We start from the raw sequence: 226,819 nt of genomic DNA on the forward strand, positions 1-226,819 counted from the left end.
TGCTGGTGGCGCCGTCGTTGGTCCAGCGGCCGATACTGCCACTGCGGCGGCGCAGGTCAGCCGTGGCAAGCAGGTCGCCGAAGCGGCGCGATACGCCAAGGCGCAGCGTGCGCTGGTGGTCTTCGTAGCCGCCCGAACGGGAATCGCTCTTGTTGAAGTCGTAGCCGGCGGTCAGGTTCGAGCGCGAACTGAGCCGGTACGTGTAATTTGCGTCGATGCCATGCTGGCGCACGTTATCGTTCAGGTTGTTCTGCCCGATGCCCAGCAGCGCGCTGTCGCTCTGCTGACTGGACAGCCCATTGCGGTCATTGGCATACACCGAGACCACTGCGTTGCTGATCCCCCTGCCATACGCCATCGATGCGCGCAGCGATTTTTGGCGTACGAAGCGGTTGCTCAGATAGTTGACGCTGTCGTTCAGTGCCGGCGGCAGGCCGTTGGCCTGGATATAGGCTGCAACGACGCGCTGGCGCTCGATTGGATCCGGGTAGGCCGTGGCAAACATGCTGTTGAGCAGGTTTGCCGTGTCGAGTGTCGACGGTAGCAGGAATTGCTCGCGGGACGTCGTCACGATATCGTCGTAGCTGATATTCCAGGTCGTATGACGGGAACGATGCAGCGCCGACAGGGTGCCCGTGGTGCCATAGAAGTGCCGTCCGAGTGTTGCCTGTACATTCGTGCGCAGCGAGGGCGACCAGGCAAAGCCCAGTGACCAGTTGGCGCCTTGATCGCCACCACCCATGCCTTCGTAGCGATAGCGGTCGTAGCCGGCATTGGCCAGCAGCGACCAGCGCGGACTCAGCACATAGCGCAGGTTGGCGGCCAGGTTTTCGTTGGTCGAGTCGCCATACTCGGCGCCGCCCAGTTTTTGCTTGACGTAGGTGAGGCCCCAGCCGACGGTCCGGAACGAAGCCCCGCTGGTAAGGTTCGCCTGGATGGTGTCGCCGCCCGTATTGTTGTAGCCGAACGCATCGCCGCCGCCGACCGAGTCGCGCGTGTAGCGCAGCATGCCCGAGGCGAAGCTGCCGAAGCGGTGCGTCAGGTAGGGGCTGATGCTCCAGGTGTCGATATCAGTACGGTTACGGTTCGAATACAGGTCGTTGCCCGCACGTGGACCGAAGGCCGACAGGCTCTGCTGGCCGCGGGAAGCAGTGGCCTCGACGAAGAACAGGTCGGACAGCACCTCGCCTTTCAGGTTGCCGCTGTAGGTACGCTGGGTATTCGACGTATTGTCTGCTGCACCAATCATCCCAGGCTCGCTCAGGTTGCGCTTGTCGCTGTCGTGCAGGTAGGCAAACCCGTGCATCTGGGCGGTGGCGTTGACCGTCAGGCGCCGGCTGCGGTTGGTCACCGTGATGCCGGGCGACACCTGGGTGATCAGGTCGCTGTACGCGAACTGGTCTTCGGTAAGGTTGACGTTGTCGGTCCAGATTTCGCTGACGAGCAGAATCGGTGTGACGCGCCATTCGGCCTGCGCCGGGCATGCGGCCAGCAGCATCGCTGCGGCCGCCAGTGGCGCCAGGCGCGGCGCGCAACGGCTCGTGCGCCCTTTAGCCATAGTGGTAATCATACGTTTCTTCAATGCCCGGAATATCCCTGGTCTTGTTGTAGAGGAGATTGACGTTGGCCATGCCTTCGAGCTGCTGCAGCGCTTCCTTGACCGCGTGCTGGGTCGTGGTCTGGGCTTCCACCACGACGATGATCTGGCCCATGTGGCTGGCCAGCACCCGCGATTCGCTGGTGAGCATCAGTGGTGGCGAATCGAAGATGATCACCCGATCCGGATAACGGTGCGCGAGTTCGTGCACCATCGCCGTCATGGTCGAGCTGGCCAGCAGCTCGGTTGCACGGGGCGTGCTGGTACCCGCCGGCAGGATCGACAGTGTATCAACATTGGTACGCAGCATGACGTCCGCCAGGTCGAGCTTGTCGTCGAGCAGGATGTCCATCAGGCCACGCTGGGCCGGCAGACCGAGCGTGCGCAGCACCGAAGGACGCGCCACGTCGGCGTCGACCAGTAGCACCGTGTGATCGAGTTCCATCGCGATGCTCATCGCCAGGTTGATCGCGCTGTAGGTCTTGCCTTCGCCTGGCAGCGAGCTCGTGACCATGATCAGGTTGCCCGGATTGTCTTTCGGGCCGCGTTCGGTAAAGGCGCGCTTGAGCAGCGGACGCTTGATGATCCGGAATTCTTCCAGCAGGTTCGTGCGGCCGCCGGCCGCGGTGACCATGCCCAGCTCGCGCATGCGCGCCAGGTCCAGTTCGATGCGGCGGGTGCTGTGGCGGCCACTGGCCGGGCTCGTCGTCTCAGTTGTGGTCCCGGTCGTGGTCGCGGCAACTGCCGGCGTGACCACCGGCGCCGCCGGAGCGGCTGCATGCTCCGGTGGGCGCATCGGGACGTAGCCGGCATCAGGTGTGATGGGCTCTTGCGAATCCGCCACGATCACGGCGGCAGGGGTGGCAGCAGCGTTCTGACGCTGCTGGTCGATGCGGCTGGCCGCTTTTTCGATAATGCTCACATTTGCTCCTTGGTGGCCAACCGGCCTTACATCGTCGGGCGGATCATGATGGCTGCGACGCCGGCGGCGTACAGGCCGAACAGCAGCAGCACCGAAGCGGCCAGGGCCATCAGGCGGCGCTTGCGCAGTACCGTCTGTTCGGCGGTCCAGTTCATGCTGACCGAGCCCAGGATCGGCAGCCCCGTGACTTCACGCAGGGTCGCCTGGCTGAGGAAGGTCGGACGAAGTTGGCTCAGCAGGAAAGCACCGGCCAGGCCGGCGGCGAGGGCGGCGACGAAGACCAGCGAGAACAGCTGCATGCGGTTCGGGCCGCTCGGCGTGGCGGGCGCGGTCGGTGGATCGATGACGCGGAACGTCAGCATGTCGGTGGCCGACGACAGGTCGCCCGACAGCTTGGCCGACTCGCGGCTCGCCACCAGCTTCTGGTAATTTTCGCGATTGACTTCGTAGTCGCGGTTCAGGCGCGCCAGCTGGGCCTCGATCTCGGGCACTTGCTCGCCCTGGCCACGCAGGCGGCCGACGCGGCCGCTGTATTCGGCCACCCTGGCCTGCAGCGACGCGACACGCGCTTCGGCATCCGACAGTTGCACGGTCAGCTGCTGCAGCATCGGGCTGTAGCTGGCGCCCGGGTCCATGCTTGGCTTGGTGTTCTTGGCGGCTTCGGCGCGGCGCTCGCGCAGCTGCTCGAGCAGGCGGCGGTTGGCGACGATGTCGGGGTGCTGCTCGGTGTACTGGGTGCGCAGCGTATCGAGCGTCTTGTTGACGTTGGCGATGCGCTCATCCAGCTCGGGATCGACGAAGATCGGCGTCGGGCGCGAACCGCTGCCGGCGCTGCTGCCGCCTGAAATCTGGCGGCGGATTGCATTGCGCGCCTGCTCGGCTTCGGCCAGCTCCAGACGGGCCTGGCTCAGGCCTTCGTTGGTGGCGACCATGCGCGTGCCGTAGTCGGCGCCTTCGCTTGGCAGCATGCCGATGTGGCGGATCTTGAATTCCTTCAGGCTGTTCTCGGCTGCGGCCAGACGCTCTTCGTAGCTGCGGATCTGGTCGTCGATGAACTGCACCGCTTTTTCGGAATCCTGCTTCTTGTTGCCGAAACTGCCTTCGACGAAGATGGTCAGGAACGCCTGGACCACGTCCTTGCCTTCACGGGCACTGGTGCCGGTGTAGCTGATGGTATAGATGTCATCGCGCTCGGTACCGCCGATCTTGATGTTGGCCATCATGTCGTCGACCAGCTTGTTCATCTGCTTGGCGTCGGTCGCCTTGACGTCGAGGTCGACCTCGCGCACGACGCGCTCGACGTTCGGACGGCTGATCAGGGTACGGCGCATGAACAGGACCTGCTGCTCCAGGTTCGGCAGCATGGTCATGCCCGACAGCAGTGGCTTGAGGATGCTCTGGGTATCGACGTACACGCGCGCCGACGCTTCATATTGGTTCGGCAACTTGTAGACGACCAGCCAGCCGGCCAGCGCCACCACCCAGGCGATGATGACCGCATGCCAGCGGTACTTGCCGATGGCTTTGAGGAGGTTAAGAATCTGGGAAGTAATTTCAGCCATCGTATCAGTCTCGCCGGTCAGGTCCCGGTCTGCAAAAACCAGGCTCACAAATAAACAAAGTGCATGATCGCTTGTACCCTGAGCAATTGCAATTGCAGGTTAGAAAATCCAGCGATTCTGGGTAAACGATACCGTCTGTTTGCAACACCTGAGCAAACAGCCAGAGAAAAATCTTAAGTGAATTTCATTACAGGATGCTTAATTGTTGCATTATCGCAAACATTTAGCGAAACCGCGTGTTGTATTTTTTGGCATGATTGCGCGGCGGGAGGGAGCGTGGCAGGCGACGCAAAAAATGTTGCTGAAATTCAAAGGTCCTTATTGTAATGGCTAAAAACCGAAAGGGGCCGTACGATTGCTTCCATTGTGCAACTGCAACCTGATGAGATCGTTTGATGATGCGTAGACTGTTTGGAAGAAAACTTGCGGCCGTTACCGTGGCCGTACTGATGTGGCCGGGATTACCAATGGCGCCGGCAAGGGCGGCAACGTTGCCGCAGACGGTGGCGGCGGTCAAGCCGTCGATCGTGGGCATCGGTACCCAGATGCAGACGCGCAGCCCGGCGATCGTGTTCAGCGGCACCGGCTTCGTCGTCGGCGATGGCCTGAGCGTGATCACGAATGCCCACGTGGTGCCCAATGAGCTCGACGGCGCCAAGCTGGAGAAGTTGGGAATCGTGGTGCCGGATGGCGCCGGCGTGCGTTTTCGGGCGGCGCAACTGGTCGGGCTCGATCGCCAGCATGATCTGGCCCACTTGCGCATTGAGGGCACGCCACTGCCAGCGTTGCGTCTTGGCAACGCCAGCATGGCGGCTGAGGGACAGGCACTGGTGTTCACCGGTTTCCCGCTGGGCATGGTGCTGGGTCTGTATCCGGCCACGCACCGCGCGCTGCTGGCGGCCATCACGCCGGTCATGCAGCCGTCGCCCAATGCGCGCAAGCTCGATGCGCGCGCCGTGGTGCAGCTGCAGCGCTCGCCGTTCAGCATCTATCAGCTCGACGGCACTGCCTATCCGGGCAACAGCGGCAGCCCGCTGTACGATCCCGACACCGGGCAGGTGCTGGGCGTGATCAATATGGTGTTCGTGAAAGGGCTGAAAGAGACTGCGATCACGGCGCCAAGCGGTATTACGTATGCAATTCCGGTGCGTCATGTGCAGGAATTATTGGAGCGCTAGACTGGCCGCCATGCACTTGTTGATGCTGACGTGTTGATCATACAACAAGAAAGTATTTCAATTGTGCATGGCTTGTTCCCGCCACGGCCTGCGTTACAATAGCGCAGGCCATGATGGCGAAATAACAATTATTGATTCGCGCGGTAAACCATGCAGGCAGGTGGGGTATGGCGCGTGCAAGGGATGAACGCGATGATGATGAAACTGACGAAACACCTGGTCGCCGCCGGCGCTGCTGCCTGCATGCTGATTCTGGCTGGCTGCGCCACGCCGCCGCCGCCGAGCACCGCCGCAATGGCACCGATCAATCCGGATTACCTGATTGGCCCTGGCGACAGCGTCAACATCATCGTCTGGCGCAATCCTGAAGTCTCGATGACGGTGCCAGTGCGTCCTGACGGCAAGATCACGACCCCGCTGGTCGAAGATCTGCCGGCCGCCGGTAAGACCTCGACCCAGCTGGCGCGCGATATCGAGGGTGCGCTGGCCAAGTTCATCCAGCAACCGGTCGTGACCGTGATCGTGACCAATTTCATTGGTAACTTCACCGACCAGATCCGTGTCATCGGCCAGGCCGCACGTCCGCAGGCACTGCCATATCGCCGCGAGATGTCGGTAATGGATGTGATCATTGCCGTTGGCGGCGTGACCGAATTTGCATCGGGTAACAAGGCCAGCATCATTCGCACGGTCGATGGCAAGCAGGAGAAACTGCCAGTGCGCCTCGACGACCTGATCAAGGACGGCGATATCTCTGCCAACATCATGATGCGCCCTGGTGACATCCTGGTCATTCCAGAGAGCTTCTTCTAAAAAGCCTGTCGATTATTCTTACACTGCCGCGTTTCAGCCTTCGCAATGCAGTGTAAAATCGTGCTTGACAAGCGTCTAAGTAGTTGTTTTAAGTAAGAATATTCCTACAGGAATTTTAAGGGCACGAAACTTGCTCTAGTACCTGTGTCGCAATTGAATTCGAGGACTAGCCGTGGCTAACGATCAGCAACAAAGCGGTAACGAGCCGCAACAACCTTCCATCCCGCCGGTGATGCCCCAGCATGGCGTCACGCGCCGCCGCCTGGCCAAAGCTGGCCTGGGCGCGGCGGGTGTGCTGATGACGCTGGAAAGCCACGCGACGCTGCAAAAAACCGGTTTTGTCTGCGAGTCGGCATCGGCCTTCCACTCGGCTGGCCTGAACAGCAACGTGGCCACCGAGCAGCGCTGCAATCCGCTGTCGCCATCGAACTGGTGCCATGTCCAGCGCAGCTGGCCATGCAACAAGACCAAGCGGTTCGCCGACATCTTCAATTGCCGTGAAAAGCGTTTCGAGAAAACCTATTACGCCTGCTCGATGGCTGAGGTCATGACGTCGACGTTCGATGCCCAGTACTCGTATATCGGCAAGCACCTGTGCACGGCGTACCTGAACGTCATTTCGCGCCGCATCGACTTTCTCGACGTGCTGACGCTGCAACGCATGTGGAACGAACTCAAGAACACCGGCATGTACAAGGTCAATGCCAGTGTTTCCTGGAATATCCATCAGGTCAGGCAATATCTTGTCGCTGTCCACGGCGAGTGAGCAAGCAGGGGCCTGGCGTCGTCCGGGCCCTGCAGTTCTGCATTACCGCCAGTGGCAGGACGATGTCGTCCTGTTCAACGAAGTGTCCGGTGCAACCCACCTGCTGACTCCCGAGGCGCTGGTCGTGCTGCAACACATGGGTGCCCGGCCCACGCCTGAATCGGCGCTTGCGGCAATCCTGCGCGAACATTTCGAAGTCGACGATGCCACGCTGGCCCATGATGTGGCCGAGCTGCTCGAACAACTGTCCTCCCTGAATCTGATCGAACCATGTCTCTTGTAGCCGATCTGGGCCGTGCCGAACTGGTGCGGCGCCTGGGCGGCCCTGGTCTGTTGCTGCGCACCGGACCGTTTGTCAGCCGAATCCAATCGAATATTCCCCTGGTCGCCGATGGCATCGGGTTGATGTACCGCGACAACCTGATCGAGGAGCCGGGCGGCTTTGCCGATTTTCAGGTGCGCCTGCGCCAGAGCACCGGCCTGCGCCGCTGGTGGCATCCGCAGGTCCGCTTCGATCATGACGGCCGCGAGCCGTTCGCCCCGCTGCCGGTGGCGCAGGCCTGGCCGATGTTCGAATGGGTCATGAACTGGTGCGTCTCGAACCGCGCGCATCGCTACCTCATCGTGCACGCCGCCGTCATCGAGCGCAATGGCTGCGCGGTCATTCTGCCGGCCCCGCCCGGCTCGGGCAAGAGCACGCTGTGCGCTGCCCTGGTCTGCCGCGGCTGGCGCCTGCTGTCGGATGAATTGACGCTGATCCGGCGTAGCGATGGCATGCTCGTGCCGCTCGCGCGGCCAGTCAGCCTCAAGAATGCCTCGATCGACGTGATCCGCGCGTTTGCGCCCGATGCCTTGCTTGGCCCGTCCGTACCGGGTACCAACAAGGGCACGATCGCGCACATGAAGGCACCAGCGACGAGCGTGGCGCAGGTTGGCGACGTTGCGCGCGCACGCCACATCGTGTTTCCCCGCTACGAGGCCGGCGCCGCGACCACGCTTACCTCGATGTCCAAGGGGCAATTGTTCATTCGGGTGGCAGAGAACGCCTTTAACTATTTCGTGCTCGGCCCTGCCGGCTTCGATTGCCTGGCCGATCTGGTCGAGGGCGCCGACGGTCACGAATTCTGCTACAGCCAGCTGGACGAAGCGATCGCGCTGTTCGACCGCCTGGCGGGATTGACGCCATGACGGCGCGCGCGCCATCGCTGCTGGTCGAGGTGCTGTCGGCGCCCGGCCGGGTCCGGCTGCTTGACCTGCCGGGCTGGGACCGCTTGCTGCGCCAGGCCAACAGCGCCAATGTCGGCGCAATCCTGGTCTTCCTGCTCGAGGAGCACGGCCTGCTCGACGACGTGCCGCCACAGCCGCGCGAGCACCTGGAAGCGGCGCGCATCGTCGCGCTGCGTCATCGGCGCCTGACCGGCTACGAAGTCGAGCGCATCCGCAGCGATCTGGCCCAGCTGGGCTTGCCCTTGATTCTGCTCAAAGGCGCCGCGTACGCGATGGCCGGCTTGCCATCCGGTCGTGGCCGCCTGTTCTCGGACATCGACATTCTCGTGCCGAAGGACCAGCTGGACGACGTGGAAAACGCGCTGATGGTACATGGCTGGGCCAGCACCCACCACGATGCCTACGACCAGCGCTATTACCGCACCTGGATGCATGAGCTGCCGCCGATGGTGCACCTGCGGCGCGGCAATGCCATCGACGTCCATCACGCGATCCTGCCGGAGACGGCGCCAGTGTGGCCCGACCCGGCGCTGCTGCGCGCGGCCGCACGGCCGATTCCCGGTGACCTTGGCGCGCTGGGCGTGTGCACGTTGTCTCCGCACGACATGTTCCTGCACAGCGCCGTGCACCTGTTCTTCGGTGGGGAATTCGACCAGGGATTGCGCGACCTGTTCGACATGCATCGCCTGGCAACGCACTTTGGCGCCGAGCCCGGCTTCTGGGACGGCCTGGTGGCGCGCGCCGTTGCGCTGGAACTCACGCGTCCGATGTTTTATGCGCTGCGCTATGCCAACCGCACGTTCGACACGCCGGTACCAGCGTCGGTCATGGCTGCTGCCGAAGCGTTTGCACCGCTGCGGCCCGTGCTGGCGCTGATGGATGCGCTGTTTACGCGTGCGCTTGTGCCGCCGCATCCGGAGTGCACCGCGCGCTTCGACGGCGCTGCCCATTTCGCCCTGTATGTGCGCGGAAACTGGCTACGGATGCCTCTGGTGTTGCTCACGCGCCACTTGTTTCACAAGGCTTTCGTATCGCCACGTGCCGCAGAGGCCGCCTGACCTGCTACTCTTTGCTGTGAGGGAAGTTGCGTAGTAATTCCATCAATTCACATTCAATTTGTCAATAAAATTGGTATTAGTACAATATTCGATGCTATGATGACCACATTGTCGTCGCAGCACGACGCGTCGATACCGTCAGGAGAACGTACATGATCGAGACATTAACGCCAGCCATCCCGTGCGCGGGGTTTGGTGGCGATGACTCAGCCCCGGATGACAATCCGAGCATCATTGACGTCACCATCAACGAACGGGTCTTCGGCATTCGCGCTGCCGACATCGACACCCAGCGTAACTCTGCAAGCATGCTCATAAGCAAGATGTATGCATGGCGCGGCTACAGTGGCAACCACCAGATCGGTAACGACCCCAACCGCATCACGCTGACCGCGTCGGACCGTGGCCAGGTTTTCGGCACACTGAGCCTGGGCCTCGATTCCGATATCGGCCTGCTGGCTGACCAGGTATTCGCCGACTATATCGATACCCAGCGAGGGACCGGCAAGGTCTGCGAAATCATCAAGCTGGCGGTCGATCCGGCCATCAAGTCGAAGGCCGTACTGGCGTCGCTGTTCCATGTGGCCCTGATCTATGCACGCGACCTGAATCATTGCAGCCACATCTTTATTGAAGTCAATCCGCGTCACCGCCGTTTTTACGAAGCCATGCTGGGTTTCCAGACCGTCTGCGAATCGCGCCCCAATCCACGCGTGCAGGCGCCGGCAGTGCTGCTCAGCGCTGCCACGGCATACGGTACTGAGCAGGTTGCCAAATGGGGCGGCATGCAGGACAAGGCGGTCGGCGAACGCTCGCTGTTCCCATGGTTCTTTTCGCAGCGTGAAGAGGCCGGTATCATCAACCGCCTGCGCGCGCTCGGCTAAGCATTGCTTCCGGGGCGAAGACGCCCCATACTTTCCTCTCTGCATTTGTGCTTGCCTGCCTGGCAGGAACGTCCTATATTCAGCGCTTCGTGTTTATCACAATGAGGAAGCGCCATGACGACAGGTAAGACCCGGGATGAAATTGCCGAAGCCTATTCCTCTGAACCGTGGTGGTACGACCTGCGCGGCTTCTTCATTCTGACCTTCGCCTACAACAGCACGATCGGTACGCAGATGCGCTTTTTCGGGCCCAACTTCGGTCCCGACCACCTGGAGGTGGCATGCGGTACCGGAACCCTGCTTGAAATGGTGCTGAACTGGCGCCGTCGCCGCAAGCTGCCACAAGTGAAGGTGACCGGCATCGACTACGCGCCGTCGATGCTCGCCGGCGCCAAGCGCCGCTTTGCCAACAATCCGCAAGTCCAGGTGCAGCATGCCGATGCGGCCCAGCTGCCGTTTGCCGACAACCGCTTCGACACAGCCAATATCGCCAACTCGATCCATTGCTTCCCGACGATTGACGGCGCGCTGCGTGACATCCTGCGTGTGCTGAAGCCGGGCGGGACGATGGCGGCAAATGTGCTGCTGTATCCAACCGGATTTGCGCCGCTGCGCTGGGCAGCACAGAAGATCAACGACTGGGGCATCCGCAAGGGCATCCTGTACAGCCCGTTCCATGTCGAAGAGCTGCGTGCCAAAATGTTGGCGGCAGGTTACGAGGTGCAGTCGGAATTTATTTCCGGAAACACGTGGAATGTAGTCATCCACAAGCCTGTGTAGGACCACTCCGACAGCATGCTCATTGAGCGCGAAATATGCTGTCGGTATTTTTTACAGTGATGTTTGATCTTGATCAACGAAAATCGCTAACTGTTTGATTTAAAACAAATCTCTTGAGCTGGCACGGTGATTGCTTATATAGCCTCGTGAGTAGTACCCCAGACAACCCAGGAGATTTACGAAATGACCGCTTTCAAGAAAACCATCGTCGCCGCATCGATCGCAGCTGCAGCCCTGTTCAGCGCAACCGCCAGCGCTGGCGTGTTCGAAGTCAACCCAACCGGTAACTCGGCCAACTTCACCGCTGATCGCATCGGCGGCACCTACACCGAAGTGGCAACGTTCAACGCCAACGGTACCTTCGATGTGTCGCTGTACTTCCGCGCTACGTCGTTCGTGAACGCTGGTACGGCAATCGAGTCGGGTGACACCGGTCTGGGCAACAACTACGGCATGTACGCTGTCTACAAGGCATCGGGTACCGTTGCTCAAGAAGGTTCGAACACCAAGTTCACCTTCCTGCCAGGTACCGGCGGTCTGTCGCTCTTCCTGGACACCAACCGCAACACCACCGTGGCAAGCAACGCAACGACCGGCACGGGCGACTTCTCGTTCGCTAGCAACGGCGACGACCTGCTGCTGGCTACCGGCAACCCACTGGCCGGTGAAGGCAACCTGGACCCAACGCTGTCGACCTGCGGCACCGGTAGCGGCGCTGGCATCAACTGCGGTAGCTTCGGTTCGACCACCAGCTTCAACCTGACCGCTGACGGCAAGAACTTCTTCGTCGCACCAAACCCGTTCTACAACCTGTCGTTCCAGTCGGGTCAGCTGACCCGCTTCACCGCGACCAACACCCAGACCATCACGGGTTCGCTGGACGTCGTGTTCGAGAACGCAGCTGAAGTGCCAGAGCCAGCATCGGTTGGCCTGCTGGGCCTGGGCATGCTGGGTCTGTACGCAGCACGTCGCCGCAACAAGAAAGCTGCCTAAGAACCACGGGCCTGCCGCGCAGGCCCTGTTCTCAAGCAAGAAAAAAACCACTGCCGGTAACGGACAGTGGTTTTTTTTCGTTGCCGGGTTCGTCGGCATAAAGCGCCGATGAACCGACGCACCAGTCGTTCAGCGGCCAGCGGCCGCCATGCGGGCAAACTGGCGCCGGCCGATGGCAATTGCCAGGCGCTGGATCGGATGCCGGTTACCGCCCGGCCGCCACGTGCGCTTGAGCTTGTTGCGGTAGGCGTCGAACTGCATGCCCCAGGGCGCCGCCAGCACGTCACCGCGCCCCAACAGGATCTTGAGCGACTCAGTGGCAATGATGCCGGCGCATAGCTGGCAGGCCATGAAGGTCGACGGGCCGCGCCGCTCGGCGAAGTTCACCGACCCGGGTACCATCAGGTAGTTACGGTGCAGGCCGGCCGGCGCCAGGCCGACCACGAAGCGGATCGCTTTTTCCTGTTCCGGCAAATCACCCCAGCCAAAATACTCCTCAAACGTCATCTTGCCCGGCATGAAGTTGAGCAGGGCGGCGCCCATGCCCAGCGGTGCGGCAGTGGTGGCCGGAATGCCCAGCCGTGCGCAGGCGGCAAAGGTCTGCTGGCGCGCGTCGAACGCGAAGAAGTCGAGCGCATCGACGTACAGATCGACGCCAGCCAGGAATTCGTCGAGATTGTCGCCGTGGACGCCCTCGGGAAAAATCTTGATCTCGATGTCGGGATTGATGTCGCGCGCCATGCGCGCCAGAACGTCGGCCTTGGGCTGACCGACGGTCGACATCATCGCGCCCACCTGGCGGTTAAAGTTGGGAATGTCGAACGTGTCGAAGTCGGCGATATGAAAATGCGTGACGCCCAGGCGTGCCAGCGTCAGCAGGTGCACGCCGCCAACGCCGCCACCGCCCGCGATGGCAATGCGCTTGCCACGCAACTGCTGCTGTTCGGCGGGCGTGACCCAGCCAATATTGCGTGAAAACGCCTGCTCGTACTGGAACGGATTGCTCATCGGGGACATTGCGAAAAAGTAGGGACAAGCTGGTCGGCGCCGCAGGCAGGGCAGGGCGCGTACCGGCGGCGCGTTTGCTTACGCCGGATGCGACTCATCCATGCGCAGCAGGCGGTTGATGATACCGCGTTCCTCGCGGGGCGAGAAGAAGTATGGGTAGAACGAGCGCTCTTCGGTTTCCCCATCGGCGGCAAAGGTGCCGCCAAAGATGCTGATCTGCTCGGTAACGTATTTGAGGTTCACGCGCAGCAGGTAGGCCGGCGCATCCACGCGCGTGTTGATCTTGAGCTCGCTCTCTTTGCGAAACCCCAGCATGCGCTCGTAGAAGCGGCGGTGGCGCGGGTTGACCTCGATGATGATGTCGGTGCAGCCATGCATGTCGCGGGCGTAGATGACGGCCAGATGGAACACATTGGCCAGCGCCGTTTTCGAGCGTACCGACGGGTCGAAGGCAAATTTGGTGAACTCGCACAGGCGCGCGCCGTTGGCGCGGTGGGCATCGAGCTCGGCGCCGAAGACTTCGTCAGCCATCAGCCCAACCTCGGAATCGATGCCGATGCTGAGGGTGCCGACCACGTCGCCCTTGTCGGTAGCAGTCAGCGTGATGCGGTTGGGATCATTGCTCGGCTGGTGATCGCCGGAATAGCCGCGCCAGGCATACATCCTGTTGATCAGCATGCTGGCCGAGTTACGACCGTCCGACGTATCGGTAAGCCGGATTCCATATGAATCGTCGTTCACGATAAACATCCTTATCTGTGTAGTGACATCTTATCTGGACATCAATAAATTGAGCGTTCGATAGGATGAATAAATATCACCGCCAGGATGCCGTGTGCAAAGGGCAATCAGGCCGCCGCAAGCGCAATGTTCGCGTGCGGCGGCGTGCAACATTACAGCGTCTTGAGCAGCGCGCGTGCCTCATCGGCTTGTGCAAATGGCGCGTTCGCTGCCAGCAGCTTGTCCAGCTCGCGCTTGGCGCCGGCCTTGTCGCCGCTCTTGTTCAGCGCCTGCGCCAGGTGGTAACGGATCTCCATTGCATTTGGCGCCTGGGTGCTGGCTTTTTGCAGCAGCGGCAGGCCGCGTGCGACATTGCCCTGTTCCACCAGCATCCAGCCCAGCGTGTCCATCACGCCCGGGTTGTCGCTGGCGACCTTGAATGCCTGCTCGGCGGTTGGCAGCGCGCGCGGATCCTTCACCTGCTGGTAAGCCCAGGCCAGATTGTTCAGCACCAGCGGGTTGTCCGGCGCCGTCTTCTGTACGGATTCCAGACGGGTGATGGCCGCCTTGTAATCCTTGTTCGCCATATTGATCTCGGAGACCATCAGCGCCATGCGTGCGTCGGTCGGGTTCTGGGCCAGCCATTTCTCGGCGCGCGCCTGGGCTTCCTTGCCTTTGCCGCCCGCTTGCATTGCCTGCACGACCTTGGCATTCAGCTCCGACGATGGCGCCAGCGCTGCCGCTTTTTCATACGCCTGCAGGGCAGGTGCACTCTTTTGCTGGCTCATCAGGATGTCACCCTCGAGCACGAAGCCGAGCGGCGCTTTCGGCGCGGCCTGCTGCGCCTGGCGCGCTGCTGCCAGTGCATCGTCCGGGCGCTTGGCGCGCATCGCCGCGTCTACCTGCATCAGACGCGCGGGCATGAAATCAGGCTGCAGGTCGACCGCACGCTTGATGTGGCCGGCGGCTTCAGTGTCGTTCTTGAGCAGGCGCTGCACCTCGGCCAGGCGAATCTGCGCCGGCGCCGATTTCGGCAACACATTGGCCAGCTTGCTGTAGGTGTCGAGCGCGCCGTTCAGATCCTTGGTGGCGACCTGCGACTGGCCCAGCAGTTCGAGCACGCCGGCATCGGTCGGATTCGTGGTCTGGAACTTGCGCGCCAGTGCCAGTGCTTTCGGCGCCTGGTCGGTGCGCAGGTAGTGCGCGCCCAGCTTCAGTGCCGGGGCGGTTGCCTGCGGATTGGCCGTGCTGGCTTTTTCGAACCAGGTGGTGGCTTCGGCCGTGTTCTTCTGCAGCAGCGCCAGCTCACCCAATGCCGCCATCGCGTCGGCATTGTTCTTGTCTTTCTCGAGGAAGGCCGTGAAGCGCGCCTTGGCAGCGTCCGGCTTTTTCTCCTGCATGTCCAGGCGTGCGAGGTTGGTCACGGCCGGCAGGAACGTCGGCTGCAGCTGCACGGCTTTTTCAAACGCCGTGCGTGCCGGTGCATTCTTGCCCTGGATCATGTACACAGCGCCCTTGAGCTGCTGCACCTGCGCGCTGTCCGGCTGCTGTTTTTCGAGCGACGCCACGGCGGCCTCGGCCCGGTCGTAGCGCTTCATGCCCATCTCGGTTTGTACCAGTGCCATCGTGGCCTGGAGCGATTTCGGATCGAGCGTAGCGGCCGCTTCGAGTTCGCTCAGGCCACGGGCCTGGTCGCCCTGCGCCAGGCGCGACAGGCCCAGCGAGGTGCGCACGGCGGCAGCTTGCGGCGCCAGCGTGGCAGCCTGCTGCAGGTAACTGCTGGCCTTGTCGAAGTCCCGTACCTGCATGTACGACTCGCCTGCCAGCGCCAGCAGTTGTGCATCCTGCGGCGCGTCCTTCAGGGCCGGCGCCAGGGTTGCAGCGGCATCGGCTGGCTGCGAATTGCGCAGTTGTGCCTGGGCCAGCAGCTTGCGTGCATAGACATTGTTCGGGTTACTTTGCAGGTACTTGCGCAGATGCTGCTCGGCCTGCTGGGTGCCGCCCAGGTTCAGCTCGGATGCGCCGGCCAGCAGGATGCTCGGCTGGTGATCGGGCGCGACCTTGAGAATCTTGGCCAGCGCATCTTTCGCCGCCGAGTATTTACCTTGCGAGAATTCGTACAGGCCGCGGGTGTACACCACCAGCAGGCTGCCCGGCGAATTCTTTTCGGCGGCCTCGACTTCGATCTTGGCTGCATCGAACTTGCCGCGGGCGATCTCGACGTAGGCTTTTTCAATGTGGGCACCGCGGTGATCCGGCTTGAGCTTGAGCGCCTGGTCATACGCTGCCAGGGCTTCTTCCGGCTTGTTCATCATGCGCAGCATCGAGCCGCGCATCATGTAGACCTCGGGATTCTTCGCATCCTTGGCCACGGCATCCTCGACGTAGCGGGTTGCTGCTTCGCGGTCGCCTTTGGCAGCGGCCATGCGCGCCATGCCCATCAGGGCCTCGCCCGAATTTGCATCGGCCGCCAGCGCGGCGGCGTAGGCCTGCTGCGCTTCTTCCGGCTTGCCGCTGCCCAGCAGCGCATCGGCGCGCAGGCTCAGCAGTGGTGCCGAACCGGCCGCCGCTTCGGGCGTGATCTCGGTCAGCACTTCCTTGAACTTGCCCTGCTGCGTCAGTGCCTGGCCGAGCAGCGGCAGAACGCGCGCTGCCGGGATGTTCAGCGAACGGGCGCGGCCGAATTCTTTTTCAGCCGACACGGCGTCGCCGGTCGACAATTGCAGGGTACCCAGCGCCATGCGCGCTTCGCCATTTTCTGGGCTGTTTGCCACGGCATTTTTCAGCTGGATCAGCGCCGCCTTGATATCGCCCTTTTTTTGATAGTCAGTGGCTTCGGCCAGCAGGGTCTCGGTGGACTGGGTGCGGTTGCAACCGGACAGGCCAGCGGCCAGGATGGCGCCGGACAGCAGGGCGGTAAGAGTAAGCTTGGTAGCGTGGCGCGACATGTGGGATTCCTCAGGCAATGGAGTTCGTTGTTTCGCCAGATAGCGAAATTCCTCAACAACAAATAATACCTGAAGGAATAGCGGCGCCAACGTACAAACGGATGCGATTGTTGCAAATTCCGGCCGCCGGTGACAGCAAAAAAGTGAGAGCAATTGTTACAAAGATGGCAGGCCACCCGCACGGCGCAATTCAGCCCGCATCGCTGCCCGGATCGCTGCGCAGGCGTTGCAGTAGGGCATCGACATGCTCACCCACCGGCAAGCCATGCCGCCGCAATAACTGCACGTGCAGCACAAGGTTTTCCAGCACCAGCTTGGCCGAGACGGCAAGCAGTGTCATCAGGCGGTCTTCGTGGCTGAAGTTCTCCATCGCCGCCGCCATCTCGCACAGGTGATTGGCCACGAGGTCGCGCAGCTCGTCTTCGGGGAAGGGGAGGTCGGCGAAGTCGATCGGGTCTTCCCGCTCGACTTCGCGCATCAGGGCAGCCAGCTGTGCGGGGCGGATCGGCATGCATGACTCCGTGGTGTTGACCGGGTCATTCTAGGCCGTTTGCCGACGGCGTGATTACATATTGCGCCGGTACTGCCCACCCACTTCGAACAGCGCCGTCGTGATCTGCCCCAGCGAGCACACGCGCACGGCATCCATCAGGTGCGTAAAGACGTTCTGGTTATCGATTGCGGCCTGGCGCAGGGCGGCCAGCGCGGCGGGCGCGGCATCCGCATGGCGTGTGTGGAACGCGTCCAGGCGTTGCAGCTGCGACTGCTTTTCGTCGTCGGTCGAGCGCGCCAGTTCGATGGTCGCCGCTGCGCCCGAGCCCTTCGGATTGCGGAAGGTATTGACGCCGATGATCGGCAGCGTGCCGTCGTGCTTCTGGTGCTCGTACAGCATCGACTCTTCCTGGATCTTGCCGCGCTGGTAGCCGGTTTCCATCGCGCCCAGCACGCCGCCGCGTTCGGCGATGCGCTCGAATTCCTGCAGCACCTGCTCTTCGACCAGGTCGGTCAGTTCGTCCATGATGAACGCGCCCTGGTTCGGGTTCTCGTTCTTGGCCAGGCCCCACTCGCGGTTGATGATCAGCTGGATGGCCAGCGCACGGCGCACCGATTCGTCGGTCGGCGTCGTGATCGCCTCGTCGTAGGCATTGGTGTGCAGCGAGTTGCAGTTGTCGTAGATCGCGATCAGTGCCTGCAGCGTGGTGCGGATGTCGTTGAAGTCGATCTCTTGCGCGTGCAGCGAACGGCCCGACGTCTGGATGTGGTACTTGAGTTTTTGCGAGCGGTCGTTGGCGCCGTAGCGCTCGCGCATGGCCACTGCCCACAGGCGGCGTGCGACGCGTCCGAGCACCGTGTATTCCGGGTCCATGCCGTTCGAGAAGAAGAACGACAGGTTCGGTGCGAAGTCGTCGATGTGCATGCCGCGCGCCAGGTAGGCTTCGACGAACGTGAAGCCGTTCGACAGCGTGAACGCCAGTTGCGAGATCGGATTGGCGCCTGCCTCGGCAATGTGATAACCGGAGATCGACACCGAGTAGAAATTGCGCACGCCGTGGCGCACGAAGTATTCCTGGATGTCGCCCATGACCTTGAGCGAAAACTCGGTCGAGAAGATGCAGGTGTTCTGGCCTTGGTCTTCCTTCAGGATGTCGGCCTGCACGGTGCCGCGCACGCTGGTCAGTACCCAGGCGCGGATTTTTTCGCGTTCGTCCGGCGTGGGTTGGCGGCCGTTGTCGTGTGCGAACTTGTCGATCTGCTGGTCGATTGCCGTATTCATGAACATCGCCAGGATGGTCGGGGCCGGGCCGTTGATCGTCATCGATACCGACGTCGACGGGCTGCACAGGTCGAAGCCGTCGTACAGCACCTTCATGTCGTCCAGCGTGGCAATCGACACGCCCGAGTTGCCGACCTTGCCGTAGATATCGGGCCGCAGCGCCGGATCGGCGCCGTACAGCGTGACCGAATCGAACGCGGTCGACAGGCGTTTGGCGTCCATCCCGGTCGAGACGAGCTTGAAGCGTTTGTTGGTGCGGAACGCATCGCCTTCGCCGGCGAACATGCGGGTCGGGTCTTCGCCTTCGCGCTTGAACGGGAACACGCCAGCCGTGTAGGGGAACGCGCCTGGCACATTCTCGAGCATCAGAAAGCGCAGGATTTCGCCGTGGTCTTCAAAGCGCGGCAGCGCGACCTTGCGGATCGGGTTGCCCGACAGGGTTTTTGTGACCAGGCGCGTGCGGATTTCCTTGTCGCGCACGTGCGTGACGTAGTCGTCACCGGCATACGCGGCCTGCAGCGCAGGCCAGGCCGCGACGAGGTTCTTCGCTTCGCCATCCATCGCGTTGTCGCGCTCGGCCATCAGGCCGTCGAGCGCATCGCTTGTGGTGGCGTTGTGGCCAGCCGCCAGCAGCATGCGCTTCGATTCGCCCAGTTGCTGGCGTTCGCGCGCGAGTTTCACCTGGCGTGCCACGTGGCGGTGGTAGCCGCGCACGGTGTCGGCGATCTCTGCCAGGTAGCGGCTGCGCGCCGGCGGCACGATCACATTCTTGCCGCTCGAGTAGCGCAGTGCGGGCGCGGGCAGGCTGCTCGCATCGATCGGCAGGCCAAGGGCCGCGAGCCGGGGCAGCAGGCCGTGGTACAGCGCCGTCACGCCATCGTCGTTGAAGCGCGACGCCTGGGTGCCGAACACCGGCATCTGGTCCGGACTCTGGCTCCACAATTCGCGGTTGCGCTGATACTGCTTGGCCACGTCGCGCAGCGCGTCGAGCGCGCCCTTGCGGTCGAACTTGTTGATGGCGATGAAGTCGGCGAAATCGAGCATGTCGATTTTTTCAAGCTGCGAGGCGGCGCCGAACTCCGGCGTCATCACGTACATCGACGTGTCGACGTGCGGCACGATGGCGGCGTCGCCCTGGCCGATGCCCGACGTCTCGACGATCACGAGGTCGAACCCGGTCACCTTGCAGGCGGCGATCACGTCGGGCAGTGCCTGCGAGATTTCCGAGCCGGCGTCGCGCGTGGCCAGTGAGCGCATGAAGACGCGCGTCTGCCCGTTCCACGGACTGATCGCGTTCATGCGGATGCGGTCACCCAGCAGCGCGCCACCGGACTTGCGGCGCGACGGGTCGATCGAGATCACGGCGATGTTCAGGTGGTCGCCCTGATCGAGGCGGATGCGGCGGATCAGTTCATCGGTGAGCGAGGACTTGCCCGCGCCGCCGGTGCCGGTGATGCCCAGCGTCGGCACGCGCAGCGTCGCGGCGTGTTCCAGGATCTGCGCGCGCAGCGCGGCGTCGACCTTGTCGTTTTCCAGCGCCGTGATCAGCTGCGCCAGCGGCCGGTGGCGCGCGGCCAGCTCGCCCTGCTGCAGCGCCGCCAGCGTGGTCGGGGCATACGGCGACAGGTCGACGTCGCACGCTTGCAGCATCGCGTGGATCATGCCGACCAGGCCCATGCGCTGGCCGTCTTCCGGACTGAAGATGCGAGTGACGCCGTACGCGTGCAACTCATCGATTTCGTGCGCGACGATCACGCCGCCACCACCGCCGAATACCTTGATGTGCGCACCGCCGCGCTCGCGCAGCAGGTCGATCATGTACTTGAAGTATTCGACGTGGCCACCCTGGTAGCTCGAGATGGCGATGCCTTGCGCGTCCTCGGCCAGTGCTGCCGTGACGACGTCGTCGACCGAGCGGTTGTGGCCCAGGTGGATCACCTCGGCCCCGTTCGATTGCAGGATGCGCCGCATGATGTTGATCGACGCATCGTGGCCGTCGAACAGCGAGGCGGCGGTGACGAAGCGCACCTTGTTGGCCAGTTGCAGGGTGGCGGGGGCGGGGGCAGCCAGCGTGGCGGCGGCAGTTGTATCGTTCATGGCTAGCAGTCCTTGTAGGCGGGAGGACGAGGAGTGCTGGTACGGTAGCTGACGTTAACGTTAACGTCAAGCAGTGAACAAATGAACCGGTTTCATGAAGTTTACTAAAGATAACATTAAGTGATTTATTGCAATCATTTGGTATACTTTCGGCATAGCGCGTGGACATACCCGCGCCGGTTACCAGAGGGGTACGTCAGATGTTGAAAAAAGTGGATGCGTCACAACTCCGGGTCGGCATGTTCATCCACGATCTCGATTGTGGCTGGATGGAGCATCCCTTCGTACGCAGTCAGTTCCTGCTGTCCTGCGAGAGCGAAATCCAGAAAATCCGCGACGCGCGCATCCACGGCGTCGTGATCGACTGCGGCCGCGGCATGGACGTGGACGCGCCGACGCTGGCCCAGGCGCAGGCAGCCACCGAAGCCGAAATGACGGCGCTGGCCACCACCGCGACCAGCCGGGTACGGATCTCCGTTGGCGAGGAACTGCAACGCGCGGCCACGGTGCGGCGCGAAGCGGTGGGCGTGGTGCGCACGGTGATGCAGGACGCCCGCATGGGCAAGGCCGTCCACCTGGAGGCGGTCGGGCCGGTCGTGCAGAACATCACCGAATCGATCCTGCGCAACGCGGGCGCCTTGCTCGGCCTGTTGCAGATCAAGAACAAGGACGATTACACGTTCCTGCATTCGGTCAGCGTGTGCACGCTGCTGGTGGCGTTCTGCCGCTCGCGCAATCTGAGCGATGAGCGCGTCTACCAGGCCGGCATCGGCGGCCTGCTGCACGACACCGGCAAGGCGCTGGTGCCGGATGCGATTCTTAACAAAGTGGGGCGCCTGACTGACGCCGAGTTCGCCATCATCAAGCGCCATCCGCGCGACGGCCACGACATCCTGCTGCGCACGCCCGGCATCGGCGCCATTCCCCTGGACATCACGCTGCACCACCATGAGCGGCGCGACGGCAGCGGCTATCCGGACGCCCAGGCCGGAAGCGCGATCAGCGAACTGGCGCAGATGGCGGCCATCGTCGACGTGTACGACGCGATCACGTCCGAGCGCTGCTATCACAGGGGGATGCCGCCGGCCGAAGCGCTGCGCAAGCTGTACGAGTGGAGCAAGTTCCACTTCGACCCGGCGCTGGTCCAGGCGTTCATGCGCTGCGTCGGGATCTACCCGGTCGGCACGCTGGTGCTGCTGGAATCGGGCCGTCTGGGCGTGGTGGTCGAGTCGCACGAAACGAGCCTGCTGACGCCAAAGGTCAACGTGTTCTTCCACACCAGGCAGCAGCGTTACATCAAGCCCGAGACAGTCGATCTGTCAAGGCCGCTGGGCTTTGGTGGCGGCGATCGAATCCTGCGTCACGAGTCGGCCGAGAAGTGGCAGGTCGAACCGCTGCGCTTCATGCAGGTGGCCTGAACGCGCACGACGCGCGCTCAGAAGAATTCGGCGGTGTCGTTGGTCGTGACGGTCTGCAGCAGGCCGCCTTCGACCAGCGCTTCGTAGTGGCAGACGCGGTTGCGGCCATGGGCCTTGGCGAAATACAGCGCCTGGTCGGCGTGACCGAGCGTGACGACCGGCGAATCGGCCGCACTGACGCTGGTAAAACCGATGCTGACGGTGACTTGCCCCACTTGCGGGAAGTGGTGGCTTTCGACATCCAGACGAAAACGCTCGATGATGCGGCGCGCGTTCTCCAGCGTCGTCGAGCGCAGCAGCACGACGAACTCTTCGCCGCCAAAGCGGAACACCCGGTCCTGCGTACGGAAGGACGACTGCAGCAGGTTGGCGATCAGGATCAGGACCTCGTCGCCGTACAGATGGCCGAAGCGGTCGTTGACGGTCTTGAAGTGGTCGACGTCGACCACGGCCAGCCACTGTTGTTCTGCCCCGTGCTGCGCGCGCCGCTCGGCCAGGCCCGGTATCACCGGTTCGACGTCCGTGGCATGCAGCATGCGCGCCAGCTGGTCGTCGAAGGTCTTGCGGTTGAGAAGGCCGGTGAGCGAGTCGCGTTCGCTGTAGTCGAGCAGATTCTGGAAATTGCGGTACACGCTGACGATGCCGCTGACCATGTACAGCGCTTCCGGCGTGAAGGGGCTGTCGTGGGCGATCTCGAGGCAGGTATCGGCCCGCTCGCCGAACCAGATCGGCAGCCACAGACGGCGCAAGCCGTCGGCCCCCATGCCCTCGGCGCGCGTGGCGTGCTGGCGCAGGCAGTCGTCGAGTTCGGGATAGGTCGCAATCGGTTCGCCCGGGCCGCTGTCTTGTGGCTCTTCCGGGCAAGCAACACCGCCGGCCTGGATGCAGGCGCGCGAGCGCACGAAGTGCTGGCCGCCGACGCTGGAAATGCCCAGCACCCGGGTCTGGCTCGCGCCTGACAATTCCTGGACCGCCGACACCACGGAGATGTCCAGCATGGTGTGATCGCGGTGGCCAGTCATGTCCACCATGTGTTGCAGCAGGGAATCCATGTCGTCGTTATCAGGCCAGCCAAGCACGAAAAGAGAAGACCCTGCAGGTGGCGTGGCATGACGCGCAACCGGGCCATAGGTGCCGCCTTTTGCAGCGGCCAAGCGAAGCAGGATAATGCTTTTTTGTACTAGCGGCAACTATTGTCGCTGATTTTTACCCCGCTTTAACGGGTCATTGCGCCTTGCTGCGTAAGCCTTGCTATTCCTCAAGCGAAAAAATTTCCGTGTGGAAAAACTGTGCGCTGTCAAATTGCCGTGTGGCACTAATACTTATAGTCAATTTACTGGCACGAAGTTAGTGAGCAGGGGCGACCGGGCCCGGTCGCAGCCAGTACTTTATCCACCACTACAAGGAGTTTTGTCATGAGCACGATTACCTCCGCCATCAAAGCCTTCATCGCAGATGAAAACGGTGTGACTGCCATCGAGTATGGCCTGATCGCTGCACTCATCGGCGTCGCAATGGCCACCGTGGCTGGCGAGGTCGGCACTGGTATCAAGGAAACGTTCGAGTACATCCGGGACAAGCTGGAGGACGCTGCCCCGACCGCACCGTAATCCCCGTGCCCCCCGGTGTGCAATTCGGCCCCGGGGGGCATTTTTTTCAGGAGCCGGTCATGGATATCGCACCCTACCTCGACACGCTGCTGCTGCTGCTCGTTACGGCAGCCGCGATCAAGGACCTGGAAAGTCGGCGCATTCCCAATTTACTGTTACTCGCTGGCGTGTTGGGCGGGCTGTTGCTGCATCTGCTGTCGCCGCAACCGGGCACAGCACTGCTGGGCGCGCTGGGCGGCTGCGCGACAGGGCTGGCCGTCCTGCTGCCGTTCTATCTGCTACGCGGCATGGCCGCCGGCGACGTCAAGATGATGGCCGCCGTCGGCATTTTCACGGGGCCGGGCGACGCGCTGCGCATCGCCGTTCTGGCCTGGTGCGCAGGCGGACTGATGGCACTTGCCATTTTGGTCGTCAAAGGGCGGCTGCGCCTGGCCCTGGCCAATCTGTGGGGCATGTTGCTGCCCATGCTGCTGCGCCTGCAGCGTTTGCCGTCTGCGGACCAGGGCGGCCGGCCGAGCGCCGGATCGATTCCGTATGGCCTGGCCATTGCGGCCGGAACGATCGTGCATCTGGTGGGCCGTTACGGTCCGCCACACCTGGCGTGAGCGCCGGGTGTCTCTTGTCAGGCATCAAGTACCACAAATAGATGCTCGTTAGAATCAATTGAGGTTTTCCCAGAACCAACATCAGCAGCAGGAGGCGTCATGATCGGAGTGTTAGCGGCCGCCGGGCCGGCAGGGACGGATGCGTCATTGTCCCTGTCTGCGCCAGTGCTGGATGCGGATGGCAATCCTGCTACGGTGCTGCCGCGCCAGCCGCGCACGGTGCGCGATACGGGGCTCGACGCGCGCCTGGTGACGGCGCTCGTGATCAAGACCCTGCATGCCGATGGCAAGACGCCCTTGTCCAGGCTGACCGGGCGCCTGCGCCTGTCGGTCAGCGTGCTGCGCGAGGTGCTGCAGGCCCTGGTGGGCGCGCAGCAGGCCGAGGTTGCGTATTCGGGCGACAGCGACCTCGATGTGCATTATCAGTTGACCGCCCTGGGCCAGCGCGCGGCGGGCGAACACCTGGCCGAATCGCGCTATGTCGGCCCGGCGCCGGTGACACTGGCGGCGTGGCGCGCTGTGGTCGCGCGCCAGTCGCAGCGCCAGCCGGATGCAGCGCGCGTCACGCGCGCCGAGCTCGAGACCGTGCTCGACGGCGACCCCCTGGCACCGGCGATCCGCGAGCAGATCGGCGCGGCCCTGTATTCGGGCCGCCCGCTGCTGCTGTATGGCCCATCCGGCAGCGGCAAGACGACGCTGGCGCGCAAGCTGGCCCGTTTGCGCCAGGATCCGATCGCGGTACCGTATGCGGTGCTGGTGAACCACGAAATCATCGCACTGCACGATCTGGCGCTGCATCCCGTCCCGCTGCACGCACGCGCGCTGGAAGAGCGCCGCAGCAGCGATGCACGCTGGGCCCTGAGCCAGCGTCCGCTGGTGCACGTGGGCCCAGAGCTGGCGCGCGACATGCTGGAACTGCGCAGCGACCCCGGTAGCGGCGTGCTGCGAGCACCGCCCCACATCCTGGCCAACAACGGCTTGCTGGTGGTGGACGATCTGGGTTGCCAGCGCGTGCCGCCGGACGAACTGCTGCACCGCTGGCTCGGCGCGCTCGAAGCGGGCCAGGACCACGTCACGGTGCCGGGTGGCCCCACCCACGCCTTGCCGTTCGATGTCAGCCTGGTGCTGGCCACCAGCCTCGCGCCCGAGTCGGTGCTCGACGATGCCTGCCTGCGCCGCATCGGTTACCGGATTCCGGTCGGACCGCTGTCGGAGCACAGCTACCGCTCACTGCTGCGGCGCCAGGCACGGCTGCGCCGGATCGATCTGGACGACAGCGCGATCGCCTTCCTGATCGAGCACCTGCACCGCCGCACCGGGCGCGCGCTGCTGGCCGCCTATCCGCACGAGCTGCTGGGCCGGATCGCCGACTTCGCCGGCTACACCGGTCAGGCGCCGCGCTGCGACGTCGATGGCCTGACCCGCGCCTGGTGCAGCCTGTTCGGCGAAGGGGACGCAGCATGAAAAATCAACGAGCCATGATCATGATGGCGCTGGCCGTGCTGCTTGGCCTGCTGGCCGTGGCGCTGGCCGCGCGCTGGCTGCTCAATGCGCCGGTGAGCACGGCCGGCAGGATCGTCGTCGCGAGCAGCGACATCGACATCGGCCAGCGTCTCAACCCGGCGCTGTTCATCGTGGTGGACTGGCCCACCGCCAGCGTGCCCAAGGGCGCGTTCACCGATCCCAAGGCGCTGAACGGGCGCGTGTTGCGCAGCAGCCTGCTCGCCGGCGAGCCGGTGAGCGAAGCCAAGCTGGCTCCGGCCGGCACGCTGGGGGGCCTGTCGGCCCTGATCGCCGAAGGCAAGCGCGCCATCACGGTGCGCGTCAACGACGTGATCGGCGTGGCCGGCTTCGCCCTGCCGGGCAACTACGTCGACATCATCGTCAGTACCGAGACGGCGCCCGATCCGAATGCCCCGCAGGAACGTGCGCACAGCATCTCGAAGATCGTCCTGGAGCGCATCCTGGTGCTGGCGGTGGCCCAGGAAGTAGGGCGCGACGAGACCAAGCCCAAGGTTGTCAATGCCGTCACGCTCGAAGTAACGCCCGAACAGGCCAAAAAGCTCGATCTGGCGCGCAGCGTCGGTGCGTTGTCGCTGGCGCTGCGCAACCAGATCGATCCGGCCGCCATCACCACCACCGGCGCCACCAAAGAGAGCCTGCTGCCGGCGCCGCCACCGGCGCCGGTCGTGCTGCGCGCAGCGCTTCCACCAAGGCCACGCCTGCAGCAGGTGCGTGCGCCGCTGCCGGCACCGCACCGGGACTGCATCAGCGTCATCAACGGCCTGCACGCATCGCAGGAGTGCTTCTGATGTCTTCGATTGGACCGATCATGCACCGACATCCCACGATCGCACTGCGCGTTTGTCTCGCGGCCATGCTGGCAGGTGTGAGCGCCCTGGCCCTGGCGGCCCCGGTCGTCCAGAAAACCGCAGCGCCCGGCACGGCACTGCGGCCTGACCGGCCTGACCTGCGCCTGGACACCGGCTGCCAGGGCGATGCAGCCCGGCCCGCCGTCATGGCGCTCCAGATGGGCAAGTCGACCATGCTGCGTCTGCCCGAAGCGGTGCGCCGGCGCAGCGTCGGCAACCCGGCCGTGGTGCAGGCGATGCTGGTCGCACCGGACACGCTCTACATCGCCGGCGTCGATGTCGGCACCACCAACATGATCGTGCAGGGCCGCAGCGGCTTGTGCAGCGTGATCGACATCACGGTCGCGATCGACCCGGGCGGCCTGCAAGCCATGCTGGGCGCGGCCATGCCGGACGAGAAGCAGATCCGGGTGCTGGCCGCCAATGACACGCTGGTGCTGACCGGCACCGTCAGCGACGCCAGCGCGGTCAACCGCGCTGTGGAACTGGCGGTTGCCTACGTGCGCCGTCCGCTGCGCCCATTGCCGGCGCCCGACAAGGACAACGCGACCGACGGCGTGATCCTGGTTGACAAGGGCAGCGGCAGCGGCGCGGCGGCCGGCGCCGGTGGCGCCAGCGCCCGCGTGGTCAACCTGCTGGCGGTCAGCGCGCCGCAGCAGGTGCAGCTCGAGGTCAAGGTGGCCGAAGTCGCGCGCACGCTGCTCGAGCGGCTCGAAACCGGGATCCGCTTCAGCTTTGGGTCCGGCAGCTGGACCACCACGCTGGCCAGCGATTTTCTCAGCGGCCTGGCACGCGGTGGCCTGGCTGGCCTGAAAACCAACGGCAACCGCTTCGGTATCGATGCCGACAAGCTCGATGGCCTGGTGCGCATCCTGGCCGAACCGAACCTGCTGGCCCTCAGTGGCCAGGAAGGCGCGTTCCTCGCCGGTGGCAAGTTCTTCATCCCGGTGGCACAGGACAACAACAAGGTGACGCTGGAAGAGAAGGAATTCGGGGTCGGCCTGCGGTTTACGCCGACCGTGCTGGCCGGGGGACTGATCAACCTGAAAGTCGCGCCCGAAGTCTCGGAGCTGTCGCGCGAAGGGATCGGCATCAGCGCCGCCGGCGTTGCCGGCACCGCGATCATGCCGCTGCTGACCACGCGCCGCGCCAGCACCACGGTGCAGCTGCACGATGGCCAGAGTTTCGCCATCGGTGGCCTGGTGCGCAACAACCTGGTGGCCAACATGAAAGGCTTGCCGGGACTGGGCGACGTGCCGGTGCTGGGCGCGCTGTTTCGCAGCACTGACTTCCAGCAGGAGCGCACCGAACTCGTGTTCGTGATCACGGCGCGCCTGGTCAAGCCGCTGCCGGCCGGCAGCCTGAGCCTGCCGACCGACCGTTTCGATGTGCCATCGCGCGCCGGCGTGCTGCTCGGCGGGCGTCTGGAAGGCGCGCCTGCCGTTGGCGCTACGCCCGTGCCATCTGCACCGGCGCAGGCGCCGGCGACCCCGAACTGAACCAGGAGAGCAGGATGGCATCCACATTCACACGCTGGGCCGCGCTGGCGCTGTTTGCCGGCAGCGCGCAAGGCTGCGTTTCGAGCACGCCGCACTGGGACAGCCAGTTCGGTACGGCGACCCGCGCCAACCTGGCTGCGCAGACGATCGACCCGGCGGCAGGCAACATCCGCCACCCTGCTGCAGGGCTCAGCGGACCGGCAGCGCGCGCCGCCATCGACAACTACGAGCGCTCGTTTGCAGAACCGGACACCGGCCAGCCGGCGCCCATGATTCGTTCGCACTGAGCGCGCGGCTACACCCATATCGAGGATTTCATGAGAGCGCTCCTGATCAGCTGCGACAGCCACCTGTATGCGGAACTGGCTTCCCAGGGCGCCGCGCGCGTGCCGCCCATGCAGGTGGCCGCGACCCGCGCCGGTCTGCGCGAAGCGCTCGACCGGCCCGACCCGGATGCGCCGCAACTCGTGATCGTCGATGCCAGCAACCTCGAGCCGTCCGAAGCGAACCTGCTCGAACGCCTGGGCCGCCAGTATCCGACGGCGCAACTGATGCTGCTGACCACCCAGCACCAGCCCGACCTGTTGATCACCGCGATGCGGGCCGGCGTGCGCGAGCTGCTGCAACTGCCGCTGGTGCACCGCGCCTTCCATGAGGCGATGGACCGCATTGCGAGCGCCGCCGGCGTATCGACCATGCGCGACGGGAAGGTACTGGCCTTCATCGCCTGCAAGGGCGGCAGCGGCGCCACCTTCATCTCGACCAACTTCGGCTACGCGCTGGCCACGCTGGCGGGAAAGAAGGTATTGCTGATCGACCTGCACGGCCAGTTCGGCGACGCCGCCCTGTACGTGTCGGACCAGAAGCCGGCCATGACGATGTCGGACGTGTGCGCCCAGATCGCGCGTATCGACGGGCCGTTTCTCGAATCGTGCCTGGTGCATGTCACGCCCGGCTTCGGCGTGCTGGCGGCGGCCGACGATCCGGCCCACGAGCGGCAGGCCAAGCCCGAACATATCGACACCATCCTGCGCGTGGCGCGCCAGCACTACGATTACGTGCTGCTCGACGTCGGGCGCCAGATCGATGCGGTGTCGCTGCGCGCGCTGGACGTGACCGACACCATCTATCCCTTGCTGCAACTGGCGCTGCCCGACATCCGCGATGCGCGCCGCCTGCTCGACATCTTCCGCTCGCTCGGCTATGTGCTGGACAACATCCGCCTGATCGTCAACCGCTACGAAAAGGGCGGCAAGCTGCGCCTGCAGGACCTGCATGCGGCGCTGGGCTGCGAGGTGGTGCACACCTTCCCCAACGACTACATCGCGGTCACCGACTCGGTGAACCAGGGCGTGCCGGTGCTGCAGCTGTCGCGCTCGAGCGCCGCGGCGCGCAGCCTGGCCGACCTGGTCGAACTGGTGACCGCGCAGCGGGTCCACGAAAGCCGCGGCCTGCTGGGGCGCCTGTTCGGGCGCCAGGATCACGACGACTGACCCGTTCCCCCGCCTCAATCACGCTCTGGAGACATCGATGTCCCTTCGCGAACGCCTTGCGCTGCCCGACCCCGAGCGTCCGACCGGCGCCGAATCGCACGAAGCGCCCAACCAGGCCTACCAGGAGCTCAAGAAGCTGATGCACCAGATGATCCTCGACCGGATCGATCTGGAGCGCCTGAAGCGCCTGACCGCCGAACAGTTCAAGCACGAACTGGCGCTGCTGGTCCAGCGCATCATCGAAGATGAACGCATTGTGCTGAACCAGCACGAGCGCCACCACCTGGTGCTCGACATCCAGCACGAGATGCTCGGCTTCGGCCCGCTCGAACCGCTACTGGCCGATCCGACGATCTCGGACATCCTGGTCAACACCGCCAGCAAGGTCTGGGTCGAACGCTACGGCAAGCTCGAACTGACCGATGTCACCTTCCACGACAACGCCCACCTGATGAAGATCATCGAAAAGATCGTCTCGCGCGTGGGGCGCCGGGTCGACGAATCGAGCCCGATGGTCGACGCGCGCCTGCCGGACGGCTCGCGCGTGAATGCCATCATCCCGCCGCTGGCCGTCGACGGGCCCATCCTGTCGATCCGACGCTTCGGCGGCAGTCCGCTGACGGTGCAGAACCTGCTCGACTACAAAAGCGTGTCCCCGCCGATGATCCAGGTGATCGAGGGCCTGGGCACGGCCAAGGTCAACATCCTGATCTCGGGCGGCACCGGCAGCGGCAAGACCACGTTGCTCAATCTGATCTCGGGGTTCATCCCGGCCAGCGAACGGGTCGTGACGATCGAGGATGCGGCCGAGCTGCAACTGCGCCAGCCACACGTCGTGCGGCTGGAAACGCGCCCGCCGAACATCGAGGACAAGGGCGAAGTCACGCAGCGCGCACTGGTGCGCAACGCGCTGCGCATGCGACCCGACCGCATCATCCTGGGCGAAGTGCGCGGCGCCGAGGCGCTCGACATGCTGCAGGCGATGAACACGGGGCATGAAGGCTCGCTCGCCACGATCCACTCGAACACGCCGCGCGATGCGCTCTCGCGCCTGGAAAACATGGTCAGCATGGCCGCAGTGAACCTGACACCGCGCGCGATCCGCCAGCAGATCGTCTCGGCGGTGACGGTGGTGCTGCAGGTCTCGCGCCTGACCGACGGCACGCGCAAGCTGGTGAGCATGCAGGAGATCACCGGCATGGAAGGCGAAATCATTTCGATGCAGGAGATTTTCCGCTTCGAACAGCGCGGCGTCGATCCGCAGGGCAGGGTGCTTGGCCACTTCAGCGCAACCGGTGTGCGGCCGCGTTTTGCCGACCGCCTCCGGCTGTTCGGGGTGCCGGTGCCGGACGACGCGTTCGATCCCGAGCGCGTGTTTGATTGAAGGATCGGTCATGGATACCCTGTTCTATGCATTCGTCGTGGTGCTGTTCGCCGCCGTCATCCTGGCGGTCGAAGGCTTCTACCTGTGGTGGATGAGTACCCGCGGCGCGGCGGCGCGCCGTATTGCACGCCGCCTGCAGGTGATGTCCGGCGGCGTGCAGACCCGCTCGGGCGAACGCATCTCGATCCTCAAGCAGCGCCCCTACAGCCGCCAGCCCGCCCTCGACCGCTTGCTGCACCGGGCAGTCCTGGCCCAGCGCATCGATGCACTGCTGGTGCAGGCCGGGGCCACCTGGACCGTCAGCCACTTCATTGCCGCCACCGTCGGCTGCGTCATCACGGTCCTGGTGGCGTGCGCCGTCTGGTCGCTGCCGCTGCCGGCGCGACTGGTGCTGTGCGTGACCAGCCTGGGCCTGCCCTGGTGGTTGCTGCACCGGATGCGCAGCCGGCGCCTGATTCGCATCGAGCACCAGTTGCCTGAGGCCGCGGACTTCATCGCACGCGCGCTGCGCGCCGGGCACTCGTTCATCAATGTGCTGCAGATCGTCGGCAATGAACTGCCCGAGCCGCTGGCCGGCGAATTTCGCATCGCGCGCGAAGAGATCAATTACGGCGTCCCGATGAACGAAGCCTTGCACGGCCTGGCCGCGCGCATTCCGCTGACCGACCTGCGCTACCTGGTGATCGCGGTGCTGATCCAGCGCGATTCGGGCGGCAACCTGGCCGAAATCCTCGGCAATATCAGCGGCATCATCCGCGCCCGCCTGAAACTCGTGGCCCAGGTGCGGGTGCTCTCGGCCGAAGGCCGCATGTCGGCCTGGATTCTGGGCCTGCTGCCATTTGGCGTGATGGGCGTGATGACGGTGAGCAGCCCGCATTACGTCAGCATGCTGTGGACCGACCCGAGCGGCGAGCGGCTGCTGTGGTACGGGCTGGGCATGATCATCGTCGGCGTGCTGTGGCTGCGCCTGACCATCCGTATCCGCGTGTGAGGCCACGATGAAGATCACCCAACTGATGTTCCTGCTGGTCGTGTTCGTCGTGGTCTGCGCGCTGTGCTGGGTCGCGCTGGCCCTGTTCGCCCCGGTCGCCTTGCGCGAACGCCTGCGCCAGTTTCTCGGCCAGCGCGCCCCGTCGGGAATCGGCGACGTGCCGCGCCTGCGCTGGATCGAGCGGATCGCCAGCGTCGTCCGGCCGCTTACCCGCCTGTCGATTCCTGAAGAGGGCTGGGAAAAGTCGACGCTGCGCACCCGGTTCATGAACGCCGGCTGGCGCAACCCGGCGGCGCCAACGCTCTATTTTGCGGCCAAGACCGTGCTGGTGCTGCTGGCGCCCGCTATCCTGACGCCCGTGATGCTGTGGCGCGGCGGGACGTCGGGCCGCATGATGCTGATGATTCTGCTGGGCGGCGCCGCGCTCGGTTACTACCTGCCCAACGCCGTGCTGGCGCGCCGCGTCAAGCGGCGCCGGCGCGAGATCTTCGAAACCATTCCCGATGCGCTGGATCTGTTGACGGTGTGCGTCGAGGCGGGCCTGAGCCTGGAGCGCGCCCTGGTCAAGGTGGCCGCCGAAATCCACATCAAGAGCGTGGTGCTGGCGCAGGAGATGCAGATCGTGCTGATGGAAATGCGCGCCGGCTTCACCAAGGAAAAGGCGCTGCGCAACTTCGCGCTGCGTTCCGGCGTCGACGATGTCGATACTCTGGTCGCCATGCTGATCCAGTCCGAACGCTTCGGCACCAGTGTGGGCGACGCACTGCGCGTGTATGCGGACAACCTGCGCCACAAGCGGCGCATGATCGCCGAAGAAACCGCCGCGCGGATCGGCCTCAAGCTGCTGTTCCCGCTGATTTTCTGCATCTTCCCGACGCTGATGATGGTCCTGCTGGGACCGGCGGCAATCCAGATTTCCCGTGCCATGAGCGCGCTGGCCAGCGCGCGCTGAACCCAAGGAGTCCCCCATGCGCCCGACCATTCACCGTAGCACCCGGTTCATCCGGCTGGCATGGCTGTGCGCCGGCCTCGTGGCGTGCGCGCCGCTGCAGGCGCCAGTGTCGCACGCTACCTGGCACGACCTGAACGCAGCGCTGCAAGCCGACGCCGGCCCGGAAGCTGCACCGGATACCGCTCACCGGTTCGTCGATCTGGGCAGCGCGTACCTGCGCAGTGGCGATTACGATGCTGCCCGCGCGGCACTGGAACGGGCCTGCCTGCTCGACCCGCTGGTGGCCGATTCGTGGCAGTTGCTGGGCGAGGCGCTGGCCGCGCTGGGACAGGCAGCACGCGCGCAGCAGATGCTGCGCCAGGCGGCGTCGCTGCGCCAGCACGACTTGCGCGCCGACTTTGCTGCGACCGGCAGCCAGACCGGCATCGCCGCGCTCGATCAGGCACTGGACGCGCCACGGCCCGGCTGGGCGCAGGCGCAGATCCATGTCGGCGTGGACGGCATGATGGAATTGCGCCGCATACCGGCAAGCTTGCCTGTTGTGCAGCCGCTTTCACTGCAGCCGACCGTGGCACGCCTCGAGATCCGCAATGGCAATGGCGTGACCGGCATGGCGCGCGCGCTGGCGCGCCAGATCGACACACCTGGCCTGCGGGTCACGCGCCTGTCGAACCAGCCCGGGTTTGCGGTGCGCCACACGCGCATCGAATACGACGCAGCGCATGTTGATGCTGCCCGGCGCCTGGCGCAGCGCGTGGGCAGCGTGCACCTGCAGGAAGTCGGGCGCAGCGCATCGGCCAATCTGCGCCTGGTGCTGGGCCGCGACCTGGCGCATTACGGCACTGCGCTGCCGTTAAGCGCCGGTGGAACGGCGTTACTGTCGCTGCGCTGAACCGGTCAGGTCCCTGCGATACACCCGCACGTAATCGACCAGCATCCGGCGCGGGAACACGGTCGTGCTGTCGGGGTACCCGGGCCAGTAACCGCCGACGGCCAGGTTCAGCAACACGAAGAACGGGTGCTCGAATACCCAGTCGCCTTTTACCAGAGCCGGCGTGGCGGTGTGGTAGTGCACGCCGTCGCGGTACCAGCGGATCGCCTGCGGTTCCCACTCGACGGCGAACACGTGGAAGTCGTCGCCATAGTCGGCGCCGTCCAGCGCGACCGGTTTGCTGAACGCGTGCTCGCCCGAGTAGCCCGGCCCGTGCAGCGTGCCGTAGGCATTGCGCGGTTCCTTGCCGATGATTTCCATGATGTCGATCTCGCCGCTCTGCGGCCAGCCGACCTTGCCGATGTCGGCGCCCAGCATCCAGAACGCCGGCCAGATGCCCTGGCCCTTGGGCACCTTGATGCGCGCCTCGAAGCGCCCGTACTGCGTCTCTTTCAGGCCGGCCGTCTTGAGACGCGCCGACGTGTAGTCCTTGCCCTCGTAGCGTTCCTTGCGCGCCTCGATGACCAGGTGGCCGTCCTCCACGCGCACGTTTTCGGGGCGCGCCGTGTAGAACTGCATCTCGTTGTTGCCCCAGCCATGGCCGCCGGTCTCCAGCGTCCAGAGCGTGCGATCGATTGCTGCGCCGTTGAATTCGTCGCTCCAGGCGAGCTTCCAGCCGGGCAGGCGCGCCTGCTCTTGCCTGACGTGCTGCATGATCTTGACGAACGTATCGGTCCAGACCATGTCACGGTGCTCGGCCAGGTAGCGCACCAGTTCTTCATGCGCCTGTGTCGACACGCTCAGATGGTCGCCGCCGATGCCGTGAAAGGTGAAGGCGACCATGGTGCCGCGCGCGACCGCTTGCTCCACCAGTGCGATCAGTTCCGCACCGCTGGCGCTCACCGGACCGACCGACGCAACCTGGTAGGGGTCGACTGCCGCCATCGATGCCGGCACGCCTGGGCCATTGCCCGCCTTGATCGCAACGAACGCCGGGTGCAGTGCCGGCAGGTAGTCCCCGCCCAGCGCCTGCACGTCGCCGCAGGGCGCCGTGTAGGTGCGTTCGCGCCGGCCGTCGATGGCTTCGAGCATCGTGTTGGCCAGCAGGACCTGGTCGACCATCTGCGCGCGGCTGGTCGTTGCGAGGTCGCGGTGCGCAGCGACCCAGCCGCGGTCCGGGCCCTTGCTGGAACACTGGTGGAACAGGCTATGGTTGCCCAGTTCATGACCGCGGGCGGCGGCCGCGCGCCAGGCCGGCAGGCGCGCTGCCACCGGCGGGCTCGATAGCTGCAGATAGAAGGTGCCCCTGATGCCGTGGCGGTCCAGCACCGGCAGCGCGTTGTCGAGTTGCGAGTCGAGCGCGTCGTCGTAGGCGAGGCTGACCGCGGCGCGCGCGCCACCGGGCCAGGCAAACGTTGGTGCTGGTGCTGGCGCTGCAGCTTGCACGCTGGCGGCGAAGGTGACACAGACAGCGGCGAGCAGGGTGCTGTGGGAGACGCGCCGTGCGCAGAAGGCCAGAAAATGGTGCATGCATGCTCCAGTTTGGAAACGTTACCAAAACGTCAAGCCGACTATAGCTTACCGAACACATCCCGTCAATGCGGGCCGCGCGCCCGTCAATCACCCCTGGCGAACACGGGCAGCCGTGCCATGCGCACCAAAGTGTTGCAAAACTACGTCACCCCTGTTGACGCGGTAACAGAATATTCCGTTGACAATTTATTTTCATAACTCTAAGATTCAGCTCACTGCATGGAAACGTTTCCATGCGACGGACAAATTCCCTTCGATCCCCGATTGGCGCAACCCGCCAAGGAGCCGAGGACACATGACACAGTGCAGCGCGCACCCGGCGATTCACGCAGCGAGGCCATCGGTAACAACCGATCGGTCTCGCTGCACCACATGGTGGCGTATGGCCGGGCAAGGAGGCGCCCGGGTTTGAAAGGCAGTACCCGGGGCAGCGGCGACGCATCCGGATGGCGGAGACACCGTGTCTGAGCACGGTCATATTTATAAAAACAGGAGAAGACATGTACTACCCAAAGGCTAAACAGACCTTGATCAGTCTGGCAGTTGCCAGCGCATGCGCGGCGTTCATGCCGGCGTTTGCCCAGGAAGCGGTCAGCATGCCGCCAGCCGAAACCGCCACCAGCGCCCCTAACCAGGCGGTCGATGCGGCCAGCAACCCTACCGCATCGATCACCGGCCCCGCGCAAAACGGCACGCAGACCGTCGTCGTGACCGGCCTGCGTGCCAGTCTCGAATCGTCGATGAACCTCAAGCGCAATGCGCAGGGCTTCGTGGACGGCATCGTCGCCGAAGACATCGGCAAATTCCCCGACACGAACCTGGCCGAATCACTGCAGCGCATCTCGGGCGTGTCGATCGACCGCGAAATCGGCGAAGGCTCGAAGATCACCGTGCGCGGTGTGGGCCCCGACTTCAACCTGGTGCTGCTCAATGGCCGCCAGATGCCGGTGTCGAACCTGGGCGACCGCAATGGCCGCGCGTTCGACTTCGCCAACATCGCTTCCGAAGCGATCTCGCAGCTGCAGGTCTACAAATCGAGCCGCGCCGAGACCCCGACCGGCGGCGTCGGCGCGACCATCAACGTGATCACCGCGCGCCCGCTGTCGCGCCCCGGCATGCAGGCCAGCATCGGTATCAAGGGCGTGCATGACACGTCGGCCACCAACCTGCCGGACGGTCTCCAGCACGGCAACAAGGTCACGCCGGAAGTCTCGGGCATCTACTCGAACACCTCGGCCGACGGCCGCTTCGGCATCGGCCTGTCGGCCAGCTACCAGGAACGTAACCTGGGCTACAACCGCGCGTCGGTGGCCAATGGCTGGAAGGGCCCGTTCCGCGGCGACCAGGCAACCTACGGCGCGATCCCGCTGCCAGGCCAGCCAGGCTCGGAGCTGATCACCAACCGTCCTGGTCCGACCGACCTGTACCAGACCCCGCAGAACCTGAACTACAACCTGAGCGGCGTGCAGCGCGAGCGCACCAACGGCCAGGTCGTGTTCCAGTTCGCACCGAACAAGTCGATCACCAGTACCCTCGACTACACCTATTCGGAAAACAAGATCCACACCCGCCGCAATGACATGTCGGCGTGGTTCAACTTCGGCCCGTCGTCGAGCAGCTGGACCGACGGCCCGATCGCCGGCCCACTGACCTACACCGAATTCATCCCGGCCGGGAACAGCGACATCGCGATGGGCGTGTCGGACTTTGCGACCCGCAGCGAAAACAAATCGCTGGGCTTCAACACCGTCTGGCGCGTCACGCCCGAGCTGCGCTTCGAGCTCGATGCCCACAGCTCGTCGGCCGAGTCGACCCCGGACAGCCCATGGGGTTCGAGCAACGTGATCGGCACCGCGAGCTTCAGCCGCGGCAACACCACTGCCGACTTCTCGCAAGACTTCCCGGTGCTGAGCATCCAGGGCGCCGACTACGCACGTGCGCCGCAGCAGGTGACCGGCTCGGTGTTCGAGAACGGCTACATGAAGACCGAAGTCGACCAGATCCAGACGCACGGCAGCTGGAAAGTGCTGGAAGCCTCCGAGGTCAAGTTCGGCCTGGGCGCGACCAAGGTCGATTACCGCTCGGCGTTCTCGGTGCAGCAGCGCGACACCTGGGGCGGCGCGACGCAGGCGTCCGACTACCCGGCCAGCCTGTTTACCGTCGATAGCCTGGGCAAGTACTTCGACCAGGTCAACGGCAGCAACAACCCGGCCCTGTTCGACCGCTTCCACACCTTCAACTTCAGCCAGATCCGCGATATCGTGGCCCAGGCCTCCGGCCTGCCGCAGCTGTACGTGCCGAAGACCACCTACGACACCGACCGCCGCACCGAAGAAAAATCGAAGAGCCTGTACCTGCAGTTCAACACCGAGTGGAACACGCGCTACCCGATCAATACCTCGCTCGGCGTGCGTTACGAGAAGACGGACGTCAGCTCCACCGCGCTGGTGCCGACCCCGATCGCAATCAGCTGGGTCTCGCAGAACGAGCTGCCAGTGGTGTTCGGCCAGTCCGGCTTCACGACGCTGAAAGGCGACTACAGCCACGTGCTGCCAAGCTTTGATGCCGACATCGCCCTGCGCGACGACATCAAGGGCCGCTTCAGCTACGGTCACACCATCGGCCGGCCACGCTACGACCAGATCGCCGGCGGCCAGGTGCTCGACACGCTGGCGCGCGTCGAAGGCGGTACCGGTTCGCAGGGCAATCCGGCGCTGGAGCCGGTCAAGTCGAAGAACTTCGACCTGGCACTCGAGTGGTACTACGGCCGCCAGAGCTTCATCTCGGTCAACCACTTCCGCAAGCAGCTCGAGAACTACGCCGGCCAGTCGCAGATCATCGCCCAGCCGTTCGGCGTGCGCACGCCAGTGGGCGGCGCCTACTGGAATGCGGCGCTGGGCAGCTGCACGACGGCGGACACCACCTGCATCCGCAACTACATCTTCCGTAACTTCAACGGCCAGCCAGGCGTGGTCGCAGGGCCGAACAATGCCTCGGGCGACGCCACCGGTACCATCACGGCCATCGGCACCGATCCGGTCGCGAACTTCCGCATCACGTCGTACTCGAACCAGAAGAAGGCGAACATCCGCGGCCTGGAATTCAACCTCCAGCACATGTTCGGCAACAGCGGCTTCGGCGTGCAGGCCAACTACACCTACGTCAATTCGGGCCTGAAGTACGACAACGGCAGCGTGGGCGAGCAGTTCGCACTGGTCGGCCTGGGCGACTCGGCCAACCTGGTGGGTATCTTCGAGAACGACAAGTGGAACGTGCGCGCGGCCTACAACTGGCGCGACGAGTTCCTGTCGTCGACCTTCGACGGCTCGGGCCCGAACCCGAACTACGTCGAAGCGTACGGCCAGCTCGATCTGAGCGTCGGCTACAACGTCAACAAGAACCTGTCCGTCTCGTTCGAGGGCATCAACCTGACCGACGAGATCCAGCGCACGCATGGCCGCACCAAGCAGCAGGTGCTGTTCGTGACGCAATCGGGTCCGCGTTACATGCTGGCTGCGCGCTACAAATTCTGATCGCGCAGCATCTGGCCGGCGCCGGTATTCGGGAGTAGACTTCCCGCACACCGGCCCTGCAACCGCAGCGGCGGGTCGGCATCAGCCGGCCCGCCGTTGTCGTTTCACCGAGTGATTCCAACAACGCCAACGAGACAGTCATGCCCAATATCGCCCTGCTGAACAACATCGAACACAAGGATCTGCACATCATCGGCGGCCACCGCCCCGGCCTGGGCAGCGAGGTCGCGTGGGTGCCGACCTTCGCCGACGAATTCCGCTCGCTGCAGGGGATCTATCCGATCATCTTCCGCCAGCTCGAAGACGGCACCAACTTCGAAGCGATCGCGCTGCTGGGCTTTACCGAAGACGAGAACCTGTTCCTGCAGGACGGCCGCTGGGATGCGCCGCTGGTGCCATGGATGCACGAGCGCCAGCCGTTCTACATCGGCCGCAATGGCGAGGAGCTGATGATCCAGGTCGACCTCGATCACCCGCGCGTGAGCACGACCGACGGCGAGCCGGTGTTCATGCCGCATGGCGGCAACACCGAATACCTGGAAAAGGTCAGCACCATGCTGTCGAACATCCACAACGGCGTGCAGGCCAATATCGGCTTCCTCGAAGCGCTCAAGCGCCATGACCTGCTCGATGCATTCGTGCTCGACATGGAATTCGACAATGGCGCGCAACACCGCCTGGGCGGCTTTTTCACGATCCATGAAGAACGCCTGGGCGCGCTCGATGGCGCCGTCATCGCCGAACTGCATGCGGCCGGCTACCTGGCGCCGATCTACTTCGCGCTGGCGTCGCTGTCGAACTTCCGCAACCTGATCGACCGCAAGAATCACCGCGATGCCGCTCGCCGCTAACGCCATCCGCGAGCTCGCCGGTGTGGCGCCGGCCGATCTCGATGCAACAATCCTGGCCTCGACCGAGCCGCTGCTGCTGCGCGGCCTGGTGGCGCACTGGCCGGTGGTGGCCGCAGGGCGCCAGTCGCCGCAGGCAGCGCTCGACTACCTGCGCCACTGGTGCGGCGACGCCACCGTCAATGCGATGCTCGGCCCGCCCGACATCAAGGGCCGCTTCTTCTACAACGCCGCGCTCGACGGCTTCAATTTCCAGTCACTGCGGGTGCGGCTCGATGCCGTGCTCGATGAACTGGCCAAGCACCTGGCCACGCCGGCGCCGCCCGCCATCTACGTCGGCTCGACCACGATCGACGGCGCGCTGCCGGGCTTCCGGCACGAGAACGATGTCGACCTTGGCCCGCGCGACCCGCTGGCATCCATCTGGATCGGCAACCGCACCCGCATCGCTGCCCACTACGACCTGCCGGACAACCTGGCCTGCATCGCGGCCGGACGACGCCGCTTCACGCTCTTCCCGCCCGGCCAGCAGCACAATCTGTACATCGGCCCGATCGACGTGACGCCGGCCGGCCAGCCCATCAGCCTGGTCGACTTCGCACAACCCGATCTCGAACGTTTTCCACGCTTTGCCGACGCACTCGAGCAGGCGCAGAGCGCCGAACTGGCGCCGGGCGACGCGCTGTTCATCCCCAGCATGTGGTGGCACCACGTCGAGGCGCTGGACGACGTCAATGTGCTGATCAATTACTGGTGGCGCCAGTCGCCGGCCTGGATGGATACGCCCAACAACGCGCTGATGCACGCCCTGATGACGGTGCGCGACCTGCCACCGGCACAGCGCGCGGCCTGGGCCGAGCTATTCCGGCACTACGTGTTCGAGGCCGATGCCGAGACGGCCGCCCACATCCCGCCAGGCGCGCGCGGCCTGCTCGACCCAATGGACGACAACGCGTCACGCATGGTGCGCGCACAGCTTCTCAAGCGCCTGAACCGGTAACCCCCACCGAAAAGCCGGGGTCAGGTCTGACATTCGGACACGATCTCTACAGTAAGCTCGTCGAAAGCCGGGGTCAGGTCTGACATTTGGACACGATCTGGACAATCGATCTTTTGGACGAGCTGCACTTGACCATGCTGATACTGGGCAACACGCCATTGGAAGTGGCTAAGGCTGAGGTCGTGTCCGAATGTCAGACCTGACCCCGGCTGTGCCCAAAAAAATGCCCGCATCATGTGCGGGCATTTTCGTTGATGATGGCGACGTTTATTCCGCCGCCACCTTCTGCTTGTGCAGGTCAGCGTACTTCACGCCGTAGTACAGGATGAACAGGTAGCACGCTGCCGGCACCAGGAACGAGATCTGCAGGCCGATGGTGTCGGCCAGGATGCCCTGGATGAACGGCACGATCGCGCCGCCGACGATGGCCATGCACAGGATGCCCGAACCCTGGCCCGTGAACTTGCCCAGGCCGTGCAGCGCCATGCTGAAGATGGTGGGGAACATGATCGAGTTGCACAGGCCGACGGCGATGATCGCCCACATCGCCAGGCTGCCATCGGTGAAGATTGCGGTGAGCACCAGCGCGATCGAACCGAGTGCGGTCACGGCCAGCGACTTGCCCGGGCTGACGTAGCGCATTACCGCAAAGCCGATGAAGCGGCCCACCAGCGCGCCGCCCCAGTACAGGCTGACGTAGCGGGCCGCGTCGGCATGCGACAGCCCGGCAATGTGCGGCTCGCCGATAAAGTTGATCAGGAAGCTGCCGATACTGACTTCAGCGCCCACGTACAGGAAGATGCCCAGCGCGCCGAGCACCAGGTGGCGGTAGGCCATCGCGCCGCCCTTGCCATCGACGGCAGCGGTGGTGGTGTCCTGAAACTCGATCTTCGGCAGACGCGCCAGTGCGAACAGCACGGCAAGCAGCGCGAGCGCCGCGGCCAGGCCGAGGTACGGGCCCTGCACGGCAGCCGCTTCGGCCGCACGGTGCGCCATCCGTTCGGCTTCCGGCAGCAGCGCCAGCTGGTCGGCCGACAGCGCCACTGTCGACAGGATCAAAAAGCCCCCCAGCGTCGGCGCCACCGTGGTGCCGAGCGAATTGAAGGCTTGCGTGAGCGTCAGGCGGCTGGCGGCGGTGCGCGCAGGGCCAAGGACGGTGACGTACGGGTTGGCCGCGACCTGCAGGATCGTGATCCCGCTGGCCAGCACGAACAGCGCGAACAGGAACAGGCCGTAGCCGCCGTTCGACGCCGGATAGAACAGCGCGCAGCCGGTGGCCGCGACCAGCAGGCCGGCGACGGCGCCGTTCTGGTAGCCGAGGCGGCGGATCAGCGCGCCGGCCGGCAGCGAGACGACGACGTAGGCACCGAAGAAGCACAGCTGCACCAGCATCGCCTGCATGTAGGTGAGGGTGTAGATCGATTTCAGGTGCGGGATCAGGACGTCGTTGAGTGACGTGATCAGGCCCCACATGAAGAACAGGATGGTGACGATGAACAGCGCGCCGGTATGCGCATTGCGTTCGCCGTCAATCGCTGCACTGGGCACGGATGGGGTCTGGATGGGATTCTGCATGGTCTCTCCGTTATTGGTGCAGACTAAAAATTTGATCCGACAGCATAGCCGAAACGCCGCGCAACGCGGGATATTGTTCAGTAATCAAGTAAGTCGGTATGCGCGCCAGGTAATCACCCAGGCGGCCCTTGTCTTCGAAGCGCGCGCGAAACGCCGATTGCTCGAACAGCAAGCCCAAACGCGGCACGATGCCACCGCCGATATACATGCCGCCAGTCGCCCCCAGTGTGAGCGCGACATTGCCAGCCACGCTGCCCAGGATCGCGCAGAACACCCGCACCGAGCCCTGGCACTCCAGGCACGAACCATCGAGTGCCGCCGTGGTGATGTCGGCCGCCTTCATGCGCCGGCTGGTGCGGGCCCAGTGGATCAGTTCCAGCCCCATGCCCGACAACAGGCGCTCGGCCGAGACGTGGCCGTACTCGCTCCACAACGCTTCCAGAATCGCGACCTCGTCGCGGTTGACGGGGGCGAAGCTCACGTGGCCCCCTTCGCCCGACAGCGCAATCCAGCGCCCGCCGGCCGGAACCACGCCCGAGACACCCAGGCCCGTGCCCGGGCCGATCAGACCAATGGTCCGGTTGGGCAGCTCGATGCCACCGCCGATGCGCTGGCGCCCGCCGGGCGGCAGGTGCGGCAGCGCCATCGCCAGCGCCGCGAAGTCGTTGACCATCAACAGCGTCGTCAAGCCCAGTTCCTGTCGCAGCGCGTCGATCGAAAAGGCCCAGTGGTGGTTGGTCATCCGGATCTCGTCGCCCTCGACCGGATTGGCAATCGCCAGCGCCGCATGGCGCACGCTGTCCACTGCCATCCCGCGTGCACGCGCGCCTTCAAGGTAGGCGCGGATCGCGTCGCCCAATGTCAGGTAGCTGGCGCCGGTCAGCACCTCGACGTCATCGAAGCCGCCAGCCGGATCGGACTGCAGCGCGAAGCGTGCATTGGTGCCGCCGATGTCGGCCAGCAGCCGCAGGCCGTGCGTCACCTCTGCCGTCATTTCAGGTCCTCGCAGCGCACGGCATCGGCCTCTTTCGCAGCGCCACCGGCGATCTCGATGTTCGCAAAGGCTGCGGTGAACGGGCCGTCGCTGGTCACGCTGAACGGCGTATCGACCTTGGCCAGGTCCAGCCCCTTGGCCTGGAAGCAGGCGAGTGGGATCGAGACCGTGTGCTTGCCGCCGTCGGCCAGGCGCTTGAACAGGCTTGTGGCATCGAGCGCGGTGTCGTTCGCGCCCTGGCGCATCGCGAGCATCACCTTGCCGGTAGGTGCCTTGGCGACCATGGTGTCAAAGCGCAGCGCGCCATCCTTGGCTGCCGCTGCCGGCACCACCATGGCGCGCGCACCGCGTGCTTCGAGCGTGGCTGGCCCGGTCCAGGCGCCCATCTTGGCATCCTGCTGGGTGTTGACCTGGGCGGTCGTCACGACGATGCCCGGCAGCGTGAAGCTCGCATTCAGGTCGGCGCCCAGCACCGTGGTTTGCTTGCCGCTGCGGATCGCCAGCGGGAAGCTGGTGCGATCGGCCTGGCTGAATACGGGGAAGGTATTGCCGGCGCTGCACCCGCCTTGCGGAATCGTTTCATCGAGCTTGCCGAGTTTGGAGCGCGTGCCCGCCTTCAGGCCGTAGCCGTAAGCGAACAGCGGCGCGTAATCCTTGTCGCCGACATTGAGCTTGACCTGGCAGGCCGACTTCGGCCACGAGAACGGCAGCGTGCCGCGGAAGTCATAGCGCTTGCCGCCCGCGATGAGCAGGTCCGACACGCCCTTGCCCTCGGAACCCGGCAGCCAGGCCGAGATGAAGGTGTCCGACAGATTCAGCAGGTCGTTGCCGTACACCGGCCGGCCCGTGACCATCACGGTGATGACGGGTTTGCCCTTGCCGGCCACTGCCTGCAGCACGGCCAGGTCTTCCGGATAGCGGCTGCTGTGGCGCAGCGTGCCGGATGGGTGGATGTCGCCATCGCCTTCAGCATACGGGCGCTCGCCAATCACGGCAATCACCGTGTCGAATTGCGTCACGTCGACGTCTTTCGCGTCGACGCTGAAGCGAACGTTGTCTCTGCCTGCCGCGTCGCGAATACCGGTCAGGATCGTGTCGGCATTCTTGAAATCGGCATTCGTGGTGGCGGTGCCCTGCCACGTGATCGACCAGCCGCCGCTCTGGTTCGACAGCTCGTCGGCGCTCTTGCCCACGACGAGGATTTTCTGGCCGCGCTTTAACGGCAGGGCCGGGCCTTCGTTCTTGAGCAGCACGAGCGACTCGCGCACGGCCTGGCGCGCCAGCGCGCGGGCCTGCATCGCATCGTCCTTGCCGGCATAGGCGTTCTGGGCCGGGCTCTTGTCGAACAGACCGGCGCGCAGCTTGACGCGGATGATGCGGGTCACGGCGTCGTCGATGCGCGCCATCGGGATCTCGCCCGACTCGACCTGCTTGATCGTGTTGGCGATGAAGGCCTTCCAGTCATCCGGCACCATGAACATGTCGTTGCCGGCGTTGACCGCCTGGGCGCAGCTGTCGTTGCGGCAGCCTTTCACTTCGCCGATGCCGTTCCAGTCGGTGACGACAAAGCCGTCGAAGCCCATCTTGTTCTTGAGGATGTCGGTGATCGCCACTTTGCTGCCATGCAGCTTGCCATGCTCGACGCCGGCCGCCGTGTCGGTCCAGCTGTTAAACGACGACATCACGGTCTGCGCGCCCGCGGTCAGTGCCGGGACGTAGCCGGCGCCATGGATGTTGATAAGGTCAACGGCGCTGGCCTCGGTCACGCCACGGTCCTTGCCGTTCTTCGTGCCACCGTCGCCGATGAAGTGCTTGGCCGTCGCAATGGTGTTGGCGTCGTCCTTGAAGGCGCCCTGCATGCCTTTGACGTACTCGCCAGCGTAGCTGCGCACGACTTCCGGATGCTCGGCATAGCTTTCATAGGTGCGGCCCCAGCGATCGTCGCGCACGACGGCCAGCGTCGGGCCGAACACCCAGGCGATGCCGGTCGCGCGCACGGCCTTCGCGGTGGCCGCGCCGATCTCGCGCATCAGCTTCGGATTGCGCGCCGCGCCCAGCCCGATATTGTGCGGGAACAGCGTGGCGCCCGGTACGTTGTTGTGGCCATGGACCGCGTCGGTGCCCCACACGACCGGCACCTTGATCGCCATGTCGGTCTTCATCGACGCGTCGTGGTACGCCTGCGCCAGCGCCAGCCATTCCTTCGCGCTGGCCGCCTTGTTCCCGTTCGGCCAGCTGCCGCCGCCATTGAGCACCGAGCCCAGATAGTATTTGGTCACGTCGGCCGGCGTGGCGGTCTTGATCTCGGGCTGCGTCATCTGGCCGATCTTCTGGGCAAGCGTCATCTTGCTGACGATCTCCTGGACGCGCTTCTCGAGCGCGGCATCCTTCTTGATCGCGCTGGTCACGCGCGGCCAGTCGGCCAGGTTGGTGTCGACCGGGGCGGCATGCGCGAAGGCAGGCAAGGCAAGGGCGATCGCAAGGGCGAGCAGGGAAGGGCGAAGCGTGGTTGTCATGGTTTGTCTCGTTCGTTGTCGTTAGAAATTCATGCCTGGCGCAGGAACGCGCCGTACCATTTGCCGCTGCTCTTGAGGCGACGTTGCTGCGTAGCGTAATCGATGTGCACGAGGCCAAAGCGCTTCAGATAGCCCTCGGCCCACTCGAAGTTGTCGAGCAGACTCCAGGCGAAGTAACCCTTGACTGGCGCGCCGCCGTCGATCGCGGCCTTGAGCGAGGCCAGGTGGCGCATCAGGTAATGGCGGCGCTGCACATCGTCTATCTCGCCGTCGGCGCCGACCACGTCGTCAAAGGCCGAACCGTTTTCGGTCACGTACATCGGGCCCGGGTGGTAGTCGTTCTCGATGCGCAGCAGGAGTTCGGCCAGGCCCTCGGGCACCACGGGCCAGCCCATCGCGGTGATCTCGCCTTCGGTGGGCGGCAGCACCTTGGTGTTCAGCGGCGCGTGGCCGGCGGCATGCGCGACGGTTTCGGGGAAGTAGTAATTCACGCCCATGAAATCGGTCTTGACCGCGATGGCGTCCATGTCGCCCGGCGCGACGTCGGGCGCGGCGGCGCCGACCTGCTGGAGCGTGGCTTCAGGATAGCCACGGCCGAACAGCGGATCGAGGAACCAGCGGTAGCGCAGGCCGTCGTGGCGTTCCTTTGCCGCGATGTCCTCGGCGCTGTCGCTCGCGGCGCGCAGCGGGTGCAGGCTGACGGCCATGCCGACCTGCGCATCCGGCACATTCGCGCGGATCAGCGGCACCGCCTTGCCGTGCGAGACGAGCACATTGTGCGCGACCTGCAGCGCTGCCTTCAGGTCGGTCTTGCCGGGCGCATGCCAGCCTTCGAAGTTGCCGATGATCGCCGTGCACCATGGCTCGTTGTGCGTGATCCAGTGTTTGACGCGGTCGCCCAGTGTGCGCGTCATGGCGTCGGTGTAGTCAAGGAAGGCGTCGATCGTGGCGCGGTCTTCCCAGCCGCCCGCATCCTGCAGCGTTTGTGGCAAGTCCCAGTGGTACAGCGTGGCCCATGGCTGCAGGCCCCGTTCGAGCATGCCGTCAACCAGGCGCGAATAGAAATCCAGGCCCTTCTGGTTCGGCGCGCCGCCGCCTTCGCTGAAAATGCGCGGCCAGGCGATCGAGAAGCGGTAGGCGTTCAGGCCCATGCCGCGCGCGATGTCGAAGTCTTCCGGCCAGCGGTGGTAATGGTCGCACGCAACCAGGCCGTTGGAGCCGTCGCGGATGGTGCCAGGCGTGGCGGCAAAGCGGTCCCAGATCGATTCCACGCGGCCGTCGTCGCGGCCGGCGCCTTCGATCTGATAGGACGATGTGGCGCAGCCCCACAAAAAATCGCGGGCAAAATCGCTGCGCTGCGGCGCTTGTGGCTCGGGGCGGTTGGCAGTGGTCATGGGTTTCGCTCTATCTGGTCAATAAGGTCTGAATGAAATTTTCGGGAAAACATCCAAGTCGTTTGGAAAGCTTTCCAGTTCGTGTCCAAAAAAATGGCCGCGCGCGGCCGGTGCTGGCTGGGCCAGCGATGTCATGTTTTCTTGCCCTCGTGTTTGGCTTTGGCTTTGGGCTTGGCCTTGCTGCCTGCGGCCCTGGCCAGCGATGCACGCATCGTCACGCTGACGGGGAACGTGCGCGCCACCGGGCGGCCCAGCTCATAGCAGCGATTGAGCAGGGCGTTGATGCCGGCCAGCGTCATCTCGCGCCATGGCATGTGCACCGACGTCAGGCGCGGCGCCGCGAATTCAGCGCTGGGGGTGTCGTCGTAGCCGATCACCGACAGGTCGCGCGGCACGCTGATGCCGGCTTCCTGGAAGTACGACAGCGCGCCCACGGCCATCTCGTCGTTGGCGCAGAACAGCGCCGTGCACGGCGTCTTCGATTCGACCAGCGCCTTGGCCGCCAGCCAGCCGCCCTGCGGTGAGAAGTCGCTTTCGGCGATCCAGACCTTGTCGGTATCGAGGCCTTCGGCCAGCAGTTCGTGCATGAAGCCATCGACACGCGCCACGTTGTCGATCAGCGCATTCGGCCCGGCGATGACGGCGATGTCGCGGTGGCCATGGTCCAGCAGCGCGCGCGCCGCGAGGCGCCCGCCCAGCGCATGGTCGACCGTGAAGCACTGGCCGGGCAGGTCGGCGAAATCGTGGTTGAGCGAGACGATCGTGCGGCGCTTGGCGCCCAGCGCGGCGATGTCGTCATCGGTCAGCGCGCTGCTCATCATGATCAGGCCATCGCAGCCGCGCTCGATGAGAAATTCGATGCCCTCGATGGCCTGGTTGCGCGCGTCGCCCAGGCCCACGCCAAAGGCCACCACCATGTGCAGGCCGGCCGCGCGCAGTTCGGTATCGATGATCTGCAGGATCGGCGTGTAGAAGGTACCCGACAACACCGGGATGTAGACGCCGACCATCCGGCTGGTGCCGGACAGCAGGGCGCGCGCCGCGTGCGACGGGCGAAACCCCAGCTCGTCGATCGCCTTGCGCACGCGCTCGAGCGTGGCGGGCGATACCGAGCCTTTGCCGCTGACCACGCGCGAGGCGGTGCCGAGACCGACGCCGGCCAGCCGCGCTACGTCCTTGATTGTCGCCACGTGCGATTCCTGTTCGATGAGTGGATCAAAATAACCGCCAAGCATACTGTATTCATCTGACTATGGCATCCCTGATTGCAGCCGATTGCCGGTGGACCCGTCGAACAACGACACCCGCTGCGCATCGATCGCAAAGCGCACCGATTGACCGGCTGCCAGCGGCCGCGCATCGTGCTCGATGGCGGACAATGCCTGGCCGGCGCAGTCGAGCCACACCACCTGGTGATTGCCCATCGGTTCGACCAGCGTGACGCTGGCCTGCAGCGGGCCATGCTCGTCGATCCGGATGTGTTCGGGACGTGCGGCCAGCGTCACGGCGCCTGCCGCGACGGAACGCGCCAGCTGCAGCGTGACCGCGCCAGCGCTGAAGCGTCCGGTCGCATCGATGCTGCCGTCAATAAAATTCATCGAGGGCGAACCGAGAAAGCCCGCCACGAAGCGGTTTGCCGGCGTCTCGTAGACCTCGGCCGGGGTGCCGATCTGCTGGATGCGACCACCCTGCATCACGACGATGCGCGTGGCCAGCGTCATCGCCTCGGCCTGGTCGTGCGTCACGTAGATCATCGTCGAACCCAGGCGCTGATGCAGCAGCTTGAGTTCGCGCCGCAGTTCGGCGCGCAGCTTGGCGTCCAGGTTCGACAGCGGCTCGTCGAACAGGTAGACGCCCGCTTCGCGCACGAGCGCGCGCCCGATCGCGACGCGCTGGCGCTGGCCACCCGAGAGCTGCGCCGGCTTGCGATCGAGCAGGGCGCCCAGCTGCAGCATCTCGGCCGTGTGGCGTACGCGGCGCGTCACTTCGGCCTTCGGCGTGCCGGCGATACGCAGGCCGAACGACATGTTCTTCTCAACCGTCATCGTCGGATACAGCGCGTACGACTGGAACACCATACCGATCCCGCGCTCGCTCGGATCGGCGTGGCTCATGTCACGCCCGCCGATTTCGATGGCGCCGCCCGAGACGTCGATCAGGCCCGCGATGCTGTGCAACAGCGTGGATTTGCCGCAGCCCGATGGGCCAAGCAGCACGAGGAATTCGCCCGGTGCGATCTCCAGATCGAGGTCGCGGATGATCTCGTTATTGCCGCGGGTGATGCACAGTTTGCGCAGATGGACATTCGACATGAGGGTCAGCCTTTCACGGCGCCGGCGGCGATACCGCGCACGAACCAGCGTCCGGAGATAAAGTAGATCACCAGCGGCACGGCGGCCGTCAGGATGGTGGCGGCCATGTTCACGTTGTACATGCGGGTGCCGGTGGTGGTGTTGATCACGTTATTGAGCTGCACCGTCATCGGCAGGTTCTCGCGGCCAGCGAACACCAGGCCCAGGATGTAATCGTTCCAGACACCCGTGACCTGCATGATCGCGGCCACCACGATGATCGGCAGCGACATCGGCAGCATCACCTGCAAAAAGATGCGCCAGAAACCGCCGCCATCGATGCGCGCGGCCTGGAACAACTCGTGCGGCACCGACGCATAGTAATTGCGGAACAGCAGCGTCATGAGCGGCATGCCGAAGATGACGTGCACGACGACGATCGCCGGCAGCGAGCCGAAGACGCCGGCATGCGCCATCATCCACACCAGCGGATAAATCATGACCTGTACCGGAATGAAGGCGCCGGCCAGCAGCACGCCAAACAGCAGGTTTGCACCACGCGGGCGCCAGAACGACAGCGCATAACCGTTGATCGCGCCAAGCAGGATCGGGATCACGGTGCTGGGTACGGCGATCGCCACCGAATTCCAGAAGCCCTGGCTGACCGCGCCCCAGGCCGCGCGCCACGGGTCCAGGGTGGCCACGCCGGGCAGGGCGAACACATTGCCCATCCTGATTTCCGCCATCGGCTTGAACGACGTGATGACCATGACGTACAGCGGCAGCAAAAAGAACAGGGCGGCGCTCAGCAGAAAGGCATAGATGCCGATGCGGGCCGGCGAAAGGCGCGCTGTCATGCGTGCCCGCCGTTCAGGCGCGCGCGGCGGCTGCGCGCATACGCATACGGCGCGAGCAGGGCCAGCACCGGCACCAGCAGCGTCACGGCGCCGGCCGATGCCAGGCCGATATTCGAGCGCAGGAACAGATGGTCCATGATGAACTTGGCCGGCACTTCGCTGGCGATGCCGGGTCCGCCCTGCGTCATCGCGACGACGGCGTCGAACAGCTTGACGACGGCGGTCGAGAGCAGCAGGAACACGGTCGCCACGGTGGGGCCGAGCATCGGCAGCACGATCTGCAGGTACACGCGCCAGGCCGGAATGCCATCCAGGCGCGCGGCCTTGTAGATCTCGGGATCGATGCCGCGCAGGCCGGCCAGCATCAGCGCCATGACCAGGCCCGAGGCCTGCCACACGGTGGCGATGACGACGGTGTAGATCACCAGGTCCTGGTGCACGATCCAGTCGAACGAAAACCCGGGAAAGCCCAGCTGGCGCACGGCCCCTTCGATGCCGCTGCCGGGCGCCAGCAGCCATTGCCACACCAGGCCCGTGGCGATGAACGACATCGCATACGGGTACAGGAAGACGGTGCGCAGCAGGCCTTCACCCTTGACGTTCTGGTCGATGAACACCGCCAGCAAAAAGCCGATGACCATGCAGGCGACGATGAATACCGCACCGTAGATTGCCAGGTTATGCAGCGAGAGCAGCCAGCGCTCGTTGTCGAACAGGCGCACGTACTGCGCCACGCCGATGAATTTATCGGACGGGAAGGTGCGCGAGGCGGTGAACGACGTGCGCAGGGTCCACAGCGCGCCGCCGACGTAGGCCAGCAGCACCGTCAGCGCCATCGGCAGCAGGGCGATATGGGGACTGAGGTGCCGGGAGAGTCGGGATGCATGCATGGCGTCAGTACTTCAAGGCGCGGGCAATGCTGCGCTGGACCTTCTCGACGCGCGTGTCCATATTCCAGTACGCGGTCAGGATGTCCTGCATTGCCCCGTTCTGGTCGGGCGTCAGATAGACCTCGGTCACGCCGACCTGGCGCGAGCGGTCCTTGATGATGGCCACGCCCTTTTGCGCGCACAGATCGAGCTCATTGGACTGGGCATCCAGGCGCACGGGGATCGAGCCTTTCAGCTTGCTGAAGGCGATCTGCAATGCGGGCTGCGAGACGACTTGCGCCAGCAGCTGCTGGGCCTTGATGGCGTCCGGCTTGTCGGTGCGCGGGAAAACAAAGACGTCACCCTGCATCAGGTACGGTGTGTCGGGCTTGAGGCCGGCGATGCAGCCATAGTGCTGGCCGGGCAGCTGGCCGGCGTTGGTGAATTCGCCCTTGGCCCAGTCGCCCATCACCTGAAAGCCTGCACGGCCACTGATGACCAGCGCGGTGGCGTCGTTCCAGTTGCGGCCCGGTGCGCCGGGATCGACGTATGACTTCATGCGCTTGAAGGCCAGCAGCACGTCGCGAAAGGCGGGCGAGAGGATCGTGGCCTGGTCGCGGTCCCGGATCACTTTCAGGTACAGATCGCGCCCGCCGATATTGGCGAGTAAAGCCGAGAACAAAACGGTCTCCTGCCACGACTGGCCGCCGTGGGCGAGCGGGATGAGACCCGCGGCCTTGAGCTTGTCGAGCGCGGCGAAGAGTTCCGGCATGCTCGCCGGCTCGCGCGTGATGCCGGCCTTCTTGAAGGCGGCTTTCGAGTACCAGATCCACGTCTGCATGTGGATATTGAGCGGCACCGCGTAGTAGTGGCCATCGTGCTTGATGACGTCGATCAGCGGCTCGGGCAGGATGCGGTCCCAGTCCTGGGCCTTCGCGACGGCGTCGACGTTGTTGAGCATATTCTGCTCGATGACGTCGGTGAACTGCCTGGAGGTGTTGAACTGCGCAGCGGTCGGCGGATTGCCGCCGATGATGCGGTTGATGGTAACGGCGCGCGACTGGTCGCCGCCCGCGATGGCGCTGTCAACCCACACGCCGCCGGCAGCGCGAAACGCCTGGGCGACCTGCTTGACGGCGTTCGATTCGCCGCCGGAGGTCCACCAGTGGATGACTTCTGCTTTCGGTGCGGCCGCACTGGCTGGCGCGCTACCGAGCACGATACTCAGCGCACCTGCAGCGGCGCACAACCATGCGCAGGCTGCTGCCAGGTTGCAGGATTTGACCATCTTGTCTCCGTTCAGTGCCATGTTTTTTTGGCACGTTGGAAACGTTACCATTGGCTTTGCCCGACTATAGCATCGGGTCAATTGACGGTCAAACTAAACTTGCGGATTGTAATGTGGAGCGACGTTCTGTCAGGGGCAAAGTACGCAAGTCCGGAATCAGGCAGCGGTCGAAGCGGAAAAAACGGACACGGTTTTCGTCATAGTGTAGAGTAATAGTTAATCTTTCAAGCAGGTGAAAATCTGGTTGCCATGCTTGCAAATGGCGCGACGCTTCGGAGGCATGTTGAGAAATTCAAAGATATTTCCACGTGAACCGCACTCCTTGATCGATGTTGATCGAGCAGGCCTGTCTGCCGCAAGTGCAACATCGGTCGCGCTGGCCAACGCGCATGGCAGCAACCCATGAGTCGCCCGACTATTTTACTTGTCGACGATGAGCCAGCCAATCTTGCCATGATGCGCAAGGTGCTCAGCGATGACTACACCCTGGTGTTTGCCCGCAACGGCGCCGAAACGATGGCAGCGCTGCACAAGCATCGGCCGGCCATGGTGTTACTGGATATCGGCCTGCCAGACATCAACGGGTACGATCTCTGCCTGAAAATCAAGCAGAGCGATACGACCGGGACCACCCAGGTCATCTTCGTGACGGCGTACGCCGACCCCGTGAATGAAGCCGCCGGTTTTTATGCTGGCGGCGTCGACTACATCACGAAACCCGTTTCGCCCCCGATCGTGCGCGCCCGTGTCGCCAGCCACCTGTCCCAGGTGCGGGCCGAATTGCTGGCCAGAAGTTACCGCGAGGCGATCTCGATGCTGGGCCAAGCGGGGCATTTCAACGATACCGATACCGGTGCGCACATCTGGCGCATGGCCGCCTATGCAAAGGCGCTTGCCAGAGGGGCAGGGTGGAGCGCCGAAGACAGCGAGCAGCTCGAACTGGCGGCGCCGATGCATGACACCGGCAAAATAGGTATTCCCCAGTCCATCCTGCGCAAACCCGGTCCACTGGACGAGGCCGAGTGGGCCATCATGAAAACCCATCCGCAGATCGGCTACGACATTCTGAGCAAAAGCGCCGCCCAGGTATTCCAGCTCGCCGCCGAGGTAGCGTTGTATCACCATGAGAAGTGGGACGGCAGCGGCTATCCGGCCGGCCTCTCCGGGGACGCCATCCCGCAATCAGCGCGCCTGGTGGCGCTCGCCGACGTGTTCGATGCCCTGAGCATCAGGCGCCCGTACAAGGAAGCATGGCCTGTCGACAAAATCGTGGCCTATGTCGATGGCCGCTCAGGGACGGATTTCGATCCGGCGCTGGTGGACGTGTTTCACAGAACGTTGCCCAAGTTGCTCGACATCCAGCAGACGTGGGATGCGCGGGATAGCGAGCTGCAACCTCGTCAGGGATGATCCAGAAAAAAGCCCAATCTGAAGGATGGCTTTTTAAAGATGATGACCAAAATGCATGGTTAAGCCTCGCAGAAGATGGCATTAAAGCTGAACCGTATTTGTCGGACTTTTGCTACACAGCGGCATGATAATATTGGGGAAGTGAAACTTTCTCATGAGAAATTGCGATAAACTTGGGACGTAGTCACCGCTCACATCATGTGCTGGGATATCTATGCCACGAGTGCCTTTTCATACCTGCTGCAATGGCAGTGTATATATACACCCGCCCCCGCCTTGAAATACATGCGGGGATGCCAACCCCTTGTTCATTTCTTCTATTCTTGGCAAATGCCTGATAAACGTTTTATTTTCGCAAGAGAATAGAATCGGCTTGTCGATGTACGTCATTCTGCTTGGAAAAAATATATCCGACAGTGTGGTGTTTCTTAATTCGGAGTCATCATGTACTTTTTCAAGCAGCGTCTTGGCCGACAACTGACAATCGCTTTCTCGACGCTCGTCTCAATTATTGTGGCCATATCTGCGCTGGCAGTATTCAGCTTGAGTGAAGCCCAGTCCAACTTCGACGGTTTTGTTGGTGATGAGTTCAACCGAGGCAGCGTTGCGCGTGATGTCAGGTCGTCAGTCAGTGCAAGGGCAATCGCAGCGCGCAACCTTATTTTATTGAATGCGCCTGCCGACATCGCTGCAGAAAAGGCTGCAGTAATGGCGGCCCACGAGCGTGTAAAAGACCGTATGGCGTTGCTGAAAAGATTGCTTGATCTGGATAATAAAGCGACGCCAAGAGAGCATCAACTCTACGATGAGTTGGTCAGTATTGAGCAGCGTTATGGCCCTATTGCGCTGTCTATCGTCGAAATGGCGCTGAACGGCAAGAAATCTGAAGCAACTGAAAAAATGAATGCTGAGTGCCAGCCACTATTAAAGAGGCTGATTGCTACGGTAGGCGAATATGCAAAATTGATCACTAGTTCGGCAGAAGGTGAAATCCAGAAATCAGCTGAAAAATTTCGCACCAAGCGTTTGTTGCTGATCTGCGTGTCGCTGATTGCCGTTGTCACGGCGATTGCACTTTCACGCTTGATAAAACGCAGCTTGCATCGCTCTCTGGGTGCCGATCCGCATGATTTGAGAAAAGCCGCGAATCAGGTCCGGTCCGGGGACTTGGGAACGTTACCGGAAGCAGCAACCGCGCCAGAAAACAGTGTGATGGCCTCACTCGGAGACATGCAGCAATCACTGGCAACGATCGTGAATAGTGTTCGTCGTTCCTCCGATACGATCGAGTCCGGTTCAACCGAGATTGCTGATCGAAATAAAGATTTATCGACACGTACTTTGGAGCAGGCAAGGCAGTTGCAGCAAAGTGCAAGCGCGATGGAAAAAATCACCAGTACTATTCGGGTCAATGCCGACACCGCGGCCCGTGCCAGTGATTTGGCGTTGAGTGCGCGCGCGGCTGCTGAAAACGGCGGTTCCATGGTCGACGAAGTTGTCATCACCATGCAAAAAATCACGGCGAGCTCCAAAAAGATTGAAGACATCATTTCTGTGATTGACGGAATCGCATTCCAGACCAACATCCTTGCGTTGAACGCCGCAGTCGAGGCGGCCCGTGCGGGTGAGCAGGGCAGGGGGTTTGCCGTCGTGGCGAGTGAGGTTCGCGCACTGGCGCAACGCAGCGCACAGGCGGCCAAGGAAATCAAGGTATTGATTATTGACAGCGTCGGCATGATCGGCTCGGGGGCGGGCATGGTATCAAACGCGGGTGAGGCAATGACCGCGATCGTCAGCGAAGTAAAGAGTGTTGCAGAGCTGATCAGCGAAATCAGCACGGCCACCCGTGAGCAGACCATGAGCATCAGCAGTGTTGGCGAGACCGTCATGGCACTGGATCAGGGCACCCAGCAAAACGCATCACTGGTCGAGCAGATGGCCGATGCCGCAGATGCCCTGAACCAGCAGGCACATAGTCTGGTGTCTGCAGTGTCATTATTTAAAGTTGCAGGGGGCAGCGATATGACCGGTGACGCAGGCAAGCGGAGTTCTAATGGTCATCCCCCCACAAAAAAAGCGCGATTAGAAGTAGAGTTTTCTTCTTGAGATACAGAACGCTTTACATGAATACATCCTGCTTTACCGACAGCCAGATCATCGCCATCCTCTAGCAGGCCAACGCCGGCAACCGATGCCGGCACTCTGCCATGAAAGCGGTACCAGCAACGCCACGTTCTATAAGTAGTGTTTCAAGCTTTGCGGCATGGATGCCTCGCTGATGGTCCTCATGAAGGAGCTGGAAGAGAGAAGCCGGCGCCTTAAAAAATTACGTCGAGGAGCGCCTGAAGGCCGAAATCGGTGCTGAGGAGCTTACAAAAAAGTGGTAGCTCCATCTCAACGGCGGGAGAGGGCACAGTGGCCGTGACGGAATGGTCAGCCATGGTCAAGCTGGCGTGCCAAGCATTTGGCATTAGCCAGACCTGCTGCCGATACGAAGCGAAACTGAATGCGGAATACAACGTCAATGCCGATTGGCTTCCGCAGCGGATGAACAACCAGCGCACCGGGATTTGGGTTGTGCTTCCTGTACCTGCGCAACGTGAACCGCTTCCAATGGAATCACAAGCGCGGCTGCAGAATTTGCCGCGAACTTGAGCTGTACCTGCGGATCAAACCGCTTCATCTTCTGTGCGTGAGAAACCGCTACCGCTGGCAGTGCCGACTGCGATCAGCCAAGTGGTTGTGGACCTAAATCACGACCAACCCAACATGTCATCCCGCGGCATTCCACCAAAACAGCAACTTGTCCTTGCCGCTTAATCTCTACTTTTAGCTCGCTTGAAAAAAGGGGGATTGCCGGGCGACCTTCTCCTTCTTCATTGCGTTTCAGCAGCTTTCGGGTTGATCACGACCTCCACTTCTGTCAGGGAAATCGCGATGAGTTGCACAGACGCAAATTGCACCCTGAACGATGCTTCGACAATGAGATATTGACGTCGACGTTACTGCTGTTCCAAGCTCGCGCCCAGGCGCCAACTTCAGCAAACAAATATGGGCATCACCATGGCGATTGTATTTTCCAGTCAACTGGTCGTTCCTGCATCCATCGTGGCGCTACTGAGCGCCGTCTACCTGGTTCGCCACACGGAGCGCATGGTCCGCGCCCGCTATCAGGCGACGCTTGGATCAACTGCCTTCGGCATGGTGGCGACTGCATGCCTGATTCTGCCAACGCTCTGGTATGCAGTGTTCTACGAACGCTGCAACGGGCCAGGACGCGAAGTAATCCATATGCTTTGTGGGGGAGGTCTCAGCGTCTCAGCGGTCATTTTTGCACTCGTCAACTTTTCAACAATGCGCCGTACCGACGCTGTTCTCTGCACAGTTGCACAGGTACTTCTGGCCGTGGCCGTGCTTGCGGTGGGATCGGTACCGCCTTTGCTGTGGGATGTGTACCAGGACGCTCGCCACTGGCGGTGGGACCCGTGCCCTTCAAGACGGCCATGACGTGCGCGCCAATCGACGGATCGTCCGTAAAGAATAAAGCCGTCTGTTAAATGGGATGCGCTGCAAGGCGTACGTGAGCAGAACTACCTCCGCCCGCCGCTTGATTCGCTGCGTGTCTGGCATATGAAGGTCGAGGCGTGGGTACTCGAGCAGGTTGGGATCGTCTTGGCACCGGCTCCGGCACCGGCACCGGGGCTGGCAGCTTTACCTGTCGTCGCTTCCTAAAAGCCCTGAGTGCATAAGCTGCAGCGCTAGCCGACGGTTGCTGGCAGACTGCCAATCAGCTTGCATCCACATTCGGTCGTACACCCCTCTACGGCGACCGGGACTCCGCTAACGGTGAACGACTTGTCGGCGGAAGTAATTTTGTTTATCCCGTGCGGTTTTCCCCCAGGGTAGAACAGCGGGCAATTGACCTGATCCCCAAGCCGGGCAATCGCACGCCCGTGGATGTCATGATTTGGTGAGCCGCTGATAACGGTGCCGCCATGGTCGGTTTTGTCGCCAACCGTGATTATTTTTAGCGGCATATTTTTCTTTCCGAGAGTTGGTTAGGTTAGTAGCTCGGTGGGCCTTCTGGATCCGGCTCGATCGCATCCTGAATACCCTTCCATGTAGGTAGTTCCGCAGGAGGCAGTGGTAACACTTGGTCGAGGCGAGTTAGTTTTAGGTCGGGGTTAAGATCCAACGCATCCGAGATCTGGTCGTAGCGGCTTTTGCGTTCCGTATCAGGCATTATTCCAATCTCTCTGAGCGCAACTTGGTCTTGCTTGTCGCGCAAACTCCATTCTTCGGTGTCGAAAATAAACATCAATGCTGCTGCAGATTCTTTGCTACCGAATCGTGTCCCCGCTTGGTAATACTCCAATGCCGCGGCGAAATTCTTGAATAGCTTGGCAGTCACTCCAAGATCGTAGGCTGCAGGGCCATGGCCCTGTTTATAGGCGCACATGACCATCGCTTCCTCGGCATCGCGGCGTTCGGCCTTCAGATAAGCTCCTGCCAAGGCCATCTGCGCTTCCGGACTGCCGAGCTGCGCTGCCTTCAGGTAATAAGCCCATGCGATCTGTTCATCTTGCGCAGCGCCGCCGTAGCCGTGCTCATGTGCAACACCGAGATCGTAGTAGCCCCATGCCTGACCGGTTGCAGCGGCCGAGCGCAGGATTTCTACCAATTTATTCGCGTCCGGGTCGAGCACGTTGTTCGTGTCGAGGGGGCCAAGGCCGGTCCGGTAGAAGTAGGCCATCAATGCGCGCGCGCCCCAGTCGCCCTGGTTCGCGGCGGCCTGTACGTCGTGCAGGATGCTAAGGGCTTCCTGCCGCGTCAATTGCCACTCGATCTTGCTGCGCCATAGCTTGCGGGCATTGATGTAGAGCCGGTAGGCGGCCGGGTCGCGGGTTCGCGGCATCGTGTCCTTCCACCGGCCGCAAGTCGGAATCGGACCGTTGACGTCGAACGCCTGCAAGCCAGCGGGGATCGCGTGCATTTTCACGTACTCGACGTGCTGGGCATACGCGTAGATCCCAATCATAGCGGCGAGCGATGTGCCCACAAGAGTGAGCCAGTGGCGAAGAGAGAGCATGGCTGGATAGGGGTTCCGAATGTGGTGAACGTGTGGCAGCGATGGCGTCAGTAACTCGGCGGGCCGTCCGGCTCGGGCTCGATTGCGTCCTGGATGCCATTCCACGCAGGTAGTTCCGCAGGAGGCAGTGGCAACACCAGGTCGAGGCGATTCAGCTTCAGGTCAGAGTTGATGTCCAGAGCTCGGAACATTTCCTTGTACCGACTTTTACGATCAGGATCGGGTAGGATATTGAGTTCTTTGAACGCAGTCTGCTCCTGTTTGTCGCGCGAATTCCATTCTTCGGGGTCAAAGATAAACATCAATGCTGCTGCTGAGCGCTTATCCCCGAACTTCGTCCCCGCCTGCTGATACTCCAGCACCGCCGCGAAATTCTTGCGAAGGTCAGCATTTATTCCAAGATCGTAGGCCGCAGGGCCATGTCCTTGCTTATAGGCACACATTACCATCGCTTCTTCGGCGTCCCACCGGTTGTTCTTTACATAAGCACTAGCTAAGGCCATCTGCGCCTCCGGACTGCCGAGTTCAGCCGCCTTCAGGTAGTAGGCCCATGTAATCTGTTCATCCTGAGCAGCACCTCCGTAGCCGTGCTCGTGGGCGACACCGAGATCGTAGTAGCCCCAGGCTTGGCCCGCTGCGACTGCCATGCGGATGATCTCGACTGATTTGTCGGCGTCCGGATCAAGTACATGATTGGTGTCGAGCGGGCCAAGGCCTGATCGATAGAAATAGGCCATCAATGCACGCGCGCCCCAGTCGCCCTGGTTTGCGGCGGCCTGCACGTCGTGCAGGATGCTAAGCGCTTCCTGACGCGTCAATTGCCACTCGATCTTGCTGCGCCATAGCTTGCGCGCTTCAATGTAGAGCCGGTAGGCGGCTGGATCGCGGGTTTTTGGCATTGTGTCCTTCCAGCGCCCACAGGTCGGGATTGGCCCGTTTACGTCGAATGCCTGTAAGCCGGGAGGGATGGTATGCATCTTTACGAACTCCAAATGTTGTTGTAAGAAATAGGCGCCGATGGCGATCACAACCGAGGCGCTAACTATCAAGATCCATCGGGGACGGGGGCGTCGCATGTCAGATCACAGGCGGACCGGGCTGCCTATCGACATGGAATTTGGCAATCTGGCCAGACAGGGGGTGGCTCTTTGCCATTGCGTTGCTGTTTTTTTCCATCAGTCCCAACCACCTAGTAAAAGTTTCTTCCATATCGCCAAACTGCGCCGGTCCCACGTTATTAGTACACTGATCGAACAGCCTCTTGCGCAAGTCAAACGCAACATCCTTGGCCTCGCTGAGCAGATTCAGCTCGCTGTCCAAAGCCATGCTGCGCACGTTCAGATTGGCCGATCCCACCGTGAAGGCCGCGTCGTCAACGATCGCCACCTTGGCGTGGATGTAGGTTTCTTCGTAATCCTTGGTCGATTTCGGGTGCTTGGCGCCGCTCCACATCGACGCCATGAGCGCCTTGATCCCGCATTGTTCTAGCGTCGCAGGCGTGATAGGCATCCTAGTTCTATTGCGCGTGGCCTTCGCCACTCGTTCCTCGTGCTCCAGCTTCATGGTTTCGCTCTGCCCGAATCGCACGGCAACGTCATAGGTCGCCAGGTCCATGCCATCGGTCTCCGGGGTGGAGGTCAGGATGAACACGTAGATGAGTTTGGTGTAACCGGCTCTGCGCAGCTTAAAAACACACGTCATCATGTAGTTCGCCCAGGCCTCGTACTGGACATACTGGTTCTGGATGAAGATGTAGTGATGGGTCAGCCGGGTCAGGTTGGCGTAGCATTCCTTGATTGATTTCTCCTGCTTTGCCGGGTACGTCCGCAACAGCTGCGCGCTGTGATGGCAGTTCTTCAGGGCAAAGTCGGGTGCCTTCAGGTGCGACCTGCTCTGCACGGAAGGATGGGCTGTCCCTGACGGTTTTGCTACTGCATTGGCTGCGGCAAGTGCCGCCTTGACCGCCAGGCCCGGCGACGTCATCCAGATCGCATTCATCAGGGTCGATGTGGCTTCTTCGGATTCGGCCCAGCCAGTGCAGAAATTGTGATTCATGTCGTACAGGATCGGTCCGCGCACGCGCAGCGAAACGTCCTGATACGGTTTGGCAGTAATTGCATATTTTTTGAAAAATTCGCCGAGGCGCTCCGCCTTTCGCGTTAACGGTTGTTCAGTCTGGCCAGACATCATTTGCATTTGTCTGTCGTACCGGTCCCATGCTTCATCGATTACAGCCGACAGCTTGGTATCCCGGCCGGCCGGATTCTTGCTATACAGTGTTTCACGGCGTATATCCTGAAAGCGATGATCGACCGTGTCCCAGAAGTCAGTCGTCGAGTTATGCCCCATCACGTAGCCGATGGCGCGCGCCGGCGTCTCGTAGTCGATCAGAATCATCTTTTGATGATGAGTGGGGTAGATGGATCCTGCTGTGCCATCAATGAGGCTGATCTTGTACTTCTCGCCAGCAAGCGAGGGGTCCCGAAACTTGAGCGCGACTTCACGGGTCTGCAGCACGATGGTCGGTATCTTTTGCGCGATGATCTCGTCGAACCATGCGCGGTTGTACTGGTCGTGCGTTTCGTTGAAATAGCCGGCGTAAGCACCGATCGTGGGAACACGGGTTCCATACAAGCCCGGATTGTTTTTTTGTATGGCATAGGACGCGGCATTGTCGTGCCAGAGCAGCAGGCGCACCGTGACGGGATTTTCCTTACGGGTCGCGATTTGCTTGAGCAGATCGCCATAGCGCGTGCCGTCTTCGGCTCTTTCACCACGGATGAGCACCATGCCCGGGTCAAATCCCCAGGTGATGATGTCCACGCTATGTTGTGCTTGAAGCAGGTCTTTGTGGATGCGCTGGAACACTTCTTCGCCGCAGATGAGCGGCTCAAGATGGCAGTGGTGGCGCGCCAGGTAAGTCTGGTGCTTGCTTGTCCTGATCCACCAGGGCAAGGACAAGCATTGGTAGGGGCCTAGTGTCCGGTTGTAGCAGAGCTTTTGTGTATAAAGCGCCTCATTTTCTTCCATGCCCATTTTCTTCCCTTTCCATCTAAAGGCCGCTGTCGGCGCCTGCAGCTCACGCCTGCTGGCTGGACCAGGGATTGGCGTCGATCCGGTCCTGGTCCAGGGAGTGCTCGTCGTCGGTCAGGGCGCCGCCCGGATTCTCATAGCCGTGGTATCCCACGCCCGCGTTTTGCTCGTGCTGCTCGGTGTAGGCGCTGGCAGCGATTTCAAAAGACTGGCCGGTCGGGAGCTCGACCTTGTACTCTGCGCTGGCATCGAGCTCGTGCGCGAACTGGATGTTTCCCTTGTCGTCGATCTGCCCCTGTTCGACCATTGCCCCATCCTTGAACAGTTTGAACGGCATGCCAGCACTGCTTCTCCCGGCAGTCTCCGCATGGCTGCCGACATGCAGCGCGCCGCGGCCCTTGCCCAGTACATCGGCCACGGGCGGCATGGAAACCGCCATCTCCATGTTCTTGGCGTTCACAAAGCTGTAGTGCGCGGCGTGTGCGACGAAATTGCCATTCGTGCCGTGTTCGATACCACCGGCGGCGAATTTCACGTAGCTGCCGCCGCCATTGATGACGACTTCTTCCTTGGCGCTGATCGTGATCCGGTTGGCCGTGTGCGTGATTTCCAGCTTGGCCAGCAGTTTGATGTTGTTCGACAGTGCCTGCAGATCGATGTCACCAGCGGCGGCCACCATCTTCATGCCAGCCTTCTGGACGAACAGCCGGAACGACTGGCGGATGCTGGCAAAGAAATGCGTGCCGACAGCCAGCGACAGGCTTTTCCCGGTCGTAAGGGCCGTGTGGCGGTCGCTGGCGATGTGGGTATCACCGGTCGTCGTGGTTGCGATACCGGCCGCACTCGCCAGCACCAGGTGCGGCTTGGCCAGCTCAGGGAAACTGTCCGCTTTTGCGTCCGGACCTTTCACCGCGTCCTTCTGCGTCTGCAGGAGTGAGGCAACGCCGTCCTGGTTATCCGAAGGCTCCTGCGCACCGTTTTTTTGCGCGATCTCACCCAGCAGTTGATGCTGCTCAACTGCGAGCGCGATGCGCCGCACCGTTTCGTCCATGTCTTTCATCGGGCCGCGTGCAGCTTGCCGCGCTTCTGTGGTGATCAAGAGTCCCTTGGCTGCGCGCGCCACGCCATGGCCATCGGTGCGTAGTTCCCAGCCTTCGCCGCGTGCGTCCTTGCGGCCGCTATTGTCCTCGATGCGCCCGATGTGCCCGAGCGACAGTTGGCTGCACTGGTGGTCGCTTTTTAGCTGCGCCTGGATCATCTCCTTGGTGTCGTCAAGAACGAGGTGGTTGCCGCGTGTGCCGCCGCCCAGTTCCCGGCTGCGCATGCCAGCCAGCGAATGTTGCTTCGGCAGCGACCACGGTGGCATATGCCTACCGTTGTAGACAGCCCCCAGGATGAGCGGATGATCGATATTCCCGTTCGCGTAAACGACCGCCACTTCCTCACCAACACGCGGCAAACGGATCTGCCCGAACTCGTCGCCGGCGGCCGGCGTCATTACCCGGATCCACGGCGAGCTGTTTTCGTCGTACTTGTCCAGCCGGTTCCAGTGGAACTGCAGCTTGACCCGCCCGTAGTCGTCCGTATGGATGTCAGCGCCGGCCGGGCCAACCACGATCGCCGTATGAAGCCCCATGTAGGTACCGGGCTCGCTGTTGTAGTTGCGGCCCGGGCGCCAGCGGATATCCTTGCGAATGCAGGTCAGCCGGTTTTCGTAATGCGACGGTGCGCCTGGCCCGGCCTGGTAGTTGTTCGCCACCTCATGGTCGACAGACAGGATGAGGTAGAAGCGGTCGTCGATGCTGCGGCGCGGTTCCGGATCGTATTCGGGCGACCGTGGTTCGGCACTGAAGTGTCCGCCGAGCTTGAAGGTACGCCCCGGCAGCACGCTCCGTTCATTGCCCTTTGCCTCGAAGTACTGCGTGTCCTTGTCCGCCTCCTCCATGCGCCGCGTTGCCAGCTGCTCGCCATCGTCGCGTATGCGAAAGCCGTAAGAACCTGTGTCTTCGTAGACTTCGTAGGGAAAGATATCGCCTTGCCGGTTGGCTGAAATGCCTTTGGCGCGCTGCGCGCTCGGGCTCTTGTAATCGAACGTTGCCAGCGTTGTCTGGCCCGAGCCGAGGCGTCGCACGGCCGTCCACTCGTGAATGCCGTCGTCTTCGAGCGAACCACTCTTCTTGTGGAACGGGATCACGTACGCTTCCTCATCGATCCGCTCGGACAGGAAGCTGTTGCCAGAGATCATGAGCCGGTGGCGGCCAAATTCGTGCTCGTACCAGTAATGCAAGCCAAGCGCTTCCCAGCGCCGGTGCAGGTGGTTGTAATCGGTCTCGTTGTGCTGGTTGGCGACGGTCAGCTTCGACTCGTCGATTGGGTACATATGCCAATCGGCCTGGCGATAGTGCTTCAGCGTTTCTTCGGTGATCTCTCGTACGCTTTTACCGTGAAACGACACGTTATCCTTGCGCAGCCGCGCGAATGCAAGCCACGGTTCGAGCACCATCTGGTAGAAGGCGAATCCGCCATCGGTGCGCAGGAAGCGGAACTCGGTGATATGGCCGTTGAAGTAACGCAGCAATCCGTCTTCGCGCACCAGTGAGATCACCGCCATCCGGCCCATCAGCATTTTCAGGGGGATGCGCGCTTCGTCCGACAATACTTCGACGATAAAGCGGAACCCCCGCGAGACTTCTTCCCGGGCGACGAGCTTGTTCGGCAGCAGGATGGCAGGCGGCCCATCCTTGAACGGAAAATCCAGCCGCATCAGGCGCTTGTGTTGCGAGTTTCCGCTGAACGCCGACAGTGCGGCACCGGCCGCAATGACCTGACTTAAGCCCATTGACTGCCTCCGGTAGCCGCTCGGCATCGCCGTAGCGCAAGTGGAAATTGTCCAGCGGCTACGTTACCTCGGTGTCGCCAAAGCGAAATTGATAGCAATCAATACGCTTCCCAGAGCCATTTTTTGATTTGGCCAGTCACCAGGCCTGAACAGGCTAATTCAGCTAGTTGGGGGCAGCTGTTACAGACGCCCAGAAAGCAAAAAGCCCAATCCTGAGGATTGGGCTTTTTGTTGAACTACTGGTGCCGGCTGCCGGTTTCGAACTGGCCACCTGATGATTACAAATCATAGCGGGCGACAATTCCCCAACGTTGATCTACATATCTTTTATTGCGTAAGTCATTGAAAAAGCGAAGATTTGACCTTCGTCGGGGGTTATGAGTATTCCTCAGCATTCACTAATGTTGATATAATTTGCCTACATGGTGCCTACACTCGGTAACCTATGGAGGCATCACGATGGAAAAAGTACGTTTTACGAGCGACAAGGTCGCAGGATTTCAATGTCAACCCGGCAAGCAACAAACGCTTCACTGGGACGCTAAGACACCAGGACTCGGGCTGCGCGTCACGTCGAGCGGAGCGAAGTCATACATTTTCGAAACGCGATTGAACGGCAAAACGCTGCGCATGACTATCGGCGACGTCCGGACATGGACGATTGGCAGCGCCCAGGTTGAGGCGACACGTCTCAAGTCGCTTACCGACCAAGGTATTGACCCTCGCGCGCTGCTCGCGGCAAAAGAAGCTCATCGTGTGGCAACCGAAGCCGCCGCTGCGGAGTCGGCCATCCGGGACTCGGTAACCCTCGGCGACGTCTGGCCTCTATATGTCAGCGACCGCGAATCGTCTTGGTCCGAGCACTCTATGCGAGATCACCGCAACGCCATGCAGGCCGGCGGCGAAAAGCGGAAGCGGAGCCCAAAGCTGACTGTCCCAGGGCCTCTTTCATCGCTAAGCAATGTCCGCCTGGTCGACCTGTCAATGGAGCGGCTAGAGGCCTGGGCAAAGATTGAGGCGAAGACCAGGCCGGCAAGCGCGCGCTCGTGCATCAGAATGTTGAAAGCTTGCCTCAACTGGTGCGCAACGCATGAGACATACGGGAAAATCGTTCAGGTGAACGCGGCGAAAAGCAAAAAATTGCGCGAGCTCGTCGGAAAGCCTGGGGTTAGGGATGACGTTCTCGGCAAAGAGCAGCTACACGCATGGTTCGAGGCAGTTCAACAGCTCAGCAATCCGGTTATCAGTGCATACCTTCAAAGTCTACTGCTGGTGGGTCCGCGTCGCGAGGAGATGGCAGAGCTTCGTTGGGCCGACGTTGATTTCCGGTGGAACAAGTTAAAGCTGAAAGACAAGATTGAAGACTTTCGTCTCGTGCCGCTAACGCCTTATGTTGCGCATTTGCTCATGCAGCTACCGCGCCGGAACGAATTTGTCTTCTCTAGCCCGACTGCAGCCGCTGGTTACCTTGCTGAACCCCGGCACGCGCATAATGAAGCGCTTCAAGCCGCGGGGCTTCCACACGTTACCTTGCATGGTCTGCGCCGGTCATTTGCAACGCTATCGGAATGGGTCGAGGTGCCGGCCGGAATCGCCGCCCAAATTCAAGGGCATGCTCCGCAAGGAGTGCGCGAGCAAAACTACATCCGTCGGCCTCTGGATCTGCTGCGAAAGTGGCACATCAAAATCGAAGAGTGGATGCTGGCCGAGGCTGGAATTGAGTTTATTCCAGTGACGCCGGGGTTGAAGGTGGTTCAAAAGTGAGCAATTTCGGGCAGATATAAATTCGATTGGCTACCTAAGTTACTGCGCTACCGCAGCGACCTCTAGCCCAGGAATCGATTTATGACGACGAAATTTGCAGTTCCAAGCGCCCTCGCGATCATCGCCGAAGGGCGCGATCATATACAGACCGTTGAGTTCGCCCGAGCAACTAATCGCTCAAGCCAGACGATACGGAAGAATTATTGTCTCACTGGCGAGTGCTACGGCATCCGGCCAGTGAAATTCGGCAACCGTTTGCATTGGCCGGTCGCGGCAGTCGCCGCGCTACTGTCAGGGTTTCAACCTGGTTGAAGCGGTAGCAAGTTTAAAGCGCCAGTCTAGTTTTAGCGGACGAAAAGCCGGACTCCTTCACCGGCCTGACTGGCGCCCCAACACATGAGGGCTGACACCTGAAGGGGTGCCGAATGAACAAACTGCCTTATTGGATAGCTGTTGAGGAGGGGACGCCAGTTAGGTTCTCCGATCTCTCTCACATGATTGCGCATGCTCTTCATCCGTCGGAAGAGGAGTTGATGAGATACGGCGCTGCACGCGTTAACCTTGATGCGGAGCTTCGGGAAGCAGTTCGTAACGGGGAACTTATCGTACGCAATCGCGCCGGTTTTGGCCGCCATAAGTTTCCTGAAGGTGCTGCGCTGCTCGATAGCGTTGTCTTTCCTCATGACCTGGTCATTTTTCTAAATGATCGCGGGATAGACGTGCGGCTGGTGCCACATGGTAGCGGTCCTGAACTTTGGACTCTCGAAAATGCTGCGCTCGCATTGGCCGAACAGCTCAGGTTGACCGACGAATCAAGAGGTACTTTACTGGATCAGATGGTAGTGGGTGCGAACGATGGCAGTCTGACCGTCAGGCATCCGCATACGGATCTGCCCACCAATACCGGAAGCGTCCGTACGTACTATGAGCTGGTAACCCCAAAAGACCTTAACAGATGGCTCAGCAGCATTGACGCGCCCTACCAATGGGAATGTAACGGAAGCGGCGAGTTAGACGAGCCTGCGGTAATAAAAACTCAAACTGTGCCGGCGTCCCGCGCGCCTGTGGTGGGAGGCTCAGCCAAGGCCCAGTGGACAGCTCAAGCTAGGGATCTAGCCGCAAAATACGTAGACGCCTGGCGTGCGGACGGGTTTGAACCAACTATCTCGGATGCGGCGGTTTATGTTGAGGGCGAGCTATTTATTAAATCGATCTTCAATACGCGAGGTGGGGTCATCGATTGGGCAACGATCAAACGGGAAGCGCTTACAGGGATCACGGAGCGACGGCCCGGTGAAAAGCGCTCCGGTCGCAAAATTCCCAAGGGACAACGTCAGGGAATGCCTATGAGTCGGGGACTCCCCATACGTTGAGCATTAGGGGAAACGAAAATATCTCTAATTTTCAAAGGCTTATGTGAGTTTTTGGGACTGAGCTATTGGGCTTTTGGGGAGTTTTCCCCTCATTTCTAATGAATCATCTTCAACACGCAGCAATGCGAAAGGATGATTCGAGATGCAAACCACGCTGTTTCAACCCATCGAAAACGAGACCCGCAGCCACGTAGATACCGCGTGCGCTGCATTCCATCTCAACCGCCGTCCCCAGACCATGCGAGTCTGGGCGACATACGAAACCGGATCGATCCGCCCCATTCGTATCAACGGCCGGCTGGCCTGGCCAGTTGCTGAAATCAAACGCCTTCTAAACGGAGGCGCAAATGTCTAAGCGCGCAAACGAAAGCGCCTCCACGGTGGGAGGCGCTCATGTCGATCAGGCTGGCGGGCCTGAGGCGACTGGACAAAGCAAAGTTCTCAACTGCAGTTCGAACAATATCACAGCCGTCTGTGAAGAGCTTGCACAAAATGGAATAGCGCTGCGAGATGCTTCGGGTGCTACGCAGTTGGACACTCTACGACGCGTGCTGGAGTTCCGCGGCGCGCGCGGGCTCAATACCTATGAAGGAACGGCGGCCGGCTACCTGCGCTTGGCCACCCGGGTGAAAGAGCTCAAGGACAAATGGGACATCCATGCTCTGCGTGAGGACGTCATCGGTCCCGACGGTCTGCTGCACAAGGGCGTGGCTCGGTATGTACTGCTCGGCCGCCGCCAGGATGTGCTGATCGCCCAAGGTCAGCTTCAACTGGGGGGCGCATGAACACCCCGACCCTGACCGTTAAGAACTGGGACACCTTCCAGCATTATGGCAAGCGTAACCCTCCCTGGATCAAGCTGCATCGAGCAATCCTGGACGACTACACCTTCTGTGCTCTGCCGGATATCTCAAAGGCGCACTTGATGTTGTTGTGGCTGTATGCAAGCCAGAACAACGGTACGGTCCCGCATGACGTCTCTTTCCTCGAGCGAAAGCTATCGATTGCCAATCTGGACATCGAAGTGTTGATCCAGCACGGCTTCTTGCTCCAAGGCGGCGCCGCTAGCGTCAAGCTTGCGAAGGGATAGCACATGGACAACACATCAGTCGCTAGCACAGTGCTAGCGCCGCGCTATCCATTGACCTGCAGCTCAGAAGAGTGCGCTAGCAGCTTAGTTGCAGCTCAGAAGAGAAGAGAAGAGTTAAGGACGAAAAACCCGCCCAGCCAAGGCGAGGGGAGTTCCGGATCTTTGACCCTGCGTCCGTATCAGACCGCGGCTGTACAAAACCTTCGCCGCGCCTTGGCCGGGGGGATTACCCGAGAGATGCTCTGCAGCCCGACCGGAAGCGGGAAGACCGAGATCGGCATGGCCCTGGTGCGCGGCGCCCGAGCGAAGCATAAGCGCGTGATCTTCCTGTGCAACCGCGTTCACCTGGTCGAACAAACGGCGCGCCGGTTCACGAAGGCCGGAATCGCGCACGGCATCATTCAGGGCGAGAACACGACCAGGGTCTACGAAAGCGTGCTCGTGGCCAGTATCCAGACTGTGGTCCGCCGCGGCATGCCGGACGTTGACCTGATCATCATCGACGAGGCGCACACGGTCGCAGGCTCGAAGGAATACCGCTCGGTGATTGCCGCCGCCAAGGGTGTGCCGGTGATCGGCCTGTCGGCCACGCCGTACGCCCGAGGCCTGGGCAAGCACTATGACGAGCTGGGCGGCCCGCTGTTCGAGCACATGACGGTGGCGGCGACCATCCCGGACCTGATCGAGGCCGGCTATCTGGTCGACTGCGACGTGTACGCACCGAGCGAGCCAGACATGACCGGCATCAAGCAGGCACGCAACGCGTTCGGCGACATGGACTACGCCGACGCCGACGTGGGCCGCGCGGCTGACAAGCCTGAGCTGGTGGGCGACATCGTGACGCACTGGCTGCGCCTGGCCGCCGGCACGCGGACTGTCTGCTTCGCGGCGAACATTGCCCACAGCAAGCACATCGTCGAGCGCTTCCAGGCTGCCGGCGTCAGCGCCGAGCACATCGACTGCTACACCGACGCCGAGGAGAGGCGCGCGATCCTGGCCCGCATGGAGGCAGGCGAGACGATGGTCCTGTCGAATGTGGGCATCCTCGCCGAAGGGTGGGACTTCCCGGCGTGCCGCACGCTCATCTTGGCGCGGCCGACACGCTCCCTGATCCGGTACATCCAGATGGCTGGCCGGGTGCTGCGCCCGCACGCTAGCAAGAAACGCGCGCTGATCCTCGACCACTCCGGAACAGCGACCCGGCTCGGCTTCCCTACCGAGGAGTTCCCGCTCGAGCTGGATGACGGCACGCCTCGCGATTCAAAAGGCGCACAGGAGGTGCGGGAGAAGCCGCTACCGAAGGCCTGCCCGTCCTGCAGCTACCTCAAGACGGTTCACAAGTGCCCGGTGTGCGGGTTCGCTCCAGAGCGCCGCGCCAACGTCGATGTGCGCGCCGGTGACCTGGTGCGGATCGCGAAGAAGGCCAAGGCGCCGAAGATGGACAAGCAGGCTTTCTTCTCCCAACTGCTGTGCATCGCCTCGAGCAAAAATTACAAGCCGGGCTGGGCAGCGAACAAGTACCGCGAGTATTTCGGGGTATGGCCGCGCGGCCTGCGGGAAGTCATGGCGCACGAGGCCGGCTCGGTGGTGACGGGGTTCCTCAAACACCTGCAAATCCGCGACGCCAGGGCGAAAGGGGGGGAGCATGCACGCGCTTAAACCCCGCACCGCCGACGAAGCGGTCGGCCGCTGGCCCGGCATCCTCCAGTCCCTGGGGCTCGACCCTGCATTCCTGAGCAACAAGCACGGGCCTTGCCCGATCTGCTCCGGGAAAGACCGGTACCGATTCGACGACAAGGGCGGGCGCGGCACCTGGATCTGCTCCCATTGCGGGTCAGGCGATGGCTTCAAGCTGCTGCAAGGCGTTCTCGGCTGGTCGTTCAGCGAGGCCGCCAAGCAGGTCGACCGGATCGTCGGCACGGTGCAGGCGGGCCCGATCGCGCCGGAGCGCACCGACGCCAGCAAGATTCGCGCGCTGACCCAGGTATGGGAGGGGAGCCGGCCAGTAACGCGCGGCGACCCGGTGTGGCAGTACCTGAACCGGCGCTTGGGCCTGGAGATCGTTCCCGCCGATCTGCGGCTGCACCCTGCGCTGCGCTACACCGATGAGGATGGCCGCGACTTGGGCCGCTTCCCGGCGATGGTGGCCAGGATCAGGTATCCAGATGGCACCGGCGCATCGATCCACCGCACCTACCTGACGGAAGACGGGCACAAGGCACCGGTACCACAGGTCAAGAAGATCATGGCCGGCAAACCGCTTAATACGGGCGCTGTGAGGCTCGGAGCGGTCGGGATGACACTTGGTATAGCCGAGGGCATAGAAACGGCTCTAGCGGCCTCTCAGCGCTTCCGCGTGCCTGTGTGGGCTGCGACCAATGCCGTTTTGCTCGAATCATGGGTCCCGCCCGAGGGAGTGAGGCGGGTTCTGATCGCCGGCGACAACGACGCCAGCTTCACCGGCCAGGCCGCCGCGTTCTCACTGGCCCGCCGCCTGGTCCGGGATGGGATGGCCGTCGAGATCCACCTACCCGACCAGATGGGGAGGGACTGGGCCGATGAAGGTCAGTAAGCAGTTCCTCCGCGACTTCGCGTACATCGCCAACCTGTACGGCTGGACCGCCGATGACGTCGAGGACGCCAAAGCTCAAACGAGATCGAACCCTGGGGAAATGGTCCCGTACTGGACACGCCTCGCGGCGGCGCACCGGGCGGGCTACCAGCAAACCCGCGAGAACAACCACATGCGGCTCGGACAGTGGCTGCAGCTCCGAGCGACCGGCACCGCAGGGGATATTCAATACAAGGAACACGATGAAGCGCAATAGCACCAAGGAACGAATCGCTAATTGGGCCAGGTGGGCACGCGGCGGCGCGCCGGTCGCCTCCTCCAAGAACCTGACTGGGACCGGGAACGTCTGCGATCGAATGCGCATCGCGGCCGAGGGCGCACTGTTTGTCCCGAGCAGCGGCGATCGGCTGGACGGTGACGACGCCGCGCTCGTCGAGCAGGCGTGGAAGCGGCTCACGCCCATGCATCGCGAGCTGCTGCGGTGGCATTACATCCGGAACGCCAACCCGCAGATGATCTGCCGGCGCCTGGGCATCAAGCCACGCCCGGCAAGCATCTTCGATATCGAGCTGGCCCGCGCCGAGGCAGAGCTGGCGCGCGTGATGGCCTCGCAGGCGAACGAGGCGGCAGGCCTCGCCCGGCCGCGCATGGCGTCATGAGGACGGCGCCATGGCTACCGCTTCCGACGCAATCCTGGTTCTTCTCGCAGAGTTGGACCGCAGCACGCAGCCGCCGGACGCGGTAGAGGCATTCCGGCAACTGCTGCTGCAGAAGATGACCGACCTGATGACCGAGGGGGAGCGCCGGGTGCATTTCGCGCGGCACCTTCTCGGGCTGGGCACGCCTCGTTCGATGATCCGTGCGCGCTTGGAGGTCCGCTACAAAGTGGGCCGTACGCAGGCATATCGCGACATTGAGCAGGCGCTGCAACTGTCCCTTCCGAATGGGACGAAAGAGCGTTTTACTGACACTTTCCAATGAACAGGAGTTACCCCATGATGGAGTTCGTCTTCTTCGGCGAGGAATTGCCAAACCTTGCCCCCGACATCATCGGCCACGTATTCGACGCCGAGGGCGAAACGTGGGCCAGCATGCTCGACGTCACCGTCGCCCTCATGGAGGGGAAAGACGTCACGGTGCGCCAGGCCTCCGCGACGGAGCTGGCCCGCGCCGAGGCGCTTATCCACCTGCATTTTGCCGGCCTGCAGATTGTCCAGTGCGCACATTGCCTGCTGGAGCAAGAGGGCCAGGACGCCGCCAATACTGCCGTGAACCGAATGCTCGAAATGTTCCATTCGGCCGATGACGTGACGTATCACCTTCTCGATCAGTAAGGGGATGTCATGGGACTTCTCGACGGATTTATCAACATGACACCGGAGCAAAACAGGAGCCTGATGGCGGCATCGGCAAAGATGCTCGAACTGTCCGGACCATCACGCACGCCGCGCAGCTTCGGGCAGATTGCCGGGGCCGCATACGGCACCTTCAATGACACCATGGACGAGCAGCAGCAGCGCGCCGCGTTGCAGCGTCAGCAGGCGCTGACGGAGCAGATTCTAGGATGGAAGGCCAAGGACGCCGAGTCCGATTACGGCGCGCAGCAAGGCGGGCGTGAGCGTGAGGCACGCATCGCAAAACGATTGGCGGGCATGTTCGGCGGTGGCGCTGATGCCGGCGGCGGCGATCCCGGCCAGGGCGTGCCGAACGGTTCTCCACAAATGAGCCAGATGGCGACACTGACGCGCCACGGCATGACCCCTGGGCAGGCTGCAGCGATCGCTTTCGGCGGCGGGGGTGCGCAGGGCCAGCAAGGTATGCCCGACGTGGGTAGTCAGGAATGGATGCAAGGCATCCAGCAGCAGGCAGGCATGACACCTAGTGGTATGGCTCGCCCAGGCCCCGGCCCCGGTGCCGGCCCGGTGGGTGGGCAGCCCGGGCCGGCACCGGGGCAGCCAGACTGGTTCGCTATGGGTATGCCGCCGCAGATGGCACTGGGCATGCAACAGGGGAAGAAGGTCAACCGCACCCAGGAAATGGTCAGCAACATGATGACCAAGGCGCAAATCCAATTTGAGGAGGGCGACTCTGCCGGGCTCGAGAAGACACTCGACCAGATCCAGAAGTTCCGGCCGAATGCGATCTGGAAGGAAGTCCGGCAGGGCGGCAAGGTGGTCAACATGCCATTCTTCGATGATGGTCTGCCCGGTGAGGCATCAGACGCGGAGGTGGCCGCAAAGCTGCACTGGGAAGACACGGGCCCGTCTACTTTCGGACTCGACGCTTACGACGGCTCGATCAAGGCGCGGCTCCAGAATGGCATGACGCCTGACGGCGCCGCGGACAATGCTGTGGCACGTGAAAACCTGCGGCTTTCTCGCGAACGGATTGGCCTCGAGCGTGAACGTGTGGATCAGGGGCGCGGCACCGTCGTTCAGTCCGACGCGGGGCCGCTGGTGGTCAACACTCGCACTGGCGTAGGCGCGCCCGTCATCGGCCCGAATGGCCAGGCCGTTGGGCCAAAGCTGCGCGACGTCCCCGGCACCGCGCGGAAAGCGATGTTCGAGAATGGCGCGGCGCTGCGAAAGATCGACGACGCACTTGCTGCGATCGAGTCCTATCCCGAGGCACTGGGCCTGAGCAACTACCTGGGCGACGGCATCCGCCAGCGTACGGACCCTGATGGCGTGAATGTGCGCGCTCTCGTCGCCGACATTGGCTCGCTCAAGGTTCATGATCGATCCGGCGCAGCCGTCACGGCGTCCGAGACACCTCGCTTGAAGCCATTCATTCCGGCTGCAACCGATGACGTGAAAACGGCAAAAAAGAAGCTTGGCTTGTTCAAAAACGAATACGCCGCGATTCAGAATGACATGAACGAAACGTACTCCCGTGAGCAGGGATACCGGACGCCCGAGACCCCGAAAGCTAGGGTCGATGTTTCAGCGATTCCATCCCGTGCGATCGGGCACTTGAAAATGGACCCAAAACTGCGAGACGCATTCGACGCCAAGTACGGCGCCGGCGCGGCCGCTGCGGTACTGAGGAAATAAGATGGCAAATCCATTCGACCAATACGACGCGCCTGGTACCAGCGCCGGCGCAAACCCGTTCGACCGCTACGACGAGCCGGTCAAGCGAACGATGGCGCCGCGCCAGCAGAAGGGGACGGCCCGCAGCGCGATCGAAGGCGGCGGGCTGGGCATCGCTGACCTGGGTAACTTCGCTCTCAACGCAGCCTCCTACCTGCCCGGCAAGGTCACTGATGCAGTCCGTGGCGCGCTACCGGCCGAACACCGCATGCGCGTACCGGACATTTCGCAGATGACGCGCACGCGCAACGCCGACTTTGACGCGCTGACCGAGGAGAACAAGGACTCGACCGCGTTCAATATGGGGCGCATCGGTGGCAACATCCTGGCGACACTCCCAGTCGGCGGCACGCTCGGCGCAGGCACGCGCGCTGCGGCGCCGATGCTGGCTCGGGCCGGAATGTCGGCCCGGACTGTCGAGGCGCTGTCCAGCGCGCTCGCATCGGGCGGTTTCCGCGTGGGCCAGAACGCACCACAAAGTGCGGCGCTGACCCTGGCCCTGCGCGCGGCAGGCGGCGGCGCCACCGGTGCAGCGTCGGCAGGCCTGGTCAATCCTGATGATGCGCTGACGGGCGGCTTGATCGGCGCGGCGCTCCCGCCTGGACTGGCTGCCATTGGCAAAGCCGGGCGTACAGCGGCACGAACGACGCAAGCTGTCGTGAAGCCCTTCACTCGCAATGGCCAGGCTTCGATCGCAACCGACCTGATCCGCCGGTTCGGCGAGGGCGCGCCGATCGACGTCAACATGTCGCAGTTGGTCCCAGGCTCGATGCCTACGCTGGCCGAGGCAACCGGCAACGCTGGTATCGCCGGCCTGCAGCGCACGGCGCGTGACCTGCGGCCGAACGCCTTTGTCGAGCGGGAGGCACTGAACGCGAACGCCCGGAACACGGCATTCGACCGCGTAGCCGGCGATCGTAGCTCAATCGAAGCGGCGCAGGCTGCGCGCGACAATACCGCCGATGCCCTGTACGGCCGCGCATTCACAGCGGATGGCATGCGGCAGGGCCTGGCCCGTGAGTCGCAGCAGATGCGCTCGCCGTTTTCCGGCGTCGGCCTGTCGGGCGCGCCGGAAGATTTGGCCACGCCAGGGCTGCGCGAACTGATCCAGCGCCCGATGTTCAAGCAGGCTGCCGGCGCGGCACAGCGCCTGGCCGCGAACAACGGCGTCGACCTGGCCGACCCACTTCAATCGCTCCAGGGCCTGCACTACATCAAGCTCGCACTCGATGACGCGCTCAACCCAGCCGCCGCAAGTGCCATGGGGCGCAACGAGACGCGCTCCATCATGGGCATGCGTGACAAGCTGTCCGAGGAGCTGGCGAAGGTGTCCCCAACCTACGGCGCCGCGCGGCAGACGTTCGCCGAGATGAGCCAGCCGATCAACGCCATGGAGGCGCTGCAGGATCTGCGCCTGACGGACGCGCGCGGGAACATGACGCTGGCCAAGGTGCAGAACGCCATCGACGGCGTCGAGCGCGTCCGCAACGCACCTGGTGTGCACAAGGCGAAGTCGATCGACGAGGATCAGCTGCGTACGCTCACGGCGATCCGTGACGACTTGCTGCGCCAGGACAAGCTCGGTGCCGGCAAGTCGGCCGGATCGCCCACCTTCCAGAACATCGCCACAGACAACATCCTGGCGCAGATGATGCCGGGCAAGCTGGGAGGGCTGGTCAATGGCCGCGTGGGCGACGTGCTGGGCCAGATCGGCAAGCTCGCATACAGCGGGCCGAACGAGAAGATCCGCAACACGATGGTCGACATGATGCTGGACCCGAGCCTGCTACCGCCAGTCGCGCCGCCGCGCCCGCTGACGCTGCAGGAGATCAGGGCTCAGTCTGTTCGCGATCTGCTGGGTTCGGCGGGTTATCGGGCGGCGCCCCAGGTGGGTTCTTCCCGGTAATCAGGACGTAGAAGAAATTCCAGAAGAATGCGAGTACGAGCAGGGCAATCGCCTTGTACAGCATGTAATCAGTCAAACCGGCCTCCAGAGTTGGCAATAGTCGACCGCTGGCTCTCGAGGCGATCCACCCGGGCGGGCCTCCCCGGGCCCTTACCCGAACACACTATCACATGACAACAGAGCAACTTAAAAAACCATCGCGCCGGTATAGCGCCGAGCTGCTGGAGCTGCACAAGGTCCGCATGAAGGATGCCGGGTTCCGTCGCATGTCGGCCTGGGTCAGCAACGCGCTGCGCGACAAGCTGGCCCAAGAGCGGCGCCAGGGGGAGTGCGCAGGCCGCACCCTTGAGCGCCTGCTGCTGGGAGAGGCGGCCAAGCGCCCTGCATTCGGCTACGGCTCGACGGAAGGGAAGCCGTAGCGAGGAGAGGGCCGGTGACGCCATTTATGGCCGACATCGCCCGCGTGCGCATGCGTGAGGGCGGAAGGAGTTTCCCTACGCATCGCCCGCGCGCCTGTGCACGCATGAGGGAGTTTCGAGACGGATCGCCCGCGTGTGCGCGTGTGAGGGTGGCAATAACCGCCGACATCGCCCGCGCGTGTGCATGCGCACGAGGGGGCAATATCCGCACCAGTACGCAGGCGGGCGTGCGCGCGTGAGTGCGCACCGAAGGCGACAGGTAGCACCCACCAGGCGCAGGTGCGTGTAGGGGGGGGTACGGGGCATCGGTGACAAGCAGACAGCCTTGCGCATCATTTGTGGAAATACAACGCTGTAAAAGTATTGTCTACGGAGCAATAATTAATAAATATATAATGTTTTCTCCAACAACAATCAAGGAGAAAACATGTTCGAAATAGGTGAAAAGGTCCGCCTCAAAAGCGGCGGCCCTGTAATGACGGTGGAAAATGTCGGCGACTACACGCTGTACAACCCAGGTGCGAAATGCGTCTGGTTTGACGACAAGAAGAAATTGCAAGATTCAGTCTTTGACGTAAAAGTGCTCGAAAAGGTATAAGCCTTTTCTGAGGACAGAGTCAGCCCGCCTTGAGCGGGCTTTATTTTGAGTCGCTCGTATGTAGCATCAGCGCGCTCGCGGGTAAATGCTCCAGCTGACAGTGTCGTGCTCAAGGCAAGATCCTGGCCGCTGCCGAATACGACGTGTAGGAGGGCTGGGCGATCGAGCTACTGGGCCAGTACGCTATGTTTGCGGCACGCCATGCTAAGACGATTCAGGCTTGGCCCAAATAGCGATACGCAACGGGCCGCCTTCGATCAGCACACGTTGAACTACCGGCTGCGGCACGTTTTCCAATCGCATTACGCGCATGCCAGCATCCAGTCCAAACGAGGTTGTGACATCAACAGCTAAGTCATCGTATGCGGCAGTGAGGTGGTCGGTTCGTTGTTCCATAGGTTGATTATGGCACCGCGCACAGCGTGATCCGATTGGGCGGGCAAAATCATGATGTCCGCATGATCTACGTCAATTTTCACCCTGTAGCTGCTCTGCCAGTACGCGGAGTGCGGTGCTCGTCATGCGAAGACAGTCCAGGTGTGGCCGAAGTAGCACCGCGACGAGGCCCGCGGTCGATGAGGGCGCGCTGCACGACGGCCAGCGGCACGTCCTGCTCATGAAGGGTCTGCACTCCGGCGCCGAGGCCGAACGCTGCAGATATATTTACCGCCAGGTCGACGTGCACCGCGGTAAGGCGATCAGTTCGTTTTTCCATGGGCAGATTATAGTGATTTAGCTCAAGGCTCGGTTTGATCAATGTCAAAGTATGCACTGATATACTGTATGGATGAACAGTAATTCGCGCATGCGATTCAAGCCGCCGCTCACCCGCGCTGACCTGGTCGCCATTCAAGAGCGAAACCCCGGGAGCGCCGACGTGCGTGCGCTGTTGTGGGAGGTGAAGCGCTTCCGCGCGCTTGCACTGTACGTCGACCAGCTGCAGCGCATCCTGGGAACCCTGCCCGGCCCACAGGGCGACGTGCTGGAAGCGATCCGCGCGCAGCTCGAGAGCGAACCCTGCGTGAAGGAGTTCCCCCGGCTCCCGCCTAGCGTCTGATCGTAGGGGTTTCCGCACGCATCGCCTGCGCGCACGCACGAGGGGGAATACTTAGTGTCCAAAAAAAGGCCGAGCGTCAGAGTGTGCAGCGAGTTTCGGGACCAGTACGCGCACGCACGCGAGGTGGGTACTTTTTAGAGCCCATAAAAAGGCTGCGCCGGACAGGGCTTCCACGCCGGCGGCCGGCCATCTCGGAGCAGTACGCGGCGCGCGCGCGAGTGCGCAATTCTTTCAGTCCAAAAAAAAGGGGCCGATCCTGAACGTTCCGCGCGCGTACGTGAGGGGGAACGCGAACCGGCACAATTTTGTGCCCGTTGAAGTCTTAGTGGGCGGTCTGGCGGATGCATGTTCCGTGCGCATGACGGAGACCGTGCGTGAAGGATTTCCGCAGCAGCTGGTTAGAAATCATGCCAATTGAGCTGACCGTCACGACTACGCTACATAGCATTTTGTCACAAATTAGTGGGAGTTCTGCGGCCCCCTAAGTGACAAAAAAATGCACTAGTCGTGACAAAAACAGTGAAGTTTGATATTCTGGACCCATCAAAGCATTGCGAAGGTTCCCCAGCCGATGAGAGGAACCACCCGCCACAAGCAATTGTGGTCCAGCTAGGTCTGGGTAAGAGGGATCGGACCGCATCAAGCAAAAGCCTCCCTTGTGGAGGTTTTTGTCTTTCTGGCGCTGTCACGACAGGTTGCTTACTTCCTCTTGATCTTCGACTTCGGCCCCTTTGGCTTGGGCTTGATGGCGCCGGCGAGCTGGCCGCAAATCTGTCCAAATGCCACAAACCGCTCGCGCTGCTTGGCGAACGGCTCATTTTTCAGATATGCGCTTTGGACGTACAGGATCAGCACAGGAGTTTCTCCGGGCGGCTGAATTGCTGGCTTGTAGAGGTCAAAATACACCTGATAATGTTCTTCATCGCCGGCGTCGCCCACCTCCCACACCATGTAATTGTTCTTCTTGGCAACGTAGCATTTGACCTTACCCATAGGGAGGCCGCTGAGAATGTCCGGAAGACGCAGGGAATACTGATAACGCTCCAGTTGAAAACGGCGATTGGCTCCGCCCAGGTCGCGCCAGTACCGAGGGTCAGTAGCGGCATATTCCTCGGCTGCTTCTGTCACTACATGGCAGTCGAATACCACGCGCACGGTCAGGCGCAGCTCGGGCCACTCACCTCGGGCTTCTTTCACCACCTCCATGTCGAACGACCGCAAATGTTCGAGCGAGTACATTGTCCCGTCGATCGTGCGATCTTCCCACTTTTCCCACTGTGATTCCTTGCCCTTGTGCATTGCTCCGGCGCCCAAATCTTTTCTTAGAGGCACATGATACAGAGGAGTGCCAGTGCCGCGCGGGATTGAATTTGCACCCTCACTGGAATAGACGCCTAGCCCTAGGTACAGGAATGATGCAAATGCGCTACTGATCGCAGTGGAATATTAAAAGGGTCATCACCGAGGCGGTGGCTCCCATGTCTTTTTAAGTACGATTGGAGCATCACTACGCGGCCCTTCGATAGCTGCCACGCTCACCACGGGCTTGCCAACCGCGTTGACCCAGAACGGCAGGCCCATCCCGCGCAGCACCTCGATTTGCTTGGATTTGATCTTGCGGCCGGTGAGAGTGACGAGCTCGTCTTGGGTGAGAAACATGTTCGACACGAAGGTTCTTTAGGTGAGATTAATCAGGGACGTAGGCGGCATCCTTGCGGACGTTCCATGACTTGCCGACCTTTATCGGTTGCGGGTAGATGCGCCCGTCATGGACCCAGCGCAAAACAGTGTTGGGGTGTGGTGCATGTTCGCCGAGGAGCAGCGCAACCCAAAACGTGAGTGGTATGAATCGAGGTAGCCCGATCATGTCTTCCGGCAGGAGATGCATGGAGCCGTACGGTGGCGCCGGTGTCGGGGCTGATTTTTGAGCCTGCATTTCCGCTCGATATTTCAGGACCCATTCGACAAGCGACTCCTTCTGCTTCGCTGGCTTTCTCAGCTTAGTTTTTCCTGTTGTCATCGCTGCATTATGCGACCAGTACCCGCGCCTGCGCGTGTGCGAGGGAGATAACGTGCAGGGAAGGGATTTGCCGCCGACATCGCGCGCACGTGCGCGCGTGAAGGCGATCAGCGCAATGGAGCATCCGTAGGTGCATCGGCAATCGGGGAGCGCTGGGAGGCCTGAGCGTAGCGGTTGCCTTCAAGCTTCTTCTGCATGCGTGACCGCTCAAGGTCATCAAGTCGGTCGGCTACTGTAGCAATCCGGTCATAAGCTTTTTCAAGAAAATTTTCGACAGGATTATCCGATAGCCACTTTTCAATCAGCGCATCGCACTGTTCCCTGTCATCGCGGATTTCTTCGCTGAGTTCTTTGTAGAAGGCCTGGCGATTTGCACCTTTTATCTCAAGGGCGAGCTTGCGCACTTCCGCTGCGAGCAACATTTTTTGGACATCTTCCATGTGGTTCTCATGTGATTTTTGGAAACAGAAGAGTAGCGTAAACCGGGGGCGCAGTTCAGCGGCTGAACAGTTGAGGGCTGGAATTAACGAAGGCAGGATAGGGGACTTGGCACCAAATGTGCTACAGCCAATCGGTTGCGAGACCATTTCGCGCGCTCGCGAGGGCGAAGGGCTCAAGGCGCCGGACTTGTCAAAACTTGACATCGCTGATCGGTGCCGGGTTTCCGCACCAGGTGCGTGCACATGTGATGGCGGATAGGGCGAGCAGGCCAGATGTTAAGATTTGTTAAGGTCCAGAACCTGACAAAACCTGACATTGACCGGCCGGCGCGTGATGGCGAATGTCAAGGTTGCATCAAGGGTAGCGCCGTCTGCCTCCTCCTCGCCAACGTAAAACAAAGGTAAAAAATGGCAGGCCCGGCCGCGCGACGTAAGGGTTTTACGACTTGGTCGTAATGCTCGGAGTCCATAAAAAGGGCCGCCTCCCGCCTGATGGCCGACAGCAACGTTTCAGCAAGGGTTGAGCCGGAACCTGAAAAAACCTGAAACCCAAGAGACCGCGCCTGTTAATAAATGTTAAGGTCGCGGCAGTTCAGCCGCTGAACAGTCAGCGACCAAAATTAACCATGGCAGGATAGGGGGACTGGCACAAATGGAGTACAACGCCTCGACTTCCGCGACCAGTACGCGCGTGCGCGAGGGCGGCCGGCGCGCCAGGCGCGGACAGGCTAGTGAAGAAGCCGGCGCCAGCTAATCCTTGTCCTGGTACTTGCTCACCCACGCCAGCACCTCGGCAGCACGGTATAACCACGGGCCACTAGCGACCGGCAGGCGGACCGCCTTCGGGAAGTCTGGCAGGCAGACAATACGGTTGCGCACTTGGCTCTCGTTTCGCTTCAACAGGCGCGCGATCGTGGCCACATCCCACAGGTCGATCTCGATCGGGATGGGTGGCGGTAGCTGCGCAGCCAAGGCGACCGCCAATTTCTCGATCAGCGCATCATCGATCACCGGCCCGCCTGCTTCGCTGGGCCAGCGGCCAATGCTTGGCGGGGCTGGCTGATTATCCATCCAGGCCCGCACGTCCTCGACCCGCCAAGCAGTGATGCCGGCAGAAAGCTTGATCGGCGCCGGGAAACTGTGATCGCGCACGCGTCGCCACAGAGTCGCGGCCGAGAACGGTAGGATGCCGGCCAGCAGCTGGGCCTGGCGAACATACCCGGTGGTCGGCAGTGTCATTGGTCGCGGCAAGAAGTAAGTGTTGGCATCGACGCGCCGAAATCGACGCTGGCGCGCCGACCCATAAATGCAACGGTGATAATTCGTATTATTATCGTTACCATCTGTGACCAACTGAACGAGGAAAGTATGAAAGTCAAAGACCTGATCGCAAAACTTAGCAAACTCGATCCGAATCTGAAAGTGGTTTGCATTGGAGATGGATCAGAGCCTCTTCACAACGACTATCCGGGTCCCTTTGAGATCGTGGATGTCAACTCCCAGAAAGTCGTGACCTCTCGCGATGAAAACTCAAATCGCGTTTCCATCAAGTTCGACCATACAGCTCCGGGCGCATGGGATGTGGCCTTAATTGAGATCACCTCCGATATTTAGTCTGCAGCAACATTGATGCCGACCGGCTTCACGACACGCATGACGCTAGCGCGGGAAATGCCGAAGGTACGCGCCAGGGCGCTGATCGATTCGCCGGCCTGATGTTGCCTGGCCATTGCCGCGCGCTGCTCGTCGGTCGTACTGGTCGGGCGGCCCAAGGTCTTGCCCTCTGCCTTCGCGCGCGCCAGCCCGGACTGGGTGCGTTCCACCAGCAGATCGCGTTCCATCTCGGCGACGGCCGCCAGCATGTTAAGCATGAGCTTGCCGGCGGCACTGGTCAGGTCCAGCTTGCCCAGCTGCAGGACGATGACCTCGATGCGGCGCGCGGCCAGCGCTTTGATCGTGGCGCCGATGTCCTGGGCATCGCGACCGAGGCGGTCGAGCTTCGTTACCACCAGCGTCTCCCCGTCGCGGATCTGGCTGAGCATTTTGGCGAACTGCGGGCGCTGGGCTGCCGAGACCTTGCCCGACACGCCTTCATCGGCGTACCAGAAATTGACTGCGTAGCCGGCCACCTCAATCTCGCGGCGCTGGTTCTCCGTCGTCTGTTCTTTTGTGCTGACCCGGCCGTATCCGAAAACTGCCATTTTGCTCTCCGTCATGCGTTGATCTGTGTTCGTTAACGTTGATCTTACATATGAACATGTTCAAAAGTCAAATGGATAATTTATGAACAGTTTTTGAAACTGCCTTGATGGATGTTCAAAAACGGTCGATTGTGAACAGGTCTGAAATGACGTTCGCCGACCGCTACCTAGAGAAATGGATGGGAGAACAGGGGAGCGGAAAAAATAGCACGCTAAGGGCATTCATGCGTTTGCAACGGCCGAAATTACCCGTTGTCGATCTTCCGGTTTTTATGCCAGACGTATCCGGACACCTTGATCCAAATTCACGTGTCAGAACGGGGACGCTCCAAACAGATTGGGCTGGGCGCTTGGGCCGGTGAGAAATACGCCATCTGCCGAGGAAGAGTTGCTCCGGTTCAGGACAACCACTAAAATTCTGGGATAATCGACTACATAAGGCCGACACATGAGGCTCGACCAGTTCATCCGCTCGCGCATGGAAGCCATCCTCACGGATTGGGAAGCATTCGCAAAGACCCTCACACCTGCCGCCAATGGCATGAGTGCGCTGGCCCTACGCGATCACGCGCGCCAGATTCTCCAGGCCGTCGCCAGCGACATGGCAGAGCACCAAAGTGAAGCCGAGCAGCGCGCCAAGTCGGAAGATCTGGAGCCCGGTCGCAATGAAGACAGTGCGGCTTCGATTCACGGCTCGCTTCGTCACGCCAGCAACTTTTCGTTGCTCCAGCTTAGTTCGGAATATCGCGCCCTGCGCGCCACCGTACTACGCCTGTGGTTGCCCGAAGTGCGCGAGATGGATGACGATACGGCGCAGCAGATGATCCGCTTCAACGAAGCCATCGACCAGGCGCTGGCTGAATCGGTGGTGACGTTTTCGGCGCGTTCCGACCATATGCGCGACATGTATATGGCGATCTTGGGCCATGACCTGCGCGCGCCGCTGTCGACCATGGCCAACGCCGGCGAACTGATGCGCCTGAGTCCGCATCTACCCGATCAGGCACGCGAACTCGGTGAACGCGTCGGGCGCAGTGTAAAGCTCATGAGCGCCATGGTGCAAGACCTGCTAGGCTACACCCGCACCCAGCTCGGTGGCACCATGCCGGCCACGTGCATGGACGCCGATATGGCCCAGGCCTGCAAGTGCGCCATGGAAGACGCCATGGCCACCCATCCCGATCGCCGCTTCGACCTGCGCGCGGATGCTTCAATGTCTGGGAAATTTGACCAGGTGCGCATACACCAACTCCTGACCAACCTGATGATCAATGCGGCCCAGTATGGCGTCAAGGGCACAGCCGTGTGTATTCGCGCCTCGGGTACGCCAGACGTGCTCAAGGTCGCGGTCACCAACCAGGCCCCACCCATCCCTGCTGGGCAACTAGCAAAGATCTTTGATCCGATGGTGCAACTGCCCCAAAAGGACGACGATGCACGCCCGGCCACCAGCCTCGGGCTCGGGCTATACGTCGCGCGCGAAATCGCGCTGGCGCATAAGGGCACACTGGAAGTGACGTCTGACGCCGAGAGCGGCACCACCTTCACTGCTACCATACCGCGCCAGCCAGCTTAGGATGCAGCAGGATAACGGAGCTGGTCGAGCCACTCAAACAGCGGTGCGAGACGCCCACCGTATCCTGCCACGCAAAGGCCTGGCCTTCCAAGCTTTGCGGCTCCCCCCCCACACGCGGCTTATGAAAAAATGCAGGCGCAGGTAGGCGTGCTCGTGTACGTGCTCTACGCCGCGCCACTGGCTTGAACATCAAGCAGGCTCATTCCAACAGGCTACCGGCAGCGCGCGTAGCATCTGGTGCGCCGGCGCAAAGCTGCATGGGTTTGGCCGATCCAGAGTTGGATCGGTTGAAATCTCAGCCCGTTAGCCGCCGCAAAATTGCGTTGGCTAAATCTCGCGGCACAATTTTGCGCTGTCAGCCGGTCCAATTTTGGATTGGCTACTCTGCCTGCAATCCCTCTGCCCACTGAATGACCTCGCGCGCCTTGTACAGCGGGTGCGCGCGCTCCTGGTTGGCGTTGAGCTTGATCGGGCGCGGAAAGTCCGGGCGCACGATGATCTTATCGCGTACTGTCGTGTACGACCGCTTCAGATAGGCCGCGACATGCTCGGTATCCCATAGATCGACTTCAATCGGGATCATTCTCTCTGTGAGCTTCTGCAGAATTGCGGCGAGGAGTTCTTTTTCAGTCATATAGTTCAGGCCCGGTTCAATGGTGTTCGGTATCTTCGCCTAAGCGGCACCTAGGCTTAGAGCATTACACAGTGCGGGCATTGAAGTCGATAAGCCGGCGGCTGCGAGCATCGAGACATCCGATTGGAGCGTGTGCGATTACCTAACGCGGCGATGGGGCGAGTTTAGGATGGGGCACCTGGTCAGAGCATCGGCGAGGTGGATATGACAGCAGCTCGAGCGCGACTTCAAGCGCAATGCCGTTCTCTTCCAAGAAGTATGCAGCGAACAGCGGGCCCTGTAGGCGGGAAAGCTCTAAAGCAGCGGCGAGCAATAGTGGCGTCATTAGTCATCCGTGCGGCACCGTTGAACATCCTCCTATAGTCTCTCTATCGACAGGCTGGATCTTGAGCTACCTCAACTTGAGGAGACATAAGAATGGCGTTACATACCGATCGTGCAGTGATGTATGTCCGGATGTCGACAGAAAGCCAAGATTACTCCACTGACCATCAACGAGCGAAAATACGCGAGTACGCCGCAGCCCAAGGCATCCCGATCGACCGAGAATACGTTGACGACGGCAAGAGCGGGCTAGACATCAAACGACGTGCTGGCCTGCTATCTCTGATGCGTGACGTCCAGTGTTTGAGGCCAGGGTTTACCCATATCATCGTCTACGACATCAGCCGCTGGGGGCGGTTTCAGGACATTGACGAGGCGGCCTACTATGAACACACATGCCGGCGAGCCGGTATTGCCGTTGTCTACTGTGGCGAGCATTTCGGCGATGTCGCGGGGCCATATGCTTCGCTGCTAAAGAGCATGAAGCGCGTTATGGCGGCCGAATACAGCCGTGATCTTTCAGAAAAGGTATTCGCAGCACAAGCCAGGTTCATCGAGATGGGCTTTAAGCAAGGTGGCCATGCCGGTTACGGCCTTCGACGCCTAGCTCTGAAGGCATGCGGCACGCCGCGCGCCATACTCGAATATGGTGAGGCGAAGATCTGCGCGACAGATCGCGTCGTGCTGGTATGGGGCCCCGAGCACGAGATAGCGACGGTGAAGAGGGTTTATGCACTCTACCTCGAACATGGTTCCAGTGAAGCGGGCCTGGCGCGCCTGCTCAACAGTGAAGCGACACCCAGCGAGTTTGGCCGCCCCTGGACTCAGGCAATGGTTAATTCGTTGCTGACCAACGTGAAGTATTGCGGCGCGCTCGCCTACAACCGGCGCTCGTGCAAGCTCTCTGTCCGTCGCACTCGCAACGATACTGATCAATGGATCGTGAAAAAGGACGCCGTTGCCCCGATCATTAGTGTCGAGGTTTTCGATCAGGTCCAAACGGAACGATCTCGTCGCATGAGGCGCTACGAGCGGCATGAGCTGGTTGACCTCCTCCAGTCCTGTCACGGGCGGCACGGAGAGGTGAACGCGAAGATCATTGCGGCCGACTCGCTTATGCCCGATCCACAGCTATTCGTGCGCATGTTCGGGTCGCTCATGGATGCTTACGACGCGGCCGGCCTTCCCACCTCGCCGAAATATGCATTCGTAGCGACAAAAATGCGGCTTGCTACGGCACGTGTGAATCTTATTCAGAAGATTGCAACCCTTGCTCATGCAGCAGGCGGGGCCACTAACACTACAGATGATCCGCAAACGATCCTAGTAAATCAGACGCTCCATGTGCGGATCGAGATTGCTGTCTCGCGCAACCCTCGGCGTGGCCAGCGAAGTTGGAGAATTTGCGGCAAGACAGATATGGATTTCACCATCGTTGGTCGAATGGAGCCATCGATGGGCAGCGTTGTGGACTATTACCTATTTAGCGAGTCCGACTTGGCGCCTGGGCCAATCTACTTGAAGGAATCGAACCTCGACCAGTTCTCACGTATGCGATACCTGACGGTAGACTCGATGTTCGGTCTTGATGCTCTTGGCGATCTGGGGTCCCCGTGATGAAAACGTACGCTAGCCAAGCTGCACTCTACCTCCGCGCCTCTACCGAGCACCAGAACTACTCAACCGAGCATCAAGAGGCAGCGTTGCAAGAATACGCTATGGCGCACGGACTCACGGTCGTGAAGACGTATCGCGACAGGGGGCGGAGCGGGCTTACCCTGGATGGGCGAGCGGGTCTGCTCGAGCTACTCACCGACATTCAGGCCAGCCGCGCCGACTTCAACGTCGTTCTGGTGTATGACGTGAGCCGATGGGGGCGCTTCCAAGATGTCGACGAAAGCGCCTATTACGAATATGCCTGTCGGCGTGCCGGCATCGCAGTCGCCTACTGCGCCGAGCCTTTTACCAATGACGGATCGCCGCTGGCCGCGGTGCTCAAGGGCCTCAAGCGGGCCATGGCCGCCGAGTATAGTCGTGAGCTGTCGGCGAAGGTATTTGGGGCGCAGTGTCGCCTCACCGAAGCCGGGTTCAAACAAGGCGGCCTGGCTGGCTATGGTCTGCGCCGCATCGTGATCTCAGCTGCTGGCCAGCCAAAAGGCTTGCTCGACGCCGGCGAACGCAAATCCATGCCGACCGACCGTGTGACCTACGCTCGAGGGCCTGACGATGAGGCGGCCGTGATCTACCGCATCTACGACATGTATCTAGCTGAGCGCATGTCCGACACGGGCATCGCCCGCCGTCTCAACTGTGAGGGCGTCACGAACGGGTTCGGCCGAGCCTGGTCGCCGCACCACGTCAAGCAGATCCTCACGAACGACAAGTACGCCGGCACGCTAGTGTTCAACCGGAGCACACAACGGTTAAAAAGCTCGCGCCGGGCGAACGCACCCGCCTCATGGGTAAGGGTAGACGACGCCTTTGACGCGATTGTGTCTCGCGAAAAGCTGGAGGAGGCACGGGCTGAACGAAACCGCCGGCGCCGGCAATGGTCGGATGATGAAATGCTCGACGTGCTCCGACAGATATTCGTCGAGCACGGAAAGGTGACGCCTGATCTCATCAACACCAGCGGCGGTCCGGCGGTGAAGTCATACGCCTTCCGGTTTAATGGCATCGCCTCTGCCATAGGCCTAGCCGGCGTCAGTTGGCCATCGCTCACTCGTAGCACGATCACTAGATACCGCATGCGGTGCATCACGCGAGACATGACGATCGAGCTCGAGCGATGCGCCGCGGCGGCATACGCCCAGGTGGAGAAGCTCAGCCCTCGCACTTATCGCTTGAATGGAGTGACAGTGCGACTGCTGTGCACCCGGTGTCGCTTCGAGCGTAGTCATGCCTGTTGGAAGGTCACCCTATTGCATAGTCCATCTGTTGACTTCGTAATCTGGGTACGAGCCGCCTCATCCAATGAGGGGTATGAGCAGGTCTACCTCATCCCGGTTGCCGATTTCCCTGACCACAAATACATCTGGCCGTCGACCCGCACTCTAGCGAGGTACGAGAAGTACGCGCACCCCACGCTGTCCTCACTGTTCGGACTTCAACGTTCAGACGCCGGCTCTAGCATCAATCTAAACGGCTAGGCTGGCGGCCTGGTCCATTTGAGCGTGTTACGGCGGCTTCGGAGCTTACTTGTCGAGTGCGTTTCTTAGATTGGCAGCTACCCGATCGGCGATCGTATTAGCGAGAGCATCGACGTCTATGCCGACCGGCTCAATGGGGCCACTCACGGCCACCTGAAGTATTCCCAAAATCTCGGCATTCAAGCTACGACCGTTAATGCGCGCGCGTTCAGTGAGCTGATCACGCAGTTCTTCGGGCATTCGGAGCGGGTAGGGGATAGGTTGGGTGGCCATCTTCCAGAGGATAAGAGTCTTTTAGATACATAGCAAAGAGTCTTCTTGACTCTAAGAGTCTATTAGATTCTAATATGAATACAGTATCCAACTTCCGAGACCCTCATGGCACCCAAGCAGCAACCTCCTACCCCAGTCAGACTCCCCCAGGAACTCAAAGACTGGATCAAGGCACGGGCGGAAGCGAATTTGCGTTCGGTGAATGCTGAAATCACGGCGTTGCTCATGCGGGCTCGCGAGGTAGAGGAGAAGCAGGCCCAATGAAGAACGCTAGCAAACCAGGGCAAGTCATGAACTGAACCTAAGCCGAAATGAAAAAGGGCCAGCTGGCAGGCCGACCCTTTGGAATTTCTTTACAACCGTGCCCGGCGGAACCGGGAGGCTGCGGCCGAAACGTGGACTAGACGTTTGGGCCGCATCGGACAAGTGCATCTTTTTGAGGAGCAGCACATGAACACAACGAAGGTTAACACAAACATTGGCGGTGTGGCATCGCCAGAATCAAAAAAAGTCCATCCGGCACAGCATGTCGGACAGGGTAATTCCAAGCCCATCTTTCAGCGCACCGAACGCGCACCCTACGAGTTCGCACGCCTACTACGCGGATTGCCTGAATACCTGCACGGTGCACCCTTGGATGCTGAATTGATTGAACAGATCGAAGCGGCTGACAAGCACGCATCGAACAGCACACTCACCTTGCTGGATGGTCTCCAGGCGCTTGGCCGCGTTCTGTGGTCCGCTGGCGTCAATGAAGACTCTCCACCTGACGTCAATGACTGCGCGCGCATCGGCACGCTGGTGACCGAGATCGCCCTGCAGCTCGATTTCATGAACGATTTTCGCCAGGAGGTCGCTGCGCACAACGTTCGCATCGCCGAGAGCGGCGCGCGTAATGGAGGTCAGGCATGAGCGGCCCGAGCATCACCAGCGGCGCCGGTGCGGCGCCAGAGCAGGTCGAGCCGACCCATAAGCCGTTCTCGTGGCTGCATACGGAGACCGGCGACCGTAGCGCCAGATTCATCGAGAGGGTGCTCGATGTGTCCGGCGGCCTGAACACGTGTCTCGAGCTGGTTCACTCCACAGACTTGGCCCTCCACGCACGCACATGGGGAGACGGCGATGTGCCGGTCCTGGGCCGGGTCGACAAGGAGCGGCTGCTGCGCTTGGCGATCGCCGCAACCGGCATGCTGTCAGATCTCGCTCATGAGGAGGTGCAGTGGATCAACGACCAGCCGAGAAAGCAGGCCCGGAAAGGAGGTGGCGCATGAATACTCGTCACCTACAGCCTGTCCAGACGTCCGGCCTGTCCGTCGACAGCATCAACGTGGGCCAGCTGCTGCGCGATCTCGGCGAGGCCAGCGCTATTAGCAGCGCGGTCGACCTATTCGGGCTGTGCCTGCGAGCGCAACGCGTGCTGGCCCAGCTAGACGCCTGCGGCACACCCCTGCCGATGGAGGCGCAAGTGCTAGGCTACTTCCGTGCAATGCGCGACGATTGCCAGCCAGATGGCCTGTGCATGATGCAATCGCTGGCAGACGCATATCCACGCCAGCGGCCGACGTTGACCCTGGTTCAGCCAGGCCTGGGCTCGCTCGGAGGTTCGCGATGAGCCAACACGATGGGATGACGCAAAGGCCCGATGCCGATGTCGAGAAGATCGCCTGGTTTGCGCGCGTCTGGCGCCAGGCCGACAAGCAGGGAGGACAGGCTCAATGAATACCCGACGCCTGCAGCCGGCAGCGCCCAACAATTCCGGCCCGCTCCAAGTTGAACGCTTGATGGCTCTGGCTTTTTTCCCAGGCCGCGAACCACGCAGCGTCGAGTACCGCGAAGGCTGCCAGGCCGCGCTGGAATATCGCATTCTCGCTCGACGCATGAGCGCACCTTACCCAACGGGCTGCTGCGAAGCTGATGCGTGGCTGTCCGGTGCTGAAGAGGGGCACGCGATCTGGCGGCGCAAGTGCGAAGCGACGTCTAGTTCGGAGGCGTCCCAATGATCCGCGCCCATCGCTACAACGCGCTAACGAGCAGGCCGCGCGCAGGGGCAATGACGCCGCTGTTCGACCTAGTCGCCGCCGGTCTGCAACCTATCCGGCGAGAGGTCTGGCTCGGACTTGGTTTCTGCCCGCCAAAGCGCTGCGCGATTGCCATCGATCCGGGTGCATTGCCCGGCGATCAGGATTGCAGGGCCGTGGCGGGCCTCGACGTGATGCTCTGCTATCACGGACACTCCACGCGCTACGGCTTGCTGCGCGACCTATGCGCGGCGCTACTGCAGGCCGAGCCGCGGCGGCTGTTGGTAATCGATCTCGACTACGGGCGCCTGGCGTTCTTGAAACTTTGGAGTGGCACATGAGCCTGAGCAATCCCATGACCCTATTCGCGTCGGAAAAGGCCGAGCCAGACCTGATCGCTGCCAGGACGGCAAGCCGCGCGCTGCTGGAAGACACCCGCATTGTCAAAATTCGCTGCGGCGCCGATATCAAGCCCCTGGCCATCGACTGGCTATGGCCAGGCTGGCTGCCGGCCGGGAAGCTGACCATCCTGGCCGGCGCCGCTGGTACCGGCAAGACGACGCTCGCGCTGGGGCTGGGGGCGGTCATCACCACCAGCGGCCACTGGCCAGATGGCGCCGCCAGCACCAAGGCGGGCAACGTGTTGGTCTGGTCATCGGAGGATGTAGCGGACGACACCCTGGTGCCGCGCCTGATCGCGTCGGGTGCCGACCTGACGCGCTGCCACTTCATCGAGGGCATTGTCCAGCACGGCGCAAGTGTTCCGTTCGACCCCTCGCAGGACATTCCGGAGCTGCACCGCGCCGTGGAGCGGATCGGCGGCGCTGCGCTGCTGATTATTGACCCCATCGTGTCGGCTGTCGCCGGCGACATGCACCGAGCAAACGATGTGCGGCGCAGCCTACAGGCCGTGGTGGACTTCGCAGAGGCTCACAGCTGTGCTGTCATCGGCATCACCCACTTCGCCAAGGGCGGCGCCGGCAAGGCGCCACAGGACCGCGTAATCGGTTCCCAAGCGTTCGGCGCGCTAGCCCGCATGGTACTGGTCACCGCAAAAGAAGAAGGCAGCACGCGCCGCGTCTTGGCACGGGCGAAATCGAACATTGCGCCCGATGATGGCGGTGTTGCCTACTCGCTGGACCTAGTGACGATTGGGGGCGACATCGCCGCGACACGCGCCGTGTGGGATGGCGTGATCGAAGGCACCGCGCGCGAGATCCTAGGCGATGTGGAAACGGACGAAGAAAACGATGGGGGCGCGCGAGACGATCTGCAGCAGATGCTGGTCGACATCATCACCGACGCCGGCGGCTCGATGACGACCAAGGCGCTCATGGCCGAGGTACGCGACTCGGGACACTCGTGGGATACGGCCAAGCGCTTGAAGAAATCAATGGGGATCGAGTCCCGAAAGCTGAGCATGGGCGGTCCTTGGACCTGGTTCCTACCGGCGTCTAAAGCGTGAAGGGAGCGAAGGGAGCACTACATTTTCTGTGCTCTCTTCGCTCCCTTCGTGCTCCCTTCCGATACTGGCACCGATTTTAGGTCAGCGTTGAGCTGCAAGAAGGATCTCGGGAAAGCATAATATTATGCTGATATCGTGGGTGGCTTCAAAGCAGTCGAATATTTGTCTAACTGCTACAGCGTGCCCGGTTCCAACAAAACGCAGGTGAGGGTGCATGCGTCGGCATTGCGTATGCATATTTATACGCGGGTAAGCGCACCAAGGGTTTAACTCAGACAGCGCGTGTTCGAGGACTTCTGGCTTAGCCTGCTCCTGGAACGAATGGCATGTGTCGCGGAAAAACGAATAGCTCAGGTGGTTCGCCGAGAAATCAAGTCTTCAATCCGTTTAATCAGGTAAGAATTGAAGTTGGCATGGGCTAAGATATCTTCGTACGGCTGGCCCCTGCCTACCAGGCTTTGGCGGACTGCTGCATAGAAAGCATTTGCTGAATAATCACGCCGATTGTTAGTTGCAACAATACCATTCAAACTCCCCTTGATATTTGCCTTGCGCTGTACAGCGCTGGTTTCTTTCAGAATTTCGTCAAGAACTTCCCGCCAAGGTCGAGTATCCACGTTTGGCTCAAAATCCTGCTCAGCCTCAAATGACATCCAATTATGCCGCACGCCTCGATGTTCGTACTCAAAACACTGCTCGCTCTCGCTCAGTTGCGCAGATTCATCGAGGTAGGCACCTTGCCTCAGCGCCGATGCAAATGTACCTTTTGAAGAGCTCGAGTTAAGGACATGGCCAGTGGAGTCAATCGAGGCATAAACGTACCCTGGAGGAAGTGAGTTGTTCAGCGCAATAATGATTGCTTGCATGGACGTGCCACACAATTTCACTGCGGTTTTAGCGGTATAAGCGGGGTTTTTTTTCTGCTCATGCAGGTCCTTGAGCCAATGCTGGGGCATTAGTAGCTCAGCGGCAAACCGATTTGCCTCAGCTTCCATATCCCAGTAGACTTGATCCACACCATCTACGTGCGTGTCCACGCTCGAATATGAGCAAATCGTGCCAATGTGCCATGGAATTAGAACGTGGCCAAACTCGTGAGCTAGAGTAAAGCGCTGACGGGTCTGAGCGATTTGGGAGTTTACTATGATCGACGGTCGGCGCCCCTTGACCTTCAGGTGCAACGAAACGCCATCTACGTTCGGTACCGGGATAGGACGATGTTCCACATCCGCATATTCTTCAACCAAGCTCAATAAATTAGAACCAGGAAGATATTTATGACGGGCCGCTACAAGTGATGCGATCGCGACTTCTGGACAGTCAGTCAAGCTTTCCGATCTTTCTTAACCAATCTGAAAGCTTCTTGGCGTCATCAGTGCTGCCGGCACGAGCCGCGAGAGGCATGTAAAAATAATCCTCTGTAAAGTCCTCAATCGGGCGCTTACTTCTTCGAGCGGCAATGATTCCATGAATCGCGTGAGAGTCACGCATCCAAACTGCATACTCGTGCTTCGTCATTCCGAGCAACTCTCGAAGTTCTAAATCTTCACCAATTTCGCCGTCATGCCACGCATCAACGTAATCGTCAATCTGATCTGGCAAAGCCGTACCTCTCAAGCATCGGTCGACAAACGTTACAGTGTTAAACATCTATCTTCCTCCCCTTAACGGCTTCCTTGGTCTGCTCACCACTTTGGGCATGAAATGCGCCAATGTGTCGACCACGTTTGTTAAACCCTTCGATCTCGCCGTGTAACGAGTCCCAAGTATAGAAATTGCTCCTGTCCTTGCTCGCCCAAACCTGCTGAGTACCCAAGACTTTTACTTTATCGCACGTATCCAGAAAGGAAGGTGTTGGCTTCGGGATTTGCACCATTAGGCCATTTTTTTAATTGTATAGAATTTATAAGCACGTGTCCTGAGCGCGAACAAACTTGGGACGCAATTATGCAACGTATGAAACCTACATGGTGCCTACATGAAGCAGGCAGTAAAAAGCCCAGCCTACAGAAGGCTGGGCTAAGCACTTGATTATATTGGTGCCGGCTGCCGGTTTCGAACTGGCCACCTGATGATTACAAATCAACTGCTCTACCAAATGAGCTAAGCCGGCGTGATCTTTAGAGCAAGAATTATACGCTATTTGATCCGCGTGAGGGTCGGTCGTCCACCCTTCTTCGGTGGTTCGTCATCGCCACCCGACGCAGGAGCAGATACTTCTGAATCCGGCACCACCGGCGAATCCACGCCCTTGGACGGCACCGCCGACAGCGATGGCCCCGCAGGCGCCGTACCCACTTCTGGTGCAGATCCATCCGACGACGCAGCAGGCAATGCACCCACTTCAAACGCCATCCCCTGGCCGTTCTCATTGGCATAAATCGCCAGCACATTGTGCACAGGGATATAGATCTCGCGCGACACGCCATTGAAGCGTGCACGGAAGTGAACTGCGTCGTTATCCATCTTCAGTGCCGAGGTGGCGCCGAAGCTGATGTTCAGGATGATTTCGCCCTTGCGGACGTATTCCATCGGCACCGTCGTCGATCCATCGACCTTGACTGCAAGGTAAGGCGTAAAGCCACTGTCGGTGCACCATTCGTAGATGGCGCGCAGCAGGTAGGGTTTGGTGGAGATCTCTGACATGGTGGTATGGGCTAGCAATACAGGCAAAACGGGCGTTCGCGCCAGTCTATCGGATTCGCCCGAAGAACGTCCGATTCCGGCGCGTACGGTGCGGCTGAGGACAGGGGCAGGGGCGGGAAGGAGCCCGCCCCCGATCCATCAACGACGCATCACTTTCTCGGACGGGGTCAGCGCCTCGATGTAGGCAGGGCGCGAGAAGATGCGCTCGGCGTACTTCATCAGCGGTGCGGCCGTCTTCGACAGTTCGATGCCGTAGTGGTCCAGGCGCCAGAGCAGCGGCGCGATGGCCACGTCGAGCATCGAGAACTCGTCACCCAGCATGTACTTGTTCTTCAGGAACAGCGGTGCCAGCGTGGTCAGGCGATCGCGGATTTCGGTGCGAGCCTTGTCGTGGATCTTGTCGTTCGACTTGTTGCGCTCGCTTTCCAGCGTGTGCACGTGGACGAACAGCTCTTTTTCGAAGTTGAACAGCATCAGGCGGGCACGGGCGCGCATCAGCGGGTCGGCCGGCATCAGTTGCGGATGCGGGAAGCGCTCGTCGATGTACTCGTTGATGATGTTCGATTCGTACAGGATCAGTTCGCGCTCGACCAGGATAGGCACCTGGCCGTACGGGTTCATCGTCGAAATATCTTCCGGCTTGTTGAACAGGTCGACGTCGCGCACTTCGAAGTCCATGCCCTTTTCGAACAGGACGAGGCGGCAGCGTTGGGAGAACGGGCACGTGGTGCCGGAGTAGAGAACCATCATGGTTTATAGTTCCTTAAGAAACAAAGGGGTGCAGCGCCGAGCACTCACCCCAGAGAAATGATTGCCCGTATTATAGCCAACCGGACAACGAAAGCGAATTACTTCACTTCTTTCCAGTACGATTCATTCAATCGCCAGGCCAAAAAGGCGAAAATCGTCAGGAACAGGAGCACGAATGCCCCCAATCGCTTGCGTGTTGCCTGGGCCGGCTCGGCCATCCAGACCATGTAGGCAACCAGGTCGGCCGTGGCGGTGTTGAACTCCTGTTGGGTCATGGTGCCAGGGCTCACTTGCTCAAAGCCAGCGAAGGTGTGGACCATCTTGCCGGCCTCATGCGGATCGGGCTGCTCCGTGAACTTTGCTGTGCGGATCCCCTGCTGCAGCCACATCGCGTGCGGCATCGCGACATTCGGCACCACCATATTGTTCCAGCCGGTCGGGCGCGTGTCGTCCTGGTAGAACGTGCGCAGATAGGTGTACAGGTAGTCGGCGCCCGAGCCGCCCGGCGACGCCTTGGCGCGCGCGATCACCGACAAATCCGGCGGCACCGCGCCGAACCAGGCCTTGGCATCGTTCGGGCGCATCGCCGTGGTCATCATGTCGCCGACCTTGTCGGCAGAAAACAACAAGTTTTGCCGGATCTGGTCGTCTGTCAGGCCCAGGTCGCGCAGACGGTTGTAGCGCATCGACGCGGCCGAGTGGCAATTCAGGCAGTGGTTGACGAACAGTTTGGCGCCGTTCTGCAGCGACGCCAGGTCGGCGCGGTCCGGGGCGCGGTCGAGCGGGAAGCTGCCTTCGGCGGCGAATGCCAGGCCTGGCGCCAGGGCCAGGATGGCGAGCAGTTTTTTCACAAGCAATGTCATGGGATGTCCTTGTGCGCGGGTCCGAAGGCGTCAGTGCGGGGTGAAGGTGACACGGGTCGGCACCGGCTTGAAGGTGCCCATCGTGCTCCACCACGGCATCAGGAGGAAGAACCCGAAGTACGCCAGCGTGCACACTTGCGAGATCAGCGTGAACGCGGCCGTCGGCAGTTGCGTGCCCAGGTAGCCCAGCGTCACGAACACCACGGCAAACACCGCATACACCCATTTGTGCCAGTCCGGACGGTAGCGCAGCGAGCGGGCCGGCGAGTGGTCCAGCCATGGCATGCCGGCAATGATCATCACCGACGAGCCGAACAGCACCACGCCCCAGAACTTGGCGTCGAGCACTTGCGGCAACATGCCGATGACCACCAGCAGCCCGATCACGGCAATAATGACCTTGGTCATGAAGGCCAGGCGCGACTTGAACCAGATGAAGACGACGTAGGCCGCAACCGCTGCCATCAGCACGTACATGAAGTCGGCCGTGGTGGCGCGCAGCACCGAGTAGAACGGCGTGAAGTACCAGGTCGGCGCGATGTGCGACGGGGTTTTCATCGAGTCGGCCGGCAGGAAGTTGTTGTACTCGAGGAAGTAGCCGCCCATCTCGGGTGCGAAGAACACGACCGCCGAGAACAGCAGCAGGAACACGCTCACGCCGAACAGATCCTTGGTGGTGTAGTACGGGTGCGACGGGATCGTGTCGAGCGGGTAGCCGTCCGGGCCGATGTGATCTTTCACTTCGATGCCGTCCGGATTGTTCGAACCCACCTCATGCAGCGCCGTCAGGTGAGCCACCACCAGGCCAATGATGACCAGGGGCAGGGCGATTACGTGGAAGGCGAAGAAGCGGTTCAGCGTGGCGTCCGACACCACGTAATCGCCGCGGATCCACAGCGACAGGTCGCTGCCGATGACGGGAATCGCGCCGAACAGGTTGACGATCACCTGCGCGCCCCAGTACGACATCTGGCCCCACGGCAGCAGGTAGCCGAAGAACGCCTCAGCCATCAGGCATAAAAAGATGCCGAAGCCGAACAGCCAGACCAGTTCGCGCGGTTTGCGGTACGAGCCGTACATGAGGCCGCGCGCCATGTGCAGGTAGACAACGATGAAGAAGGCCGAGGCGCCGGTCGAGTGCATGTAGCGCACCAGCCAGCCCCACGGCACTTCGCGCATGATGTACTCGACCGAGCCGAAGGCCAGCGCCGCGTCGGGCTTGTAGTGCATCGTGAGGAAAATGCCGGTGACGATCTGCAGCACCAGCACGAGTGCCGAGAGCGAACCGAACAGATACCAGACGTTGAAATTCTTGGGCGCGTGGTACTTGCCCCACTGATCGTTCCACAGCTTGGTGGCCGGAAAGCGGTCGTCGACCCAGGCCAGTGCCTTCTGGGCCGCCGGTGCATCGGCGGGCAGTTTTGTCTCCTTGAACGCGCCCATGGTTATGCCTCGCCTTTCTCGTCTTTGCCGATCACGATCCTGCTATCGGAGAGATACATGTACGGTGGGACATCCATATTCGTCGGCGCCGGCTTGTTCTTGAAGACGCGTGCGGACAGATCGAAGGTCGAGCCATGGCACGGGCACAGAAAGCCGCCGGGCCAGTTGTCGGGCAGGTTCGGCTGCGGGCCGGCCGCCAGGCGTGACGAGGGCGAGCAGCCCAGGTGCGAGCAGATGCCGACCGTGACCAGTACTTCCTTGTGTTCGACGCGCGAGCGGTGGGGGTTCTTGCAGTATTCCGGCATGTCGAGCTGGAATATCTTTTCGGAGGCGGGGTCGGCCAGTTCAGCCTGGTCTTTGTCGAGCGTGGCCATCATGGCGGGGGTACGGCGCAGGATCCAGACCGGCTTGCCACGCCATTCGACGACTTTCATCTCGCCGGGGGCGACGTCGCCGATATCGACTTCAACCGGCGCGCCTGCTGCCTTGGCGCGCTCGGATGGCTGGAAGGTGCTGACCAGGGCTCCCGCCGTGGCCACGCCGACAACGCCGCCCGCCGCGCATGTCGCGACCAGCAAGCCCCGTCGACCAGGATCGACCTGCTTTTGAGTACTCATACCAACCCCACTCCGTGAATATACGAATTATAAGAATTAAGTCCGAGCTTCCAGCTTGCAAAATTATATGTGAACGGCAACACCTATAGAAAAAATATTGTCTCGCCTACACGCCTTGCGAAAATGGTCTTTTACACCATTCCAGCGCCCGGCAGGACACCGCGCCCATAGGCATCGGGTATCATGCGATTACTTATTTCAACAACAATGAGAGGGGTGAATCATGGCGATGATGGACGAATTCAAGAAGTTTGCGATGCGCGGCAATGTGATGGACCTGGCCGTCGGCGTGATCATCGGTGGGGCCTTCGGCCGCATCGTCGATTCGCTGGTCAAGGATGTCATCATGCCGCCGATCGGCGCGATGTTCGGTGGTCTTGATTTCGCCAATTATTACATCCCACTCAATGGCCAGGGCTATAACCTACCACTTGCCGAGGCGCAAAAGGCTGGTGCCGTGCTGGCGTACGGTAATTTCTTGACGATCATGCTGAACTTTATCCTTCTTGCATTTGTCATCTTCCAGATGGTGCGTCTGATGAACCGCCTGCGCGGCCCTGTCGAAGCGCCGACACCGGCTGCCACGCCCGAAGACGTACTGCTGCTGCGCGAGATCCGGGACGCCCTCAAAAAGTGAAAGATGACATCGTCCGCGACATAAGGCCCCCGCATCCGTTGCGGCGCTTCTGGGTCCGTTCCTGGCTGCTGTTTGCGCAAACGGTCACGGTGGCGCTGGCCATCTGGTTTGTCGTGGCCGCATTGCGGCCGGCCTGGCTCGAATCGACGCCGGCGCCCAAACAAGTACAGGTGGGCACCCCGGGCAAACCGGTGCCGATGCTGCAGGCGCCGCCCCGCGCTGCCACCGGCAGCTACCGCGACGCTGCCGCCAAGGCGATGTCGTCGGTGGTTAATATCTACACGAGCAAGGCCTCGCGCGAAGCGCACCCGCTGCTGAAAGACCCGCTGTTTCGCCGTTTCTTTGGCGGCGACCGCGCGCCGCAGGACGAGCAACTGGCCAGCCTCGGCTCGGGCGTCATCGTCAGCAGCGACGGTTACATCGTCACCAATTTCCATGTGATCGATGGCGCCGATGCGATCGAGGTGGGCCTGGCCGATGGCCGCAAGGCAGCGGCAACGCTGGTCGGCACCGATCCGGAGACCGACCTGGCCGTAATCCGCATCAAGGAGCGCAACTTGCCGGTGATGGTATTGGGCGACCCGGAGCAGGCGCGCGTGGGGGATGTCGTCCTGGCCATCGGCAACCCGTTCGGTGTCGGCCAGACCGTTACGATGGGGATTATCTCGGCGCTGGGGCGCAACAATCTGCACATCAACCACGTCGAGAATTTCATCCAGACCGATGCCGCGATCAACTTTGGCAACTCGGGCGGGGCGCTGGTCGATACCAGCGGCCACCTGCTGGGCATCAATTCGGCGATCTATTCGCAGACCGGCGGCTCGGTGGGCATCGGGTTTGCCATTCCCGTGTCCACCGCCAAGAGCGTGCTGGACGCCATCGTCAAGAACGGTGAGGTGGTGCGCGGCTGGATCGGCATCGAGTCGCAGGACATCACGCCCGAGATGGCCGACAGCTTTGGCTTGTCCAAACGCAGCGGCGCCATGATCGCCGGCGTGGTGCGCGGCGGACCGGCCGAGCGCGCCGGGATTCAGCCGGGCGACATCCTGGTGGCAGTTGCTGGTAAAAAAGTAGCTGATACGAGCGAGATGCTCAAGCTGGTGGCCCAGCTTGAGCCGGGCGCGTCCGTCCCGATGACGATCGTGCGCCAGCGGCGTGAAACAGCGATCGCCGTCAAGGTCGGTCGCCGTCCGCGCCAGACGCCCTGAACTTCTTGAATTTTATTTTCGGACACACATGCACCTGCGCGACCTGACGCAATACCTGAACGAACTGACCGAGAGCAATAACCGCCCCTGGTTCATCATGAACAAGCCGCGCTACGATATCCTGCGCGAAGAATTCCAGGAGGTTGTCACTGAGCTGATTCGCGCCATCACGGCCTTCGACAAGCAGGTCGCGGCCTGCAATCCGAAGAAGGCGATGTTCCGCATCAACCGCGACATCCGCTTTTCAAAGAACAAGACGCCGTACAAGACGCGCTTTTCGGCCGGCATCACGCCGAATGACAAGCGGCGGCCCAGTGCCGGCGGTGGCTCGACCTATTATTTCCAGATCGATGCCAGCGGGAAGCTCGGTTTTGGCGTCGGCGAATACCTGCCGCCACCGCCGCGCCTGAAGGCCATTCGCGAGCACGTGGTCAACGATGCGACGGGTTTTGGCAAAATGTTGAAGAATAAGCATCTCCGCGCTACCTATGGTGACCTCCTCGACGAGGACAAGTTGCAGCGTCCACCAAAGGGTTTCGATGCGGATCATCCGCATGTCGAGTACCTGAAGCTGAAAAGCTTTTTCGTGTGGACCGAAGTGGATCTGGCGCTCAATGCGCCGGAAAAACTGGTGCCGCAGCTGGCGCAGGGATTCAAGGACGCATTTGCGCTGGTCACCTGGCTGCGCAGCGTTCCAGAACAACACGACGAATAGAGGAGGGCGACATGGCCTTGCATCATGCTACATCCGGCGAGAAAATCGCATTGCAACGCGGCGATAACGATATCGCCCATTTCACCTCGGTGGCCCTGGTCAAGACCGAGCATATGGAACTGATCCGGCTGGTACTGCCGGTGGAACGGCCGATTCCCGAACACCGGGTCGATGGCGAAGTGACGGTGCTGTGCCTGGAAGGCGAGATCGCCGTCGATGCGCACGGTACAACGACGTCGCTGCAGCCGAACGAGATGGTGTATCTGAGTGGCGGTGTGCCGCACACGATCCGCGCCGTGAAGGACGCGGTGGCGCTCATGACGATCCTGATCGGGCCGCATCCATCGGGCGGACCGAGCGACGATCCGAGCGGGGCGCCGCCGCAGTAAGCCTGCGGCTCTTTGAAGAACGGCTGCGGCAGGTTCACCCGCAGCAGCCGTTATCAGGTTATTTCAAAAAACTTCAGGCCACTTCGATCCTTGGATCGCGCGCCAGCAAACCCGCCGCCGTCCGCGCCGCATCGACCCCATCGAACAGCACGCCTGCCACCGCCTCGGTGATCGGCATGTCCACGCCCAGCTTGTGCGCCAGCTCGCGCACGGCTTTTGCACACGGCACGCCTTCGGCCACATGGCCCAGCTCGGCCACGATGGTCGCCAGCGCCTTGCCCTCGGCCAGCGCCAGGCCCACGCGCCGGTTGCGCGACAAATCGCCCGTACACGTCAGGATCAGGTCACCCATGCCACTCAGGCCCATGAACGTGCCCGGCTGCGCGCCCAGCGCCAGTCCCAGTCGCGTGATTTCGGCCAGGCCGCGCGTGATCAGCGCGGCGCGGGCATTCAGCCCCAGGCCCAGGCCGTCCGATGTGCCGGTGGCAATCGCCATCACGTTCTTGACCGCGCCACCGACTTCCACGCCGACCAGGTCGTCGCACGAATAGACGCGCAGGTTGTCGCCATGCGCCAGTGCGACGACGCGTTCACGCAAGGCGCGCGAGCTCGACGCCACGGTCAGCGCGCATGGCAGGCCGCGCGCCACTTCCTGGGCGAACGACGGGCCGGACAGCGCCGCGCCCGGCACGGCGTCGCCCAGCACTTGCGCGACCACCTGGTGCGGCAGCAGGGCGGTGCCGGCTTCGAAGCCTTTGCACAGCCAGACCACATTGGGAATCGAGCGGCCGTGCAATTGTTCGAGCAGGGGCCGCAGGCCGGCCACCGGGCAGGCCAGGATCAGCAGCGGCGTTTCGTCCGGCGCGCCCGTGGCGACATGGGCCAGCGCGGCGTCGAAGTCGGCGCTCACGCGCAGGGCGGCCGGCAGTGGGTGACCGGGCAGGTAGGTGCGGTTGTCGCGCGCGGCATCGATTTCTTGCATCTGCTGGGGATTGCGACCCCACAGCAGCACGTCGTGGCGCGCCGCCAGGGCGATGGCAACGGCAGTACCCCAGGCGCCGGCGCCCAGGACAGTGATTTTGGTGAGCTTATTCTGTTGCATGGAACTCCTGCAGTGGATTACAGGCCCCAGACGTCCGAGACCTTGATATAGCCATCGATGCCGTCGCGGTGGACCACGCGCGCCCAGACGACGGCAGCCGGATCGCGCAGTACCAGCACGACACCTTTGTCGGCCGTCATCAGGACGGCGGAATGTTCATCGGGACTTGCATGCACGCGTGCGCCAGGGATGTTCACCAGCACATTGCGCTGCGCATTGAGGCCCCTGGCCTGGGTCCAGGCGGTATCGCCGTTCATGTCGCGCACCTTGACCCAGTCACCATAGGTGAGCAGGATCTGCAGCGGCATGCCGGGTGGCGCGATATAGAGTTTGTTCCCTTTGGCCGATGGCGTCGCGTAAAGGATCGCGGGGGTAGGGCCAACGGTTTTGAAATCGAATGCGAATGCGCTCGGGGCGACCAGCAATGCGGCGCATGAGGCAATCAACGGGAAGCCGGCAAGACGGCGGGCGGAGAACATGGCGGGCCTGGATGGTGGGTGAAACCGGGACGCCGGACAGTTGGCACGAACGCGGCGTGATGCCGCGTTCGTCGGGTACGACTGCTGCTTAGTTCGACGGCGCTGCTGCGGCTTCGGCCATGGCCTGGGCGCGCTGCTGGTAGAAGGCTTCGAAGTTGATCTCGGCCAGATGCACTGGCGGGAAGCCGGCACGGCTGATCACGTCAGCGATGTTCGCGCGCAGGTATGGGTAGATGATGTTCGGGCAGCCGATGCCCAGCAGTGGGTCCATCTGGTCAGCCGGGATGTTGCGGGCTTCGAAGATGCCAGCCTGCTTGCCTTCGACCAGGAACGCAACCTTGTCCTTGACCTTGGCGGTGACGGTGATCGTCACGGTCGACTCGTAGATGCCTTCGGCGATGCTTTCAGCACCCACGTCGAGCGACACTTCGATCGCTGGCGCTTCTTGCTCCAGGAAGATCGATGGCGAGTTCGGTTGCTCCAGCGACATGTCTTTCAAGTAGACGCGTTGGATTTGGAATACTGGTTGCAGAGTTTCGTCGGACATGGAACGCTTTCTAATAATAGTGGGAAGTGGCGGGCCACTCCGGTTGCCTGGTCGAGCGCGACGTCGTGAACGGGCCGTCGGATCGAACACGACGGCAATTGTAGCAAAATCAACTTGCTTGCAATAGCAGTCTTGCCGCCGACGGCCGCGCTACGCAGTGCGCCTACAGCTTACTCGCCCTTGAGCAGTGGGTCCAGGCGGCCTGCCTGGTCCAGCGCATACAGTTCGTCGAAGCCGCCGACGTGGGTATCGCCAATATAGATCTGTGGAACCGTGCGGCGACCGGTGCGCTGCATCATGACCTGGCGCTGCTCGGGATCCAGGTCGACACGGATGCCTTCGATCTCGGTGACACCCTTGGCTTCGAGCAGGCGCTCGGCGCGGACGCAGTAAGGGCAAGATGCGGTGTGGTACAAAACGACGTGAGCTGCCATGATGAATCCTTTCGTGTGCCCGATCGATTCGATGGGCGGTTTATTTGGTGAGCGGCAAGCCTGCAGCCTTCCAGGCCGCCAGGCCGCCTTCCAGGCTGTGGACGTCCTCGAAACCGGCTGCCTGCAACTGACGCGCCGCCTTGTCGCTGCGTGCGCCGGTCTGGCAGACCATGATGACGGTCCGGTTTTTCGACTTGTCCAGTTCGCCGATGCGAGCCCCCAAGTCTGCCAGCGGGATGTGTTTCGCGTCGCGCAGGTGACCAGCGGCGAATTCTTCGCTGCTGCGCACGTCGACAATCGTCGTCTTGCCGCGGTTGATCATCTGCGTCAGCTGCAGCGGCGAAGCGCGTTTTCCGCGCGGCGCCAGGGCTGGCCACAACAGCGCGCCGCCAGCGAGAACGGCGATCGCCACGAGGAAAATGTTATCGATAATGAATTTCACAAGGGTTCCGATTGGTTGAACTGAATCGGGGCATTATAAAATAGATGCTGGACCGGACATCAACCAGAAATTTTGCGAAAAGAGCTTTCATGTACAAAATCGTATTCATGCGCCATGGCGAATCCACCTGGAACCTGGAAAACCGCTTCACCGGCTGGGTCGATGTCGACCTGACTGCCAAGGGTGTGGCCGAAGCAAAGGCCGCTGGCCGCGCGCTCAAGGAAGCCGGTTTCACCTTCGATCTCACGTATACCTCGGTGCTCAAGCGCGCGATCCGCACGCTGTGGCTGGCACTGGACGAGATGGATGCGATGTATCTGCCGGTTAAGAATGACTGGCGCCTGAACGAGCGCCACTACGGCGCGCTGCAGGGCCTCGACAAGGGAGAAACCGCCGCCAAGTTCGGCGACGAACAGGTGCTGGTCTGGCGCCGCAGCTATGACACGCCGCCGCCGGCGCTCGAGAAGGACGATGACCGCACGTCGTTTGGCGACCCGCGCTACGCCAGCCTGGACGAGAGCCAGATTCCGCTGACCGAATGCCTGAAAGACACCGTTGCACGCGTGATGCCGGCCTGGAACGACGAGATCGCCCCAGCAATCCGCGCCGGCAAGAACATCCTGATTTCGGCGCACGGTAACAGCCTGCGCGCCATCATCAAGATGCTCGACAACATCAGTGACGCCGACATCGTGGGCCTGAACATCCCGAACGGCCAGCCGCTCGTGTACGAACTCGACGCCGACCTCAAGCCGATCAAGCACTACTACCTGGGCGACCAGGCGGCAATTGCCGCTGCCATGGCCGCTGTCGCAAACCAAGGGAAGGCGAAGTAATCTTTTGCGTTTGCCAACCATGAAGGACGCCGGCAGCAAGCTGTTGTGCACACTGCTGGCGGTCGCGCTGTCCGGCGCGTTCGCGTCGGACGCGTGGGCGCAGCGCCAGACCGAGCGCAGTCGCCAGAAAGCGGTGGCCGAGAAGCAGCGCGCCGGCATCCAGCAACAGCTGGCGGCCATCAAGCGCGACATCAACCAGACCGAAAACGCCAAGGAAGACGCGGCCGACACGCTGGCCGAGTCCGAGGCCGCCATTTCCGACGCCAACCGCGCGCTGCGCGATCTGGCCGAAGAACAGGATACGACGGCAACCCGCCTGCAATCGCTGGCCACCCAGCAAGCCCAGCTGGCTCAGACCATTGGCGCCCAGCAACAGCAGCTGGCCAAGCTGCTGCGCGAGCACTATGTGGCCGGCAATGAAGACCGCATCAAGCTGCTGCTGTCGGGGGACAACCCCAACCGCATCAGCCGCGATCTGCAACTGATGGCGTACGTGTCGCAGGCCCAGGCGCGCCTGCTGGACTCGGTGCGCAGCAATCTGGCGCAGGTCGAAGTCAACCGCGACAAGGTTGAAAACGCCCAGCAGGAGCTGGAAGAAATCGCTCAGGAGCAGCTCGACCAGAAAGCCATGCTCGAGAAAGAGAAGGCGCGCCGCGCGGCGCTGCTGGGCACGCTGTCGAGCAAGCTGGCGGACCAGCGCAAGCAGGCCGATCGCCTGAAGGGCGACGAAGAGCGCATGTCGGGCCTCGTCGACCGGCTCGCGCGCCTGATCCGTGAACAGGCCGAAGCCGAGCGCAAGCGTCAGGTGGCGGCTGCAGCAGCGGCTGCTGCAAAGGCCAAAGCCAAGGCCGAGGCCGATGAAAAAGCCCGCGTGCTGGCGCAGGCGCGTGCCAAGGCAGCGGCCGAACGGCGCGCCGAGCGGGAGCGCGAGCGTGAACGCATCGCGCGCCAGAATGCGAACGCCAAACCGGGCGTCAAGCCCGAGCCGCTGCCGGCGCCACTCCCCGCGCCGGTGAAGGAAGCGCCGGTCGTGGCCGAACAGCCACGGCCAGCGCCAACCCGGCCCGAACCGGCGCCCGAGGTTGCGCTGGGCCCGGCGGCGCCGTCCGGCTCGTTCACGGCGCTCAAGGGCCGCATGAACAGTCCGATCAATGGCAGTGTCGTGGCACGCTTCGGCACCCGCCGCGGCGATGGTCCGAACTGGAAAGGCACCTTCTTCAAGGCGCCCGAAGGTACCGAAGTGCGCGCCGTGGCCCCGGGCCGCGTCGTGCACGCCGACTGGATGCGGGGTTTTGGCAACCTGATCATCATCGACCATGGCGGCGAGTACCTGTCGATCTACGGCTACAACCAGGCGCTGCTCAAACGCCCTGGCGATACCGTGCGCGCAGGTGAGGCGGTGGCCAGTGCCGGCAACACCGGTGGTAACGAAGAATCGGGGCTATACTTTGAGCTCAGGCGTAACGGCAAGGCGTTCGACCCGGCAGGCTGGGTCCGGTTCTAAGGTCACCACAGGGTACACATGGGCATGAAAGCAAAAGGGTTCGGGCTGGTCGGCGTGGGCATGGTATTGGGCGTGGCGGCATCGTTTCAGTTGTCCGCTTATGCACAAAAAACCGGCACGGCCACGTCGCTGCCACTGGACGAGCTGCGCCAGCTGGCCGATGTGTATGGCCTGATCAAGACTGACTACGTCGAGCCGGTCGAAGACAGGAAATTGCTCACCGAAGCCATCGGCGGCATGGTGGCGTCGCTCGACCCGCACTCTGTCTACCTCGACCAGAAAGCGTTTCGCGACATGCGCGAAGCGGTGCAGGGCAAGTTCGTCGGCGTGGGCGTTGAAATCTCGAATGAGGACGGCTATATCAAGGTCGTCTCGCCGATCGAGGACACGCCCGCGTTCAGGGCCGGCATCAAGTCGGGCGACCTGATCACCCGGATCGACAATGTCCCGGTGCGCAATATGTCGTCCGACGACGCCATCAAGCGCATGCGCGGCAAGGTCGGCAGCAAGGTCACGCTGACCATCGCCCGGCCTGGCGACGACAAGCCGTGGGTCGTGCCGCTGGACCGCCGCGAAATCAAGGTCGTCAGCGTCAAGGCCAAGGTGGTCGAGCCCGGCTACGCCTGGCTGCGCATCAGCCAGTTCCAGGAAAACACTCTCGACGAGCTGGCCAAAAAGACCAAAGAACTGTACGCCGAACAACCGGACATCAAAGGTTTGGTACTCGACCTGCGCAACGATCCGGGCGGCCTGCTGCCGGGCGCCATTGGCGTCACGGCGGCGTTCCTGCCCAAGGCCGATCAGGTCATCGTCAGCACCAAGGGGCAATTGCCCGATTCGAACCAGTCGTTCTACGGCCGGCGCGAATTCTATGCCCAGCGCGGCGACCCGCTGGCCGGGTTGCCGGCCGGGCTCAAGACCGTGCCGATGGTGGTGCTGGTCAATGGCGGCTCGGCATCGGCTTCGGAAATCGTCGCCGGCGCGCTGCAGGATTACCAGCGTGCGATCGTGATGGGCAGCCGCACGTTCGGCAAGGGCTCGGTGCAGACGCTGCGCCAGTTGTCGCCCGATACGGCGATCAAGCTGACCACGGCGCGCTATTACACACCGAAAGGGCGGCCGATCCAGGCCACCGGCGTGCAGCCCGATCTGCGGGTGGACGAAACGGCGGACGGCGACCTGCTCAACGCGCTGCGCGTGCGCGAATCGGATCTGCAGCGCCATCTGGTGGCTGAAGGCGAGCAGCCTGCAGCCGCTGGCAAGGACCAGGCAGCAAACCTGGCCCAGCAACAGCGCGCGCTGGCGCTGCTGAAAGACCGCAAGCCGCTCGAGTTCGGCAGCAAGGACGATTTCCAGCTGGCCCAGGCCATCAATCACTTCAAGGGCCTGAAGGTGATGCTGGCAAAGGGCGAGCCGGTCGAAGAAAAACCGGCGCCGGCGCCATTGCCGGGCGCGGAGAACAAACCGCCCGAGCTGCATGCGCCAGCCAAAAAGTAACGTCTGGTGGGGGATAACGTCCCCCACCACGCTTTCCCCATGAACGACAACCAACTCCTGCGCTACTCGCGCCACATCCTGCTCGATGACATCGGCATCGAAGGCCAGCAACGCCTGCTGGATGCGCACGTCGTCATCATCGGCGCTGGTGGCCTGGGTTCGCCTGCGGCGCTGTACCTGGCCTCGGGCGGCATCGGCCACATCACGCTGGTCGATGACGACACGGTCGACCTGACCAACCTGCAGCGTCAGGTCATGCACACGACCGGGCGCATCGGTGAGCCGAAAGTCGAGTCCGGCCGCGCTGCGCTATTGGCCATCAACCCCGAGATCGAGGTCACAGCCTTGCGCGAACGCGCCGGTCCCGAGCGGCTGCTGGAACTCGCGCGCGCTGCCACGGTCGTACTCGATTGCAGCGACAACTTCGCCACCCGCCACGCCGTCAACCGCGCCTGCGTGGCAGCCGGCACGCCGCTCGTGTCGGGCGCCGTGATCCGCTTCGACGGCCAGCTGGCCGTATTCGACGCGCGCCAGCCGACCGCGCCGTGCTACGCCTGCCTGTTCCCCGAAGACACTGGCTTCGAAGATGTGGCATGCAGCACGATGGGCGTGTTCGCGCCGCTGGTCGGCGTCGTCGGCGCAGTTCAGGCTGCCGAGGCGATGAAACTCATCATGGCCATCGGCGAACCGTTGGTCGGTCGTCTCTTGATGCTCGACGGTAAGTATATGGAATGGACCGCCATCGGCGTGGCGCGCAACCCGGCGTGTCCGGTGTGTGCGGCGCGCCATGGTGAGAGCGGCAACACTGTTGATTAGTGGTGTCTTAACGGGCGCCGCGAAACGTGGCGTGCAGGTGAACGTGACATACAATTGCGTACTTTTCACCGGTACGCTTGTCATATTTCGGGCTTATACTGTGCCGGTTCAATCGATTCCCTTGTCATCACACAGAGCTTATGAATTTTCAACGTACTCAGCGCAACACGCGCAGCACAGGTCGTGCACGCGGTTTTACCCTGGTCGAGATCATGGTTGTCGTGGTCATCATTGGCATCCTTGGCGCGCTGGTCGTGCCCAAGCTGCTGGGCCGTACGGGTGAATCGCGCGTCACGGCTGCCAAGGTCGACATCGCCACGATGATGCAGGCGCTCAAGCTCTACAAGCTCGACAACCAGCGCTATCCGACCACCGAGCAGGGCCTGGTCGCACTGACCACCAAGCCAACCTCGGGCCCGTCGGCCAATGGCTGGAAAGAAGGCGGCTATATCGAGAAGCTGCCAAAAGACCCATGGGGTAACGCCTACCAATACCTGTCGCCGGGCGTCAAGGGCGAGGTGGACGTGTTCTCGTACGGCGCTGACGGGCAGCCGGGCGGTACTGGCGAAGACACCGACGTCGGTTCCTGGGACTAAGTCATCGCCATGCCGGCCATGCGCGCAGCGCGCACACGCGGCTTCACCCTGGTGGAGCTGCTGGTCGTGATGGTCATCATCGGCCTCACGCTGGGCATGGCCACGCTCAACGCCATCCCGAGTCCGCGCCAGGATCTCGATAAAGAAGCGCAGCGCCTGGCGCTGCTGCTGCAACTGGCCCGCGATGAAGCGATCGTGCGCAACCGCCTGGTTGCGTTCGAGGCCAATGGCGACCGCTACCGTTTCATGGTACGCGGCGACGCCGGCTGGGAGCCGGTCACGCGCGACGACCTGCTGCGCGAGCGTGAATTCAAGAATTCACCCCTGCAATTGATTCTGGAACCGACCGGCACCGGCAACCCCGACATGCTGCGCATCACGTTCGGCCGCGAGCCGGTCGACCGGCCATTCGTGCTGACAATGGCCAAGGGTGCCAACACGGTCGCGATCCGCGCCGACGGCGTTGGCCACTTCACTGTCGAATGACATCCCCCGCCACCATGCGCCCAGTTTCCCGACCTGCTGCCGGTTTCACGCTGCTCGAAGTACTGGTGGCGCTCGTCATCGTCGGCACCGCGCTGGCCGCCGGCCTGCGCGCGGTCGGTAGCCTGACCTCCAACAGCCAGGGCTTGCGCGCGTCGATGATGGCAACCTGGTCGGCCGAGAACCGGCTCGTGCAGATCCGCCTGGGGCGCGAGTTCCCCGAAGTGGGCAAGCGCAGCTTCCCGTGCCCGCAAGGCGGCCTGAACCTGATGTGCGAAGAAGAAGTCCTGACCAGCCCGAACCCGCTATTGCGCAGGATCGAAGTCTCGGTATTTGACGTCGACAAACCCGGTCGCCGCATTGTCAAACTGATCCAACTGGTTCTGAGGCCTTCCCCGGTATGACGCGGATCCCGAGCAGCAGGCAGCGCCCTGCAGGCTTTACCCTGGTCGAGCTGCTGGTGGCGATTGCCATCCTCGCCATGGTGGCCGTGCTCGGCTGGCGCGGCCTGGACGGCATCGTCCGTGCGCGCGTGGCGCTGACTGCCGACATGGAAACCACACGCGGCATGCAGCTGGCCTTTGCCCAGATGGAAAACGATTGCGAGCACGCGGCCGGCAACGACATCATGGCCGGGCGTCCCGCGCTGCTGTGGGATACCGACCGTCTGGTCCTCGTGCGCAAGGTGTTTGTCGAGAATGAACCGTCGCGCCTGCAAGTGGTGAGTTACCGCGTCGTCGAAGGAAAATTGGTGCGGCGCGAGTCGCCCGGCACGCGCGATCTGATCCAGATCGAGCAATTGTGGCAGGCGATCACGTCCGATGCAGCGGCCGAGAATGCGCCGTCCGTCGTGCTGCAGGTCGGCGTGGTCGGCATGCAGGTGCAGGGCTGGCAGAACAATGCCTGGCGCAATGAGCCGACCGCTGTGGGCGGCGGGACGCCGGATCCCGCCGGTAACGAGCTCAACGTCAAAAACGCGCAGGATCCGACCGGCGTGCAGGTGGCGCTGACCGTGCAGGGCTTGGCCCAGCCGATGGTCAAGGCACTCCTGCTGGGAGGCACCTGATGCATCCACACCTCACACGCCAGCGGGGCGTCGCCGTCGTGACCGCCATGCTGCTGACCACGCTGGCCATTTCGATTGTTGCCAGTCTGTTCTGGCAGCAGCAGGTGCAGGTGCGCTCGATGGAAAACCAGCGCCTGCAGTCGCAGACCAAGTGGATCCAGCGCGGCGCGCTCGACTGGGCCAGCGTCATTTTGCGTGTCAATAACAATAGCAACTACACATCGCTTGATCAGGTCTGGGCCACGCCGCTGGCCGAAACCCGGCTCGACCAGTACATCGAGCGTGAGCGGATCCAGGGCGAAAACTTCGATGCGTCGCTGTCGGGGCAGGTTCTGGACGCCACGGCGCGCTACAATCTGAACAATCTGGCCAAGGGTGGCACGCCTGACAAGGCAGAGATCGACGTCATGCGCAGGCTGCTCACCAATCTGCGCCTCGAAGCGCGGCTGGCGCAGCCGATTGCCGAGTTCGTTGCTGCCGGTCAGCCTCTGGTCGCCGAGCCGCCCCCAGAAGGTACACCCCCGGTGGCCCAGAAGCCGCGCACGGGAGCGCCAATGCGGCTGGAGCGGGTCGACGATTTATTGATGGTGCCAGGTCTCAAGCCCGAAGCGGTCGAGCGGCTGCGTCCGTTTGTCATCGTGCTGCCGGCGTCGAATACGGAAGTCAATGTGAATACTGCCGCGCCTGAGGTACTGGCTGCCGTGTTGCCAGGAAGTTCGATGGCCGAAGCGAATTCGATCGTCGCGCAACGCCAGCGGGTGCCGTGGGCTGACGTGGGTATCTTCAAGGCGTCGTTGCCGAATATGCCGGCCGAGAGCCAGCCGAAGATCACCGTCAAAAGCACGTATTTCCTGGTCCAGAGCCGGATCCGGCTCGACCGCGCCGCATTGGATGCCGAATCGCTGGTGCGAGTCGGCGGCAATCTGGTCAATTCCGGTAGTGTGAACGTGATCTGGACCCGCCAGAACTGAGAAGAAAGCGAGACAGTTTGAGTACTCTTTATATCCGGCATCCGGCACGCAGCCAGGGCGAAGGCGCCCTGTGCCGCTTCGCGCTGGTCGGCGACAACGGCGCCATCGGCCAGCAGGGCGAGGGCGTGCTGCGCAATCTGGGCGACGTGGTTGCCGCCAGCCGGCGCGTGGTGCTGGTGCTGGCCGCCAGCGACGTCACGCTGCTGTCCGTGCAAGCGCCGCCACTGGCTGGCGCCCGCCTGCGCGCGGCACTGCCGGCGCTCGTCGAAGAACATATCCTGGGCGACCCGCTCGATTGCGTGCTGGTGGCCGGTCCCGTGCAGCCCGATGGCCGCCGGCCCGTGGCCGTGGTGCAGCAAGCCTGGCTCGAGCCGCTCGTGCGGGCACTGCTCGCGCTCGGTGCGCGCCAGATCGCCGCCATCCCTGAGCAATTGTGCCTGCCGCTGCATCCGGGCAGCGTCAGCGCCGCCGTCGGCAACGGCGAACTGATCCTGCGCCAAAGCCAATATGACGGCCTGGGCCTGGCGCTCGACGGCAGCCCGGTGATGGCGCTGCAAACGGCGCGCGCGCTGTCGGGCGATGCGCCGCTGGTGCTGTACGTCGACCGTGAACAGCTGGGTGAATACAATGCATTGGTGGCCGAAGCCGGTCCCGGCATCACGCTGGAAAGCGATGACTGGGCGCACTGGATTGCCGGTGCCAAGGGCAGCACCGGCCCCGTGCTCGACCTGGTGCCGGGCCTGGGCACGGCCGGCGTCGCGCAGCGCGACTGGCGCCGCTGGCGCTGGCCGATCCGCCTGGCGCTGGCAGCCGTGGCGATCAACCTGATCGGCCTGAATATCGAATGGCTGGGCCTGAAGCGCGAAGCCGATGCCGTGCGCCTGCAGATGAGCCAAACGTTCCGCTCGGTGTACCCGAACCAGCCGGCCATCGATCCGGTCGTGCAAATGCGCCAGAACATCGACCGCGCCAGGGCCGGCAGCGGCCAGGTGGCCGGTAACGAGTTCAACTGGATGGCCGCCGCCTTCGGCGAAGCGACACGCACGCTGGGCGTGCCGCCTGCGATTGCATCAATCGATTACCGCGAACGGACCCTCACCGTGCGCGTCAAACCAGAGTCCACCAACCCCGGCATGGCCGACCAGCTCCGCGCGTCCCTGTCGTCACGTAACCTCAGCCTGGAGTCGCCCGACGCGACCACCTGGCTGATCCGCAGCACAGGAGCCAAGCCATGAGCGCCATCGGCAAACTGAGCGGCCTGCGCGAACGCGTGGGCGGCTACTGGAGCGCGCGCACTGCGCAAGAACGCAAGTTCCTGCTCGTCGGCGGCGGCGTGGTGGCACTGACGCTGCTGTACCTGGTGCTGCTCGAACCAGCGCTGACCGGCCGCGAACAATTGCGCCGCGCACTGCCCGAGCTGCGCCAGCAAGCTGCGCAGCTCGATGCGCTGGCGGCCGAAGCGCGCGCTGTTGCGGCCCAGCCGGCGCCGGCCGTCGCACCCGTCACGCGCGAGGCGCTGGCCGCCAGCATGACCGCCAGCGGCCTGAATCCCGCGTCGCTGTCGGTCAGTGGCGAGTACACCAAGGTACAACTCAATGGCGTCTCGTTCGCCAACCTGATGGCCTGGCTCGACGCGCAACGCCGCGACAGCCGCCTGCTGGTGCAGGACGCGCAATTTACCGCCAAGGATGCTCTTGGCCAGGTCGATGCCACGCTCACGCTGCGTCAAAGCACCGAGCCGGCTGCATGAGGCGGGCGCTGACGTGGGGCTTGCTCGTGGCGCTGGCCGTGGTAATCACAGTGCTGGCATTCCTGCCGGCGGCCTGGCTTGGCCCCATGGTCGAACGCCAGACCGGCGGTCGATTGACGCTGGGGGATGCGCAGGGTACGCTTTGGCGCGGCTCGGCCTTTATTGGCGGCGCGCCGGGTGAGGGTGGTGCGGTTACGCCATTGCTGCCAGGCCGTTTTGCCTGGACCCTGTCGCCACTGGTGGTGCTGGGCAACGTGAACATGACGCTCGAGAATCCGCAGGCGCTGGCCAATCCGGTGCGCGTGCAGGGCAGCTGGTCGCAGTGGCAGGTCAATGCCGGTGAACTCCTGCTGCCAGCCGAGGGGCTGGTCGGCCTGGGCGCCCCGCTCAATACGCTCGCGCCCACTGGCCGCATCCGGCTTTCCTGGAATACGCTTGACCTGCTGCGCCAGCAAAACATCGTGACGCTGCAGGGTCGCACCACGCTGTCGATGAGCGACATGGGTTCGCGCATGTCGCCCATCAAGCCGCTGGGCAGCTACGAAATGATCATGGACTGGCGCGGACCGCAGGCCGATCTGACGCTGCGTACCGTGCGCGGCGCCCTGCTGCTGTCGGGTGCAGGTACATTGCAGAACGGCCGCCTGCGCTTTTCAGGCCAGGCAGCGGCCGCCGATGGCTATGAAGACACTCTGGGAACCATGTTGAATCTGCTGGGACAGCGCCGGATGGTGAACGGCAAAAACGTAATCGCACTCGAGTTCAGATAATGAAGAAAACAGACCACACCACCTTCGCGCACCTTGAACTTCCGGCCCTGCGCCGTCTTGCCGCCGGCGCCATGCTGTGCTGCGCCGCTTCTGCCGTCGTCACGACCCTGGCCCTGCCATTGTCGGCCTCCGCGCAAGAGACTGCGAACGCCGCAGCGCTCAGCTTCGTGAATGCCGACATCGAATCGGTGATCAAGGCGATCGGCCACTACACCGGCATGACCTTCATCATCGACCCGCGCGTGAAGGGCACGCTGACGCTGGTGTCCGAAAAGTCGCTCAGCAAGAGCGAAGCCTTTGGCCTGCTGACGTCGACCCTGCGCCTGCAGGGCTTCGCGGTGGTCACCAGCGGCGACGGTTACGCCAAGGTGGTGCCCGAGGCCGAAGCCAAGCTGCAATCGTCACCCACGCAAGTAGGCGGCGTGCGCTCGAGCAAGGCCACCGGCGACCAGATCGCCACGCAGGTGTTCTACCTGTCGTACGAATCGGCCGCCAACCTCACTGCCGTGCTGCGGCCGCTGATTTCGCCGAACAACTCGATCATGGCCAACCCGGGCAACAACACCCTGGTCGTGACCGATTACGCCGACAACCTGCGCCGCCTGGCGCGCATCATCGCCGCGCTCGACGCGCCGGTGGCGGCCGATCTTGACGTGATCCCGATCCGCAATGCCATCGCCAGCGATATCGCGCAACTCGTCACGCGCCTGATGGAACCGGCTGCCGGCGGCGACTCGGGCCGCGTCACGGTGCTGGCCGATCCGCGCACCAATGCGGTCATCGTGCGCGCGCCGTCGCAGGCCCGTGCCAACCTGGCCAAGAGCCTGATCGCGCGCCTGGATCAAGAAAGCTCCAGCCGCGGCAATATCCACGTCGTCTACCTGAAAAACGCCGACGCCAGCCGCGTCGCGCAAACGCTGCGCGCCGTCGTCTCGCAAGATGCCTCGGCCGTGCCGGTGCAGCAGCAGGGCACGTCGGGCAGCTCGATCACGTCGGGCACCGGCAGCGGGCAGGGCGGCAGCGGCGCAGGCGGGCTGGGTGGCCAGCAAGGCCAGCAGAGCAGTACCGGGATGGGCGGCACAGGCAACACGTTCGGCCAGCAAAGCCAGCTCACCGCCAATGCGGGCGGCGCCGGCGGCGGACAGGGCTCCGGCTTCATCCAGGCCGATGCGTCGACCAACAGCCTGATCATCACTGCGCCGGATGCCGTCTACCGTAACCTGCGCTCGGTCATCGACCAGCTCGACGTGCGCCGCGCCCAGGTGTATATCGAAGCGCTGGTGGTCGAAGTCACGTCCAACAAGGCTTCCGAATTCGGCGTGCAGTGGGTTGGCGCGACGGGCGACTCCGACAGCAAATACCGCTTTGGCGGCTTGCAGAACTACACGGGCGGCGGCTCGAGCAGCAGCATCGTCAACCTGGCGCTGGCCGCCAGCCAGGGGACAAGCGCCACGACCACGCCGAGCGTGCCGTCGGGCCTGACCTTCGGCCTGTTCCGCCAGATCGGCGGCGAGCTGGGCCTGGGCGCCGTGGCCCGCGCACTGGAAAACGATGGCAATGCCAACATCCTGTCGACGCCAAACCTGATCACGCTCGACAACGAACTGGCCACCATCAAGGTCGGCCAGAACGTGCCGATCATCACCGGTTCGTACACCACGTCGGGCAACAACAGCGGCAACCCGTTCCAGACCGTCGAGCGGCAAGACGTCGGCCTGCTGCTCAAGGTGCGCCCGCAGATCTCGGAAGGCGGCACCATCAAGATGGCCATCTACCACGAGAATTCGAGCGTCGATGCGTCCACCCGCAACCTGGCCTCGGGCCTGACGACCAATGTGCGCGCCATCGAAAGCAATGTGCTGGCCGACGATGGCCAGATCATCGTGCTGGGCGGCCTGATCGAAGACACCGAAGGCGACGGCGAAGAAAAAGTGCGCGGCCTGGGCGACATCCCGGTGCTGGGCAACCTGTTCAAATACCGCACCCGCACGCGCAACAAGACCAACCTGATGGTGTTCCTGCGTCCGGTCGTGGTGCGCAGCAAGGATGCATCGAATTCGATCGCGATGGACCGCTACGAATTCATGCGCGCCGCTGGCGCTGCTGGCCGCCCAGAAACGTCGCCGCTGCTGCGTGACCTGGGTGCGCCGCTGCTGCCTCCACTGGTGGGCGGTCAGCCGCCGACAGGTGGCAGCATGGCCACCGTGCCGGTCCAGGCGCCGCCGCCGGCCAACGCCGCGCCGGGCGCATCGAACGATGGCGCGGCCAATCGTCCGGGCGCCTCGCGTTCAAGCTCGGCGAACCCGGCAAGCAATGCGGCAGAAACCGCACCGCGCACCGCCGTGCCTGCCTCGCAATTTCGCCCGGTGACGCCACCGAACCGGGAGTAATCACATGACCAATCTCTTGCCCTACGCGTTCGCCCGTGACCACGTCGTCCTGGCGCGCGGCACTGGCGAGCCGGGCCAGAGCGTCGAAGTGCTGGTCTCCAGTGCGACCGCGCCGGCCGCCATCGCCGAGGTGTCGCGCCGCTTCGGCCGCATCCAGCTGCGCCGGATGGACAAGGACGAACTCGACACCGTCATCGCCGGCGCCTATGCCGGCGGCGGCAACGACGCGTCACAGGTCGTTGATGAGTTTGATGCCGACCTCGACCTGACCAAGCTGCTGCAGGACGTCCCCGCGATCGAAGACCTGCTCGAATCGTCCGACGACGCGCCCGTGATCCGCATGATCAACGCGCTGCTGACGCAATCGCTGCGCGAAGGCGCATCCGATATCCACATCGAGCCGTTCGAGCAGACGTCGGTCGTGCGCTTTCGCATCGACGGCGCGCTGCGCGATATCGTGCGGCCCAAAAAGGCCATCCACGCGTCGCTGATCTCGCGTATCAAGATCATGTCGCAGCTCGACATCGCCGAAAAACGCCTGCCGCAGGATGGCCGCATCACGCTGCGCGTGGGTGGCAAACCGGTCGACGTGCGCGTCTCGACGCTGCCGACCGGCCACGGCGAACGCGCCGTGCTGCGTCTGCTCGATAAAGAGGCAGGACGCCTCGACCTGTCGCACCTGGGCATGGCCAGCGACCTGCTGCCGCAGTTCGACCGCCTGATCAACCAGCCGCACGGCATCGTGCTGGTCACGGGCCCGACCGGCTCGGGCAAGACCACGACGCTGTACGCGGCGCTGTCGCGCCTGAACGCGGCCACCGCCAACATCATGACGGTCGAAGACCCGATCGAGTACGACCTGAACGGCGTCGGCCAGACCCAGGTCAATGCCCGCATCGACATGACGTTCGCAAAAGCGCTGCGCGCCATCCTGCGGCAAGATCCTGACATCATCATGATCGGCGAGATCCGCGACCTGGAAACGGCGCAGATCGCCGTTCAGGCATCGCTGACGGGTCACCTGGTGCTGGCCACGCTGCACACCAACGATGCGGCCTCGGCCGTAACGCGCCTGCTCGACATGGGCATCGAACCGTTCCTGCTGTCGTCGTCGCTGCTGGGCGTGATGGCCCAGCGCCTCGTGCGTAAGCTCTGCTCGCAGTGCAAGACCTTCGATGGCACCACCTGGCACGCGGTTGGTTGCGAGCGCTGCGGCCACACCGGCTACCACGGCCGCGTCGGCGTCTACGAGCTGCTCGAGACCACCGACCAGATCCGCGCCCAGATCCACAACCGTGCGTCCGAAGCCGACATCCGTGTCGCGGCGCTGGGCGTGGGCATGAAGACCATGCGCGAAGACGGCGAACGCTGGCTGCTCGACGGCACCACCACACGGGCCGAAATCGTGCGCGTGACCAAGGACTAACCGATGCCGGCATTTCGTTACGAGGCGGTCGACAACGCGGGCGCCACGCGCAAGGGCGTGGTCAACGCCGACAGTCCGCGCGCCGCGCGTGCCGACCTGCGCACGCAGGGCCTGACGCCGCTGAGCGTCGAAGCCATTGCGGCCCAACTCGACGCCGCCGGCGTGGCACGCTCGCGCGGTATCGGCGAGCGCCTGTCGCAAAACGAGCTGGCGCTGTTCACGCGCCAGCTGGCCAGCCTGCTGGAAGCCGGCCTGCCGCTCGAGCAAGCCTTTACCGCCCTGCTTGAACAAGCCGAGCGCCCGTACGTGCGCGACCTGGTCGCGTCGATCCGCGCCGAAGTCATCGGCGGCTCGGCCTTTTCCACCGCCCTGACGCACCACCCGCGCGACTTCGCCGAGATTTATCGGGCACTGGTCGGCTCGGGCGAGCAGATCGGCCAACTGTCGCGCGTGCTCTCGCGCCTGGCCGACTACATCGAGCGCCGCAACGCCCTCGTGCAAAAGGTGCGCCTGGCATTCACGTACCCGGCGATCGTCACCGTCGTCGCGTTCGCGATCGTGATTTTCCTGCTGACCTACGTGGTGCCGCAGATCGTGTCGGTGTTTGCCAATACCAAGCAAAAGCTGCCGTTTCTCACGGTCGTCATGCTGGCCGTGTCCGACTTCGTGCGCGCGTATGGGATTTATGTCGGCATCCTGATTGCCGGCGCGTTCTGGCTGTGGCGGCGCGCGCTGCGCAATCCCGTGCTCAAGCGCCGCTGGCACACGTGGCTGCTGACCGCGCCCATCTACGGCAAGTTCGAGCGCAGCCTGAACACGGCGCGCTTTGCCAGCACGCTGGCCATTACGACCGGCTCGGGCGTGCCGATCCTGCGCGCGCTCGACACCAGCCGCGAAACGCTGTCGAACGTGGCGATGGCCGAACTGGTCGAGCAGGCCACGGCCAGCGTGCGCGAAGGCGTCAGCCTGGCGCGCGCGCTGTCGGCGCAAAAGCTGTTTCCACCGATGCTCGTGCACATGATCCGCGCCGGCGAGATCACCGGCGAACTGCCGGCCATGCTCGAGCGGGCCGCCAATTCGCAGCAAGCCGATCTCGAACGCCGCACGCTGACCATCGCCGGCCTGCTCGAGCCGGTGCTGATCCTGGCGATGGGCCTGGTCGTGTTGCTGATCGTGCTGGCCGTCCTGATGCCGATCATCGAAATCAACCAGCTGGTGCAATAAGACAATCGCGCAGCGATGCCAATGACCCAGATGCGAAAGACACCATGAACAAGCGTTTGCCCCTTCTTTTGACCCTGCTGGCCCTGCTCGTGCTGGCCGCTTCTGGCGCCTATTGGATCCTGCAGCTGTACAAGCCCGAGCAGCGCCCGCTGGCCGCAGCGCCGCTGGCGACCCAGCCGGCACCGAGTCCCGAAGCCGCAGCCACGCTGTTCGGCGGTCAGCCGACGGTCGCGATTTCCAGTTTCCAGTTGACCGGTGTGGTCTCGGCCGGCGCCAACAGCGCCGTGATCCTGGTGGCCGACGGGTCGCCGCCAAAAGCGGTACGCATCGGCCGCGAGATCGCGCCCGGCGTCGTGGTGGCCGAAGTGCATCGGCGTTATGTGATGTTGTCCGATAGCGGCGTCATGAAGCGCGTCGAACTGGCGCCCGATGCCGGCCAGTCGAGTGCGATCAGCCAGCCGGTGCCGCGCGCGATGCCGCAGCAGCCGATGATGGAGCCGCAAATGGCGCCGGGCGTGGTCAACGCACCGCCGATGATGCAGAGCGCACCGCCGAATGCCAATCCACAGGGAATGCAGGGCCAGCCCCGCGATCCGCCGCCGGAGCAGGACAACCCGGGCCAGCAAGGCCAGCCGCAGATGCCGCAGAATGCGCAGCCGATGAATGGCGAGCGGCCGGTGATGTAAGCGTTGGCGTGTCGGCAGCGTGCCGGAGGATCAGCAGTAGCCGCTTAGCGCCGCAATGCCGTAAACGCCGCCAGCTCCCACGACCTGAAGCCCAGCAGCAGCGTATGCCCCTTGCGCTCGTCGGCTGGCAGGCGCCGGTCGTTGCGGTGCAGCCGCGCCAGTTCTGCCGCCAATTGATCGATCTTCAGTGACAGTTCGAGCGCACTGGCCGGTGACAGCCGCGCCGGCAGGCACAGCAGCGCTTCACCCGCACCGTCGAAGCGGCCCGAGAAGTAATCGTTCACCACGTTCTCGCGGAAGAAATGCTGCACCGGGCCATCCGGCAGCCAGCGGAATGCATTCGACACCCGCAGCAGATAGCGGTTCAGCGGTTTCAGTTCAATCAGCCCTAGCCGGTCGAGCTCGGCCAGCAGCGTGATGCATTCGGCCTCGGTCAGGTCGTAGGTCTCGATGATCTGTTCGATGCTCCAGTGGCCCAGGCAGCAGATCGCCATCAGCAGCAGGCGCGGGTTGGCAACGATGGAGCGCTCCTGCGTCAGGCTCAGCGCATCGAGCTGGGGCCGCGCCTCGATTGCCCCGCGCAGCAGGTCTTCCAGACCGATGCCGGTGGCCTGGCAAATCTCCGCCAGGCGCGACAGCGCCATATCCTTTTGCCCGAACATGCGCTTGACGCTTGATTCGCTCACGCCAATGCGCTCGGACAGCGTTTTATACGTGATGCCGGCGGCGCGCAGGCGCATGCGCAGTGCGTCGAGGATCAGATCGGGAGAACTCATGGACAATCCAGTGAAGATGACAACGGCTGACTGTAACGTCGAATCACGGTGTGGACAAGGCGCGTACAGTCAATGGTGCACCGTTGGCCAAAAAAACGGACACCGAGGTGTCCGCAAAGAGTGTTTTCACAGCGTGCCGGACGCCGCTTCAGTCGTCGTCGCCAGCCACCAGCTTGACCTTCTTGAGCGCCTGCTTTGCGGCAGTGCGCTCGCTCGAGAGCGGCTTGGCATGGGGGCCGGCGGCGCGCGCCTTGGCCAGCGCGGCAATGGGGTTACGCGGCTTGCCCGCCTGCTGCGACGGTTCGATCCGCAGACGCATTTTCTGCCGCGTCGCCAATGCCTTGTTTGCCATGCCGGCCTCCCGCAAGAAAATTACAGCACGTAGCGCGACAGGTCTTCGTTGACCGCCAGCGCGTCGAGCCGATCGTTGACAAAGGCCGCGTCGATCCGCACCACCTGGTCTTTTTCAGCACCGGCAGTAAACGAGATTTCCTCGAGCAGCTTTTCCATCACCGTGTACAGGCGGCGCGCGCCGATGTTCTCGGTGCGCTCGTTGACCGAGAACGCGATCTCGGCCAGACGATGGATGCCTTCGTCCAGGAACTCGACCTGCACGCCTTCGGTGGCCAGCAGCGCCTGGTATTGCTTGGTCAGGCTGGCATGGGTCGACGTCAGGATGCTCTTGAAGTCTTCGATCGACAGCGATTCGAGCTCGACGCGGATCGGGAAGCGACCCTGCAATTCGGGAATCAGGTCCGATGGCTTGGACAGATGGAATGCGCCCGATGCGATGAACAGGATGTGGTCGGTCTTGATCATGCCGTACTTGGTGTTGACCGTTGTGCCCTCGACCAGTGGCAGCAGGTCGCGCTGCACGCCGGCGCGCGAGACATCGGCGCCGCCGTGCTCGGAGCGCGTGGCGATCTTGTCGATCTCGTCCAGGAACACGATGCCGTTCTGCTCGACGTTGGTGATGGCCTTTTGCTTGAGCTCGTCTTCGTTGAGCAGCTTGCCGGCTTCTTCATCGATCAGGATTTTCATGGCTTCCTGGATCTTGAGCTTGCGCGGCTTCTTGCGGGCATTGTTGGCACCGGCGAACATCGACTTGATCTGCTCGGTCATTTCTTCCATGCCCGGCGGCGCCATGATGTCCATCTGCAGCGCAGCATCGGACACCTCGATCTCGATTTCGCGATCGTCGAGCGCGCCTTCGCGCAGGCGCTTGCGGAAGGTCTGGCGCGTGGCGTCGCCTTCCTTGCTGTCCGGCGTATTGGCGGTGTTGAAGCCAAAGTCGCGCGCTGGCGGCACCAGGATGTCGATGATGCGGTCTTCGGCCGCGTCTTCGGCGCGCTGGCGCACTTTCTTCGCTTCGCTGGCGCGGGTCTGCTTGATGCCGATGTCGATCAGGTCGCGGATGATGGTGTCGACGTCGCGCCCGACATAGCCGACCTCGGTGAACTTGGTCGCCTCGATCTTGATGAACGGCGCATCGGCCAGCTTGGCCAGGCGGCGCGCGATCTCGGTCTTGCCGACGCCCGTCGGGCCGATCATCAGGATGTTCTTCGGTGTGATCTCATAGCGCAGCGGTTCCTCGACCTGCTGGCGGCGCCAGCGGTTACGCAGCGCGATCGCGACGGCCTTCTTGGCCTTGCCCTGGCCGACGACGTGCTTGTCCAGCTCGGAGACGATTTCGGGTGGGGTCATGTTCATGAAGCTGTTCATATCAATCCAGGGTCTCGATGATGTGGGACATGTTCGTGTAGATGCACAGTTCGCCCGCGATGGTCAGCGCCTTCTTGACCACTTCGGCAGGTGCCATGTCGGTGTTCTCGTACAGCGCCTTGGCGGCCGACTGGGCATAGATGCCGCCGGAGCCGATCGCGCCGATGCCGTCTTCCGGCTCGAGCACGTCGCCGTTGCCAGTGATGATCAGGGTGGATTCGCGGTCGGCCACGAGCAGCATGGCTTCCAGGCGGCGCAGCACGCGGTCGGTGCGCCAGTCCTTGGCCAGCTCGACCGAGGCGCGCAGCAGGTTGCCCTGGTGCTTTTCAAGTTTGCCCTCGAAGCGATCGAGCAGCGTGAAGGCGTCGGCGGTGCCGCCGGCGAAACCGCACAGGACCTTGCCCTGATACAGCTTGCGCACCTTGCGGGCCGAGCCCTTCATGACAACGTTGCCGAGCGTGACCTGTCCATCGCCGCCAAGCGCGACCTGATTGCCGCGGCGTACGCTGACGATGGTTGTACCGTGAAATTGTTCCATTTTTACCTCGTGATTGTCTGGCTACCAGCAGGTGGGGACCGTGCGCGGGATTGCAAGATTATCCGAACGGGAAATACCGATGAGCTACTACAGCCGGGGTCAGGTCTGACATTCAGACACGACCTCAGCCTTAGCCACTTCCAACAGTGTCACAGCCGGGGTCAGGTCTGACATTTGGACACGACCTCAGCCTTAGCCATTTCCAACAGTGTCTTGCCCGGTAGTCGCATGGTCCAGTGCCAGCTAGTTCCGGCTACGCTACTGTCGAGATCGTGTCCGAATGTCAGACCTGACCCCGGCTTTTCGGTCGAGATCGTGTCCGAATGTCAGACCTGACCCCGGCTTTTCGGTCGAGATCGTGTCCGAATGTCAGACCTGACCCCGGCTTTTCGGTGTGTTGTAGCGTCAGTAACGGTGCGGATACAGCCGTACGCTCTCGCCGGCGCCCAGCAGCCGCAGCAGGGCGGCCACCAGGTGGTTCAGTTCGCGCAGCTCGACGGTGCGGCCGGCTGCGGCTTGCGCATCGAGCCGCGCCAGCAGGCTGCCGGCGCCGGCGTACTCGATGCGCGCCAGCCGTGAGCAGTCGAGCACGAGCGTGTTGCGTTCTGCGGCGTAGGCCTCGATGGCCCCCATCAATGCCGGGTCCAGGCTGCTGATCACGGCCGGCAGCATGAAGCGGTCGCCATGGCTCGGGGCCGGTGCCGCGGTCGAGACGTGCCGGGGCGCTTCGAACGAAGGCGGTGAGACTTCGTAGGTGACGCAGTAATCCATCGCCGCTTCTTCGAAATCTTTTTCGCGGTTGGTCAGCAGCAGCAGTTCGAGCAGCAGCAGCCATGGCGCCGGGCTGGCCCCGCGCTTGCCGATGACGAGCATCGGACGCAGCGTCGTGATCAGGGTGTCGGCGCCGGCCAGCACCAGGCCGCGGTCGCTCGCGCGCAGCGTCTGCAGGGCGGGCAGCAGGCAGTCGGCGCCGTCCGCATCGATGCCGCGCACCTTGCCGAAATCGAGCCGTACGTTCGGCGCCTGCGCCTCGAGCACGCGCCGCAGGCGGGGCGCGACGGTGGCATCGAGCAGCGTGTCAAGGGTTTCAGTGGCGGCCAGCCCCTGCGCCGGCTGGCTGGCGACCGATGTGGGCACAAGCGGCTTCCAGGTGGGCGGCGAAGTTTCGAAGTGGCTGGCGTAATCGATGGCGATGCTCTCGAACGCTTCTTCGCGGCCGTCGGCCTGGTACAGGTCGAACAGCATCCACCATGGCAGGCGTTCGTGGCGGCCCAGCGTCGCGAGCGATTCGCGCAGCAATTGCTCGGCAGCGGCGCCCTGGCCGTTGGCGTACAGGATGGCGCTTTCATCGACCGCCGGGGCGCTGGCGGGCGCAGCTGCCTGGTCGGGAATGTCGTCGGGATCGGGCGCGGCCGCCACCGTGACGCCGTTGGCGGGACGGCGACCACTGTCCCAGGCCGGCTCGTCGTCGAACATGTCGGACGCAAATTCGAGTTCGATCTCGTCGATCTTGGCCGCGGTGGCGCGGGCGATTTCACGCTGGCGTTCGCGCTCGGCGTCCGATGCCAGGCGTGACGGTTCGCCGCGCAGGCGCGACTCGGGTGGCGGCCAGCTGGGCGCGGCCACCGCATCGTTCTTTTTCTTCAGGAAGGAAAAAAGCCCCATGCTCACCGGTGTCTCGATAACGTGTCCACCATGACCTTAGCACGGACCCTGGCGCCGTATGCTGAGCACACGAGGCCGGGCGTCAGTGTAGCCGAAGGGCAATTTTGGTATGGTATTGAGCAATTGTAGCGTGCGCGCAGGGCCGGGACGGCAGCTGTCATGCGTCGTTACAAACATCAAGAAATGACGGCTGCACATAAAAAAAGCATGCGACAGGTCGCATGCTTTTTTGCTGGTGCTGAACCTTGATTCAGCACGGCCATCAATCAGTCGCCGTACAGCTTCTGCTTGAGTTCGCGACGCTGCTGGGCTTCCAGCGACAGCGTGGCGGTCGGACGGGCGATCAGGCGCGGAATGCCGATTGGCTCACCGGTTTCTTCGCACCAGCCGTATTCGCCACCGTCGATCGACTGGATCGATTGCTGGACTTTCTTGAGCAGCTTGCGCTCGCGGTCGCGGGTACGCAGTTCGAGCGCATGTTCTTCTTCGATGGTTGCGCGGTCGGCCGGATCGGGAACCAGCACGGTTTCGCGCAGGTGCTCCGTGGTTTCGCCGGCGTTCTTGAGCAGTTCGCGCTCGAGTTCCTGCAGGCGGTTCTTGAAGAATGCCAGCTGGGCCGCATTCATGTAGTCGCCTTCGCCCATCGCGCGAATCTCGTCTTCCGTAATGATACGGTCGTCGGACTGGGCGGTATTCGGTTTCGTTGTTTTAGTCATGATGCCTTCGATACGACAGAGGTTTGCATTTTATCAGCTTGCTCATCAGTAACACCGCACAAACGGGTGCATGCCGGGCAAGCTGCCTTGATAGCGACGGTACGCCATCCTATCTCCGTCCGCGCCGCATGGGCGGCAAGGGCGGTTCACCACTGGCTGTTTGAAGCGCGTCGTGGCGGTCCGTGCGGCCCGGCCCACTGTCGACGCAAGGCGCCGGACATGCCTGCTAGGCCAGTCAAACTGATGCAGTTTATACCAAACACTGTTCCAGTCCGCGGATAAATACGTCTTTTGGTAAATTTTTACCAATAAACACCATCTTGGTGGCGGGCGTTTCATTCTCCGCCCATTTCGGTCCCACGTCGCTTCCCATGATCTGGTGCACGCCCTGGAACACGACCTTGCGATCCACGCCATCCATCCGCAACACGCCCTTGTAGCGCAGCATTTGCGGGCCAAAGACCTGGACCAGGCTGCCGAGGAATTGTTCCAGGCGTTCCGGGTCGAATGCGCGCTCGCTCTTGAACACGAACGCGGCGATGTCGTCGCTGTGGTGGCTGTGGTGATGGTCGTGGCTGCACGACGCATCGTGTACGTGATCGTGGCCATGGTCGTGGCCACAATCGGCGCCATGCTCGTGCTTGTGATCATGGTCGTGATCGTGCCCGTTTTCGCCATCGACACGCAGGAAATCGGGATCGATGTCCAGCTTGTCGTTCAGGTTGAAGCCGCGCAGGTCGAGCACATCGGCAATCGGCGCGCGGCCAAAGTCGCTCGTGGCGATCGGCGCGCGCGGATTGATGCGCTGCAAGCGCGCCTTGAGCGCATCGACGGCAGCGGCATCGACCAGGTCGGTCTTGGACAGCAGGATCTTGTCGGCAAAGCCCACCTGGCGCTGGGCTTCCTCGTGCGCGGTCAATTGTTCCATCGCGTGGCGCGCGTCGACCACGGTGACGACGGCGTCGAGCAGGTAGTGGGCGCCAACTTCTTCGTCGACGAAGAAGGTCTGCGCGACCGGGCCCGGATTGGCCAGCCCCGTCGTTTCGATGACGACGCGGTCAAAACTGATCTCGCCGGCGGCGCGTTTCCTTGCCAGGCTATTGAGTGCCTCGATCAGGTCGCCACGCACGGTGCAGCAGATGCAGCCGTTGTTCATCTCGATGATCTGCTCGCCAGAGTCCTGCACCAGGATTTCGTTGTCGATGTTTTCTTCACCGAATTCATTCTCGATGACAGCGATGCGCATGCCGTGGTCTTCCTGCAGGATGCGGTTGAGCAGGGTGGTCTTGCCCGCGCCAAGAAAGCCGGTGAGGATGGTGCTGGGGATCAGGTCCATTGGTTTGCTACTCATGGTTGACATCAGGGTTGGACGAAAGAACCGGGGGATTATGCCGCAATTCTTGCAACCTCACCATCTGGCGTGTCGCGTGCTGATTGCGTTCAAACCGTGGGGGAAATTTCTGAGCCTGATCGCGCCGGGCGTGTTCCGGTCTGCTTCAGGACTCCGGCTTGGCTTTCGCCCGCGGGTGCGCCGCATCGTATACTTTTGACAAGTGCTGAAAGTCCAGTGCCGTATAGATTTGCGTGGACGTGATACTGGCGTGGCCCAGCAATTCCTGCACTGCGCGCAGGTCGCCCGACGATTGCAGCAGGTGCGACGCGAACGAATGGCGCAGCACGTGCGGGTGCACGTGCACGGGCGTGCCGGCGCGCAGGGCGTGCTGTTTCAGACGGGTTTGTACGACGCGCGGCGTGATGCGGGTGTCGCGCGCCGACAAAAACAACGCGGCGCCCCCGTCGCGGGCGGGAGGGCGCACCGCGAGCCAGCGTGCCAGCGCCTCGCGCGCCGGAGCGCCCACCGGCACCCGGCGCATTTTGTTGCCCTTGCCGGTCACGACCACTTCGCCTGCCTGCAGGTCGAGCCAGCCCAGCGAGCCTGGCTGACCGCCGCGCGCATCCTGCCAGGCCACATCCAGGCCCGCCAGTTCCGACACGCGCAGCCCGCTCGAATACAGCAGTTCGAACATGGCGTGATTGCACAATTCGAACGGCTCGAGGTGGCCGCGTTGGTTTGCTTCCATCAATTGCACGGCGTCGTCGACCGCCAGCGCCTTTGGCAGGCTCTGCGCGCGCTTCGGCGCGCGCACGCCGTCGACCGGATTGGCGGCAAGCGTCATCTGGTGCGACAGCCATTCATAAAAGCCGCGCCAGCCGGACAGCTTGCGCGCAATGGTGCGCGCGGACTGGCCACCGGCATGCAGCTTGCCGGCAAAGCGGCGGATGTCGGCGTGCACCAGCCGCGCCCAGTCGCTATGGCCGGCCAGTTCGGCCAGCTCAAGCAGGTCGCGCCGGTAGGCCGCGATCGTGTGCGGCGACAACTGGCGCTGGGTGGCCAGTTCGCCCAGGTAGCGCGCGGCCCAGTCGGATGGCGGCTCGCGCGTGTCCATGCCAGTCAAGCGCGCAGCGGCGCCAGCGCGGTGGTGGCGGTGGCGGCGATGTGGACCAGGAAATCGGTCGCCATCGCGGTGGTAAAGCGCGCCGGATCGGGCGAACCTAGCACCAAAAGGCCGAAGCTCTGGCCCGGTGGGCCAAGCGGTAGCATGACCGTCGAGCGGATCGATTCGGCGTCGTCCAGCCAGCGCACCGCTTCGAAATCATTGTTCGGGCCGCAATACGGCGCGCGCAGGCTGTTGGCGAAGATGCGTGCATCGTCCGAGACATTGCTGGCGAACCAGGCGTCGGCATGTGCCGGCGCTACATGCCACAGGCGCAGCGTGACTTGCGGCACCGTGAAGTGGGTGCGCAAGCCCTCGGTCAGGTCACGCGCCATCGCGGCGCCGCCTTTCGAGACCAGCAGGGACTGGGTCCAGGCATGGAAGCGGTTGGCGATGCCGGCGTTTTCTTCGGCGCGGCGCGACAGGTCGGCCAGGCGCAGCTCGAGCGCGCGGTACTTGTCGCGCATCACTTCCATCTGGCGCTCCTGAAGCGACACGGTGCGGCCGGTCAGCGGACTCGACAGTTTCACTTCACCCAGCAGGCCGGCTTGCTCCTGGAAAAACTCCGGATGATCGGTCAGGTATTGCGCGACGGTGCTGGCGTCCAGTGGTGCAGTGCTCATGGGGAAATTAGGGAATTGGAATGGATCGGGTCATTTTAACCGACGCTTGGCGTTGCACAGGAGAACAAAAAAGACGCCCGCAGGCGTCTTTTCATGCATCGGGCGCAAATGCGGCAGCGTGGTCAGAAGCGGTGACGGATACCCAGCTGCAAGGCGCGGCCATCGGCGCCCGGGGCTTCGGTAAAGCCGCCCGGATTGCCCGAGGTGCCCGGCGAATACTGGGCTTCGTTGTCGTTCTTGATGAACGCCAGTGCCGTGTACAGGTCGGTGCGCTTGGACAGGTAATAGTTGTAGCCCAGTGCGTACAGATTGGCATCGCTGTTGGACGCGGTGCGGTCGTTCTGGTGCGCGTACGACGCGACGACGCGGCCATTGCCGATCTTGTAATGGACGCCGACCTGATAGCTGTTGGCGTCCTGCTGGGTGTTGGCCGAGATTGCACTGGCGAAGATGCCGCGCAGTTGCAGCTGCGCACCGGGAGGAATGCCTTGCGCGGTCAGCGCCGGGCCCACGGCCGTGTCCCAGCCGCGCAGGTAGTCGGGGATCAGCGCCGAGTTCTCGTTGCGCTGGCTGTGGAAGCCGGCAAAGAATTTCCAGCTCTCGCCCAAGGCGTAGGAGCCGCCGACGGTCAGCGTGCGCAGGCTCGGCCGGTTTTCCTGGTCGTAGCCATGGTTGTAGCCGACGCCGACGTCGAAACCGTTGGCTTTGTACGTCAGCGCGCCAGCGCGGAACTTGTTGTAGCGACCGAGGTAACCGGAATTGCGCGCGCCGTACATCACCGAGCCGCCCAGGCCATTCGGCAGCGCGATGCGGTACTGGATGGCTTCCTGCGAGCGGATGTCTGCGCCCAGTGCGGTAAAGCCGGCGGTGCCGCCCGTGACGTGGCCCCAGGTGCCGGCCGTGCCCGATTCAAACGCATCGGCCATATTGAACACTTCGTAGCCTGGCGTGTACATGCGGCCCAGCAGCACGGCGCCGACTGGCGTGATCAGGCCGACCATCGAGGTGCGGTCGAACAGGGCTTTTTCCTGGTTGACGGCAGGGCCGCCCGGCGGCTGGATGGCCGCTTGCAGGCGGTCGCGGATCGCGACCGGGATGCGCTCCATGCCGCGCAGCAGGTAGCGGCCCGGATTGTCGTTCATCAGCGTCGGCTGCTGCGAACCCGTGTCGAGTTCGACGCGGGCTTCAAGATTGAAAATCGCCTTATAGCCATTGCCCAGTTCTTCAGAGCCGCGCAAGCCGAGGCGCGAGCCGTCGGCGCCGCCACTGTAGATCTTGGTCGGGCCGCCTTTTTGCCACATCACGCCGGCGTCGGCAATGCCGTAGATCTGGACGCTGGTCTGGGCCAGGGCGGTGCTTGCGAAGGTCGCGCCGAGCAGGGCGGCGATAAGGCATTTTTTCATGGTGTCTCCCTATTATTTTCTTGTCGCGTGGCATGAGCCCGCTACGCAAATATGCCATTGCCTTGCTGCACTGTACAGAACGCTCTTTCTGACGGGGCCTGGTGGCACGTTGTCGTTGTGAAAAGGCTACAGAGCGTCTTAAACGACAAGAGCGGACACCGTTGCCGATGTCCGCTCTCAAGCAGTTGCTGCCCGCTGCAGGTGTGTTAGAACGTGTGGTGAATGCCGATGTCGTACTGGTTGATCGTGCCCGGGGCGGTCGGGACGCCTTTTTTGCGCGACACGTCGAAATACAGGTAGGTGCGCTTGGACAGGCTGTACTCGTAGCCCAGCGACAGTTGCTTGACCTTTTCCAGACCATCGGTGTCCTTCTGCCCATAGCCAGCGAGGAATTTGCCGGGACCGACCGTGTAATTTGCGCCCACGACCCACGAACTGGTGTCGGTATTGAACAGGCGCGTATTGTCTTCGTCGAGCCGGGTGAATGTGCCCATCAGCTTGAGTTCGGGCGTCGGATTGACCGAGGCGCCGATCGACCAGACCTTCGATTCGACGGCGTTGCGCTCGTAAGCGGCCATCAGCGCGGCCGGGCCGTTGTTGTACGTGCCGGAGATGGAGAACGGATTGGTCGAGGCCTCAGTACCGGCCGCATACTGCGGCGCCGCTGCATTACCACGGCCGATGATGGCCACGGCGCCATTGTTTTCTTTGGTGGCGATGGCCGTATTGAGCTGGAAGCCGTTCACGACCGGCGAGTTGTACCAGACCGCGTTCGACCAGCGGTTGGCGGTGGAACCGACCGGGTCGAGAGGCTGCGAGCTGTAGCCGGCCACGCTCAGATCGGTATAAAAGCCGCCTGCGGTCTCGATCGCGTGAAATGGCTCGAAGGCACCGATGGTTTCGTGGAATGGGGTCAGGCCGCGGCCGATGCGCAGTATGCCGAAGTCGCCCTGCAGGCCGACGCGGCTCTGGCCCTGGAACAATCTGCGTCCATTGCCATCGGGGCCGATTTCTGCGCTGCCGGTGTCCGGCTCATAGCGTGTTTCAAGTTGGAACAGGGCTTTGAGGCCATTGCCCAGGTCTTCGGTGCCCTTGAAGCCAAGGGTGTTGGCCGAGCGCTTGCCGATGCTGACGTTCTGGTTGCTGCGTTTGACGATGCCGGCATCGAGGTTGCCGTAGACCTGCACTGACGTCTGCGCATGGGCCGCACCGGCGCAAGCGCCAAGCAGTGCGACAGCCAGGAGAGAGGTCTTCATCGGGTAATCCTGTCAATAAAGTAAACACGTACATCTGGAGCGTTGAGACCCTGGCTGAACGCGTGATACGTGCACCTTAAATCTTTCAAACGTCAAGACTAGCTAATCCGTCAATTATCGGGGGGCTGCCGCGCTCCTTGCCAATAAATCGAATTGTGCTGTTGTATTTTTGAAACGAGACTCATGAAACGGGCAGCGTGACGCATGCGGTTAACGCGTTCAAGCCGCTTTGCCGCTCGCAAGAGCAATCTGGCGTTGGCATGGAGGTTGCCTTGCGATGATCCGCAATAGTTTCATCGGTTTCATGCTGTTTTGTGACCTCTCAATCGGCTCTGGAATCCAATCGAATCGCCATCTGCCGCGGCGTAGACTTTGGCCTCGTTCGCACAGCAGCGCCGCGTAGCGCCGATCGCTTGTATATTTGCAACTTCCACGTTGCCGCTGTGTGTCGCAGGCACACTTTCCACGTCTTTTACGTAATCCAACGATGGCTAACCGCGAAGAACTGGCGATCATCCGCAATGCCCGTGCCGGCCAGGCGGCAGCCCAGCTCGCGCTGGGCAAGCTGTACCTGTTCGGCAGCAGCGGCCTGCCGCAAAGTCTTCCCACCGCGCTGCACTGGCTGGAGCGCGCGGCGCGGCAAGACTGTCCGCCGGCTTGGCAATTGATCGGCAACCATATCCCGCTTGAATTGGCGCAGCGCGACGCAGCTGGCGTGTCGCAGTGGTACGAGCGCGCCTATGACGACGGCAGCGTGCATGCCGGCCTCGTGTTTGCGCAACTGGTGCTCGATCCGCTGGCGCCGGTCGCGCAGCAGTCGCAGAAAGCCGTGCGCGCACTCGAAGACGCGGTGCGGGCCGGGTTTTCGCATGCCCAGGTACTGCTGACCCAGCAGCACAAGCAGGTTGCCAGGGCAGTGGTCACGCCGGCCATGGCGGCGCGTCCGCCAGCGGCTCAGGGCGCTTCGCATGGCGTGCGGCCCGCGCCAGCGCAGCATGCCGGCCTGGACGCCCTGTGGTTTGCGCGGCGCTGGGCCGATTATCTGCACCTGGCGTTGCCGCAGGCACGGGCGCTGGTGGATGATTCCGGCGAGCACGGCGAGCCCGGCGACCTGCGCCGGTTCGCGCCGGACGAGATCGCACTGCTGTCGCGTTGCGCGCGCCTGATGGATCCGGCACTCATTGGGCTCAATGGGCTCAATGGGCTCAATGGTGTCGCTGGCGTCGATCGTGTGGCGGTGGATGGCGCTGCCCCAGAGCCTTGCGATCCCGGTGAGCTGGCGGTCTTCTGGGAACTGGCCGCTGCCGAGCACGACCCTTACGCGCAACTGGCGCTGGGCCTGCGCTCTGCGCGCATGCGGGTGGATGGCCAGCGCATTGGCAGTGGTGATGTGCACGCCGCGCACGTTGCCAATTTCAAGCGGGCCATCCGGTGGCTGACACTGGCGGGTGAGCAGGGGCTGGCCGAGGCCTGGTACGCGCTGTCGCGCATCTATATCAAGCCAGAATTCTCACAACGCAATGTCGTCGATGCCCAGCGCTACCTGGAGCGCGCGGCCGCGATGGGTTATCGCGCTGCCCAGCTCGAATGCGGCCACAACGCCTGGCGCGCGCGCCGCGAGAACGAAAACAACGATGTGCGGGCGGTGTACTGGCTGCAGAAAGCGGCAGAGCAAAGCGCGCCAGAGGCGGCCGGCCTGCTGCACAAGATCGCGCCGCGCTTGAACACCAAGCCGTACACCGAGACGGGCGCCTTGCTGGCGCTGCACGCCGCGGCGCTGGTGGCGCATCCGCTGCTGGCGGCGCGCCTCGAGCTGGCGCAACTGTTCAACCTGTCGCGGCCCGAAGCCTTGTTGCTCGATGTGGCTGCTGCCGATCAGGTCCATTGCCTGGTCATCGATATCCGTGCCAGTTACGGGCGCAGCAAGCGGCGGCTGGTGATGGTGGCGCCGGGGCCCGAACGCCAGGCGCTCGACCGCATCGTGCGCCTGTTCGACGCAGTCGATTGCGGCCCGGCCGGGCCGGAAGGCAACTACCGACAGCGCCTGTACCGGCTGCGCACGCTGCTCAATATTGTGGCGCCTGACAGCGGCGACGAGGCCGGGGTCAATCTGGGACTGGTGGCTTGATGCGTATGTCGGTAGCGTGAGCGGGTTTCCCGCTCACGCGTTCAACCTGCATCGCTTTTATGGCGCACGACGGCCGGGCGGCTTCAGATTCAGATCTCGACTTCGCCTTCGAACACGGACACGGCCGGGCCGCTCAGGTACACCGGCTGGCCCGGCCCGGCCCAGGCAATGCTGAGTTCACCGCCACGGGCCGAGACGCGCACTGGCGAGTCGAGCAGGCCGCGCCGGATGCCGGCCACGACTGCGGCGCAGGCGCCAGTGCCGCAGGCCAGCGTCTCGCCCGCGCCGCGCTCGAACACGCGCAGGCGGATATGGTGCCGGTCGATTACCTGCAGATAGCCGGCATTGACCCGTTTCGGAAAACGCACGTGGCGCTCGATCAGCGGGCCGGTTTCTTCCACCGGCGCCGCATCGACGTCGTCGACCACCTGCACCGCATGTGGATTGCCCATCGACACAACCGACACGAAGACAGTCTCATCGCCGACCGGCAGCGGCCACAGGGTGTCGTCGCCCTGGGCCATGCCTGCCAGGCCGGTCTCGTCGAACGGCACGTCGGCCGGGAGAAGGCGCGGGGCGCCCATGTCCACCGTAACACTGCCATCGTCTTCCAGGCGCGGATTGATAATGCCCGACATGGTCTGCACGCGGATGCTGCGCGCCTGTGTCAGCCCCTTGTCGACGACAAAGCGCACGAACGCGCGCGAGCCATTGCCGCACTGCTCGACTTCGCCGCCATCGTTGTTGAAGATGCGATAGCGAAAGTCCACGCCGGCGTCAGTCGGGCGTTCCACGACCAGGATCTGGTCGGCGCCGATGCCGAAGCGGCGGTCGGCCAGGCGGCGCCATTGATCGATACTCAGGTCGACCTGCTGGTTGATCGCGTCGACAACGATGAAGTCGTTGCCGGCGCCGTGCATCTTGGTGAATTTCAGTTTCATGGCTTCAATCGTACAGCGAAGGTTCACCCGGCGGCCGGGTTTTAAAACGTTTGTGGGTCCAGAAATATTGTTCCGGCGCCTCACGCACGCGCTCTTCAATAAAAGCGTTCATGCGGCGGGTCGCTTCGACCATGTCGTCGCCCGGATAATTGTCCCAGGCCGGATAAAAGCGCACGCGCCAGCCCTGGTAGTTCGGCAGGTAAGTGGCAATCACGGGGATGACCTTGGCGCCGGTCGTGCCGGCAATGCGGCCCAGCGCCGTCAAGGTCGCAGCCGGCACGCCGAAGAACGGCACGAACTCGGCATCTTTCTCGCCGAAGTCCATGTCGGGCAGCATGAAGTAGGGCAGGCCGTCGCGCAGTGCGCGCAGGATCGGCTTGATGCCTTCCTTGCGCGTGACCAGGCGTACCGGGCCGTAGCGTTCGCGGCCATGGCGCAGCAGGCGGTCGAAGTCGGCGTTTTTTTGCGGCACGTACATGCTGCACACGGGAATCACACGGGCGCCGATGCCGGCCACGTCCAGGCACACGAAGTGCGGACACAGCAAAATTGTCGGGCCGTCCTGCATGGCGGCCAGCGGCACCGATGGTTCGATCTGGATCAGGCTGCGCACGCGTTCCTCGGGCGCCCACCACAGGATCGAGCGCTCGAAGATGCTGCGGGCGTAGGCGCGGAAATGCTGTTTGGCGATCGTGCGGCGTGCGCGCTCGTCGAGCTCGGGCAGGCACAGGCGCAGATTGGTCAGCGCGATCTTGCGGCGCTTGCCCAGGATCACGAACATCAGGCTGCCGATCGCTTCGCCGAAGCGGCCCAGAATGGGCAATGGCAGGAAATGCAGCAACCACATAAATCCCAGCAAGATCTTCATGGTGCGGCCTCGCTGTCCGGGCCCGCCACGCCGTCCGGCTGCTTGTAGCGGTTATAGCTCCAGAAATACTGGGCGGGCGCACGGGCAATGAGTTGCTCCATCGCGCGGTTGATGGCGGCTGCCTGCTCGGCGCCCGTGCCGGACAGGTCGCCATCGAATTCGACGAAGCGCACGATGTAGCCAGCGCCATGCGGACGGCGCTCGGCATACACCAGCAGGATGTCGGCTTTGCCGAGCTGGGCCAGCTTGGCCGGCAGCGTCATCGTGTAGGCGTTGCGACCGAAAAAGGGCGCCCAGACGCCTTCGCCTTCTTGTGGCACCTGGTCTGGCAGCAAGCCGATCGGTTGGCCGCCCTTGAGCGTCTTGGCCAGGATGCGCACGCCCGACAGATTGGCCGGCGCCAGGTGCAGGTTGTGACGCGCACGCGCGCCCTCGACCAGTGGCTTCAACGCGCTCTTGCGCGGCGGGCGATACATGACTGTCAACGCCGTGCGCAGCGCGATTTGCTGGGCCGTCATTTCAAAGCAGCCCAGGTGTGGCGTAAGAAAGACAATCCCGCGACCGGCGTCGAGCCGCGTCTGGACCAGGTCCCAATTCTCCACCGTGGCATGCCTGGCAACCCGCTGCGGGTTGGCGCACCAGACGAACGCAAGCTCGATGGCGGCCTTGCCGGCCTCGGCCACGGCCGCGCGCCAATGGGCGTCATAGCCGGCCTGGATCAGGTTGGCGCGCAGGCGTTTGCGATACGATGGCGACAAGCCATAGACCAGCCAACCCATCGCGGCGCCGAGGGCGTGCAGGAGTGGCAACGGAAAAACGGAAAGTATCCGGAAAAGTACAACTAGCATGTCGTTTGTTGGGTAGCGGACGCCACGCGCGTTTCCACACCAAAATTCCAAGGAAGCGTAAAATACCACTTTATGCAGGATCCGCCGAGTTAACAGACAACTTGCGAAGCGGAATATAAATGTCGCTAAAGCGTCGCAGGCTCAGTTTGCTGCGGCAGAATTATGACCCGTAACAGGAGCCTTCATGTCGAACGACTATCTCTTTACCTCCGAATCCGTTTCCGAAGGCCACCCAGACAAGGTGGCTGACCAGATCTCTGACGCCATTCTCGATGCGATCCTCACCGAGGATCCAACCGCCCGCGTCGCTGCAGAAACGCTGTGCAATACCGGCCTCGTCGTTCTCGCCGGTGAAATCACCACCCACGCCAACGTCGACTATATCAAGGTCGCCCGCGACACCATCAAACGCATCGGCTACGACAATACCGACTTCGGTATCGACTACAAGGGTTGCGCTGTCATGGTCTGCTATGACAAGCAGTCGCCGGACATCGCCCAGGGCGTCGACGAAGGCAAGGGCATCGACCTCGACCAGGGCGCCGGTGACCAGGGCCTGATGTTCGGCTACGCGTGCGATGAAACGCCAGAGCTGATGCCAGCTGCCATCTATTACGCGCACCGCCTGGTCGAGCGCCAGTCGCAGCTGCGCAAGGATGGCCGCCTGCCATGGCTGCGTCCGGATGCCAAGTCGCAAGTCACGCTGCGCTACGTCGATGGCCGCCCGGTTGCCGTCGACACCGTCGTGCTCTCGACCCAGCATCATCCTGACGTCACGCACGCGCAGATCGAAGAAGCCGTCATCGAAGAAATCATCAAGACCACGCTGCCACGCGAGTGGCTCAAGGAAACGCGTTTCCTGGTCAACCCGACCGGTCGTTTCGTCATCGGCGGCCCGCAGGGCGATTGCGGCCTGACCGGTCGCAAGATCATCGTCGACACCTACGGCGGCGCAGCACCGCACGGCGGCGGCGCGTTCTCGGGCAAGGATCCTACCAAGGTCGATCGTTCGGCTGCGTACGCGGCCCGCTACGTGGCCAAGAACATCGTCGCTGCCGGTCTGGCGCGTCAGTGCCAGGTGCAGGTCAGCTACGCCATCGGCGTGGCGCGTCCGATCAATATCACCGTGTACACCGAAGGCACCGGCGTGATCCCGGACGACAAGATCGCAGCGCTCGTCAACGAGCACTTCGACCTGCGCCCGAAAGGCATCGTCCAGATGCTCGACCTGCTGCGTCCGATCTACACCAAGACCGCCGCCTACGGCCACTTCGGCCGCGAAGAGCCGGAATTCACGTGGGAACGTACCGACAAGGCAGCCGAACTGCGCGCAGCGGCCGGCATCGCTTAAGTTCCTGGCGCGCGCACTGCGACCGCACAGCGAACCCCAAAAATTGCCCTGCAGTTTTTGGGGTTTTTTCTTGCTGACTGCAACCAAGGGACGCCATGCACGTACTACCCATCTACCAGGTCGACGCCTTCACGAACCGGCTGTTTGGCGGCAATCCGGCCGCCGTCGTCGTGCTGGACGCGTTTCCCGACACGGCGCTGCTGCATGCGATCGCTGCCGAAAACAATCTGGCCGAGACGGCGTTTCTGGTGCCGCATGACGGGCAATACCGCCTGCGCTGGTTCACCCCGCTGGTCGAGGTGCCGCTGTGTGGCCATGCCACGCTGGCGAGCGCGGCGGTTGTCATGGAACGGCTCGAGCCCGGTCGCACCGAGGTTGTGTTCGACACGGCAAGTGGCCCGTTGCCGGTGCGGCGTTCAGCAACCGGCTACGTGTTGAATTTTCCTGCGCGCAAGCCAGTGCCGGTGGCGCCGCAGCCTGGCCTGGTGGCAGCCCTCGGTTGTGATCCGCACGAATTGCTCGACGTCCTCGACGACGGGTTCGTTTATACGGCCGTGCTGGCCGACGCACGGATCGTGCGCGCACTCGCGCCAGACTTCGATGCCATCGCGCGCCTGGCCCGCACTGGCCTTGCCGTGACCGCGCCGGGCGACGGCGACTACGATTGCGTCAGCCGCTACTTTGCACCGGCCAAAGGCGTACCGGAAGATCCCGTCACGGGCAGCGCCCATTGCGCGCTTGCGCCATACTGGGGCGAGCGGCTGGGCAAGACGACACTGCGCGCCTTCCAGGCATCGTCCCGTGGCGGCGAACTGGCGTGCCGGCTGGTCGACGGCCGGGTCGAGCTCGAAGGTGGATGCGTGTTGTATCTCGAAGGCCGCATCACCGTCTGAATTACCCGCTTTCATTTCACAGGAGACCCCATGCTCAAAATTCTCGGAAAAGCTGCCTCGCTCAACGTGCGCAAGGTGTTGTGGACCTGCAGCGAACTGGATATCCCGTTCAAGCGCGAAGACTGGGGCACAGGCTTTCAGTCGCCCCAGCAGGAAGCCTTCCTTGCGCTCAACCCGAACGCGACGGTGCCGGTCATTGTCGATGGCGACTTCGTGCTGTGGGAATCGAACGCGATTTGCCGCTACCTGTGCGCCAACAGCGCCGAACAACGCCTGCTGCCGCCCACGCCGCGCGCCCGCGCGCTGGTCGAGCAATGGATGGACTGGCAAGCCACCGAACTGAACAATGCCTGGCGCTATGCGTTCATGGGACTGGTGCGGGGCAGCCCGGCGCACCGCGATCCGGATCAGATCGCGGCGAGTATCGCGAGCTGGCACCGGCATATCGGCATCCTCGAACGCCAGCTGGCCACCACCGGCGCCTACGTGACGGGTGCGCAATTCTCGCTGGCAGACGTCGTGATCGGACTGTCGGTCAACCGCTGGCTGCTCACGCCGATGGAGCGACCGCACTATCCCGCCGTGCTCGCTTACATGGAACGCCTGAATGAACGTTCAGGATTCCGGACGTTCGGCGCCAACGGCGAACCGTGAATGTTGAACGGTTGGCCGTTGCTGTCGGGTCACGCCGTGTCCCGGTGCCCGGTCAGGCAAGCATATCCATTGCGGATCAGGCGTGCTAAACTACTTCGTTCCGAGGAGCGTTGCGACTGAAAGACTCCTTTCAGCCAGGCTCGGATATCAGCAACTGCGCTCACGTTACTTTTTTCTAATCATTGAAAGGAGGGCGTGATGAACGCCGTACTCAAAGAAACTGCCGACTATCTGGTCGCCGACATTTCCCTGGCCGCCTGGGGCGAGAAAGAAATCCGCATCGCTGAAACCGAGATGCCGGGTCTCATGGCCATTCAGGAAGAATACGCTGCCACGCAACCGCTCAAGGGCGCGCGCATTGCCGGCTCGCTGCACATGACGATCCAGACCGCCGTGCTGATCCGCACGCTGGAAGCCCTGGGCGCCACCGTGCGCTGGGCATCGTGCAATATCTACTCGACGCAAGACCACGCTGCCGCGGCCATCGCCTCGGTCGGCACGCCGGTGTTCGCCGTCAAGGGCGAAACCCTGGACGAATACTGGGAATACACCCACCGCATCTTCGAATGGCCAGGCGACAGCCACGCCAACATGATCCTGGACGATGGCGGCGATGCAACCCTGCTGCTGCACCTGGGCGTGCGCGCTGAAACCGACATCTCGGTGCTCGACAAGCCGGGTTCGGAAGAAGAAATCTGCCTGTTCAACGCGATCAAGGGCCGTCTGGCGCGTGATCCGAAGTGGTACTCGAAGCGCCTGCCAGAAATCAAGGGCGTGACCGAAGAAACCACGACCGGCGTGCACCGCCTCTACCAGATGCACCAGGAAGGCAAGCTGGCCTTCCCGGCCATCAACGTCAATGACTCGGTCACCAAGTCGAAGTTCGACAACCTGTACGGTTGCCGCGAATCGCTGGTCGACGGCATCAAGCGCGCGACCGACGTCATGATCGCCGGTAAAGTGGCTGTGATTGCCGGTTACGGTGACGTCGGCAAGGGCTCGGCCCAGGCCATGCGCGCACTGTCGGCGCAGGTGTGGGTCACTGAAATCGATCCGATCTGCGCGCTGCAGGCGGCGATGGAAGGCTACCGCGTCGTGACGATGGATTATGCGTGCGAACACGGCGATATCTTCGTCACTTGCACCGGCAACTACCACGTCATCACCGAGCAGCACATGCTCAAGATGAAAGACCAGGCCATCGTCTGCAATATCGGTCACTTCGACAACGAAATCGAAGTTGCCGCGCTCAAGAAATATGAGTGGGACAACATCAAGCCGCAGGTCGATCACGTCATCTTCCCTGACGGCAAGCGCATCATCCTGCTGGCCGAAGGCCGCTTGGTGAACCTCGGTTGCGGTACGGGTCACCCGTCGTACGTGATGAGCTCGTCGTTTGCGAACCAGACGATCGCCCAGATCGAACTGTTCATGAACACCGAGCAGTATCCGGTGGGCGTGTACACGCTGCCGAAGAAGCTGGACGAAAAAGTCGCGCGCCTGCAACTGCGCAAGCTGAACGCCCAGCTGACCACGCTGACCGACGAGCAAGCCAAGTACATCACGGTGAGCCAAGAAGGTCCGTACAAGCCGGAACACTACCGCTATTAATCAGTCCCTGACTGTGTAGTCGCCGTTCCGTTGTTCTGTGAAACGCCTTTCGGGGCGTTTCGTTTATCCAAATCCACGAAAGTCTGTACCGATGCGCCTGTTAATCACCTGGCTGATCAATGCCGCGGCCCTGATGGCCCTGCCTTACCTGATGCACTCCGTCGAAGTCTCGAGCCTCGGCACCGCCCTGATTGCGGCGCTGGTGCTGGGCCTGGTCAATACCTTGATCCGTCCCGTGCTGGTGTTGTTGACGCTGCCAGTGACGCTGCTGTCGATGGGCCTGTTCATCCTGGTCATCAATGCCGTTCTGTTCTGGCTGGTGGCAAACGTGGTGGGTGGCTTTGAAGTGGCCGGTTTCTGGTCGGCCTTCCTGGCAGCCATCCTGTACAGCATTATTTCGTGGGCGCTTTCTTCCTTGCTTCTCTCCGACAAAGATGGAAACTCCTGATTTCAGTATCGAGTTCTTCCCGCCCAAGACGCCGGAAGGCGCCGAGAAACTGCGTGTCACGCGGGCCAAGCTGGCCGAGTTGCAGCCCAAGTATTTCTCGGTGACGTTCGGCGCCGGCGGCAGTACCCAGGAGGGTACGCTGCAGACGGTGCAGGAAATCCAGGCCGCCGGCCACGAAGCCGCGCCGCACCTGTCGTGCGTGGGTGCCACGCGGGCGTCGATCCGCGCTGTCCTCAAGCAGTACCAGGACAGCGGTATCCGGCGCATCGTGGCGCTGCGCGGCGACTTGCCAAGCGGTTATGGCGGCGCCGGCGAATTGCGCTATGCCAGCGACCTGGTCGAGTTCATTCGTCAGGAAACCGGCGACTGGTTCCGCATCGAAGTTGCGGCCTATCCCGAAATGCACCCGCAGGCACGCTCGCCGCAGGACGACCTGCAAGCGTTCGCGCGCAAGGTGAGTGCCGGGGCCGATGCCGCCATCACCCAGTACTTTTACAATGCCGACGCGTATTTTTCGTTCGTCGACAATGTGCGCAAGCTGGGCGTGACTGTGCCGATCGTCGCCGGCATCATGCCGATCACAAACTACATGCAGCTGATGCGGTTCTCGGACATGTGCGGCGCGGAGATTCCACGCTGGGTGCGTCTCAAGCTGGCCAGCTTCGGCGACGACAGCGCGTCGATCAAGGCCTTCGGCCTGGATGTGGTCACGAGCCTGTGCGAGAAACTGCTGGCCGGCGGCGCGCCGGGGCTACATTTCTACAGCATGAACCAGGCAGTGCCGACGACGGCGATCTGGCAGCGGCTCAGGCCTTGATCTGCTAAAGGTAGCGTGGACGGCGCGGAGCCGTCCACGCGTTCAACCGATGTTCGATACGTTAGTGCACATCACGCTTCGGTAATCACCCGATCAAGCGGCACATCGTGCGCGTCGCCTACAAACTCGACCAACTGGCACGCATACGCGATGCCCACCGTGCTCGGGCGCGGCTCGGGCGCCAGCGTCCGGTCATAGAATCCGCCGCCATACCCCACGCGATACCCCTGCGCATTGAATCCCAGACACGGCACCAGCAATGCCGGTGGCCGCGCCACCATGCGTAACTCGGCCGGTACCGCGACACCCATCCGGTCGGCCACGGTCGGCTCGCCCGGCAGCCACTCGGCAAACTCCAGTGCTGCATGGCGCGCCACGACCACGGGCAGCGCCAGCCGTACGCCTGCCGCCGCCATTTCCGCGTACGCTGGACTCAGGTCCGGCTCGCCCGCCAGCGGCCAGTAGACGGCCAGCGAGGCGTGCGGATTGGCCTGCCACCAGGCCAGCACCCGTACGCCGATGCGCGCGTCCCACGCGGCCTTGTCTGCCGGATCGAGCGCACGCCGGCGCGCCTTGAGTGTGTCGCGTAACAACGCCTTGTCTTGATGTGGTTGCTGTAGAGCACTTGTGTCTGGTGGCGGCACAGAGGCGCGTGGTATTCTTGGTTCGCCGGTCATGGTTTCAATGCAGCGTATTGTGAGAGTGGTGGATGTTTCAATCGAAATTGTCTGTCGGCGTGTTGCCGGCTGCTATTGCCCTTGTTCTGAGTCTGGCGTTCGCGCCAGGTGCAGCGGCCCAGGAAGACCCGGAAGCACCCGCGCCCGAGGTAGCACTATCCCCCGTTCCAGCGGGTGCGCCCACCGTGGCGGGCGCCGCCAGCCGCGCCGACGACGACAACTTCATGTTGCTGCGCGAAGCGGCCCGCCAGAGCGACGAAGCGCGGGCCAATGCCATCGCGTCGCGCCTGCCGATGACCAATTATCTGCTGGCATCCTACGTTGACTATTATCGTCTGAAACCGCGCCTGCGCGATGCCATCCAGGACGAGGTGCTGCAAGTGCTGCGGCGCCACGAAGGCACGGCGGTGGCCGAACAACTGCGCGCCGAGTGGCTGATGGAGCTGGGCAAGCGACGCGAATGGAATACCTTCGAACGCGAAGCGGGCACGCTGGCCCAGTCCGGCAGCCTGCCGATCCGCTGCTACGCGCTGCTGGCCAGGGCCGAGCGCGGCGAGCGCGTCGCCGACGAAGCACGTGTACTCCTGAAAACCCCGACCGGCTATGGCGACGCCTGCGGCGCCCTGATCGCGCAACTGGTGGCCAACGGCCAGTTCACCGAAGCCGATCTGCTCACGCAACTGCGCCTGGCGGGCCTGGACAATGCCAGCGGCCCGGCACGTCGTACCGCTGTCTTGCTAGGCTTGCCCGAAACCCGGGCCACCCAGGCGGTCGACCTGCCCGCCGTGGCCATGGCGCGCGGGATTGGCAACAGCCGCGCCGAGCGCGAGCTGTACCTGGTCGCCGTGGGCCGCATGGCGCGCACCACGCTGCGCCTTGCCGTGGCTGGCCTGGAAAAGAACAGCCCCCAATTGACGGCCGAAGAACGCGCGATCGGCTGGGCCAACGTGGCGCTGGCCGCCTCGATCGTGCTGGCGCCCGAAGCGCATGAGTATTGGGAACGCGCGAAAGGCGCGCCATTGAGCGACTTCCAGATGCAGTGGAAGACGCGCATGGCGCTGCGCCGCGGCGACTGGAAAACCGTGCGCACCACCATTGAGACGATGCCGCCCGCCTTGCGCGCCGACTCGACCTGGGTCTACTGGCTCGGGCGCGCGCACCAGGGCGAAGGGCGCCCGGCCGAGGCGCGCGCGCAGTGGCAGAGCATCGCCGGCCAGACGACCTTCTATACGCAGCTGGCTCAGGAAGAGCTGGGCAACCAGGTCGTCGCGCCGCCCCCGATCGCACCGATCACGGCTGCCGAACTGGCTCAGGCCAGCAGCAACCAGAGTCTGCAGCGGGCCATCAAATTCTACGATCTGCGTCTGCGTGCGGAAGGCAATCGCGAATGGAGCTGGGGCTTGCGCAATCTGTCCGAACGCCAGTTGCTGGCCGCCGCCGAGCTGGCACGCCGCAACGAGCTGCTCGACCGCATGGTCGAGACGTCGCTGCGCACGCGCACCGAGTTCAGCTACGACCAGCGCTTCCCGGCGCCGCACCTCGACGTGCTGCGGCCCACGGCCCAGGGCCTGAGCCTCGACAAGGCCTGGGTGTATGGCCTGATCCGGCAAGAGTCGCGCTTCATCCGCGATGCGCGCTCGGGCGTGGGCGCATCGGGCCTGATGCAGGTGATGCCGGCCACCGGCAAGTGGGTGGCGGCCAAGATTGGCCTGAACAACTTCGTCACCAGCATGCTCAACGACCTGCACGTGAACATCACGCTTGGCGCCAATTACATGACGATGGTGCTTAACAATTTTGAAGGCTCGCAAGTGCTGGCCACGGCCGCCTACAACGCCGGCCCGAGCCGCTCGCGCACCTGGCGCAGCCGGCTCGACGCGCCGATGGAAGGCGCGATCTTCGTCGAAACCATCCCGTTCACCGAAACGCGCGGCTACGTGCGCAACGTGATGGCCAACGCCACCAATTACGCGTCGATCTTCGAGGGCAAGCCGCAGTCGCTCAAGGCGCGCCTGGGCACGATCACGCCGCGCCCGTCCACGTCCGTGCTGGACTGACAAGCGGGGCACGGCTGCGGTTCACCCTGCTGTCGGGCAAGCGCCTTGACAGCCGCGGCATTGGGCCGCAAGCTGATGTCGATTACCGCAGCCGTCCCGGGCGTTCAAGCGCCGCCCGGGACGCCCTTCGCCACGTACCCGACGAGACCCCATGCAGACCATCGAACGCGACCCGATTCTCACGCACACCCTGGACCAGACCCGCAGCCCCGGCTTGACGCTCATCATCGGCAACAAGAACCTGTCGTCATGGTCGATGCGCCCCTGGGTCGCGGCCATGGCGTTTGGGATTCCGTTCACTGAAATCAAGGTTCTGCTCGACCAGCCAGATACGTCCAACGAGATCGCCCGCTACTCGCACGCAGGCCGCGTGCCGGTGCTGCTGGCCGGCGAAATGACGGTGTGGGACAGCCTGGCCATCACCGAATACCTGGCCGAACAATTTCCTGACAAGCATATGTGGCCGCAGGACGTGGCGGCGCGCGCGCTGGCGCGCTCGATCGTGGCCGAGATGCACGCCGGTTTCGGCGAACTGCGCAGCGCCATGCCGATGAATATCCAGGCCCGCCTGCCGGGCCGCGGCCGCACGCATGGTGCCCAGGCCGACATCGGCCGCGTCTGCGAAATCTGGGAAGACTGCCTGTCGCGCTTTGGCCATCACCAGTTCCTGTTCGGCGCGTTCTCGATTGCCGACGCGTTCTATGCGCCGATCGTGCTGCGTTTCCAGACCTATGGCGTGATGCTGGCCCCGGCGCTGCAAGCCTATTGCGAGCGCGTGCTGGCCCATCCGGCCGTGGCGCGCTGGGTGAACGAAGCGATGCTGGAAAACCATCCGACGCCGTTGCACGACGCCGATTTGCCGGAGTAAAACGATGCGCAGTTATGTTGTCGGCGGCGCCGTGCGTGATGCGCTGCTCGGGTTGCCGGTCAAGGACCATGATCACGTGGTCGTCGGCGCCACGCCTGAACAGATGATCGAGGCCGGCTTTCGCGCGGTGGGCAAGGATTTTCCGGTCTTTCTGCACCCGACAACGCAGGAGGAATACGCGCTGGCGCGTACCGAGCGCAAGACCGCGCCCGGCTATCACGGCTTCGTGTTCCATGCGGCGCCCGACGTCACGCTCGAACAGGACCTGGTGCGGCGCGACCTCACCATCAATGCGATGGCGCAGGGCGAGGATTGTGTGATCGTCGATCCGCTGGGCGGCCAGCGCGACCTGGAAGCGCGCCTGTTCCGCCACGTGTCCGATGCTTTTGCCGAAGACCCGGTGCGCATCCTGCGCGTTGCGCGCTTTGCCGCGCGCCTGCCCGAATTCCGGGTGGCGGGCGACACCAATGCCTTGATGCGCCAGATGGTCGAGGCGGGGGAGGTCGACGCCCTCGTGCCCGAGCGCGTCTGGCAAGAGCTGGCGCGCGGCCTGATGGAGCGCCAGCCGTCGCGCATGCTGCTCGTGCTGGACGAGTGTGGCGCGCTGGCGCGCCTGTTGCCCGAGCTCGATACGCAGCCGCACACTCTGCGCGTCATCGATACCGCCGCGCGGCAGGACCATCCGCTCGAGATCCGCTTTGCTGCTCTCATGCGCGACGTTGGTACGGCGGCTGTCGAGGCGGTGTCCAAACGGCTGAAAGTGCCCAACGAATGCCGCGACCTGGCCCTGATGACGGCGCGCGAGCATGGCGTGCTCACACAGGCGCGCGACCTCGATGCCGACGCGCTCGTCACGCTGTTCGAGCGCAGCGACGCCTTCCGCAAGAGCGCGCGCTTTGTCCAGATGTTGCTGGCCACGCGTTGTCACGCCAAAGATATTGAACATGACCCCGCAGGCGACTGGCTGCTGCAAGCCCTTGGCGCGGCGCGCGGCGTGGATGCCGGCGCCGTGGCAGCGCGCTGCGACCAGCGCGACCGGATTGCCCAGGCCGTGCACTTGGCACGGGTGGAGGCGGTGGCCGACATTTGTAATAAAGTGTGAAAATCCGCTCTGTAGGGCGTCACAGTTACATGTAGTTACACCCGGCGTACAGTGTGGCCCAGCGTTTTGCTATTCTTCAATATGGTCAATTGTTGCGTTGGAGAAAAACGATGTTCAGGATGCTGGGACGGCGGGTAGGGAGTTGGGTACGGCGCCGCCGCCTGTTATTGGCGACTCTGGCCGTCGTATTGATGAGCGCGCTGCTGGTATTCCTGTACAGCCGCACCGAGGTCATCGACCCCGAAGTGCGCAGCAACGTCCTGCTCAACCTGCGTGAATTCGAAAAGCTCGACGCCGAGTGGGACGCCAACCTGTTGCGTGCCCACACCGGTCGCGCCGCGCTTCGGCCCGACCTGAGCTCGCAATTGCCGCGCATGCGCATCCTGATGGCGCGCCTGGAAGAAGCCGCGCCGCTCACCGGCAGCCGCGCCGCCGCCGAGGCCTGCGCCCAGCTGAAAGTGGCGCTGCGCAACAAGGAAATGCTGGTGGCCGAGTTCGCGCGGCACAATCCGCGCCTGCGCGCAGCGCTGCTGCACATGCCACCGGCCGTGGCCGACCTGAAAACCGAAATTTCGGGCATCGAAGGCGCGCTGGCGCCGGCCCAGTTCGTCGTACGGCTCGACACGACCCTCAATGCGCTGCTGAGCGACATCCTGCGCTACAACATCGCGCCATCGCCGTTGCTGGCGACCCGTATCGAAGAAATCCTGGGCAACGTCGCCGCCCAGCAGATCGCCTTTTCGCCGGCCGTCATCGAGAAGATGGACGCCGTGATCCTGAGCAGCCGCGTGATCCTCGAGAAGCGCCCGCTGGAAAACCAGCTCGAAGCGCAGATCGCTGCGGTCGGCAGCGATGTCGTGCTCGATCGTCTGGAGCAGGAATTCGAGCGCTCGTTCACCACCGTCCTGCTCGAGCGTCAGCGTTTTCGTGGCTACCTGGCGGCGTATTCCGGCCTGTTGCTGGTGCTGCTGGCGTATGCCGGCGTGCGCCTGCGCCGCAGTTACCGGATCATCGGTGTCGTCAACCGCCGCTTGCAATCGGCCAACGAAACGCTCGAGCAGCGCGTGGTCGAGCGCACCGCCGAGCTGCAGGCGCAGTCGGTCCAGCTCGAGCGCCTGGCCCAGCATGACAGCTTGACCGGCCTGATCAATTACCGGCAACTGACCCGTCTGCTCGAACGGGCGCTGGCCCGGGCCGACCGCCGTGACAGCGTCGTGGTGCTGATGTTCATCGACCTGGACGGCTTCAAGGCAGTCAACGATACCTGGGGCCACGCGACCGGCGACCTGGTGCTCAAGACCGTCGCGCGCCGCGTGCAGGCCAAGCTGCGCGCCGAAGATGCGCTGGCGCGCCTGGGCGGCGATGAATTCGTTATCCTGCTCGAAGACGTGACGTCGCGCGACGGCGCGCTGCGCGTGGCCCGCCTGGCGCTGGCAGAAATCGAATCGATCACCGAGGCCGACGGCCATGCCGTGAAAATCTCGGCCAGCATCGGCATCGCCAGTGCGCGCGGCCAGATGGGTGCGGCGCGCGGGCAGGACACGTTGCTGGCCGAGGCCGACAAGGCCATGTACGCTGCCAAGCAGGCCGGCAAGGGCCGCTTCGTGGTCAGCGAGCAGGCGCAATGGCGCGATGAAGACGACCCGGCAGGGCTGGCGCCCGAGCAGGCGCGGCGCGAGCGTCCGAAAGAGGGCGCGGCCGGCAGCACAAGCGCGGCAGGCGCCGACCGGATCGGCTAAGATTCAGAGACGACATCGACAGGTTGTCGCGACGGGAAGGTGTGAACATGCTGGACAATCCATTACGCCGCTGGTTACAGGGCTTGCGCGGCAAGAAGGGGCAGCCGCCGGTCCTGGTCAAGGAATTGCACGAGCGCGACCGTCGCCGCGTGCTGCGCCATCTGCTCGCGCTCGACAAGGATGACCGCCTGCTGCGCTTTGGCAGCATGATGTCCGACGACGGCATCACGGCGTATGTCGGCAAGCTCGATTTCGAGCGCGACATCGTTTTCGGTGTCGTGAGCAATGTGTTCCAGCTGGTGGGCATGGGGCACCTGGCGTTCGCGCCGACCGAAGGGCGCACCGGCACGGCCAAGGCCCAGGTGGCCGAGTTCGGCGTGTCGGTGTCAAGCTCGGCGCGCGGGCAGGGCGTGGGCACGCGCCTGTTCCAGCGCGCGGCGATCCACTGCCGCAATTCGGACGTCGACACGCTCTATATGCAGTGTCTGACGTCCAACAAGACGATGATGCATATCGCAAAGAAAGCCGGGATGGTCGTCACGCGCGAATACGGCGAAGCCGACGCCCACCTCGAATTGCCACCGCCCAGCCCGGGCAGCGTGATGGCCGAGGCGCTCGAGGAGCAGTTCGCGGCGATCGATTACACGGTCAAGGCCAATACGCGGGCCGCCGTGAAGTTCTTCACGCCACGAAAGCCGCGGCAGTAATTCACACCAGCGGCATCGCCGTCGTTTCCTTGATCCGCTGCAGCGCAAAGCTCGACTTCACGTCCAGCACGGCCGGATGCTTGAGCAGCGTGCCCATCATGAAGCGCGAGAAGTGGTCCATGTCGCCCACATGCACGCGCAGCAAAAAGTCCATGTCGCCCGTCATCGCATAGCAGGCGACGACTTCCGGCCAGCTGCCCACCGAGACCGCAAAATCGTTGCGCGGGGACGTTGCCGGCAGACCCGGCTGGCGCGTGGTGCTGGCCACTTCGCTGTGCTTTTCCAGCCGCACGTTCACGTACGCCAGCAAGCCCAGCCCGATCTTGTCCGAGTCGAGCAGTGCGACGTACTGGCGGATCACGCCCGCTTCCTCTAACCGCTTGATGCGGCGCAGGCAGGGCGACGGCGACAGGTTCACGCGTTCGGCCACATCCTGGTTCGACAAGCGGCCGTCATTCTGCAAAATCTCCAGAATTTTACGATCTGTTTTATCCAGCTCAATCTTTGACATACCTTCCCCACGTCGGTCTTTTGTATGGCAATTTTATTGCGCAATTCAAGAAGGAGGGGGAATTGTTTGGAATTTAATGCTGGGGGGGCAGGTCTATACTGGCGCAAGACGGGAGACCACTCCCGCCAAGAAGCGAGATGCAGGAAATGCACCGCTTCCGGCAACCGCCACCAGTTTCTTGGAGACACAATGAACGCACCCCTGGACCGCGCCCACCTGGCGTCGCCGCCCGCATCCGCACCCGCACAAGACATCACGCTCGACGACAAATGGACGCTCGAGCGCGGCCGCGCCTTCATGACCGGCACGCAGGCGCTGATCCGCCTGCCGATGCTGCAGCGCGAGCGCGACGTCAAGGCCGGCCTGAACACGGCCGGCTACATCACCGGCTACCGCGGCTCGCCCGTCACCTCGGTCGACCAGACCGCGATGAAGGCCAAGGCGCACCTCGACGCGCACCACGTCAAGTTCCATCCCGGCATGAACGAAGACCTGGCAGCGACCGCTGTCTGGGGCACCCAGCAAACCAATCTGTACAAGGACGCGAAGTACGACGGCGTGTTCTCGATGTGGTACGGCAAAGGCCCGGGCGTCGACCGCTGCGGCGACGTGTTCAAGCATGGCAACAACGCCGGCTCGTCGCAATACGGCGGCGTGCTGGTGCTGGCCGGCGACGACCACGCGGCCAAGTCGTCGTCCACCGCGCACCAGTCCGACCACATCCTGACCCACTGCGGCATCCCGGTGCTGTACCCGTCGTCGGTGCAGGAGTACATCGACTTCGGCCTGCACGCCTGGGCCATGAGCCGCTATACGGGCCTGTGGGTATCGATGAAATGCGTGACCGACATCATCGAATCGGGCGCCGTTGTCGACCTCGATCCGGACCGCGTGCAGACCGTGATCCCGACCGACTTCCAGCTGCCCGAGGGCGGCCTGAACATCCGCTGGCCGGACGCCGTGCTGGACCAGGAAGTGCGGATGAGCAACCACAAATGGTATGCCGCGCTGGCCTATGCGCGCGCCAACAAGCTCAACCGCATCATCTGGGACAGCCCGCAGCCAAAGATCGGCATCATCACCGCCGGCAAGAGCTATCTGGACACGCGCCAGGCGCTGGCCGACCTCGGCATCGACGAGCAGGCCGCGCAGGACATTGGCCTGCGCCTGTACAAGGTCGGCATGACCTGGCCGCTCGAAGCCGAAGGCGTGCATGAGTTCGCACGGGGCCTCGATGAAATCCTGGTGGTCGAAGAAAAGCGCCAGGTCATGGAATACGCGCTCAAGGAAGAGCTGTACAACCTGCCCGACGGCGAGCGTCCGCGCGTGGTCGGCAAGTTCGACGACACGGGCGAGTGGAGCAACAAGAACCGCATGGGTCACGGCGACTGGCTGCTGCCGGCCACGTACGAGCTGAACCCGGCGCAGATCGCGCGCGCCATTGCCTCGCGTATCGGGCACTACTGCGCCGGCCACCCCGTTGCCGAGCGCGTCGCTCAGCGCATCGCCTTCCTCGAAGCGAAAGAGCTGGTGCTGCGCAATATCCCGGCCAAGCCGAATCCGGAAACCGACCGCATCCCGTATTTCTGCTCGGGCTGCCCGCACAACAGCTCGACCAAGGTACCGGAAGGCTCGCGCGCGATGGCCGGCATCGGCTGCCACTACATGGTGCTGTGGATGGACCGTGAAACGTCGACCTTCACGCACATGGGCGCCGAAGGCACGACCTGGATCGGCCAGTCGCCGTTCACCGACGAAAAGCACGTGTTCGTCAATCTGGGCGACGGTACCTACTTCCACTCGGGGATCCTGGCGATCCGCGCCGCGGTGGCCGCTAAGGTCAACATCACCTACAAGATCCTCTACAACGACGCGGTTGCGATGACGGGCGGCCAGAACGTCGACGGCCCGCTCGACCCGGGCATGATCAGCCGCCAGATCGCAGCCGAAGGCGTCACGCCCATCATCGTCGTCACCGACGAGCCGGACAAATACCCGAGCGACTACGCTTGGGCGCCCGGCACCACGGTGCGCCATCGCTCCGAACTGATGGACGTGCAGCGCGAACTGCGCGAGATGCCCGGCGTGTCGGCCGTGATCTATGACCAGACCTGCGCTTCCGAAAAACGCCGGCGCCGGAAGAAAGGCGAATTCCCCGACCCGGCCAAGCGCGCCGTGATCAACGAGGCCGTCTGCGAAGGCTGCGGCGATTGCTCGGTGCAGTCCAACTGTCTGTCGGTCGAGCCGCTCGAAACTGAACTGGGCCGCAAGCGCCAGATCAACCAGTCTTCGTGCAACAAGGATTATTCGTGCGTGTCGGGCTTCTGCCCGAGCTTCGTTACCGTCGAAGGCGGCGGCCTGAAAAAGCCGAAGAAGGCTGCTGCATCCGACGCCGCGCCGCCGGTATTGCCGGAACCCGTCATTCCATCGGTTGCCACGCCATTCGGCATTCTCGTGGCCGGCGTGGGCGGCACCGGTGTCGTCACAGTCGGCCAGATCCTGGCGGTGGCAGCGCACGTCGAAGGCAAGGGCGCGATCGTGCTCGACCAGAGCGGCCTGGCCCAGAAGGGCGGCCCGGTGATGTCGCACGTGCGCCTGGCCGAGCACCAGGCCGATCTGCACTCGACGCGCGTGGGCACCGGCAGCGCCGACCTCGTGATCGGCTGCGACCAGATCGTCACGGCCAGCCGCGATGCCTTGTCGCGCATGGGCGAAGGCCGTACCTGGGCCGCCGTCAATTCGAGCACTGCCACCACCGCCGCGTTCGTGAAGAACCCGGACTGGCAATTCCCGGCCGAAGGTTCACGCGGCGCGATCGAGCAAGCCTGCGGCAAGGCCAACGTCGAATTCCTCGACGCCGGCAGCATCGCCACGGCGCTGCTGGGCGACGCGATCGCCACCAATATGTTCATGCTCGGTTACGCGTTCCAGAAGGGCCGCGTGCCGCTGCACGAAGCCTCGCTGATGAAAGCCATCGAGCTCAATGGCGTGTCGGTCGCGTTCAACAAGGCGGCCTTCAACTGGGGCCGCAGCGCCGGACACGACCTGGCGGCCGTCAGCAAATCGGCGATGCCGGCCAAGGTGATCGAGTTCAAGCGCATGCAGACGCTCGACGATGTCGTCAAGCGCCGGGTCGAGCTGCTCACGGCGTACCAGGACGCGGCGTATGCGGGCCAGTACACGGCGTTCGTCGAGCAGGTCAGGGCGCAGGAAGCGCGCCTGGGCAAGGGCACGCGCCTGTCGGAAGCGGTGGCCAAGTACCTGTACAAACTGATGGCGTACAAGGACGAGTACGAAGTCGCGCGGCTGCACACCGATCCGGCGTTCCGTGAAAAAATCGCCAATATGTTCGAAGGCGATATCACGCTCAAGTTCCACCTGGCTCCCCCGCTGCTGGCCAGGCACGACAAGGAAGGTCGCGCCATCAAGCAGGAGTTCGGCCCGTGGATGATGCGCGCGTTCGGCGTGCTGGCAAAGTTCAAGGGCCTGCGCGGCACCGCGTTCGACGTGTTCGGCTATACCGCCGAGCGCCGCGTCGAGCGCGCCCTGATCGGCGAGTACCGCGCGACGGTGGCGGCATTGCTGCCCAAGCTCACGGACGAGAACCTGGCGCAGGCCGTGGCGGTGGCCAGCATTCCGGAAGACATCCGTGGCTACGGGCACGTCAAGGAACGGCACCTGAAAGCGGCGAAGGCGAAAGAAGCGGCGCTGCTGGCGGCATTCCATGCGCCGGCAGGCGCAGCACCGCGCGCAGCTTGATGGTGTTTTGATCACGCCGGCGCACCCTGTGCGCCGGCGGCTCTTTTACATCCTTGTCGCCTTGGCATGCTTCGTTGTCGCCTGGCGTCAACTGTGACATTTGGTGGTGTTGTGCAGTAAAACCGCCGTCTATAATCATTTGCATGAGCCCGACATTCTCCCCCCCGCGCAAGGCCGTTCCCGTCCGTCTGATGTCAAGCGCGCTTGCCGCGCTGTTCGTGCTTGCCGGGTGCGGTGGCGGTGGCGGCTCCCCCGGTGTGGGTGCGCGGCCGTCGGTGGCGGATACCCCAACGGCGCCGGTCACGCCAGCACCGACCCCGACCGGTACCAGCGCCACGCCGGAAGACCTCAATCCCAACCTGCTCGGCGACGCCTATGGCAGTTACTGGAACAAGTGCGCCGCGCCGCGCACGGGCTTCGATGCGAACGGTGTGGCTTTCCCTGATGTGCAGGGCACGCTGCTGGACGAGCTGAAATTCCTGCGCGCCTGGACCAACCAGTACTACCTCTGGTACAACGAAGTCCCGAATACCTACAAGATGGCCGATTTCAAGAGCGCCATCGCCTACTTCGACGTGCTCAAGACGCCGGCCGTGACGGCCACCGGGCAAGCCAAGGACCGCTACCACTTCACCTATCCGACCGCCGAATGGGAAGCGATGCAGACGCAGGGCATCGACCTGGGCTACGGCATCACGTGGTCGCGCAACGCGAACGGCACAGCGCCGCGCACCTGGCTGATCACGGCCGTGGAGCCGGGTTCGCCAGCCGCCGCTGCGGGCCTGCTGCGCGGCGACCTGCTGACAAAGATCGATGGCATCGATTTCGTCAACACGACCGACGCGGCATCGATCGCGCGCATCAACGATGCCCTGTTCCCTGAGACGGCCGGCAGTGCGCACCGCTTCACGCTGCAGCGCGGTGGCGTGCCGATCGAGGTGACGATGACGGGCGCCGAGGTGCGCATCGCACCGGTCAAGAACGTCAAGATCATCGAGACCGCGACCGGCAAGGTCGGCTACCTGACCTTTGACACCTTCAACGCGGTCTCCGAAAAGCAGCTGATCGACGCCTTCACCACGTTCCGCCAGGCCGGCGTGAACGACCTGGTGCTCGACATCCGCTACAACGGTGGCGGCCTGCTGTACCTGGCGAGCCAGCTGGCGTACATGGTGTCGGGACCGGAATCGACGAATGGCAAGGTGTTCGAGCAATCGCAGTACAACGACAAGTTGCCGCGCGAAGCGCCACTGCTGTTCCGCTCGACCGCGTGGGGCTTCGCTTCGAGCAATCCGGTGCGCACCGGTACGCCGCTGCCGACCCTGGGCCTGAAACGCGTAACGGTGCTGAGCACGGCCGGCACCTGCTCGGCCAGCGAATCGGTGATCAATGGCTTGCGCGGCGCCGACGTCGAGGTCATCCAGATCGGTGGCACCACCTGCGGCAAGCCATACGGCTTCACGCCGGTGCCGAACTGCGGCACGACCTATTTCTCGATCGAGTTCAAGGGCGTCAACAACAAGGGCTTTGGTGACTTCACCGATGGCTTTGCGCCGACCTGCCAGGTCAGCGACGACCTGACACGGCCGGTGGGCGACCAGAACGAAGGTTTGCTGGCCGCCGCGCTGACCTACCGCGCGACGCAGGCGTGCCCGGTTTCGACGACGAGCCGCGCCCGCGTCGCGCCGATGGAAATCGTGCGGCCGCAGGTCAAGGAAATTTCGATCATGACCACGCCCGGCGCACCACCGCGCTAGCGCGCATCGTCTGTCTTGACGGGCGGCGTGGCCAATTGGCGCGCCGCCCTTTGCGTTTCCAGAACTGAACTTTTTGGCAAGAACACGTCTATAATCGTCGGCTTCCCTGTCACCTGCCGGAGCTTCTCGATGATTCGTTCTGCGTTACTGCTGGCCCTGCTGTCTGCATTCCCTCTGGCGTACGCCGCTACCCCCGATCTGACGACGATCTCGGAACGCTCCGGCTTCCAGGCCACCGGCCGCTACGATGAAACGATCGCGCTGTGCACCGCCTTTGCGCAGGCGTATCCGAAGCAGGTCCAGTGCATCGACTTCGGCATCACGCCGGAAGGCCGCCCGATGAAGGCGCTGGTGGTCAACAACAACGGCGTGTTCACGCCTGCGGCTGCCAAAAAGGCGGGCTTGCCCGTTACGCTGATCCAGGGCGGCATCCACGCCGGCGAGATCGACGGCAAGGATGCGGGTTTCCTGGCGCTGCGCGAAATCCTCGAAGGCCGCGCGGGCAAGGGCGCGCTCGACAAGCAGGTACTGCTGTTCGTGCCGGTGTTTAACGTCGACGGGCACGAGCGCTTTGGCAAATGGAACCGCCCGAACCAGCGCGGCCCGGTGGAAATGGGCTGGCGCACCACCGCCCAGAACCTGAATCTGAACCGCGACTACCTGAAGGCCGACGCGCCGGAAATGCAGGCGATGCTGGGCCTGGTGAATGCCTGGGATCCGCTGACCTATGTCGACCTGCACGCAACCAACGGCGCCAAGTTCCAGCACGATATCTCGATCCAGGTCGAGCCGGTGTATTCGGGCGACGCAGAATTCCGCAAGGCTGGCCTGGCGCTGCGCACCAATGTCATCAAGGACATTGCGAAAGAAGGCTCGACGCCGCAGTCGTACTACATGTCGTTCGTGAAGCAGGACGATCCGATGTCGGGCTTCGAGGACGGCGTGTCGGACCCGCGTTTCTCGACCGGCTACTTCCAGCTGCGTAACCGCATGGCGATGCTGGTGGAAACGCACTCGTGGAAAGAGTACCCGGTGCGCGTACGCATCACCCGCAACACCGTGGTGTCGTTGCTGAACCAGATCGCAAAGCACGGCGCGGACTGGCAAAAGGCGGCCTACGCGGCCGACGCGCGCGCCGCAAAACTGGGCAACAAGAAGGTGGCACTGAACTACCGCACCACCGACAAGACCGAGATGGTCAACTTCAACGGTTACGAATACACGCGCAAGCCATCCGAAATCTCGGGCGGCCTGATGACGCGCTACGATGAAACAAAGCCGCAGGTGTGGCGCGTGCCACTGCGAGACGAGGTTGTCGCCGACGTGGAAGTGACGGCCCCGGGCGCCGGCTACATCGTACCGGCTGCGCAAGCGGCGATCGTCGGCGAGAAGCTGCGCCAGCATGGCGTCGTGTTCCGCAAGCTGGACCAGGGCATTGCTCGCGCCAATGTCGAGACCTTCCGCGCCGACAAGGCGACGCTGGACGCCGCCTCGGTCGAAGGGCACCAGCGCCTGACGGTCACTGGCAAGTGGACGGCTGAACCCCGCGCGGTGACGGCCGGTTCGCTGTTCGTGCCGATTGCGCAGCCGAAGGCGCGGCTGGTGGTGGCGATGTTCGAGCCGCAGGCACCGGATTCACTGCTGGCCTGGGGCACGTTCAATACGGCCTTCGAGCGCAAGGAATACATGGAAGACTACGTCGCCGAAGACGTGGCGCGCGAGCAGATGGCGGCCGATCCGAAAGTGGCGGCTGAATTTGCCCAGCGCCTGGCGTCGGACCCGGCGTTTGCCAAGGACCCGCAGGCGCGCCTGGCGTTCTTCGCCAAGCGGCATTCATCATATGACGAGCGGTTGAATCTGTATCCGGTGCTGCGCACGGATACGGCGCTGTAACTCGGCCCCTGCGGACCGGTACGCCTTACGTGTCGGTCTGCAGAAGATTGCGTGAATTCGCATTCGTGCGAAACACGATCGGCTGCTCGATCACGTGGCCGTTGTCCAGCCCGGCCGGGCGCTGGCTCGCAAAGCGGATCACCTTGTCGACTTCGCCGCGCTTGGGCGACTTGCTGCAGACGGGGTCGGTTGCTGCCGCGTCACCGGCCAGCATGAATGCCTGGCAGCGGCAGCCACCCAGGTCGCGTCCTTTTTCGTCGCAGCTACGGCATGGCTCCTGCATCCAGTCATTGCCACGGTAGGCATTGAACGCGGTGCTGGTGCGCCAGATGTCCGCCAGGCCCACGTCGCGCACGTTCGGCAGGTTCAGGCCGGGCAGGTCGCGCGCATTGTGGCAGGGCAGCGCCACGCCGTCCGGCGCCACACCGAGAAACACCGCACCCCAGCCATTCATGCAGGCCTTGGGGCGGTCCTCGAAGTAATCGGGCACCACGAACAGCAGCTTGCAGGCGTCGCCAATGCGCTCGCGGTATTGCGCCACCACGCGTTCGGCGTCGCGCACCTGCTCGAGCGTGGGCATCAGCTGGTTGCGGTTCTTCATGGCCCAGCCGTAGTACTGCGTATTGGCCAGCTCCAGGTATTCGGCGCCCAGCGCCAGCGCCATCTCGATGATCTTGCCGACATGCGGCAGGTTATAGCGATGCAGCACGCAATTCATCACCATCGGGTAATCGTATTGCTTGATCAGCTTGGCGACTTTGAGCTTGAGGTCAAATGTCTTGGTGCTGCTCAGGAAATCGTTGAGCTCACGGGTCGAATCCTGGAACGACAACTGGATATGATCCAGCCCGGCGTTCTTGAGCGCTGCGATGCGGGTTTCATTCAGGCCGACACCCGACGTGATCAGGTTGCTGTAAAAGCCCAGGCGGCGCGCTTCGGCGACCAGTTCTTCGAGGTCGTCGCGCATCAGCGGTTCGCCCCCCGAAAACCCCAGCTGCACGGCGCCCAGCGCGCGCGCTTCGCGCATCACCCGCACCCATTCGCCCGTCGTCAATTCATTGCGCACCGCATCGTAATTGAGCGGGTTATAGCAAAACGCGCAGTGCAGCGGGCATTGGTAAGTCAATTCGGCCAGCAGCCAGAAGGGCGGCGACACGGTCGGCGCGCCGCTCTTGGGAACATCGGTGGGCAGCATCATTCGATCCACTTGTGCTGGTGGGCGTGGGCCAGCAAACCCTCGATATCGGTGCGCAGGCCGGTGGCCTGGAACTTGGTTTCCAGGTCGTGCACGATCTGGTCGACCGTGGTCTTGCCGTCGCAGCACTTCAGGATTTCGCCGGCGCTGCCATTCAGTTTGACCATGCCCTCCGGGTACAGCAGCACGTACGCCTGCTGGGCGTCTTCCCATTGCAGGCGAAAGCGCCGGTTCAGGGCCGGTGTGGCGGGGATAAGGGGATCGTTCATGTCGGATAGGCTTTTTCGATGGCGTCCAGCATGGCCCACAGGATGTCCAGTTTGAACTTGAGGATCTCGAGTGCGCGCTGCTGCTGCGCCCTGGTCGTGAAATAGTCGAGCGTCACGGCCAGGCCATGATCGACATCGCGCTGGGCCAGCGGAATGCGGCTGCGGAAATAATGCAGGCCGGCCGGTTCCACCCACGGATACTGGGTTGGCCAGCCGGCCAGGCGGTCCTTGTGAATCTGCGGCGCGAACATTTCGGTCAGCGACGAGCACACAGCCTCTTGCCACGGCGAGCGGCGCGCGAAGTCGACATACGCGTCGCAGGCGAAGCGCACGGCCGGCACCACATGCTGGAGCGACCACAGTTCGGCGCGGGGAATGCCGGCCGCTTCGCCCAGCTGGGTCCAGGCTTCCATGCCGCCCTGGGCGTCGCCCTGGTAATCGTCATAGCCGTCATGGTCCAGAATGCGCGCGATCCACAGGCGGCGCGTCGCGCGATCGTCGCAATTGGACAGAATCGCCGCATCCTTTTTGGGGATGATGAACTGGTAATAGAAGCGGTTGGCGATCCAGCCGCGCAGCTGTTCGGGCGAGCATTGCCCGGCATTCATGCGCAGGTTGAACGGATGATGGATATGGTAGCTCTTGCCCATCGCCCGCAACTGCTGTTCGAACTCGGCGCGCGACCAGGGCGCCAACAGGTCGTTGCTATCGGGGGAGGGCGTCATAAGGTAATGTCCATGCCGTCGAACGCGACCTCGATGCCGTGCGTGGCCAGTTCGGCACGCTCGGGCGAGTCTTCACGCAGGATCGGATTGCTGTTGTTGATGTGAATGAGGATCTTGCGGCGCGCCGGCATGCGCGCCAGCACCTCGATCATGCCGCCCGGTCCGGACTGCGGCAGATGGCCCATCATGTGGGCCGTCTTTTTCGACAGGCCGAGCGTGATCATTTCGTCGTCGCTCCAGCAGGTGCCATCGACCAGCAGCACATCGGCCTGGCGCATCGCCGCTTCCACCGCATCGGTCATCTGACCGAGCCCGGGCGCGTAGAACACGCGAGCACCGCTGGCGCTGTCGTGCAACATCAGGCCGATATTGTCGCCAAGATGCGGGTCGTTGCGGTGCGACGAATAAGGCGGCGCTTTGCTCGACAGCGGAACCGGCAGGAACGTCGTGTCGCGCAGCGGCGCAATCGGGAATGGCTGGCCGTCAATGGCCAGCGTGTGCGGCTCGACGCCGCAATAATGGCCAAGCACGCGCGTCAAAGGCAGCGCTTGCGACAGGTCGGCCAGTACTTCGGCCGTTGCATACAGGGGCAGGGGCGTGCCGCGCTCGCGCAGCATCAGCAAGCCGGTCACGTGGTCGATCTGTGCGTCCATCAGCAGCACGGCTGCAATACCGGTGTCGCGCACGGCGCGGGCAGGTTGCAGGGCGGGGGTGGCGCGGATTTGCACCAGGATGTCGGGAGATGCATTGACCAGGACCCAGTCGATGCCATCGTCGCTCACGGCGATCGAGGATTGGGTGCGGCTTACAGCCTGGATGGTGCCATTGCGGATGCCATCGCAGTTCAGACAATTACAATTCCACTGCGGAAAACCACCTCCCGCTGCCGAACCAAGAATGCGGATTTTCAACAGCGTATCCAACCTTTCACATGGTTATCGCTGATAACCGGAGTGGCAGGTACCGATGACAGGATCGTTCATCGGCACCTGCCGGAATTAAACATCAACGGTTCAGCACGTACATGGTGATTTCAAAACCCCAACGGAAATCAATTGCTTCAGGTGTTTCCCAGCGCATGGTAAGCCTCCTAGTGAATGCATGATGGTATGTTGCGAGCGATGTCGTCGGCTACGCGACGACACCTGATTGTGACGCAATCTTGTCGATTCTGCACGACGCCGGGCGCTGCCGTGCGGGGGTATGTACGACGGGGCCGGCGATCATGCCAGGCCTGTCCGGAGGGCAAGTATGTCGACTGGCGTGGGGCAATGACGTGTGCTGGCGTTACGGCGTCGCCGGCAACGACGTCAACAGCACGGTCGTCACTTTGCCGTCGGCGCCATTGACCAGCTGATATACGCGGTCAAATTCGTTGTCCCCAATCTCGGTCCCTGGCGCACCGCCGAACAGCCGCACGAGTTCCGGCAGGGTATTGGAGTGGCCTACCACCAGCACTGGCCCTTGCAGGGCCTTGACCTTGTCGATCAGTAGCTCTGGCTTGCCTGCCTCGTATTGCTGCACGGGCAGGCTGAGTAACGCAGACAGCGGTTTCGCCGTCTCGAGCGTGCGGGCGGTGGCGCTGCTGAAGATGGCCTGGATGCCGGCGCGGTGCAGCATCGTTGCGATATTCTGCGCGCGTTGCCGGCCTTGCGGCGTGAGCGACGGGTCGTTGCCGTCAGCGGCTTTTTCGCCATGGCGCACGAGGTAGATCATGTCGGGTTCAGCCATGGCTGTGCAGGGCGCGAGCATGGCAACGACCAGTGCCATTTGTCCTAACAGTTGCAGGGGTCGTGTCAGGGAAAATTGCATCGCAGTCTTTCAGCATATGGTGATTAAAAGTAGCGTAGCACGGGGCGGTCAGTCGCCGTGTGGGTTGGCTGCGCGGCCTGCCGCGACACCCGTCGTGGCGAAGCGTTCGCGATACACTTTCGGCGCAATCCCCAGCTTTTTCAGAAACACCCGGCGCATCTGCGCCTCGTCGCTGAAGCAGGCACGCGCCGCGACCGTCTTCAGCGGCAGCGCCACATCGGCCAGCAACTGCGTGGCGCGCTCGAAGCGGCAGGTTTCGATGAATTCCTGGGTGCTCATACCCACCTCTTGCTGGAATACGCGGGCAATATGGCGCTCGCTCATCATTGCTTTGTCCGCCAGCTGGGCGACCGACAGGCGCTCGTGCAGGTTCTCCAGGATCCAGGTCTGCAGCTCGCGGATCGTCGGTTTCGCTGTGCGCTCGCTGAGCAGGTGGGCGCTGAACTGCGACTGGCCACCCGGGCGCTTCAGATACACGACCATCTCGGTGGCCACGTCCAGCGCCAGTGCGCGGCCAAAATCCTGTTCGACCAGCGCGAGGGCCAGGTCCATGCCGGCCGTGACGCCGGCCGAGGTCCAGACATTGCCGGAGCGGATGAAGATGGCGTCGGCATCGATGTCGATGGCCGGGAAATCGGCTTGCAGGCGATCGGCCACGCCCCAGTGCGTGGTAGCGCGTTTGCCGTCGAGCACGCCGGCGGCGGCCAGGAAGAAGGCGCCCGAGCACAGGGCGCTGAGGCGTTCAAGGCGCGGGGCGGCGTCGCGGATCCAGTCGATCAGGGCGGCGCTTTCGACCAGCGCAGCCTGGATGTGGCGCGCACCGACCACCATCGCGGTGTGGGGCAGGGCCAGGGTGTTGACCACCTTGGTGGCTTCGAGCGACATCAGGGTGTCCGAGCGGATCGGCCCGGTCTTGAAGGACGCCACGCGCACATCGTAGCCGGCCGCCTTGCCTTGGCGCGCCAGGTGCAGGTTGGCGTATTCGAACACCGACATGGGGCCGATCGCTTCCATTGCCTTGAAGCCGGGGTAGACGACGATGTCGACGGTGATGGTGTCCAGAGTTGGCGCAGAAGGCATCGGCAGGGCGGTCAGTGGCGAAGATCCGGTCATTATTGCACCAAATCCTGCCATTTCCGGCCGGGTGGCGTCGGTCGCCCTGCTCGCGCCTGCAGAATGGCTGCATTCCATTTTTTACTGAGCCAGAGACCATCACCATGAAAACCAAAGCAGCCATTGCCTGGCGCGCCGGCGCGCCATTGACCATCGAGGAAGTCGACCTGGAAGGCCCGCGCGAGGGCGAAGTACTGATCGAACTAAAAGCGACCGGCATTTGTCATACCGATTACTACACGCTGTCCGGCGCCGATCCTGAAGGGCTGTTCCCGGCGATCCTGGGCCATGAAGGCGCGGGCATCGTGGTCGATGTCGGCCCTGGCGTGACAAGTTTGAAGAAAGACGACCACGTCATCCCGCTGTACACGCCGGAATGCCGCCAGTGCAAATTCTGCCTGTCGCAAAAGACCAACCTGTGCCAGGCGATCCGCAGTACGCAGGGCCGCGGCCTGATGCCGGACGCGACCAGCCGTTTTTCGCTCGATGGCAAGCCGCTGTTTCACTACATGGGCACGTCGACGTTCTCGAACTACATCGTGGTGCCGGAAATCGCGCTGGCGAAAATCCGTGAAGATGCTCCGTTCGACAAGGTCTGCTACATCGGTTGCGGCGTGACGACCGGCGTGGGCGCAGTGCTGTTTTCGGCCAAGGTCGAAGCGGGCGCCAACGTGGTCGTGTTCGGCCTGGGCGGCATCGGTTTGAACGTGATCCAGGCTGCGAAAATGGTGGGCGCCGACAAGATCATCGGCGTCGACATCAACCCGGCGCGCCAGGCCATGGCGCGCAAGTTCGGCATGACCCATTTCATCAATCCGAACGACGTCGAGAACGTCGTCGACGCCATTGTGCAGATCACCGATGGCGGCGCCGATTACAGTTTCGAGTGCGTTGGCAACGTCAACACGATGCGCCAGGCGCTCGAATGCACGCACAAGGGCTGGGGCAAATCGTTCATCATCGGCGTGGCAGCCGCTGGCGAAGAAATCGCCACCCGCCCATTCCAGCTGGTGACGGGCCGCGAGTGGCGCGGTTCGGCTTTTGGTGGCGCGCGCGGCCGCACCGATGTGCCGAAGATCGTCGACTGGTATATGGAAGGCAAACTCAATATCGACGACCTGATCACGCACCGCCTGCCGCTCGAGCGCATCAATGAAGGGTTCGACCTGATGAAGAGCGGCGAATCGATCCGCTCGGTGGTGCTGTACTGATGCCGCCGGCCGCGGCGGTTCAGGCCAGCGCGGCCACGACGAAGTCGACGAAGGTGCGCACCTTGGCCGACAAATGCTTGCGGCTTGGATAGAGCGCATGGATGCCCAGCTCGGCTGACTCCCAGCCGGGCAGCACCTGCACCAGCCGCCCGGCAGCCAGATCCTCGCCCACGATAAAGTGCGGCTGGAAGACAATGCCGGCCCCGGCGAGCGCCGCCAGGCGGATCATGTCGCCATTGTCGGCCCTGATGGGGCCATTCACCGGTACGATGAGATGTTCGCCTGCGGACTCGAGGCGCCAGTCGGCGCCGCCCCCGCTCAGCGAGTAGCTCAGGCACGTATGCCGGCTCAGGTCGTGCGGCGTCTGCGGCGTGCCGTGCGCGGCCAGATAGGCGGGCGAGGCGCACACGATGCTGCGCGCGACGCCCAGCTTGCGCGCGATCAGATCCGACTGGGGCAGGGCACCGATCCGGATCGCCACATCGAAGCCTTCTTCGACCAGGTCGACCTTGCGGTCCGACAGCGCAATATCGAGCTGTACCTGCGGGTAGGCCTGGGTGTACGCACCGATAATGCTGCCCAGGCGATGCTGGGCATAGGACAGTGGAATCGTCACCCGCAGCACGCCGCGCGGCAGCGTTGTCATCTGGCCGGCAATCTGTTCGGCCTCGTTCACATCCCCCAGAATCTGCACGCTGCGTTCGTGGAAGGCGCGGCCGGTTTCCGTCAGGCTCAGGCGTCGCGTGGTGCGGTTCAATAGCCGCGTGCCCAGATGCTCTTCCAGCTTTTGCACTTGCTTGGAGACCATGGCGCGTGACACATCTAGCCGGAGCGCCGCAGCGGCGAAGCTGCCGCTGTCGACCACGGCAACATAGGTTTTCATCGAGCCGAGCAAATCCATTGGGCGGGATTGTCAATCAAAAGGAAACAGTCTAACCACGTTCCCCTGCTTTATCAACGGCAGGGACATGGGTACCATGCACGCATCACTTAACGAGGTGCACCATGAATTTGCCCACGATCTTTGTCTCACACGGCTCGCCGATGCTTGCGCTGCAGGACAGCCCGGCACGCCGCTTCCTGCAGGGCTTGGGCCAGACACTGCCACGGCCAAGCGCAATTGCGGTCGTCTCGGCGCACTGGGAAACCGCTGGTGGCCCAGCCGTCTCGCTGGCCACTCAGCCAGAAACGATTCACGACTTTGGTGGCTTCCCGCAAGCGCTGTTCGACATGCGCTATCCGGCACTGGGTGCGCCTGCCGCTGCCGAACGCGCGGCGGCGCTGTTCGACGCTGCCGGCATCCCGGTCGGGCGCAGTGCGACACGGGGCCTGGACCATGGCGCGTGGGTTCCGCTCAGCCTGATGTATCCGACCGCCGATGTGCCGGTCATGCAGATCTCGATCGTGCATGGCGCCGCCCCCGCGCTGCATCAGCAACTCGGCCTGGCGCTGCAGGCCTTGCGCCAGGAGGGCGTGCTGGTCATCGGCTCGGGATCGCTGACGCACAACCTGTATGAAATCCGCGGGCACAGCGCCGATGCGCCGCCGCCAGGCTGGGTCAGCGACTTCGGCACGTGGATGCGCGAGCGGCTGATCGCCAATGACCGCGCCGCCCTGCTGGACTACCGCCAACTGGCGCCGATGGCCGCGAAAAACCATCCGACCGAAGAACATCTGCTGCCGCTGTTCGTGGCAATGGGCGCAGCCGGATTTGACGCCACGGCGTCAGTGCTGCACACGAGTATCGAACATGGCGTGCTCGCCATGGATGCCTACGCGTTCAATTAACCATTTACCTTGTTTTCATTCACGAAAGAACGATCATGCACACCACGAGCACACAACTGAATACCAACAACGATGCCGGCAAGCTGGTGCTGCGCGTCGCCTTGGCCGCGATGCTGCTGTTCCACGGCGTTGCCAAACTCAGCGGCGGCATCGGCTTCGTGGCCGACATGCTGGCCAAAGCCGGCTTGCCTGCGGTGTTTGGCTACGGGGTGTACATCGGCGAAGTTGTCGCACCGCTGCTCATCCTGGTCGGCCTGTTCACCCGTCCTGCCGCGCTGATCGTGGCCATCAACATGATCGTCGCCGTGCTGCTGGCGCACACGAGCCAGTTCTTTACGCTCAACGAAACCGGCGGCTGGGCGCTGGAATTGCAGGGGATGTTCTTCTTTGCTGCAGTGGCAGTCGCGCTGCTGGGCGCGGGGCGTTACAGCATCGGTGGTGTCAATGGGCGCCTGAACTAAGCGGATTGGGCCAGCGCGTGCTCCTGAGGTGAGAATCAACGCATTTTCTGTGGCGCTGAGAACGTTATCGTTGCTGGATGATGTCGTTCAAACCTTGGGAGTGAAAATGATGGCGACCCTGATGATGGCTTTTCTGTTGGTTGTTCTTGCCCCAGTCGCGTCGGCAGCTGACCTTTGTCCCCCTACGCATACGGGAAAGGAATGGTCAGTGCAATGCTTCGAAGGCGAGAACGATCACCGGCGTATCAAAAGCGCATTCATCGACCGGGTGAGAACCAATGCCTATGGCATGGCAACGATCAGCATTGACGATTCCCCTGACATGCCAAGAGAAGTGATTGCTGTCGATCGTTACGGCAACGTCGTGATTCCCAATATTCGCCATACGGGCGATTTTGACTATCCGAGCGCGTATCGCGGCCTGGGCCGCTTCTCGGTCGTCAACATGGATGGTTCTGGTAAGCGTGTGGAAAAATGCGGTTATTTTCAATCACCGCAATTCCGCATCCTCGTGCCGGCACAGTTCGACCAGTGTGAGGCATTCGCCAAAGAGGGCGCATATGCCTGCAAGGACTGCGTCGCCTATTGCTCCGACGCCGATTGCCACGTCCGTGAATTCATCGGTGGACGTGGATTCGTACTTGGCACCGACGGCACGATCAAGCGTGAGTTCGCCGTCAAGACGCTGGAGACATATTGTCGCCGCCCAGAACGGGTGCGTCTGAAGACAACCAACGACGGCACGGTGTCAATTCGTTGCGACGGGCCCGGTGACAATCCGTTCGTGATGTAACCACGAAAAGAAAATCACAGCTGCGTCAACGAAATCGTCCCCGCCACCGGCGTCGAGCACGGCTCCTCATCAAAGGCGATATCCCCCAGCGGATTGGCCACGCCATCCGTCTTCAGATCCGCGAAGCCGAACAGGTTACGGTCCATCAGATGCGACGGCACCACGGTCGACAGCGACGAGAAAATGCTCTCCACGCGGCCCGGATGTTTTTTCTCCCACTCGCGCAGCATGTTCTTGATCTGCTTGCGCTGCAGGTTCTCTTGCGAGCCGCACAGGTCGCACGGGATGATCGGGAAGCCTTTTACCTCGGCATAGCGCTCGGTATCAGCCTCTTTCACATACGCCATCGGGCGGATCACCATGTGCTTGCCGTCATCCGACACCAGCTTGGCCGGCATGCCTTTCAGCTTCCCGCCGAAGAACATGTTCAGGAAGAAGGTTTCGAGGATATCGTCGCGGTGGTGGCCCAGCGCGATCTTGTTGCAGCCCAGCTCATCGGCCACGCGGTACAGGATGCCGCGGCGGAGGCGCGAGCACAGCGAGCAGGTGGTCTTGCCTTCCGGGATCAGGCGCTTGACGATGCTGTAGGTGTCCTGGTTTTCGATGTGGTAGTCCACGCCGAGCTTGTCCAGGTAGGCAGGCAGGATGTCGGCCGGGAAGTTCGGCTGTTTCTGGTCGAGGTTGACTGCGACGATGTCGAAGTGGATCGGCGCACGCTCGCGCAGCGTTAGGAGGATGTCCAGCAGCGCGTAGCTGTCCTTGCCGCCCGACAGGCATACCATCACCTTGTCGCCGTCTTCGATCATGTTGAAGTCGCCGATGGCCTGGCCGACCTGGCGGCACAGGCGCTTGTGCAGCTTGTGGTTTTCGTGGGCGATCTTTTCAGCCTGCTTTTCAGTAACAGGGACTTGCACTTCATCGATTGTCGTACTGTTCATAATGGTCCTGGCTCAATCTGGGTATAAAGCTGTAATTGTTCACGTACTGCAGTGCGAATGAACGACTGTGTCATCATCGCGATATCTTGGATCCAAAATAATTGTTCGGATGGATTTCCAAGGATTACCTTATCAGCCATTACGGTGGACCAGATCGACACAATGCGTTCTTCTCCCATAACGACATACTGATAATTTGTGTCGTATCCAATTTTTGAGGCGCCTGCAAAAGTAAAATGAAATTTCTCTTTGCACGTGTCCACCATTGATTCATTCTCGGCAGTGACGAAATAAATAACACTGATTCTCTTGACGTTTATGCCAATCCACATTCGCATCTTAAAGGCGTCGAGCGATATCTCGTAGTTGGCTCCGAAGATATCCTTGCGTCCACCATGAATCGTAGCAGCTCGCTGGATTACATTGGCTTGCACTGTATGGCCGGGCTTTATTTGAGGAATTTCAATTTTTCGTAGGCCTTCGATTATTTGTTTCTCAAGAAAAATATCAGTCTTGCGAAGCAGTTTTTCGGATCCAAGTTCACGCTCTGCGAAGAGTACGAAAAGGACGATTGCAAATGCGCCTGCTGCAGTTTGTGCAATCGAAAGCGTCGGCGTGATTTTATCGTAAGAACCGGGGAAAAAGAACAAGGCAATCCCCGCAATACACGCGGATAAAGCAAGTACGCCAAGGACAGTCATCACCGCATAACGCGCCCACAGGGGTAGGTAGATGATCTGGTTCGCATCCAAGTAATGCTGATTGCCTTCGCTCATATTGCTTGGTCCTTGAGCCTAAATACTTCCACTCCCGCACCTACACAGTCTGGGTAGACCTCGCGCTTTTCAGTACTGACACGGGTTGCCACGACTTTCGGATGAGCAAGGACCAATGAGGCAATGGCATCACAAAGCGTCTCTTGAAGGTTAATGTGACCGCGGCCGATGATTTCCTGAATGCCAGGCCGGACGAAATCATGATTTACGATTTCATCAATATCGTCATTTAAGGGCGTATTTAGCGACAGAGGAACCCAGAATTCTATATTCACAAGAACATATTGAAACTTATTTTTCTCGTGAGGATATGCTCCGATTTCCATGTCCAAGCGATAATCTCGTATAAAAATACGGCGGCAGTGTTCCAAGTGTGGATAATTAAACATTAAATATTCCTGTTGATAAGACTGAAATCGCGGGGCATTTTCATCAAATGCTGCCCTCCGTCGACTACAAGAGTGGTGCCGGTAATCGCCCGGTTTTGAGCTGCAAAAACTACTGTTTTTGCAACGTCGTCTGGACGGCTCGACTCTCCCAGAGGAGACATCAAATGGGTTTTCCGAAATTCTTCCTGTGACTGTAGATGGCTAATCAGTGTTAGCCCTGGTGCAACCCCTACCACGCGAATCCGTGGTGCCAAGGCCTGAGCAAGCATCACCGTAGCACTATCGAGTGCCGATTTAGACAAGGTGTATGACAGAAAGTCGGGATTCAGATTATAGAGTTTCTGATCAAGCAGGTTAACTACGACCGCTTGACCGTTCTTCGGCGTTGCTTCGTAAAGAGCCATTGTTAGCAAGATCGGGGCAGCCAAATTAATGTGCATATGGCGATCGAGTTTCGCACAAGAAAAATCAGCAGCCGAATCATAATCGAAAATTGATGCATTATTAACGATGCAGCTCACTGGTCCAAGTATTCTGTTTGCTTCTGGCAACAACAGGCGTACTGCAGCTTCGTCTGACAATTCGCATTGAACTGCGCATGCTCGGCGGCCAGTCTTCTGGATATCGCGCACTGTGCTCTCTGCTTCTTCAAGCGAACTTCCGTAATGCACGATGATGTCCCAACCGGCTTCCGCTAGCTCAAGCGCAATTGCGCGCCCCAAGCGCTTAGCGGCGCCTGTGACCAGCGCGATTTTTTTATTAAGTATTGGTGCGCTCATTGCGTCCTTGACGGTCCATGATGTGGTTGAGTGAGCATGTACAACGGTTCTTCTCTTAAAATAGCAGCATGTCCCTGCCCACTCCCGACCGCGACGCCCTGGCCGCGTCCCACGCCCTGCAACAACTCATCGCTGACGAGATCGAACAATCTGGTGGGCAGATCGCGTTTTCGCGGTTCATGGAACTCGCGCTGTACGCGCCGCGCCTCGGGTATTACAGCGGCGGCGCCGCCAAGCTCGGCGCCGAGGGCGATTTCATCACCGCGCCCGAGATGACGCCGCTGTTCGGGGCAACGGTGGCGCGCGCGGCAGCCGCTATTATCGCCCAAAGCGCGCCCGACATCATCGAGTTCGGCGCCGGCACCGGCCGCCTGGCGCGCGACGTGCTGGCTGCGCTGGCGCGCCAGGGCGTGGTCGTCAACTCGTACACGATCATTGAATTGTCCGGCGAGCTGCGCGCGCGCCAGCAGGCCAACCTGGCCGATCTGCCGCAGGTGCGCTGGCAGGACGCGATGCCCGCGCACTTCAGTGGCGTGGTGCTGGCCAACGAAGTGCTCGATGCGATGCCGGTCGAGCTGGTGATCCGCGCGCGGGACGGCTGGCGCCGCCAGATGGTCACGATCGACGACGGCGCATTCGCCTTTGTCCAGGCGCCGCTCGATGCCGCCCTGCACGAACAACTGGTGCGTCAGGTGCCAGACCACGAACAGATGATCGAAGGCTATGTCACCGAGCTGCACCCGGTCGGCGCCGGCTTCATGGGCTCGCTGGCCGCGATGTTCGCGGGCGGCCGCGGCGCGGCAATCCTGTTCGACTACGGGTTCCCGGCCCACGAGTACTACCTCGACCAGCGCATCGGCGGCACGTTGATGTGCCACTACCGCCACCACGCGCATCCCGATCCGTTCTATCTGCCGGGGCTGCAGGACATCACGGCCCACGTCGATTTCACGGCGATGGCGCTGGCGGCCCAGGATGCCGGCCTGCCGGTGCTGGCCTACATGAGCCAGGCCGCGTTCCTGATCGGCGCGGGAATCGGAGAATTGTTGCTTGAAAACAACCCCGAAGATGCGCTGCGCTTCCTGCCGCAGTCGCGCGCTGTGCAAAAGCTTGTTTCACCAGCGGAAATGGGCGAATTATTCAAGGTGCTGGTGGTGGGACAGGCTGTAACATTGCCCGATGCAATCGTACAGGCCGACCGCAGTCATCGGCTGTGACAATTGTGATATCTTGCACAACGGACACAATTGCGTCTAAGCTGTACGACATTCCAGCGCCAGGGTCCGGCCATCCGCCTTGGCCGAGGACGTAGCATCAATGGCAGGCATCAGCGGGCAGATTTGACACACCATGGCCAAGATTCACACACACTATGACAACCTGAAGGTGTCGCGTCACGCGCCCCAGGAAGTCATTCGTGCTTCGTACAAGGCGCTGAGCCAGAAATACCATCCGGACAAGAATCCGGGCGACGAAAAAGCCGCCCGCATCATGGCGGTCGTCAATTCGGCCTACAACGTCCTGGCCGATCCGGTGCGCCGCAAGGAACACGACGAGTGGATCGCGTCCGAAGAATGGGAAGTCGAGTGGCTGGAAAGCTCGAACGCCAAGGACGGCCAGCTGCGCAAGGGCGGCGACGCCGGCGACGCCACGTCGGCGCACAAGCCGCGCCGCGCACGCCTGATGCGCGATCCGCGCTGGTGGCTGGGTCTGACCACCTGCTTCGTGGCGGGCGCCGCCGCTGCCGTCCTGTTCATCGGGCAACCGGGCATGATGCCCGGCGCACTGGCCTGGAGCGGCGTGCAGAAACCCGTGAGCGTGCTGGCCAGCACGCCGCCGGCAGCCGTGCCAGCAGTGACAACGGCGGCGGCCGCAGCCGCCGAGCCCGCGCCCGATATCTGGGCCGGCCGCGGTGCGCCTGTCATCCGCACGCTCGGTATCGCCCAACTGGTGGTGCCCGAGCGCGTACCCGATTGCAGCACCGACCTGCAAACCCTGACGGCGCCAGGCGGCGAACCGTGGCCGGCCGAGTCGGCCTATCTGCCGGGCTACCCGGTGGGTAACGAAGGTACGGGGATGCAGCTGACGATCGACAATAGCGCGAACGCCTCGCCGGTGTTCGTCAAGCTGTACGATGTGGAGCGCCGTGCCAATGTGCGCCACGCCTTCGTGCAGCCGCGCGCGACGTTCACGATCGACAGGCTGGCAGCAGGCAAGTACGAGGTGCTGTACCAGAACGTCGGCACCGGCGCCACGACGGCCGAGTGCGCCAGCCGCCCGCCCGCCCAGTAAGTTGTCGTTTTTTATGCGCCGTGCCTGCTGGCGGGACTGCGCACCATGCTGATTTCATTTAATTCGTTCTGCGCCGTAATATACTGGGTCGATACTGCGCGCCCATGCAGCCGCCCCACGCCCAACGCAGGCCAATACGGACCACAATGAACGAACTGGAAGGCCTGACGGCCCTGATCATCGAGCCCCACGCAGGAATGCGCGCCAGCATCCACAGCATGCTCACGCTGTGCGGCCTGACCCGGATCGAGCACGCCAGCACGTCCAACCAGGCGATCAAGCACCTGGGCCTGCGCCAGTTCGACCTCATCCTGTGCGAATACGACCTCGAAGGCGGCCAGGATGGCCAGCAGTTGCTGGAAGACCTGCGCCACCACAAGCTGATGCGCCTGGCCACGATGTTCTTCATGGTGACTGCAGAAGGCAACCACAGCAAGGTGGTCAGCGCGGCCGAGCTGGCGCCTACCGACTACGTTCTCAAGCCGTTCACCGCCGACCGCCTGCTCGAGCGCATCGGGCGCGCGCTTGACAAGCGCAATGCCTTCCTGCCGGTGTTCACGCTGATGGAGGCAGGCGACCAGGTGGAGGCGATCGCTGCCTGCATCGAGGGCCAGCGCCTGCACACGCGCTACGCCATCGACTTTTTGCGCCTGCGCGCCGAGCTGCACATGTTCCTGGGGCAGGCCGAGCTGGCCGAACCCATCTATCGGCACCTGGTCGAGATCAAGGCGATTGCCTGGGCCCGGCTGGGGCTGGCCAAGACGCTGTTCGTGCGCAAGCGCCTGGCCGAGGCCAAGGAAATCCTCGAAGAGCTGGTCGACACCAACCGCAATTTCGTCGACGCCTTCGACTGGCTGGCGCGCACCCACGCCGCAGCTGGCGAGCTCGACAAGGCGCAGGCCGTGCTGGCCGATGCCGTGGCCGTCTCGCCCCACGCGGTGCGGCGCCTGCGCACGCTGGCCGACATCGCCTTCGAGGCAGGCGACATCGACACCGCCGAAAAGTCGCTGCGCCAGGTGGTGGGCAAGGCCAAGTATTCCGAGTTTCGCGATCCCGAAGACCACGTCAAGCTGGTGCGCACGCTGGTGGGCAAGGGCGATCCGGTGGGCGCGGCGGCCGTCGTGCGCGATCTCGACCGCACAATGGGCGGGCGCGCCACGACGGCGCTGTGCAGCGCGGTGGCCTCCGCCCTGGTGCACGAGTACACCGGCAACGAGGTGCGCCTGGGCGAAGCGTTGAACACGGCGGTGGCGGCCTGCCAGGATGCGCCGGGCGTGTCGGTCGACATCAAGCTCGAGCTTGCCCGTACCTGCCTCGACCATGATATGGAAGAGGGCGCCTGCTCGGTCGTGCGCGACGTGATGCGCAATGCCGGCGACGAAGCCGTGATGGCGCGCGCAGTGGGTGTGATGGACAGCGCGGGAAAGGGCGAGCTGGCCCGCTCGATGGTCAAGGAAAGCCGCCAGCACGTGGTCGATCTGGTCGCCAGCGGCGCTGCGCGCGCCAAGAGCGGCGATTACCGGGGCGCGGTCACGCTGATGCTTGAGGCGGCGCACAAGCTGCCGAACAATCCGTCGGTGGCGTTCAATGCTGCGCTGGCGGTGCTGCGCTGCCTCGAAGCAGGCGGCTGGGACGAGCGGCTCGGTGGCCAGGTTCCGACCCTGATTGGCAATGTACGCAAGCTCGACCCGCTCAATCCCAAGCTGCCGGCGCTGGCCGCGCTGTTCCAGCAAGTGCTCAAGCAGCACGATCAGGGCGTGCGCCAGGGGTTGCGCATGCCGACGCCCAAGGCAGGCTGACGATGGCCGACCTTCTCCACGGTGCCCAGAGCCACCCCACGTCCGGCCGGGTGCGCGATGCGCTGATGCGCAAGCTGAGCGGCACCGAGCGCATGTTCAGTCTTGGCGGCACCATGACGCGTGTGATCGGCATGGGTTACAGCGTCGACGAGGGTTCGGCCGACCTCGCGTATTACGTGATGGCGGATGTGGCGCTGACCCAGCGCATCCTGCGCCTGTCGAACACGGTGGCGTACCGCACGCAGCTGGGGGCGCCGGTGACGACGATCTCGCGCGCCATTTCCCTGCTCGGCTTCGACAATGTGCGCGCCGCCGCGCTGGCGATGCTGCTGGTCGACGCGCTCGACGTTGCCGAGCACGGCGTGCGGGTCGAACTCCAGGCGGCGTTGTGCGCCAGCCTGGTGGGCCAGGAAATGGCGCACCGCAGCCCCCATCCGGGCGCAGAAGAAGCGGGGATCTGCGCGCTGTTCAAGAACCTGGGGCCGATGCTGCTGGCCAGCCACGAGCCGGAGCGCTATCGCGAGATCGCGGCCCTGGTCGCCACTGGCAAGCACACCCATGCGCAGGCGTCGCGCCTGATCCTGGGCTGCACCTTCGAGACGCTGTCCGAGGCCGTGCTGCGCGAATGGCAATTGCCCGAGCTGATCATCGAGGCCCAGGCCTCGCCCCCGCCCGAGCCAAGGACGCTCGCGGTGGCGCCAGAGCGCGCCGGGTGGATGCGCCAGGTGGCCGCGTTCAGCCAGGACGTGGCGCGCCTGATGGGCCATCACCATGATCCGGCCAGTGCGCCCGAGGCCGGGGCACTGCTGGCGCGCTACGGTGTGGCGCTCGGGCTCGACATGCCCGGGCTGGCAACGTTGTTCGACACCGTCCAGGAAAGCATGAACGGCATGCTGCAGAGCATGAACATGGAGCGCGCACCCAAGACCGACCCGAAAGCTGGCAGCAGCCTGCCGAACGTGCTGGCGCTGGCGATGCTCGACGCGGGCGAAGCCGACGAAGGCGAGTTCTACCCCAGCGGCAAGCCAAAAAATGCGCGCGATCTGCTGCTGGCTGGTGTGCAGGATGTCTCGGTGCTGGGCGGATCTGCCACCAGCGCCAATGACGTCATCATGGCGGTGCTCGAAACGCTGTACGGCGCGCTGGGCTTTCGCTTCGCCACCATCTGCCTGCGCGACGGCCGGACTGGCAAGTTCCGGGCGCGCGCGTCGCTGGGGGAGGGCAAGGCCGAGCTGCAGGCCGGCTTCACATTCCCGTGCGCCTTCACGCGCGACCTGTTTCATCTGGCGCTGGAAAACAATGCCGACATGATGATCCCGGACGCCTTCAGTCCCAAGATCCGCGATCTGCTGCCGGCCTGGTACAAGACGCTGCTGCCGGATGCCGAGAGTTTCATCGTGCTGCCGCTGGTGGTGGGCAAGGCCCAGCTGGGACTGTTCTACGCGGACCGCATCTTCACGGCGCCCGAAGGCGTGCCGCCGGATGAGACGGCGCTGATCAAGGCGCTCAAGGCGCAAGTGCTGGCAGCGCTGGCGCCGACTTAGCGAACGAACCAAGTTTTTTTAGTCTTGCGCAAAATGACCCTTGCGGCTTTAGAGTCCGACCGTTACAATCACGCCCCGAAGCAACGCTGTCAGGCGAAGTGGAAAAACCTTCTACCCAAACCTGATTGACAGTACGTTGAGCTTGCTTCATACTCTGCGGTTCTTCGCGGTGGGGTGGCCGAGTGGTTAAAGGCAGCAGACTGTAAATCTGCCCTCTCTGAGTACGCTGGTTCGAATCCAGCCCCCACCACCAAAAGAAGATCGTGAAGTCGAATTGAAGTTGTACCTCGCGGGTGTAGCTCAATGGTAGAGCAGAAGCCTTCCAAGCTTACGACGAGGGTTCGATTCCCTTCACCCGCTCCAGTGTTTTGCGGTGTGCAAGTTGAACATCGCACCAAATCAGCCCTTGTAGCTCAGTGGTAGAGCACTCCCTTGGTAAGGGAGAGGCCACGTGTTCAATCCACGTCAAGGGCACCAGAATTTTGTACGGCAGTCGCGTTGCACTCGCCCGTCAGGTGTGCCTGGTAATTCTCAAAAATATCGTTAGATCTTAGGAGTCTGAAATGGCAAAAGGTAAATTCGAACGGACCAAGCCGCACGTAAACGTCGGCACCATCGGTCACGTTGACCACGGCAAAACCACGCTGACGGCTGCAATCGCGACCGTCCTGTCGAAGAAATTCGGCGGCGAAGCCAAGGCCTACGACCAGATCGACGCGGCACCAGAAGAAAAAGCACGCGGCATCACCATCAACACCGCGCACGTCGAGTACGAGACCGAAAACCGTCACTACGCTCACGTTGACTGCCCAGGCCACGCCGACTACATCAAGAACATGATTACCGGTGCTGCGCAGATGGACGGCGCGATCCTGGTGTGCTCGGCCGCTGACGGCCCAATGCCACAGACCCGCGAGCACATTCTGCTGGCCCGTCAGGTTGGCGTTCCATACATCATCGTGTTCCTGAACAAGTGCGACCTGGTCGACGACGCAGAACTGCTGGAACTGGTCGAAATGGAAGTTCGTGAGCTTCTGTCGAAGTACGAGTTCCCAGGCGACGACGTCCCAATCATCAAGGGTTCGGCACGTATGGCCCTCGAAGGCAAGCCGGGCGAAATGGGTGAAGAATGCATCACCCGTCTGGCCGAAGCCCTCGACACCTACATCCCAACGCCAGAGCGCGCTGTTGACGGTGCGTTCCTGATGCCAGTGGAAGACGTGTTCTCGATCTCGGGTCGCGGTACCGTTGTGACCGGTCGTGTCGAGCGCGGCGTCGTCAAAGTCGGCGAAGAAATCGAAATCGTCGGCATCATCGACACCGTCAAGACCACTTGCACCGGCGTGGAAATGTTCCGCAAGCTGCTGGACCAGGGTCAAGCTGGCGACAACGTCGGCCTGCTGCTGCGCGGTACCAAGCGTGAAGATGTCCAGCGTGGTCAGGTCCTGGCAAAGCCAGGTTCGATCAAGCCGCACAACCACTTCACCGGCGAGATCTACGTTCTGTCGAAAGATGAAGGCGGCCGTCACACCCCGTTCTTCAACAACTATCGTCCACAGTTCTACTTCCGTACGACTGACGTGACCGGTTCGATCGAGCTGCCAGCAGACAAAGAAATGGTCATGCCAGGCGACAACGTGTCGATCACCGTCAAGCTGATCAACCCGATCGCGATGGAAGAAGGTCTGCGTTTCGCAATCCGTGAAGGCGGCCGTACTGTCGGCGCCGGCGTGGTAGCAAAGATTCTGCCTAACTAAGCAGAGCAGAGGGAAGCGGAAGTCATTTCCGTTTCCCTCGAACAGCATTGTCAGTGAGCGCGCGCTTGCTGTATAATGCTGGATTCAGCTGGAAGTTTTCGTAGGGGTGTAGCTCAATTGGCAGAGCGTCGGTCTCCAAAACCGAAGGTCGCGGGTTCGATTCCCTCCGCCCCTGCCACCGAATTCTGGTGCCAGGCACCGAAAGTAAAGAAGAATGTCTAATCAATCCGTGCAAACTGTCAGCACCTCGAATGACAAGTTCAAGGTCGCGCTGGCGGTGGTTGCAGCGATTGCAGGCGTCGTCGGGTTCTTTTACCTGACAGGCCAGAACAAACCAGCCTTGGTCGCCGCAGGCGCCCTTTTGGCTGGTTTAGTTTTTGCTGTCCTGCTTTTGTGGACTTCCACCACCGGCCGTGATTTCCTGAGCTTTGCCAAGGAATCGGTGCGCGAGACCAAGAAGGTCGTTTGGCCGACCCGCCGCGAAGCCTTGCAGATCACGGGCATCGTGTTTGCCTTTGTGGTTGTGATGGCGATTTTCCTGTGGGGCACCGACAAGATTCTCGAGCTCCTGTTGTACGACTTTGTCCTGGGTTGGAAATAAACATGAGCGAAAACGTACAAGAAGATACCGCGCCGGAAGAGATTCCGGCGGTCGGCGCTCCGGCGACCGGCGCTCCGGAAGAAGGCGTTCCAGAGCAGGAAGCAGCACCAGAAGCAGCTGCACCCGTGAGTGTCCCGGTCAGCAACAAGCGCTGGTACGTCGTTCACGTCTACTCGGGTATGGAAAAGAGCGTCATGCGCGCCCTGACCGAGCGGATTGAACGTGGCGGCATGCAAGAACAGTTTGGCCAGATCCTGGTGCCAACCGAGGAAGTTGTCGAGATGCGCAACGGCACCAAGGCCGTTACCGAGCGCCGCTTCTTCCCGGGTTATGTGCTGGTTGAGATGGAAATGACCGACGAAACCTGGCACCTGGTGAAAAACACCAGCAAGGTCACCGGGTTCATCGGCGGCAAGTCGAACAAGCCGACCCCGATCCCGGCGCGCGAGATCGACAAGATCATGCAGCAGGTCCAGGAAGGCGTCGAGAAGCCTCGGCCAAAGACGCTGTACGAAGTGGGCGAACAGGTCCGGATCAAGGAAGGCCCGTTCACCGATTTCAACGGCAACGTCGAAGAAGTCAATTACGAAAAGTCGAAGGTGCGAGTTTCTGTTACCATCTTCGGCCGCGCGACTCCAGTGGAACTGGAGTTCGGGCAAGTCGAGAAAGTCTAAACGCTACCATCGGAGCGTCGCAGTTGTCAGGCGGAATCCGGTAAGAGGAGCCCCGCCGGAGACGAGTAGTCGCGGTGGGGCGCTACTACTCAAGTCAAAGATAGGAGCCTTTCATGGCAAAGAAAATCATTGGCTTTATCAAGCTGCAAGTTCCAGCTGGTAAAGCAAACCCATCCCCACCGATCGGTCCAGCACTGGGTCAGCGCGGTCTGAACATCATGGAATTCTGCAAGGCGTTCAACGCCCAGACCCAGGGTGTCGAGCCAGGCATGCCAATCCCGGTCGTGATCACCGCGTTCGCCGACAAGTCGTTCACCTTCGTGATGAAGACTGCACCGGCAACGTACCTGATCAAGAAAGCCGCTGGCATCACCAAGGGTTCGGCCAAGCCGCATACCGACAAGGTTGCATCGCTGACCCGCGCTCAAGCTGAAGAAATCGCAAAAATCAAGCAGCCGGACCTGACCGCCGCCGACATGGACGCAGCAGTGCGTATCATCGCTGGCTCGGCACGTTCGATGGGCATCACGGTGGAGGGTCTGTAATGGCTAAGCTGTCCAAACGCGTCAAAGCTATCAAAGCTAAAGTAGACCGCAATAAAGTCTACGCCTTCGACAACGGTCTGTCGCTGGTCAAGGAATTCGCCACTGCCAAGTTCAACGAGTCGATCGACGTCTCGGTGCAACTGGGCGTGGACCCGAAGAAGTCGGACCAAGTGGTTCGCGGTTCGGTCGTGCTGCCAGCAGGCACCGGCAAGACCGTGCGCGTTGCTGTGTTCGCAACGGGCGAGAAGGCTGAAGCTGCACGTGCAGCTGGCGCCGACATCGTCGGTATGGAAGACCTGGCCGAGCGCGTCAAAGCCGGCGACATGCCTTTCGATATCGTCATCGCGTCGCCAGACACCATGCGTATCGTCGGTACCCTGGGTCAGATCCTGGGCCCACGTGGCCTGATGCCTAACCCGAAAGTCGGCACCGTGACCCCAGACGTCGCAACCGCCGTCAAGAACGCCAAAGCCGGTCAGGTCCAGTACCGTACCGACAAGGCAGGTATCGTTCACGCAACGATCGGCCGTGCATCGTTCACCGACGAAGATCTGAAGAGCAACCTGGTTGCCCTGATCGACGCCCTGAACAAAGCCAAGCCAACCACGTCGAAAGGTGTGTACCTGCGCAAGGTCGCCCTGTCGTCGACGATGGGTGCTGGCGTGCGCATCGATCACGCTTCGATCGCTGCTGCTTAATTAGCAAATTCAAGTCCTCGCGCCATTGGTGCGGGGCGATTCTTTGGGCTGTCGCAGTAACTGATCGCTGCGGCAGACAATCAAAGACCGTTGGGCCAAGTGCAGAGGTTGGGCATGCGGTTAAAAGACAACCCAACGCAGATGGTGTACCCGAACAAGTTTTGTAGTCCAGCTGCGTGAATTCATCCGCTCAGTTTAAGGCTTCTTAACTTCGGACGCCGTGTGTTCGAACCGATGTGAACATCTCGTTCTCATCATTTAAGGAGATTGACCGTGGGTCTTAATCTGAATGACAAAAAGGCCGTCGTCGAAGAAGTTTCCGCAAAAGTAGCATCTGCGCAAACCATCGTCGTCGCCGAGTACCGTGGCATCCAGGTTAGTCACTTGACCAAGCTCCGTGCATCCGCACGTGCCCAGGGCGTGTACCTGCGTGTTCTGAAGAACACGCTGGCTCGTCGCTCTGTCGAGGGCACGCAGTTTGCCTCGCTGGCTGATTCCATGACCGGTCCGCTGATCTATTCGATCTCGGACGATGCCGTTGCTGCAGCTAAAGTCATCAATGACTTCGCTAAAACCAACGACAAGCTGGTCATCAAAGCCGGTAACTACGCAGGTAAGCAGCTCGACGTAGCTGGCGTTACCTCGTTGGCAAGCATCCCATCCCGTGAAGTTCTCATCTCGCAGCTGTTGGGCGTCATGTTGGCTCCGGTGTCGGGCTTTGCACGTGGTCTGGCTGCCCTGGCAGCGAAAAAAGGCGAAGGTTCTTCCGAAGCAGCTCCGGCCGCAGAAGAAGCTCCTGCAGAAGCGTAAGCTTCCCTTTTTTTTCAAGTACCAACCTGAACTACATACAAATCAAAACTGGAGTTTCAAATGGCAATTAGCAAAGACGATATCCTGAACGCAGTGAGCGAAATGTCCGTCATGGACCTGAACGAACTGGTCAAGGCATTCGAAGAGAAGTTCGGTGTGTCGGCAGCTGCAATGTCGGCTCCTGCAGCTGGTGGTGGCGCTGGCGCCGCTGCTGTTGAAGAGCAGACCGAGTTCAACGTTGTTCTGACCGAAATCGGCGCGAACAAAGTCGGCGTCATCAAGGCAGTCCGTGAAATCACCGGTCTGGGCCTGAAAGAAGCCAAAGACGTCGTCGACGGCGCTCCTAAGACGGTTAAAGAAGCCCTGCCAAAAGCAGAAGCTGAAGCCGCCAAGAAGAAGCTGGAAGATGCAGGCGCCAAGGCTGAACTGAAGTAATACATAGGCAAAGGGTGCTGTTCGCAGCACCTGATGCGGGAGTCAAAGCTTGCAAAACTTGCCGGAAGGCGGGAATTGCGGCTTTGGCTCTTTTGTCGTCCCTGCGACAGACGTCGCCAAGGAATGACAGAATAGAGGCGGCAACACCGGCTCAGAAATATCGTAACACAGCAGTTTGCTTGTCCTTTTCATCTGGCGCGAAAGAGTAAAGACTTCAGGAATTGTGTGTGGTGGTGGCGCGTGCCACTGGCAAATCCTGAATTCTTCATCCTTTCTGTCACTCACGGAGTGTCCATGCACTACTCATTTACTGAGAAGAAGCGTATTCGCAAGTCGTTCGCGAAACGCGCCAACGTTCACAACGTTCCCTACCTGCTGGCTACCCAGCTGGAATCCTACGAGAACTTCCTCCAGGCTGATGCTGTCCCATCGGGACGCAAGGCCGAGGGTCTGCAGTCGGCTTTTTCTTCGATCTTCCCTATCGTGTCGCACAATGGTTTTGCGCGCCTCGAGTTCCTGTCGTATGTGCTGGGTGACCCTGCGTTTGACGTGAAAGAGTGCCAGCAGCGTGGCCTGACCTTCGCGTCGCCGCTGCGCGCCAAGGTGCGTCTGGTGATCCTGGACAAGGAATCGCCGACCAAGCCGGTCGTCAAGGAAATGAAGGAACAAGAAGTCTACATGGGCGAGCTGCCACTGATGACCACGAACGGTTCGTTCGTGATCAACGGCACCGAGCGCGTGATCGTGTCCCAGCTGCACCGTTCGCCGGGCGTGTTCTTCGAGCACGACCGCGGCAAGACGCACTCGTCGGGCAAGCTCCTGTTCTCGGCACGGATCATTCCTTACCGCGGCTCGTGGCTCGACTTCGAGTTCGACCCGAAGGATATCCTGTTCTTCCGCGTCGACCGTCGTCGCAAGATGCCAGTGACGATCCTGCTCAAGGCCATCGGCATGACGCCGGAACAGATCCTGGCGAACTTCTTCGTCTTCGACAACTTCGTCGTGCGCAACGACGGCGGCGAACTCGAGTTCGTCCCCGAGCGTCTGCGCGGCGAAGTCGCGCGTTTCGACATCGTCGATCCGAAGTCGGGCAAGACCATTGTCACCAAGGACAAGCGTATCAACGCGAAGCACGTCCGTGACATCGAAGCTGCCGGCATCAAGACCATCTCGGTCCCTGAAGACTACCTGCTGGGCCGCGTGCTGGCCAAGAACATTGTCGACCAGGACACCGGTGAAGTCATCGCTGTCGCCAACGACGAGCTGACCGAAGAACTGCTGGGCAAGCTGCGCGATGCAGACGTGACCGAAATCCAGACGCTGTACACCAACGATCTGGACCAGGGCGGCTACATCTCGCAAACCCTGCGCACCGACGACACCGCTGACCGCACCGCGGCGCGCGTGGCGATCTACCGCATGATGCGTCCTGGCGAACCGCCAACCGAAGAATCGGTCGAAGCCCTGTTCAACGGCCTGTTCTACATGCCGGAACGCTACGACCTGTCGGCTGTCGGCCGCATGAAGTTCAACCGCCGTATCGGCCGTGATGAACTGACCGGCGACATGACCATGTCGAACGAAGACATCCTGGCCGTGATCAAGATCCTCGTCGAGCTGCGCAATGGCCGCGGCGAAGTCGATGACATCGATCACCTGGGTAATCGTCGCGTCCGTTGCGTCGGCGAACTGGCCGAGAATCAATTCCGTGCTGGCCTGGTCCGCGTGGAACGTGCAGTCAAGGAACGTCTCGGCCAGGCCGAAGCGGACAACCTGATGCCGCATGACCTGATCAACAGCAAGCCGATTTCGGCCGCGATCCGTGAATTCTTCGGTTCGTCGCAGCTGTCCCAGTTCATGGACCAGACCAACCCGCTGTCCGAAGTGACGCACAAGCGTCGCGTTTCGGCCCTGGGCCCTGGCGGTCTGACCCGCGAACGTGCTGGCTTCGAGGTGCGCGACGTGCACCCGACCCACTACGGCCGCGTGTGCCCGATCGAAACGCCTGAAGGCCCGAACATCGGTCTGATCAATTCGCTGGCACTGTATGCCCGCCTGAATGAATACGGCTTCCTGGAAACCCCGTACCGCAAGGTCGATGGTTCGAAGGTCACCGATCAGATCGATTACCTGTCGGCCATCGAAGAAGGCCGCTACATCATTGCTCAGGCAAACGCCGCGATCAATGAAAACGGCCAACTGGTCGATGAGCTGGTCTCGTCGCGTGAAGCCGGCGAAACGATCCTGGTCTCGCCAGAGCGCGTCCAGTACATGGACGTTGCCCCAGGCCAGATCGTGTCGGTCGCTGCCTCGCTGATTCCGTTCCTGGAACACGATGATGCGAACCGTGCACTGATGGGCGCCAACATGCAGCGTCAGGCCGTGCCTTGCCTGCGTCCTGAGAAGGCCGTTGTCGGTACCGGTATCGAACGCACCGTGGCAGTCGACTCGGGTACCACCGTGCAGGCACTGCGTGGCGGTATGGTCGACTACATCGATGCGGGCCGCGTCGTCATTCGCGTGAACGACGATGAAGCACAGGCTGGTGAAGTCGGCGTCGACATCTACAACCTGATCAAGTACACCCGTTCGAACCAGAACACCAACATCAACCAGCGTCCGATCGTGCAGGTTGGTGACCGCGTCGCCCGTGGCGACGTGATCGCCGACGGCGCATCGACCGACCTGGGCGAACTGGCCCTGGGTCAGAACATGCTGGTGGCGTTCATGCCGTGGAACGGTCTGAACTTCGAAGATTCGATCCTGATCTCGGAAAACGTCGTCAAGGATGACCGCTACACCTCGATTCACATCGAAGAGCTGTCGGTTGTCGCACGTGATACCAAGCTGGGCGCGGAAGAAATTACCCGCGACATCTCGAATCTGGCAGAAAACCAGCTGGCGCGCCTGGATGAATCGGGCATCGTCTACATCGGCGCCGAAGTGCAGGCTGGCGACGTGCTGGTCGGTAAGGTCACGCCAAAAGGCGAGACCCAGCTGACACCGGAAGAAAAGCTGTTGCGCGCGATCTTCGGCGAAAAAGCGTCGGACGTGAAAGACACCTCGCTGCGCGTGCCTTCGGGCATGGTCGGTACCGTGATCGACGTGCAAGTGTTCACCCGCGAAGGCATCCAGCGCGACAAGCGCGCCCAGCAGATCATCGATGATGAACTCAAGCGCTATCGCCTGGACCTGAACGACCAGATGCGTATTGTCGAGGGCGATGCCTTCGAGCGTCTGGAGCGCATGCTGATCGGCAAGATCGTCAATGGCGGTCCGAAGAAGATGGCCAAGGGCGCGGCGATCACTGCCGAATACCTGGCGGACCTGGACAAGTTCCACTGGTTCGACATCCGTCCGGCAGAAGACGACACCGCGAACGCCCTCGAAGCGATCAAGGAATCGATCAACGAGAAGCGTCACCAGTTCGACCTGGCCTTCGAAGAGAAGCGCAAGAAGCTGACGCAAGGCGACGAGCTGCAGCCAGGCGTGCAGAAGATGGTCAAGGTCTACCTGGCCGTCAAGCGCCGCCTGCAGTCGGGCGACAAGATGGCAGGCCGTCACGGTAACAAGGGTGTGGTCTCGCGTATCGTCCCGGTGGAAGACATGCCGTTCATGGCGGACGGTCGTCCTGCCGACGTCGTGCTGAACCCGCTGGGCGTGCCATCGCGCATGAACGTCGGTCAGATCCTGGAAACCCACCTCGGTTGGGCAGCCAAGGGCCTGGGCTGGCGCATCGGCGAAATGCTGCAGGCGCAAGCGAAGGCACAAGACCTGCGCGTGTTCCTGGACAAGATCTACAACGAAACCGGCCGCAAGGAAGACCTGGACAGCTTCAGCGATGAAGAGATCCTGACCCTGGCGGGCAACCTCAAGAACGGCGTGCCGTTCGCGACCCCGGTCTTCGATGGCGCCCATGAAGAAGACATTCGTCGTATGCTGGACCTGGCGTTCCCGGACGACATCGCTGCGAACCTCGGCATGACCCCGTCGAAGAACCAGGTCACGATGTTCGACGGCCGCACCGGCGAAGCATTCGAGCGCAAGGTCACCGTCGGCTTCATGCACATGCTGAAGCTGCATCACCTGGTTGACGACAAGATGCACGCGCGTTCGACTGGTCCGTACTCGCTCGTAACGCAGCAGCCACTGGGCGGTAAAGCCCAGTTCGGCGGCCAGCGCTTCGGTGAGATGGAGGTGTGGGCACTGGAAGCGTACGGCGCATCGTACGTGCTGCAAGAAATGCTGACTGTGAAGTCGGATGACGTGAACGGCCGTACGAAGGTCTACGAGAACCTGGTCAAAGGCGACCACGTGATCGAAGCCGGCATGCCAGAGTCGTTCAACGTGCTGGTGAAGGAAATCCGTTCGCTGGGTATCGATATCGATCTCGAGCGCAACTAAGCAGGCCAGCAAGGCCGCCAGCCTTCGGGCTGGCTCTTCGACCTTCGAAGTCGTCGCCCCTGGAGCAGTCCGGGGCCTAAGCCCGGTGAATCAGCCGGCAAACTTGGATTCCCGCCTGCGCGGGATTGACGGTTTTTAGGGTAGTGGGTTTGCAAGCACCGGCGAAAATCGGTGAGGAGCTGGCGGCAAGCAAGTCAGTAAAGAATTCAATCACCTGGAGTGATACATGAAAGCACTGCTCGATCTATTCAAGCAAGTTCAGCAAAACGAAAGTTTCGACGCCATCAAGATTGGCCTGGCGTCGCCTGAAAAAATCCGTTCGTGGTCGTTCGGCGAAGTGAAGAAGCCGGAAACCATCAACTACCGCACGTTCAAGCCTGAGCGCGATGGCCTGTTCTGCGCCAAGATCTTTGGTCCTATCAAGGACTACGAATGCCTGTGCGGCAAATACAAGCGCCTGAAGCACCGCGGCGTGATCTGCGAGAAGTGCGGCGTTGAAGTCACGCTGGCCAAGGTGCGCCGTGAGCGCATGGGCCACATCGAGCTGGCCTCGCCAGTCGCGCACATCTGGTTCCTGAAGTCGCTGCCATCGCGTCTGGGCATGGTCCTGGACATGACGCTGCGGGACATCGAACGCGTGCTGTACTTCGAAGCATACGTCGTCACCGATCCAGGCATGACCCCGCTCAAGAAGAGCCAGATCATGTCGGAAGACGACTACGCTGCCAAGTACGAAGAGTACGGCGACGACTTCACCGCATTCATGGGCGCCGAAGGTATCCGTGAACTGCTGCGCTCGATCGACATCCACCGCGATGCCGACGCGCTGCGCGTGGAACTCAAAGAGTCGAAGTCCGAAGCCAAGATCAAGAAATACGCCAAGCGCCTGAAAGTGCTCGAAGCGTTCCAGCGTTCGGGCATCAAGCCTGAATGGATGATCATGGAAGTTCTGCCGGTCCTGCCGCCAGAACTGCGTCCGCTCGTCCCTCTGGACGGTGGCCGTTTCGCCACGTCCGACCTGAACGACCTGTATCGCCGCGTCATCAACCGTAATAACCGCCTGAAGCGCCTGATGGAACTGCGCGCACCAGAGATCATTACGCGTAACGAAAAGCGCATGCTGCAGGAAGCAGTCGACTCACTGCTGGACAACGGCCGTCGCGGTAAGGCGATGACCGGTGCCAACAAGCGTCCGCTGAAGTCGCTGGCCGAGATGATCAAGGGTAAGGGCGGTCGTTTCCGTCAGAACTTGCTGGGCAAGCGCGTCGACTACTCGGGCCGTTCGGTCATCGTGGTGGGTCCACAGCTGAAACTGCACCAGTGCGGTCTGCCGAAACTGATGGCTCTGGAACTGTTCAAGCCATTCATTTTCAACAAGCTCGAACTGATGGGTCTGGCTACGACCATCAAGGCTGCGAAGAAGCTCGTCGAAGTGCAAGAGCCAGTGGTCTGGGACATCCTTGAAGAAGTCATCAAGGAACACCCGATCATGCTGAACCGTGCGCCGACGCTGCACCGTCTGGGTATCCAGGCGTTCGAGCCAGTCCTGATCGAAGGCAAGGCCATCCAGCTGCACCCACTCGTCTGCGCGGCGTTCAACGCCGACTTCGACGGTGACCAGATGGCTGTCCACGTCCCGCTGTCGATCGAAGCACAGATGGAAGCACGTACGCTGATGCTGGCGTCGAACAACATCCTGTTCCCATCGAACGGCGAACCGTCGATCGTGCCGTCCCAGGATATCGTGCTGGGTCTGTACTACGCATCGCGCGAGGCAATCAATGCCAAGGGCGAGGGCATGATGTTCCCGGACGTGTCGGAAGTCATCCGCGCGTACGACAACAAGGAAGTCGAACTGGCGACCCGCATCACCGTGCGTATCGTGGAATTCCCACGCAACGCCGAAGGTGGCTTCGACCAGACCCTGACCCGCTACGAGACCACGGTCGGCCGTGCGATCCTGTCCGAGATCCTGCCAAAAGGCTTGCCATTCTCGGTGCTGAATCGTTCGCTGAAGAAGAAGGAAATCTCGAAGCTGATCAACACGTCGTTCCGCAAGTGCGGTCTGCGTGCGACCGTCGTGTTTGCCGACAAGCTGATGCAGTCGGGCTTCCGCCTGGCAACGCGCGCCGGTATCTCGATCGCCGTCGACGACATGATGATCCCGGACGTCAAGAAGGGCATGATCGCTGCTGCTGAAGCCGAAGTGAAACAGATCGAGCAGCAGTACAGCTCGGGTCTGGTCACTGCCGGCGAGCGCTACAACAAGGTCGTCGACATCTGGGGCAAGACCTCCGATGAAGTCGGCAAGGCGATGATGGACCAGCTGAAAATCGAGCCGGTCACCAAGCGTGATGGCACCGAAGGCACCCAGGAATCGTTCAACGCGATTTACATGATGGCCGACTCGGGCGCCCGTGGTTCGGCAGCCCAGATTCGTCAGCTGGCCGGTATGCGTGGTCTGATGGCGAAGCCGGACGGTTCGATTATCGAAACGCCGATTACTGCGAACTTCCGCGAAGGCCTGAACGTGCTTCAGTACTTCATTTCGACCCACGGCGCTCGTAAAGGTCTGGCCGATACCGCGCTGAAGACCGCAAACTCGGGTTACCTGACCCGTCGTCTGGTCGACGTGACGCAGGATCTGGTGGTGATCGAGGACGATTGCGGCACCAACAACGGCACGCACATGAAGGCGCTGGTCGAAGGTGGTGAAGTCATCGAAGCCCTGCGCGACCGTATCCTCGGCCGCGTCACCGGTACCGATGTCGTCAATCCTGAAACCCAGGAAACCCTGTTCGAAGCCGGCACGCTGCTGGACGAAGACATGGTCGAAGAGATCGAACGCATCGGCATCGACGAAGTAAAGGTCCGCACGCCACTGAACTGCGACACGCGCTTCGGCCTGTGCGCCAAGTGCTATGGTCGCGACCTGGGCCGTGGCAGCATGGTCAACGCCGGCGAAGCCGTTGGTGTGGTGGCAGCACAGTCGATTGGTGAGCCGGGTACCCAGCTGACCATGCGTACGTTCCACATCGGTGGTGCGGCATCGCGTGCGGCAGTGGCCTCGTCGGTCGAAGCCAAGTCGAACGGTACGGTTCGCTTCACGGCAACCATGCGTTACGTCACCAACGGCAAGGGCGCGCAAATCGTCATTACCCGTTCGGGCGAAGTGCTGATCACGGACGATCACGGCCGTGAGCGCGAGCGTCACAAGGTGCCGTACGGTGCGACCCTGATTGTCAAGGATGGCCAGGCTGTCAAAGCCGGTATCGCCCTGGCAACGTGGGATCCGCTGACCCGTCCGATCATCACCGAGTACGCTGGTACCATCCGCTTCGAAAACGTGGAAGAGGGCGTCACCGTCGCTCGCCAGGTGGACGATGTGACCGGTCTGTCGACCCTGGTCGCGATCGATCCGAAGCGTCGTGGTTCGGCCGGCAAGGTGCTGCGTCCGCAGGTCAAGCTGCTGAACGAAGAAGGCCAGGAAGTCAAGATCGCGGGCACCGAACACGCCGTGGCCATTGGTTTCCAGATCGGCTCGCTGATCATGGTCAAGGACGGTCAGCAAGTGTCCGTCGGTGAAGTGCTGGCACGTATCCCGACTGAATCGCAGAAAACGCGAGACATTACCGGTGGTCTGCCACGCGTTGCCGAGCTGTTCGAAGCACGCTCGCCAAAAGACGCTGGCATGCTGGCGGAAGTCACGGGTACGGTCGCGTTCGGTAAAGAGACCAAGGGCAAGCAACGCCTCGAGATCACCGACATGGACGGCAACAAGCACGAGTTCCTGATCACCAAGGACAAGCAAGTGCTGGTCCACGATGGTCAAGTCGTGAACAAGGGCGAGATGATTGTCGACGGCCCAGCCGATCCGCAAGACATCCTGCGCCTCCTGGGTATCGAATCGCTGGCCCGCTACATCGTCGACGAAGTGCAGGACGTGTACCGTCTGCAAGGCGTGAAGATCAACGACAAGCACATCGAGGTGATCGTTCGCCAGATGCTGCGTCGTGTTCAGATCGTCGAAGCAGGGGACACCGACTACATCATCGGCGAGCAGGTGGAGCGTTCGGAGCTGCTGGACCAGAACGACCGCATGAATGCGGTGGGCAAGCTGCCGGCAACGTACGAAAACGTGCTGCTGGGTATTACCAAGGCATCGCTGTCGACCGATTCGTTCATCTCGGCCGCATCGTTCCAGGAAACCACCCGCGTGCTGACCGAAGCGGCGATCATGGGCAAGCGCGACGGTCTGCGCGGCCTGAAAGAGAACGTCATCGTCGGTCGCCTGATTCCGGGCGGTACGGGTCTGGCATTCCACCGCGCTCGCAAAGAGAAGGAAGTTTGGGAAGCGGAAGAGCGCCAGGCACTGCTGCAGCAAGAGAAGGCCAATATGGCCGCCGAGCTGCAAGCGATGGAAGACCAGCAAGTTGCTTCAGCTTCGGCTGAGCAGCACGACGACGGCGAGTAATCGTCTGCGTTGAAAATGAAACGGCACCCTGAGGGGTGCCGTTTTTTTTCGCCTGCGTTTTCGGCAAGCGCCGTCAGCAGATACTGCCACCGATGCTCTTGCCGCTAACGAGATCGAATCCGAAGCTGCACACGTAGTCGTTCTTTTTGCTCAAGGTGCAAACCAGATGCTCGTGATCCTTGTGACGGACTCGTATCCCGCCGCCTTCCGTGCACGGGTCTGGTTTGTCCGGACCGATGGCATCGAAGATCCGCCTGGCTGCAGGGCCTTCGATGGAAAATGCCACTTTCTTGTCGTTTGATCTGGCCGCTGTTGGGTCCGCAAGTCCGCCGCCATAGATCCGATACGAGGCAGCTGTTTGCAGATATGGCCCTGGACCGGTGTCAGCTGCAATAACAGGCAATACGAGTAGAAAAATGAGAGGGCATAACCGTTGAATGTTCATGGGGTGGTCTCAACGTAGATCGATGTGGACACAATCGTCATGCTCTCGCTGCATACGTCAGGTCACGCTTTTGCGGTGCAGGACATAACCCGCGAAGAGTCCACACAACGACATGCCAAAGGCCGCATATGCCTGCAGGAAGTACGCAGAGCCTTGTTCAATGCGTAAGTGCGGGCCAACATCAGGTGAGTGAAGTTCCAGGAACAGGCTCCCGAACCACATTGCGGCGGGTAGGAAGCAGATGATGCCGAGCCAAGGTTTGATGCAGGCACCGACGAAGCAGATGATTGCTGCAGCCAGACCGATTTTCCAGAAGAGATCTGCAGAGGGCTCCTTGTCACTGACCTCGGCAAACACAGTCGCTGGGTAGACCAGTACTGTCAAAACGGCGAGGTTCAACATTGCACCGTGAGTGGAATGCAGCATTCTGGACGCCCTCATGATTGATGTCCTTGTTGACCCGATGGTTTAGTGGGATGGCCGACCTGAGGATAGTCAGCCATTCCGCATCGTTCTGACTTATGCGCAGTCAAGCAGCAAAGTTATCTCCGCAGTAGGCCAGGATGCTTCCTTGGGAATGGCTGCATATCTGCCGCGATAATGACGAGCGAAAAGACGCCGTTATATTCAACAGATGCAGATTTCCGAAGTTCGAGATCTATCAGATTGAAACTGGTTGCTGAACATCCTGCTGTGTTAGTTTAGCCATTCCCCCGTACAGGAATCAGCATGCCCCAGCCACCAGCCCTGATCATCATCGACATGCAACAGGGCATGCAATCCACGACGCTGCCATCCCGCAACAACCCGACCGCCGAGGACATGATCGCCCGTCTGCATACGGCTTGGCGGGCGGCAGGGTATCCAATCGTCAGCGTCCGCCACATCAGCCGCTCACCGGACTCCGTCTTCGCACCGGGCCAATCTGGCGTGGAATTCCAACCCCGCTTCCATCCACTGGCCCATGAGCACGTGTTCGAAAAGAACGTCCCCGATGCCTTCATCCACACCGGCCTGGAGCGCTGGCTGCATGCGCGCGGTATCACGCACCTGGTGATCGTCGGCGTCAGCACCAACAATTCGGTCGAGGCCAGCGCACGCACCGCAGGCAATCTGGGCTTTTCCACCATCGTGGTGTCGGATGCGACCTTCACCTTTGACAAGACGGATTTTGGCGGCACGCATCGCAGCGCCGAGGACGTCCATTTGATGGCTCTTGCCAACCTGCACGGCGAATACGCCGAAGTCATGTCGTGCGATGACGTGCTGCGCCGCTACGCAATGCGCATCGCGTGACAGAGAAGTAGCCCTCCAGCCCCGACCAGCGTCCCGTGTTCATTCCCTGGAAGCCCTGGTCAGCCGAACACCCCCTCAGCATGGAATGCTCTACACTCACTTGTCTTTTAAATATCCCGAAATTTTGCCAAGGAGTGAACCATGAACAAACAATGGATGAGTGCTGTCCTGTTCGGCGCCATGTGCGCTTCCGCCAGCGCTGCCGACATGTCGGTCACGCTGAAAATGGCCACCGATAAAGGCGAAGGCGCCAGCATCGGTACCGTGAAGATCAGCGAAAGCCAATACGGCGTCGTGTTCACTCCCGAGCTCAAGGACCTGACCCCAGGCCTGCACGGCTTCCACGTGCACGCCAATGGCAGCTGCGCCCCGAACCAGGCGGACGGCAAGACCGTGCCTGCAGGCGCTGCCGGCGGTCACCTCGATCCGGCCAACACCAAGAAGCATGGCACCCCATGGGGCGATGGCCACCTGGGCGATCTGCCAGGCCTCTCCGTTGACGCCAAGGGCATGGCCACCAATCCGGTGCTGGCCCCGCGCATGAAAATGGCGGACCTCAAGGGCAAGGCGCTGATGGTGCACGTCGGTGGCGACAACCACGCAGATCATCCAGCACCACTGGGTGGTGGTGGCGCCCGCATGGCCTGCGGCGTGATCCAGTAATCCTGTAGAAGAACAAGCAGCAAACGCGCAGGGCCCATCGCTTGTATACCAAGCGATGGGCCCTGCGTTATTTCAACCCTTCGTTACGGCTGCGGATTCCAGCCTTCTCCTGCGCCAAACGCCGCAAACACCTGGGCGCGGGTCGAGAAGCCCGCTTCCACCTCATCGGCGCGCAGCAGGTAACCGCCAACGCGGCGCGACAGGTCCAGCGGCACGCCGGCGAGGTCGGTGCTGCCGTATTCGCGCCAGCCGCTCACCGCATTGGGCACCACCGGATTGGGGGCGGGCTGGCTGTTCACGCCCAGTCCGGCCCAGCCTGCGGGCGCCACATGCCGGTCCATTCGGGTGTTGATGAACGCGATGTTGTCGTAGCTCGTCGTGCCGCCCGGGCTGCGCGCCAGCCAGGTGGCGCCATCGGGCACCTCGCTCTTGAGCGGGCCGCGGCCCGGGCCACGTGTCAGCGCGCTGTTGAGGAAGACAAAGCCCTTGTCGGCCGGATTGATCACGCGTGCCTGCAGCACGTAACCGCCGCTGGTGGGGCTGGAGGTATCGCCGATCGTGCGGATCTCGCTTTCCTCGAACAGCGCGGCGCGGCTGCCGCCCCAGATGAAGTCGACATTGCCGGATACCAGGCTGCGGTAGAACCAGTTGAACCCCTTCAGGTTAAGCGTGTCCTGCTCGCTGTAGAACGCGCTGTTTTTGGCGATCAGGCGGCCACCGTCATTGTTGAAGTACAGCGTTTCGGCCTGGCCGGTGGTGGGGCCGCGCAGCGTCGTGTTGTCGATGCTGAGGGTGTCGAGCACGAGCATGTCCGACGTTTCGACCAGCATCACGGCGCGCCCGCCGGTCGCCGCAGCGGCAGCGTTTGCCACCTGGCTCGCGCCAGTAAATGGATTGAGCGTGTTGTGGTTGGTATAGCGGATCACCACGCCGTCGCGGCTCTGGCCCACGATGCTGACATTGTCCTTGCCACGCAAAAAGAGCAGCTCCTCGTACGCGCCGTTCATCACCCGGATCGTCACCGGCTCGGCCCTGGCGAAGTTCTGCATCGCATAACTGAGCGCCCCCTGCACGGTGCGGAAATCTGCCACGCCATCGTCGTCCACCGTCACGCTCGCACCGCTCGGCGCAGCCGCGCGGGTGGTAAATGCCCATCCAGCAGGCTTGCCGATACCCCGGAACGGCACACCGCCAAGGCTGGTGCCGGTGAAGACGCCGTCGGCGATTGCCACGTAATAGCCCGTGTTGTAATCCAGCTTGTTGCTGTGCAGCTTGATGGTCACCGTGTTGCCGGCAATCTGGATTGGCGTCGTGTTCACCTTGCGGACCTGGTCCTGGCCCGGATAACCGAGCATGTCGGTTTCACCGGTCAGCTTGATCACGTCCACCAGCGCGTCGTCTGCCTGGCGGAAGACGCGGATCGTACCGCCCGTGCCGAGGACCGGCGGCTTGTCGAACACCAGCTTGAGCGTGCTGTCGATATACGCGGCACTTTCCATCGCCGCCGGCACAGCCACGCCGTCGAGCTGGTACACCTGGGTCGGCTGGACGAACTGCGGCGCAATCGTCACCGCAATCGACCGTGTCATGGTCGCGTCCGAGCCGGCCCGGAACAGGATCTCGGCCGTGCCCGCGCCGACCGGTGCGATCGTCGCCATCGCGCCGTCGAGCGTGATGGTAGCCACCGCAGGGTTGCTCGACTCGGCGGTGAAGCTGTCGGGCGTGCCGTCGGCTGCCACCGCAGTGACCTGTACTTGCAGCGGGGCATCGCCGGCTTCGGCGGCCCAGGTGGGTGTGCCGGGGGCGAGCGTGAGCTGCACCGGTTTCATGCGCGGGTCGCCAATGCGCACGTCGTCGATCTGGAAGCTCTTGTTGGCCGTGTACAGGCCGACCCGGCCGCGCGCGGCAAAGCTGCTGTCGGTAACCGAGCCGAGATTTTCGCCGTCGAGATACACCGTCAGCGTGGTGCCGACCATCTCGAACCGCACCGTATAGAACTGGGCGTCCATCGCGATCGGTTTGCGCACCGCGCGCTGCCGATTGAGCGCGCTATTGAGCATCTTGACGATCTCGACCTGGGTGCTGGTGGTGGCGTTCTGCACGTTCAGGCCGGCGCCGTACCAGTTGTTGACATCGACGTAGCGGGTGACCAGGAACAGGAATTTGTTCCCGGTAGTGCCATTGGTCATTGGCCGGATGCGGGCTTCGACGAAGTAGTCGCCCGACGGCACGGCGCCCATCTCGGTGTCCTTGATCAGGGCCAGCACGCCGCCGGTGGTAGCTGCTGTGTATTGCAGCACCTTGTTGGCGCTGCCGGCAGCTTCCGTCACCACGCTGAAGGTGCCGTTCGGGCCCGGCAAGGGCTTGAGGTCCCATTTGGCGCTGCCGCCGTTCTGGAAGTCGTCGCAGAAGTAGAAGCCGGTCGCGGGGCAGGCCAGCGTCGGGCCCGTATCGACGACGACCTTGCCGGTGCCGCTGATGGTCGTCACCAGCTTGCCGCCGCCAGCCTGCGCCAGCGCGTTGGCCTTGACCAGCGGGATCGGCCGCGCGCTGAAGGCATACGGCGGGGTCCAGGTGACGGTCGTCGGCACGCCGCACGCGCCGAGCGGTTTGGCGTTGAGCAGCGAACCGGTGTCCTTGAAGGCGCCGGGAATGGTGCCGCCGAAACTCTCGACGACGTCGCTGCAGGCGGTGGCGCCGGCGACTTCGAACACATTGTTGTGCGACAGGATCTTGGCCGCGTGGCCGACGCCGACGTAATAGCTGGTGGCGTAGACCGGATGCGACGTCGAACCGGCATAGTAGTTGTTAAACAAGTGCACCTGGCCATAGCGCACGCGCGGTGCGCGGCTGGTGACATCGCGGAACACGTTGTTGCTGAACGTGACGCGCAGCTTGCCCTCGTCAGCCGTTGCGCCGTCGCCGCTGCCGACCAGGTTGTTCTTGTTGTGCTCGCCGAAGACGTTGTACGACACGGTGACGTAGTCGGACGCATTCGTGATATCGACCGCGCCGTCATGGCACTGCTTCACCTTGCCGTTCTCGACAGGCAGGAAATTGTCGGTGCGCGGCGCGTCGGTAAAGCTGTTGTGGTCGATCCAGACATGGCTCGAGCCCGTCACGGCGATGGCGTCGAAGGCGCTGTTCCAGTTGCCGCTCGAGCCATCGTTCGGATCCCAGACGGGCGCAACGTCGCACGGATTGACGAGCTTGAGGTTGCGGATGATGATTTGCGAGACGTTGGACAGGATGATGTGGCCGTTGACGATGCCCGAATTCGCGTCGCCAATCAGCGTCGTGTTGCTCTTCAAACGCACCGCGCCGCGTGCCGCCTGGTCCGCGTTGCTGGCATAGGGCTGGCCTTCGCTCATGTCGAGCACGCCGACGAGCTTGATGATCTTGCTGTCGACGCCGCCGTTCTGTATCGCTGCCAGCAGCTGGGCGCGGTTGGTGACCGTGTAGATCTGGGATTCGACGGCATTCGCGCCGCCGACGGTGCCGCCGGCCTGGCTGGCCCAGCCATCGGCAGGGGCGCTCTGGCGCGCCGGATCGACTGCAGCCGCAGCGTGCCCGCTGCTGGCGAAAAGTAGCGCAGCGCACAGCGCTGCATGCAAACGTGGATAGTGCATGTGTTTCTCCTGGTGGAGGAAATGAGGCCGCAAGCCCGCCGCCGCGCTTGACGCGCTGCCGGACTGTCCTTGAATGGCGAGAGACGCGAGGTCAGGCGCGTGGTTTGCGTCCGCTGCGCCCGTTTTGCACCAGCGCCAGTGCGGCCAGGCCGCCTATCAAAATCGCGGGCGCGCCGGGTTCAGGCACCGCCACTGCCGTACCGGTTTCGAGGCGCGCGCTCAGTGAACCGAATTCGCTCCAGTCGACCCCGCTCAGGTCGAGCGCGATCGTGTGACTGTCGATGATCGACAGGCCAGGCATACCAGTGACCCCGCCCATGCCGGTCAGCGTGAATGCCGTGATCGGCAGTGCGCCGCCGAGATCGAAACGCATGCTGTAGGCCCCTGGCGCGACGGCATAGTTGGCGATCACGGTCAGCAAGCCGTCAACGGAAAAGTCGATCCCGAACAGGAAATCCGACGTGAAGAACTCCACGCCGGTGTCGGTAGGATCGAGCTTGCTGGTATTGGCGCCTGGTCCGGCCGCGAAGCCGTGATCCAGCCCGAGCATGCCGTCGGCCGCGCCGTTATAGGTGGCGGTGATGCTGGCGTCTTGCAGCATCAGGGGCGCCGCGTGCACGGCCCCCTGGCCCAGTGCGACGAGCGCAAGGGCTTGCAGTAGATAGTTGGTTTTCAAGATGTCTCCGGCTTGTATTTTTTTAACTGCGAAGTAGGCTCGATGTCAGAGCCGGTGCCGATCTGGTTGATGCGTCAGGCTACCGGACGATGCATCGCGCCTAACCGGTTCATCGATTCTAGATTGGCCCAACCAAATTCGCAAGTTGGTAAACCAAGACGGGAGATTATTACAACAATTTTAATTATTGACGCCAGATTGCCTGGCGTCAGTTCAACCAGCGAATCCGCTTCAACTCGGCTTTGACGAAGGCGTAGATGACGGGTGCCGCGACCATGCCGGCAGGCCCGAACATGATTTCGAAGGCAAACAGCACGATGAGCAGTTCCCAGACTTTCGCGCCGATGCGATGGCCCTGAATTCGCGCGCTCAGGAAGTACTCCAGCTTGTGGATGACGAGGAGGAACACCGCTGAAATGACGGCGGCCGGGAACGCAACGCTCAGCGCGATCGTGCAGATCAGGGTATTCGACACGATGTTGCCCACGACGGGCAGCAGACCAAAGAGGAACGTCGCCAGGATGAGGGTTTTGACGTAGGGGAGATTCCAGCCCAGGGCCGGCATCACGGCTAACAGGTACACCCCTGTCAGTGTCGCGTTGATGGCGGCAATCTTGGTCTGGGCCCAGGCCACGTTCTTGAACGCGGTGGCCAGCATGCTCCAGTGGCGGTGCCAGGTCCGGTAAAAGACGGAATGCCTCGTTTCGTCGGTCGGTGTAACGGTAATGCTCACCGCAGCCAGTACCCCTGTGATCCAGCCAATCACGGTCAACAGCAGACTGCGCAGAATGCCCGAGCCAATGCCCGCGACCGCATTGACATGCTCCTTCAAGGTGTCCGACGCCAGTTCGCGCATCTCGAACAGTGATTGCGGCACGTACTCCGCCAGCGCCGGCGGCAGGAACTGCTTGATCTGCGTGATCGTCTCGGCCACCTTCAGCGAGAACGCACGCAACGATTCGCCCTCGAGCAACCGCACCACCAGAACGCTGATGATGGCGAGCACGGCGATCGACCCCAGGCCGACCACGAAGCTCGCGATGAATTCATGTGAGCGCAGCTTTTTGTACAGGTCGCGCGTACGCAGGACGCTCAACAGGCCGCGCGTGAGCACGAATGCCAGAAGGCCGGCCAGCAGCGCGGGTACCGCGTGCAGCATCAGGGCCAGAAGCAGGCACGCGACGAAGATTGCGGTCGCCGCGTCGCGCGGAAGGTTGAATTTATAAGTGGTCATGAAGTCGTGGTCAGCGTCGTGGTCAACCATCGCTCGCTTGCTCCCGCAACCACGCCAGCGCCGACGCCGCGCTGTTGAGCACCGAGATATGCCCGTCATCCGGCCGCTGCCACAGCCGCGCCGAGCGGCAGCTGCGCGCCAGCCACTCGCTGTGCGCGCACGGCACGACGCGGTCCTGCGCCCCATGCACCAGCAGCACCGGCTGCACGATACGCGCGCAGTCGAACCCCCACGGCGCGACATACGCCAGGTCGTCGTCGATCAGGCCCCCCGGGCCTTCGCTGATCGCCGGCCGGACCACGCTGTCGAACCACGACCAGGTGCCGGACAGCTCGGCCCAGTCTTCGGGCGTGAACATCTCGCGATCGAATTCCTGATTGAGCCCCTCGTGCTGCACCTTGGCTGCATGCCCCTGCGCGGCGGCCCGCAGCGCTGCCGCGCCCGATGCCGTCATCCCCTGAAACCAGTCCAGGCCCGCCGCATCGAACGGCGCCAGGCCCGCGATGCTGACGGCCGCGATGACCCGCTTGGGCAGCAGTGCCGCGCAGGCCAGTGCGTGCGGCCCGCCGCCCGAATGCCCCATCACGGCGAAGTGCTCGATCCCGAGCTGGTCGGCGATGCGCGCGACGTCCGTAGCGCACGAGGCGACATCGCGGCCGCTCTTCGCGCTCGAGCCGCCGTAGCCGGGCCGGTCGTAGCCGATCCAGCGGATGCCCATTTCGAGTGCCGCGGCAAACAGCGGGGCGGGCGGCTTGCCGATGTTCGGCGTGCCGTGGTGCCAGAATACGGTCAGCTCGGGTTCCTCGAACTCCGGTTTCCAGTCGTAATAGTGCAGCACCCGGCCATCGCCCAGCGTCAGTTCGTTCTCCTGCATTGCATGCCTTTCATCGCTCGATGGCGTGATGCTACAACGAGAAACGGGCTGGCGCGCACTCGTCATGCACGCCAGCCCGTTCAGGTCCTGCTACTGAAGCGAATTATTTCGCCGTTTCGCGTGCCTTGCCAAACGGGTCGCCCGCTTTCCAGGTCGGCATCTTCGGTGCATCGGCCACCGCGCGGCCCAGGTTCAGCGTGAACTGCGCCTGCTGCACCATGCCCGACAGATCCCAGCTCGGATCATATTCGTCGCCCACCTGATGGTATTTCTCGCGGTAGGTCTTGGCCTTGGCGCTGTTCGCGTCGGCGTCCTTGACCCAGCTGCTGCCGTAGCCGACCGAGAAGGCGGGCACGCCGGCCTTAACGAAGCTGAAGTGGTCGCTGCGGAAGTAGCCGCCGCTCAGGTCCGGCTTGCTCGGCGCAATGACCATGCCCATCGATTTGGCCACCGTGGCCGCCATCGCGCCCAGTTCGGTGCGCTCGCTGCCCGGCACGCTGACGTCCTTGACCAGGCCGACCCAGTTCAGGCTATCGAGGTTCAGGTTGGCGGCGGTCTTGGCGATTGGCCACAGGGGCGCGGCCACGTAGGCGGCGCTGCCCAGCAGGCCTTGCTCTTCGGCGCCGACCCACAGGAACATCTGGCTGCGCTTGGCCGGGTTCTTCACTGCTTCGGCTGCCATCGCCAGCAGTGCGCCGGTGCCCGATGCGTTGTCGACGGCGCCGTTGAAGATCGTGTCGCCCTCGGTGCCTTGCTTGCCCATGTGATCCCAGTGCGCCGAGTAGATCACCACTTCGTCTTTCAGCTTGGGATCGGTGCCCGGCACGACGCCGGCCACGTTGAATTCTTCGAGCGAGCGCACCTGCGCGCGCGCCTCGCCCTTGACGCGGGCATTCAGTGCGACCGGCTTGAAGTTCTTGTCTTCGGCGGCGGCGCGCAGCTTGTCCAGATCCTGGCCGCCGGCCGCGAACACCTTGCGCGCCGTGGCGTCGGTCATCCAGCCCTGCAGGCCGCTACCCACTTTGCCTTCGGTGAGCTGGAAGCGCTCGGCGTTGGCCCAGCTGTTCTGCACCACGCTCCAGCCATACGATGCCGATGCATCGGTGTGGATCAGCAGGACGCCGGCTGCGCCCTGGCGCGCCGCTTCTTCGAGCTTGTAGGTCCAGCGACCATAGTAGGTCAGGCCCGCGCCATTGAAGCGGGTCGCTTCGGCGGCGGTCGGCGCCGGATCGTTCACCATCATCACGATCACCTTGCCCTTGACGTCCATGCCCTTGAAGTCATCCCACTTTTCTTCCGGCGCCACGATGCCGTAGCCGACGAAGACCATCTCGGCGTCGAGCGTGTGATCGGCCTTGCCGTCGCCCGGGCCCCAGACCCAGTCCGCGCCGAACTGCAGCGGCACGGCCTTGCCGTTGGCGACGATGCCGACATTGCTCTTCTCGGGCAGCGAGCGCACGCCGGCGATCTTGACCGGCTGGCGGAAGCTCTTGCCGTTGCCGGGCTTGAGGCCCACGGCGGCGGCTTGCGTTTCAAGATACGTGACGGTCAGCTCGCCACCGCGCTGGCCGGTACCGCGGCCTTCAAGTGCGTCGGACGACAGGAACGCCATGTGCGCGCGCAGCGGCGCTTCTTGCACGGTGGCCTTGGCCCTGGTCTGGGCATGGGTCGGGAAGGCCAGCGCCAGGCTGCCGGCGAGGACGGAGAGGATGAGGGAAGAGACGATCTTGTGCATGGAGTCCTGCTGCGAAGTGAATGCCGCGAAGTTGACGCTGCATGGTTAATCAAGCCATTCATCGGGAAGGGCGCACTCGTGGCGCGCGCGGCCATTTTATGACAACTTGTCAGTAAAACCGCAGGATATCGGTCGACATCGTCGCGCCCACCTGCGGCGCCACGCCTTGCCGGTCCGCTGGCAAGAGATGCCGCGGCAGGCCGGGAATGTGTTCCTGCACCGTGATGGCGAAGACCTCATTGGGCTCACTTTCGATCTCGAACTGCAGCACCCGGTCCTGCATCCCGTACAGCGACAGCGACCATGCGCTTTCCTTGTCACTGAGCGTCACGCCGTCGACGCGCGAGCGCAGCGCCCTGGCGCCCTGCATGGCCAGCGCGATATGCGGGGCGCGGTTGGCCGAGCGCACCGTGAATCTGGCCAGCCGTACATTCCCGACGTGGTTGCGCAGGATGAAGCACTCGGGGAATGCGATCCCATCGTCACGCGGCGCGACGGCGTACCACTGGGGCGCGCTGCGCAGGCCAAAGACTTCGACGAAGACGGTTGGCCTGGCGCGGCCCGCGAACAGGTCGCGGCGCCAGTCGTCGAGCGGCTGCTGCGGCAGCAGCCAGTAGGCGCGCCACGAGTTCATGTCCTTGTAATAGACCAGCCCCTCGAGATTCGCGGGTGCGACCGCCTGCCCACGTGGCGCCACCGCGCCATCCGGCAGTGTCAGGCAGGCCGCCAGCGCCAGCGCCAGCGCGCCAGTTACGGCGGCCCTGCTGCGCAACATCAGCAGCGGGCCGGCAAAGCACAGCATGGGAAGCGCCATCAGCATCGGCGGAACGTGCATGTGGCCTGGGGCCAGCAGGATCCAGGCATCGCGCAGCGCCGGCGGGAGCAGGCTCGCGGCCGGCGCCAGGCCGGCCAGCAGCACCAGCAGGCGTACGTTGGGGCCTTGCCGTTCGCCCCAGCGCGTATGCAGCAGCGTGAAGGCGCCAAGCGCCGCCACCAGCGGCCAGGCCAGCAGCGGGGCGAGCGTTGGCAGGAACACAGCGGCAAAGAGCAGCACCAGCGTCGGCCAGGCCAGCGCGCCGAGAACCGTCGCGGCCGTGCCGACACTGCGCCGCAGCAGGTACAGGCCGGCCACGAACACGCAGGCCGTGACGACGGCAACGGTCAACGGCAGACGGTGTTCACCGGCCAGGCCGGCGGCGGCCAGCTCGTGATCCCAGCTCCAGGTGCCCACGCGTACCACGAGCAGCAGGAAGCACACGCCGAACGCGCCCTGCGCTGCGTCCAGCACGCCGTCCTGGCCGAACTGTCCGCGCCATGCGCGCGCCAGCATCAGGCAGGACAGGATCGCCGGCACCCACACCAGCCACGCCGCATGGTGGACGGGCCCGATGATCGGCAGTGCAAAGTAGACGTGCGCTGCCTGGCGGCCCGGTGCCAATGGTGCCGCACCGTAGGCGCGGGCCAGGCGCAGCATGGCGTCGCCCAACTGGCGCGGCGCGGTGCCGTCTGCGCGCGGCTCGCCGCCCCCGAACAGCAGCACCGGCGCATCGAGCCGGGTGAGCGGGCCGATGTGGGGCGCGTCGCCCAGCAGCCATGCCAGCGTCGCGTTCGCAGACGTGCCGTGCAGCTCGCGCGCAGCCTGCATCCAGCCCGCCAGGGCCGGTGCACCCGCGCCACTGGCCTCCAGCATGCGTAGCGGACCGTCGACGGCGCCATCGAACCGGAGCGCCATGCCGATGCGGCCGGCCAGCGGGTGCTGCTCGACAAATCCTCGGGACCCCAGCATGCCAACCCGCTCGCCGTCGGCAAACAGCAGCACGATATCGTTGGCCGGCGGGGCGGCGTGCAATGCGCGCGCGGTTTCGAGCAGGGCGCTGGCGGTGGCCGCGCCGGGCAAGGCGTCACGCGGCGCCGCGCCGCTGTCGTAGTGGGTTGCCAGCAGCAGGGCGGGGCGCCGCGCAGCATCCGGCGCGGTGCCGGGAATCGTCACGACGACGTTATGCACGACCCCGATCGTGTGGTGAATGCCGCCGAAGAGCCGCGTGACCGATGTGCGCACGGTCGCGCGCTGCACGGCTGGCGCCAGTCCCATCGCGCGCAGTTGTGTCATCAGGTAGGCACGCGCGTGGGCATTGTCGCTGCCGCCGATCGAGCGGGGGCTGGCCGCCAGCACCCGCTGATGGTCGTTGGCGCGCGCGGCCCACGCGGGGGATGCGACCGAGGCGACGGGCGCCGGGACAACGGGTGGCGCCAGTGCCAGCCAGGCCAGGGCGGTGAGGGCGGCCAGTACGACAGCCCCGGTGAGAGCATGCATGAACCCGCTGACGTTAATGGCGGGTGTTACGGCGCGGACGGCATCCATCGGTTGTTCTCCATGCACCTGTCATAAGGGCGAAAAAAAGCCCGCCGGATCAAGAGGGGCGGGCGAAAGAGGGTCGGTCCTGGTTACTCGAGTGTCCAGACATAGGCCAGCCTGGCCCACCCGGCTTCGGCGACGCCGCCATGCATCGCTGGCTGGAACGTGCATGTGATCAAAGCGTTGATGGCGGCGCGATCGAGATCGCGCGAGCCGCTCGACGACTGGATGCGCGCATCCTGTACCCGCCCATCGGCGCCGACCAGTAGTGCCAGCGTCACGGTGCCGGTGTCGCCATTGCGCGCGGCGCGCACCGGATACGCAGGCTTGGTGCAGCCACTGGCGTCGGCCAGCACGGCGCTGCGCAGTTGGCCGTTGCTGGTCGATGGCTGGGCGGCTGGCGTCGGTGGCGTTTCTGTTTGCAGCGGCGGGGCCGGCTCTTGTGCTGGCTCGGTGCTGGCCTGGACAGCAGCTTGGGGCGGTGGCGCGGCAATCTCGACCTCGACCTTCGGCATCACGATGTCGGGTGGCGCCGACCGGATTTGCGGCCTGGGTGGTTCGGGTGGCGGCGATGGTGGCGGTATCTCGGGAGTCATCCACACCATGGGCTCGTCAAAAATGGCGGGCAGCGAGATCGTCTTCGCATTCATGACGTGCACGACGCCCATCGCAACGAGCACGTGCAGACCGGCGACGAGGACCAACTTGCCAGCTTTGCCGCTGACCCCATCGTGGATGTAAGAACCATGCATACCGACCTCCTTGAGGATTGTTGAAGGGTGCATATCTACCGCTGATGGAATCAATATATGCTAGAGCCTAGCAATTTGCAAAGCTATTATGAGGTAATCTTAGTTCTATTCATGGGCCGCCCAGAGTGCGACGATGTTGCCGGCGTGCTCAGGCAATGCGTCGCCTCAGCGCGCATCGCATGCGTTCTCCGCCCTTTTACCCATCGCTTCCCCGCCCGTTGTGTGAAATAATTCCCCTCTATCCCGGGGCCCATTGCCCCGGCCGTGCATGTCGCGTTCAGACCTGCACGCGCAACGCATGTGCACCACAGGCCCCCGCGCCAGGAGAACAAATTGGCAGAACAGAACAAACCCATCCGCGTCATGCTGGCCGACGATCACCCCATCGTCATGACCGGTTTTGCCATGTCGCTCGAAGCGGCGGGCATGCAGGTGGTGGGCCAGGCCAAGACCCCGAGCGAAGCCACCGCGCTGTACGCGGCCGAGCAGCCCGACGTCGCCGTGCTCGACATGCGCTTCGGCACCGAGCTGACCGGCATGGATGCGGCGCAAGCCATCCTGAAGTCCGACCCGGCGGCCAAGATCGTCTTTCTCAGCCAGTTTGACCAGGATAGTCTGATCAAGGAAACCTACCGCCTCGGCGCCCACGCCTTCGTCACCAAGGATTGCGACCCGGCCGACCTGGCCACTGCCGTGCGTCACGCGCACGAGGGCAAGCTGTACTTCCTGCCGCACATCGCCTCGCGCCTGGCCAGCATGGCCGTGCGCGGCGAAGTCACGCCGCAGTCGCAGCTCGACGAGCGCGGCCTGGAAATCTTCAAGTTCATGGCCGAGGGCATGACCAATGCCGAAATCGCCGAGCGGCTCGATCTGTCGACCAAGACCATCAGCAATATCAGCCAGTCGATCAAAGAGAAGCTGGGCGTGCACCGTCAGGCCAGCATCACGCTGCTGGCCGTCAAGCACGGCCTGATCGAGCCGTAAGCGATGACCAGTCTCCTGCGCCGGATGCAGAACGCTTCACGTGCGCGTTCACTGGCTCCGCTGATCGCGCTGACATTGACACTGGCCGCCACCGGCGCCCATGCCGTCCAGGCCCAGCAAACCGAGCGCGAACGCGAAGAAGTGCAGGGCTACCGCTTCCAGATCATCACCGGTGACGACAGCGCGGTCACGCACCGCATCGTCGACGACCTCTACAAGCGCCTGGTGCCGACCTTCGCCGCGTTTCGCACCGAGCTCGCGCAAAAACGCCGCATGCTGTATATCGCGGTCGGCCCGACCGCACTGCGCGATGCGCTGTCGCGGCGCTGCGATTGCGTCGTCATCTCGGCCTACACGTCCAGCCAGGTGTGGCGTGGCCTGACGGCGCGCCTGCCCAAGCCGCGCCGCGCGGCCATCACGGCGGTGTACGCCGAGCCGGCGCCGAACGACCAGATGCGCCTGGCCGAACTCCTGTACGGGCGCCCGGTGCGGGTGGGCGTGCTGCTTGGCCCCGACACCGCCTTCCTGCGCCCGGTGCTGCATGACGCCGCCGAGATCCAGATGTTCACGCCGGGCGACGACCTGAATCACACGCTGGGCAGCATGACGCGCGCCGAGACGCTGCTGGCGCTGCCCGACAGCGACATCTACAACGCCGAAAACGTGCGCAACATCCTGCTCTCGACCTACCGCCGCAAGCAGGGCGTGATCGGTTTTTCGGCCGACATGGTCAAGGTGGGCGCGCTGGCAACCACGTATTCCGAAGTCGAAGAAATCAACGCCCAGGTGGCCGAGATCACGGCCGATTTCGTGCGCACCGGCGAACTGCCCGCGCCGCAGTTCCCGCGCTACTTCCGCACGATCATCAATGAAGGCGTGGCCAGTTCGCTCGACCTGCGCCTGACAGACGCCGCGCGCAACTTCGCCCGCCCAGCGCCGGCGCCGGCGGCGCGATGAACCTGCGTTTCTGGCGCGGCTGGGGTGTCGGACGGCGCATGGCCGTCATCACGATGCTGCCGGTGATCCTGCTGTTTACATCCTTCGTCTGGTACTCGTGGTACGCGCACCGCGCCCAGGTGGCCGAAGAACTGGCCGAGCGTGGCCGCATCCTGGCACGCGCGTTGTCCGAGACGTCCGAATACAACGTCATCTCGGGCAACCTGTCCGACCTGCGCCTGACCATCAATGGCCTGGTGCAGTCCGACCGCAGCATCTACCGCGTCGACGTCATCGACGGCAGCGGCCGCGCAGCCGTGCGCGTGGTGTCCGAATCGGCACTGGACGCCCAGTCCCACTACTACGAAGCACCGATCCGCAAGCAGGTCGTGTGGATCAACCTGTTCTCGGACAACGGCACGCCGCACGTGTCGGCGTCCAGCGATTCGCGTCCGCCCACGCTCACCACCGAAGTGGTGGGCTGGGTGCGGGTGACGATGTCGCCGGCGAACATGATGGCCAAGCAGACCGACCGCTTCCAGATCGAACTGTCGATGGCGGCGCTGGCGCTGGCCGCCAGCGGCATCCTGGCCTGGGTGCTGGCGCGCTCGCTCATCGTGCCGCTGCGCGAGGCGATCGGCACGCTGCGCCAGATCCGGGGTGGTAACTTCCGCGTGCATCCGCCGGTCACCACCGGCGGCGAGATCGGCGAGCTGCAATCGTCGATCGGCGAAATGTCGCTGGCGCTGGGCGAATCCAAGCGCGACCTCGAAAACAAGGTGGCCGAGCGCACGCGCGACCTGCTCGCCTCGCGCAACGAAGCGCTGCGCGCCGATGCCGACAAGCGCAAACTGATCCAGAAGGTCAACGAGATTATCGAGGACGAGCGCAAGAGCATCGCGGTCGAGATCCACGACGAACTCAATGCGTCGCTGATCGCAGCGCGCCTCGAGGCGCAGGCGATCGGCCTGCTGGCGGCGAAGGCGCCTGCAGGCCCCGAGGTGGTGGAAATCAAGCGCAAGTCCGAAGCCATCACCAAGCTCGCGCTCGACCTGTACGCCAACGGCCGGCGCCTGGTGCGCCGCCTGCGGCCCGAGGTGCTCGACATGCTCGGCCTGCACGGCGCGGTCGAAGAGATGGTGCGCCACTACGACACCACGTCCGGCTGCCGCTTCGACCTGCATAGCGAAGGCGACTTCGCGCGCCTGTCGAACGAGCTGGCCATCTCGGCTTACCGCATCGTGCAGGAGGCGCTGTCGAACGTCATGAAGCACGCCGCGGCGCGCTCGGCGCACGTCAGCCTGCTGCTCGACGAAGGCAAGGGCATGCTGCGCATCCGCGTGGTCGACGATGGCGCCGGCTTCGACACGGCCAGCGCCTCCGAAGGCATCGGCATCATCGGCATGCGCGAGCGCGCCTACGCGCTGCACGGCACGATCGAGGTGCGCTCGAGCCCCGGCGAAGGCACCGATGTCGCCATCGCCCTGCCGTTGACGCTGGCGCCGCCGGCACCCACTGCGTCCACTGCGCCAGCCGCGACTACGCCTGCCACACCTCCCGGCGTCATCCTGTAAGCATCACCTTTATTAGCGAAGAACACCATGGCTACTGCACCCCTCACGCCCTACGAACAAGGCAACCTGAACCAGACCACCACCTGGGCCGACTGCATCGCCTGGTATCACGACTTCGCGCGCCAGTATCCGGCGGTGCTGCGCTTCGAACAGGTGGGTGTTTCCGATGCGGGCGTGCCGATCCACGCCGGTGTGGTCAGCAGCGACGGCGTGTTCGACCGCGCCGCGATCAAGGCCGCCGGGCGTGCGGTCTTCTTCAACAACAACGGCATCCACCCGGGCGAGCCGGAAGGCGTCGATGGCTGCATGGCGCTGGTGCGCGACTTTTGCCTCGAGCCTGAACGTTTGCATGCGCTGGGCACGACCGTATTCCTGTTCGTCCCGCTGTACAACGTCGACGGCGCCTTCAATCGCGCCGACACGTCGCGCGTGAACCAGGACGGGCCGGAGCAGTTTGGCTTCCGTGGCAACAGCCGCCACCTCGACCTGAACCGCGACTTCGTCAAGTGCGACACGTTGACGGCCCGTGTATTCAACGAACTGTTTACGGCCTGGGACCCTGACGTGATGGTCGACACCCACACGTCCAACGGCGCCGACTACAGCTACACGATGACGCTGATCCACACGCAGGCCGACAAGCTCGGTGGTGGCCTGGGCGAATTTTTGCGCGCCGAGATGCTGCCAGCGATGTACGCCGGGATGGACGCGCGCGGCTGGCCCACCTGCCCGTACGTGAACCCGGTGCAGGACAGCCCCGACCACGGCATCGCCGAATTCCTGGAAACCGCACGCTTCTCGACCGGCTACGCGGCGCTGCACCACACGATCGGCTTCATGCCCGAAACGCACATGCTCAAGCCGTTCCGGGACCGCTACGAATCGATGCGTGCGCTGGTCGACGTCGCACTGGCCTTCACCGTGCAGAACGCCCCCCGCATCCAGGCGCTGCGCCGCGCGGCCAAGGATGCGGGCCGCACGCAAGCCGAGTGGCCGGTGCGCTGGAAGATGGACGAAGCCAATCCGTCGAGCTTCCGTTTCAAAGGGTATGAAGCCAAGTACAAGAAGAGCGTGCTGGGCGACTATTCGCGCCTGTACTACGACCGCAGCAGCGTCTGGGAGCGCGACATCGCCTATTACAATCGCTTCCCGGTGGATGCGAGCGTGCCGGCGCCGCAGGCGTACGTGGTACCGCAGCAGTGGCGCGAAGCGATCGAGCGCCTGGAGTGGAATGGCGTGCGCATGGAGCGCATCGACGCCGACCGCATGCAGCAGGTCGCGTACTACCAGATCGACAGCGTGACCTCGCGCCCGACGGCGTACGAAGGCCACATGTTCCATGACGACGTGGTGCTCGAACGGCGTCACGCCAGCGTGCAGCTGCGCGCCGGGGATATTCTGGTGCCGCTGGACCAGGACAATGCGCGCTATGCGGTGGAAACGCTCGAACCGCTGGCGCACGACAGCTTCTTCCGCTGGGGCTTCTTCAACAGCGTGCTGGAAAAGAAGGAAGCGTATTCGGAGTATGTGTTCGAGGACGAGGCCGAGCGGCTGCTGTTGCAGGAACCAGAATTGGCGGCGAAGTTCGAACAGTGGAAAGGCGCCAATCCTGGCTTGCTGGCCAATCAGGAAGCGGTGCTCGACTTCATCTTCGCCAACTGCGCGCGCTACCGCGAGCCGGAATGGTGCCGGTATCCGGTGTTCATGATCGAGCGTTGAACTTTACGCGCTGCTGTTCTGATTGCAGCCTATTTGTCGCTGGCGAACGGCCGCTCATTGCAGCGCGCAGTGACTTGATCGCGCATTGCCGGCGACATGGGCGGCTCTTTCGTTTCCGGATCAGGGTGATCCGGAATTTTTTCGAGGACGCAGTTCTCGGCGCGTAATTCATTCATTTCATCAAGCCACTCCTGGTCCTTGACCTCGGTTTGTTTGCCATTCTCGTAGTGGACCTCTTCGATCAGTATTCCTTTGGCAAACCTGCGCTGTTCGCCGTGCAGCTGGCCGGCCTTCTGGTTCTCTTGCAGGATGATTTCCCTGATGCCGTTCCTGACTTCATGGACCTCGCGGGTCCGGATGCCATTCGTGACCGTGATCTTTTCTTGTGTGGTGACGCCGCTTGCCGTGCCAGCACCACCAGCACCAGCATGAGCGGTGTCAATGTTCGGCGCGCAGCCTGCCATCCACAACGCGATCGGGCAGATTGCGAATAGTCGAAAAATAGGGGGCATGACGCTTTCTTGGTGAAGACCGCATTCAGCGATTAACTCGCCAGCAGACTCAAAATACGGGCGCGCGATGCTTTCGCGTCGGTAGTTCAGTATCGTCGTACCGGTTTGCGAGGAGCAGCCCGCTGTTCTTCACCCCAGCAAGGCTGCTCCGCGAAATCGGCTTTCCCGATCCAGCTTACTTCGACGCTGCAATCCAGCGATCGACCTTCGCCTCCAGCACTGCCAGCGGCAGCGTGCCTTCATCCAGCACCACGCGGTGGAATGCCGGCAGGTTGAACTTGTCACCCAGTGCCGCCTGCGCGCGCTGACGCAGCTCCATGATTTTCAGGGCGCCGATCTTGTATGCCAGCGCCTGGCCCGGCATGACCATGTAGCGCTCGATCTGGGCGCGTGCTTCCAGTTCCGAGTAGCCCAGCGTCTCGCGGAAGTACGTGATCGATTGATCGCGGCTCCAGCCTTTGGTGTGCATCCCGGTGTCGACCACCAGGCGCGCCGCGCGCAGCATCTCGTCGTTCAGGTGGCCGAAATAATCTTCCGGCTTGTCGAACAGCCCCATCTCCTTGCCCAGCGTTTCGGCGTAGAGCGCCCAGCCTTCGGTGAACGCCGTATTGCCGCCGAACTTGCGGAAGTTCGGCAGGCCCAGTTCCTGGGTCAGCGCGATATGGAAGTGGTGGCCCGGCTGGCCTTCATGCAGGTACAGCGTGACCATGCCGGTGCTGCCGTACTTGGTCGGATCGTTCACCACCGACCAGAACACGCCGGGCCGCGAACCATCGGCCGCCGGTGACGAGTAATGGTCCGACGCCGTCTCGCGCGTCAGTTCCGGTTCCAGACGCACTTCGAGCGGCGCCTTCGGCATCAGCGAGAACAGCTTTGGCAGCTTGGTGCGCACGTCGGCGTCGATCTTCTCGAACACCGCGATCACCTGCGCATCCGACGTGAATGGCTTGTACTTCGGCTGCTCCGAGACCCAGCGCGGCAGGCCGGCCGCAGGGCCCGTATAACCCATCTTCGGGCCGATCTTGCCGTACTCGCCCTGGATGCGCGCTACTTCCTTCTGGCCGATGTCGTGGATCTGTTCGGGCGTCAGACTCGTCGTGGTCATCGCTGCCACGCGCGCCTTGTACCACTCGGCGCCGTTTGGCAGTGCGCCCCAGCCGGCCGTCGTGCGGGTGGCCGGCAGGTAGTCCTTCTCGACATACGTGGCCAGGCGCGCCAGCGCCGGATTGAGCTTGTCAGCGATCGTCTTGCGGTACGACGCCGTCAGCTTGGTCTTGTCGGCGCTTGAAAACCCCGCAGGCAGCGCCTTGATCGGGCTGTAGAAGATGCTGGCCTCGGGCGTGGCCGCGACCAGTGCCTTCAGTTGCGGCAGCAGCGACAGCATCGGCTCGCGAGGATGCACGACGCCGCGCTTGACGCCTTCGCGCATATTGGCGATCGCCTGGTCGATGTAGGCGACCATCTGGTCCAGGCGGCTCAGGTAATTGCGGTAATCCTGCGGCGTGGCGAGCGGCTGCGCGCCCTGGCCGCCGGCGTAGTTGGCCATGAAGACCGGCATGTTGAACATCTGGTCCACCGGCAGCAGGTGCTCGGGGAAGGCGCCCAGGCGCAGCGCGGTCTCGAGCTCGAACTTGGCGATGTCGTAGCTGGCCTGGTCACGCGGATTGAGACGCTCGCGCGGGATCGTGCCCAGGCGTTTCAGGTAACCGCGGTACAGCGCAAACTGGGCGTCGCGGTTTTTCGGCGCGATCGGCAGGCCAAGCTGGCCATCGAAACGGCCGTCGCCGGACTCGGTCGCCCAGACCGGCTCGAAGCGCGCGTAGGCGTCGTAGTACTCGTCGACCAGCTTGTTGATGGCCTTGCCGGCCTGAATGTCGGCAGCCGATGCGGCAGCCGCCGCGGTTGTAGACGCAGGGGTGACAGCTGGCGCCGCGCCGGCACTGGCGCACAGGAGCAGGGCGGCCGTGGCCAGTGCACCGAGTTGGAAGGATGGTTTCATCGTGATCGAGGTCCTGGTAAAAAATCAGTAGCTGGCCAGCGGCGTAAGGGCGCCGTTCTTGAATGTGTACACCGTGACGGCCGTTTTCTTCAGATTGCCCTTGGGGTCATAGCTGTACATGCCGACCACACCCTGGTAGCTGATCGTGTGCATCGCGACGCCAACTGCCTTGGCATCGACCGTTTTCGCCGACTGGATCGCCTGCGCGATGAACTTGGTCTGGTCATAGAACGAGGGCGCATACACGTCCGGCTCGCGGCCAAAGCGCTTCTTGTAGCCGGCCAGGAAGGCCGCGCCGCCCGGTTGCTTGGCAACGATCGCGCCGGCCTGCGCGCAGCGCACGTTTTCGCCGACCGCAGTGCCGCCAAGTCTTGCCATCTCGGGGCTGCACAGCGTGTCGCCGCCCAGCAGCGGCACGTTCAGGCCAAGCTGCTTCATCTGGCGCACCATCGGCGCGGCCTGCGGGGCGTAGCCGCCGTAGAAGATCGCATCGACCTTCTTGGCGCGCAGCGCAGTCAGGATCGCGGCGAAGTCGCTGGCCTTGTCGTTGGTGAACTCGTGGCCGGCGATCTTGATGCCGGCCAGCTGCGCCTGGCGTTTGAATTCCATCGCGATGCCCTGGCCGAACGCCGTGCGATCGTCGATCACGCCGATGTTCTTGATCTTGAGTTCCTTGGCTGCGTAGCCGGCGACCGAGGCGCCCACCTGCGTGTCGCTCGCGACGATGCGAAACACGGTGGGGTAACCGCTGGCGGTGATCTTGGGATTGGTGCCCACCGTCGACATCAGGATGCCGCTGTCGTTGTAGACGCGCGAGGCCGGAATCGCCACGCCCGAGTTGTACGGGCCGAGCACGAACTTGACGCCGGCGTCGGCGAATTTCTGGGCCACGGTCACGCCCTGTTTCGGGTCGCCCGCGTCGTCTTCGGATTGCAGCACGAAGCGCAGCACGTTGGCGCCGACCTGGATCTTCTGTGCGTTGAGCTCTTCGATGGCCATGCGCACGCCGTTTTCATTGTCCTTGCCGGCAAACGCATTGGCGCCCGACAGCGGTCCGCTGACGCCGATCTTGACGACCTGCTCGGCAGCGTGCACGTGCACGCCGATGGTGGCAATCAGTGCGGCCAGCGCCAGCGGCGCCATGGTGATTTTCGATGGCATTGACTCAGTCTCCCGTTGATGTGGACGGGCGCCATCATCGCACGATTCACGCACCCGGCGAAAGCGCACAACGCCTGTAAAGACTCAGGTTGGCGTGCCGTGCGAGATCAGTTCGAGGGGCAGGGCGGTGGTGGACTTGATCTGCTCCATCGAGAACGCCGACGACACGCCGGTCAGGCGCGCGGTCTTGATCAGCTTTTTATAGAAGCGGTCGTAGCCGGCGATATCGGTGGTGACGACCTTGAGCAGGTAATCGACGTCGCCGCTCATGCGATGGAACTCCAGCACTTCGGGCAGCGCGATCACGGCGGCGGCAAAGCGCGCCAGCCATTTTTCATCGTGCTCGGGCGTCTTGACGCTGACAAACACGGTGACCGGCAAGCCGACTTTTTCGCGATTGACGATGGAAACGCGGCTTTCAATGAAGCCTTCTTCTTCGAGGCGCTTGACGCGTTTCCAGCACGGTGTGCTGGACAACCCAACCTTTTCGCTCAGGCCCGAAATGGACAAGGTGGCATCCGCCTGCAGGGCAGCGAGGATCGCACAATCAAACTTGTCGAGTGAATTCATATTCCGCATTGCTGATTATAAGAATAATTATCCTACTGTTTGATCGGAAACCAGAGAGTTTGGAACGTATTGACCGTCTTTAGCCCGTACCATATTACTGGACAATAACATGTTGTGCGACACCTTTTTTATATTTTTGGCACCTATTCATGCAGACCGAAATCTACCTCGATACCAATGCGACGTCACCGGTATTACCGGCCGCGGCAGCCGCCGCCATGGCCGCCATGCAGGACGGCTTCGGCAATCCGAGCAGCAGCCATGCGACGGGCCTGCGCGCCCGGGCACTGCGCGAGAGCGTGCGCGCCAGCGCGGGCCGCGTGGTCGGCGCGGGTGATGGCCGGTTGATGTTCAACAGCGGCGCCACCGAAGGCATCCAGACGGCCGTGCTCTCGGCCCTGTGCGCAGTGCGTGAGCGGCGCGCGCGCGGTGAAGCCTGCGGCGATATTGTCCTGATCGGCGCGACCGAACACAAGGCGGTGCCTGAAAGCCTGGCGCACTGGAACCGCTTGCTCGGCACGGGACTCGAGCTGCGCGTGCTGCCGGTCGATGGCGATGGCCGCCACCGGCTCGACGTGCTGCGCGCACTGGGACCGCGCGTGGCGCTGGTGTGCACGATGGCAGCGAACAATGAAACGGGTGTGGTGTCCGACCTGCCCGGTATCGAAGCCGTGCTGCGCGAGGCAGGGAGCGATGCACTCTGGCTGGTCGACTGCGTGCAGGCGCTGGGCAAGCTCCCGCTCGACCTGGCCGCCAGCCGCATCGACTACGCGCCGTTCTCGGGGCACAAGCTGTATGCACCGAAAGGCATCGGCATGCTGTACGTGCGCCGCGGTGCGCCGTACACGCCGCTGATGTGCGGCGGCGGGCAAGAAGATGGCCAGCGTTCCGGCACCGAAAACATGGCCGGCATCGCAGCGCTGGGCGCGGTGTTCTCGGCGCTGGAGCGCGGTGACACGTTCCGCGACGGCGCCGCACTGCTGGCGTGCCGCGCGCGTCTGGTGGCGGCGCTCGAAGCAGCCTTGCCCGGCATCGTGTTCAATGCGCCCCTGGCGCTATCGCTTCCCACGACCATCAACTTCTCGGTGCCGGATGTGGCCAGCGCCACGCTGCTCGACCTGTTCGATGCCGCCGGCATGCGTGTCAGCGCCGGCTCGGCGTGTTCGGCCGGGAAAGCCGGATCGAGCTACGTGCTCGATGCGATGGCCGTGCCGGCCTGGCGCAGCGCGGCGGCGGTGCGCCTGTCGTTTGGCGCGCTGTTTGATGACGCCTCGCTCGACCTGGCCTGCGAGCGCATCGCGCGCTGCGGCGCTGCGCTGGCCGCGCCGATGCCGATGCCGATGTCAGGCGTCGAGCCGGCGATTGATGGCGTCATCGACAGCGCAATGCTGGTGCCCGCCGCTGCCGCCCGCGACTGGCTCGCTGCGCATCCGGACGCGATCGTGATCGACGTGCGCAACCTGCGCGAACACAGCGTCGCGGGGTCGGGGGCGGGTGGGGGCGTGGTCCGCCTGCACGGCCACGCGGTACGCAACGTGCCGCTGGCATGCGTTGCCGACCACGCGCCGCAGTGGCTGGGCGCGATGGCGCCGCTGCTGTTCGTCTGCCGCAGTGGTGCCCGCAGCGCCCGCGCGGCGCAGGCCTTGCGCGCTCTGGGCCATCCAGGCGCCTGGTCGCTGGTGGGCGGGTTCGCGCTCGCCATCTGATCGCCGGGGCGCGGATGCCTGCCGCCCATCGGTGGGGTGTGTTCGTCAGCGCACAGTAATGACGCAGGTCTTTGCCTAGCATGGGATCAGCCGTGCGCGCCCAGCGTTTCCTGCCCTGATCCGTCCCGGACGCCACTGTGCTCCAGCGGTCTGCTGCGCACGCTCAGTCCCGAGGCCCCGTTGAACGTCAAGAACCACAACCTGCCCGCCGGGCAGCGCACGCCGCATGATGCCGCGCGTGCAACCGGCGACGATGCGCCATGGCGCGCAGCACCTTCCGGCGCGCTCCAGCGCGCGGAACACGCACGCCAGTTGGCGGCGCGCCACGTACTGCAACCCACCACGGCCGGCAAGGGCGGCGCCAAGGCCCTGCGTGCACTGCTGGCGACGAACGCCGACGCCATCGCCGCTTCGTGCGACGCGCTCGACCAGGCCGCGCGTACTGGCTTTGCGCTGCCGCCTGCCGGCGCGCGCCTGCTCGACCAGCACCACCTGCTCGACGCCCAGGTGCGCCTGACGCGCGCCGGCTTGCAGCCTGGCGCTGCGGCCCTGCCGACACTGGCGCCGGATGGCGCCGTGCGCGCCTGGCGCCTGGTGCTCGACGTGGTCGCGCATGGCGATGGCCGCATCGATGCCGAGGAACTGGCGCTGTTCGTGAGTGCATACCAGGAAAGCGCTCTGCTGCGCATCGCCGAACTCGACGCGCTGCCGGCGCTGCTGCGCCTGGCCCTGATCGACAACCTGCGGCGCCTGGCCGCGCGCGCGGCGCGTGCCTGCGCCGCGCATGAACAGGCCGCCGGCTGGGCGGTGCGCCTGCTGGACACGGCCGAGACGCGGCCCGGTGACCTGATCCTGCTGGTGGCCGACATGATGCGCAGCGTCGAGGCCAACGACAGCTTCATCGCCGAACTGGCGCGGCGCCTGCATGGCCGAGGTGGCGCCGTGACCCAGGTCCTGGACTGGCTCGACGCGCGCCTGGCCGATGCCGACACCAGCATCGCGCAGCACACGCAGCGCGAACACAGCGAACAGGCCGAGGATGCCATTTCGGCCGGCAACACGCTGGCCAGTCTGCGCCTGCTTGGCGGGATCGACTGGCGCGCCTTCGCCGAGACGCATGGCGCGGTCGACGCGCTGCTGCGCACCGACCCGGATGGCAGTTACGCCGCCATGGATGGCGCCACGCGCGACAGCTACCGGCACGCGATTGCCCGCCGTGCCCGCGCGGGCAAGGTCGACGAGGTCGAGGTTGCGCGCGACGCGCTGACGCTGGCCGGCACGCACCGCGCACCGGGCGAAGGTGGCCTGGACGTGCGCACGCGCCACGTGGGCCACTACCTGCCGGCCCTGGCAAACAGGGCGCCGGTTGCTGCCCGCATTGGCGCGACCGCCGTCCTGATGCTGCTGGTGACAGCCGCGATCCTCGTTCACGCGCGCCAGGGCGATGCCAGCGCGTGGTTGCTGGCGCTGATTGGCCTGCTGGCGCTGCCCGGCGCGAGCGCGCTGGCGCTGTCTTTGGTGCGCATGATGGAACGCTGGCGCACCCTGCCGGCCACCATGCCGCGCATGGATTTCAGCGCCGGCATTCCCGACGCATGCCGGACCGTCGTTGCCGTCTGCGCGCAAGCGGGCGACGCTGCCGCGATCGAGCGGCTGCGCGCAGAGCTCGAAGTGCGCTATCTCGGCAACCGCGACCCGAACCTGCGCTTTTGCCTGCTGCTCGATTTGCCCGATGCCGCCAGCGCAACGCTGCCGGCGGACGATGCCTTGCTGGCGCAGGCCAGCGCCGCCATCGATGCATTGAATGCGCGGCATGGTCATGCTGACGCCGGGCCGTTCATGCTGCTGGTGCGGCAGCGCATCTGGAGCGTCGACCAGCAAGCCTGGATCGGCCAGGAGCGCCAGCGTGGCCAGATCGCCGACCTGAACGCCTGGCTGTGCGGCGCGCGCGAACGCTTCCTGCTCGCTGCCGGCAACACCGGCGCTGGCGCCGCAATGCGCTATGTGATTGCACTGGACGCCAACGCCAGCCTGCCGCGCGACGCCGCGCGCAGCCTGGTGGCAGCGATGGCGCATCCGCTGCACCAGCCGGTACAGGATGACAGCGGCCGTGTGCTCGAAGGGCACGGCATGCTGCTGCCTGCACGTGGCCCTGCGCCACCGGGTCATCGCGCGCCGCGCTTTGCCCGCATGGGCGGAGCTGTGCAGGCCGCGAACCACGGCTGGGTTGCGATTCACGACGTCGATGCCTGGCGCCGTGCCTGCGGCGATGTTCTGCACGACGACGGCCGCGCCTTGCCCGGCCCCGTCGAGCGGGACCGCCTGCGCGCCGGGCGCGTGGCAGACGTGCGCGTGAATGCGCTGCGCGCGCCCACGTATGGTGAATACATGCTGCGCCGGCACCGCGCCGTGCGCGCGGCATGGCAATCGGCACATCGCCTCGGCCGTGGCCCCGATGGCCTCAAACACGCGCATGCACGCTGGACGCTGTTCGACGCGCTGCGCGCCAGCCTGGTCGCACCGGCGTCGCTCGCGCTGCTGATCCTGTGCTGGAGCCTGCTGGCCGCGCCCGTGTTCTGGACCGCAGCGGTGCTGGGGATCGTATTCGTGCCGGCGCTGGTCGGCATGCTGGTGGCGCTGGGCGACCGGCCACTTGACGCACCATGGCGCCAGCACCTCGACGGCTGGGCGCGTGGCGCCCGCATGACGCTCACGCGCAGCGCCTTGTGGGCGGCCTTCCTGCCGCACGCAGCACTGGTCGATGCCCATGCCCTGGTGCGTGGGCTGTGGCGCCGGCATGTGACGCAGCGCGGTCTGCTCGATACGCAAGCGGGGGCAGCGCCCGGCCGCTCGCTGGAAATCAACGGCCGCGCCATGTGGTTCCCGCCGCTGCTGGCGATGGCCACCGCGATGCTGGTGAGCTTTGCCAACCCCTATGCCGTATTCGCCACGGCGCCGCTGCTGCTGGTATGGTTCCTGTCGCCGGTGCTGGCCTGGTGGACGAGCCAGGTGACCCGCCGCAGCGTGCGCCTCGCGCCGGCGCAAGACGGGTTCCTGCGCGCGCTGGCACGCCGCACCTGGGGCTTCTTCGAACATTACGGCGTCGCTGGTCATGGTCTGGCGCCGCACGCCGTGCTCGAACACCCCGAGCCGGCGATCGATGCGCGTGTTTCGCCCGATGGCATTGGCCTTGGCCTGCTGGCCACACTGAGTGCGCGCGACTTCGGCTTTCTGCCACTGGGCGGCCTGCTGGAACGCAGTGAGTGCACGTTCGCCTCGCTGGCGCTGCTCGAACGGTGGAACGGGCATCTGCTGCACTGGTATGACGGCGCCACGCTGGCGCCGCTCGAGCCGCACCATGTCGATACCGCGGCCAGCGGCAGCCTGGTGCTGGCGCTGCGCACCTTCGCCGTCGGCATGGACGAACTGCTTGATCAGCCGATCGCCGGTGCGGCGCCGGACGGCATCCGCGCCACGTTGCTGGTTGTGCGCGAGCATGCGCACGATGCGCCGGCCTCATTCGTCAATGCCCTGGACGAGATGGAGGGCGCGCTGGCGCCCGAACGCTGTCGCGCCCTCGATACGCTGCCGGGCCTGGCCGACTGTCTGCGCCTGGCACTGGCCAATGCCGAACGCCTGACGGCCAGTCTGCCGGACGACATGGATCTGGCGCTGGTCGCCTGGGTCGAGCGTCTGCTTGCCAATTGCACCGCGCAGCTGGACGATCTGTATGCGCTGGCACCATGGATGCGTGCAGTCCAGGAATACGTCCTCGACGCCAGCCTGACCCGCATCCCGACGCTGCGCGAACTGGCGCAGCTCGGCGCGCCGACGACGGGCGGCGCTGGCCTGGCTGCGTTGGTGGATGCGGGCCGTGCTTGCGCGCAGGAGCGCATCGAACGGCTGGCTGCACTGGCCGATGCCGCGCGCGACAACGCGCGCATGGACTTCGGCGCGCTGGTCGATCTCGCCACCAGCCAGCTGGCGACCGGCTACGATGTGCGCGACAAACGACTGGACCGTGACAGTTGCGACCTGCTGGCCGCCGCATCGCGCATGGCCAGTTTTGCCGCCGTGGCCCAGGACCAGCTGCCGCAGCAGCACTGGTGGTCGCTCGGCCGCCCGCTGCGCATGGCGGGTGCCAATACGCTGCTGCTCTCGCGCCGTGGTGCCATGGCCGACCTCCTGGGGCCGCAACTCTGGATGCCGGGCTGGCGCGACACGCTGCTCGATGGCGCCGCCTGCACCCTGGTGCGCGCGCAGGTTGCGCACGCCAAAGCCAGGGACGTGCTGTGGGGCTTTTCGTCATCCCGTTGCAATGCGGTGGACGCCGCCGCGCGCTATCGCTCCGGCCAGTTCGGCTTGCCCGCCGCAGCGCTGCAGCGACTGCGCGATGACGACCTGGTGGCGGCGCCGTATGCCGCTGCGCTGGCGCTGGGCGTGACGCCGGGCCTGGCCAGCAGCAACCTGCGCGCCTTCGTGGCGCAAGGCATGCTGGGCGAGCTTGGTTTGTACGAGTCGCTCGACTACGCGCCGGCGCGCCTGCCGCAGGGCGAGCGGCAGGTCGTCGTGCGCGCCTACGCCGCGCACCATCAGGCGATGACGCTGCTGGCGCTGGCCCGCCATCTGCTGGGCGAGCCGATGCAGCGCCGCTTCTGCCGCGATCCCGAATTCCGGGCCGCGCTGCCATTGCTGCAAGAACCGGTGCCGGTCTCCGGCGCTGCACCCGAACGCCGTTACACCGGCGCAGCCACCGCCAGCCAGGACGTGACCGCGCGCCCATATGCCCGCGTGATCGGCAGCGAGCCCCCGGTGCTGCCCGAAGTGCAGTTGCTGTCCAATGGCCGCTACCACCTGGTCGTGGCCAGCGATGGCACTGGCGCCAGCCGCTGGGATGACAAACAGATCACCCGCACCGGCATCGGCGAAACCGGTTTGACCTGCCATGTACGCGACGTCGCATCCGGCCAGGTCTGGCCAGGCCTTTTGCCAGAGAGCGAGCGCGAAACGGTGTTCTCCGAAGGGCGGGCCAGCGTGCGCTGCCTGGACAACGGGTTGGCCATGCACACCGATATCGTGGTGGCGCCGGACGACGACGTCGAGCTGCGCCGCATCCGCATCGTCAATCGTGGCCTGCAGCCGCTGACGCTGGAACTGACCAGCAGCGTGGCGCTGGCCGGACCGGCGCTTGAGCCAGGGGGCCGCAGCCATGTGATGATTGAATTCGACGCCACCAACGACAGCCTGCTGTGCGTCACCGCGGCCGACGCGCCGGTCGTCATGCATCGCATGGCAGTGCGCGACATCGCACCTGCCGTCACGCTGGAGACAGACCGCGCACGCTTCATCGGTCGCGGCCACGATCTGCGCGCACCGCGGGCGATCGGCGCCGGCGGCGCGTTGCCCGGCCTGGTGCCCGAACCGGACGAACCGCTGCTGGCCTTGCGCCGTACGGTTACGCTGGCGCCGCAGCAGGAAATCACCGTCGACCTGGTGCTGGGCGTTGCCGCCAGCCGGGCGATGGCGCGCGAACTGGCGGCCCGCTACAGTGCCGGCCATGCGGTCGACCGCGCGATCGACGCTGCCTGGACCCAGGCCCAGGCCTTCCTGCGCCGCATGGACGTGAGCGAAGCCGATGCACAGCTGTGCAACCGCCTGGCCGGCTGCCTGCTGCAGCCGGTACCGGCGCTGCGCGCCGACCCGGCCGTCATCGCGCGCAATGCACGCGGCCGCGCCGACCTGCTGGCCTGCGGCATCGACGGCGTACAGCCGGTGTTGCTGCTTCAGCTGGCGGACGGCCCGGATACGGGCCTGGCGCGCCAGGTGCTGCAGGCGCATACCTACTGGCGCAACCGCGGTTTCGCGGTCGACCTGTTGGTGCTGTGCGACAGCCGCGCCGTGCGCGAGGGGGTGATGACGCTGGCCATGGCACTGGTCGATCCGGACAGTTTGGATGCACCGGGCGGCGTGCACCTGTTCCTGCGCGAAGACGTCGGGCAGGAAGACCGCATCCTGCTGCGCTCGAGCGCAAGCGCGCTGCTGCTGTCCGGCCGCGGCGATCTCGCCGACCAGTTGCGCCGCGCCGCGCGGCCCGGCGTCGCTTTGCCGTCGCCACTGGTGGCCGGCGCGACCACGCCCTGGATGACGGAAGCATTGTTCACCGTGCAGCCAGAACGCCTGTTCGACAATGGCATCGGCGGCTTCACGCCGGATGGCCGCGAGTACGAAGTGCGCAGCAGCGCAGCCGTGCCGGTGCCGCAGGCGCCCTGGGCCAACCTGCTGGCCAACCCCGGCTTCGGATCGGTGGTCTCGGAACGGGGGCATGCGGTCACCTGGAGCGGAACCCGCGCTGCGCGCTTGAGCGCTGGCAGCGACGATGTCGCACCGCAGGATGGCGAAGCGTTCTACCTGCGCGACGAGGACAGCGGCGCATTCTGGTCGCCCACGCCGTGGCCGGCGCCATCGGCAGAACCGTATGTCACCCGCCATGGTGTCGGTTACACCTTGTTCGAGCACGGCGCGCACGGCATCCATTCGGCGCTGCGCTGCTTCGTGGCGCCGGATGCACCCATCAAATACAGCGTGCTCCGGCTGCGCAACGACAGCGATGCACCGCGCCGCCTGAGCGTGACGGGCTTCGTCGCGTGGCAGCTCGATACGATCGACGCCACGCCCGGCCTGCAGATCGTCACCGGCATCGATCTGGCCAGCGGCGCGCTGTTCGCGCGCAATGCGTTCAGCGACGACTTCCGCGACCAGGTGGGGTTCTTCCATGTCGACGCCGACGACATCACCGCGACCTGCGACCGCGATGAATTCATCGGCCGCCAGGGCAGCATCGCGCAACCTGCGGCACTGGGGCGCAGCAGCCTGTCCGGCGCCAGTGGGGCAGGGCGCGCACCGTGTGCGGCCTTGCAGGTGCCAGTCACGCTGGCGCCGGGCGAAGAGCGCGAACTGGTGTTCGTGCTGGGCGTGGCCGGTCCCGGCACGCTCGACGCCAGTCGCGAGGTGCAACTGCACGGTGGCGCGCGCGCTGCCACCGCCGCGTGGGAGCGCCTGCGCAACTGGTGGGATGGCACGCTGGGCGCGGTCGAACTGCACTCGCCCGACGCGTCGCTCGACCTGCGCGTGAACACCTGGCTGCCATACCAGGCGATCAGCGCGGCGTGGGGCGAGCGTTGTCCTGCCACACGCCTGCAGTCGCTGCTCGCCAGTGTGCATGCCCGGCCCGAACTGCTGCGCGACGCATTGCTGCAGGCAGCGCGCGACTTCGCTACGGCGCAGTCCACGTTGCCGCCGCCCGCGGTCGACGACTTCCTGTGGCTGCCTTACGCGCTGACGCACTACCTGGCCGTGACTGGAGACGACGCGCTGCCGGCCGTTCTGCCATTCGGCGCCGATCCCGGTGAGGCAACACGCCTGGCCGCCGGGGACGATCTGTACCAGCACTGCGTGCACGGCCTGCGCGGCTGCCTGCGTTTCGGCCAGCGCGGCCTGCCGCTGGCGGCGGCGCGCGTGCACGACGACGATGTGACGGGGCGTGTCGAAAGCGTGCGCACGGGCTTTTTCATGGCGACCGTGCTGCAGCGCTTCGCCGAGGTGGCCGACCGGCGCGGCGACTTCGGTTTTGCCACCACCTGCCGCGGCGCCGCGCTGGCGCTCAGGGCGCAGTGCGAAGAACATGGCTGGGACGGCGACTGGTACCGCTGGACGTGGCTCGACAGCCGCAATGCGCTTGGCTCGATTGTCAACGCCGCCTGCCGCGTCGAGTTGTCGACGCAGGGCTGGGCGGTGCAGGCCGACGCCGAACACGGTGCGGCCGCGCTGCGCGCTGCAGCGCTGCGTCTGGTCGACGAGGCGCACGGCGTCACGTTGCTGTGCGATCCGGCGGTCGACGGCCACTGGAGCGAGCGCGTGGTGGCCAGCCCCGGCCAGGACCACGGCGCCGTCGCGCTGGCGGCGACGGGTTTTGCGCGGCTGGGCGACGCCGGCCGCGCGTGGCAGCTGGCCGGCATGCTCGATCCGCTCGCACCCGCGCCGGACCGTACGGCCGATGGCAGCGCGCCGCCATACTTCCTCGCTGGCGGCGTGCGCACGGTCGCGCCGCACATCGGCCGCGCCATCGGTGGCTTGCACACCGCATCGGCCGGGGCCACCTGGCTGTTGGCGATCGAAGCGCTGCTGGGCGTGGAGCGCAACGGTGCGCGCCTGCACCTGACGCCGCACCTGGCGCCGGGCTGGGAAGGTTTCAGCCTGCGCTACCGCTATCACAGTGCGTTCTACGAGATCACGGTGCATGCGGGCGACGGGATGGAAGGCCTGCTGCTCGATGGTCAGCCATGTCCTGACTGGACATTCGAACTGCAGGATGACCGGCGCGATCATCGGGTGGAACTGTGGATCGCGGGGACGCCGGCCGGCGCCTAGCGCGGCTGGCGTTGCGCGGCGCACGGCCCTGGCTGCGCCGGGCGTGGCGGCCCAGCCACAGCCTGCGCCGAAATCGCCGGGCGCGCTGGCCGGCTGCGCAGCACGCATCGGCAGGCGCTATATAATTCGGGAACGGTCCGCGAACGCCGCTGATCTTCTCTTATTGAACACCGATCGCGCTTGCCGCGCCCGGTCCTGACACTGACACTGCATGACACTAGCCACTGACCAGAATGTTGACCGCCACGGTATTTCTCCTACCGGTTTGCAATTCATTTCCATCCGCGACGCCGTCATGGATCGCTGGGAACGGGAAGTGCGCGCGCGCGTCGAAGGCGCCCAGAATCTGCTGCGGCCCGTGTTGACCAACACGCTGCCGGCTTTTTTCGACAATATCGCTGAAGCCCTGAGCCCGGACCACCCGCGCACGCAGGCGGTGAGCGGCAACAATTCGGCCAGTGTCCACGGGACCGAGCGCGCCCGCATGACCCCGTTCGGCCCCGATCAGGTGGTCCACGAATACCAGATCCTGCGCGAGTCGATTGCGGTCGTGGCCAAGGGCAGGGTGTCCCTGGACGACGAGCATTGGCGCATCATCGACGCGTCGATCAATGCCGCCATGCGCGAAGCCGTGCGCTCGTTCACGCAGATCCACGAAGATCTGCGGCACAAGATGGCGGCCGCCCTGTCACACGACATGCGCACGCCGTTGTCGGTGGTCGCGCATGGCGCGCAGCTCATGACCATGACGTCTGACTGGGCGCAGGTAAAGAACGTCGCCGCCCGCATCGGCGCCAACGCCGACCGGCTCAACGAGATGATGGCCGAACTGCTCGACGCCCTGACGTTCCAGGGCGCGGCGAAGATCCCGCTGCACCTGTCGCACTTCGATATCCTGGGGCTGACGCGCGAACTGGGCGAGCAATATGCGCATGGCCAGCATGGCACGCAGGTCGTCGTCGACGTGGCCGGCGAGCCGGTCACCGGCCACTGGTGCCGCGCGTCGCTGTGGCGTGCGCTGGAAAATCTGGTCAACAATGCGATCAAGTATGGCGATGGCGGCACCGTCACCATCATGGCACACCAGACGCGCGGGCGCCTGATGCTGAGCGTTCACAACGAAGGCAATGCGATTCCCGAAGAGCAGCACAACCGGATCTTCGAGTACCTGCGCCGCGAAACGGGGCCGTTCTCGGCCACGGGCTGGGGCATCGGCCTGCCGTTCGTCAAGGCCGTGGGCGAAAGCCACGGCGGTAGTGTAGCGGTCGACAGCTCTCCCGAGCTGGGCACGACGTTCCTGATCGACATCCCTGTCGACTGCCGCCCGTTTGTCGGTGACGGCGCCCAGTGCGCCGCGTCGGCCTGATGCCGCGGCAGGGCGCGCTCAGCGGGTGACCGTCACTTCGCCGAGCAGCGCCCGGACGGCGCCAAGGCCCGGTGCCTGCATTCTGCCCAACCGGCATGCGGCGCTTCCTGCCGCCACCGCGAATGCCATGTGGGCGTTCATGTCCGCCGCGGGCGACTGCTGCAGCGAATAAATCAGTCCGGCCATTGCTGCCTCACCTGCGCCTACCGCGCCTACCGCATCCACCGTCGGCGCCTGCGCATGCCACGTCTGCACGCCGTGATACAGCGACGCGCCGCCATCCCTGCGCATGAGCAGCACCAGCGCCGCCGGATTACGCGCCCGCAGGCGCTCCAGCGAGCCTAACGTGTCGTGGCTGCGAAACAGTGCGCGCAGGTCGTCGTCGGCCACCTTGATCACGTCCGCCAGCTCGCTCATGCGCCGCAGTGTCGCGTCGTATGCGGGCCCCATCAGGTCATGCCAGTGCGGGTCATAGCTGATGCGCAGCCCGTGCGCTTTCGCCTGTTCTGCCAATCCGATCAGCGTGAGGTCGAGCGGTCCGCGCGCCAGGCTGATGCTGCCGACGTGCAGCCACTGCACCTGTTGCTGCCAACCGGGCGGCATGCCGGTCGGGTCGAACAGCAGGTCCGCCGGGTCGTCGTGAGGCGTGCCGGCCCGCTGCAGGTAGCGCAGGTCCAGCCCCGCCGCTGCACTGGCGTGCCACAGCGCATCGCCAGCCACACAGCGGCGGATGGTGCCGGCGAAACCGCTGGCCACGCCCAGCGCCGCCAGGGCACACGCCACGTTCCAGGTCGGGCCGCCGGCGTGGCTGCGCCTTGGGTCGCCGTCCCGGCGCAACCGGCCGGCCAGCGCTTCGCCCGCGCAGACAATGGCCGCAGGCGCGGTCATCGCGCCTCGCCGGTGCTGCTCGCGCGGACCATCAGCCGTAGCGTGAGGGTCTGTTCGAGGCCTGACGTGGCAGATTTGTCGAGCAACAGGTCCACGCCCATCCGGCCCAGCAGATCCTTGTCGATGTTGATGCTCGAAAGTGGCGGGGTCGCGGCGGCGGCGGCGCTGATGTCGTCGAAGCCGACGATGGCGATGTCGTGCGGGACCTGCAGGCCGCGCGCCAGGCAGTGGCGCATCGCCGCCAGCGCGGCGCTGTCGTTGTAGCAGAACAGCGCATCGGGCCGTGGTGCGCGCGCGAGCAGGGCGTCGACCGCGCCGTGCAGATTGTCCTGCGTGTCGCCGATGCTGGGCAGCTGGACTTCAAGATCGGGATCGGCCAGCATGTGCGCCTCGAACAGGGCCTTGCGAAAGCCGCGATAGCGCTCAAGGATGCTGTGGTGCGACAGTGGGCCGGTGAGCATGGCGATGCGGCGGCGCCCCAGCGCGATCAGGTGGCGCGTGGCCAGGTAACCGCCCAGCGCATGGTCGGGATTGACCGAGCGGTAACCGGGCAGGCGCATGTCGAGCAGCACCAGGGGCTTGCCGGTGTCGCGCAGCGCAGCCACCAGTTCCGGCTCAAAAAAGCCGGCGCACAGCAAGGCGTCGGGCTGGTGCAGGCGCACCAGATCCAGCACCGGCTCGGTCGGGCCGACCACGACGAACGAGAGCGCGATGCCGCGCTTGCGGCAGGCATCCTCGGCGCCGTGCAGCACCGGCAGGTAGAACGGGCTGGCCGATTGCGTGTTGTGCTGACGGTGCAGCAAAAAGGTGACGCGCCGGATCTCGCCCTGGCGCAGATTGCCGGCGTCGTATCCCTGCACGCGCGCGACCGTGCCGATCGGGTCGCCGGTGGCGTGCGCGATGTCGCGAATCGGCATCGACGGCGCCGGTCAGTATGCGGTCTGCGTGTACGGGCGCGCTTCTTTCGCCGTGCCCCATTCCTTGTTCGGCGTAGCCTGCATCGTGAATACCAGCTCGCCGCCGGCCGTGATGTCCTGGTGACGCAGGAAGGTGCGCGCGAGCGGCTTGCCGTTCAGTGTCACGCGTCCGACATAGCCATTGGTGGCCGACAGGTTCTCGGCGCGCACGGTGAAGCGCTTCCCGTTCGGCAGGTTCAGCGTCGCCTTGTCGAGGAACGGGCGGCCGATCACGTACTCGTTGCTTCCCGGCGCAACCGGATAGAAGCCCAGCGCGGTGAACGCGAACCAGGCCGACATCTGGCCCAGATCGTCGTTGCCCGACAGGCCGTCGGGCTTGTCGCTGT

General features: G+C 63.0%; 205 protein-coding genes, 5 tRNA genes, 1 pseudogene and 1 riboswitch (2 of these 212 only partly in view). Of the genes and pseudogenes, 120 read left to right on the top strand and 91 right to left on the bottom strand.

The window, feature by feature from the left end; translation table 11 throughout:
- The 3 genes in view from AC56LY_RS20330 to AC56LY_RS20340 are tightly spaced (at most 26 nt apart) and all read right to left on the bottom strand, a layout consistent with a single transcriptional unit that may run on beyond the window.
- Positions 1-1,570 carry the 5' portion of a TIGR03016 family PEP-CTERM system-associated outer membrane protein gene (locus tag AC56LY_RS20330; protein ID WP_499582652.1) on the bottom strand. Its footprint begins 53 nt before the window's first position, so the window shows 1,570 of its 1,623 coding nt (coding positions 1-1,570); it begins with the start codon at positions 1,568-1,570; its stop codon lies beyond the left edge, outside the window.
- Complete coding sequence (locus AC56LY_RS20335) at positions 1,551-2,519, bottom strand: XrtA-associated tyrosine autokinase (RefSeq protein ID WP_499582654.1); 969 nt, start codon at positions 2,517-2,519, stop codon at positions 1,551-1,553. The genes AC56LY_RS20330 and AC56LY_RS20335 overlap by 20 nt, the downstream gene beginning before the upstream one ends.
- A 26-nt stretch (positions 2,520-2,545) precedes the next feature.
- On the bottom strand, positions 2,546-4,081 hold the full coding sequence (locus tag AC56LY_RS20340; RefSeq protein WP_499582656.1) for an XrtA system polysaccharide chain length determinant: 1,536 nt from the start codon (positions 4,079-4,081) through the stop codon (positions 2,546-2,548).
- 467 nt (positions 4,082-4,548) lie between these two features.
- On the opposite strand from AC56LY_RS20340, the gene AC56LY_RS20345 reads away from it, so the two are divergent.
- From AC56LY_RS20345 to pepA, 9 genes are all read left to right on the top strand, one after another.
- A complete protein-coding gene (locus tag AC56LY_RS20345; RefSeq protein ID WP_499582658.1) occupies positions 4,549-5,259 on the top strand; it encodes a S1 family peptidase in 711 nt (236 codons plus the stop codon).
- 195 nt (positions 5,260-5,454) lie between these two features.
- Positions 5,455-6,072 carry an XrtA/PEP-CTERM system exopolysaccharide export protein gene (locus tag AC56LY_RS20350; RefSeq protein ID WP_499583460.1) on the top strand — a complete coding sequence of 206 codons (618 nt, stop codon included), beginning with the start codon at positions 5,455-5,457 and terminating at the stop codon, positions 6,070-6,072.
- A 172-nt stretch (positions 6,073-6,244) separates the two neighbouring features.
- A complete protein-coding gene (locus AC56LY_RS20355) occupies positions 6,245-6,838 on the top strand; it encodes a hypothetical protein (protein ID WP_499582660.1) in 594 nt (197 codons plus the stop codon).
- Positions 6,816-7,121 (top strand): HPr-rel-A system PqqD family peptide chaperone, encoded by a 306-nt coding sequence (locus AC56LY_RS20360; protein ID WP_499582662.1) that lies wholly within the window; start codon positions 6,816-6,818, stop codon positions 7,119-7,121. Before AC56LY_RS20355 ends, AC56LY_RS20360 begins: the two co-directional genes overlap by 23 nt.
- Positions 7,109-8,026 carry an HprK-related kinase A gene (locus tag AC56LY_RS20365; RefSeq protein WP_499582664.1) on the top strand — a complete coding sequence of 306 codons (918 nt, stop codon included), beginning with the start codon at positions 7,109-7,111 and terminating at the stop codon, positions 8,024-8,026. The genes AC56LY_RS20360 and AC56LY_RS20365 overlap by 13 nt, the downstream gene beginning before the upstream one ends.
- Positions 8,023-9,123 (top strand): nucleotidyltransferase domain-containing protein, encoded by a 1,101-nt coding sequence (locus tag AC56LY_RS20370; RefSeq protein WP_499582666.1) that lies wholly within the window; start codon positions 8,023-8,025, stop codon positions 9,121-9,123. Before AC56LY_RS20365 ends, AC56LY_RS20370 begins: the two co-directional genes overlap by 4 nt.
- Positions 9,124-9,275: 152 nt before the next feature.
- The gene (locus AC56LY_RS20375; protein ID WP_499582668.1) at positions 9,276-10,007 is read left to right on the top strand and encodes a GNAT family N-acetyltransferase; all 732 of its coding nucleotides are present in this window, start codon (positions 9,276-9,278) and stop codon (positions 10,005-10,007) included.
- A gap of 114 nt (positions 10,008-10,121) precedes the next feature.
- Positions 10,122-10,787 carry a class I SAM-dependent methyltransferase gene (locus AC56LY_RS20380; protein WP_499582669.1) on the top strand — a complete coding sequence of 222 codons (666 nt, stop codon included), beginning with the start codon at positions 10,122-10,124 and terminating at the stop codon, positions 10,785-10,787.
- 183 nt (positions 10,788-10,970) lie between these two features.
- Positions 10,971-11,780: a flocculation-associated PEP-CTERM protein PepA gene (gene pepA / locus AC56LY_RS20385; RefSeq protein ID WP_499582671.1), complete on the top strand. Its 810-nt coding sequence runs from the start codon at positions 10,971-10,973 to the stop codon at positions 11,778-11,780.
- A 129-nt stretch (positions 11,781-11,909) separates the two neighbouring features.
- On the opposite strand, the gene AC56LY_RS20390 is transcribed toward pepA, so the two are convergent.
- From AC56LY_RS20390 to icmF, 5 genes are all read right to left on the bottom strand, one after another.
- Positions 11,910-12,788: a ThiF family adenylyltransferase gene (locus AC56LY_RS20390; RefSeq protein WP_499558413.1), complete on the bottom strand. Its 879-nt coding sequence runs from the start codon at positions 12,786-12,788 to the stop codon at positions 11,910-11,912.
- 78 nt (positions 12,789-12,866) lie between these two features.
- Positions 12,867-13,538: a GNAT family N-acetyltransferase gene (locus tag AC56LY_RS20395; protein ID WP_499582673.1), complete on the bottom strand. Its 672-nt coding sequence runs from the start codon at positions 13,536-13,538 to the stop codon at positions 12,867-12,869.
- Positions 13,539-13,681: 143 nt separating this feature from the next.
- On the bottom strand, positions 13,682-16,456 hold the full coding sequence (gene prsT, locus AC56LY_RS20400) for an XrtA/PEP-CTERM system TPR-repeat protein PrsT (RefSeq protein ID WP_499582675.1): 2,775 nt from the start codon (positions 16,454-16,456) through the stop codon (positions 13,682-13,684).
- A 190-nt stretch (positions 16,457-16,646) separates the two neighbouring features.
- On the bottom strand, positions 16,647-16,967 hold the full coding sequence (locus AC56LY_RS20405) for a hypothetical protein (RefSeq protein WP_499582677.1): 321 nt from the start codon (positions 16,965-16,967) through the stop codon (positions 16,647-16,649).
- Between the two features lie 54 nt (positions 16,968-17,021).
- Entirely contained in the window at positions 17,022-20,327 is a 3,306-nt protein-coding gene (icmF, locus tag AC56LY_RS20410; RefSeq protein WP_499582679.1) for a fused isobutyryl-CoA mutase/GTPase IcmF, read from the bottom strand.
- Positions 20,328-20,527: 200 nt separating this feature from the next.
- On the opposite strand from icmF, the gene AC56LY_RS20415 reads away from it, so the two are divergent.
- Positions 20,528-21,745, top strand: coding sequence for a cyclic di-GMP phosphodiesterase (locus tag AC56LY_RS20415; RefSeq protein ID WP_499582681.1), 1,218 nt, complete (start codon positions 20,528-20,530; stop codon positions 21,743-21,745).
- Between the two features lie 17 nt (positions 21,746-21,762).
- Here the strand turns inward: AC56LY_RS20415 and AC56LY_RS20420 are convergent, their stop codons facing one another.
- Complete coding sequence (locus AC56LY_RS20420) at positions 21,763-22,797, bottom strand: GGDEF domain-containing protein (RefSeq protein WP_499582683.1); 1,035 nt, start codon at positions 22,795-22,797, stop codon at positions 21,763-21,765.
- 363 nt (positions 22,798-23,160) lie between these two features.
- Here AC56LY_RS20420 and AC56LY_RS20425 point away from each other — a divergent pair, with 363 nt between their 5' ends.
- From AC56LY_RS20425 to AC56LY_RS20475, 11 genes are all read left to right on the top strand, one after another.
- The gene (locus AC56LY_RS20425) at positions 23,161-23,355 is read left to right on the top strand and encodes a Flp family type IVb pilin (protein ID WP_499582685.1); all 195 of its coding nucleotides are present in this window, start codon (positions 23,161-23,163) and stop codon (positions 23,353-23,355) included.
- Between the two features lie 59 nt (positions 23,356-23,414).
- Positions 23,415-23,960 (top strand): A24 family peptidase, encoded by a 546-nt coding sequence (locus AC56LY_RS20430; RefSeq protein WP_499582687.1) that lies wholly within the window; start codon positions 23,415-23,417, stop codon positions 23,958-23,960.
- Positions 23,961-24,059: 99 nt separating this feature from the next.
- Positions 24,060-25,424: a DUF8689 domain-containing protein gene (locus AC56LY_RS20435; RefSeq protein WP_499582689.1), complete on the top strand. Its 1,365-nt coding sequence runs from the start codon at positions 24,060-24,062 to the stop codon at positions 25,422-25,424.
- The gene (gene cpaB, locus AC56LY_RS20440; RefSeq protein WP_499582691.1) at positions 25,421-26,272 is read left to right on the top strand and encodes a Flp pilus assembly protein CpaB; all 852 of its coding nucleotides are present in this window, start codon (positions 25,421-25,423) and stop codon (positions 26,270-26,272) included. The genes AC56LY_RS20435 and cpaB overlap by 4 nt, the downstream gene beginning before the upstream one ends.
- A gap of 20 nt (positions 26,273-26,292) precedes the next feature.
- The gene (locus AC56LY_RS20445; protein ID WP_499582693.1) at positions 26,293-27,831 is read left to right on the top strand and encodes a type II and III secretion system protein family protein; all 1,539 of its coding nucleotides are present in this window, start codon (positions 26,293-26,295) and stop codon (positions 27,829-27,831) included.
- Positions 27,832-27,845: 14 nt separating this feature from the next.
- Positions 27,846-28,118 carry a hypothetical protein gene (locus AC56LY_RS20450; RefSeq protein ID WP_499582695.1) on the top strand — a complete coding sequence of 91 codons (273 nt, stop codon included), beginning with the start codon at positions 27,846-27,848 and terminating at the stop codon, positions 28,116-28,118.
- Positions 28,119-28,148: 30 nt separating this feature from the next.
- Positions 28,149-29,324: a CpaE/TadZ family protein gene (locus AC56LY_RS20455; RefSeq protein ID WP_499582697.1), complete on the top strand. Its 1,176-nt coding sequence runs from the start codon at positions 28,149-28,151 to the stop codon at positions 29,322-29,324.
- 37 nt (positions 29,325-29,361) lie between these two features.
- Positions 29,362-30,708 carry a TadA family conjugal transfer-associated ATPase gene (locus AC56LY_RS20460; protein ID WP_499582699.1) on the top strand — a complete coding sequence of 449 codons (1,347 nt, stop codon included), beginning with the start codon at positions 29,362-29,364 and terminating at the stop codon, positions 30,706-30,708.
- Positions 30,709-30,718: 10 nt separating this feature from the next.
- Positions 30,719-31,699, top strand: a complete 981-nt coding sequence (locus tag AC56LY_RS20465) for a type II secretion system F family protein (RefSeq protein WP_499582701.1) — start codon at positions 30,719-30,721, stop codon at positions 31,697-31,699.
- A gap of 7 nt (positions 31,700-31,706) precedes the next feature.
- The gene (locus tag AC56LY_RS20470) at positions 31,707-32,651 is read left to right on the top strand and encodes a type II secretion system F family protein (protein ID WP_499582703.1); all 945 of its coding nucleotides are present in this window, start codon (positions 31,707-31,709) and stop codon (positions 32,649-32,651) included.
- 16 nt (positions 32,652-32,667) lie between these two features.
- Positions 32,668-33,543, top strand: a complete 876-nt coding sequence (locus AC56LY_RS20475) for a LytR C-terminal domain-containing protein (protein ID WP_499582705.1) — start codon at positions 32,668-32,670, stop codon at positions 33,541-33,543.
- Here the strand turns inward: AC56LY_RS20475 and AC56LY_RS20480 are convergent.
- Positions 33,526-35,112, bottom strand: a complete 1,587-nt coding sequence (locus AC56LY_RS20480) for a family 16 glycosylhydrolase (protein WP_499582707.1) — start codon at positions 35,110-35,112, stop codon at positions 33,526-33,528. The genes AC56LY_RS20475 and AC56LY_RS20480 overlap by 18 nt on opposite strands.
- 503 nt (positions 35,113-35,615) lie before the next feature.
- On the opposite strand from AC56LY_RS20480, the gene AC56LY_RS20485 reads away from it, so the two are divergent.
- From AC56LY_RS20485 to AC56LY_RS20495, 3 genes are all read left to right on the top strand, one after another.
- Positions 35,616-38,648, top strand: a complete 3,033-nt coding sequence (locus AC56LY_RS20485; RefSeq protein ID WP_499582709.1) for a TonB-dependent receptor — start codon at positions 35,616-35,618, stop codon at positions 38,646-38,648.
- Between the two features lie 140 nt (positions 38,649-38,788).
- Positions 38,789-39,499, top strand: coding sequence for a SapC family protein (locus AC56LY_RS20490; RefSeq protein WP_499582711.1), 711 nt, complete (start codon positions 38,789-38,791; stop codon positions 39,497-39,499).
- On the top strand, positions 39,483-40,496 hold the full coding sequence (locus AC56LY_RS20495; RefSeq protein WP_499582713.1) for a cupin-like domain-containing protein: 1,014 nt from the start codon (positions 39,483-39,485) through the stop codon (positions 40,494-40,496). The genes AC56LY_RS20490 and AC56LY_RS20495 overlap by 17 nt, the downstream gene beginning before the upstream one ends.
- A gap of 267 nt (positions 40,497-40,763) precedes the next feature.
- On the opposite strand, the gene AC56LY_RS20500 is transcribed toward AC56LY_RS20495, so the two are convergent.
- From AC56LY_RS20500 to AC56LY_RS20540, 9 genes are all read right to left on the bottom strand, one after another.
- Positions 40,764-42,071, bottom strand: a complete 1,308-nt coding sequence (locus AC56LY_RS20500) for a sugar MFS transporter (protein WP_499582715.1) — start codon at positions 42,069-42,071, stop codon at positions 40,764-40,766.
- Positions 42,072-42,081: 10 nt separating this feature from the next.
- Positions 42,082-43,065, bottom strand: coding sequence for a glucokinase (locus AC56LY_RS20505; RefSeq protein ID WP_499582717.1), 984 nt, complete (start codon positions 43,063-43,065; stop codon positions 42,082-42,084).
- On the bottom strand, positions 43,062-45,581 hold the full coding sequence (locus AC56LY_RS20510) for a glycoside hydrolase family 3 protein (protein ID WP_499582719.1): 2,520 nt from the start codon (positions 45,579-45,581) through the stop codon (positions 43,062-43,064). Before AC56LY_RS20510 ends, AC56LY_RS20505 begins: the two co-directional genes overlap by 4 nt.
- 29 nt (positions 45,582-45,610) lie before the next feature.
- Positions 45,611-46,975 (bottom strand): GH1 family beta-glucosidase, encoded by a 1,365-nt coding sequence (locus tag AC56LY_RS20515; RefSeq protein WP_499582721.1) that lies wholly within the window; start codon positions 46,973-46,975, stop codon positions 45,611-45,613.
- 131 nt (positions 46,976-47,106) lie between these two features.
- Positions 47,107-48,165 (bottom strand): LacI family DNA-binding transcriptional regulator, encoded by a 1,059-nt coding sequence (locus tag AC56LY_RS20520; RefSeq protein WP_258837040.1) that lies wholly within the window; start codon positions 48,163-48,165, stop codon positions 47,107-47,109.
- A 60-nt stretch (positions 48,166-48,225) separates the two neighbouring features.
- Positions 48,226-49,287, bottom strand: coding sequence for an ABC transporter ATP-binding protein (locus AC56LY_RS20525; protein ID WP_499582723.1), 1,062 nt, complete (start codon positions 49,285-49,287; stop codon positions 48,226-48,228).
- Between the two features lie 5 nt (positions 49,288-49,292).
- Positions 49,293-50,123 (bottom strand): carbohydrate ABC transporter permease, encoded by an 831-nt coding sequence (locus AC56LY_RS20530; RefSeq protein WP_183554619.1) that lies wholly within the window; start codon positions 50,121-50,123, stop codon positions 49,293-49,295.
- Entirely contained in the window at positions 50,120-51,013 is an 894-nt protein-coding gene (locus AC56LY_RS20535; RefSeq protein WP_183554617.1) for a carbohydrate ABC transporter permease, read from the bottom strand. The genes AC56LY_RS20530 and AC56LY_RS20535 overlap by 4 nt, the downstream gene beginning before the upstream one ends.
- 4 nt (positions 51,014-51,017) lie before the next feature.
- A complete protein-coding gene (locus AC56LY_RS20540; protein WP_499583461.1) occupies positions 51,018-52,280 on the bottom strand; it encodes an ABC transporter substrate-binding protein in 1,263 nt (420 codons plus the stop codon).
- Between the two features lie 402 nt (positions 52,281-52,682).
- Between AC56LY_RS20540 and AC56LY_RS20545 the strand changes: the two genes are divergently transcribed.
- The 4 genes from AC56LY_RS20545 (at position 52,683) to AC56LY_RS20560 (ending at position 57,197) form a co-directional block, all read left to right on the top strand.
- Positions 52,683-53,690, top strand: coding sequence for a response regulator (locus AC56LY_RS20545; RefSeq protein ID WP_499582726.1), 1,008 nt, complete (start codon positions 52,683-52,685; stop codon positions 53,688-53,690).
- A gap of 444 nt (positions 53,691-54,134) precedes the next feature.
- Entirely contained in the window at positions 54,135-55,796 is a 1,662-nt protein-coding gene (locus AC56LY_RS20550) for a methyl-accepting chemotaxis protein (RefSeq protein WP_499582728.1), read from the top strand.
- A gap of 333 nt (positions 55,797-56,129) precedes the next feature.
- Positions 56,130-56,345 (top strand): hypothetical protein, encoded by a 216-nt coding sequence (locus AC56LY_RS20555; RefSeq protein ID WP_499582730.1) that lies wholly within the window; start codon positions 56,130-56,132, stop codon positions 56,343-56,345.
- Between the two features lie 396 nt (positions 56,346-56,741).
- Positions 56,742-57,197: a hypothetical protein gene (locus AC56LY_RS20560; RefSeq protein WP_499582732.1), complete on the top strand. Its 456-nt coding sequence runs from the start codon at positions 56,742-56,744 to the stop codon at positions 57,195-57,197.
- A gap of 251 nt (positions 57,198-57,448) precedes the next feature.
- Here AC56LY_RS20560 and AC56LY_RS20565 read toward each other — a convergent pair whose 3' ends face one another.
- The 5 genes from AC56LY_RS20565 to AC56LY_RS20585 all read right to left on the bottom strand — a co-directional run bounded on the left by AC56LY_RS20565 (position 57,449) and on the right by AC56LY_RS20585 (position 64,678).
- Positions 57,449-57,727: a PAAR domain-containing protein gene (locus tag AC56LY_RS20565; RefSeq protein WP_499582734.1), complete on the bottom strand. Its 279-nt coding sequence runs from the start codon at positions 57,725-57,727 to the stop codon at positions 57,449-57,451.
- A 26-nt stretch (positions 57,728-57,753) separates the two neighbouring features.
- Positions 57,754-58,779 carry a tetratricopeptide repeat protein gene (locus tag AC56LY_RS20570; RefSeq protein WP_499582736.1) on the bottom strand — a complete coding sequence of 342 codons (1,026 nt, stop codon included), beginning with the start codon at positions 58,777-58,779 and terminating at the stop codon, positions 57,754-57,756.
- 47 nt (positions 58,780-58,826) lie between these two features.
- Entirely contained in the window at positions 58,827-59,678 is an 852-nt protein-coding gene (locus AC56LY_RS20575; protein WP_499582738.1) for an SEL1-like repeat protein, read from the bottom strand.
- A 178-nt stretch (positions 59,679-59,856) separates the two neighbouring features.
- The gene (locus AC56LY_RS20580; protein ID WP_499582740.1) at positions 59,857-61,809 is read right to left on the bottom strand and encodes a phospholipase D-like domain-containing protein; all 1,953 of its coding nucleotides are present in this window, start codon (positions 61,807-61,809) and stop codon (positions 59,857-59,859) included.
- A 49-nt stretch (positions 61,810-61,858) separates the two neighbouring features.
- Complete coding sequence (locus AC56LY_RS20585) at positions 61,859-64,678, bottom strand: type VI secretion system Vgr family protein (protein WP_499582742.1); 2,820 nt, start codon at positions 64,676-64,678, stop codon at positions 61,859-61,861.
- Positions 64,679-65,110: 432 nt separating this feature from the next.
- Between AC56LY_RS20585 and AC56LY_RS20590 the strand changes: the two genes are divergently transcribed.
- The 16 genes from AC56LY_RS20590 to AC56LY_RS20665 all read left to right on the top strand — a co-directional run bounded on the left by AC56LY_RS20590 (position 65,111) and on the right by AC56LY_RS20665 (position 78,522).
- Entirely contained in the window at positions 65,111-66,415 is a 1,305-nt protein-coding gene (locus AC56LY_RS20590) for a tyrosine-type recombinase/integrase (RefSeq protein ID WP_499582744.1), read from the top strand.
- A gap of 425 nt (positions 66,416-66,840) precedes the next feature.
- Entirely contained in the window at positions 66,841-67,788 is a 948-nt protein-coding gene (locus AC56LY_RS20595) for a hypothetical protein (protein ID WP_499582746.1), read from the top strand.
- A gap of 142 nt (positions 67,789-67,930) precedes the next feature.
- Positions 67,931-68,143, top strand: a complete 213-nt coding sequence (locus tag AC56LY_RS20600) for a DNA-binding protein (RefSeq protein ID WP_499582748.1) — start codon at positions 67,931-67,933, stop codon at positions 68,141-68,143.
- Positions 68,136-68,573: a helix-turn-helix domain-containing protein gene (locus tag AC56LY_RS20605; RefSeq protein ID WP_499582750.1), complete on the top strand. Its 438-nt coding sequence runs from the start codon at positions 68,136-68,138 to the stop codon at positions 68,571-68,573. Before AC56LY_RS20600 ends, AC56LY_RS20605 begins: the two co-directional genes overlap by 8 nt.
- A complete protein-coding gene (locus AC56LY_RS20610; RefSeq protein WP_499582752.1) occupies positions 68,570-68,878 on the top strand; it encodes a hypothetical protein in 309 nt (102 codons plus the stop codon). The genes AC56LY_RS20605 and AC56LY_RS20610 overlap by 4 nt, the downstream gene beginning before the upstream one ends.
- 3 nt (positions 68,879-68,881) lie before the next feature.
- Complete coding sequence (locus AC56LY_RS20615; protein ID WP_499582754.1) at positions 68,882-70,537, top strand: DEAD/DEAH box helicase; 1,656 nt, start codon at positions 68,882-68,884, stop codon at positions 70,535-70,537.
- Positions 70,524-71,450, top strand: coding sequence for a DUF7146 domain-containing protein (locus AC56LY_RS20620; protein ID WP_499582756.1), 927 nt, complete (start codon positions 70,524-70,526; stop codon positions 71,448-71,450). Before AC56LY_RS20615 ends, AC56LY_RS20620 begins: the two co-directional genes overlap by 14 nt.
- Complete coding sequence (locus AC56LY_RS20625) at positions 71,437-71,706, top strand: hypothetical protein (protein WP_499582758.1); 270 nt, start codon at positions 71,437-71,439, stop codon at positions 71,704-71,706. The genes AC56LY_RS20620 and AC56LY_RS20625 overlap by 14 nt, the downstream gene beginning before the upstream one ends.
- Entirely contained in the window at positions 71,693-72,109 is a 417-nt protein-coding gene (locus tag AC56LY_RS20630) for a hypothetical protein (protein WP_499582760.1), read from the top strand. Before AC56LY_RS20625 ends, AC56LY_RS20630 begins: the two co-directional genes overlap by 14 nt.
- Positions 72,110-72,119: 10 nt before the next feature.
- Positions 72,120-72,431, top strand: a complete 312-nt coding sequence (locus tag AC56LY_RS20635) for a hypothetical protein (protein ID WP_499582762.1) — start codon at positions 72,120-72,122, stop codon at positions 72,429-72,431.
- Positions 72,432-72,445: 14 nt separating this feature from the next.
- The gene (locus tag AC56LY_RS20640; RefSeq protein ID WP_499582764.1) at positions 72,446-72,784 is read left to right on the top strand and encodes a hypothetical protein; all 339 of its coding nucleotides are present in this window, start codon (positions 72,446-72,448) and stop codon (positions 72,782-72,784) included.
- 9 nt (positions 72,785-72,793) lie between these two features.
- The gene (locus tag AC56LY_RS20645; protein WP_499582766.1) at positions 72,794-74,503 is read left to right on the top strand and encodes a hypothetical protein; all 1,710 of its coding nucleotides are present in this window, start codon (positions 72,794-72,796) and stop codon (positions 74,501-74,503) included.
- Position 74,504: 1 nt separating this feature from the next.
- Entirely contained in the window at positions 74,505-76,448 is a 1,944-nt protein-coding gene (locus tag AC56LY_RS20650) for a hypothetical protein (RefSeq protein WP_499582768.1), read from the top strand.
- Positions 76,449-76,618: 170 nt separating this feature from the next.
- Positions 76,619-76,867, top strand: coding sequence for a hypothetical protein (locus AC56LY_RS20655; RefSeq protein WP_499582770.1), 249 nt, complete (start codon positions 76,619-76,621; stop codon positions 76,865-76,867).
- 427 nt (positions 76,868-77,294) lie between these two features.
- Positions 77,295-77,465, top strand: coding sequence for a YodC family protein (locus AC56LY_RS20660; protein WP_499582772.1), 171 nt, complete (start codon positions 77,295-77,297; stop codon positions 77,463-77,465).
- Positions 77,466-78,270: 805 nt separating this feature from the next.
- A complete protein-coding gene (locus AC56LY_RS20665; RefSeq protein WP_499582774.1) occupies positions 78,271-78,522 on the top strand; it encodes a hypothetical protein in 252 nt (83 codons plus the stop codon).
- Between the two features lie 699 nt (positions 78,523-79,221).
- On the opposite strand, the gene AC56LY_RS20670 is transcribed toward AC56LY_RS20665, so the two are convergent.
- The 5 genes from AC56LY_RS20670 to AC56LY_RS20690 all read right to left on the bottom strand — a co-directional run bounded on the left by AC56LY_RS20670 (position 79,222) and on the right by AC56LY_RS20690 (position 82,221).
- Positions 79,222-79,821: a YjaZ family protein gene (locus tag AC56LY_RS20670; RefSeq protein ID WP_499582776.1), complete on the bottom strand. Its 600-nt coding sequence runs from the start codon at positions 79,819-79,821 to the stop codon at positions 79,222-79,224.
- Positions 79,822-79,980: 159 nt separating this feature from the next.
- Complete coding sequence (locus AC56LY_RS20675) at positions 79,981-80,181, bottom strand: DUF4224 domain-containing protein (protein WP_499582778.1); 201 nt, start codon at positions 80,179-80,181, stop codon at positions 79,981-79,983.
- Positions 80,182-80,209: 28 nt separating this feature from the next.
- Positions 80,210-80,542, bottom strand: coding sequence for an excisionase (locus AC56LY_RS20680; protein WP_499582780.1), 333 nt, complete (start codon positions 80,540-80,542; stop codon positions 80,210-80,212).
- 107 nt (positions 80,543-80,649) lie between these two features.
- The gene (locus tag AC56LY_RS20685) at positions 80,650-80,982 is read right to left on the bottom strand and encodes a hypothetical protein (RefSeq protein WP_499582782.1); all 333 of its coding nucleotides are present in this window, start codon (positions 80,980-80,982) and stop codon (positions 80,650-80,652) included.
- 750 nt (positions 80,983-81,732) lie between these two features.
- Entirely contained in the window at positions 81,733-82,221 is a 489-nt protein-coding gene (locus AC56LY_RS20690) for a helix-turn-helix transcriptional regulator (RefSeq protein ID WP_499582784.1), read from the bottom strand.
- A 129-nt stretch (positions 82,222-82,350) separates the two neighbouring features.
- Here AC56LY_RS20690 and AC56LY_RS20695 point away from each other — a divergent pair, with 129 nt between their 5' ends.
- Positions 82,351-82,596 (top strand): hypothetical protein, encoded by a 246-nt coding sequence (locus AC56LY_RS20695; protein ID WP_499582786.1) that lies wholly within the window; start codon positions 82,351-82,353, stop codon positions 82,594-82,596.
- Here the strand turns inward: AC56LY_RS20695 and AC56LY_RS20700 are convergent.
- Complete coding sequence (locus AC56LY_RS20700; RefSeq protein ID WP_499582788.1) at positions 82,593-83,183, bottom strand: recombinase family protein; 591 nt, start codon at positions 83,181-83,183, stop codon at positions 82,593-82,595. The two genes, AC56LY_RS20695 and AC56LY_RS20700, sit on opposite strands and share 4 nt — an antisense overlap.
- 448 nt (positions 83,184-83,631) lie before the next feature.
- Here AC56LY_RS20700 and AC56LY_RS20705 point away from each other — a divergent pair, with 448 nt between their 5' ends.
- A complete protein-coding gene (locus AC56LY_RS20705) occupies positions 83,632-84,759 on the top strand; it encodes an ATP-binding protein (protein ID WP_499582790.1) in 1,128 nt (375 codons plus the stop codon).
- Here AC56LY_RS20705 and AC56LY_RS20710 read toward each other — a convergent pair.
- Positions 84,756-84,936, bottom strand: a pseudogene (locus tag AC56LY_RS20710) (8-oxo-dGTP diphosphatase MutT); the annotation flags it as partial. The gene AC56LY_RS20705 and the pseudogene AC56LY_RS20710 sit on opposite strands and share 4 nt — an antisense overlap.
- Positions 84,937-85,138: 202 nt before the next feature.
- A complete protein-coding gene (locus AC56LY_RS20715) occupies positions 85,139-85,393 on the bottom strand; it encodes a helix-turn-helix transcriptional regulator (protein WP_499582792.1) in 255 nt (84 codons plus the stop codon).
- Positions 85,394-85,810: 417 nt separating this feature from the next.
- Between AC56LY_RS20715 and AC56LY_RS20720 the strand changes: the two genes are divergently transcribed.
- Positions 85,811-87,334 (top strand): recombinase family protein, encoded by a 1,524-nt coding sequence (locus tag AC56LY_RS20720; RefSeq protein ID WP_499582794.1) that lies wholly within the window; start codon positions 85,811-85,813, stop codon positions 87,332-87,334.
- On the top strand, positions 87,334-88,866 hold the full coding sequence (locus AC56LY_RS20725; protein WP_499582796.1) for a recombinase family protein: 1,533 nt from the start codon (positions 87,334-87,336) through the stop codon (positions 88,864-88,866). Before AC56LY_RS20720 ends, AC56LY_RS20725 begins: the two co-directional genes overlap by 1 nt.
- 45 nt (positions 88,867-88,911) lie before the next feature.
- Here the strand turns inward: AC56LY_RS20725 and AC56LY_RS20730 are convergent, their stop codons facing one another.
- Positions 88,912-89,106, bottom strand: coding sequence for an Arc family DNA-binding protein (locus AC56LY_RS20730; protein ID WP_499582798.1), 195 nt, complete (start codon positions 89,104-89,106; stop codon positions 88,912-88,914).
- A 138-nt stretch (positions 89,107-89,244) separates the two neighbouring features.
- Here AC56LY_RS20730 and AC56LY_RS20735 point away from each other — a divergent pair, with 138 nt between their 5' ends.
- The 7 genes from AC56LY_RS20735 to AC56LY_RS20765 all read left to right on the top strand — a co-directional run bounded on the left by AC56LY_RS20735 (position 89,245) and on the right by AC56LY_RS20765 (position 92,622).
- A complete protein-coding gene (locus AC56LY_RS20735; RefSeq protein ID WP_499582800.1) occupies positions 89,245-89,403 on the top strand; it encodes an Arc family DNA-binding protein in 159 nt (52 codons plus the stop codon).
- 186 nt (positions 89,404-89,589) lie between these two features.
- The gene (locus AC56LY_RS20740) at positions 89,590-90,051 is read left to right on the top strand and encodes a hypothetical protein (protein WP_499582802.1); all 462 of its coding nucleotides are present in this window, start codon (positions 89,590-89,592) and stop codon (positions 90,049-90,051) included.
- Complete coding sequence (locus AC56LY_RS20745; protein ID WP_499582804.1) at positions 90,048-90,410, top strand: hypothetical protein; 363 nt, start codon at positions 90,048-90,050, stop codon at positions 90,408-90,410. The genes AC56LY_RS20740 and AC56LY_RS20745 overlap by 4 nt, the downstream gene beginning before the upstream one ends.
- Positions 90,407-90,751: a hypothetical protein gene (locus tag AC56LY_RS20750; RefSeq protein ID WP_499582806.1), complete on the top strand. Its 345-nt coding sequence runs from the start codon at positions 90,407-90,409 to the stop codon at positions 90,749-90,751. Before AC56LY_RS20745 ends, AC56LY_RS20750 begins: the two co-directional genes overlap by 4 nt.
- A gap of 103 nt (positions 90,752-90,854) precedes the next feature.
- Positions 90,855-91,139: a hypothetical protein gene (locus tag AC56LY_RS20755; protein WP_499582808.1), complete on the top strand. Its 285-nt coding sequence runs from the start codon at positions 90,855-90,857 to the stop codon at positions 91,137-91,139.
- A 50-nt stretch (positions 91,140-91,189) separates the two neighbouring features.
- Positions 91,190-91,498: a hypothetical protein gene (locus AC56LY_RS20760; protein ID WP_499582810.1), complete on the top strand. Its 309-nt coding sequence runs from the start codon at positions 91,190-91,192 to the stop codon at positions 91,496-91,498.
- Positions 91,495-92,622 carry an AAA family ATPase gene (locus AC56LY_RS20765; protein ID WP_499582812.1) on the top strand — a complete coding sequence of 376 codons (1,128 nt, stop codon included), beginning with the start codon at positions 91,495-91,497 and terminating at the stop codon, positions 92,620-92,622. The genes AC56LY_RS20760 and AC56LY_RS20765 overlap by 4 nt, the downstream gene beginning before the upstream one ends.
- Positions 92,623-92,972: 350 nt before the next feature.
- Here AC56LY_RS20765 and AC56LY_RS20770 read toward each other — a convergent pair whose 3' ends face one another.
- The 9 genes from AC56LY_RS20770 to petA all read right to left on the bottom strand — a co-directional run bounded on the left by AC56LY_RS20770 (position 92,973) and on the right by petA (position 98,941).
- A complete protein-coding gene (locus AC56LY_RS20770) occupies positions 92,973-93,950 on the bottom strand; it encodes an ImmA/IrrE family metallo-endopeptidase (RefSeq protein ID WP_499582814.1) in 978 nt (325 codons plus the stop codon).
- Positions 93,943-94,272 (bottom strand): hypothetical protein, encoded by a 330-nt coding sequence (locus tag AC56LY_RS20775; protein WP_499582816.1) that lies wholly within the window; start codon positions 94,270-94,272, stop codon positions 93,943-93,945. The genes AC56LY_RS20770 and AC56LY_RS20775 overlap by 8 nt, the downstream gene beginning before the upstream one ends.
- Positions 94,265-94,498: a colicin E3/pyocin S6 family cytotoxin gene (locus AC56LY_RS20780; protein ID WP_499582818.1), complete on the bottom strand. Its 234-nt coding sequence runs from the start codon at positions 94,496-94,498 to the stop codon at positions 94,265-94,267. The genes AC56LY_RS20775 and AC56LY_RS20780 overlap by 8 nt, the downstream gene beginning before the upstream one ends.
- Before the next feature lie 161 nt (positions 94,499-94,659).
- A tRNA-Thr gene (locus AC56LY_RS20785) sits at positions 94,660-94,735 on the bottom strand.
- Positions 94,736-94,761: 26 nt separating this feature from the next.
- On the bottom strand, positions 94,762-95,268 hold the full coding sequence (locus tag AC56LY_RS20790) for a ClpXP protease specificity-enhancing factor (RefSeq protein WP_499582820.1): 507 nt from the start codon (positions 95,266-95,268) through the stop codon (positions 94,762-94,764).
- 138 nt (positions 95,269-95,406) lie between these two features.
- Complete coding sequence (locus AC56LY_RS20795) at positions 95,407-96,018, bottom strand: glutathione S-transferase N-terminal domain-containing protein (RefSeq protein ID WP_183554595.1); 612 nt, start codon at positions 96,016-96,018, stop codon at positions 95,407-95,409.
- A gap of 98 nt (positions 96,019-96,116) precedes the next feature.
- Positions 96,117-96,881 carry a cytochrome c1 gene (locus tag AC56LY_RS20800; protein WP_499582822.1) on the bottom strand — a complete coding sequence of 255 codons (765 nt, stop codon included), beginning with the start codon at positions 96,879-96,881 and terminating at the stop codon, positions 96,117-96,119.
- A gap of 30 nt (positions 96,882-96,911) precedes the next feature.
- Positions 96,912-98,324, bottom strand: a complete 1,413-nt coding sequence (locus AC56LY_RS20805) for a cytochrome b (RefSeq protein WP_499582824.1) — start codon at positions 98,322-98,324, stop codon at positions 96,912-96,914.
- A 2-nt stretch (positions 98,325-98,326) separates the two neighbouring features.
- A complete protein-coding gene (petA, locus tag AC56LY_RS20810) occupies positions 98,327-98,941 on the bottom strand; it encodes a ubiquinol-cytochrome c reductase iron-sulfur subunit (RefSeq protein WP_183554589.1) in 615 nt (204 codons plus the stop codon).
- A gap of 223 nt (positions 98,942-99,164) precedes the next feature.
- On the opposite strand from petA, the gene mscL reads away from it, so the two are divergent.
- From mscL to AC56LY_RS20830, 4 genes are read left to right on the top strand one after another with little or no spacing between them, the layout of a single operon-like run.
- On the top strand, positions 99,165-99,578 hold the full coding sequence (mscL, locus tag AC56LY_RS20815) for a large conductance mechanosensitive channel protein MscL (protein ID WP_183554587.1): 414 nt from the start codon (positions 99,165-99,167) through the stop codon (positions 99,576-99,578).
- Positions 99,575-100,786, top strand: a complete 1,212-nt coding sequence (locus AC56LY_RS20820; RefSeq protein ID WP_499582827.1) for a trypsin-like peptidase domain-containing protein — start codon at positions 99,575-99,577, stop codon at positions 100,784-100,786. The genes mscL and AC56LY_RS20820 overlap by 4 nt, the downstream gene beginning before the upstream one ends.
- 28 nt (positions 100,787-100,814) lie before the next feature.
- On the top strand, positions 100,815-101,501 hold the full coding sequence (locus tag AC56LY_RS20825; protein ID WP_332531913.1) for a DUF2461 domain-containing protein: 687 nt from the start codon (positions 100,815-100,817) through the stop codon (positions 101,499-101,501).
- A gap of 11 nt (positions 101,502-101,512) precedes the next feature.
- Positions 101,513-101,890 carry a cupin domain-containing protein gene (locus AC56LY_RS20830; protein ID WP_499582829.1) on the top strand — a complete coding sequence of 126 codons (378 nt, stop codon included), beginning with the start codon at positions 101,513-101,515 and terminating at the stop codon, positions 101,888-101,890.
- A gap of 73 nt (positions 101,891-101,963) precedes the next feature.
- Here the strand turns inward: AC56LY_RS20830 and AC56LY_RS20835 are convergent, their stop codons facing one another.
- From AC56LY_RS20835 to AC56LY_RS20855, 5 genes are all read right to left on the bottom strand, one after another.
- On the bottom strand, positions 101,964-102,992 hold the full coding sequence (locus AC56LY_RS20835) for an NAD(P)H-dependent glycerol-3-phosphate dehydrogenase (protein WP_499582831.1): 1,029 nt from the start codon (positions 102,990-102,992) through the stop codon (positions 101,964-101,966).
- Between the two features lie 17 nt (positions 102,993-103,009).
- On the bottom strand, positions 103,010-103,471 hold the full coding sequence (locus tag AC56LY_RS20840; RefSeq protein WP_499582833.1) for an SH3 domain-containing protein: 462 nt from the start codon (positions 103,469-103,471) through the stop codon (positions 103,010-103,012).
- An 88-nt stretch (positions 103,472-103,559) separates the two neighbouring features.
- Positions 103,560-104,018 (bottom strand): protein-export chaperone SecB, encoded by a 459-nt coding sequence (gene secB / locus AC56LY_RS20845; protein WP_183554579.1) that lies wholly within the window; start codon positions 104,016-104,018, stop codon positions 103,560-103,562.
- 170 nt (positions 104,019-104,188) lie between these two features.
- Entirely contained in the window at positions 104,189-104,452 is a 264-nt protein-coding gene (grxC, locus tag AC56LY_RS20850; RefSeq protein WP_183554577.1) for a glutaredoxin 3, read from the bottom strand.
- 40 nt (positions 104,453-104,492) lie between these two features.
- Entirely contained in the window at positions 104,493-104,894 is a 402-nt protein-coding gene (locus AC56LY_RS20855; protein ID WP_499582836.1) for a rhodanese-like domain-containing protein, read from the bottom strand.
- Positions 104,895-104,983: 89 nt separating this feature from the next.
- On the opposite strand from AC56LY_RS20855, the gene gpmA reads away from it, so the two are divergent.
- From gpmA to AC56LY_RS20935, 16 genes are all read left to right on the top strand, one after another.
- Positions 104,984-105,730: a 2,3-diphosphoglycerate-dependent phosphoglycerate mutase gene (gene gpmA, locus AC56LY_RS20860; protein WP_499582838.1), complete on the top strand. Its 747-nt coding sequence runs from the start codon at positions 104,984-104,986 to the stop codon at positions 105,728-105,730.
- A gap of 19 nt (positions 105,731-105,749) precedes the next feature.
- Positions 105,750-107,234 (top strand): murein hydrolase activator EnvC family protein, encoded by a 1,485-nt coding sequence (locus AC56LY_RS20865; RefSeq protein WP_499583462.1) that lies wholly within the window; start codon positions 105,750-105,752, stop codon positions 107,232-107,234.
- Between the two features lie 18 nt (positions 107,235-107,252).
- Positions 107,253-108,731 (top strand): S41 family peptidase, encoded by a 1,479-nt coding sequence (locus AC56LY_RS20870; RefSeq protein WP_499582840.1) that lies wholly within the window; start codon positions 107,253-107,255, stop codon positions 108,729-108,731.
- Between the two features lie 39 nt (positions 108,732-108,770).
- Entirely contained in the window at positions 108,771-109,547 is a 777-nt protein-coding gene (locus AC56LY_RS20875; RefSeq protein ID WP_499582842.1) for a HesA/MoeB/ThiF family protein, read from the top strand.
- A gap of 140 nt (positions 109,548-109,687) precedes the next feature.
- Entirely contained in the window at positions 109,688-110,143 is a 456-nt protein-coding gene (gene gspG, locus AC56LY_RS20880; RefSeq protein ID WP_183554567.1) for a type II secretion system major pseudopilin GspG, read from the top strand.
- A 9-nt stretch (positions 110,144-110,152) separates the two neighbouring features.
- Entirely contained in the window at positions 110,153-110,629 is a 477-nt protein-coding gene (gene gspH / locus AC56LY_RS20885; protein WP_499582844.1) for a type II secretion system minor pseudopilin GspH, read from the top strand.
- A 14-nt stretch (positions 110,630-110,643) separates the two neighbouring features.
- On the top strand, positions 110,644-111,030 hold the full coding sequence (gene gspI / locus AC56LY_RS20890) for a type II secretion system minor pseudopilin GspI (protein ID WP_183554564.1): 387 nt from the start codon (positions 110,644-110,646) through the stop codon (positions 111,028-111,030).
- Positions 111,027-111,692, top strand: coding sequence for a PulJ/GspJ family protein (locus AC56LY_RS20895; protein WP_499582846.1), 666 nt, complete (start codon positions 111,027-111,029; stop codon positions 111,690-111,692). The genes gspI and AC56LY_RS20895 overlap by 4 nt, the downstream gene beginning before the upstream one ends.
- A complete protein-coding gene (gene gspK, locus AC56LY_RS20900) occupies positions 111,692-112,663 on the top strand; it encodes a type II secretion system minor pseudopilin GspK (RefSeq protein WP_499582848.1) in 972 nt (323 codons plus the stop codon). Before AC56LY_RS20895 ends, gspK begins: the two co-directional genes overlap by 1 nt.
- Positions 112,664-112,680: 17 nt before the next feature.
- On the top strand, positions 112,681-113,898 hold the full coding sequence (gene gspL, locus AC56LY_RS20905) for a type II secretion system protein GspL (protein WP_499582850.1): 1,218 nt from the start codon (positions 112,681-112,683) through the stop codon (positions 113,896-113,898).
- Positions 113,895-114,413 (top strand): type II secretion system protein M, encoded by a 519-nt coding sequence (locus tag AC56LY_RS20910; protein WP_183554555.1) that lies wholly within the window; start codon positions 113,895-113,897, stop codon positions 114,411-114,413. Before gspL ends, AC56LY_RS20910 begins: the two co-directional genes overlap by 4 nt.
- Positions 114,410-115,183, top strand: a complete 774-nt coding sequence (gene gspN, locus AC56LY_RS20915; RefSeq protein WP_499582852.1) for a type II secretion system protein N — start codon at positions 114,410-114,412, stop codon at positions 115,181-115,183. The genes AC56LY_RS20910 and gspN overlap by 4 nt, the downstream gene beginning before the upstream one ends.
- Entirely contained in the window at positions 115,183-117,573 is a 2,391-nt protein-coding gene (gene gspD / locus AC56LY_RS20920) for a type II secretion system secretin GspD (RefSeq protein WP_499582854.1), read from the top strand. The genes gspN and gspD overlap by 1 nt, the downstream gene beginning before the upstream one ends.
- 4 nt (positions 117,574-117,577) lie before the next feature.
- Positions 117,578-118,999 carry a type II secretion system ATPase GspE gene (gspE, locus tag AC56LY_RS20925; RefSeq protein WP_183554549.1) on the top strand — a complete coding sequence of 474 codons (1,422 nt, stop codon included), beginning with the start codon at positions 117,578-117,580 and terminating at the stop codon, positions 118,997-118,999.
- A gap of 3 nt (positions 119,000-119,002) precedes the next feature.
- Positions 119,003-120,223: a type II secretion system inner membrane protein GspF gene (gspF, locus tag AC56LY_RS20930; protein WP_499582857.1), complete on the top strand. Its 1,221-nt coding sequence runs from the start codon at positions 119,003-119,005 to the stop codon at positions 120,221-120,223.
- 44 nt (positions 120,224-120,267) lie between these two features.
- Positions 120,268-120,909 (top strand): hypothetical protein, encoded by a 642-nt coding sequence (locus tag AC56LY_RS20935; RefSeq protein WP_499582859.1) that lies wholly within the window; start codon positions 120,268-120,270, stop codon positions 120,907-120,909.
- 44 nt (positions 120,910-120,953) lie between these two features.
- Here AC56LY_RS20935 and AC56LY_RS20940 read toward each other — a convergent pair whose 3' ends face one another.
- The 11 genes from AC56LY_RS20940 to AC56LY_RS20990 all read right to left on the bottom strand — a co-directional run bounded on the left by AC56LY_RS20940 (position 120,954) and on the right by AC56LY_RS20990 (position 132,103).
- Positions 120,954-121,685, bottom strand: a complete 732-nt coding sequence (locus AC56LY_RS20940) for a helix-turn-helix domain-containing protein (RefSeq protein ID WP_499582861.1) — start codon at positions 121,683-121,685, stop codon at positions 120,954-120,956.
- Between the two features lie 148 nt (positions 121,686-121,833).
- Complete coding sequence (locus tag AC56LY_RS20945) at positions 121,834-122,037, bottom strand: hypothetical protein (RefSeq protein ID WP_499500389.1); 204 nt, start codon at positions 122,035-122,037, stop codon at positions 121,834-121,836.
- A gap of 20 nt (positions 122,038-122,057) precedes the next feature.
- Positions 122,058-123,395 carry an ATP-dependent protease ATPase subunit HslU gene (hslU, locus tag AC56LY_RS20950; protein ID WP_499582863.1) on the bottom strand — a complete coding sequence of 446 codons (1,338 nt, stop codon included), beginning with the start codon at positions 123,393-123,395 and terminating at the stop codon, positions 122,058-122,060.
- A 13-nt stretch (positions 123,396-123,408) separates the two neighbouring features.
- On the bottom strand, positions 123,409-123,945 hold the full coding sequence (hslV, locus tag AC56LY_RS20955; RefSeq protein WP_183554537.1) for an ATP-dependent protease subunit HslV: 537 nt from the start codon (positions 123,943-123,945) through the stop codon (positions 123,409-123,411).
- 405 nt (positions 123,946-124,350) lie between these two features.
- Complete coding sequence (locus AC56LY_RS20960) at positions 124,351-125,610, bottom strand: STAS domain-containing protein (protein WP_499582865.1); 1,260 nt, start codon at positions 125,608-125,610, stop codon at positions 124,351-124,353.
- Between the two features lie 266 nt (positions 125,611-125,876).
- Positions 125,877-126,326: an RNA polymerase-binding protein DksA gene (gene dksA / locus AC56LY_RS20965; protein ID WP_367610954.1), complete on the bottom strand. Its 450-nt coding sequence runs from the start codon at positions 126,324-126,326 to the stop codon at positions 125,877-125,879.
- Between the two features lie 250 nt (positions 126,327-126,576).
- On the bottom strand, positions 126,577-127,662 hold the full coding sequence (locus AC56LY_RS20970) for a CobW family GTP-binding protein (protein WP_499583463.1): 1,086 nt from the start codon (positions 127,660-127,662) through the stop codon (positions 126,577-126,579).
- 160 nt (positions 127,663-127,822) lie between these two features.
- Complete coding sequence (locus AC56LY_RS20975; protein ID WP_499582867.1) at positions 127,823-128,773, bottom strand: tyrosine recombinase XerC; 951 nt, start codon at positions 128,771-128,773, stop codon at positions 127,823-127,825.
- Positions 128,774-128,778: 5 nt separating this feature from the next.
- Positions 128,779-129,444, bottom strand: a complete 666-nt coding sequence (locus AC56LY_RS20980; protein WP_499582869.1) for a DUF484 family protein — start codon at positions 129,442-129,444, stop codon at positions 128,779-128,781.
- Between the two features lie 122 nt (positions 129,445-129,566).
- The gene (locus AC56LY_RS20985) at positions 129,567-130,847 is read right to left on the bottom strand and encodes a porin (protein WP_499582871.1); all 1,281 of its coding nucleotides are present in this window, start codon (positions 130,845-130,847) and stop codon (positions 129,567-129,569) included.
- 206 nt (positions 130,848-131,053) lie between these two features.
- Positions 131,054-132,103, bottom strand: coding sequence for a porin (locus tag AC56LY_RS20990; protein WP_499582873.1), 1,050 nt, complete (start codon positions 132,101-132,103; stop codon positions 131,054-131,056).
- Positions 132,104-132,590: 487 nt separating this feature from the next.
- Between AC56LY_RS20990 and AC56LY_RS20995 the strand changes: the two genes are divergently transcribed.
- Positions 132,591-134,231 carry a tetratricopeptide repeat protein gene (locus tag AC56LY_RS20995; RefSeq protein WP_499582875.1) on the top strand — a complete coding sequence of 547 codons (1,641 nt, stop codon included), beginning with the start codon at positions 132,591-132,593 and terminating at the stop codon, positions 134,229-134,231.
- An 89-nt stretch (positions 134,232-134,320) separates the two neighbouring features.
- Here AC56LY_RS20995 and dapF read toward each other — a convergent pair whose 3' ends face one another.
- From dapF to AC56LY_RS21010, 3 genes are read right to left on the bottom strand one after another with little or no spacing between them, the layout of a single operon-like run.
- A complete protein-coding gene (gene dapF / locus AC56LY_RS21000) occupies positions 134,321-135,172 on the bottom strand; it encodes a diaminopimelate epimerase (protein WP_499582877.1) in 852 nt (283 codons plus the stop codon).
- A 4-nt stretch (positions 135,173-135,176) separates the two neighbouring features.
- Positions 135,177-136,040 (bottom strand): LpxL/LpxP family acyltransferase, encoded by an 864-nt coding sequence (locus tag AC56LY_RS21005; RefSeq protein ID WP_499582879.1) that lies wholly within the window; start codon positions 136,038-136,040, stop codon positions 135,177-135,179.
- Positions 136,037-136,888: a lysophospholipid acyltransferase family protein gene (locus AC56LY_RS21010; protein WP_499582881.1), complete on the bottom strand. Its 852-nt coding sequence runs from the start codon at positions 136,886-136,888 to the stop codon at positions 136,037-136,039. The genes AC56LY_RS21005 and AC56LY_RS21010 overlap by 4 nt, the downstream gene beginning before the upstream one ends.
- A gap of 184 nt (positions 136,889-137,072) precedes the next feature.
- Between AC56LY_RS21010 and metK the strand changes: the two genes are divergently transcribed.
- The 6 genes from metK to metF all read left to right on the top strand — a co-directional run bounded on the left by metK (position 137,073) and on the right by metF (position 142,662).
- A complete protein-coding gene (gene metK / locus AC56LY_RS21015) occupies positions 137,073-138,239 on the top strand; it encodes a methionine adenosyltransferase (protein WP_499582883.1) in 1,167 nt (388 codons plus the stop codon).
- A gap of 95 nt (positions 138,240-138,334) precedes the next feature.
- Complete coding sequence (locus AC56LY_RS21020; RefSeq protein ID WP_499582885.1) at positions 138,335-139,132, top strand: PhzF family phenazine biosynthesis protein; 798 nt, start codon at positions 138,335-138,337, stop codon at positions 139,130-139,132.
- A 30-nt stretch (positions 139,133-139,162) separates the two neighbouring features.
- Positions 139,163-139,786 (top strand): glutathione S-transferase family protein, encoded by a 624-nt coding sequence (locus AC56LY_RS21025; RefSeq protein ID WP_499582887.1) that lies wholly within the window; start codon positions 139,163-139,165, stop codon positions 139,784-139,786.
- Positions 139,787-139,882: 96 nt separating this feature from the next.
- A riboswitch (S-adenosyl-L-homocysteine riboswitch) is annotated at positions 139,883-139,955 on the top strand.
- A gap of 29 nt (positions 139,956-139,984) precedes the next feature.
- Entirely contained in the window at positions 139,985-141,397 is a 1,413-nt protein-coding gene (gene ahcY / locus AC56LY_RS21030; RefSeq protein ID WP_499582889.1) for an adenosylhomocysteinase, read from the top strand.
- A 91-nt stretch (positions 141,398-141,488) separates the two neighbouring features.
- On the top strand, positions 141,489-141,845 hold the full coding sequence (locus tag AC56LY_RS21035) for a phage holin family protein (protein ID WP_482896920.1): 357 nt from the start codon (positions 141,489-141,491) through the stop codon (positions 141,843-141,845).
- Positions 141,832-142,662, top strand: a complete 831-nt coding sequence (gene metF / locus AC56LY_RS21040) for a methylenetetrahydrofolate reductase [NAD(P)H] (protein ID WP_499582891.1) — start codon at positions 141,832-141,834, stop codon at positions 142,660-142,662. The genes AC56LY_RS21035 and metF overlap by 14 nt, the downstream gene beginning before the upstream one ends.
- A 71-nt stretch (positions 142,663-142,733) precedes the next feature.
- Here metF and AC56LY_RS21045 read toward each other — a convergent pair whose 3' ends face one another.
- The gene (locus tag AC56LY_RS21045; RefSeq protein ID WP_499582893.1) at positions 142,734-143,339 is read right to left on the bottom strand and encodes a 5-formyltetrahydrofolate cyclo-ligase; all 606 of its coding nucleotides are present in this window, start codon (positions 143,337-143,339) and stop codon (positions 142,734-142,736) included.
- Between the two features lie 32 nt (positions 143,340-143,371).
- Here AC56LY_RS21045 and AC56LY_RS21050 point away from each other — a divergent pair, with 32 nt between their 5' ends.
- The 5 genes from AC56LY_RS21050 to AC56LY_RS21070 all read left to right on the top strand — a co-directional run bounded on the left by AC56LY_RS21050 (position 143,372) and on the right by AC56LY_RS21070 (position 149,812).
- Positions 143,372-145,396 carry a lytic transglycosylase domain-containing protein gene (locus tag AC56LY_RS21050; RefSeq protein ID WP_499582895.1) on the top strand — a complete coding sequence of 675 codons (2,025 nt, stop codon included), beginning with the start codon at positions 143,372-143,374 and terminating at the stop codon, positions 145,394-145,396.
- Between the two features lie 151 nt (positions 145,397-145,547).
- The gene (locus AC56LY_RS21055; protein ID WP_183554496.1) at positions 145,548-146,264 is read left to right on the top strand and encodes a glutathione S-transferase family protein; all 717 of its coding nucleotides are present in this window, start codon (positions 145,548-145,550) and stop codon (positions 146,262-146,264) included.
- A gap of 4 nt (positions 146,265-146,268) precedes the next feature.
- Positions 146,269-147,366 carry a tRNA nucleotidyltransferase/poly(A) polymerase-related protein gene (locus tag AC56LY_RS21060; protein ID WP_499582897.1) on the top strand — a complete coding sequence of 366 codons (1,098 nt, stop codon included), beginning with the start codon at positions 146,269-146,271 and terminating at the stop codon, positions 147,364-147,366.
- 191 nt (positions 147,367-147,557) lie between these two features.
- Positions 147,558-149,105, top strand: a complete 1,548-nt coding sequence (locus AC56LY_RS21065; RefSeq protein ID WP_499582899.1) for a diguanylate cyclase — start codon at positions 147,558-147,560, stop codon at positions 149,103-149,105.
- Positions 149,106-149,152: 47 nt separating this feature from the next.
- A complete protein-coding gene (locus tag AC56LY_RS21070) occupies positions 149,153-149,812 on the top strand; it encodes a GNAT family N-acetyltransferase (protein ID WP_499582901.1) in 660 nt (219 codons plus the stop codon).
- Position 149,813: 1 nt separating this feature from the next.
- Here AC56LY_RS21070 and AC56LY_RS21075 read toward each other — a convergent pair whose 3' ends face one another.
- Entirely contained in the window at positions 149,814-150,323 is a 510-nt protein-coding gene (locus AC56LY_RS21075) for an Lrp/AsnC family transcriptional regulator (protein WP_183554481.1), read from the bottom strand.
- A gap of 189 nt (positions 150,324-150,512) precedes the next feature.
- Here AC56LY_RS21075 and AC56LY_RS21080 point away from each other — a divergent pair, with 189 nt between their 5' ends.
- The 3 genes from AC56LY_RS21080 (at position 150,513) to AC56LY_RS21090 (ending at position 157,732) form a co-directional block, all read left to right on the top strand.
- A complete protein-coding gene (locus AC56LY_RS21080) occupies positions 150,513-154,082 on the top strand; it encodes an indolepyruvate ferredoxin oxidoreductase family protein (RefSeq protein ID WP_499582903.1) in 3,570 nt (1,189 codons plus the stop codon).
- A 191-nt stretch (positions 154,083-154,273) separates the two neighbouring features.
- Positions 154,274-155,839 (top strand): S41 family peptidase, encoded by a 1,566-nt coding sequence (locus AC56LY_RS21085; protein WP_499582905.1) that lies wholly within the window; start codon positions 154,274-154,276, stop codon positions 155,837-155,839.
- Between the two features lie 129 nt (positions 155,840-155,968).
- On the top strand, positions 155,969-157,732 hold the full coding sequence (locus AC56LY_RS21090) for a M14 family metallopeptidase (protein ID WP_499582907.1): 1,764 nt from the start codon (positions 155,969-155,971) through the stop codon (positions 157,730-157,732).
- Positions 157,733-157,757: 25 nt separating this feature from the next.
- Here the strand turns inward: AC56LY_RS21090 and pqqE are convergent, their stop codons facing one another.
- The 7 genes from pqqE to AC56LY_RS21125 all read right to left on the bottom strand — a co-directional run bounded on the left by pqqE (position 157,758) and on the right by AC56LY_RS21125 (position 162,846).
- On the bottom strand, positions 157,758-158,930 hold the full coding sequence (gene pqqE, locus AC56LY_RS21095) for a pyrroloquinoline quinone biosynthesis protein PqqE (protein WP_499582909.1): 1,173 nt from the start codon (positions 158,928-158,930) through the stop codon (positions 157,758-157,760).
- Positions 158,927-159,196 (bottom strand): pyrroloquinoline quinone biosynthesis peptide chaperone PqqD, encoded by a 270-nt coding sequence (gene pqqD, locus AC56LY_RS21100; RefSeq protein ID WP_499582911.1) that lies wholly within the window; start codon positions 159,194-159,196, stop codon positions 158,927-158,929. Before pqqD ends, pqqE begins: the two co-directional genes overlap by 4 nt.
- A complete protein-coding gene (pqqC, locus tag AC56LY_RS21105; RefSeq protein WP_499582913.1) occupies positions 159,193-159,921 on the bottom strand; it encodes a pyrroloquinoline-quinone synthase PqqC in 729 nt (242 codons plus the stop codon). The genes pqqD and pqqC overlap by 4 nt, the downstream gene beginning before the upstream one ends.
- Positions 159,918-160,835 carry a pyrroloquinoline quinone biosynthesis protein PqqB gene (gene pqqB, locus AC56LY_RS21110; protein ID WP_499583464.1) on the bottom strand — a complete coding sequence of 306 codons (918 nt, stop codon included), beginning with the start codon at positions 160,833-160,835 and terminating at the stop codon, positions 159,918-159,920. The genes pqqC and pqqB overlap by 4 nt, the downstream gene beginning before the upstream one ends.
- Before the next feature lie 91 nt (positions 160,836-160,926).
- Positions 160,927-161,001, bottom strand: coding sequence for a pyrroloquinoline quinone precursor peptide PqqA (pqqA, locus tag AC56LY_RS21115; RefSeq protein WP_183555285.1), 75 nt, complete (start codon positions 160,999-161,001; stop codon positions 160,927-160,929).
- 207 nt (positions 161,002-161,208) lie between these two features.
- The gene (locus tag AC56LY_RS21120) at positions 161,209-161,652 is read right to left on the bottom strand and encodes a SixA phosphatase family protein (protein ID WP_499582915.1); all 444 of its coding nucleotides are present in this window, start codon (positions 161,650-161,652) and stop codon (positions 161,209-161,211) included.
- Between the two features lie 129 nt (positions 161,653-161,781).
- Positions 161,782-162,846, bottom strand: a complete 1,065-nt coding sequence (locus AC56LY_RS21125; protein WP_499582917.1) for a GlxA family transcriptional regulator — start codon at positions 162,844-162,846, stop codon at positions 161,782-161,784.
- Between the two features lie 104 nt (positions 162,847-162,950).
- On the opposite strand from AC56LY_RS21125, the gene AC56LY_RS21130 reads away from it, so the two are divergent.
- The gene (locus tag AC56LY_RS21130; RefSeq protein ID WP_499582919.1) at positions 162,951-164,057 is read left to right on the top strand and encodes an S-(hydroxymethyl)glutathione dehydrogenase/class III alcohol dehydrogenase; all 1,107 of its coding nucleotides are present in this window, start codon (positions 162,951-162,953) and stop codon (positions 164,055-164,057) included.
- A 19-nt stretch (positions 164,058-164,076) separates the two neighbouring features.
- On the opposite strand, the gene AC56LY_RS21135 is transcribed toward AC56LY_RS21130, so the two are convergent.
- Positions 164,077-164,940 (bottom strand): LysR family transcriptional regulator, encoded by an 864-nt coding sequence (locus tag AC56LY_RS21135; protein WP_499582921.1) that lies wholly within the window; start codon positions 164,938-164,940, stop codon positions 164,077-164,079.
- A 122-nt stretch (positions 164,941-165,062) separates the two neighbouring features.
- On the opposite strand from AC56LY_RS21135, the gene AC56LY_RS21140 reads away from it, so the two are divergent.
- The 3 genes from AC56LY_RS21140 to AC56LY_RS21150 all read left to right on the top strand — a co-directional run bounded on the left by AC56LY_RS21140 (position 165,063) and on the right by AC56LY_RS21150 (position 167,099).
- Positions 165,063-165,845, top strand: coding sequence for a DODA-type extradiol aromatic ring-opening family dioxygenase (locus AC56LY_RS21140; protein WP_499582923.1), 783 nt, complete (start codon positions 165,063-165,065; stop codon positions 165,843-165,845).
- 35 nt (positions 165,846-165,880) lie between these two features.
- The gene (locus tag AC56LY_RS21145) at positions 165,881-166,306 is read left to right on the top strand and encodes a DoxX family protein (RefSeq protein ID WP_499582925.1); all 426 of its coding nucleotides are present in this window, start codon (positions 165,881-165,883) and stop codon (positions 166,304-166,306) included.
- A gap of 106 nt (positions 166,307-166,412) precedes the next feature.
- Entirely contained in the window at positions 166,413-167,099 is a 687-nt protein-coding gene (locus AC56LY_RS21150) for a hypothetical protein (protein WP_499582927.1), read from the top strand.
- A gap of 14 nt (positions 167,100-167,113) precedes the next feature.
- On the opposite strand, the gene ttcA is transcribed toward AC56LY_RS21150, so the two are convergent.
- The 4 genes from ttcA to AC56LY_RS21170 are packed head-to-tail and all read right to left on the bottom strand — an operon-like array spanning position 167,114 to position 169,981.
- Entirely contained in the window at positions 167,114-168,037 is a 924-nt protein-coding gene (ttcA, locus tag AC56LY_RS21155; protein ID WP_499582929.1) for a tRNA 2-thiocytidine(32) synthetase TtcA, read from the bottom strand.
- Positions 168,034-168,813, bottom strand: a complete 780-nt coding sequence (locus AC56LY_RS21160; RefSeq protein ID WP_499582931.1) for a hypothetical protein — start codon at positions 168,811-168,813, stop codon at positions 168,034-168,036. Before AC56LY_RS21160 ends, ttcA begins: the two co-directional genes overlap by 4 nt.
- Positions 168,810-169,202, bottom strand: coding sequence for a dihydroneopterin aldolase (locus AC56LY_RS21165; protein WP_499582933.1), 393 nt, complete (start codon positions 169,200-169,202; stop codon positions 168,810-168,812). Before AC56LY_RS21165 ends, AC56LY_RS21160 begins: the two co-directional genes overlap by 4 nt.
- Positions 169,202-169,981 carry an SDR family oxidoreductase gene (locus AC56LY_RS21170; protein ID WP_499582935.1) on the bottom strand — a complete coding sequence of 260 codons (780 nt, stop codon included), beginning with the start codon at positions 169,979-169,981 and terminating at the stop codon, positions 169,202-169,204. Before AC56LY_RS21170 ends, AC56LY_RS21165 begins: the two co-directional genes overlap by 1 nt.
- Before the next feature lie 68 nt (positions 169,982-170,049).
- On the opposite strand from AC56LY_RS21170, the gene AC56LY_RS21175 reads away from it, so the two are divergent.
- From AC56LY_RS21175 to rpoC, 17 genes are all read left to right on the top strand, one after another.
- Positions 170,050-171,198, top strand: coding sequence for a class I SAM-dependent methyltransferase (locus tag AC56LY_RS21175; protein WP_499582937.1), 1,149 nt, complete (start codon positions 170,050-170,052; stop codon positions 171,196-171,198).
- 133 nt (positions 171,199-171,331) lie between these two features.
- Positions 171,332-172,273: a J domain-containing protein gene (locus tag AC56LY_RS21180; protein ID WP_499582939.1), complete on the top strand. Its 942-nt coding sequence runs from the start codon at positions 171,332-171,334 to the stop codon at positions 172,271-172,273.
- Between the two features lie 146 nt (positions 172,274-172,419).
- Positions 172,420-174,072, top strand: coding sequence for a response regulator (locus AC56LY_RS21185; RefSeq protein ID WP_499582941.1), 1,653 nt, complete (start codon positions 172,420-172,422; stop codon positions 174,070-174,072).
- 2 nt (positions 174,073-174,074) lie between these two features.
- On the top strand, positions 174,075-175,616 hold the full coding sequence (locus AC56LY_RS21190) for an HDOD domain-containing protein (protein WP_499582943.1): 1,542 nt from the start codon (positions 174,075-174,077) through the stop codon (positions 175,614-175,616).
- A gap of 168 nt (positions 175,617-175,784) precedes the next feature.
- Positions 175,785-175,869, top strand: a tRNA-Tyr gene (locus AC56LY_RS21195).
- A gap of 36 nt (positions 175,870-175,905) precedes the next feature.
- A tRNA-Gly gene (locus tag AC56LY_RS21200) sits at positions 175,906-175,979 on the top strand.
- A gap of 39 nt (positions 175,980-176,018) precedes the next feature.
- Positions 176,019-176,093, top strand: a tRNA-Thr gene (locus AC56LY_RS21205).
- A gap of 86 nt (positions 176,094-176,179) precedes the next feature.
- The gene (tuf, locus tag AC56LY_RS21210; RefSeq protein WP_183554297.1) at positions 176,180-177,373 is read left to right on the top strand and encodes an elongation factor Tu; all 1,194 of its coding nucleotides are present in this window, start codon (positions 176,180-176,182) and stop codon (positions 177,371-177,373) included.
- A 102-nt stretch (positions 177,374-177,475) separates the two neighbouring features.
- Positions 177,476-177,551 (top strand) — tRNA-Trp (locus AC56LY_RS21215).
- Positions 177,552-177,587: 36 nt separating this feature from the next.
- Positions 177,588-177,974, top strand: coding sequence for a preprotein translocase subunit SecE (secE, locus tag AC56LY_RS21220; protein ID WP_183554440.1), 387 nt, complete (start codon positions 177,588-177,590; stop codon positions 177,972-177,974).
- Positions 177,975-177,976: 2 nt separating this feature from the next.
- Positions 177,977-178,648 carry a transcription termination/antitermination protein NusG gene (nusG, locus tag AC56LY_RS21225; protein WP_499582944.1) on the top strand — a complete coding sequence of 224 codons (672 nt, stop codon included), beginning with the start codon at positions 177,977-177,979 and terminating at the stop codon, positions 178,646-178,648.
- A gap of 113 nt (positions 178,649-178,761) precedes the next feature.
- A complete protein-coding gene (rplK, locus tag AC56LY_RS21230; protein WP_258837103.1) occupies positions 178,762-179,193 on the top strand; it encodes a 50S ribosomal protein L11 in 432 nt (143 codons plus the stop codon).
- Positions 179,193-179,891, top strand: a complete 699-nt coding sequence (rplA, locus tag AC56LY_RS21235; RefSeq protein ID WP_183554438.1) for a 50S ribosomal protein L1 — start codon at positions 179,193-179,195, stop codon at positions 179,889-179,891. The genes rplK and rplA overlap by 1 nt, the downstream gene beginning before the upstream one ends.
- Positions 179,892-180,164: 273 nt before the next feature.
- On the top strand, positions 180,165-180,701 hold the full coding sequence (gene rplJ, locus AC56LY_RS21240; protein ID WP_183554436.1) for a 50S ribosomal protein L10: 537 nt from the start codon (positions 180,165-180,167) through the stop codon (positions 180,699-180,701).
- Between the two features lie 60 nt (positions 180,702-180,761).
- A complete protein-coding gene (rplL, locus tag AC56LY_RS21245; RefSeq protein ID WP_343028424.1) occupies positions 180,762-181,136 on the top strand; it encodes a 50S ribosomal protein L7/L12 in 375 nt (124 codons plus the stop codon).
- A 294-nt stretch (positions 181,137-181,430) separates the two neighbouring features.
- Positions 181,431-185,540: a DNA-directed RNA polymerase subunit beta gene (gene rpoB / locus AC56LY_RS21250; protein ID WP_499456372.1), complete on the top strand. Its 4,110-nt coding sequence runs from the start codon at positions 181,431-181,433 to the stop codon at positions 185,538-185,540.
- A gap of 226 nt (positions 185,541-185,766) precedes the next feature.
- Positions 185,767-190,014, top strand: coding sequence for a DNA-directed RNA polymerase subunit beta' (gene rpoC, locus AC56LY_RS21255; RefSeq protein ID WP_499582947.1), 4,248 nt, complete (start codon positions 185,767-185,769; stop codon positions 190,012-190,014).
- Between the two features lie 73 nt (positions 190,015-190,087).
- Here the strand turns inward: rpoC and AC56LY_RS21260 are convergent, their stop codons facing one another.
- The gene (locus AC56LY_RS21260; RefSeq protein WP_499582948.1) at positions 190,088-190,459 is read right to left on the bottom strand and encodes a hypothetical protein; all 372 of its coding nucleotides are present in this window, start codon (positions 190,457-190,459) and stop codon (positions 190,088-190,090) included.
- A 57-nt stretch (positions 190,460-190,516) separates the two neighbouring features.
- A complete protein-coding gene (locus AC56LY_RS21265) occupies positions 190,517-190,885 on the bottom strand; it encodes a hypothetical protein (RefSeq protein ID WP_499582951.1) in 369 nt (122 codons plus the stop codon).
- A gap of 303 nt (positions 190,886-191,188) precedes the next feature.
- Here AC56LY_RS21265 and AC56LY_RS21270 point away from each other — a divergent pair, with 303 nt between their 5' ends.
- Complete coding sequence (locus AC56LY_RS21270; RefSeq protein ID WP_499582953.1) at positions 191,189-191,755, top strand: cysteine hydrolase family protein; 567 nt, start codon at positions 191,189-191,191, stop codon at positions 191,753-191,755.
- Positions 191,756-191,896: 141 nt separating this feature from the next.
- Entirely contained in the window at positions 191,897-192,418 is a 522-nt protein-coding gene (gene sodC, locus AC56LY_RS21275; protein ID WP_499582955.1) for a superoxide dismutase [Cu-Zn] SodC, read from the top strand.
- 83 nt (positions 192,419-192,501) lie between these two features.
- Here sodC and AC56LY_RS21280 read toward each other — a convergent pair whose 3' ends face one another.
- The 7 genes from AC56LY_RS21280 to AC56LY_RS21310 form a co-directional block, all read right to left on the bottom strand.
- The gene (locus AC56LY_RS21280) at positions 192,502-196,047 is read right to left on the bottom strand and encodes a pectinesterase family protein (protein WP_499582956.1); all 3,546 of its coding nucleotides are present in this window, start codon (positions 196,045-196,047) and stop codon (positions 192,502-192,504) included.
- 91 nt (positions 196,048-196,138) lie between these two features.
- Positions 196,139-196,723: a hypothetical protein gene (locus AC56LY_RS21285; protein WP_499582958.1), complete on the bottom strand. Its 585-nt coding sequence runs from the start codon at positions 196,721-196,723 to the stop codon at positions 196,139-196,141.
- A 208-nt stretch (positions 196,724-196,931) separates the two neighbouring features.
- Positions 196,932-197,987 carry an AI-2E family transporter gene (locus tag AC56LY_RS21290; RefSeq protein WP_499582960.1) on the bottom strand — a complete coding sequence of 352 codons (1,056 nt, stop codon included), beginning with the start codon at positions 197,985-197,987 and terminating at the stop codon, positions 196,932-196,934.
- On the bottom strand, positions 197,980-198,831 hold the full coding sequence (locus AC56LY_RS21295; protein WP_499582962.1) for an alpha/beta fold hydrolase: 852 nt from the start codon (positions 198,829-198,831) through the stop codon (positions 197,980-197,982). The genes AC56LY_RS21290 and AC56LY_RS21295 overlap by 8 nt, the downstream gene beginning before the upstream one ends.
- 103 nt (positions 198,832-198,934) lie before the next feature.
- A complete protein-coding gene (locus AC56LY_RS21300; RefSeq protein ID WP_499582964.1) occupies positions 198,935-200,566 on the bottom strand; it encodes a M28 family peptidase in 1,632 nt (543 codons plus the stop codon).
- A 109-nt stretch (positions 200,567-200,675) separates the two neighbouring features.
- A complete protein-coding gene (locus tag AC56LY_RS21305; RefSeq protein ID WP_499582966.1) occupies positions 200,676-202,928 on the bottom strand; it encodes a M28 family peptidase in 2,253 nt (750 codons plus the stop codon).
- An 83-nt stretch (positions 202,929-203,011) separates the two neighbouring features.
- Positions 203,012-203,674: an energy transducer TonB gene (locus tag AC56LY_RS21310; protein WP_499582968.1), complete on the bottom strand. Its 663-nt coding sequence runs from the start codon at positions 203,672-203,674 to the stop codon at positions 203,012-203,014.
- A 333-nt stretch (positions 203,675-204,007) separates the two neighbouring features.
- On the opposite strand from AC56LY_RS21310, the gene AC56LY_RS21315 reads away from it, so the two are divergent.
- From AC56LY_RS21315 to AC56LY_RS21330, 4 genes are read left to right on the top strand one after another with little or no spacing between them, the layout of a single operon-like run.
- Complete coding sequence (locus AC56LY_RS21315; protein WP_367612158.1) at positions 204,008-204,658, top strand: response regulator; 651 nt, start codon at positions 204,008-204,010, stop codon at positions 204,656-204,658.
- A 3-nt stretch (positions 204,659-204,661) separates the two neighbouring features.
- Positions 204,662-205,615 (top strand): hypothetical protein, encoded by a 954-nt coding sequence (locus AC56LY_RS21320; RefSeq protein WP_499582971.1) that lies wholly within the window; start codon positions 204,662-204,664, stop codon positions 205,613-205,615.
- Positions 205,612-207,168 carry a HAMP domain-containing sensor histidine kinase gene (locus tag AC56LY_RS21325; RefSeq protein ID WP_499582973.1) on the top strand — a complete coding sequence of 519 codons (1,557 nt, stop codon included), beginning with the start codon at positions 205,612-205,614 and terminating at the stop codon, positions 207,166-207,168. The genes AC56LY_RS21320 and AC56LY_RS21325 overlap by 4 nt, the downstream gene beginning before the upstream one ends.
- Before the next feature lie 27 nt (positions 207,169-207,195).
- A complete protein-coding gene (locus AC56LY_RS21330; protein WP_499582975.1) occupies positions 207,196-208,887 on the top strand; it encodes a M14 family zinc carboxypeptidase in 1,692 nt (563 codons plus the stop codon).
- 29 nt (positions 208,888-208,916) lie between these two features.
- On the opposite strand, the gene AC56LY_RS21335 is transcribed toward AC56LY_RS21330, so the two are convergent.
- From AC56LY_RS21335 to AC56LY_RS21350, 4 genes are all read right to left on the bottom strand, one after another.
- A complete protein-coding gene (locus AC56LY_RS21335) occupies positions 208,917-209,399 on the bottom strand; it encodes a toxin-antitoxin system YwqK family antitoxin (protein WP_499582977.1) in 483 nt (160 codons plus the stop codon).
- 175 nt (positions 209,400-209,574) lie between these two features.
- Complete coding sequence (locus AC56LY_RS21340) at positions 209,575-211,398, bottom strand: DUF885 domain-containing protein (protein WP_499582980.1); 1,824 nt, start codon at positions 211,396-211,398, stop codon at positions 209,575-209,577.
- A gap of 24 nt (positions 211,399-211,422) precedes the next feature.
- Positions 211,423-212,559 carry a branched-chain amino acid ABC transporter substrate-binding protein gene (locus AC56LY_RS21345; RefSeq protein ID WP_499582982.1) on the bottom strand — a complete coding sequence of 379 codons (1,137 nt, stop codon included), beginning with the start codon at positions 212,557-212,559 and terminating at the stop codon, positions 211,423-211,425.
- 84 nt (positions 212,560-212,643) lie between these two features.
- Positions 212,644-213,129 carry an Lrp/AsnC family transcriptional regulator gene (locus AC56LY_RS21350; RefSeq protein ID WP_343028404.1) on the bottom strand — a complete coding sequence of 162 codons (486 nt, stop codon included), beginning with the start codon at positions 213,127-213,129 and terminating at the stop codon, positions 212,644-212,646.
- 149 nt (positions 213,130-213,278) lie between these two features.
- On the opposite strand from AC56LY_RS21350, the gene AC56LY_RS21355 reads away from it, so the two are divergent.
- From AC56LY_RS21355 to AC56LY_RS21365, 3 genes are all read left to right on the top strand, one after another.
- Positions 213,279-214,835 carry a cysteine desulfurase family protein gene (locus AC56LY_RS21355; RefSeq protein ID WP_499582984.1) on the top strand — a complete coding sequence of 519 codons (1,557 nt, stop codon included), beginning with the start codon at positions 213,279-213,281 and terminating at the stop codon, positions 214,833-214,835.
- Between the two features lie 180 nt (positions 214,836-215,015).
- Complete coding sequence (locus AC56LY_RS21360) at positions 215,016-223,262, top strand: GH36-type glycosyl hydrolase domain-containing protein (RefSeq protein ID WP_499582986.1); 8,247 nt, start codon at positions 215,016-215,018, stop codon at positions 223,260-223,262.
- Between the two features lie 211 nt (positions 223,263-223,473).
- Complete coding sequence (locus AC56LY_RS21365) at positions 223,474-224,628, top strand: sensor histidine kinase (protein ID WP_499582988.1); 1,155 nt, start codon at positions 223,474-223,476, stop codon at positions 224,626-224,628.
- Positions 224,629-224,646: 18 nt separating this feature from the next.
- On the opposite strand, the gene AC56LY_RS21370 is transcribed toward AC56LY_RS21365, so the two are convergent.
- The 3 genes in view from AC56LY_RS21370 to AC56LY_RS21380 are tightly spaced (at most 12 nt apart) and all read right to left on the bottom strand, a layout consistent with a single transcriptional unit that may run on beyond the window.
- Positions 224,647-225,516 (bottom strand): PfkB family carbohydrate kinase, encoded by an 870-nt coding sequence (locus tag AC56LY_RS21370; protein WP_499582990.1) that lies wholly within the window; start codon positions 225,514-225,516, stop codon positions 224,647-224,649.
- Positions 225,513-226,433, bottom strand: coding sequence for a LacI family DNA-binding transcriptional regulator (locus AC56LY_RS21375; protein ID WP_499582992.1), 921 nt, complete (start codon positions 226,431-226,433; stop codon positions 225,513-225,515). The genes AC56LY_RS21370 and AC56LY_RS21375 overlap by 4 nt, the downstream gene beginning before the upstream one ends.
- A gap of 12 nt (positions 226,434-226,445) precedes the next feature.
- Positions 226,446-226,819 carry the 3' end of a GH92 family glycosyl hydrolase gene (locus tag AC56LY_RS21380; protein WP_499582995.1) on the bottom strand. Its footprint extends 1,972 nt past the window's final position, so the window shows 374 of its 2,346 coding nt (coding positions 1,973-2,346); its start codon lies beyond the right edge, outside the window — the gene reads right to left on this strand; it ends in the stop codon at positions 226,446-226,448.

The sequence above is a fragment of the Telluria sp. ZT3P25 genome (assembly GCF_059685895.1).

Excerpts from the sequence above, each read along its gene's own strand:
- AC56LY_RS20340 (WP_499582656.1), bottom strand. The coding sequence starts at position 4,081 with ATGGCTGAAATTACTTCCCAGATTCTTAACCTCCTCAAAGCCATCGGC.
- AC56LY_RS20345 (WP_499582658.1), top strand. The coding sequence starts at position 4,549 with ATGGCGCCGGCAAGGGCGGCAACGTTGCCGCAGACGGTGGCGGCGGTC.
- AC56LY_RS20350 (WP_499583460.1), top strand. The coding sequence starts at position 5,455 with ATGATGAAACTGACGAAACACCTGGTCGCCGCCGGCGCTGCTGCCTGC.
- AC56LY_RS20365 (WP_499582664.1), top strand. The coding sequence starts at position 7,109 with ATGTCTCTTGTAGCCGATCTGGGCCGTGCCGAACTGGTGCGGCGCCTG.
- AC56LY_RS20370 (WP_499582666.1), top strand. The coding sequence starts at position 8,023 with ATGACGGCGCGCGCGCCATCGCTGCTGGTCGAGGTGCTGTCGGCGCCC.
- AC56LY_RS20375 (WP_499582668.1), top strand. The coding sequence starts at position 9,276 with ATGATCGAGACATTAACGCCAGCCATCCCGTGCGCGGGGTTTGGTGGC.
- AC56LY_RS20380 (WP_499582669.1), top strand. The coding sequence starts at position 10,122 with ATGACGACAGGTAAGACCCGGGATGAAATTGCCGAAGCCTATTCCTCT.
- pepA (WP_499582671.1), top strand. The coding sequence starts at position 10,971 with ATGACCGCTTTCAAGAAAACCATCGTCGCCGCATCGATCGCAGCTGCA.
- AC56LY_RS20390 (WP_499558413.1), bottom strand. The coding sequence starts at position 12,788 with ATGAGCAATCCGTTCCAGTACGAGCAGGCGTTTTCACGCAATATTGGC.
- AC56LY_RS20395 (WP_499582673.1), bottom strand. The coding sequence starts at position 13,538 with ATGTTTATCGTGAACGACGATTCATATGGAATCCGGCTTACCGATACG.
- prsT (WP_499582675.1), bottom strand. The coding sequence starts at position 16,456 with ATGTCGCGCCACGCTACCAAGCTTACTCTTACCGCCCTGCTGTCCGGC.
- AC56LY_RS20405 (WP_499582677.1), bottom strand. The coding sequence starts at position 16,967 with ATGCCGATCCGCCCCGCACAGCTGGCTGCCCTGATGCGCGAAGTCGAG.
- icmF (WP_499582679.1), bottom strand. The coding sequence starts at position 20,327 with ATGAACGATACAACTGCCGCCGCCACGCTGGCTGCCCCCGCCCCCGCC.
- AC56LY_RS20415 (WP_499582681.1), top strand. The coding sequence starts at position 20,528 with ATGTTGAAAAAAGTGGATGCGTCACAACTCCGGGTCGGCATGTTCATC.
- AC56LY_RS20420 (WP_499582683.1), bottom strand. The coding sequence starts at position 22,797 with ATGGATTCCCTGCTGCAACACATGGTGGACATGACTGGCCACCGCGAT.
- AC56LY_RS20425 (WP_499582685.1), top strand. The coding sequence starts at position 23,161 with ATGAGCACGATTACCTCCGCCATCAAAGCCTTCATCGCAGATGAAAAC.
- AC56LY_RS20430 (WP_499582687.1), top strand. The coding sequence starts at position 23,415 with ATGGATATCGCACCCTACCTCGACACGCTGCTGCTGCTGCTCGTTACG.
- AC56LY_RS20435 (WP_499582689.1), top strand. The coding sequence starts at position 24,060 with ATGATCGGAGTGTTAGCGGCCGCCGGGCCGGCAGGGACGGATGCGTCA.
- cpaB (WP_499582691.1), top strand. The coding sequence starts at position 25,421 with ATGAAAAATCAACGAGCCATGATCATGATGGCGCTGGCCGTGCTGCTT.
- AC56LY_RS20445 (WP_499582693.1), top strand. The coding sequence starts at position 26,293 with ATGCACCGACATCCCACGATCGCACTGCGCGTTTGTCTCGCGGCCATG.
- AC56LY_RS20450 (WP_499582695.1), top strand. The coding sequence starts at position 27,846 with ATGGCATCCACATTCACACGCTGGGCCGCGCTGGCGCTGTTTGCCGGC.
- AC56LY_RS20455 (WP_499582697.1), top strand. The coding sequence starts at position 28,149 with ATGAGAGCGCTCCTGATCAGCTGCGACAGCCACCTGTATGCGGAACTG.
- AC56LY_RS20460 (WP_499582699.1), top strand. The coding sequence starts at position 29,362 with ATGTCCCTTCGCGAACGCCTTGCGCTGCCCGACCCCGAGCGTCCGACC.
- AC56LY_RS20465 (WP_499582701.1), top strand. The coding sequence starts at position 30,719 with ATGGATACCCTGTTCTATGCATTCGTCGTGGTGCTGTTCGCCGCCGTC.
- AC56LY_RS20470 (WP_499582703.1), top strand. The coding sequence starts at position 31,707 with ATGAAGATCACCCAACTGATGTTCCTGCTGGTCGTGTTCGTCGTGGTC.
- AC56LY_RS20475 (WP_499582705.1), top strand. The coding sequence starts at position 32,668 with ATGCGCCCGACCATTCACCGTAGCACCCGGTTCATCCGGCTGGCATGG.
- AC56LY_RS20480 (WP_499582707.1), bottom strand. The coding sequence starts at position 35,112 with ATGCACCATTTTCTGGCCTTCTGCGCACGGCGCGTCTCCCACAGCACC.
- AC56LY_RS20485 (WP_499582709.1), top strand. The coding sequence starts at position 35,616 with ATGTACTACCCAAAGGCTAAACAGACCTTGATCAGTCTGGCAGTTGCC.
- AC56LY_RS20490 (WP_499582711.1), top strand. The coding sequence starts at position 38,789 with ATGCCCAATATCGCCCTGCTGAACAACATCGAACACAAGGATCTGCAC.
- AC56LY_RS20495 (WP_499582713.1), top strand. The coding sequence starts at position 39,483 with ATGCCGCTCGCCGCTAACGCCATCCGCGAGCTCGCCGGTGTGGCGCCG.
- AC56LY_RS20500 (WP_499582715.1), bottom strand. The coding sequence starts at position 42,071 with ATGCAGAATCCCATCCAGACCCCATCCGTGCCCAGTGCAGCGATTGAC.
- AC56LY_RS20505 (WP_499582717.1), bottom strand. The coding sequence starts at position 43,065 with ATGACGGCAGAGGTGACGCACGGCCTGCGGCTGCTGGCCGACATCGGC.
- AC56LY_RS20510 (WP_499582719.1), bottom strand. The coding sequence starts at position 45,581 with ATGACAACCACGCTTCGCCCTTCCCTGCTCGCCCTTGCGATCGCCCTT.
- AC56LY_RS20515 (WP_499582721.1), bottom strand. The coding sequence starts at position 46,975 with ATGACCACTGCCAACCGCCCCGAGCCACAAGCGCCGCAGCGCAGCGAT.
- AC56LY_RS20525 (WP_499582723.1), bottom strand. The coding sequence starts at position 49,287 with ATGTCGAATGTCCATCTGCGCAAACTGTGCATCACCCGCGGCAATAAC.
- AC56LY_RS20530 (WP_183554619.1), bottom strand. The coding sequence starts at position 50,123 with ATGACAGCGCGCCTTTCGCCGGCCCGCATCGGCATCTATGCCTTTCTG.
- AC56LY_RS20535 (WP_183554617.1), bottom strand. The coding sequence starts at position 51,013 with ATGCATGCATCCCGACTCTCCCGGCACCTCAGTCCCCATATCGCCCTG.
- AC56LY_RS20540 (WP_499583461.1), bottom strand. The coding sequence starts at position 52,280 with ATGGTCAAATCCTGCAACCTGGCAGCAGCCTGCGCATGGTTGTGCGCC.
- AC56LY_RS20545 (WP_499582726.1), top strand. The coding sequence starts at position 52,683 with ATGAGTCGCCCGACTATTTTACTTGTCGACGATGAGCCAGCCAATCTT.
- AC56LY_RS20550 (WP_499582728.1), top strand. The coding sequence starts at position 54,135 with ATGTACTTTTTCAAGCAGCGTCTTGGCCGACAACTGACAATCGCTTTC.
- AC56LY_RS20555 (WP_499582730.1), top strand. The coding sequence starts at position 56,130 with ATGGTCAAGCTGGCGTGCCAAGCATTTGGCATTAGCCAGACCTGCTGC.
- AC56LY_RS20560 (WP_499582732.1), top strand. The coding sequence starts at position 56,742 with ATGGGCATCACCATGGCGATTGTATTTTCCAGTCAACTGGTCGTTCCT.
- AC56LY_RS20565 (WP_499582734.1), bottom strand. The coding sequence starts at position 57,727 with ATGCCGCTAAAAATAATCACGGTTGGCGACAAAACCGACCATGGCGGC.
- AC56LY_RS20570 (WP_499582736.1), bottom strand. The coding sequence starts at position 58,779 with ATGCTCTCTCTTCGCCACTGGCTCACTCTTGTGGGCACATCGCTCGCC.
- AC56LY_RS20575 (WP_499582738.1), bottom strand. The coding sequence starts at position 59,678 with ATGCCAAAAACCCGCGATCCAGCCGCCTACCGGCTCTACATTGAAGCG.
- AC56LY_RS20580 (WP_499582740.1), bottom strand. The coding sequence starts at position 61,809 with ATGGAAGAAAATGAGGCGCTTTATACACAAAAGCTCTGCTACAACCGG.
- AC56LY_RS20585 (WP_499582742.1), bottom strand. The coding sequence starts at position 64,678 with ATGCCGAGCGGCTACCGGAGGCAGTCAATGGGCTTAAGTCAGGTCATT.
- AC56LY_RS20590 (WP_499582744.1), top strand. The coding sequence starts at position 65,111 with ATGGAAAAAGTACGTTTTACGAGCGACAAGGTCGCAGGATTTCAATGT.
- AC56LY_RS20595 (WP_499582746.1), top strand. The coding sequence starts at position 66,841 with ATGAACAAACTGCCTTATTGGATAGCTGTTGAGGAGGGGACGCCAGTT.
- AC56LY_RS20600 (WP_499582748.1), top strand. The coding sequence starts at position 67,931 with ATGCAAACCACGCTGTTTCAACCCATCGAAAACGAGACCCGCAGCCAC.
- AC56LY_RS20605 (WP_499582750.1), top strand. The coding sequence starts at position 68,136 with ATGTCTAAGCGCGCAAACGAAAGCGCCTCCACGGTGGGAGGCGCTCAT.
- AC56LY_RS20610 (WP_499582752.1), top strand. The coding sequence starts at position 68,570 with ATGAACACCCCGACCCTGACCGTTAAGAACTGGGACACCTTCCAGCAT.
- AC56LY_RS20615 (WP_499582754.1), top strand. The coding sequence starts at position 68,882 with ATGGACAACACATCAGTCGCTAGCACAGTGCTAGCGCCGCGCTATCCA.
- AC56LY_RS20620 (WP_499582756.1), top strand. The coding sequence starts at position 70,524 with ATGCACGCGCTTAAACCCCGCACCGCCGACGAAGCGGTCGGCCGCTGG.
- AC56LY_RS20625 (WP_499582758.1), top strand. The coding sequence starts at position 71,437 with ATGAAGGTCAGTAAGCAGTTCCTCCGCGACTTCGCGTACATCGCCAAC.
- AC56LY_RS20630 (WP_499582760.1), top strand. The coding sequence starts at position 71,693 with ATGAAGCGCAATAGCACCAAGGAACGAATCGCTAATTGGGCCAGGTGG.
- AC56LY_RS20635 (WP_499582762.1), top strand. The coding sequence starts at position 72,120 with ATGGCTACCGCTTCCGACGCAATCCTGGTTCTTCTCGCAGAGTTGGAC.
- AC56LY_RS20640 (WP_499582764.1), top strand. The coding sequence starts at position 72,446 with ATGATGGAGTTCGTCTTCTTCGGCGAGGAATTGCCAAACCTTGCCCCC.
- AC56LY_RS20645 (WP_499582766.1), top strand. The coding sequence starts at position 72,794 with ATGGGACTTCTCGACGGATTTATCAACATGACACCGGAGCAAAACAGG.
- AC56LY_RS20650 (WP_499582768.1), top strand. The coding sequence starts at position 74,505 with ATGGCAAATCCATTCGACCAATACGACGCGCCTGGTACCAGCGCCGGC.
- AC56LY_RS20655 (WP_499582770.1), top strand. The coding sequence starts at position 76,619 with ATGACAACAGAGCAACTTAAAAAACCATCGCGCCGGTATAGCGCCGAG.
- AC56LY_RS20660 (WP_499582772.1), top strand. The coding sequence starts at position 77,295 with ATGTTCGAAATAGGTGAAAAGGTCCGCCTCAAAAGCGGCGGCCCTGTA.
- AC56LY_RS20665 (WP_499582774.1), top strand. The coding sequence starts at position 78,271 with ATGCGATTCAAGCCGCCGCTCACCCGCGCTGACCTGGTCGCCATTCAA.
- AC56LY_RS20670 (WP_499582776.1), bottom strand. The coding sequence starts at position 79,821 with ATGCACAAGGGCAAGGAATCACAGTGGGAAAAGTGGGAAGATCGCACG.
- AC56LY_RS20675 (WP_499582778.1), bottom strand. The coding sequence starts at position 80,181 with ATGTTTCTCACCCAAGACGAGCTCGTCACTCTCACCGGCCGCAAGATC.
- AC56LY_RS20680 (WP_499582780.1), bottom strand. The coding sequence starts at position 80,542 with ATGACAACAGGAAAAACTAAGCTGAGAAAGCCAGCGAAGCAGAAGGAG.
- AC56LY_RS20685 (WP_499582782.1), bottom strand. The coding sequence starts at position 80,982 with ATGGAAGATGTCCAAAAAATGTTGCTCGCAGCGGAAGTGCGCAAGCTC.
- AC56LY_RS20690 (WP_499582784.1), bottom strand. The coding sequence starts at position 82,221 with ATGACACTGCCGACCACCGGGTATGTTCGCCAGGCCCAGCTGCTGGCC.
- AC56LY_RS20695 (WP_499582786.1), top strand. The coding sequence starts at position 82,351 with ATGAAAGTCAAAGACCTGATCGCAAAACTTAGCAAACTCGATCCGAAT.
- AC56LY_RS20700 (WP_499582788.1), bottom strand. The coding sequence starts at position 83,183 with ATGGCAGTTTTCGGATACGGCCGGGTCAGCACAAAAGAACAGACGACG.
- AC56LY_RS20705 (WP_499582790.1), top strand. The coding sequence starts at position 83,632 with ATGAGGCTCGACCAGTTCATCCGCTCGCGCATGGAAGCCATCCTCACG.
- AC56LY_RS20715 (WP_499582792.1), bottom strand. The coding sequence starts at position 85,393 with ATGACTGAAAAAGAACTCCTCGCCGCAATTCTGCAGAAGCTCACAGAG.
- AC56LY_RS20720 (WP_499582794.1), top strand. The coding sequence starts at position 85,811 with ATGGCGTTACATACCGATCGTGCAGTGATGTATGTCCGGATGTCGACA.
- AC56LY_RS20725 (WP_499582796.1), top strand. The coding sequence starts at position 87,334 with ATGAAAACGTACGCTAGCCAAGCTGCACTCTACCTCCGCGCCTCTACC.
- AC56LY_RS20730 (WP_499582798.1), bottom strand. The coding sequence starts at position 89,106 with ATGCCCGAAGAACTGCGTGATCAGCTCACTGAACGCGCGCGCATTAAC.
- AC56LY_RS20735 (WP_499582800.1), top strand. The coding sequence starts at position 89,245 with ATGGCACCCAAGCAGCAACCTCCTACCCCAGTCAGACTCCCCCAGGAA.
- AC56LY_RS20740 (WP_499582802.1), top strand. The coding sequence starts at position 89,590 with ATGAACACAACGAAGGTTAACACAAACATTGGCGGTGTGGCATCGCCA.
- AC56LY_RS20745 (WP_499582804.1), top strand. The coding sequence starts at position 90,048 with ATGAGCGGCCCGAGCATCACCAGCGGCGCCGGTGCGGCGCCAGAGCAG.
- AC56LY_RS20750 (WP_499582806.1), top strand. The coding sequence starts at position 90,407 with ATGAATACTCGTCACCTACAGCCTGTCCAGACGTCCGGCCTGTCCGTC.
- AC56LY_RS20755 (WP_499582808.1), top strand. The coding sequence starts at position 90,855 with ATGAATACCCGACGCCTGCAGCCGGCAGCGCCCAACAATTCCGGCCCG.
- AC56LY_RS20760 (WP_499582810.1), top strand. The coding sequence starts at position 91,190 with ATGACGCCGCTGTTCGACCTAGTCGCCGCCGGTCTGCAACCTATCCGG.
- AC56LY_RS20765 (WP_499582812.1), top strand. The coding sequence starts at position 91,495 with ATGAGCCTGAGCAATCCCATGACCCTATTCGCGTCGGAAAAGGCCGAG.
- AC56LY_RS20775 (WP_499582816.1), bottom strand. The coding sequence starts at position 94,272 with ATGTTTAACACTGTAACGTTTGTCGACCGATGCTTGAGAGGTACGGCT.
- AC56LY_RS20780 (WP_499582818.1), bottom strand. The coding sequence starts at position 94,498 with ATGGTGCAAATCCCGAAGCCAACACCTTCCTTTCTGGATACGTGCGAT.
- AC56LY_RS20790 (WP_499582820.1), bottom strand. The coding sequence starts at position 95,268 with ATGTCAGAGATCTCCACCAAACCCTACCTGCTGCGCGCCATCTACGAA.
- AC56LY_RS20795 (WP_183554595.1), bottom strand. The coding sequence starts at position 96,018 with ATGATGGTTCTCTACTCCGGCACCACGTGCCCGTTCTCCCAACGCTGC.
- AC56LY_RS20800 (WP_499582822.1), bottom strand. The coding sequence starts at position 96,881 with ATGACATTGCTTGTGAAAAAACTGCTCGCCATCCTGGCCCTGGCGCCA.
- AC56LY_RS20805 (WP_499582824.1), bottom strand. The coding sequence starts at position 98,324 with ATGGGCGCGTTCAAGGAGACAAAACTGCCCGCCGATGCACCGGCGGCC.
- petA (WP_183554589.1), bottom strand. The coding sequence starts at position 98,941 with ATGAGTACTCAAAAGCAGGTCGATCCTGGTCGACGGGGCTTGCTGGTC.
- mscL (WP_183554587.1), top strand. The coding sequence starts at position 99,165 with ATGGCGATGATGGACGAATTCAAGAAGTTTGCGATGCGCGGCAATGTG.
- AC56LY_RS20825 (WP_332531913.1), top strand. The coding sequence starts at position 100,815 with ATGCACCTGCGCGACCTGACGCAATACCTGAACGAACTGACCGAGAGC.
- AC56LY_RS20830 (WP_499582829.1), top strand. The coding sequence starts at position 101,513 with ATGGCCTTGCATCATGCTACATCCGGCGAGAAAATCGCATTGCAACGC.
- AC56LY_RS20835 (WP_499582831.1), bottom strand. The coding sequence starts at position 102,992 with ATGCAACAGAATAAGCTCACCAAAATCACTGTCCTGGGCGCCGGCGCC.
- AC56LY_RS20840 (WP_499582833.1), bottom strand. The coding sequence starts at position 103,471 with ATGTTCTCCGCCCGCCGTCTTGCCGGCTTCCCGTTGATTGCCTCATGC.
- secB (WP_183554579.1), bottom strand. The coding sequence starts at position 104,018 with ATGTCCGACGAAACTCTGCAACCAGTATTCCAAATCCAACGCGTCTAC.
- grxC (WP_183554577.1), bottom strand. The coding sequence starts at position 104,452 with ATGGCAGCTCACGTCGTTTTGTACCACACCGCATCTTGCCCTTACTGC.
- gpmA (WP_499582838.1), top strand. The coding sequence starts at position 104,984 with ATGTACAAAATCGTATTCATGCGCCATGGCGAATCCACCTGGAACCTG.
- AC56LY_RS20865 (WP_499583462.1), top strand. The coding sequence starts at position 105,750 with ATGAAGGACGCCGGCAGCAAGCTGTTGTGCACACTGCTGGCGGTCGCG.
- AC56LY_RS20870 (WP_499582840.1), top strand. The coding sequence starts at position 107,253 with ATGGGCATGAAAGCAAAAGGGTTCGGGCTGGTCGGCGTGGGCATGGTA.
- AC56LY_RS20875 (WP_499582842.1), top strand. The coding sequence starts at position 108,771 with ATGAACGACAACCAACTCCTGCGCTACTCGCGCCACATCCTGCTCGAT.
- gspG (WP_183554567.1), top strand. The coding sequence starts at position 109,688 with ATGAATTTTCAACGTACTCAGCGCAACACGCGCAGCACAGGTCGTGCA.
- gspH (WP_499582844.1), top strand. The coding sequence starts at position 110,153 with ATGCCGGCCATGCGCGCAGCGCGCACACGCGGCTTCACCCTGGTGGAG.
- gspI (WP_183554564.1), top strand. The coding sequence starts at position 110,644 with ATGCGCCCAGTTTCCCGACCTGCTGCCGGTTTCACGCTGCTCGAAGTA.
- AC56LY_RS20895 (WP_499582846.1), top strand. The coding sequence starts at position 111,027 with ATGACGCGGATCCCGAGCAGCAGGCAGCGCCCTGCAGGCTTTACCCTG.
- gspK (WP_499582848.1), top strand. The coding sequence starts at position 111,692 with ATGCATCCACACCTCACACGCCAGCGGGGCGTCGCCGTCGTGACCGCC.
- AC56LY_RS20910 (WP_183554555.1), top strand. The coding sequence starts at position 113,895 with ATGAGCGCCATCGGCAAACTGAGCGGCCTGCGCGAACGCGTGGGCGGC.
- gspN (WP_499582852.1), top strand. The coding sequence starts at position 114,410 with ATGAGGCGGGCGCTGACGTGGGGCTTGCTCGTGGCGCTGGCCGTGGTA.
- gspD (WP_499582854.1), top strand. The coding sequence starts at position 115,183 with ATGAAGAAAACAGACCACACCACCTTCGCGCACCTTGAACTTCCGGCC.
- gspE (WP_183554549.1), top strand. The coding sequence starts at position 117,578 with ATGACCAATCTCTTGCCCTACGCGTTCGCCCGTGACCACGTCGTCCTG.
- gspF (WP_499582857.1), top strand. The coding sequence starts at position 119,003 with ATGCCGGCATTTCGTTACGAGGCGGTCGACAACGCGGGCGCCACGCGC.
- AC56LY_RS20935 (WP_499582859.1), top strand. The coding sequence starts at position 120,268 with ATGAACAAGCGTTTGCCCCTTCTTTTGACCCTGCTGGCCCTGCTCGTG.
- AC56LY_RS20940 (WP_499582861.1), bottom strand. The coding sequence starts at position 121,685 with ATGAGTTCTCCCGATCTGATCCTCGACGCACTGCGCATGCGCCTGCGC.
- AC56LY_RS20945 (WP_499500389.1), bottom strand. The coding sequence starts at position 122,037 with ATGGCAAACAAGGCATTGGCGACGCGGCAGAAAATGCGTCTGCGGATC.
- hslU (WP_499582863.1), bottom strand. The coding sequence starts at position 123,395 with ATGAACATGACCCCACCCGAAATCGTCTCCGAGCTGGACAAGCACGTC.
- hslV (WP_183554537.1), bottom strand. The coding sequence starts at position 123,945 with ATGGAACAATTTCACGGTACAACCATCGTCAGCGTACGCCGCGGCAAT.
- AC56LY_RS20960 (WP_499582865.1), bottom strand. The coding sequence starts at position 125,610 with ATGGGGCTTTTTTCCTTCCTGAAGAAAAAGAACGATGCGGTGGCCGCG.
- dksA (WP_367610954.1), bottom strand. The coding sequence starts at position 126,326 with ATGACTAAAACAACGAAACCGAATACCGCCCAGTCCGACGACCGTATC.
- AC56LY_RS20970 (WP_499583463.1), bottom strand. The coding sequence starts at position 127,662 with ATGGACCTGATCCCCAGCACCATCCTCACCGGCTTTCTTGGCGCGGGC.
- AC56LY_RS20975 (WP_499582867.1), bottom strand. The coding sequence starts at position 128,773 with ATGGACACGCGCGAGCCGCCATCCGACTGGGCCGCGCGCTACCTGGGC.
- AC56LY_RS20980 (WP_499582869.1), bottom strand. The coding sequence starts at position 129,444 with ATGAGCACTGCACCACTGGACGCCAGCACCGTCGCGCAATACCTGACC.
- AC56LY_RS20985 (WP_499582871.1), bottom strand. The coding sequence starts at position 130,847 with ATGAAAAAATGCCTTATCGCCGCCCTGCTCGGCGCGACCTTCGCAAGC.
- AC56LY_RS20990 (WP_499582873.1), bottom strand. The coding sequence starts at position 132,103 with ATGAAGACCTCTCTCCTGGCTGTCGCACTGCTTGGCGCTTGCGCCGGT.
- AC56LY_RS20995 (WP_499582875.1), top strand. The coding sequence starts at position 132,591 with ATGGCTAACCGCGAAGAACTGGCGATCATCCGCAATGCCCGTGCCGGC.
- dapF (WP_499582877.1), bottom strand. The coding sequence starts at position 135,172 with ATGAAACTGAAATTCACCAAGATGCACGGCGCCGGCAACGACTTCATC.
- AC56LY_RS21005 (WP_499582879.1), bottom strand. The coding sequence starts at position 136,040 with ATGAAGATCTTGCTGGGATTTATGTGGTTGCTGCATTTCCTGCCATTG.
- AC56LY_RS21010 (WP_499582881.1), bottom strand. The coding sequence starts at position 136,888 with ATGCTAGTTGTACTTTTCCGGATACTTTCCGTTTTTCCGTTGCCACTC.
- metK (WP_499582883.1), top strand. The coding sequence starts at position 137,073 with ATGTCGAACGACTATCTCTTTACCTCCGAATCCGTTTCCGAAGGCCAC.
- AC56LY_RS21020 (WP_499582885.1), top strand. The coding sequence starts at position 138,335 with ATGCACGTACTACCCATCTACCAGGTCGACGCCTTCACGAACCGGCTG.
- AC56LY_RS21025 (WP_499582887.1), top strand. The coding sequence starts at position 139,163 with ATGCTCAAAATTCTCGGAAAAGCTGCCTCGCTCAACGTGCGCAAGGTG.
- ahcY (WP_499582889.1), top strand. The coding sequence starts at position 139,985 with ATGAACGCCGTACTCAAAGAAACTGCCGACTATCTGGTCGCCGACATT.
- AC56LY_RS21035 (WP_482896920.1), top strand. The coding sequence starts at position 141,489 with ATGCGCCTGTTAATCACCTGGCTGATCAATGCCGCGGCCCTGATGGCC.
- metF (WP_499582891.1), top strand. The coding sequence starts at position 141,832 with ATGGAAACTCCTGATTTCAGTATCGAGTTCTTCCCGCCCAAGACGCCG.
- AC56LY_RS21045 (WP_499582893.1), bottom strand. The coding sequence starts at position 143,339 with ATGACCGGCGAACCAAGAATACCACGCGCCTCTGTGCCGCCACCAGAC.
- AC56LY_RS21050 (WP_499582895.1), top strand. The coding sequence starts at position 143,372 with ATGTTTCAATCGAAATTGTCTGTCGGCGTGTTGCCGGCTGCTATTGCC.
- AC56LY_RS21055 (WP_183554496.1), top strand. The coding sequence starts at position 145,548 with ATGCAGACCATCGAACGCGACCCGATTCTCACGCACACCCTGGACCAG.
- AC56LY_RS21060 (WP_499582897.1), top strand. The coding sequence starts at position 146,269 with ATGCGCAGTTATGTTGTCGGCGGCGCCGTGCGTGATGCGCTGCTCGGG.
- AC56LY_RS21065 (WP_499582899.1), top strand. The coding sequence starts at position 147,558 with ATGAGCGCGCTGCTGGTATTCCTGTACAGCCGCACCGAGGTCATCGAC.
- AC56LY_RS21070 (WP_499582901.1), top strand. The coding sequence starts at position 149,153 with ATGCTGGACAATCCATTACGCCGCTGGTTACAGGGCTTGCGCGGCAAG.
- AC56LY_RS21075 (WP_183554481.1), bottom strand. The coding sequence starts at position 150,323 with ATGTCAAAGATTGAGCTGGATAAAACAGATCGTAAAATTCTGGAGATT.
- AC56LY_RS21080 (WP_499582903.1), top strand. The coding sequence starts at position 150,513 with ATGAACGCACCCCTGGACCGCGCCCACCTGGCGTCGCCGCCCGCATCC.
- AC56LY_RS21085 (WP_499582905.1), top strand. The coding sequence starts at position 154,274 with ATGTCAAGCGCGCTTGCCGCGCTGTTCGTGCTTGCCGGGTGCGGTGGC.
- AC56LY_RS21090 (WP_499582907.1), top strand. The coding sequence starts at position 155,969 with ATGATTCGTTCTGCGTTACTGCTGGCCCTGCTGTCTGCATTCCCTCTG.
- pqqE (WP_499582909.1), bottom strand. The coding sequence starts at position 158,930 with ATGATGCTGCCCACCGATGTTCCCAAGAGCGGCGCGCCGACCGTGTCG.
- pqqD (WP_499582911.1), bottom strand. The coding sequence starts at position 159,196 with ATGAACGATCCCCTTATCCCCGCCACACCGGCCCTGAACCGGCGCTTT.
- pqqC (WP_499582913.1), bottom strand. The coding sequence starts at position 159,921 with ATGACGCCCTCCCCCGATAGCAACGACCTGTTGGCGCCCTGGTCGCGC.
- AC56LY_RS21120 (WP_499582915.1), bottom strand. The coding sequence starts at position 161,652 with ATGGCTGAACCCGACATGATCTACCTCGTGCGCCATGGCGAAAAAGCC.
- AC56LY_RS21125 (WP_499582917.1), bottom strand. The coding sequence starts at position 162,846 with ATGACCGGATCTTCGCCACTGACCGCCCTGCCGATGCCTTCTGCGCCA.
- AC56LY_RS21130 (WP_499582919.1), top strand. The coding sequence starts at position 162,951 with ATGAAAACCAAAGCAGCCATTGCCTGGCGCGCCGGCGCGCCATTGACC.
- AC56LY_RS21135 (WP_499582921.1), bottom strand. The coding sequence starts at position 164,940 with ATGAAAACCTATGTTGCCGTGGTCGACAGCGGCAGCTTCGCCGCTGCG.
- AC56LY_RS21140 (WP_499582923.1), top strand. The coding sequence starts at position 165,063 with ATGAATTTGCCCACGATCTTTGTCTCACACGGCTCGCCGATGCTTGCG.
- AC56LY_RS21145 (WP_499582925.1), top strand. The coding sequence starts at position 165,881 with ATGCACACCACGAGCACACAACTGAATACCAACAACGATGCCGGCAAG.
- AC56LY_RS21150 (WP_499582927.1), top strand. The coding sequence starts at position 166,413 with ATGATGGCGACCCTGATGATGGCTTTTCTGTTGGTTGTTCTTGCCCCA.
- ttcA (WP_499582929.1), bottom strand. The coding sequence starts at position 168,037 with ATGAACAGTACGACAATCGATGAAGTGCAAGTCCCTGTTACTGAAAAG.
- AC56LY_RS21160 (WP_499582931.1), bottom strand. The coding sequence starts at position 168,813 with ATGAGCGAAGGCAATCAGCATTACTTGGATGCGAACCAGATCATCTAC.
- AC56LY_RS21165 (WP_499582933.1), bottom strand. The coding sequence starts at position 169,202 with ATGTTTAATTATCCACACTTGGAACACTGCCGCCGTATTTTTATACGA.
- AC56LY_RS21170 (WP_499582935.1), bottom strand. The coding sequence starts at position 169,981 with ATGAGCGCACCAATACTTAATAAAAAAATCGCGCTGGTCACAGGCGCC.
- AC56LY_RS21175 (WP_499582937.1), top strand. The coding sequence starts at position 170,050 with ATGTCCCTGCCCACTCCCGACCGCGACGCCCTGGCCGCGTCCCACGCC.
- AC56LY_RS21180 (WP_499582939.1), top strand. The coding sequence starts at position 171,332 with ATGGCCAAGATTCACACACACTATGACAACCTGAAGGTGTCGCGTCAC.
- AC56LY_RS21185 (WP_499582941.1), top strand. The coding sequence starts at position 172,420 with ATGAACGAACTGGAAGGCCTGACGGCCCTGATCATCGAGCCCCACGCA.
- AC56LY_RS21190 (WP_499582943.1), top strand. The coding sequence starts at position 174,075 with ATGGCCGACCTTCTCCACGGTGCCCAGAGCCACCCCACGTCCGGCCGG.
- tuf (WP_183554297.1), top strand. The coding sequence starts at position 176,180 with ATGGCAAAAGGTAAATTCGAACGGACCAAGCCGCACGTAAACGTCGGC.
- secE (WP_183554440.1), top strand. The coding sequence starts at position 177,588 with ATGTCTAATCAATCCGTGCAAACTGTCAGCACCTCGAATGACAAGTTC.
- nusG (WP_499582944.1), top strand. The coding sequence starts at position 177,977 with ATGAGCGAAAACGTACAAGAAGATACCGCGCCGGAAGAGATTCCGGCG.
- rplK (WP_258837103.1), top strand. The coding sequence starts at position 178,762 with ATGGCAAAGAAAATCATTGGCTTTATCAAGCTGCAAGTTCCAGCTGGT.
- rplA (WP_183554438.1), top strand. The coding sequence starts at position 179,193 with ATGGCTAAGCTGTCCAAACGCGTCAAAGCTATCAAAGCTAAAGTAGAC.
- rplL (WP_343028424.1), top strand. The coding sequence starts at position 180,762 with ATGGCAATTAGCAAAGACGATATCCTGAACGCAGTGAGCGAAATGTCC.
- rpoB (WP_499456372.1), top strand. The coding sequence starts at position 181,431 with ATGCACTACTCATTTACTGAGAAGAAGCGTATTCGCAAGTCGTTCGCG.
- rpoC (WP_499582947.1), top strand. The coding sequence starts at position 185,767 with ATGAAAGCACTGCTCGATCTATTCAAGCAAGTTCAGCAAAACGAAAGT.
- AC56LY_RS21260 (WP_499582948.1), bottom strand. The coding sequence starts at position 190,459 with ATGAACATTCAACGGTTATGCCCTCTCATTTTTCTACTCGTATTGCCT.
- AC56LY_RS21265 (WP_499582951.1), bottom strand. The coding sequence starts at position 190,885 with ATGCTGCATTCCACTCACGGTGCAATGTTGAACCTCGCCGTTTTGACA.
- AC56LY_RS21270 (WP_499582953.1), top strand. The coding sequence starts at position 191,189 with ATGCCCCAGCCACCAGCCCTGATCATCATCGACATGCAACAGGGCATG.
- sodC (WP_499582955.1), top strand. The coding sequence starts at position 191,897 with ATGAACAAACAATGGATGAGTGCTGTCCTGTTCGGCGCCATGTGCGCT.
- AC56LY_RS21280 (WP_499582956.1), bottom strand. The coding sequence starts at position 196,047 with ATGCACTATCCACGTTTGCATGCAGCGCTGTGCGCTGCGCTACTTTTC.
- AC56LY_RS21290 (WP_499582960.1), bottom strand. The coding sequence starts at position 197,987 with ATGGTTGACCACGACGCTGACCACGACTTCATGACCACTTATAAATTC.
- AC56LY_RS21295 (WP_499582962.1), bottom strand. The coding sequence starts at position 198,831 with ATGCAGGAGAACGAACTGACGCTGGGCGATGGCCGGGTGCTGCACTAT.
- AC56LY_RS21300 (WP_499582964.1), bottom strand. The coding sequence starts at position 200,566 with ATGCACAAGATCGTCTCTTCCCTCATCCTCTCCGTCCTCGCCGGCAGC.
- AC56LY_RS21305 (WP_499582966.1), bottom strand. The coding sequence starts at position 202,928 with ATGGATGCCGTCCGCGCCGTAACACCCGCCATTAACGTCAGCGGGTTC.
- AC56LY_RS21310 (WP_499582968.1), bottom strand. The coding sequence starts at position 203,674 with ATGCATGGTTCTTACATCCACGATGGGGTCAGCGGCAAAGCTGGCAAG.
- AC56LY_RS21320 (WP_499582971.1), top strand. The coding sequence starts at position 204,662 with ATGACCAGTCTCCTGCGCCGGATGCAGAACGCTTCACGTGCGCGTTCA.
- AC56LY_RS21325 (WP_499582973.1), top strand. The coding sequence starts at position 205,612 with ATGAACCTGCGTTTCTGGCGCGGCTGGGGTGTCGGACGGCGCATGGCC.
- AC56LY_RS21330 (WP_499582975.1), top strand. The coding sequence starts at position 207,196 with ATGGCTACTGCACCCCTCACGCCCTACGAACAAGGCAACCTGAACCAG.
- AC56LY_RS21335 (WP_499582977.1), bottom strand. The coding sequence starts at position 209,399 with ATGCCCCCTATTTTTCGACTATTCGCAATCTGCCCGATCGCGTTGTGG.
- AC56LY_RS21340 (WP_499582980.1), bottom strand. The coding sequence starts at position 211,398 with ATGAAACCATCCTTCCAACTCGGTGCACTGGCCACGGCCGCCCTGCTC.
- AC56LY_RS21345 (WP_499582982.1), bottom strand. The coding sequence starts at position 212,559 with ATGCCATCGAAAATCACCATGGCGCCGCTGGCGCTGGCCGCACTGATT.
- AC56LY_RS21350 (WP_343028404.1), bottom strand. The coding sequence starts at position 213,129 with ATGAATTCACTCGACAAGTTTGATTGTGCGATCCTCGCTGCCCTGCAG.
- AC56LY_RS21355 (WP_499582984.1), top strand. The coding sequence starts at position 213,279 with ATGCAGACCGAAATCTACCTCGATACCAATGCGACGTCACCGGTATTA.
- AC56LY_RS21365 (WP_499582988.1), top strand. The coding sequence starts at position 223,474 with ATGACACTAGCCACTGACCAGAATGTTGACCGCCACGGTATTTCTCCT.
- AC56LY_RS21370 (WP_499582990.1), bottom strand. The coding sequence starts at position 225,516 with ATGACCGCGCCTGCGGCCATTGTCTGCGCGGGCGAAGCGCTGGCCGGC.
- AC56LY_RS21375 (WP_499582992.1), bottom strand. The coding sequence starts at position 226,433 with ATGCCGATTCGCGACATCGCGCACGCCACCGGCGACCCGATCGGCACG.